We start from the raw sequence: 223,013 nt of genomic DNA on the forward strand, positions 1-223,013 counted from the left end.
CGGTGACGGCCATGCCGCCCCAGACCGGGCCGGTGACAGACGCGGCGATGATCGCGCTCGCGAGCCAGCTATTGGACGCCGGATCGTCCATGACGGCGCCCTGGACATAGCCTTCCGTATCGACGCGGAAGGTGCCAGTCGGCGAGCTCGTCACCATCGGGTTGAACGAAATCGACATGGCTTATGCCCCCTTGGCTTGGCGGTTGAGCTTGCAGACGACGCCGGGTGCAGTGAAATGCTGCATCCACGATGCGATGTCGCCCGTGAAGCGGGTGATCTGACGGCCCGCTTCGTCGCGCGAGACGATCGGGATGAGGCGGCCGGCGGGTGCCGCGGCGGGGTTCATGGCAGCGGTCTGGGCGTCCGCGTAGATGCGGTCCTCGACCAGCTTGAACGCGGCGCCGTCGAGCGCGTCGAGCTTCACACCCTTCATCTCGGCGCTGTGCGATGCGAGCTTCGAGGCGAGGCGGCGGCGGTAGTCGATCGGACTTTCGCCGTGCAGCGGTGCGGTCGCGTTCTGGCCGAACATCTGCATCACCGAGTCGGCGCGCATCTGGGCGGTCGCGAGCGCGTCGCGGTCTTCGGCCGACAGCGGCTTCGTCAGCGTCGACAGCGTACCGTCCATGCGCTTGATCTGCGCCCGCAGCTCGGCGTTCTCGCGGGCCAGGCGTTGCGAGTCGGCGCGCGCGGCGGAATCCGCACGCTCTTCTTCGCTTTCCGCGCTGTCCATGCGCTCGCAGCCAGCGGCGTCGGCGCGTTCTTCGTCGCGGTGCTCGGCAGCACCGGCACGCTCGGCTTCTGCCAGTTCGCGCGCGGCAGCATGCTCGTGCTCGACTTCGCGTTCGCCTTCACGCTCGGCCGCGCCTTCAGCCGAATCGGCCTCGAGCGGCTCCGCGGGCATGCGATCGCCGCCCTTGTTTTCGATCGCGTCCATGCGCTTGATCAGCGCATCGGCCCACGCCGGGATTTTTTCTTCCATACCATCCATTTCAGGATCTCCTGTGTTGACTCCGCTGGGCTCGCCGCCTTTGTCCCACACGCCCTCTTCGCAGATTGCGAGGTGGTCGAGATAGGACGGCTTGCCTTCGATGAGGACCGATTTACCGTCGACCTCGACGGCTTCGGCTGAGCCCGCGTCGCGGAAGATCACCGCGGGACTGGTCGACGCGTGCGACGTCGGCATCAGCCGGGCCGCGTCATCGTCGAATACTTTCGCGACGCCCCGCACTTCCGTTTCGGTCAGGTACGGCAGGAAGATCGTGCCGATCGACCGATCGCGGTACTCGTCGCTGTTGAGGATCGTTTTCTTCGGGTGCTCGAAGATCACCGGCAGGCCGTTGCACCGTTGCCGGAATTCCTCGGTCAGGAAGTTCTCGGGTGGCCGATACACGAACTCGTCGTGCTCGGTGCGGTAGCTGGTGCCGGTGCCGGTGATGCGAAGGTCGAACAGCCAGACGTTTTCGTAGCGCTGCGGCGACAGCAGCTCGCCGGCCGCCATGCGCTTCGCGATGTCCAGCTCGTTGCCGGTCAGCAGCTCGATCGTCTGCGCGACCGCCGGGTGCATCTTCTCCGGCAGACTGCCGGGCGCGGCCCACTGCCACGCCGTGTGTTCATCGTTCAGGACGGGCTTGAAAGGTTCCGGCACGTTCTGCAGGAAACACGTGTACTCGCCCGCGCCGCCGGGAATCAGGTTGCGGCGCACCGCCCAGCGCAGGCCATCCGGGCAACCGCCGATTTCCTCGACGGTCTCGCGCACCGCGGCTTGCTCCGGCGTTTCGTCGCCCTCGGCATGGCCGCCAGGCTGTTCCCACTCGCCGGTGTCGCTGCGCTGCACAAGCAGAAACAGCGGGCCCGGCGCGCGGAACAGGATGCCGGCGCAGTCGGCCGATGTCTGCGCGTCCGCGCGCGCCTTGTCGGCGCTCACGAATTCTTCGCCGACGGACTTCGGAATGCCGAGCGTGCTGTGGCCGTGGGCGGCAGCTTCCATTGCCTCATGCTGCCGTTCACTCACACTCGGCATATCGTCACCTCAGGTTCAGATTTCGAGACGATCGAGGATTTCTTCTTTCTGGCGCTCGATCAGCGCCGATACACGTTTCTGCAGGTCGTGCAGGCGCTCCGTAACCGGCGATGACATCGGAACCGCCATGGGTTTTCCGTCTTCGCCACAAGATCCGCAACCGCCTCGAAAAAGTACCGGCTGAAGTCGCGCGATCACCAGACCATGTGATTCCTCGAGCTGGGACATCAGCCCTTCCAGTTCATCGAGCGCGTGGATCAAATCCGGAGTTTTCGGCGGGATGCTGACCGAAACGTTGATATTCGTTGCCATTTCACGTCCTCATACGTTGGTGGAAGATCACTACGCCTTGCGAATTCGGGTTTCTTCAAGCGCCCGCCGACCCTTCTCGGTCAGCATCTCAGGCGGCAGGTCGCGCAGGTTGTTCACGTACACGCCATAGCAGCGACAGAAAGGCTCCTCGGCCGGTTGCGTGATCTCGTCGAGGTAACCGTCGCCTTTCGTGATCAGCCCCTGCTGAAGCGCCCAGGAGCCGCGCACGACGTAGAAGCGCTTGTCGCGCTCCTTGTGGTCGGGCCGATAGTCGTAGCCGGCCTGCCGCCAGTGCGAGCGCCACATCATCGCGATCGCTTGCGTCTGCTCGGCGATGACCGCGTTGATCGACGACATCAGCTTGTGCCCTTGATCGATCGAGACGCGGCGTTCCTCGTAGCGCAGTTGCCGGATCGGCCTGGCGATGCTCTCGCGCACGTCAGCCTTCTCGACCGCGCGCGAGCCGCCGGCGGGCACCGATGACACCCAGCCGGCGAGACGCTGCAGCGATTGCTCGACCGCGCGCTCGCGGTTCAGCTTGATCAGATCGACGCTCGCACGCACGCGCTTGTCGAGCTCGGGGCGCAGTGACGGCGCCAGCCGCTCGATCGTGAAGCGCGGCACGCCGGGGTGATACCGCAGCGCGCCGGTCTTCGACAGCGTGCGGTGGAACACCGCGTCCATCGCGCTCTGCATCCGATTGCGCATCTCGGCGTCCGTCGGCAGGTCGGTCATCGCGGCGAAGCGCAGCCGGCGCAGCCATTCCTGCAGCCGGGCCGGATCGTCGTACCCGTGCTCCGTGATGTCGCGGATAGCCTCGGTCAGCACGTCGTGAAACGTGCGGTTGATTGCGGGGCGGACGCTCATCGGCTACTCGTGCGACGATTCAACGATCGGGTGCGGCTCGGCCAGCGGCTGCGGCGGTACATAGCTTGCGATCGCGTCGTAATCCAGCTCGAGCGGCATCGAGAACATCAGCTTGCGCTCGTTCAAGATCTCAGCCAGCCAGCAAGCGGCCTTCGCCTTGCTCTCAGGATCCAGTAGCGGCGCGAGCACTTCGATCGCTGCGATCGCCGCCTTGGTGATGGTGTCGTCGACCTTGACACGCTCGCTGTCGGGTTCAACCAGCAGGTTCGGCCAAGTAGCGGTGAAAGCATTTTTCCACTCGTAGAAGGCCGTCTCGTAGGGCATCTGGCCGTACAGGCTCGGATGCTTGCGCTGCATCGATGCGTAGAACTCGGGGCTCCATGCTCGGCGCATCACGATCGGATCGAGGAAGTCATATGCCGGGCCCATTTCGATCCGCACGCGGTCGATGAAGCGCGCGATCAGCTTCGCGTCCTCGGTGCCCTCGCCGAAGCCTTCGGTCAGCGTGTCCTGCGCGAGCATCACGGCCGGCATCTTCGCCGAGGTCGCGATGTTCTTGATCACGTTCATGCGCGCAAACTCTGCGGCGTCGCGGATGTTCTTCAGGTCGATCGACTCGATGCTTTCCGTGGTGCCGATCGACATCACGTTGCCCGTCTTCGCGCCCTTCAGCATGCGGCGCTTCAGGTTGCCGAATGCGAGCGCGACCTTGTCGATCACCGCGCCCGGCGACTGCATCTTGTAGACCAGCAGCCCCGATTTCTCGATGATCTGGTTATCTGTGATCATCGACTGCACGTACGACTTCATCGGGTACAGCGCGCGCTGATAGACCGAGCGGCCGACGAAGCCGAAAGCGCTGTTCGTCCACTCGATGTAGATCGGCGCCTCATTCAGCGCGATCACCGCGCGCGACGGGTGGTAGTCGTGGTTCGCCACCCGCAGGAACTGCGGCTTCTGGAAGTCCGGCGCGTTCGGGTTCTGGTTCAGCACCAGCGAGCCTGCCGTGTTCAGCGGGTCGAGGATGTTGAAGTACAGGTCGAGCTCGTGCATGCGCTCAAGCGGCAGCGGCTCATTCGTCGGGAAGTCGCGCGCGCCGACGATCAGCGAGGCGATGCCATAGACGCGCTTGAGCGTCATGAAGCTCTTGATGATCTCGTCCGCGCCGACGCCGCCCAGCTTCTTCCATTCCTTCCGGAACGCCTGCACGAGATCATCTTCGGGCGCGCCCGGGATCGTGATCTCGCGCTCCTGCGACAGTGCTTCCTCGTACGGCGCCTCGGCCATCTTCGCGCCCAGCGGGTGGTAGCTGTAGATGACCTTGCACATCTCGTACGACGGAGGCGAGCCAGGCTGCAGATCGTCAGCGCCAAGCAGGCGCATGAGTTCGGCGGACATGGCCGTGCCGACGTTCAAGCTCGCCTGCGAGCTGTCGTCCGCGTCGCCGTAGTAACCGCCCATTTAACCGATCCTCTTGAACTCGCCATGAAGCTCTGCGGCAGCTCGGCAATATGCGCCGTACGCCAGCTCCGGCGTCGCGTAATAGCCGAGATTGATGTGCTTTCCGTCTTTCGAAATACTCGCGGCCCATGAACCGTCACGAGAGTGAAGCGACACCCCCTTGTAACCGCTCGTGTTGTTTCGAGACTTCCCGCGATTGTGCTGATTCTGGGAACGCGTCGCTTCCCGCAGATTCGCGCGCTGATTGTTCAGGCCGTCGCCATCTCGGTGATCAACGTGCATACCAAGGCGCGGCTGGATGATTTCGCGGTGCATGAGAATTTTTCGAACCCTTTTGCCCTCACGAACGCTGCGCTCTGCATATCGGTTATGGCCGCATTCCGTGACGTGCCAGCGGTACTTGCTGAGCGCCTCGAAGTCCTCGTCATCAACCAGCGCGACGAAGCCTTTCGTCAATGGAATTTCCTTCATGCGCGACCTCAATAGCCCTCGCTGTCACCCAAGCTGATTGCGACGCCATAGGTGAAACAATCGAGCAAGTCCATATGGTGCGGCGTCTTCGTCCCGAGACGGAAGCCGCATACCTGCGAAATCAGGTGATTCCGCGTCTGTCCTTTGTAGTTCGTGACCTTGTCGTGCGCGTAGCGGCTGACCTTCACCTCGCCGCGGTGCACGTAGCCACTGACCGACAGCGCGCGCCCTTCTTTGCCGAGGTCGACCAGCTTTTCCTCGATCGGGTGGAACGGCAGGCTGCGCCGCCTGGCCTGCTGAAGCAGCACGATGCCGCTCGCCTTGTCTTCGATCCAGCCGCCGAGGCTGCCCTGGCGGGCGCCGACTTGCGCGGCCAGTTCCTCGCAGCGCTGGGCCACCGTCGGCAGCCACGACTCGAGCAGCGCGCCCTCGATCTGCAGCACGTCCCAATCAAGGATCGTCAGCGGCGTGCCGGTGATGACGTTGCGCGCGAAGTACGTGACGGCCGTGCCGTCGTGCTCGAGGCCATCCTTCAGCGCCGTGTCGACCACCGCGAACACTTGGTCGCAGCGCGTCGGATAATCGACCGGCTCGCCGTCGACAAGCAGCGAGTCCTCGCTGAAGAAGGCGGCGCCGTTCCAGTCGACGAAGTCGGCGAGATATTCCTGCTGGTAGACCAGCGCGGGATATTCGTCCTTCAGCTTCGCGACCGCTTCCGGGTCGAGCATCGGATTCGATGCCGTCGGCGCATGAAACTCGCGCCAGCCGAGCGTCTTGTCGGTGCAGGCCTCGTAGAAGAAGTTTTCCGGGTCGATGCCCTTCGGCGTGCCCGCCATGATGGCGTGGCCTTTCCGGTCGAGCAGCGTCGGCGCGATCGCCTGTTCCCAGATCGAGCGCAGACCCTTCGGGACGAGCGAGCCCTCGTCGATGATCACGCGATCGTAGAAGCGCGAGCGGCCCGCGTCCTCATCCTGCAGCGTCCAGAACTCAATGCAGCCGCCCGAATTCAGCTCGATGACCTGGTCGATCTTCGACTTCGAATAGACGACCGGCTGCACCGTGCGCAGGATGCGCTTGTACGTCGGCAGGTTCAGCTTGTACGTCGGGCCGAACCAGCCGACCTTCAGGCCGTTGTAGGACCACTTCGAGGCGCAGCGCTCGAGCAGCGTCGTCTTTCCGAAGCGTCGGCCGCAGCGGATCACAACACGGCGGCTCTCGTTGAAGGCGCGGCCGATCTCGGCCTGCTTCGCATGAAGCTCCTGCAGCTTGACGGATTGCTTCATACGTCGGGATTCGGGTCGTCGAGGCCCGGGCCGCCCTCACCGCCTCCGCCTTCAGGGTCCGGCGTATTGCGCCATTGCGCCTTGCGCCGGTTCTTCAGCCAGAAGATCGCCGCGGCGGTGTCGGGCGGATAGTGCTCGGTGTACTCCTTCTCGACCACCACGCCATTGATCACGAAGAACTTCACGGCGGGATGGCTATAGCCGGTCGCGCGCTGGTACAGCTTGTCCGCGACCTCGGCGTCCGCCAGTTCCTTCCCCGCTTTTAGGGCCTCAAGAAACTCGGGGTATGCCGTCTTCCAGTTGTTGACCGTCTGCTCGGACACGCCGAAGAAGTCGGCCAATTCCTTGTCGGTCGCGCCGAGGCGGCAAAGCTTGCGCGCCTGGCCGGCGAACTCATCGCGGTACGAGCTGGGTCGGCCGCCAGCCTTCGCAGGCTTGGCGCCCCTGCGCTTGGCTGAATCGTCCATGGTCGGCCCGTGGGTTGCCCGCGCCTGCCGGTTTCACGACGGAGAGGACATTGCCATCGGATCGCCACATCGCGGACTGCGGGTGTTTTTGCGCACTGGCCCGCTTGCGCTTGCCATTGCGGCGGTGGAAAAGAAAAAGCCCGCTCAAGGCGGGCGAATCGCACGGGGGAGTGCGATGGAGACAAGGTGAGAGCTGCCTATTGGCGGTCTGATTCATCCGTCCCGTCTAGGACGCCTTTGATTCAAGTGAGTTTGTTTCTCACATAGGATGAGACGATCGGCTTGCTCTCGTGAGTGATGGTTGGCGGCGACCGATCGTATTCGCCTAGAACAAATACCCAAACCGCACGGAGCACCTCCCCGCCGTTTGAAGCAACCCACATCATTCAACCATCACACACGAAAGCGCCCCGTTTCGTGGGACGGCCGGCCGCGCAGCGCTACGCAGGCACCAATTCATCACTCGCCGGACTTTCACCGGCATCATGCAAAAAGCCCGCTGGCTTTTGGCTCAGCGGGCTTTGGAGGGTACTTTGGTCAGTCTGGCGAAATCATAGGGGCTTTGTCGCAGAATAGCAAGCCCCTTTTTCCATCAAACGCTTGCCGCCAAAGGCTCGCGGCGCGGCATCACGTCGGCATGGAATTCCTCGGTGCTCACGACGCCCTGCGCCTTGAACTGCGGATCGAGTCGGCCGACCGCCAGCCGTTCCAGCGCCGAGTAGTGCTTCGTCATCCAGATCGCCGCGCGGTGCATCTTGTCCTTCGTCACCTTGAACTCATCGGCCAGATCGCGGAATGACAGCGCCTCGCGGCGCGATTGCGGCAGGTAATGCCGCGCGGTCAGCTTGCCGCATGCCTTCAGGCCAAGGCCGCAACTGCGGCGCGCGTGCAGCGCCAGACGCACGACGCCCTTCTGCTGATCATCGCCGATCCCGTAGCGCGCGAGCAGCGCCGCCGATTCCGTCGACGGTAGCCGGTCGCGTACCGCCGCGGTGATCATTGCGCACTGCCCGCGGATCTCGAGCTGGTTGAGCCCGGAGAAGTTGATCGTGCCCGACGGGGTGCCGATGAGCTGCGCAAACCACTTCTCTCTGGTCTTGATATCCCCCTCCGAAATTCCGTCATCGGATGCCGCCTCGAGCATCTGGATCAGGAACCGTCGGAATTTGTTGTCGCCCATTGCAGGGACCGACATCACGAGAAAGCTCACGTGCAAGGCTTGTTCGGTGCTCTGGAAAATGGCGTTCAATTTTGTCCTCACGCTCGTTGCAAATTCAGTTCGATGGCCTCGATGCGCACACCCGGCGTGCGCGCGTACCGCTTCGAGATCCAGAGATCGACCACCTGTCCGTCGTCGACGTACACCACGCCGTTCATTCCGTCCTTCAGCGCCTTCACGACGTTGTCGGCATCCGGCTTCTTCGTCGCGCCGATGGCACCGGCGGCAGCCGCTTCCTGTTTCTTCATCGACCAGCTGGTCGGAATCGGCAGGCCGATGTGCACGATCAGGCGGATCGGACCGGCGTATGGCTCGGTGCTGCGCATGGCGGCGCGCGCGGCCATCTTCACGAGGTTCTCGTAGCGCTCGGTCTTCTCGGGCGTGTACGTCGTCACGTGCGCGCCGCGGCGCGCGAATTTCGGGCGCCCCTTTGCGACCGGTGCGCCGGGGACAACGAACTCGACGCGGCCGGAAACGACGGGCGCCGAAAGGACAATGAGGGGTTTCTGAGTCATATCACCGCCGCGGAGATGATAAAAAACAAGCCGATTAATTCGCTCATCGACAATCTCGGACTAAGCAAAAAGCCGCCCGCACACAGAAACGCAGCGCTAACGATCACCCGCACGATCCATTTGCTCACGGCAGCACCTCCCATGCCCACAAGCTGACGCCCCCGGCGATCAGCAGAGCCCCCGCGAGAAACACGCCGGCCCAGCACATGCCCCAGAACTCGGAAATCCAGTTCGAGTTGCGCAGACGCGTGCCAAGCCAGCCGATGACGATGAACCAGATGCCGATGGCGGTCATGCTCGCACCTCGCGCACGTGCTGCACGGCCGTCTCCGTCGGTTTGTGCACGTCGCAATAGTCCCGCCCCTTGTGCGTCCAATGCGCCTTCACGCGCGGGCCATGCGCCGAGCATTCGCAGCAGTAGCGGTGGCCGCCGGCCTTGACCATGTCCTTCGTGATGCGCTTCATGCTGTTTCCTCCGATTCTTCGTCGCGCCGTTCCGTTTCCGGCATGTAGCCGCTGGCATGAGTCGGTCCGATGACCGTCCCCATCTTCACGATCCCGCTCGGACCTTGCTGCCGCCCAGCGGACGCCGTGAGCTTGATGAGCTCCGATTCGAGGCGAGCGAGCCATGTGCGCACGATCGGTTTGCCGGCCTTGTGCGGCGACTCGTCCGCCTTGCCGAGCAGCAGGTCGCGCCGATCAGCCTCGATGAGCCGCTGCTGAATGCGCCGGTATGCGTCCGGCGCGTCGACGAACGAGCCGAAGTGCCGCCGGATGTCGAGCGTCGCTTGCACGATCGCCCAGGCGGCATCGCTGCGCAGGACACCCGTGATGTCGTCGTTCGAGCCGTTGGAGCGGTTTGCGTGGCAAAAGCAGTACCACTTGTCGCCGCCCATCGTGCCGAGCAGCGGGCAGCCGTAAGCTGCGCACATGCCCCATGCCTGTCCCGATTCGCTCATGCTGCAACTCCTTGCGCCCGCTGGCGCAGTTCGCTTTCACACCGCTCGAGCAGCCACGCGTAATCCTTGCCAGCCGGCGCGATAATGCCGAGCTCCGATGCTTTCCGGGCAATGCCCGCGTCCGATCGCTTCCACGAGTTGTCCTCGCGCTTCTGCTGCGCGGGCTTCGGGTTCAGCAGGTCCGCGATGATGCCGACGAGGTAGTTCGGGCCGACGGGCTTCTCGAGTCCGCGAGACGCGACGACCGACAGGGCCGCATCGAGGATCTCGTTCGTCACGCGGACGTCGTCACCCCACGCAGCGATGTTCGGGTTCACGCTGTTCGCGCCGATCACGCCGCGCTGACGCAGGTAGACGGCGATCTCGACAGCCCTCGAAACCGAAGAAGCGCTGTTCGGCGTATGCGCGCCTACCTCCGGTTGAAGCTGTGACGACGCTTCTAGGGGGTTATATGGAGTCTGGCTTATGGCTTCTGGAGTCTGGTTAGCCGTTGCGTCACGCGTGACAGGTTGTGTGACAGTCCGTAAATCATCCGTGTCAGCGTCACGTCCTGTCACGCGTGACAGCATCACTTGGAGCTGTTCGGTGCTCGTGTCGTACGGCGGGACGATGTCGTGCTTTCGCAGCTCGTCGAAGAGCTTGCGACGACGGTCACGATGGCGGCGCTGGCGATCTCGCTCGTTCTCACGCTTGGCGTCACGGTCGATTTCACCTTCGGCTGCATCAGCGATCTCGCGCTCGCAACGCTGCTGGATCCACGTGCCGTCGACCAGTTCGAAGAATTCGCCGAGAACGACCTTCAGCGCAGCGACTTCGTCGCGAGCGCGCGCGCCAATGAGGCGTGCAGCCTGGTCGTCAGGAATGCCGGACTCTCGCGTGTAATAGACGTCGAGCAGGCGCGTATAGACGCCATGCTCGAGCAGCGACAGGTGTGCCGTGTCCTTCAGATAGTCGCCGATGTGGCGCTTATAGAAATTCATGATTGCCATTCCCGCGCAGAGCGAGCGCCCTTGGTCCGGTTACATGGCCGGCAGGCAAGAACGATGTTCCGGGCAACTGAGCGACCGCCGCGCGCTTCGGGCTTCACGTGGTCGAATTCAAGATTGAAAAGCGCAACGCGCCCAAGGCCGGGCCGGTGATAGCTGACGAACCATTGGACTTGCCCGAGGGCATCGCAATAGGCGCACTGGACGGTCTTGCATGAACCGGGCAGCACACCATAGCGACGCGCGACTTCCCGCCGAACAGCCTCAGAAATGGGCGTTTTGGTGCGAATGCGGGCCACGCCTACCTCCGCATGAGCCAAGCGAGCAGCGCGCAAAGCACGACGACGAGCGCGATGTAGGCAATGAGGGCGATTTGGAGCTGGTTCATTCGCATCCCCTTCCGATTTCACCCGAGTTGCGCGGCGCGGTAAATTTCGTCCAATGCACCCAACCCTGCTCAGGGCAATGGAATCCCCATTCGCGGTAGCGCGGACCGGTCACGAATAGCGTCCAGCAGCAGCCATCGACGAGTTCGACGCGATGGGCGGCTGAGCCAAATGGCCGAAATTTCCATGTTGGCGCGATGCGCTCGCTGCGCACGTTGATGCCGCCTGCGGCGATCGTGTGTTCGACATAACGGCCGCGCAGCAGAATCGACAAGTTCGACCACGGATGGTCGTGCAATGCGCGGTCGTCGTCGCTGCGCATGAAGCAATGCAGGTAGATGTTGAAGAACCGATTGCGCGGCAGAACCCACCAGCGCAACAGATACGGATTGTCGGCGCCCCCGATGATGAAATCCGGCGGCCGGCGCGTAACGTGCGCGATGATGCGATCGGAGAGCGTGGTCATACCCCACCCCCATACACGCCAAACGCGAACGCGATCAGCGTGCGCACCCACATGTCGATGAAGAGTTCGATGATCATGCGACCCTCCGCGGAATCTGGCGCATCTCGGTCGTCTGGGCGCGGATCCGCTCGAGCGCGTTCGTCGCCTTCAGCACGACATCCATCGCGCCGTTGATCGCTTCCGTCAGCTTCACGACGTCGTCTTCGGGAACCTTGCGATCGGGCCGCGCATGCAGCGTCTCGTCGCAGATGTAATACAGCGGGTCGTAGCAGTTGCAGAAGCGCATCAGCGCGATGACCTGGCTGAACTTGAAGTTCTCGTCGCCCTTCGGGTTGAGGCAGGCCTTCAGCTTCGCGTAGGCGCTTTCCGGCCGCATGTCCGGCCAGAGGTGGCACGCCACTTCTTTGATGGTCTTGCCGCTGTTGCTCACCATCAGCTGAAGGGCCTCGAATTCGTCTTCGTAGAACAATTTGGTCTGCATACCTTTACCCCTTTGCCCCTACTGCCCCCGCAAGAAAAACGTGTTTTAGGGTCCGATAGGGTTCCGCACAGCGGCGAAAAAAAAAGGATGATCTGGGTCATCCGAACAAGAAAAAGAAATGGGCTATGCGCTATTCACACAACCATCTTCGAGAGCTTCGAGTCGTCGGTTACGCGGCCGACGGGAGGCTGGACGTCGTCCGATGCCTTCACGCGATCCATGGCGTCCGCGAGCTCGGGCCAAATCTTCTGCAGCAGGTCTCGTGGGAACATCTCGCGTCTGGTGACGAGGCCGCCTGTCGCCCGCTCGATGGGCAGACCGAAAGGCACGGGGATCGGGCGCTTTCCCGACGCCCAGCGGCTGACATCAGGCGCGTTCGCGCCGATCGCCTTGCTGAGCGCGCTGAGTCGCCCACGTTCGCCGGAGAGGTATGTTTTCAGGTCCATGCGACAAACTATAGCGATTCGCTAATCGTTCCGCAATAGCGAATCGCACATTTATTTCTTTAGCGTTTTGCTATTCAATGCCCGCATGAAGACAATCGACGAAATCCGTCGCGACAATCTGCAGCTCGCCGTCAAGCGATTTCGAACTGCTGCAGCCCTCGCCGAGAAGGCTGGGGTCGCCGCGGCCTACCTGAGCCAGATCAAGAACCAGACGCCGGAAAGCAAGACGGGAAAGCCCAAAGCGATGGGCGACGACGTTGCGCGGAAGATCGAGAGAGCGATCGGAGAATCCGAAGGCTGGATGGATACCGAGCACACTTTGCCCGAAGATGGTGCATCGAGCACCGGCCAAGATGACTCGGTTATTAAGCATTTGCTCCCAAAGGACAAAGGTAACGTAGTCGTATGGGAGCGGCCGGAAGACCTCGAGCCTGATGAGGATCGAGTCTGGATCGACCGCTATGACTACAGATTCTCGGCGGGGACAGGCTTGATTCAGTGGGAGATTCGCCAGAAGAAGGCGCTGCCGTTCGACATCGGCTTTTTCAAGGCGCTCGGCGTCAAGCCGCAGGACTGCAAGCTCGCCCAGGTGCACGGCCCGAGCATGGAGCCCTACCTCTTCAATCGCGACCTGATGATGATCTGCACCACGCGCACCCACGTGCGCGATGGCCGGATCTATGCGGTGTACTTTGAAGACGAAGCACTCGTGAAACAGATCTTCAAGGAGCCCGAGGGCGCGCTGCGGCTGCACTCATACAACGCTGATTTCCCGGATCGCGTCATCGCGGCCGACCAGCTCGCTAGCCTTCAGATCGCCGGCGAAGTCATGTATCGTTCGGGATCAGGGCCGGCTGGCGGCAACTGAGTTCCGCATGAAACGTCTCATTCCTCTCGTCGCGGTCATCTGGATGATCGGTGCGCATGCCGCCCCGGTTTCTGACGATGTCGCGACGAAATGCACCGATTCGGCGTCTGCGTTCAGCTTCGCGGCGACGTTCCGCGACACCGGAATCTCGCCTCAAGAGACGCTCACCCGAATGAAGGCGCCAGCTTTCCGCCGCGGTCTCCCCGATGGCGCGCTGAAGGAAGTCATCAACCTGGTCTACTTCGATCCGGACCTGTCCCGATGGCGGCCCGACCGCATCTACGCGGTCGTCTCGCGCGACTGCATGTTTCCGAAACAGCATCTCGAACCATTACGGTAACTGCAACGATCCCCTCCCCCAAGCCCGCCGCGCGCGGGCTTTTTCTTTCCCGCGTCCCTGCGCCGATCGTCGCTAAAACGAAAAATTAGCGATTCGCGCTAAATTCCGCTTGCGCGCAGATTAGCGATTCGCTATAGTTTCTTCAACGCAGCACACAACGCGCTGCGCCACCGCCCCGGGCGGATCGCTCTGTAACAACCGAAGGTGCGCAGGAGCCTCCCTAATGGGACTCGCCCTGCCGGCCGCATCCGTGGCCGAAACGTGACGCAGACGAACCGCGCTAGGCCGCTGTACTGGCTACCGGTCCACGGCTGCCGAAGGTCACGAAGGGATGAATTCCCCGCCGGATCGACCCGGAGCTGGCTCGGCCAGGTGTAGCCGCGGCGCCGGCGGGGAAACGCAACACCGCTGCCCTGATGAGCGGATATGCAGCGATGACGGCCGGGCCCCGTCATACCACCTGTTTTTTGAGTCTGAAGACACAGTGCCTCGCGAAAACGCTGCCTCATGCGAACGCCGCGTATCCGCCCACCAGTGCAGTCAGTCAAGCCGGCCATGTCTCCCGGCAAACCCGTTAGGAGTGCATATGCTCAACCCTCAATTAACCGAGCGAGCGGCCGAGTTCTGGACCGATCGCCAGCTGCAGCAGTTCAACGACGCGGCCGACGCCGAAGCGGACCGAGCCGAGCTCGTCGCGCAGATCGCGAAGGAACGCCTGAAGGCGAAGATCGCCGCGCTGTCGGACGACGACCTGATCGGCGGCATGCACAGCGTCACGCAGGAGAAGCACGCCCGTGCACTGCGCGCCGCGTTCCGCGAGTCGCCGGAGGCGCTGGGCGACCTCGTGATGTCGATCATCGTGCACGCGATGAGCGAGGACGCGGAGCTCGAGGCCGAGCGCTCGCTCGATAGCGATCGCCCGCGCTTCGCGAACGTCATCTGCTCGTCGTGCGGCCAAACCTTCGGCCCGGGCACCGCCGGTTTCTCCAGCTGCGCCGACCACATCGACCGCCGCGCCCACTTCTCCGCTGGGGCCTGACATGCACTCCATCCAATTTTTCGTCGTCGGCGTGCTCGCTGTGCTCGTGCTGACGCTCGTGATTCTCGCGGTCGAGGCGATCAAGCGCCGCGGTCGCTCGAACTGACCAACTACAACGAGGGACCACATGAACGAGATCAAAGACGGCGGCCCGGCGTTTCCGTGCCACACGAATCCGCGACCGGGCACGCTCAACGAAGCGCCGCAGGGCATGACGCTCCGCGACTACTTCATCGCGCATGCACCCGCCGAGCCGCAGCCGTGGTTCGCCCCGGTGTTGGATAACGAGCCGGCGGCCGTGGAACCCCTTGACCGCTTGACCGACGAAGAGCGCCGCGAGTACGAGGGCTGGGGCGAATATCTCAGCACCAGCGAACTGAAGTGCCCGCGCGTCCTGGCGTACTACGAGGCTGTCGAAGCCTACGAGAAGCTCCGTCGCGCGTGGAACCGCGAGCACGAGAAGCAACGCTACGTGCAGTGGCCCGCAGCATGGGCCGATGAAATGCTCCGCGCGCGAGGTGAAGCATGAACGAGATCAAGCACACGCCTGACGCCCGCGAGCTGCTGCTCGAAGCCGGTGCTGAATGCATGTCGCCGGACCAATACGAGACATTCGAAGCGCTGTTCGAAGCGCAACCGGGCCTCGCGGCGCGATTCGTGAACTGCATCGTGAAGCGTCTGCCGATCGTCTCCGACATGGCCCTCGTCCTCGAAATGCTGGCCGAGGAAGCTGATGCGGGCAAAGCGAAGATTCCGAGCGGCACTCGCACGATGCTCGACGCCGCCCTCATCAAGGCCGGCTGCAAGGCTGCGCCGACGGCGGTGCGGCACGTGACGATCGCGGGGGTGCGTGATGAGTGATCGTGAACTGACTCCGCTTGAGGCGGAGCTTCTCGAAGCATGCCGAATCGGTCTTGGATACGTTGAGGCCGTTTGCTTCAACACGCCCAATCCCAAGAAGCGCCGTAACTACGCAGACGCGGCGTCAAAGATTCGCGCGGCAATTAGAAAGGCAGAAGGCAATCGCAAGCCCGCTGATTGCAGTGGCGACCCGGCAAGTTGCCCCGATAACGAGGGGCGTGGTTGCTGGTGCAGCGATCACGCACGGGAGGTATGATGCGCGCCCCTCTCAACAGCCTAACGCCTGTATTGCGCGATTACAGCCGATCGGTTGTATCGCGCGACTGGTTCCCGCTTGCGGTGCTCGGCGCGCTGTACCTGATCGCGTGCGGCGTCGCGCCGGCGTTTGAGCTTCTCGCGGGAGTCACACGATGAACCCGATCACCTACCTGTGCGGCGCGCTCGACCGACTGTTCGACCGCAATCCGATCTTCGCGATGGCGCTGATGATCGTCCTCGCCTTCGTCTGCATGATCGCGATCGCGTATCTCAACCAGGACGGCGCGCCCGTCACCACTATTAATACGAGGTATGCATGAATCGCGAAGACTGGCTCGAGGAGCGCCTGTCTGGCGTCGGCGGCAGCGATGCCGCTGCAGCGCTCGGCCTCTCCCCCTACAAGACTACCTACGAGCTGTGGCTCGAAAAGACGAGGCAGCTCGCGGCTGAGGATCTCGACGAGGTCGAGCGCATCCAGTTCGGGCGTCTGATGGAAGATATCATCGCGCGCGAGTACGCACGCCGCGAAGGCGTTAAGGTGCGCCGGCGCAATCAGATCGTGCGGCACCCGAAATACCCGTGGATGCTCGCGAATGTCGACCGCCTCATCGAAGGCGAGCGCCGCGGTCTCGAATGCAAGAACGTCGACGCGATGGCGTTCCGCATGGGCGAATGGGGCGAGCCCGGCACCGACCAGGTGCCGGAGCATTACCTCCTGCAGTGCCAGCACTACATGATCGTGCTCGACTATGCCGAGTGGGATCTGGCCGCGTGCATCGGCGGCAACCGCCTTGAGAAGTTCGTGATCCGCCGCGATCCGGAACTCGAGCAGATGATCGTCGATGGTGAGCACGACTTCTGGCACCACGTCGAGCAACATGATGCGCCGGAGCCGGACTACGCCCACCCGACGACGATCGCTCTCCTGCAGCGCATGTTCCCCGGCACCGACGGCAGTGAGATCCAGCTCGACGACAGCCTTGAGCACTGGCACCTGGTCAAGCAGATGGCCGATGAGCAAATCAAGCAATACAAGGACGTCAGCGACGGCGCGAAGGCGCACCTGCTGCGCGCGATGGGCGCGGCCGCCGTCGGCCGGCTGCCGGACGGCAGCGCCTACCGCCGCAAAGAAGTGACGCGCAAGGCCTACGCCGTCGAGGCTGCCACCTATATCGATTTCCGCCACCAGAAGGCCAAGGAGTAACGCAGCCATGAATACGAACGTCGTCAAGATGGACAGCCGCCCTGCACTCGATTTCGATGCGCCGCCGATCACGACGAGCGCCGTCGTGCTCGACATGACCGCAATCGAATCAATCTCGCGAGTCGCGGAGATCATGGCCGCCGGCAAGGCCACGATCCCGCGCCACCTGCAGGGTAACCGTGGCGACTGCTTCGCCGTCACGATGCAGGCCATGCAGTGGGGCATGAACCCATTCGCCGTCGCGCAGAAAACGCACCTGGTCAGCGGCACACTCGGCTACGAAGCCCAGCTCGTGAACGCCGTCATTACCGCGCGCGCGCCCGTCACCGGCCGGATCAATTACGAGTGGTTCGGCGAGTGGGATCGCATCGCGGGCCGCTTCAAGGAAGTACCGGCGAAGAACAATCCGGACGAGAAGCGCATCGTTCGCGACTGGACGATCAAAGACGAAGAAGGCCTCGGCGTGCGCGTGTGGGCCACCTTCAAGGGCGAATCCGAGCCGCGCGAACTGCGACTGCTGCTTGCGCAGGCCGGCGTGCGCAACTCGCCGCTGTGGGGCCAAGACCCGAAACAGCAGCTTGCCTATCTCGCCGTGAAGCGCTGGTCGCGCCTCTATTGCCCGGATGTCATTCTCGGCGTCTACACGCCCGACGAACTCGAGGAGCGCGCGCCGCGCGACATGGGCCGCGCAGAGGAAGTCGGGCAGACACCAAGCAATTCGCGCACCGATGCCGTGCGCAGCAAGCTCGCATCGAAGCGCGCCGCACCGGCGCCGACGGCGAACCTCGACAAGATCCTGCGCGACATCGAATCGGCGACGAGCGGCCACGAGCTGAAGAAGGCGATTGAGCCCGCAGCGAACCTCGCTAGCGAGGCAGACAAGGAAAAGGTCCGGGATGCCTATCAGGCGAAGCTCAACGCCGAGCGCGAGCGTCAGCACCGCGAAGCCGCTGCGCAGGCACATCAGGATCAGCCGGGCGCCGAAGGTGAGGCGCCAACTCTCACCTATGACGAGTTGATCGCACGCTTCAACGCGACGACCGACGTCGACGTGCTCGACGCTGACGCGACGCTGATCGGCCAGCTGCCCGAGGACAAACAGCAGGCTGCACTCGATGCCTATAACGACCGTCGCGAAGTGCTGCTCGACGCGTAACCATCCCACCGCGCGGCAACCCAATGGAGGTGCGCATGCTCACGCTTGAACAGTTTCAAGAGTTGCTTACATATGAACCGGATTCTGGCCTTTTTCGATGGATTGTGTCGCGCGGGCCTGTTCATCCAGGTCATATAGCCGGAAGCGTTTTTGGTGGCGGATACGTTTACGTGTGCATCAACACTCATCGATATATGGCGCATCGACTTGCTTGGCTGTTTGTCAATGGATCTTGGCCGACTTGTTTTATTGACCACATCAACGGCGACAGAACGGATAACAGAATTGCCAACCTGCGAGACGTGTCATGCAGCGTCAATACGCAGAATCAAAAGCGCCCTCGCAGCGATAACAGATCCGGATTACTTGGCGTAAGCATCGTGGCATCAACCGGGAAATATCGTGCCGCAATTAAGGTCGATGGGAAATCGATATGGATCGGAGATTTTAATGACCCATATGAGGCCCATGCAGCATATGTGTCCGAAAAGCGGAAGCGGCATGTCGGCTGCACGATCTGACCCAGCCATTGAGGCTTGATCTACTGATTTAGAGGATGCCACGTGGCCGCGTACTACAACGAGCACGACCGATACGCCGCGCAGTGGCTGCGCAACCTGATCGCCGCCGGGCACATCGCTCCTGGCGATGTCGACGAACGGAGCATTGAGGATGTCCGACCTGATGACCTGCGAGCCTACGACCAGTGCCATTTCTTCGCCGGAATCGGCGTCTGGTCGCACGCGCTTCGCCGTGCCGGCTGGCCCGATGATCGACCTGTTTGGACCGGTTCCTGTCCGTGCCAACCTTTCTCCGCGGCAGGCAAAGGAGCTGGGTTTGATGACGAGCGGCACCTGTGGCCTGCGTGGTACTGGCTCATCGGCGAGTGCCGACCTGCAGTCATCTTTGGAGAGCAGGTTGCGAGTTCGGCTGTCGATCCTTGGGTCGACCTTGTACACGCTGACCTGGAAGCCGTGGACTACGCCTACGGGTGCGAACCGTTTCCGTCTGCGGGCGTCGGTGCGCCGCACATCCGCGATCGAGCTTTCTGGATGGCCTACGCCAACGGCATGCGAAGCAGGCGGAACTCCCGAGCAGTTCGTCGCGCGCAAGCTCAAGTCGATCGCGAAGGGTTCGAAGATGGGTGCCAGCTTGACGGATCTCGGACTAGTTGCGCAACTCGCAGGCTGGCCAACGCCGACAGTCGGAAACGCGGAGGGATCGCAGTCGTTCGAGGGCTTGAGCGCGACGGGCAAAACGCCGGACGGTCGCAAGGTAGCGGTGAGTCTGAATCACGTGGCGCAGTTCGCGGGATGGCCGACACCGACATCAACGGATATGCGTCGGCAGCCGGCTGCGCAATTCTCGACGACAAACATCACGTTGAATCATGCGGCGGCGCTCCTGAAAGACAACCCCATGCCGGCCCGACTAACGGCTTCTGGCGAGCTGCTGATTGGCTCCTGTGCAGGGATGGCAAGTGGCGGCCAGTTGAACCCAGCACATTCCCGCTGGTTGATGGGGCTGCCGGTAGCGTGGGACGAGTGCGCGCCGATCAAGAACGCCTCGCCGCGCTACGACCGCGCAAAGACCAGGGCAGCCGCACAGGCCGACTCCGAGGATACGGCAACGCGATCAACGCCGAAGCGGCAACGCAATTCATCCTCGCCGCGCGAGACATCCTGACCACCTGAGGACCAAACACCATGACGACCACCGACAATAGCCGCGCTGATGCGCCTAATGCGAAAGTGATCATATCCACGAATGGCTACGAGATTCTGGTCGACGAAGAAGACTTCGAGCGTTGCTCGCGCGTCTGGTGGCATGTGATCAAAAAAGGCTATGCGGTGCGAGGAATTTTCGAAAACGGCCAGAAGTTCGAGGTCAAGATGCACCGTTTCATTCTAGGTCTTGATCGATACGACGGCCGCATCGTGGACCACGCCAACGGCAACAGGCTTGACAACCGAAAGTGCAATCTGCGCCTCTGCACGAAGGCCCAAAACGGCTGGAATCAGGGCCCGCAGAAGACCAACACGACAGGCTACAAAGGCGTCAGCCGGACGCCAAACGGCCGATATACGTCGCAGATTCGGCACCTTGGCCGCAAGCATCACCTCGGTATCTATCCCACCGCAGAAGAGGCGCATGAAGTGTATTGCCTCGCTGCCGATCTACTTCATGGCGAGTTCGCCAATCACGGACACCTGGAGGCACCCAATGTCTGACGAAAATAACTATGCGGCCGTCCGCGTGTGCGCAATCTCCGACATCCAATGCTCGCATGGCTGCGGCACTGACGAGTGCAAGCGCGAGCGCGAGGCTCGTTACCCTGTCGAGCAGCCCGCGGGAGCGCCGATCGACAACCTCAACTCGTTCGATGAGCAGGCCGCGCTTCGCAGGGCGCTGGACGCGCGTGGCGACGACGAGGGACAAGGGCTCGGTAGTTACTGGAAAGACGCGTTTCGGACCGGCTGGATGGCACGCGCCGCACTCTCACGCCGTGAAGTGGCTACGAAGGTACCGGCGACCTACAAATGGCGCGACACGGGCGCGCTCGAATCTGGAGACGCATGATGAAGCCGACCAACGGAATGGACCGCGCACAGTTTCACGACAAAGCATGGTCGCTGTGGCATGAGAAGGCGCTCGACGATGCAAAGCTGCCGAAGCTAAGCATCCATGCAATCCGCACGCTATGGAACGTGCTCCACGACTCTATGCCGGTCGAGGCTGCCAACGAGACGGCAGCGCACTGCGCGAACTGTGGACTGTCGATTAGCCCGAATTGCTGGTGTCCCGCCGGCGTCGCCTCATTTGCCGCATCTGCCAACGAGACGGGAGCGGAAGCTCACAAGCTGCTCGAGGCGCTGATCGATATCTACGACGACGGCCAGAACAACGCGCCTGAGGATCGATGCTATGCCGAAGGGGCATGGAAGGAAGTGATTGATGAGGCGCGCTCATTCCTCGTGTTCTATCCGAGTGATTCCACGGAGCCGAGCTCCGAGGTGACGAGTGCATTTGACGCCTACAAAGTTGCGCCCGTTACGCTGCTTGAGCAACAGAAACGCTCCATTGCCGAGCGCCATTTCCAAGGTGCACCAGACGTTTGTCGAGCGTTGAAGTGCATTGACGAGGCATGCGAAGAAATGTTGACCGCCGCCCGCACCGGAGCCTCATCATGAAAGAGCCGATTCTGTCGCGCGAGGAAGTTGAAGCACTCCTTTCCGGATGCGTGACCTGCACCGAGGACATGAACGCTTGCGTCAACCTCGACTGGATGCAGGCATTCGCTACAGCGGTTGTGGAAAAGCTGTGCGGGGAGCCGGTGGCGTGGCAAGTCGTATGGCCCGGCAAAGCCGCAACGGAAACGTGGCATTCGGTGTTCGTCAACGAACGTGACGCGCTTCACTCGGCTGAACAGCATGACGGCGCAGTCGTAACACCACTCTACGCCCTCAACCGGAGCAAAGCTTGAAGCGGCTACTGTGTTTTGCTGGCGTCCACGGATGGGTTCATTGGAGCGGCAATCCGTATGGGAGATTCCGCACTTGTCGCCACTGTTGGAAAACACAGATACGTGGCGTGGGGATGAATGGAATCGCCCCATGGCATACGGTAAAAATGGAGAAGGCCAATCATGAAGATCACCGATGACATGCTGACGGAGTGGCGGAAGCAGTTCGAGGCGGAATTCCCGATGCCACCGGACTGCATCTGGACAGGGAAAGGCTATTCCCAAACCCGTTACGACGCATGGCGCGCTCAAGAGTACGCGCATATGTGGAACGGATTCGTAGCCGCCCGCCGCACCACGCCCGACAGGGAGGCGTGGCAACCGATTGAGACTGCGCCGAAGGACGGACGAACCCTTCTGCTCGGTTATCCGAATGCATGTGGGAAATGGCGCACGGTGCGTGGTCAATGGATGTCTCAGAACTACATCGACGAGTGCTGGGAAGATCCAGACGACGTTGAGCCAGGATGGTTCGAGACACCAGATAACGCCGAAGACCCGCCGAATTGCTGGGGCATCGACCCGACCCACTGGATGCCCCTGCCAGCCGCCCCCACTAGCGATAAGGGAGGTGCGTGATGCGGTTTCTCGAAGCCTTCCTCGAAGGGTTCTGCGCAGCCTATTACTGGCTTTCGCCAGTCATCATCGGCGTAGCCATATATGCAATCCTTAATACGAGGTGAACCGATGATCGACCAAGACAAGATGCGGGCGCTGGTATCTGAAACTCGCCACATGGCAGACATAGCCGTCGAGCTTGAGTGGAACGGATGTGCCGAGCATTTCACCGAATGCGCCGACGCCATCGACCTCCTACTGGCAGAGCTGGAAGCCGCTGCGGCGGATAAGCGGGAAGAACCGAGCCTGACGAATCCGCTTACGCCTTATGGGCTGCTCGTCCGGGCGCTCCGTATCGTCGCCGGAATCACGCTGATGGACATGGCGACCGCGTTGCTGACGACGCCTGCGAAGCTGTCGGCGATGGAGTTCGGTCGCACGCCAGTTACGCCGGAATTCGCGTTCGATGTCTCGGCGTACTTCGATGCACTGGGCGTTCCTCATACGGCATCGGCACTTCGCGCAGCTATCGAAGCGCCGTCCCTCTTCCAGCGCCAGGAGAAATCGTGAGCGAACTGAAGCCTTGCGAAATCCCATGCCCGAAATGTGGTAGCAGCGACATCATGCGCAACTTCTGGCGCGCTGGCGAGCGTCGACAAGCGCTCGAATACGACAAGCAAACGATGGGGAAATACGCGTCCGTCACCAGTTGGAGCGCCGTCGCGAATCGTGATCACATCGGCCATCTTTGCCGCTGCTGTCAATTCGTGTGGCAGACGCTTCCGATGAAGAAGCGCCGCGCCCCTGCTAGTGAGGGAGAACAGAAATGAATCCGATTGAACCAAGTGAGCAGTGCCCGAACTGCGGGCAGTATTTTCCGATCGGCCACTGCCATCATCATTCGACATCGACGCTGAAGATCCCCGGCGCCGGATCATACTCATCAACGCTGTATGGCGTGTGCGAGAACTGCGCAACCGCGCACAAAGAGCGATTTGCGGCAATCAGTCAGAACGAGGCGCGCGGAGCCTGAATGAACGCAGCACTGCAGCAGATTTTGGAAATCAGTCGGAGGGATTGGAATATGACCAGCCGCCGCATCAACGGGACCGCCGTCTACGAAGTCCTGCTCACCGGCACGCACACCGCGCGCGAGATCGCCAAGAAGCTCGAGACATCGACCGCGTTCGTGCAGTGCTTCCTCGACACGCTGTTCTACGCCGGCCGCATCCGCATCGATCGAAGCGTGCACACGGACACGGCGTACGAGGTGACGCCGATCGCAGCACCGCGCGCGCCACTCGACACGCCGGCCGCCGGGCCGCGCCTCGCACCCAACCTGCAATCCACGCTCGCCGGCTACGACCGCGAATTCAATCGCCGCATCGAGCTCGCTTTGTCCACGAGGGGAAAATGACGCCAGCACTCATACCAGTACGCGAATGGGCGCAGCAGATATTCGGGAGCCATGCCCCCCATCCCAATACACTGCTCAACTGGATTCACTCGGGAAAGATTTTGCCGCGCCCAATGAAAGTCGGCCGAGGATACTTTTGCCGGCCGGATGCTGAATACGTGGATGAAACCGCAGACCGAATCAACAGGATGATCCATGGCCGCCAGACCACGAAGCGCGCGTAACCGAGTGTTGCCGCCCAACCTCTATCAGAAAAAGGATGGCTACTACTGGTTCCGCAACCCGATCACGAAGGAGACGTTCGGACTAGGCAGGAACAAAGAGGCCGCAATCTCGCAGGCCAAGACCGCGAACGCCAACATCGAGCGGCGCCGCGGCGATACTTCCCTGCTCGCTCGGATAGACGGCGGCGACAATCTGCTGTCGAAGTGGTGCGATGCGTACGAGGAATCTCTCGCCGGACTCAAGCCAAACACCATGAAGTCGATCCGTTCTCAGCTTGCCGCGATCCGTGGTGACGAGATCGGCAATATGATCCTGGTCCACATCACCCCGCGCGAGGTCGTCTCGTTCATCGAACGCTGCGAAGCAGAACGCGGGGCGCCGATGGCATCCAAGATCCGTTCGCGCTTGCGCGACGTGCTGCGTTCTGCAATGGAGCGCGGAGCCATCGAAGTCGGAAAGAACCCGGTTGAGGTGACGTACAAACCGAAGTCATCCGTGAAGCGAAGCCGCCTCACGCTCGATACCTACCGGGCAATTCTGGCCGAAGCGAAAAGCCACAAGCACCGTCAATGGGTAGCAAATGCGATCGATCTAGCCCTGGTTACCGGGCAGCGGCTTGAGGATGTTTGCCGCATGACGTTCGAAAACGTGCATGACGGATTTCTATGGGTCGAGCAAACGAAGGGGCGCGGGCCGAATCGTCCGAAGCTCTGCATCCCGCTATCCCTGTCCCTTCCCGCTGCCGGCCTGACGCTGGATGACGTGGTGAAGCGCTGCCGCGACAGGGTTGTGTCAAAGCATCTGATCCATTTCTCGCACGCCATATCCAAGGGTAAGCCGGGTTCCGCGGTCGCACCTGGAACCCTCAGCCAAGCCTTCAAGGTTGCCAGAGTGGCGGCCAAGATCGTGACCGAGAAAGATCGCACGCCACCGACGTTCCATGAGCTGCGTTCGCTGTCGGCCCGTCTCTATTCCGAGGCGTATGGGAAGGACTTCGCGCAGTCGCTGCTCGGCCACAAATCGGCGGCCATGACAGCCGTCTACCGCGATTCCAGAGGCCAAGACTGGACCGAAATCAAGATCTCAAACGGCGCTTAGTTTTGGACGAATTTTGGACGAATTTTGGACGACGGCCGCAGAAGGCCGTCAGATAAGAGGCGCATGAGATAACCGTGTTCCGTACAGGAAAATACTGTTCGAGAACGCGGCCTGCTTCTGCCGCTCCAGCGTGTTGGTCGTCGATCCGCACTCGAAGTCGATCGTGCCGTTCTGCAGCAGCGGAATCCGGTTCTGCGACGTGATCGGGATTTCCTTCACCGTCAGGTTCGGCGCCTTCAGCTCGGTCTTGAGCGCGTCGATGATGCGCGCCGCGATGTCGCGCGAGTAACCGATGTTCTTCTGCTGGTTGTCCGAATACGAGAACGGCACCGACGATTCGCGGATACCCAGCGACACGACGCCCGTGTCCTTGATCTTCTTCAGCGTGCCGGTGAGCGCCTGCGCGTGCGCGGTGCCCGCCAGCGCGCAGGTCAGTGCGACGGCCAGCCAACGGAAGCGGCGATCCATGCTTTTCTCCTGACGAAACGTTGATCGAATCGCGATCGTACGCCCGACAAAATTCGCACCTCATCAGGGAAAGCGTAAAGCGTCCTCCGTCGATGCCACCCGCGAACAATCGTTTCCGTGGCGCGCAAAAACGCCCGCGCCGCACGTTTCGCCCGGTCGACCGCCTCCAATCTTGCACTGCGTGAACGGATCATCCGTTCCAAACGCGCGTTCATGCTGCAATACAGCAAGACAATCGTTTGCGTGTCGTGCTTTTTTCACACAAAACATATTCAAGAAGCCGCCTCATCGGCCGTTACCCAGTGCATGGCGCGTCGCAGCAGTCTGCACGTGTCCGATAAAAAACAGGTCCGGTTTACGCCGGGCAGGCACGACCGCCAGCACGACGGTCATCTACGAGGATCGAGTTTCACCATGAGAGCCAAACGATTCAATTTCGCGCTGGCCCACTCCGCTCATGCGCGCATGCTCGCCGGCATGCTGTCTGCCGCGGCCCTGCTTCCGATCGCCGGTTGCGGCGGTGGCGGCGATGGCAGCAATCCGTCTTCTTCCAATGCAGCGCCGGCCCCCTCGCCGGCGCCCTCCCCAACCCCGACGCCCCCGCCCCCGACCAACGGCAGCAATGCATGCACGACGCAGCAGGCCGCCGTGCAGATGGCCACCCAGACGGCCGGGCCCATCGAACCGCCGGTCGATCACCTGATCGTCCGGCTTAAGACGCCGACTGCCGCGCGCGCGATGGCGGCCCTCGACACCGGCACGCGGCTCGACGCGGTGATCCAGCGCTCGATGACGCGCTGGACAGCGCCGACGTCGAGCGGCGCCGCACGGACGTATGCCGCCGTGACGACATCGCAGGCACCGCTGAACGTGCAGGTCGAGCGAACCCTGTCGGACGGCGCGGCCGTGCTGTCCATCGGCCAGCGCATCGCATCCGACGACGCGGCGGCGCTCGCGCAGGCGTTCGCGGCCGACGGCGACGTCGACTACGCGGAACCCGATCACCCCATGCGAATCCGCGACACGCCGAGCGACCCCGCCTATGGCCAGCAGTGGTATCTGTCCGACGCCAGCGTCGGCATCAACGCGCCGCCCGCGTGGACGCGGACCAAGGGTGCGCCGACCGTCGTCACGGCCGTGCTCGACACCGGCTACCGGCCGCACCCCGACCTCGTCGGCAATCTGCTGCCCGGTTACAGCTTCATCTCGAACGCCAACACCAGCAACAACGGCCAGGCGCGCGGCACCGATGCAACCGATCCGGGCGACTGGGTCACGCAGCAGGAACTGGACGACACCAGCGGCCCGTACTATCACTGCGCGAGCGAGCCGAGCGCCAGCAGCTGGCACGGCACGCGCGTGATGGGCGTGATCGGCGCCGCCGCCAACAACGGCATCGGCGTCGCCGGCGTGTCGTGGCTCGGCCGGATCCTGCCGGTGCGCGTGCTCGGCAAGTGCGGCGGCAAGACGAGCGACATCGCGGACGCGATGCGCTGGGCAGCCGGCATCCCGGTCGCCGGCGTGCCGACGAACCCGAATCCCGCGAAGATCATCAACCTGAGCCTGGGCGGCGTCGGCGCGTGCAGCGCGACATTCCAGCAGGCGATCGACGATGTGAATGCGAAGGGTGTGACCGTCGTCGTCGCCGCCGGCAACGATGGCCTGTCGACCGCGCTCGACCAGCCGGCGAACTGCCGTGGCGTGATCACCGTCGCCGCGACCGACGCGACCGGGCGCCGCGCGTCGTTCAGCAACTTCGGCTCCGACGTCGCACTGAGCGCACCGGGCGTCAACATCCTGTCGACGGCCAATAGCGGTAAGACGACACCGGGCACGGACACGTACGGCACCGCGAGCGGCACGAGCCTCGCGACACCGCAGGTGACGGGCATCGTCGGACTGATGCTGTCGGTGAACGGCAACCTCACGCCCGCGCAGATCCAGCAGAAGCTGCAAGGCGGCGCACGTGCGGCGATGCTGCCGGCCAGCACGTCGTGCACCGCGCTGCCGGCCGGTTCCGGTATCGCGGATGCAGGCGCTGCCGTCACGGCGGCCACGCAGTAGCCGGTACGTCGCCTCGATGCAACCGCGCGCATGCCTGCCTGGCATGCGCGCGTTTTTTTGTCCGCGAAGCCAGCGTCGTCGCACCGGCGTATTGCAGGAACTGCCTGAAAAAAGGGCGTAAAAAGGGTTGACGCTTCGCACGACGACCCATTACCATCGCCCCCGTCTGATTACATGGAGTGTTCTGTGAACACCGATGCGAGTTGTAGTTGGTCCTCGACCAACTTGACTGCTGCCTGAGGAAACCGCGCAGAGCCTCGTCTTCTGCCGCATCCCGGGAAGCAGGATGCGGCGCCCTTCCGGCCTGACCGGCCAGAATCCCCCGCCGATTTTTTCGATATCGCCGAACGTCCGCGCTGCGCAACCGTGCGTTGCCGCGCGCATACGTTCGCGCCGCACGCAGCGCACGCTGCGTGCGCGTTCCGTTCGCGTGCCGTCCGGCCGCGCGCCCTCACGCGTGCGCGGCTACCGATCGCCCGTGCCGTCCACCCGCAACCGACAGGAGTGCAGATGAACTCAGACGACAGTAGTCGATTACCGCTCGCCGGTGCGACGCCGCGCTTCGTCCCTCGGACCGCACTCCGCGCGCCGGCGAGCCTTCCTCCCTTCACCAATCCACAGCCGATCGCGCCCGGCGCGACGCGGCGGGAAGCGTTCGTGCGTCGATAACGTCACGGTCGCTTCCCGCCCGCCGCCGCGTGCGCAAGGAGCGATTCATGACACAACGAAACACCTCGCAAAAGAAACAGCGCGGCTTCATCAACGCCGGCCCCGGTCAGCAGAACGAACCGCGTGTCATGCGCGCCGCGCAGGAAGCGGCCCGCCCGCTCGAAGAAACCTTCAAGTCGCTGCATACCAGCATGCGCGGCCTCACCTACGGGCAGGCCGCCGACCGTCTGCAGCACAACGGCCCGAACGAGATCGCGCACGACAAGCCGCCGCACTGGACGCGTCAGTTGCTGCATGCGTTCCACAATCCGTTCGTCTACGTGCTGCTGGTGCTGGCCGCGATCAGCTTCTTCACCGACGTCTACTTCGCGGCACCCGACGATCGCGACTACGTCGGCATGACGATCCTGCTGGCGATGGTCACGATCAGCGCGTTGCTGCGCTTCGTTCAGGAATTCCGGTCGCTGCGCGCGGCCGAAAAGCTCAAGGCGATGGTCCGCACGACGGCGACCGTGCAGCGCGCGGTGACCGACACGTCCGAGCCGGCGCGCCGCGAGGTGCCGATGCGCGAAGTGGTGGTCGGCGACATCGTGCATCTGTCGGCCGGCGACATGATCCCCGCCGACGTGCGTCTGCTCGCGTCGCGCGACCTCTTCATCAGCCAGGCCGTGCTGACCGGCGAAGCGCTGCCGGTCGAGAAGTACGACACGCTCGGCGCGGTCGCCGGCAAGTCGGCCCACGCGGGCATGGCGGGCGCGGCGAACGACGCGTCGACATCGCTGCTCGATCTCGAGAACGTGTGCTTCATGGGCACCAACGTGGTCAGCGGCACCGCGACGGCCGTGGTCGTCGCGACCGGCGAGGACACGTATTTCGGATCGCTCGCGCGCAACGTCGTGAGCCACAAGCGCATCGAGACGAGCTTTGACCGCGGCGTCGCGAGCGTGAGCTGGCTGCTGATCAGGTTCATGTTCGTGATGGTGCCGATCGTGTTCATGATCAACGGCCTGACCAAGGGTGACTGGCTGAGCGCGCTCACGTTCGCGCTCGCGGTGGCCGTCGGCCTCACGCCCGAGATGCTGCCGATGATCGTCAGCGCGAACCTCGCGCGCGGCGCGATCGCGATGGCGCGCCGCAAGGTCGTCGTGAAGCGGCTGAATTCCGTGCAGAACTTCGGCGCGATGGACGTGCTGTGCACCGACAAGACCGGCACGCTCACGCAGGACAAGATCATCCTCGAACACCATCTCGACCTGTCCGGCCACCGGAACGAGGACATCCTGCGGCTCGGCTGGCTGAACAGCTTCCATCAGAGCGGCCAGAAGAACCTGATCGACATCGCGGTGGTCGCGCGCGCCGACGAGATCGGCGAGCGCGTGAAACCGCAGGGCTACAGGAAGATCGACGAGCTGCCGTTCGACTTCGTGCGCCGCCGCCTGTCGGTCGTCGTCGAGGACACGCACGGCGCGCACCTGCTGATCTGCAAGGGCGCGGTGGAGGAAATGCTCGCGGTATCGACCCACGTGCAGGACGAGCATGGCGTGCGTCCGCTCGACTTCGTCGCGCGCAAGCGGCTGCTCGAACAGGCAAACGCCTACAACGAGGACGGCTTCCGCGTGCTGGTGCTCGCGACCCGCGCGATCCCGCGCGGCGACGAACGCGAACAGTACCGCACCGCCGACGAGCGCGACCTCGTCGTGCGCGGCTTCCTGACCTTCCTCGATCCGCCAAAGGAATCGGCCGCACCGGCGCTCGCCGCGCTGCGCGAGAACGGCGTGTCGGTGAAGGTGCTGACGGGCGACAACCCGACCGTCACGATGAAGGTGTGCCGCCAGGTCGGCCTCGAACCGGGCAAGCCGGTGCTCGGCGCTGAAATCGAGGCGCTCGACGACGCGACGCTCGCGCAGCTCGTCGAACGCACGACGGTGTTCGCAAAGCTCACGCCGCTGCAGAAGGCGCGCATCGTGAAGGCGCTGCAGGCGAACGGCCACACGGTCGGCTTCCTCGGCGACGGCATCAACGACGCACCCGCGCTGCGCGACGCCGACGTCGGCATTTCTGTCGACAGCGGCGCCGACATCGCGAAGGAAACCGCCGACATCATCCTGCTCGAAAAGAGCCTGATGGTGCTCGAGGAAGGCGTGATCAAGGGCCGCGAGACGTTCGGCAACATCCTGAAGTACCTGAACATGACGGCCAGCTCGAACTTCGGCAACGTGTTCTCGGTGCTCGTCGCCAGCGCGTTCCTGCCGTGGGAGCCGATGCTCGCGACCCAGTTGCTCGTGCTGAACCTGATCTACGACACGTCGCAGATGCTGCTGCCGTGGGACAAGATGGATCCGGAGTTCCTGAAGAAGCCGCGCAAGTGGGAAGCCGGCAACATCGGCCGCTTCATGTTGTGGGTCGGGCCGACGTCGTCGGTGTTCGACATCACGACCTACGTGCTGATGTGGACCGTGTTCGGCGCGGGTGCGATGTATCACCTGCACGGCGGCTCGGGCGGCCAGATCGTGATGAACTCGGGCTGGTTCATCGAGAGCCTCGTGTCGCAGACGCTCGTCGTGCACCTGCTGCGCACGCAGAAGATTCCGTTCCTGCAGAGCACGGCCGCGCTGCCGGTGCTGCTGTCGACGTTCACCGCGATCGCGATCGGCTGCTGGCTGCCGTTCTCGCCGTTCGCGGATTCGCTCGGCTTCATGCACCTGCCGGGCACCTACTGGCTGTGGCTCGCCGCGACGATGGTCGGCTACATCCTGCTCGCGCAGATCGTCAAGACGATCTATGTGCGTCGCTACAAGCAGTGGTTCTGATTTCCTCCAAACGACGGCGTGCCGGCCCGCATGGGTGGCACGCCCACGACGCACTACAGGTGACGTGATGAAAAGAAGAATGCTTCCGCTCGCGGCCGCGAGCGCTCTCCTCGCGCCGCTGGATGCCTACGCGGCGCATCCGCTCGTCAGCGACGACACGGGCACGCAGGGCAATGCGAACTGGCAATTCGAATTCAACGGCGAGGAAACCTCGAAACAGGACGAGAACGGCCGCCATCAGTTGTGGAACGCGACGCTCACGCGCGGGTTCGGCGAGCGCGTCGATCTCTACGTGAACGCGCCTTACACGCATCTTCAAACGCGCACCGACGACAACGGCGCGGGCATCGGCGATGTCGAGATCGGCATGAAATGGCGCTTCGTCGAACGCGGGCCGCTGTCGCTTGCGCTGAAACCGAAGGTGACGATGCCGACCGGCAACGACGGTCGCGGGCTCGGCACGGGCCGTGTCGGCACCGGCGCGACGCTGCTCGCGCAAGCCGACGTCGCGCGCTTCTCGCTGCTCGCGAACGCGGGCCTCGCCTACCAGCCGAATCGCCAGGGCGATCTGCGCTCGGTCTGGGCCGTGTCGGCCGCGGCGCTCTACAAGGCAACCGACAAACTGCAGTTCGTGGCGGACATCGGCGTGTCGCGCAACACCGAAAGCACGGCCGGCGCAAATCCGGCGTTCGTGATCGCGGGTGCGATCTACTCGCCGAGGCGCTGGCTCGATCTCGACATCGGCTACCGGCACGGGCTGAACGACCAGACCTACCGTCATTCCGTCATGGGTGGGGTAACGGCGCGGTGGTGATGCCGTGACGATGCGGCCGACGCCGCATGTCTGACCGCACCGCGACGGGCCGCCTTCGGGCGGCCCGTTTTCTCATTTGCCGTCGTTCGCGCCGAACAGTTGCGCGCACACGGCGCGCCCCGCTTCGGTCAATGCGGCGCTGCCGGTGCCGTCGTCGTTCAGCGTCGTCGCGCTCAGGCCGGCGGCGTCGAGTTGCGTCAGCACGCGGCGCAGCGTGCTCATCGGCAATTGCGTGCGCTTCGCGATTTTCGGCAGCGACCACGTCCTGCCGGACGGATCGGTCGCGGCGTCGTGCAGCGTCGCGAGCGTCGCAACGAGTGCGGGATCGAGCGGGGCGTCGTCGGATTCTGAAGTCATCGGTTCGGGTTCGCGAGCCGGTGCGGGACCGGCATTCGGGAAGGATGCAATCGCGGACACTATACGCCCGGTCACGCGCCCTTGATCGCGGCGCGCATGAACGACACGAAACGCGTGGTTACGGGATCGTCACGACCGGACAGCCACGCCAGCCCGACGCGCCATTTCGCGTCCCTGCCGGCGAGCGGCAATACGGTCGCGTCGCGCAGCAGATACTGCGCACGCGAAGGAATGAACGCGACGCCGACCCCGGCCGCGACCGACGTGAGCACCGATTGCACGTCCTCCGCCTGCTGCGTGACCTGCGGCACGAAGCGCCGCTCGACGCACCACCGGTCGATCTGTGCGGCGAGCCCGGGGCCGCGTGCGCGCTGCAGCGCGATGAAGCCGATCTCGTTGAGCACGTCGAGATCGGCCGGCACGCGCTTGAAGCCGAGGTGCGGCGGCACCGCGAGCGCCAGCCCCTCGTCGATCACCTTGAACGACGACAATCCGTCATCCGACGGCAAACGCAGGAACCCCGCGTCGAGCTTGCCCGCGCGGAGCCGACGAGTTTGCTCGGACGACGACAGGTCGCTCAGCGTGACCGCGATGCCCGGATTGCGGCGCCGGAATTCCGCGACGAGTTTCGGCACGAGCGTCAGCACGGACAGGCAGATGCCGAGCCGCAAATGCCCGCGTTGCCCGCTGGTCGCCTCCCGTGCACGCGCGAGAATCTCGTCGGCATCGCGCACGAGCGCCTGCGCGTCGGGCAGGAAGCGTTCACCGAACGGCGTCAGCTCCGCGCCGTGCCGCCCGCGCTCGAACAGCTTGCCGCCGAGGCTCGCCTCGAGCGCGCCGATCTGCTTGCTCAGCGCCGGCTGGCTCATGTGCAGCGTGTCGGCCGCACGGCTGAAATGGCTGAGTTCGGTGACCGTCAGGAAAGTGCGCAGCAGTTTCAATTCCATTCTTCAAAGGAATCGTATCGATCGAAACATTCATTTTACTGATCGAATGGCGTGACGTTCAATACGGAAACGCCCCTTTCGGAGTTACCCACCATGCCTTTCGATTATGCGACCGAGTGCCTGACCGACGAGTCGTGCGACACGGTCGTCGCCGGCGCAAGCGATGCCGGGCCCGACGCGCCGGCGCCCGGGCGTCGCACCGCACGCGCCGACGGCCGCAGCCGCCGCTTGCGCTTCGGCGATGCGCTGGACGACGTGCCGCCACGTGCCGCCACCGGTTCGATCGCGATCAGCTTCGCGGTCGTGTCGCGGCGGAACTGGCCGCGTTGAATCGCGACATCTGGCGCCCGCCGCCGAACGCACGCGTTCGATCCTCCGCAAAAAAACCGCAGGAATCCGCGCGCATCACGCATCATTGCGCGCACATCCATCGTCATCGCCACGCGATCGACCTTATAATTTCCCGCACCCGCTGACCGCCCACGCATTTCGCGCCGCCGCAACGCGCGAGAAAAGGAGACTTTCGCTTGACCGGCCTCATCGCGCGCCTGCCTCGCGCCCGGACCACCCTGATCATCGCCCTCTCGTTCCTGACACTCGCGTTCGCGACGAACGCGTCCGCGCAGCCGCATCGCACCGCGTCGCCGCATGCGCATGCGAAAGTCGTCAAGAAAAAGCCCGCTCCCCGCAAGCACAAGGCCGTCAAGCATCGCCGCCCGCGCGTGAAGCATCAAGCGGTCAAGCGTCACGCGGCGCCCGCACCGCAGCGGCGCGCGAAACGCACGAATGCGGTTCGCCCACGCCCCGCCGCGAAGCCGCGCCTGCTCGCAAGCTGCGGCTATAGCCCGCGCGCGGTACGCTCGTTGCACTCGCGCGCGGCCTACGTGCTCGACGTCGACTCCGGCACGCCGCTGCTGGCCCGCAACGCACGCACGGTGCGGCCGATCGCGTCGATCTCGAAACTGATGACCGCCGTCGTCGCGCGCGACGCGGACCGTCCGCTGAACGGCGTGCTGCGCGTCACCTCGCGCGACCGCGACACGATCAAGTTCACCGGTTCGCGGCTGCCGATCGGCGCCGAACTGTCGCGCCGCCAGATGTTCCATATCGCGCTGATGTCGTCGGAAAATCGCGCGGCCGCCGCGCTGAGCCGCGACTATCCGGGCGGCCGTGCCGCGTTCGTGAAGGCGATGAACCGCGAGGCGCGCCGGCTTGGGATGCGCCATACGCATTTCCGCGAACCGACCGGCCTCTCGCCGCACAACGTGTCGACCGCCGAGGATCTCGCGCGGCTCGTCGCCGCGGCCGCGCAGGATCCGCTGATCCGCTATTTCTCGACGGACACGTCGACCACCGTGCAGGCCGGCGACGGCGAGCTGCTGTACGTGAACTCCGATCCGCTCGTCCGCCACGGCCGCCTGCCGATCCGATTGCAGAAAACCGGCTTCATCAACGAATCGGGGCACGGCGTCGTCATGCGCATGCACGTGAAGGGCCGCCGCGAAACGGTCGTGCTGCTCGGCGCGCCGACGCGCGCCGGCGTGTCGAGCGATGCCCTGAAGATCCATCGCTGGCTGGCCTGCTCGATCCAGTAAGCACGACGCGCGCGGCCCGCGCGCTCATCCACGAAGGAGCGATGCCATGCAGGACGAATACCGTTTCAACGCATTCGGACGCCTGCTCGCCGTCGTGCGTTCGAACGGCCGCTGGACCGTGTTCGATCTCGGCACCGACGGCAAGCGACGGCCGGCCAACCTGCAGATTCCGTCCGCGCTCGCCGCGGACGAACTCGCGCAATATCTCGGCGACCTGCTGCACGAGAATGCATCGCCGAAGTACAACGACGTCGTGCCGATTCCCTCGCCGCGCCGCGCGTAACGCGCTGCCCACTCCCACCGCACCGACACATCACGCATCTCGCACGCACGCCAAGTTCGACAGCTAAACTTGCAAGTTAAACTGTCGTGTTCTATGATTCGCCGCATGACACCGCCACGCACACCCGGCGTTTCCGCCGATACCGTCGCCGCCGATCTGACCCTCGCGGTCGGCCAGTTGATCCGCCGGCTGCGTTCCGAGATCGAATCCGAAGGGCTCGGCATGTCGCAGACGAGCGCGCTCGCACGGCTCGAACGACAAGGCCCGATGACCACCGCCGATCTCGCCCGCGCCGAGGCGATGAAGCCGCAGTCGATGAAGGCGATTCTCGCGAGCCTCGAGGAAGACGGGCTCGTCGAACGCGAGCCTCATCCGACCGACGGCCGCCAGATCCTCTTCATGCTGACCGCGGCCGGCCTCGCGGCGCGTCGCAAGCGCGACACCGCGAAGCACAAGTGGCTCGGTGCCGCGATCGAGAAGCTCGCCCCCGAAGACATCCGCACGCTCGCCGCCGCGATTCCGCTGATCCGGCGCATCGGCGAGCAATGACCCGCGTGCGTGCCGCGCGGCATCCGCGCGCACGCTTTCCTTCGCCCACTTCACGGAGCATCACGCCATGAGCACGACCCGTCTCGACACGCAAACGGCACTCGTCGTCATCGACCTGCAGAAGGGCATCGTCGCGCTGCCCACCGCCCACCCGGTCGCACCGGTGATCGAGCGCACGCGCGAGCTGCTCGACGCCTTCCGTAGCCGCGGCCTGCCGGTCGTGCTCGTCAACGTCGCCGGCAGCGCGCCGGGCCGCACGCAGCAGCAGGTGCGTCTGGATGCCCTTCCCGCCGACTGGACCGATCTTCTGCCCGAACTGAACCGCCAGCCAAGCGACCATGTCGTGACGAAGAAGACCTGGGGCGCGTTTACCGGCACCGGCCTCGACGCGCACCTGAAAGCCGCCGGCGTCACGCAGATCGTGCTGGCCGGCATCGCGACGAGCATCGGCGTCGAATCGACGGCCCGCCAGGCGCACGAACTCGGCTACAACGTGACGCTCGCGGTCGACGCGATGACCGACCTCAACGCCGACGCGCATACGAACAGCGTCGAACGGCTGTTCCCGCGCCTGGGCGAGACGGGTCCGACGCAAGCAATCCTCGCGCTGCTCGACCGGCGCGGCGCGTGAGCGACAAACGCGCTCAGCCGGCGCCGGGCCATGCGGCCGGCCGGCTCGATCCGTCGATCTGGAAAGTCAGCGCCGTCGCGACGCTCGGCTCGCTGCTGTCGCAACTCGACGCGACGATCGTCAACGTATCGCTGGCGAGCCTCGCGACCGATCTGCACGCAAGCCTGTCGACGATCCAGTGGGTGACGAGCGGCTACCTGCTCGCCCTCACGCTGGTGTTGCCGCTGAACGGCTGGCTGGTCGACCGGATCGGCGCGAAGGCGCTGTACCTGTGGTGTTTCTCCGCGTTCACGCTGACGTCGGCGCTGTGCGGGCTCGCGTGGTCCGCGCCGTCGCTGATCGCGTTCCGCGTGCTGCAGGGCGTCAGCGGCGGGCTGCTCGCGCCGATGGCGCAGATGATGATCGCGCGCGTGGCCGGCCAGCAGATGGCACGCGTGATCGGTTATGCGGCGGTGCCCGTGCTGATCGCGCCGATCCTCGGGCCGGTCGTCGCCGGTGCGATCCTGCAGCACGCCTCGTGGCGCTGGCTGTTTCTCGTGAATCTGCCGGTCGGTGCACTGGCGCTTGCGCTGGCCGTATGGTTCCTGCCCGGCGACCGCGACGAAACGCAGCGGCGCGAACTCGACTGGGTCGGCCTCGCGCTGCTGTCGCCGGCGCTCGTGCTGTTCCTGTATGGCGCCGAGCGCATCGACGCGGTGCCCGGCATCGCCGCGATCACGGGTTCGGTGCTGCTGCTCGCCGCGTTCCTGCGCGTCGAGCGGCGCAAAGGCGAGCATGCGCTGATCGATCTCGCGCTGTTTCGCTCGCGCGTATTCGGCGCGGCCGCTGCCACGCAGTTTCTGTCGAACGGCGCGATCTACGCGGGCCAGATGCTGATTCCGGTGTTCCTGATCGAAGCGTGCGGCCGCTCGCCCGGCGAGATGGGCTGGCTGCTGGCGCCGCTCGGGCTCGGCATGCTCGTCACTTATCCGCCGATGGGTGCGCTGACCGGCCGGTTCGGCGTGCGCCGGCTGGCCGCCGCCGGCGCGCTGCTCGCGCTCGCCGCGACGCTGCCGTTCGTGTATCTGGCGCTGGCCGGCTACGATCCCTACGTGCTGGTGCCCGCGCTGTTTCTGCGCGGGATGGGCCAGAGCGCGATCGGCGCACCGTCGATTTCCGCCGCGTATGCGTCGGTCGAGCGGCGCAACCTGCCGATGGCGACGACGTCGCTCAATATCGTCCAGCGCCTCGGCGGCCCGACGTTCACGACGATGTGCACGCTGTTTCTCGCGTGGCGGCTGCAGGCCGAATCCGCGTCGACGGGCGGCATGCACGGGGCCGCCTACGCGTGGGCGTTTGGCCTGCTTTGCGCACTGCATGCGGCGAGCTTCGTGACGACGCTGCGGCTGCCGCGATGGTCGAGCGGCGCGGGCGGGCGACCGGCGGGGGCCGCGCGGGCCGGTTCGCGGTGAATGCCGGGGTCGCTGCCCGTGTCGACGGTTGACCGGACCTGCGCGTTCCGCCTAACCGTGCTCGACGCATTGCGTGCCTGCGACCGCGCATGGCGCACGATGTTCGAGAACGGCAGCATCGACGCGACGGCCGCGACGGTGCGCTCCGATCTCGCGGTGACCGTCTGGCTCGCGTCCACCGTGCCGGCAGATCTCGACATCCTGCCTGCCGACAGCGGCCTGCCGACGCTGCCGAACTTCGCGATCAACCTCCTTCTGCCGCGCGGCCAGCACACGCCGGCTGCGGCCGAACTGGCCCGCCACCTGCGCAACGGCTTCGCGCGCGCGGCCGCCTAGCCTTCCTCCCCGCTCGCCGCCGCGCGACACATGCCCCGCGCGGGCACTGCATGGCAAACGCGCAACGTGCTGCGCGGCATGAAAACGACGCAGTCCGACGTAACACTGAAAATGTTCCGGAGCCCTACGTCATGCGTTCGCGACATCCGGCAGGAACCCGATGGCACAATCACGGTCCCTTACATGTGCCCTTCATCGGGCGCACGCCGCATCGCGGCGCAGATTCAACACACGAGAAGGACCCTGCCTGACCTTATGACCCTGAACGAATCCTGGTTTGCGCCGCTCGTCGGCATCCTCATCCTGGTCGCCGCCGCCGGCGCGATCACGGCCACGGCCCATTTCCTGCTGTTCCGCGTGGTCGCGCGTCTTGCGCGGCTGTCGGCCACCCGCATCGACGACGCGCTGTTCGAGTTCGGCGCATTCAAGTGGCTGAACCGCATCGTGCCGTTCGTCGTGATCAAGCTCGGCCTCGGCGCGGTGCCCGGCATCCCCACCGTGGCCGCGCAAGCCGCCGACAAGGTGCTATTCGCGCTGATCGTGTTCCTGGTGTCGATGACGATCAGCGCGACGCTGTCCGCGCTCGAGCACACGCATCGCACGAGCCGGCGCGACCAGCCGCGCCTGTCGCTGAAAGGCGCGATGCAGCTCGTCAAGCTCGTGATGTTCATCACGGCCGCGCTCGTCGTGATCGGCGACGCGACCGGCAAGCAGATCGGCCTGCTGCTGTCGGGCATCGGCGCAATGTCGGCGGTGCTGATGCTGATCTTCAAGGACACGCTGCTCGGCCTCGTCGCCGGCGTGCAACTGTCGTCGAACGACATGCTGCGGATCGGCGACTGGATCACGATGCCATCGGCCGGCGCGGACGGCACCGTCATCGACATCACGCTGAACACGGTCAAGGTCGCGAACTTCGATCACACGATCATCACGGTGCCGACCTGGAAGCTGATCACCGAGAGCTACCAGAACTGGCGCGGGATGACCGAGGCCGGCGGGCGCCGCATCAAGCGCGCGCTGTTCGTCGACGCGACGAGCGTGCGCTTTCTCGGCAACGACGAGATCGAACGGCTCGAACGCCTGACGCTCCTGAAGGACTACCTGGAAGACAAGGTCGACGCGATCGCGCAGTGGAACGGCACGCTCGGCGCGGCCGGCGAATGCCAGGCGAACCGCCGCCAGCTGACGAATCTCGGCACGTTCCGCGCGTATGTCGCGAACTACCTGAAGGGCCATCCGCGGATCCGCCGCGACATGACGTGCATGGCGCGCCAGCTGCCGCTGACGGCCGAGGGCATTCCGCTCGAACTGTACTGCTTCACCGACACGACGACCTGGGTCGACTACGAGGCGATCCAGTCCGATCTGTTCGATCACCTGATCGCGGTGCTGCCCGAGTTCGGGCTGCGCGTGTACCAGCATCCGTCGGGCTTCGACATGCGCCGGATGGCCGGCGCGGCGCAAGCCGAACTGTCGGCGCCGCACGCGCGCTAGGGCTCGCCGCGGCGGCCTGCAACGGGTCGCCGCCGGCAACGCGGCATCGCGGCGCGCGTGGCGCCGCTCACCGCCCCGCGCACTCGGCCGCGAGCCGCCCCACCACCTTCAACGCGTCCTCGATCTGCCGCGACCACGGATAGCTGTAGTTGAGCCGGATGAAGTGCCGGTAATCGGCGGTCGCCGAGAACATGTGGCCGGGCCCGATCGTGATCCCCTGCGCGAGCGCGCGCGCATACAGCTTCATCGCGTCGACCTGCGGCGGCAGCTCGACCCACAGCACGTACCCGCCCTGCGGCTGCGACAATCGCGTGCCTTCGGGGAAGAAGCGCCGCACCATCGCGCTCATCAGGCTCGCCTGCTGCGCATACTGCTTGCGCATCCGCCGCAGGTGGAAATCGTAGCCGTCGTGCTTCAGGTATTCGGCGATCGCGAGCTGCTCGATCGCGGGCGTCGCGAGCGTGTTCAGGAATTTCAGCTTCTCGACCTGGTCGCGGTAGCGGCCGGGCATCGCCCAGCCGATCCGGTAGCGCGGCGACAGGCTCTTGGTGAACGACGCGCAATGCAGCACGAGGCCGTCGCGATCGTACGACTTCAGCGCGCTCGGCGTCGTGTCGCCGTAATGCAGCTCGTGATAGACGTCGCTCTCGATCGCGGGCACGTCATGCTTCGCGAGCAGCTCGACGAGCGCGCGCTTGCGCGCATCGGGCATCTGGAAGCCGAGCGGATTATGGAAATTCGGCATCACCATGCATGCGGCGATGCGCTCGCGCGCGAGAATCCGTTCGAGCGCGTCGAGATCGATGCCGTCGCCCGGATGGGTCGCCACCTCGAGCGCGCGCATGCCCATCCGCTCGATCGCATGCAGCATCGCGTAGAACGTCGGCGACTCCACCGCGATCGTGTCGCCGGGCTTTGCAACGGCCTGCAGGCACAGGTTGATCGCCTCCGTCGCGCCGATCGTCACCACGATCTCGCCCGGCTCGACCGGGATCCCGCGCTCCGCGTAGCGCCGCGCGATCTGGCGGATGAGCTCCTGGTTGCCGGGCGGCAGGTCGTCGATCACGCCCCAGCGCGTGCGGCGCCGGCCGATCGCCTGTGCGTAGCGCGCGAGACGCTGCACCGGGAACTGCGACGCATCGGGATACGGCGAACCGAGCGGCACCGCGTCGTCGCGCGCGATCGAGCGCAGCGTCGACAGCACGAGCCGACTCACGTCCACCGCCGACGGTTCGGCGGTCGGCGCCGACACGTGCAGCTCGGCCTGCGCCGGCGCCGTGGCCCGCGCCCGCACGAAGTAGCCCGACTGCGGCCGGCTCTCGATCAGCCCACGGCTCTCGAGCACGAGATACGCACGCAGCACGGTCGTGACGCTGAGCTGCTGCTGCCGGCTCGCCTGGCGCACCGACGGAATCCGCTCGCCGGGCCGGTACACGCCGCGCTCGATCTGCGCCTGCAGATCGTCGGCCAGTTGTTCGTAACGCTTCACGCGCCTCCCTTTCAACAACCCTTCAACAACACAGTTGCGGCCGCCACCACCTGACTGGCCGCAACTGTACTCTTTTTTGAAGACGAAAGGTGTACACACAGCGGCCGCCGCACCGCGCGTACTCTCCGTGCATCGACCCCGACACACGCATCATGAAAAAGAAATCCGCCGCCGCGCGCATCGAACCGTACACCCACCCGGCCGCCGGCTGGGGCGCGCTGAAAGCCGTCACGATCAACCTGATCAAGGAAAAGGTCAGCGGCGGCAACTACCGCACGCTGCTGCGCCAGAACCAGCCGGACGGCTTCGACTGCCCGGGCTGCGCGTGGCCCGACCGCCAGCATGCGTCGACGTTCGAATTCTGCGAGAACGGCGTGAAGGCCGTCGCCGCCGAGGCGACGAGCAAGCGCGTGACGCCCGAATTCTTCGCCGCGCACACCGTCGCCGAGCTGCTCGAACAGACGGATTTCGAACTCGAACAGCACGGCCGCCTGACCGACCCGATGGTGTACGACGCGCGGACCGACCGCTACGTGCCGATCGCGTGGGACGACGCGTTCGAGCTGATCGCACGCCACCTGCACGCCCTGCCGGACCCGAACCAGGCGGCGTTCTACACATCCGGCCGCGCGAGCAACGAGGCGGCGTTCCTGTATCAGCTGCTGGTGCGGCGCTACGGCACGAACAATTTCCCCGACTGCTCGAACATGTGCCACGAGGCGACGAGCCGCGGGCTGCCGGCGTCGGTCGGCGTCGGCAAGGGCTCCGTCACGCTCGACGATTTCGAGCACGCGGACATGCTGCTGATCTTCGGCCAGAATCCGGCGACCAACCATCCGCGGATGATGGGCGAGCTGCGCGAATGCGCGAAGCGCGGCGCGACGATCGTGTCGATCAACCCGCTGAAGGAACGCGGGCTCGAGCGCTTCGCCGATCCGCAAAGCCCGCTCGAGATGCTGACGATGTCGGGCACCAACATCGCGTCGACCTTCATCCAGCCGACGATCGGCGGCGATTTCGCGCTGATCAAGGGAATGGCGAAGCGCGTGCTCGAACTCGACGATGCCGCGCGCGCCGCCGGTGCGCCGCGCGTGCTCGACACGGCGTTCATCGGCGAGCATACGGCCGGCTTCGATGCGTTCGCCGACGATCTGCGCCACGAAAGCTGGTCCGCGCTGACGGCCGAAAGCGGCGTGTCGTACGAGCAGATCGACGGCCTCGCGCAACGCTATGCACGCAGCGAGCGCGTGATCGCGACCTGGGGGATGGGCATCACCCAGCACAAGCATTCGGTCGCGACCGTGCAGATGCTGACGAACCTGATGCTGATGCGCGGCAACATCGGCCGCCCCGGTGCGGGCCTGTGCCCGGTGCGCGGCCACTCGAACGTGCAGGGCAACCGCACGGTCGGTATCGAGGAAAAACCGTCGCATGCATTCCTCGACCGGCTCGGCCGCGTGTTCGACTTCGAGCCGCCGCGCGAGCACGGCTACGACGTCGTCGAAACCATCGAAGGCATGCTCGAAGGCCACGTGAAAGTGCTGATCGGTCTCGGCGGCAACTTCGCGATGGCGACGCCCGACACGCCGCGCACGTGGGAAGGCATGCGCCGCTGCGATCTCTCCGTGCACATCACGACGAAGCTGAACCGCAGCCACCTGATCCACGGCCGCGATGCGCTGATCCTGCCGACGCTCGGCCGCACCGAGATCGACCTGCAGGACAACGTCGCGCAGGGCGTGACGGTCGAGGATTCGATGAGCATGGTCCACGTGTCGTACGGGATGAACAAGCCGGCGTCGCCGAACCTGAGGTCGGAGCCCGCGATCGTCGCGCACATCGGCCATGCGCTGTTCGGCAGCGGCGAGATCGACTGGCTCGCGTACAAGAACGACTACGCGAAGATCCGCGACGCGATCGAGGCAACCGTCGACGGCTTCTACGACTACAACACGCGCATCGCGCGGCCGGGCGGCTTCCACCTGCGCGTCGCGTCGCGCGACCGCGAATGGCTGACGCCGACGGGCAAGGCGAACTTCATCGCGCACGCGCTGCCGACCGACACGCCGATCCAGCGCGCCCGCGCGCTGCACGGCGAGCGCCTGATGACGCTGATGACGACGCGTTCGCACGACCAGTACAACACCACCGTCTACGGGCTCGACGACCGCTATCGCGGCGTGTTCGGCCAGCGCCGCGTGGTGTTCGTCAACCGCGACGACCTCGCGATGCTTGGCCTGAAGGCCGGCGAATGGGTCGACATGGAAACCGTGTGGCACGACGGCATCGAGCGGCGCGCGGACGGTTTCCTGCTCGTCGAATACGACATCCCGCGCGGCTGCATCGGCGCGTACTACCCGGAAACGAACCCGCTGGTGCCGCTCGACAGCGTCGGCGACGTGTGCAACACGCCGACGTCGAAATCGGTGCCCGTGCTGCTGCATCGCACGGCCGCGCCGGCGTCGGCCGCCGCCTGACGGAGGCAGCTATGATCGTTCGGCCGCGCGAGCACTGGCTGCGGATGCTCGACGCGCGCCTCGACGATCTCGTGTCGATGGCGAACGGCTGCGAGCGCATCGCATCGACGCCGTAATAAAGACTTGCAATCGATACAGCCGGAAACGTCAACAGCCGGGGCCCGCACAGCGTTTTTTTCGACAAGCGCGCACGATTCGTGACGCGCAACGACAGGAGAAAACGTCATGCGAGCCCTTACCCGCCATCTCGCGATCGCCGCCACCCTGATGTCGGTACTGACCGGCACCGCGTTCGCCGAAACGCCGTGGCAGCAAGCGCATCCGCGCCGCGAAGAGGTCAACCAGCGTCTCGCCAACCAGAATCGCCGGATCCATCACGAAGTGAAGGAAGGCGAGATGTCGCACGCCCAGGCCGCGCGCCTGCACCGTGACGACCGCAAGATCCGCCAGGAAGAGCGGGACATGGCCGCGCAGGATCACGGCCACATAACGCAGAGCGAAAAGCACGTGCTGAACCAGCAGGAAAACGCGGTCAGCCACAAGATCGGCCAGTAACGCCGGCAAGCGTCGATTCGCCATCGCTTGAAACGCCCGCTGCCGCCGTGCGACAGCGGGCGCTTGTTGTTGTATCGAATCGTTTCAGCAGGCCGTTCGCGTCACGTGCCGCGGGTATACTCCGACGTCAGCCGCCACCCGCATCGACCGTCAAGAACGGCACGATTCCGGCGGTTTCGTCGCGAAGCTCCGCGTTTCGCGTACCCCGCGCCCCAGCCTCGACACGAGACACACGACGATCCCGATCATGAAACGATTCCTGCTGCTCCTTCCCGCCGCCCTGCTCGCCGCCTGCGGCTCGGCGCCCTCGTCCGATTCGGCCGCGTCCGGCCCGGCGCCGATGATCTACGTGTCGTCCGCGCGCCCGGCCCACGCGATCGCCAACTGCCTCGACAGCCGCCTGTCCGGCACCGAGCAGTCGCAGCACAACGGCGTGACCGACATCACCGTCGGGTCGCGCTCGTACTTCGTCACGCTCACGCCATCGGGTAACGGGTCGGTCGTCAAGGTCGTGCGCGGCTCGGGCAGCGAGCCGGCCGAGGAAGCGATGCGCTTCGCGATCGCGCGCTGCGTGATCTGACCGCCGCCGGGGCCGGGCACCCCGCCCGGCCCGCAAGCCGCACCATCCGGGCGCCGTCATGCGCGCCCGTCGAATTTTTTCATCCGGGCCGCCGTCGATGAGAGAATCGCACCACGATTCCCTTTCCACGGAGCCCGCATGAAGCACCTGCTGTCCCGGCTGTTCGTCAGCGCCGCGCTCGTCGCGCTTGTTCCGGTGCTGCCGGCGCAGGCCGCGACGCCGCCCGGCATCTTCGTCGTCGCCACCCAGCTCGGCGAATTCACGACTCTCGACCCGAGCGAAATCTACGAACTCGTGCCGTCCGAGTACGTCGCGAACACCTACGAACGGCTCGTGCGGGTCGACCTGAAGGACCCGACGCGCTTCGACGGGCAGATCGCGCAATCCTGGTCGGTCGGCGCCGACGGCGTCACCTACACGTTCAAGCTGCGCCCCGGCCTCACGTTCCACTCCGGCAACCCGGTCACCGCCGACGACGTCGCGTGGTCGCTGCAGCGCACCATCCTGCTCGACAAGGGCCCGGCCGGCGTGCTCGCCGATCTCGGCCTCACGAAGGCGAACGTGATGCAGAAGGTGCGCGCGGTCGACCCGCAGACCTTCGTGCTCGAAACCGACCACAAGTACGCGCCGAGCTTCGTGCTCAACGTGCTGAGCGCGTGTCCGGCGTCGGTGCTCGACAAGAAGCTGCTGATGTCGCATCAGCAGGGCAGCGATTTCGGCAGCGCCTGGCTGAAGACCAAGGACGCGGGCTCGGGCCCGTACCAGCTCGTCAAGTGGACGCCGAACGAAAGCATCGTGCTGCAGCGTTTCGACAAGTACCGCGCGCCGTACCCGATGAAACGCGTCGTGCTGCGCCACGTGCCCGAGGCCTCCGCGCAGCGGTTGCTGCTGGAAAACGGCGACGTCGACGCCGCGCGCAACCTGAGCCCCGACAGCCTCGCCTCGCTGACCAAGGCCGGCAAGATCAAGGTCGCGTCGTGGCCGGTGTCCGCGCTGCTGTACCTGAGCCTGAATACGAAGAACCCGAATCTCGCGAAGCCCGACGTGCAACAGGCGATGAAGTGGCTGGTCGACTACGACGGCATCCAGCGCAACATCGTCAGCACGACGTACAAAGTGCACGAGACCTTCCTGCCCGAAGGCTTCCTCGGCACGCTGAATTCGAATCCGTACAAGCTCAACGTCGCGAAGGCGAAGGCGCTGCTCGCGAAGGCCGGCTTGCCGAACGGCTTCGACGTGACGATGGACATGCCAAACGATTATCCGTACCTCGAGATCGCACAGGCACTGCAGGCGAACTTCGCGCAGGGCGGCATCCGCGTGAAGCTGATCCCGGGCGATGCGAAGCAGGCGATCGGCAAGTACCGCGCGCGCCAGCACGACATCTTCATCGGCGAATGGTCGCCCGACTACATGGACCCGAACAGCAACGCGCGCGGCTTCGCCTGGAATCCCGACAATTCCGATCAGTCGAAGACGAAGATGCTCGCATGGCGCAACAGCTGGGACATCCCGCAACTGACGAAGGACACCGAGGCCGCGCTCGTCGAGCCGTCGCCCGCGAAGCGCGCACAGCGTTACGAGGCGCTGCAGAAGGCCGTGCTCGCGAACTCGCCGTTCATCATCATGTTCGAGAAGGTCGTGCAGGTCGCGACGCGCCCCGGCACGACCGGGCCGGAGATCGGGCCGATCAACGATCTGGTGTCGTACCGTACGCTGAAAAAGTAAGTTCGCGACGCTGCCCGCGCGGCCGCTCCGGCTTGCCGCGGGCGGTGTCGTCCCACCTGCGCCACACCCGCTGTTCAATTGAACGCGGCCCATACGAGATACGCGTTCAGCCCGACGATCACGACGGTGGCCGTGCCGGCGACGATACGCAGCGGCATCCGCATCGCGTAGCGCCCCATCACGTCCGTCCGCGCCGACAGAACGAGCAGCGCGATCATCGGCATCGGCAGGACGAAGCTCAGTACCACCTGGCTGGCGACCATCGCACGCGTGACGTCACACCCGCACGCGACCACCACGAACGCGGGCGCGATCGTCACCACTCGCCGTACCCAGACCGACAGACGGCGTCGGATGAATCCTTGCATCACGACCTGGCCCGCCATCGTGCCGACGACCGAGCTGGACACGCCCGACGTGAGCAACGCGACGAGAAACAGCACGCCGGCCGCTGGTCCGAGCACGGGGATCAGCGTGTGATAGGCAGCGCCGATGTCGGCCGTTCCCGGCGCGCTCGCATGGAATGCCGACGACGCCATCATCACCATCGCAATGTTCACGAACCCGGCGAGGCCCAGCGCAACGACGACCTCGCGGTTCGAGAATCGCATGAGCCGGCGCCGCTCGCTTTCATCGCGCGTTGCGTTGCGATCCTGCGTGAGGCCCGAATGCAGATACAGCGTGTGCGGCATGATCGTCGCGCCGATGATCCCGACCGCGATCGTCAGCGCCGCATGATCGGGAATCTGCGGGACAACCAGATGGAATGCAGCCGCGTGCCAGTCCTGCGGCGCAATCAGAAGTTCACCGAGATAGCATGCGCCGATCACGCCGACCAATGCTGCGATCGCGGCTTCCAACGGCCGGAAGCCGCGCTTCTCGAGCGCGAGGATCGCGAAGGTCGCGAGCGCCGTCGCGGTCATCCCCGCGAACAGCGACAGGTGACACAGCAGTCCGAACGCGAGCGCACCGCCGAGAAACTCGGCAAGATCGGTCGCCATCGCGGCGATCTCGGACGCAATCCACATGCCCCACACCAGCGGCACGGGGAAATGGTCGCGGCACAGCTGCGCCAGGTTTCGGCCGGTCACGATGCCGAGCTTCGCCGACATCGCCTGGAACAGCATCGCAATCGCATTCGCGGCAAGGACTACCCACAGAAGCCGGTAGCCGTACGCGGCGCCGGCCTGGATGTTGGTCGCAAAGTTGCCGGGATCCATGTAGCCGATCGACGCGATCACGGCTGGGCCGACGAACGGCAGCAGCGCGGCGATGCCGGTGCGGCGCCCTTCCAGCGCGGCGCGCGCCGCGCCGTCGCTACGCTCGGTGGACAGGCCGGACAGCGCGAGACCGCCGGCGGATTTGCTCGGGACGGGAATCATGGTCGGGTTCCGTTCTCAAGGTGAAGGATTCCTTAATATCTGCCGCCGCGACCGGCCGTGGCCGCGGCGGCGGCGTTACAGCGGCACGACGTCGGGACGGTTGCGCGGAAAACGCGCGAGCACGTCGGGCGCGATGTTCAGGTGCGCCTCGACGAGCTTCGGCGGCGTATGCGCGAGCCAGTCGGACAGCGACACCTCCGCGTAGCGGTCCGTCTTGAAGATCTCGAGAAACACGAGATCGGTGTTGCCGGTGTTCTGCACGTAGTGCCCGAGACTCTTCTTCACGTAACCGACGTCGCCCGGGCGAAAATCCGCCGTCTGCGCCTTCGGCCCCGTGTCGAACACGGTCATCCGCGCCTCGCCCTGCAGGTAGTACTGCCATTCGTCCGCATTCGGATGCCAGTGCAGTTCGCGCATGCCGCCCGGATGCACGGTGACGAGCGCCGCCGCGACCGTCTTCGACACGTCGAAATTCGTGCTGTCGGCAATCCGCACTTCGCCGCCGCGCGTCTTCTTGAACGGCTTCATGTCGCCGAGCGAGAAGATGAACGGATGCGGCGGCGTGCCGGCCGACGAAGCGGATGCCCGCTGCGCGTCCGCGAGCGGCCCGGGCTCGTCCCCCTGGAAGATCCACAGGTTGTCGAGCGGAATGTTCCTGAATGCGTCGGCCGCCACGCCGAAGTTGAGCGCGAGCACGTCGGGCGGCGTATGCGCGACCCAGTCGGTCAGCAGCAGTGTGTTGAATTCCGATGCGCGACCGTTGTCGAATGCGAGCAGAAATTCGGCGCCATCGGTGCCGATGCCCTGCAGCGAATGCGGGAGGCCGGGCGGGAAATACCAGAGATCGCCCGTTTTCACGTCCTGCACCGACGGCCGCCCCTGCTCGTCGAGCACGGTGATGCGGCAACGGCCGTCGAGCATGATCGCCCACTCGGCCTGCTGGTGCCAGTGCATCTCGCGAATGCCACCGCGCGTGAGCCGCATGTTCACGCCGGAAATGGTTTCGGAAATCGCGAAATCGTCCTGCGTGACTTCTCGCGCCCATCCGCCGTTTTGAATGCGTTTATGTGCGTTATTGAACGACGCCCAGAATAACGGCATGCCGTTTATATCGGTGGCCGGCGGATTCTGAAAAGACGGGAACTGATTCGACAATGCGGGGTTTTGCGGCCCCGGGTCGGTCAATCCCTGCTTGTTGCGCGCGTTTATCGCGCCTTCCGGCGGGCTGTCCGGATTACCGAACGAAGCGGCCTTCGCCGTTACTGCGATGCCTGCGGCGGCGATCGCGCCGGCCGTACTCGTCAACATCCTGCGTCGAGAAAGATTCGTCATGTTTCCCTCTTCACCATTTCGGAAAATCGAATATTCACTCCGGACATTCACCACTTTCTTGTTTATCGAAAAGCAGCGCGCCGTGACGCAAGTTAAATACAAGTCGACTTAAAAATTAAATGAATTATTAACCTGAATTAATGATTTCTTCTGATTCGGTCGGCATTCTGTAATTATTGCGGCGCCGCGGCAGTGGGTACTTCGATAGCGGTCAATGCACAGCATATGAGTGTGGCGGTTCGGTATGTGGGCCGAATCCGCCCTCTGGCGCCCCTCCATGGAACTATCATCATGCGCAACACGATAGTTTTTATCCGCTGGCGCGAATGATTTTGGCTTTGTTAGATGGATGACACCGAATCATCCAATGACAAATATCTAACAGCCCGATGACCTGCGCGTTCGCCCATACCGTCGAATCCCGCTTTGCCGACCTGACGCCGACCGCGAAGCGCATCGCGAGCTACATGCTCGCGAACCTCGACCGTCTCGGGCTCGAAACGGCCGACCAGATCGCGCAGCAGACCGGCACCAGCGGCATCTCCGTCGGTCGCTTCCTGCGCAGCATCGGCTACCGGAACCTCGACGACCTGAAACGCGAGCTGCGCGGCGGCAGCGACCGCCCGTGGATGATCACCGACCGCCTCGACGAATACCGCCGCACCGCCGGCGCGCACGCGAACGCCGGCGACAGCGACCATGGCGACGGCACGCTTGCATCGTCGCTCGATCGCGAGCTCGATGCGATCCGCCACGTCTACCGGCTCGCGGAAGACCCCGTGTTCGCGCAGGTCGCGGACCGGATCGCGCATGCCGACGCCGTATTCATCCTCGGCATCCAGTCAACCCGCGGCATCAGCAACGCGTTCAGCAGTTATCTGGAATACCTGCGCCCGCGCGTGTTCTATTCCGACGGCCAGTCGGGCTCGTACGTCGACTCGCTGAATTCCGAGTTCGAGCGGCCGTACTGCGTCGTCACCGATACGCGCGCCTATTCGCGCAGCGCGCGCCGCTATTGCCAGGCGGCCGCCGAACGCGGCCAGCCGTTCGCGCTGGTCACCGATCTCTATTGCCCGTGGGCGCGCGAATGGCCGGCCGACCTGCTGCAGGTGAAGACCGACGTCGGCCAGTTCTGGGATTCGCTCGCGCCGCTCACGTGCCTGTTCAACCTGCTGATCACCGCCGTGGTCGACCGCCTCGGTCCCGCGATCGACCGGCGCGTCGCGCGCAACCGCGAACTGCAGCGCACCTTCGACCAATTCGAATCCTGAGCGCCCCGAATGCCGATGCCGTCTCCCCGCCTCGTCGAAATCACGCCCGCCACGCATCGCGTCGAGATCGATCTCGTCTACGCGACCGAGCGCAACCTGACCGGCAAGCCGATCTATCGTCGCGCGCACTGCCTGCTGCTCGAGCCGGCCGAGGCCGCGCTGCGCCGCGCGGTCGACGTCGCGGCGCAAGCCGGCTTCACGCTGCGCATCTACGACGCGTACCGGCCGCCGCAGGCGCAACAGGTGCTGTGGGATTTCCTGCCCGATCCGAACTTCGTCGCCGATCTCGGCCGCGGCTCGAACCACAGCCGCGGCACCGCGCTCGACCTGACGCTCGTCGGCGCGAACGGCGAGCCGCTCGACATGGGCACCGGCTTCGACGAGATGGTGGCCGCGTCGGGCCACTTCCACCCGGGGCTGCCCGAAGCCGTGCAACGCAACCGGCTGCTGCTGCTCGGCGTGATGCGCGCAGCCGGCTTCGCGCATATCGACAGCGAATGGTGGCACTACGAACTGCCCGGTTCGCATGCGTTGCCGCAGATCGACAACGCGGCGAGCGGCCCGTGGTGCCTGATGTAACGACGATGCACGTTTCTTTCACCATTCCCGTTCAACGACCTCAACGACACATGGAGAAGCGCACATGCAACCCCTGACCTCCCGGCTCGTCGCGGCACTCGCCACCGCATCCGTGCTCGCCGCCGTTCCGCTTTCCGCCGCACGCGCGGAAACGCCGAAGGACATGTTCGTGATGGCCACGCTGCTCGACGAATTCACGACGCTCGATCCCGGCGAGATCTACGAACTGGTGCCGGAGGAATACGTCGCGAACACGTACGACCGGCTCGTGCGCGTCGACCTGCGCGATCCGTCGAAATTCAACGGCGACGTCGCGCAGTCGTGGACGGTGAGCGCCGACGGGCTGACCTATACGTTCAAGCTGCGCGCGGGCCTCAAGTTCCACTCGGGCAACCCGCTGACGGCCGACGACGTCGCCTGGTCGATCCAGCGCGCGGTGCTGCTCGACAAGGGTCCGGCCGCCGTGCTGACCGGCATCGGCCTCACGAAGGCGAACGTCGCCGCGAACGTGAAGAAGCTCGACGATCAGACGGTGTCGATCACGACCGACCACAAATACGCGCCGACCTTCGTGCTGAACGTGCTCGGCTCGTGGCCCGCGTCGGTGCTCGACAGGAAGCTGCTGCTGTCGCACCAGCAAGGCAACGACTTCGGCAACGCGTGGCTGAAGACCAACGAGGCCGGCTCCGGCGCGTACAAGCTGGTCAAGTGGTCGGCCGGCGACAGCATCGTGCTGCAGCGTTTCGACGGCTACCGCCTGCCGCTCGCGATGAAGCGCATCGTGCTGCGCCACGTGCCCGAAGCGGCGAGCCAGCGCCTGCTGCTGGAAAACGGCGACGTCGACGCGGCGCGCGACCTGAGCCCGGACGATCTCGCGTCGGTCGTGAAATCCGGCAAGGCGAAGGTCGCGGCATCGCCGCAGGCGACGCTGCTGTATCTCGGCCTGAACACGAAGAACCCGACGCTCGCGAAGCCCGACGTGCAGGAAGCGCTGAAGTGGCTGGTCGACTATTCCGGAATCCAGACCAACGTCGTGAAGACGACCTACAAGGTGCACCAGACTTTCCTGCCCGAAGGCTTCCTCGGCACGCTGAATGCGAATCCGTACAAGCTCGACGTCGCGAAGGCGAAGGCGCTGCTCGCGAAGGCCGGCGTGCCGAACGGCTTCGCGGTGACGATGGACGTGCGCAACGACTATCCGTACACGGAGATCGCGCAGGCCGTGCAGGCGAACTTCGCGCAGGCGGGCGTCAAGGTGCAGCTGATCCCCGGCGACAACAAGCAGACGCTCGCGAAATACCGCGCGCGCCAGCACGACATCTACATCGGCGAATGGTCGGCCGACTACATCGACCCGCACAGCAACGCGCAGGGTTTTGCATGGAACCCCGACAACTCCGACAAGTCGAGCTATAAAATGCTGGCCTGGCGCAACAGCTGGGACATTCCGCAACTGACGAAGGAGACCGACACCGCGCTCGCCGAGCCGACCGCCGCGCAACGCGCGCAACGGTATCAGGCGATGCAGAAGGACATGCTCGCGCGTTCGCCGTTCGTGATCATGTTCCAGAAGGTCGCGCAGGTCGCGACGCGGCCCGGCGTGAGCGGACTCGAAGTCGGACCGATCAACGATCTCGTGTCGTACCGTAACCTGAAGAAGCAATAAGATTCACCGCATGTCGACTCCCGCCTCCTCCCTCGAAGCGCTGCGCACGCTGCCCGCGCGGCGCCCGGCCGTACGCTGGGCGCTGCGCGTGCTGCGCTGGGCGCTCACGCTCGCCGTCACGTTCGCGGGGCTGCTCGCGCTGACGTTCGTGATCGGCCGCAAGGTGCCGATCGATCCCGTGCTCGCGATCCTCGGCGATCGCGCGTCGGCCGAGGCGTACGCGGCCGAGCGCATCGCGCTCGGCCTCGACAAGCCGCTCGCCACGCAATTCCTGATCTACGCGCGCGACGTGCTGCACGGCAATCTCGGGATGTCGCTGCTGACGTCGAACCCGGTGCTCGACGACATCCGACGCGTGTTCCCCGCCACGCTCGAACTCGCGACGATCGCGACGCTGATCGGCATCGCGATCGGCGTGCCGCTCGGCGTCGCGGCCGCGGTGAAGCACAACCGGCCGATCGACCACATCGCGCGCTTCGTCGGCCTGATCGGCAATTCGGTGCCGGTGTTCTGGCTCGGGCTGATGGGGCTGCTGCTGTTCTATGCGCGGCTGCACTGGGTCGGCGGCCCCGGCCGGCTCGATCCCGTGTACGACGGCATGGTCGACCCGCGCACGGGCAGCCTGCTGATCGACTCGGCGCTCGCGGGCGAGTGGGACGTGTTCCGCAACGCGGTGTCGCACATCGCGCTGCCGGCCGCGATCCTCGGCTACTACTCGGTCGCGTACCTGAGCCGGATGACGCGCTCCTTCATGCTCGACCAGCTGAGCCAGGAATACATCGTCACCGCGCGCGCGAAGGGCCTGTCCGAGCGCCGCGTGATCTGGCGGCATGCGTTCGGCAACATCGCGGTGCCGCTCCTGACCGTGATCGCGCTCACGTACAGCAACCTGCTCGAGGGTTCGGTGCTGACCGAGATCGTGTTCGCGTGGCCGGGGCTCGGCTCGTACCTGACCGGCGCGCTGCTGAACGCCGACATGAACGCGGTGCTCGGCGCGACGCTCGTGATCGGCGCGATGTTCATCACCGTCAACCTGCTGACCGACGCGCTGTACCGCGTGTTCGATCCGCGTGCGCGCTGAGGGCCGCCGCGACATGACCGCTTCCACCCTGCTTCTTTCACCGTCCATGCCGAAGGTCGTCCGATCATGAATGCCGAGCGTCTCACGCTGCGCGCGTGGCTGCTTTCCGATGCGCCCGCGTCGCGCTCGCAGGCCGCGTTCGGCCTCGCATATCGCCGCTGGCGCCGCTTCGCCGCCAATCCGCTCAACCTGTTCGGGCTCGCGATCCTGGTCGCGCTGATCGTCGTCGCCCTCGTCGGCCCGCTGATCATGCCGCACGATCCGCTGCGCCAGGTGCTGTCCGACCGCCTGCTGCCGCCCGGCTCGCCGTCGCACTGGCTCGGCACCGACCAGCTCGGCCGCGACATCCTCTCGCGGCTGATCGAAGGCTCGCGCCTCACGCTCGGCATCGCGATGCTCGTCGTCGTGATCGTCGTGCCGATCGGACTCCTGATCGGCACGACGGCCGGCTATTGCGGCGGTTTCGTCGACAGCGTGCTGATGCGCATCACCGACATCGCGCTCGCGTTCCCGAAGATCGTGCTCGCGCTCGCATTCGCGGCCGCGCTCGGGCCCGGCGTGATCAACGCGGTCGTCGCGATCTCGATCACCGCGTGGCCCGCGTATGCGCGGCTCGCGCGCGCGGAGACGATCCGCATCGCGCAGGCCGATTACATCCACGCGGCGCGCCTGCAAGGCGCATCGGGCCCGCGGATTTTGCTGCGCTACATCGTGCCGCTGTGCATGTCGTCGGTGATCGTGCGCGCGACGCTCGACATGGCCGGCATCATCCTGACCGTCGCGGGCCTCGGCTTCCTCGGCCTCGGCGCGCAGCCGCCGAGCCCCGAATGGGGCTTCATGGTCGCGTCGGGCCGCAACGTGCTGCTCGACGCGTGGTGGGTCGCGACGCTGCCCGGCGCGGCGATCCTGCTCGTCAGCCTCGCGTTCAACCTGCTCGGCGACGGGCTGCGCGACGTCTTCGATCCGCGTCATGGAGCGTGACATGCAACCGAATTCCGTCAACGCGCCCGCGCCGCTCTGCGAGATCGACGGCCTGAAGATCGGGTTTCGCGGGCACGACGGCGTCGTGTCCGACGCGGTGCGCGACCTGTCGCTGACGCTCGCCCCCGGCGAACGGCTCGGCATCGTCGGCGAATCCGGCTCCGGCAAATCGCTGACGGGCCGCGCGCTGCTCGGCCTGCTGCCCGAAGCCGCGCGCTGGTCGGCCCGCACGATGCGCTTCGCCGGCCGCGACCTGCTCGCGATGTCGGCGAGCGAACGCCGGCGCCTGTGCGGCAGCCAGATGGGAATGATCCTGCAGGATCCGAAATATTCGCTGAACCCGGTGATGACCGTCGCGAAGCAGATGGGCGAAGCATTCCGGCTGCACGAGCCGGGGTTGCGCGGCCGCGCGCTGCGCGAGCGGATCGTCGAGGCGCTCGCCGCCGTGCAGATTCGCGATCCGGCGCGCGTCGCCGATGCGTATCCGCACGAGCTGTCGGGCGGCATGGGCCAGCGCGTGATGATCGCGATGATGGTGTCGACCGGCCCGCGCCTGCTGATCGCCGACGAGCCGACGTCCGCGCTCGACGTCGCGGTGTCGATGCAGGTGCTCGCGGTGCTCGACGCGATGATCGCGCGGCACGGCACGGGCCTGATGTTCATCAGCCACGACCTGCCGCTCGTGATGTCGTTCTGCGATCGCGTCGCGGTGATGTATGCGGGCCGCGTCGTCGAAACCTGCGCCGCGCGCGACCTGCGCGACGCGACGCATCCATACACCCGCGGGCTGCTCGCGGCGAATCCGCCGCTCGCGAACCCGCCCGACGAACTGCCGGTGCTGCGGCGCGACCCGGCGTGGCTCGACGCCGCTTCGCCCGCATCGTCGTCGGCCGAATCCAGGGAGGCCGCACGATGATCGACGTCGATCACGCCTCGATCCGTTTTCCGACCCGCACCGGCCATGTCGACGCCGTGCGCGATGCCAGCTTCGCGGTACGCGACGGCGAGGTCTTCGGGCTCGTCGGCGAATCGGGCTCCGGCAAGTCGACGCTGCTGCGCGCGCTGACCGGCCTCGTGCCGCTCGCGGGCGGCAGCCTGTCGATCGACGGCCGGCCCGTCGGCGGCACGCCCGACCGCGCATTCCGCCGCCACGTGCAGATGGTGTTCCAGGATCCGTACGCGTCGCTGCATCCGCGCTTCACGGTCGACCAGACGCTGCGCGAGCCGCTGTCGATCCACCGGATCGACGACGCCGACGCGCGCATCGCCCGCGCGCTGTCCGAAGTCGGGCTCGGCCCGGCGTTCCGCTTCCGCTATCCGCACCAGCTGTCGGGCGGCCAGCGCCAGCGTGTCGCGATCGCACGCGCGCTGATCGTCGAGCCGCGCGTGCTGCTGCTCGACGAGCCGACCTCCGCGCTCGACGTATCGGTGCAGGCCGAGATCCTGAACCTGCTGCGCCGCCTGCATCGCGAACGCAACCTGACGATGATCCTCGTGAGCCACAATCTCGCGGTGATCGGCTTCCTGTGCCAGCGCGTCGCGGTGATGCAGCATGGCGAGATCGTCGAACAGCTGCGGATCGAGGACGTTCGCGCCGGACAGGTCGCACGCGACTACACGCGCACGCTGCTGCGCGCGACCGAAGGCTACCGACGCCTCGATCCGGTTGCCTGACATGTGCGCGACGCGCGGGCGTGCGATACTCGGCACCCCGTGCGTCGGCGCGCCAGTGCACCGGCGCGCCGACGGATGGAACCCTCGCGCGCCGCGCGGGTCCATTTCCTTTCGTCAACAGCTCAACAGCAATAGGGAGGCGTTCATGCTGCAATTCATCGAAACCCTGGTGGTCGGGCTCATCGTCGGCCTCCTCGCCCGTGCGCTCAAGCCCGGCGACGACAAGATGGGCATCCTGATGACCGTCGTGCTCGGCGTCGTCGGCTCGCTCGTCGCGGGCTACGTCGGCCGCGCCGCCGGCTGGTATGCGCCGGGCCAGGGCGCCGGCTGGATCGCGTCGATCATCGGCGCGATCGTGCTGCTCGTGATCGTCGGCGCGGTGCGCAAGCGCGCGGGCTGACCGCCGCATCGCCCGCGTCGATACGCAACGGCCGCTCGTTACACGAGCGGCCGTTTTCTTTATGCACGCCGCAATTCGCACCTTCGTCGAATCGTTGAGTCCTCAACGATTCACTCGCAAACCCCCGGTTCACTGGCCGGATCGCCGCGCCCTTACGCCATCGGCAATACCCTGACTTGCGGCCGCACAAATTTGGGATAAATTGATTGGAGGAATACGGCGTCATTTGATCGTTGCCGTTATTTCCCGTTTTTCATTCAAGAGGTCCAATGGAATTGCCGTTTACGCATACAGCACCGCAGCGTTGACGGACTGCCATTCGAGCGGCCCCGCTGCGACGCGCTTCCTCTCTGGAGCCTGTCATGAAGCATCGCCTGTTTGCCGCCTCGTTTGCCCTGGCTGCCTCGCTTCTGGCGTCGTCCTCATCTTTTGCCGCCGGCGCGTCCGGCGTTATCCACTTCACCGGCATGATCGTCGAGCCGCCGTGCTCGTTCGCGCTCGACACGGCCGACGCCGCGCACGCGCACGTGCGCCCCGACTGCCCGCGCCCGGCGAGCGGGCAAGTCGCGTTCGTCGACGCGGCCAGCCTGCGCACGATCAAGACCACGACCTTTACGCAGGCCTCGCGCGCAATCGTTTTACCCGATCGTGCGGGCGGCACGCATGCGCCGATGATCGCCATCGTGACGTACCAGTAACACCCGCTGCCGGAGGCGTCGCGCGTCAGTCGCGATGGCAGGCGATCCAGTCGCTGAACGCGCGGATCTTCTGCTGGCTGCCGATGCTCTCCGGGTAGACGAAGAAATAACGGGCGCCGGTTTCGAGCACGATGTCGAACGGCCGTTCGAGCCGGCGCGCGCTGACGTCGTCGTCGACGAGCGTCACGTCGCCGATCGCGACGCCGAAACCCTGCATCGCCGCGTTCGTCGCGAGATCGAGCGTGTCGAAGGTCGGCCCGCGCTCCGCGTCGACGGCGCGCTCGCCCGCGTGATCGAGCCACGCGCGCCAGTCGCGGTGGTCGCGCGTCGGATGCAGCAGCGTATGGTGCGCGAGATCGCCGACCGCATCGAGCGGCGCGGCCTGCCGCAGCTCGGGCGCGCACACCGGCGTCAAGCGTTCGTCGAACAGCGGCAGCGCGAAGACACCGGGGCCCGGCGACGTACCGTAGACGACCGCCGCATCGAACGGCTCGGTCGAGAAATCGACGACGTGCTGCCACGCGGTCGTGATCTGCACGTGGAGTTCGGGATGCTCGCCCTGGAAGCGCATGATGCGCGGCAGCATCCAGCGCATCACGCAGGTCGGCACCTTCAGCGCGAGATCGGTGCGCTGCCGCGTGAGCTTCATCGAAATGTCCTCGATCCGCGCGAAGCTCTCGTTGACCACCGGCAGCAATTGCTCGCCCTCCGCCGTCAGCGTGAGGCCCTTCGCGTGCCGTTTGAACAGCGGAAAGCCGTAGTGCGCCTCGAGTGTCTGGATCTGCCGGCTCACCGCGCCCTGCGTGAGGCACAGCTGCTCGGCCGCGCGCGTGAAGCTGCGGTGGCGGGCCACCGTCGAGAAGATCTGCAGCGCGTGCAGGGGCGGAAGTCGGCGCATGACGAAGGGGGTAGACGGATCGACCGCACCGAACGACGGCGCGGCAAGGCCGCGCGCCGACACCGGCGCGCGTTGATCGACACGATAAGCCAAACGCCGGCTTTACGCGAGGTGCGGCGCGCGCTCAGGCCGTGGCGGCGAACGCGCCCGTCGCGATGCGCGCCGCCGACGCGACGACGTCCGCGCGTGCGGCCGCGTCGGCACGCGGTTGCGTGAACGACACGGCCAGCACGATCGGCGCGCGCGACGGCGGCCACAGCACCGCGACGTCGGTCGTCGTGCCGTAGCCGCCGGTGCCGGTTTTGTCCGCGATGCGCCAGCCGGGCGGCACGCCGGCTGCGATCCCGGTCGCGCCGCGCGCGCCGCCGGTCATCCATTCCGTGAGCTGCGCACGCTGCGGTTCGCGCAGCGTATCGCCGAGCAGCAACCGCTGCAGCGTGTCGACCATCGCGACCGGTGTCGACGTATCACGCTCGTCGCGAGGCGCCGCCTGGTTCAGTTCGGGTTCCCAGCGATCGAGCCGGAACACGGTGTCGCCGCTTTCGTGCGCGAACGACGTGACGGCCTGCGGGCCGCCGAGCACGCCCATCAGCAGGTTCCCGGCGCCCTTGTCGCCCGACTGCAGCATCGCCGTGCAGAGCTGCGCGATCGTCATCCCCGTGTCGACGTGGCTTTCCGTCACCGGCGAGCCGGCCACGACTTCATAGCGGCGATACAGGATGCGGCGCGGCAACAGCGACGCGTCGAGCGAGCCGCGCGCGAGTATCGCGGCGGCGGCGACGACCGCATAGGTGCCGCACAGCGGGAAGCGCTCGCGCGCGTGATGCGCGATGCGCGTGCCGCTCGACGTATCGAGCGCGGCGACGCCGAGCCGGCCGTTCGACGCTTGTTCGAGCGCGGCGAGTTCGGCCTGGGCGGCATGTGCGCGCCCCTGCTCGGCGACGGGCGCCGACGAGCACGCGGCGACGAACGGCGCGGCGACGGCGGCGAGCAACAGCGAGCGGCGTGTCGGAGAATGTTCCATGGATGAAGGGCGTTCTGTCGGAAACGGTGGCATGGAGCAACGCACGTGCGCGTCGACGACGCACACGCATTCGCGCCGACGGCCGGCTCGCGACGGCATACGCCGCGCATCCCCGAAGACGTCCGTCGGCCCCGCATGCGGCGGGACGCGCGTGAACAGACCCTAGCGTAGCAGCGAGCGCGCCCCGCGTCAGCCTTGCGACGAAGGCAGGTACGGCATCGGATTGACGGGCTTGCCGTCGCGTCGCACTTCGAACAGCAGCGCGACACGCGAGTTGTCGAGGTCGCCCATCTCGGCGATCTCGTCGCCCCGGTGCACGATGTCGCCGGTCTTCACGAGCACTTTGCGGTTGTGCGCATAGGCGGTGAGGAAATCCGCGTTGTGCTGGACGATGATCAGGGTGCCGTAATCGTTCAGGCCGCTACCCGCGTACATCACGCGGCCGTCGGCCGCCGCGCGAACCGGGTCGCCCGGCCGGCCGGCGATCTGGATGCCGCGGTTCTGCCCCGGCCGGAACGCGTCGACGATCTTGCCGCGCGCGGGCCACGTAAGCGCCACACCGCCCGCATGCCGCCTGGTTTCCTTCACGACCTGCCGGTCGCTCGCCGTCGACGCGCTCGCCGGCGCGGCGGCCGGCGCATTGCTCGCGTCGGCTGGCGCGGCGGCCTGTGCACCGCCATTCCCGCCCGATGCCTGCAACGGCTGCTGGCGGACGATGCGCAGCACCTGCCCCATGCGCAGCCTGCCGCGCCCATCGAGCTTGTTCCAGGTGCGCAGGTCGGCGACGCTGCAGTCGTTCGCGGACGCGATGCCCGACAGCGTGTCGCCGCGTTTCACCACGTACTTCTGCGCGACGAGAATGGGTGCGGGCGGCGGCGTCGCGGGCGTGGCGGCGGGCTGGCCCGACGGCGAGCCCGCCAGCGTGTCGCTCGGCGGGACGGGCGGCGGACTGGCACAACCGGCCATGACGAGCACCGCGGCCAGGCCGGACAGCCACGCCGACTTGCGGCAAATCTCGCGCTGATTCATGGACGATCGACTCCGGTTTGACAATCTTTCAAGCATCTCAAAAACGGAACGGCCGACGTGTAACCGGATGCAAACAATGATGACAAACGATCACGAACCGGGCGTCGGCGGACACTCGTTACCGGTAATACGGTCGATTTCGGAAAAACTTGACGGTTTTGGACGCGCGATGCGGAAGAAATTTCAGGATCTACCGATATTTCGAATGGCTTTCAATCTCCCATGGCCGCGCCGGACAGCCGAGGCGGCCTGCGACGGCCGCCCGCTCAGCGCAGCCAGTCGACCAGCTCCGCGCAGGCCCACGCGACGCCGACGCACAGGAACAGCAGGTGCAACGCGATCTTGAACGACACGCCCCACGACGAATCGACCCGCATGACAGTCTCCCCCGGTTGATATGCGGCCATGATCCGGCATCGATCCCGCCCCGAAAATGCGGAACCGGCGAACGGGGTCTCAGGCGCAGCCTGAGACCGGCGCGGCGGTTCCTGCTAACTTATCGGCCATATCCATTCTTACGCGCCCTCACCCCGCCATGCGCTTCGACCTGACCGACCTGCGGCTCTTCCTGAACATCTGCGAGGCCGGCACGATCACGGGCGGCGCCGAGCGCACCCACATCACGCTGCAGGCAGCAAGCGAGCGCATTCGCGGGATGGAAGACGAACTCGGCGTGCCGCTGCTGCACCGGACCAAGTCCGGCGCGCAGGCGACCGACGCCGGCCGCGCGCTCGAGCACCACGCGCGCACGGTGCTGCAGCAGATCGACCACATGCGCGGCGAACTGCAGCAATACGGCCAGGGGCTGCGCGGGCATATCCGGCTGCTCTGCAACACGGCGTCGCTGAGCGAATACCTGCCCGACGCGCTCGCCGCGTATCTGCCGCATCATCCGAAACTGTCGATCAGCGTCGAGGAGCGCTCGAGCCAGGAAATCGTGCACGCGATCCGCAACAAGACGGCCGAGGTCGGCATCGTCGCCGATTCGGTCGGGCTCGGCGGACTCGCGCAGAAGCCGTTCCGCGAGGATTGGCTGATCGCGGTCGTGCCGGCCGGGCATCCGCTCGCCGCGCGCGACGAGGTCGCGTTCGACGAGATCGCCGACGCGGATTTCATCGGGCTGACCGACGGCAGCGCGCTGCAGGTCCATCTCGGCGACCAGGCGCGTGCGCTCGGCAAGCGGATCCGCTACCGTGTGCAGCTGAAGAGTTTCGATGCGATCTGCCGCGTGATCGAAAGCGGCGTGGGGATCGGCATCGTGTCGCGCCACGCGGCCGAGCGCGCGATGCAGACGATGGACGTGCGGCTCGTCGAGCTGTCCGATGCGTGGAGCCACCGCAAGCTGACGCTCTGTGCGCGATCGTTCGATGCGCTGCCCAAATATACGCAGGCGTTCGTGTCGTATCTGTCGGGCGAAACGCCATCGCGCTGAACGCCGCGCGCCGTCCGCAACGGCCGGGCGATACACGAGGAGGCACCGCCGCCATGACGACACCCGATCTCGCCACGCACTACCGCGCCTACATCGACTGCCTGAACCGCCAGGACTGGCCGGCGCTCGGCCGGTACGTCGCCGACAACGTGATCCACAACGACCGGCCGCTCGGCCTGGCCGGCTACCGCGCGATGCTGGAGCAGGATTTCCGCGACATTCCGGATCTCCATTTCGAGATCCGGCTGCTGGTGTGCGAACCGCCGCGCATCGCATGCCGGCTGCGCTTCGCGTGTGCGCCGAGCGGGACGTTCATGGGGCTCGCCGTCGACGGCACGCGCGTCACGTTCGCCGAGAACGTGTTCTACGAATTTCACGACGGCAAGATCCGGCAGGTGTGGTCGGTGATCGACAAGGCCGCGATCGAAGCGCAGCTTTAGCATCGCCGCGGGACGGCTACCGGATGGGATCGACGAGTCGATATCCGGCTTGAATTCGATTTCCAAGGGTAACGTTTTCTCGCGCATCCCGCCGGAAGCACGCCGCACGAACGCCTTTCCGACGCATGCCGTCACTGCCGATATGCCACGCTGCGCCGCAGCGAAAATAATCATAAATCGCGGAAATTCCAGCACGCATAGCCCACCTTCATCGCACCTCCTGCTTTGACCATCCGGGTTTTCACGGTCGCATCCGGCGTGAAAGCGCATTGACATCGAAGCAATCGATGCCTAAATTTGGAAAACGTTTTCCAGCACTGTCGGCGCGACGCGACCATGGCCCGCGCAGGGAGAACGCTTGCCTGCTCGAGTTGCGATTCAAGACTTCATCACTATTCGAACCTGGAGACACGATGCATACGCGCAGCAGATTCGCGCTCGGCGCAGCGTTCAGCGCCCTTTCCGTCCTGTTCGTCAGCGCATGCGGCGGCAACGACGTGACCGCCCCGCCGTCGACACCGGCGCTCGCGCCGAACTCGTTGCAGGCGCTCGTCTACGGCGCACCCGACACCAGCGTGCCGGCCGGCACGCGCATTCCGGTCACGATGATGGGCCAGATGCGCGCGCTGTTCGACCTGATCCGGAAATCGCCCGACTTCACGCAGGTCGTCATGGATCTCGGCGACGGTTCGCCGGTTCACGTGCTCGACACGAACACCGGCGACAAATTCCTGCCCGGCAAGCTCGCGCTCGGCCTGTCGTACATCCTGATCGACATGAAGTCGAAGGGCGACCCGCAATACGCGAGCTATCTCGCGACGTACCAGACGATCACGACCGCGATGATGGCGCAGTCGGGCAGCGACTACACGTATGCAAATACGTCGTGGGGCGAGTACTACTACCTCGTCGCACTGAACAACCTGAAGGCGCACGGCATGCTCAACGAGGTCTTCAGCGACGCGATGCTCGCGACGCTGCAGCAACGGCTCAACTTCTGCGACATGTTCGGCCCCGATGCAAGCGGCAAGACCAGCACCTGCCCGGCCGCCGGCACGCCGATCGACATTGCGTCGCTCAACACCGCGCAGAATTATTATGCGGTGTCCTACGGAATCGCCGGGCTGCGGCAAAAACTCGGCTGGAGCAATCCGTCGTTCTCGTCGGCGACCGATCCGGCCGTCGCGACGATGGGCGCGCGCGATGCGCTGCTCTATACCGTGACGAACCACATCCGCAACGATTCGTCGGGCGGCTTCTCCGACGAAGCGTCGAACACGCATACGACCTATTACGACCGGGCGCGCTACGACCGCTACAGCACACTGCTGATCGGCGAAGTGACCGAGCGCACGTTCGAGATGGGCAACGAGGCGAACCTCACGCCGGAACTGAAGGGCTATCTGCGCAAGTCGGTCGACCTGATCCTGCCGCAGCTGAACGCCGACGGCCAGGGCTTCAACTACGGCCGTTCGATCGGCCCGTACGGCGATTCCGCGTTCATGGAGGTGCTGACGGCGGCCGCCAACGCGGGCGTGCTGACCGACCAGGAAAAGCAGGTTGCGTACGCGTTCATCTACCGGGCCGCGCGTCGCTTCGACACGTACTGGTACGACCCGTCGCTGCCGACGCCGTCGGTGAACATGTGGGTCAAGGGTCGCGGCACGGACGCCTATCGCGGCAAGCCGCGCGTGATGGGCGAGAATTTCAGCCTGCTGCATCAATACCTGTACGTGAACGCGTGGTGGAACAAGCTCGGCTTCGGCGGCAAGGCGCCGATGGACGATGCGGCCTACGATGCGTGGCTCGACGCGCTGCCGCGCTACACGCTCACCTGGTACAACCAGCCCGGCGATACCGCGCATCCGTACAACGCGGCGCTGCTCACCGTGCGCGACGGCCGCCGCGCGATCAACCTGAATCTCAGCCAGGCGCCCGACTACAACTCGTTCACGCCGTACTACCCGGTGCCGTTCTCCGACAAGCTGATCTACGGGACGACCGATCTGGGCTACGCGCTGCTGGTGCCGCAGGTGTCGTACAACGGGAAGACCTACGTTCCCGTCACGTACTACAAGAACCTCGACGTGCAGCAGGCCAACGGACAGGTGGTCGTGTCGTTCGACACGGCGAAGTTCCGTCTCGCGTCGAAGAACGCGGCGTACACGACGGATCTCGACCTGCAGATGCATACCGTGCTGACGTTCGCGCACGGCACGATCTCGCGCAGCGACACGCTTGCCTCGGGCACGCTCGCCGGCAACCTGTCGGTCGAGACGGACTTCGCATCGTTCGCGGACTTTGCGTCCACGCAAGCGAACGGCGACGGCACGTCGGTGACGTACGCGAACAGCACCGCGACCGGCTATGCGGCGTCCGGGTTCGACACCTGCGCGCTGTCCGCCTTCGACACGGTCAACGGCGCGGCGAACCCGCTGTCGACGACGCCGATCGGCCAGCTGCATTCGAACTTCGCGTGCAAGACCACTCCGTTCGCGCTCGGCGCGGGCGTCACCCGCACGTTCGGGTGGACGCTGAAGTACGCCGACCCGGCCTGAGCGGCATGGCCGCCGCTCCGTGAGCGTCCTCGAAGCCGGCTCTCGAAACCGGCTTCGGGGCATTCGCGCCGGGCGCGCGGTGCGCGTGTCGGCGATTCCCGTTCACAGCCACGCCGAAGCGGCCATGTAGGCGCCGAGCGCGATCATCCCGACGAAGAAGCAGCGCTTGAACGCCTTCTCGCTCATCACGCGCCGCGCATATTGCCCGCCGATCATCCCCGCGAGTGCCGGCACGAGCGCCAGCGCCGATACGCCGAGATCGATCGTCTGCAGCGCGCCCGTCACGCGCAACTGCAGCCCGAGCGCGATCGTCGACGCGGTAAACGACAGCCCGAGCGCCTGGATCAGGTCGTCCTTCGTCAGCCGCAGCGCCTGCAGGTACGGCACCGCCGGCACGACGAACACGCCCGTCGCGGCCGTCACGACGCCCGTCAGATAGCCGACCGCGGCCGACAGCCATTTCTCGTATCGGCCCGGCGCGGGCAATCGCGCGGCGGCGAGCCCCCAGCAGCCGTATGCGGCCAGCACGACGCCGAGTGCCGCGTGGGTCCACGCGCTGCCGGCGGCAAGCGCGGGCAGCCCGCCCGTCAGCGTGCCGATCGTCAGCCCGGCGAGCAGCGGCCACAGACGCCGCAGCAACGGCCCGAACGAAGGGCCGAGCCACAGCTGCCAAACATTGGTGATGAACGACGGCACGAGCAGCAGGCTCGCGGCGGCCGACGGCGGCATCGCGAGCGTCAAGAGCCCCATCGCGATCGTCGGCAGCCCGAGGCCGATCATGCCCTTGACCGCGCCGGCCAGCAGAAAGACCAGCACGATGATCGTCAGCATCTGGGTTTGCATGGAGGGCGTTCCGTCCGGTTGAAGACGGCGCGATGATGAACCACCGTCACGCCGCCGGCCATCTGGCTTTGCCTGAGGCTGGCTCGGGTCCGCCCGGCCGGCCTCGTTGCCTCGTCATCCCGCCATGCCCGCCGTTCAGGCTCCGTGCGCCGGCCCCCGGCCCTGCTCGCTGTCGAGGTGCGCCATCTGAGGGGCCGGATAACGCTCGCCGGCAGCCGCCCCGGCGGGAACCGCCGTTTCGATGCGCGCCAGATCATCGACCGTTAGTTGCAACTTAGACGCCTGCAATGCGTCCTGGAGTTGCGTGCGCTTGCGCGCGCCGATCAGCGGCACGATGTCGTCGCCGCGCGACAGCGCCCATGCGATCGCGATCTGCGCCGGGTTGCTGCCCTTCTCGTCGGCGATCGCGCGCAGCGCGTCGACCAGCGCGAGATTGTGCGCGAGGTTCTCGCCCTGAAAGCGCGGGCTGGCCGCGCGGAAGTCGCGCTCGCCCTGCCGCGCCGCGCTCCAGCCGCCGCCGAGCAACCCGCGCGACAGCACGCCGTAGGCGGTCACGCCGATCCCGAGTTCGCGGCACACGGGCAGGATGTCCGCCTCGATCCCGCGCGACAGCAGCGAGTATTCGATCTGCAGGTCGGCGATCGGCGCGACGGCCGCCGCGCGGCGAATCGTGTCGGCACCCACCTCCGACAGGCCGATATGGCGCACATGACCGGCCTTCACGAGATCGGCGATCGCGCCGACCGTCTCCTCGATCGGCACCGTCGGATCGACGCGCGCCGGCCGGTAGATGTCGATGTGGTCGGTGCCGAGCCGCTTCAGCGAATACGCGACGAAATTGCGGATCGCCTGCGGCCGCGCGTCGTAGCCGACGAACGCGCCGGCCGGGTCGCGCAGCGCGCCGAATTTCACGCTGATCAGCATCTGGTCGCGCGCGCGGCCGCGCAGCGCGTCGCGGATCAGCATCTCGTTGTCGCCCATCCCGTAGAAGTCGCCCGTGTCCAGCAGCGTGATCCCGTTGTCGAGCGCCGCGTGCAGCGTCGCGATGCTTTCGTCGCGATCCGCCGGCCCGTACAGATCCGACATCCCCATGCAGCCGAGCCCGATCGCCGATACCTGCGGGCCCGTGCGGCCCAGTTGACGCTTGTCCATGTCCGTTTCCTTGCGGTGGTGAGTGAATGAACCGGATTCTGGACGCATCGCGGCGCGCGATAAACGCGAAACGCCCAACCAATTCATTCGACGCTGATTAACAATGGAGCCTGTCCCAATTCGCCCACGCTCCCGCCCCGCATGGACCATCTGCATGCAATGCGCATCTTTGCGCGCGTCGCCCACCTCGGCAGCTTCACGAAAGCGGCCGAGCAGCTGCAATTGCCACGCCCGACGGTCAGCAATGCCGTCCAGTATCTGGAAAAACACCTGAGGGTGCGCCTGCTGCAGCGAACCACCCGGCGCGTCGCGCTCACCGCCGAGGGCGCCACCTACTACGAGCGCTGCACGCGGCTGCTGGCCGATCTGGACGATGCCGAGACGCTGTTCGACGACGCCGGCGCCGCGCCGCGCGGCGCGATCCGCGTCGACCTGCCCGAACGCTTCGCGCTGAACAAAGTGATTCCGGCGCTGCCGGATTTCCACGCGCGCTATCCCGACCTGCGCGTCGTGCTGAGCACGACCGACCGCTTCGTCGATCTCGTCGCCGATGGCATCGACTGCGCGGTGCGGGTCGGCGTGCTGTCCGACACGTCGCTGGTCGCGCGCCGCGTCGGCGAGATGGCGCAGATCAACTGCGCGTCGCCCGCGTATCTCGCGCGATACGGCACGCCGCGCTCGCCGGACGATCTGCCCGACCACGTCGCGGTCGGCTATTTCTCGAGCCGCACGGGCCGCGAGCTGGACTGGGAATATGCGGACATGGATTCGGGCGCGCTGCAGACGGTGAAGATGCGCAGCGTGGTCGCGGTGAACAGCTCGCAGGCGTATCTCGCGTGCTGCATCGCGGGCCTCGGGCTGATCCAGGCGCCGCGCGACGGGCTCGCGCCGCTGCTCGAGGACGGCTCGCTGGTCGAGGTGCTGCCGGAGTGGCGCGCCGCGCCGCTGCCGGTGTCGGTCGTGTTCCCGAACGGCCGGCATCTGGCGCCGCGCGTGCGGATCTTCGTCGACTGGCTCGCGCACACGCTCGACGACGCGCGGCGGCCCGCGTGACGAAAGCCGGCGCCGGGGGAATTCGCCCCGGGCGCCGGCAGGTCGACATCAGAACTTGTGGCGAATCGCGGCGCGCACCGCGAACTGGTTGGCCGACGACGACGGGCCGTCCGTCCCGACCACGTAGCCGCCGTCGGCCGCGGTGCCGGTCTTGTCGCCGGCGACCTTCTGCCATGCGCCCTGCAGGTAGACGTCGGTGCGCTTGGACAGGCTGTAATCGGCCATCAGCCCGACGGTGTGGTACTTCGGCTTGAACGAACCGGCCGCGGCGTCGAATTTGCCGTCCGTGTACACGTACTGCGCGCCGAGATAGAAATCGGACGTGAGCTGGTACTTGCCGTTGATCTCGAAGTTCTGGAACTTGGTCGCGCTCAGCCCGAGGCCCGAGAACGTCGACGCCGGCAGGTAAATAGTCGACACCGGATTCTTCACGTCGGTCTTCGTATAGACGAAGCCGACCGTCGCCGGGCCGAACGTGTAGTTGACGCCGCCGCCGAAGATGCGCAGGCGGTCGGCGACGAAGTTCGCATCGTCGGCCGCGATCGCGCCCGCGTTGCCGACGCCCGGGCTGTTCGCCTGCAGGTATGCAGCCGCGACCTGCAGGCCGGCCAGCGAATACTGCGCGCCGATGCTGTACTGGCGGTTGGTCGAGAAGCCCGTGCTGTTGCTGAAGCTGTAGGTGCCGCCGAACGACAGCCCGTTCCAGTCGGGGCTCGCGTACTTGACCGTGTTGTTGACGCGGAACGAATTGTCCGTGTTGTCGTTGTCGAACGGATGCGAGAACAGCGTGCCGCCCCAGTTGCCGTTTGCGGTCAGCGGCGCGAGATAGTCGACGACGGAATCGTACTGGCGGCCGAAGGTCAACGTGCCGAAGCGCGACGCGCTCAGCCCGACGAACGCCTGACGACCGAACATCCGGCCGCCCTGGTTGAGCCGGCCGTTGTTCACGTCGAAGCCGTTTTCCAGCGTGAAGATCGCCTTCAGCCCGCCGCCCAGGTCCTCGCTGCCCTTCAGGCCCCAGCGGCTGCCCTGCGCGTAGCCGCTCGCGAGCTGGTAATTCGTTTTTCCGACCCCGTTTACGTTCACGTTGTTCGTGTAGTTGAAGCCCTCGTCGATCAGGCCGTACAGCGTCACGCTGTCCTGCGCGAAGGCCGGCGCGGCGAAAGCGGCCAGCGCGGCGGCAAAAATGACGTGCTTCTTCATGACGGATCTCCGGAGCCGGGGCCGGGCAGGCCATGTGCCCGGCGATTTGTTTGATCTGTTTTATCGAGGTGGCCCGCAGGGCGGACGACGCGGTGTGCGGCCGCGCGGACAAAATGGTGTCACGTCGCAAATCGCCCGTCCATCGGGGCGTGGGACCGGCACGCAAAGCGTTGCGCTCGTCCAACTGCCCTGTTCTCACCATGGCCCGATCAGGCTTGCCGGCAACGGCTGGCCGGCCTGCCATCCGCGTAAACCCGGACGGCGTCACATCGGTGGCACAATGCGCATCCGTTCTTCATTTCTTCACGAAGTCATGCTTCACCCCGATTCATGCGCGGCAGGTGCCGGCCGCGCACGCGGCGCGCGCCCGGAGGCGGCCCGATGACCGCCGCCGCCCGGGCCGGCCGCTATGCCGAGCTCGATTTCTTCCGCGGCCTCGTGCTGCTGGTGATCGTCGTCGACCACATCGGCGGCAGCATCCTGTCGCGCGTGACGCTGCATGCGTACGCGCTGTGCGACGCGGCCGAGGTGTTCGTATTCCTCGGCGGTTTCGCGACCGCCATCGCGTACAACTCGCTCGCCGAGCGCCACGACGAGGCGGCCGCGCGCCAGCGGTTCATCCGCCGTGCCTTCGAGATCTACCGTGCTTTCCTCGTGACGGCCGGCCTGATGCTGCTCATCACCGCCGTGCTGAACGCATTCTCGATCGACGGCCCGAACATGCCGACCAACGATCTCGACGGCCTGCTCCACAAGCCGCTCGCCGCGCTGCGCGACATCCTGCTGTTCCGCCGCCAGCCGTATCTCGCGTCGGTGCTGCCGATGTATGCGTTCTTCGCGCTGCTGGTGCCGCTCGCGCTGCCGCTCGCGCGCACGCAGCCGTGGCTGATGCTCGCGTTCAGCGGCTCGCTCTGGTACGCGGCGCCGCACATCGCGCGCTTCTTGCCGACCGTCGAAGGCGCGCCGTGGGACTTCAATCCGTTCGCGTGGCAGTTCCTGTTCGTGCTCGGCGTGATCGCGCGCTGCCAGCCCGTCTACCAGACGCTCGCGCCGAAACCGCAGGGCTGGCTGCTGACGGCCGTGTCGCTCGCGATCGTCGCGGCCGGCGCGTATTACCGGCTGCGCATCGAGCCGTTCCCGACCGATCCGTCGATCAAGCAAAATCTCGGCGCGCTGCGGCTCGCGAACTTCCTCGCGATCGCGTGGCTCGCGGCCAAGCTCGTGCACCTCGGATGGATGAAGAAGGTCGCGCACGCGATGCCCTGGATCGGCACGATCGGCCGCCAGGGGCTGCTGTGCTTCGTCGCCGGCACCGGCATCTCGCTCGCGGTCGATTCGCTGCTTTATCAGGCGACCGAAGGCTATCTGAACGTGCCGCTCGGCCTGACCGCCGACGCCGTCGCGATGGGCTTGCTGTACCTCGTCGCGAAGCTCCATGCGCCGCTCGTGTCGCGGCTGCCGTTCCCGTTCCGTTCGCGGTGATGATGCGCCGCGCCGTCATGCGCCGCTGCTACGATAGCGGGCGCCTCTCCTGAAACGATTCACCATGCGCCGACTCGCCCTTCCGTTCGCCGCCGCCCTGATCGCCGGCGCCATCGCCACCGCCCACGCCACGACGGGCGGGCCCGCGGTTTCAACGGCGTCGTCCGCGACCGCGACCGTCCCGCCCGCAACGATCGCGCCGGCCGCCCAGGAACCGCCGGTCAATCCGGGCAGCAGCGTCGTGCTGCGCGCGTTCCGGTCGGCGTCGCTGAAGCGCGACTGGTCTTACACGGTCTACCTGCCGCCCGGCTACAACCCGGAAGGTGCGCGCTATCCGGTGCTGTACCTGCTGCACGGCAACGCCGGCAACGCAAACGACTGGATCACGCAGGGCCGGCTGCAGGCCACCGCCGACACGCTGATCGAGCGCCGCGAGATCCCGCCGGTCGTGATCGTGATGCCGCAAGGCGGCACCGACTGGTACGTCGACCGCAAGGAGAAGATGCAGAGCGCGTTCCTCAACGACCTGCTGCCTGAAGTCGAGGCGCACTTCGCGGTGTCGAACCAGCGCGCGGGCCGCGCGATCGGAGGCGTGTCGATGGGCGGCTTCGGCGCACTGCGTTTCTCGCTGCTCGAGCCGGGCCTGTTCTGCGGCGCGATGCTGCTGAGCCCCGCGATCTACGCAAACGAGCCGCCGCTCAATTCCGCCGCGCGTTATGTCGGCGTGTTCGGCGACCGGCAGTTCGACCCGCGCGTGTGGCACGAGCTGAACTACCCGGCGCTGCTGCGCGGCTATTTCGCGCGCAACTGGCGCGTGCCGATGTTCATCGCGGTGGGCGACGACGACCTGACGATCCAGGCCGAATCGAGCCTGCTGTACACGCAACTGCGCCGCGCGCAGAACCCGGCGGAACTGCGCGTCGTCGACGGCGGGCACACGTGGGACGTGTGGCGCGGGCTGCTCGGACAGGGGTTGAAGTACGCACTGGATTGCGTGAAATGATGCGGGCCTGAGCGCGGCCCCACCATGGCGGGCGGTATGCGCGCGCCGCCGGCCGCCTTGCTCGCGTCAGACTTCCGCGGCGATCGTCCTTGCCATCCGCAGCGCCAGCGCATATCCGGTCAGCGTCGGATTGACCACCGACGAACTCGGATGCACGGCCGTGCTCGCGATGAACAGGTTCGGGTGATCGTGCGTACGGCAATCGCGGTCGACGACGGAATCGGCCGGATCGCTGCCCATGATCGTCGTGCCCATGATGTGCGAACTCGGCACCCACGCATGGATGTCGTTGACGACCTCGGTCGCACCGAACACCCGCTGGAAATCGCGGTAGTCGTCGAGCACCTGCGATGCCGCGCGCAACGCGTAGTCGTAGACGTCGTAATCGGTGCGCGGCGTCGGCAGCCCGAGCGCATCCTTGCGATCGCTGAGCGTCACGCGGTTGCGCGGGTCGGGCAGGATCTCGACGTAGCTGGCGATCTTCAGATAGCGCGCCGCGTCGTGGCGGATCCGCGCATCGAGCGCGTCGCCCACGATACCTTGCGCGATCAGCCGCCGCGTGACGACCTCGTTGGGCACCGTGTTGTCGAGGAAATGCCGGATCGCGCCGTGTTCGCGACGAAACGCGCCGTCGCGCCGCGTGTTGATGCTGCCCTGCTGCGTCGGGCCGCGCCCCGCCCACACCGGCTCGCGCGCGAGCATCGCGATCGCGCGGCCGGTGTGTCCCATCATGTTGCGGCCGACCTGATCCGACGAATTCGCGACACCCGACATCAGCAGCAGCTTCGGAATCTCCACGCCATGCGCCGCGAGCACGAAGGTCCGCGCGGTCAGGCGCGTGCTTTTGCCGTCCGGCGTCATGTAATGGATCGCGGCGATCTTGCGATTCTCGCCGCGCTCGATCTTGTAGACGACCGCGTTCGTCAGCAGCCGCGCGCCTTGCGCGACGGCGCGCAACACCGGGCGGTCGCCTGAAAATTGCGCACCGATCGGGCAGATCGGCGCGCAGTTGTTGTTGCCGGCGCAGGTCGGTCGGCCCTCGTAGGGCCGCGTCGCGCGCGCGTTGGGCTCGTCGACGAAACGATGACCGATCGTCGCGACCTTGTCCGCGACCTGCTGCGTCAGGTACGACCACGGCTGCTGCCGCATCGGATACGGCTTCGAGCGCGGCGGGAACGGCGCGCCACCCTGGCCGCTCTGATCGTCGGTATCCGAGCCCGATACGCCGATCTGCTCTTCGGCGAGCTGATACCACGGTTCGAGTTCGTCGTAACCGATCGGCCAGTCGCGCCCCTGGCCGTACAGGCTGCGCAGCCGGAAATCGTTCGGCAGCATGCGCCACGTCGCCCCTCCCCAGTGCCACGTCGTGCCGCCGACGAGCCGCAGGAACGACGGCTTCTGCAGCACCGGGCCGACGCTGTCGATGTAGCGGTCGGAATAGCGTCCAGTGGACGATTTCGGCGCCCACGGCAGATCCGGATACGGGCCGTTGTAGTCCGACTTGTTGCCGTAGTCGCGGAACGCGCGCACCAGCGCTGCCCGCTTCACCTCCGGCCCCGCCTCGAGCACGATGACGGACTTGCGTTGCTGCGTCAGCGACTGCGCGACGGCGCCGCCCAGGATGCCGGCGCCGATGACGATGACATCCGCGTCATAGGTACTGCTCATGATTTCGATCCTCGTTCGAAAGGCCGGTCAGCCGGCGTCGGCGGTCGGGCGCGCGGTCCAGTATTCGGGGCGCGCACGGATGTAGGTCGGAATGACCGTGACGTCGGCGGTCGGCTCGAACATCAGCGCGGTTTCGTAGCCGACCATGCGCGCCTGCCCGCCATGGCCGACGCTGCCCGTGTAGAAGGCCTCGATGATGGCCAGCGCGGCGATGCGCAGTTCGGGGGCCGCGACGCCGAGCGTGCGTACGAAAGCGTCGAGCGGCTGCGTGCCCATGTCGATCGCGACGGCGAGCGCGCGCAGTCGCGCCGGAAATTCGCTGTCCTGAGCGACGAGACCGTCGTAGACGGATTGCACATAGCGTGACGGAAGCATCGAGCGGCGCGTCAGATAGGCCGCCACACCGGCAAAATCCCGCAGCGGCACGGCCTCCGGCGCAGCCGCCGCACGTGCGATCAGCACGCCGGCAGGCAGTGCGGCGGCGAGCGCCGCGCCGGCCGACAGCTTCACGAAGCGGCGACGCTGCGCGTCCGGGTCATCGGTCACGTCGAATTCGTTCATCGCATGCATCTCCTGTCAGTGAGCGGGGGCGGTGCGGATCTTCGCGACATCCGCCGCGCTCACGCGAGTCCGGCCATTGCCGAACCGGTCGCTCAGGTAGTTCACCAGGGTCACCACTTCGTCATCCTTGAGTTCGGTCTGGAACGCCGGCATGAAATAGTGCGTGGCGCCGTTGTTCACGCTCGCGCCGTGCATGACCACCTGCAGCAGGTTCGACGCGGTGGCGGTGCCGACCGCGCTGTTGGCGAACAGCGACGGGAAGAATCCGTCCGCGGTGCCGGCGCCCGTCATCCCGTGACAGCTCGCGCAATGATCGAGGTAGAGCGACGCGCCGACCGGCGCCGAGCCTCCCGTCGCGGTTGCGGCCGCGGCGCGTACCGCGACGTAGTCGTCGGTCTTGCGCCCCTGCGCGGAACGCGGTGCGGTGTCGGCGCCCTTCGCCGCCGGCACGGTCGATAGATATGCGGCGATTGCGTTCAGATCGCGGTCGCTCATGCGGCTGAAGCTGTGTTCGACCGCTTCCGCCATCGGGCCGGCCGCCTGCGCCCTGCCCGGCACGTTGCCGGTGCGCAGGTACTGGACGATCTGCGCGGTCGTCCACGTGCCGATGCCCGCGTCGCGGTCGCGCGTGATGTTGAACGCCTGCCAGCCCGCGAGCGGCGCGCCGGCGAGATAGCCGACGCCGGTTTCGTCGTAGGCCAGCTCCTGCATCCCGATGCCGCGCGGCGTATGACAGGTGCCGCAGTGCGCGGCGCCCTGCACCAGGTAGGCGCCGCGATTCCACTCGGCGTCCCGCCCGGGCTTCGGCACATACGCACCTTCGCGCAGATACAGCGCGTTCCAGATCTTCAGCGGCCAGCGCAGGGTCAGCGGCCACGGGAAATCCGGCCGGCGGTTCGGCTGGTGCACCGGTGCGACGCCGTGCATGAAATACGCGTACAGGTTCGCGATGTCGTCGTCGCTGAACTTCGTGTACGACGGATACGGCATCGCCGGATACAGGTTGCCGCCGTCGCGCCGAATCCCCTTGCGCAGCACGTTCGCGAAATCCTGCGCCGAGTAGTTGCCGATCCCGGTTTGCTTGTCCGGCGTGATGTTGGTCGAGTAGATGTCGCCCATCGGCAACGGCATCGCGAGGCCGCCCGCGAACGGCTGCCCGCCCGGCGCCGTATGGCACGCGACGCAGTCCGCCGCGACGGCCAGCGCCTTGCCCGCGGCGACGCGATCCGCGGCCTGCACGGCCGCCGATGCGGGGGCCGTCGCGATGAGGAAGAGCGCGACAAGCGCGGAAAGGCCGGGTAAGCGCATGGAAATCGTCCGTGAGGAATCCGGTGAACAAGGCGGTTTCGGAAAGCCTCGCGATGCGGCCCTCTATCTTCCGGAGGAATCGCTCGCATGGCGTGGCCGCACTATATCATCCTCTGTATCGATACACTAAATCGATACAGAATCACCATTCGGATAATAATCGGCGGATGCCGGATCAGCGTCGCTGGATGTCGGAAAACGGTCGAACGCCGTGCGGGCGCGGCGGCAACTTGCGCGTCATGTCGTCAACGTGCGCGCGCAAGCCGTGGCCGCGGGAACAGGTGGCCGACTACGCGTGACGGCATCGCGGCCGGACCGCATTCCCGACGGACGAACGCGTCACCGCCGCACCGGTCGCCCGGCGCGCTGCCGCCGCTTGCGCCGCGCCTGCTAAGTCAAAGCCACGTCCCGCCCTGCCGCTCGTTCGGCTCGGCGGCGAGGGCGTCGAAATCGTGAATCCAGTCCAGGTGATGCAGCACGCTGTCGCGCTCGCCGAGCCGCGCATTGCGTGCCTGCGCGGCCGGCCCGTCGGGCAGATGCAGCACGTCGGCGGCGGAAATCGATGCGTACTGCACCTTGCGCGTGCGGCCGCGCCGCAGCCGCTCGTAAGCCGCCTGCGCCTCGCGCCAGTTGCCGGGCCCCGCCTTCGCCAGTTGCGCGGCCAGCACCATCGCGTCCTCGATCGACTGATTCGCGCCCTGCCCGTGATGCGGCACCAGCGCATGCGCGGCGTCGCCGATCAGCGTCACGCGCCCGCGGCTCCAGCAGCCGAGCGGCGGCCGGTGGAACAGCCCCCAGCGCTGGCTGATCGGCACCGCGGTGATCATCTGCACCACCGCCGGATGCCAGTCCCCGAACAGTCGCAGTTGCTCGCCCTCCTCCGCCGGCATGACCCAGTCGCGCGACGGCCACGGCGACGGATGACGCTCGACCAGCAGGAAGTTCTGGTCGCCGTTGTCACCGATCGGGTAGTGCAGTAGGTGACCGTGCGGCCCGACCCAGAACTGAATGGTTTCGGGATCGGGCAGCAGGTCCATCCGCTCGGCCGGCACCACGCCGCGAAAGCCCGAGCAACCCGAATACAGCACGTCGTCGTAGCCGAGCATCCAGCGCCGCGTGATCGAACGCGCGCCGTCCGCGCCGATCGCGAGATCGGCGTCGACACGTTCGCCGTTGGCGAAGGTCAGCGTGACGTGGTCCGGATGCTGCGCGAGATCGACGAGCCGATGGCCGAGGTGAATCTGCTCGATCCCGACCGCCTTCGACAGGATCGCCTGCAGGTCTGCGCGGTGCACGCCCCAGTACGAGCCGCCGAATTGCCGGCGATAGTCGGGCTCGCCGCGATGATGGCCGATCACTGCACCGCTGCGTCCGTCGCGATAGACGAGGCCCGGGATCTCCGCGCACACCGCGTTGAAAGCCGGGCGCAATCCCATCCGTTCGTAGAAACGCGTCGCGTTGGCTGACAGCGCGACGGCCGCTCCCACCTCGCGCAACACATCGGTCTGCTCGTATAGCTGCGCGTCGATGCCCTCTTCGCGCAATGCAAGCGCCAGCGTCAGGCCACCGATTCCGGCGCCGACGATCGCGATCCTCAGTTTCGTCTGCATGATGAACGTGTCTCCGATATTCAAGTCATGAGGGGGCGAGGCCGCGGCGCGCGTGACCTGCCCGGCGCGCCTGTCGAATGCCGGCGCCGTATCGGTATTTTCAGCAGCGCCTCGTCATCCCACAATAAAATGCAGGGAATCTGCTTCATCACTGAACGGAATGACCGGAGGCCACGCCGAACCATGGAACTGAGCGAGATCGACCTCAATCTGTTGCTGCTGTTTCAGCGGCTGATGCAGGAGCGGCGCGTGTCGAGCGTCGCGGAGCAGATGAACATGAGCCAGCCGGGCGTCAGCAACGCGCTCGCGAAGCTGCGCCGCCGGCTCGGCGATCCGCTGTTCGTGCGCGGCCCGGGCGGCGTGGTCCCGACACCGTTCGCGCTGCGCCTGGCCGAACCGGTCGCGCACGCGCTGTCGACGCTGCATGCCGCGCTCAACCCCGAGACCGGCTTCGATCCGCTCCGCGCGTCGCGCACGATGACGATCGGGATGACCGATATCGGCGAGGTCGTGTTCCTGCCCGCGCTGCTCGAACACCTGTCGCGCGCGGCGCCGGGCATCGCGCTCAATACCGTGCGCAACACGAGCGTCAACCTCAGCGACGAGATGGCCGACGGCCGCGTCGATCTCGCGATCGGGCTGTTGCCGCAACTTCAGGGCGGGTTCTATCAGCGCCGGCTGTTCGATCAGCGCTACGTGTGCCTGTTCCGGCGCGGACATCCACTCGAAGACGCGCCGCTGACGGTCGACGCGTGGCGCGACGCCGAGCATCTGGTCGTGGTGTCGGCCGGCACCGGTCACGGGCAGGTGGACGAATGGCTGAAGCGGCGCCGCGTGAAACGCCGTGTGCGGCTGACGGTGCCGCATTTCATGAGCGTCGGCTACATCCTGCAGCGCACCGACCTGATCGCGACCGTGCCGGAACATCTTGCGCTGCAGCTCGCGGCGCCGTTTTCGCTGGGCTGGCGCGCGTTGCCGGTCACGCTGCCGGGCGCGCCGATTCATATGCTGTGGCATGCGCGCGTGAATCAGGACGAAGGCAACCGCTGGCTGCGGGAAGTCGTGGTCAGCCTGTTCGCGGAAGCCGGAACGCGCGGACGGAAGGCCGCGCCTGCGCGCAGGAAATAGTCGCGCGCGTCGCGAAATCCGGCGTGCGCGGTAGCATGTCGCTTCGACCGGCGCATGGCGAGCGCATCGCGCGCCCGCCGCCGCTTTCCTCACCCAATCCGCAGGGAATCAAGCCATGTCTGTCTCGAAGAAGATCGCCGCCGTCACGGGCGCCGGATCCGGCATCGGTCGCGCCGCGGCAATCGCACTCGCGAACGCCGGATATACCGTCGCACTGATCGGACGCAAGGAAGCGTCGCTGCGTGAGACGAAAGAAGCGATCGTCGCCGCCCACGGCGACGCGCATGTTTTTCCGGCCGACGTCACCGACGAAGCATCGGTCGAACACGCGTTCGCGCAAATCGCGCAGCAGTTCGGGCGGCTGGACGTCCTCTTCAACAATGCCGGCCGCAATGCACCGGCCGTCCCGCTCGACGAATACGATTTCGGCGTATGGAACGACGTCGTCGCGACGAACCTGACGGGCGTCTTTCTGTGCGCGCGGGCCGCGTGGCGCGTGATGAAGGCGCAAACGCCGCAGGGTGGCCGGATCATCAACAACGGCTCGATCTCCGCCTATACGCCGCGCCCGAACACGATCGCATACACGGCCACCAAGCATGCGGTGGCCGGCATCACCAAGTCGCTCGCGCTCGACGGCCGTGCGTACAACATCGCGTGCGGTCAGATCGACATCGGCAACGCGGCGACGTCGCTGACGGATCGCATGACGGAAGGCGTGCCGCAGGCCGATGGACGCATGGCGCCCGAGGCGCGGATGGACGTCGCGCATGTCGCGAATGCGGTCGTTCAGATGGCGAACCTTCCACTGGATACGAACATCCTGAACATGACGATCATGGCGACCACGATGCCGTTCGTGGGGCGCGGTTAACACGCGCCCCGCCCGTTTCAACGGTCGTGATAGATCGCGAGCCAGACGCTCGGCTCGTCGGGGTGCGTCCACGCGACGCGATGCCGGCAATGCGGTTCGATCAGCACGTAGTCGCCGGGGCGCATGTCGTGCAGCGTCGCGTCCGCTTCGAACTCGAGCACCGCGGCGCCCGACAACAGCACCACCCATTCGGCGCGCGAATCGTCATACCAGAACCCGTCGGGGCTCGTATGCCCCATCGACACGATCCGCTCGACGTTCAGGCGCGCGCCGGCGACGAGCACGTCGACCCGCTCGTCGTCGCCGCGCGTTCCTTCGACACTGAACAGATTGCCGGTTTGAAGTTGCATGGTTCGACCTCGAGTCGGCCTTCGGCGGAAGGCGAATGACGCCCACTGTAGCGCGAAGGCCGGCATCGCGGCGAACTTGTTTGACGGGCGCCGGCAACGCCTGGTGTACGTCATGAAGTCTTGCGGCCGCATGTCGTGACCCGCGTCATGCCGGCGGATGAAAGGCGACGACCTTGTTCCGGCCGGTCGCTTTCGCGTAATACAACGCCTCGTCGGCGGCCTTGATCACGGCGTCGGCCTCGGCATCGTGCTCGGGCGTCCAGCTCGCCAGGCCGATACTGGCCGTGACGTGCCCGTGTTCGCTGCCGGCGTGTTCGAGCGGCAGCCCGTCGATCGCCGCGCGAATCCGCTCGGCAATCTGGGCGGCGCCCGGCTCGGATGTGTCGGGGAGCAGCACGACGAATTCCTCTCCGCCGTAGCGGGCCGCGGTATCGGCCGGCCGTCGGATGTTGTCGCCGATGCAGCGTGCGACCGCGGCCAGCGCGTCGTCGCCCGCCTGATGGCCGTAGGTATCGTTATAGGCCTTGAAGCGATCGACATCGACGAACAGCAACGAGAAAACCGATCGTGCCCGCCGCGCGCGACGCCATTCGCGATCCAGCACTTCCGCGAAGCTGCGGCGATTGTTCAGGCCGGTGAGACCGTCGGTGCGGGCCAGCAGCACGAGTTCCGACTCGGCGCGCATCCGGTGCCGCAGTTGCGTGCCGAGCATGAAGGACACCGCGATGAACGCGGCGCCGAAGGTCGCCACCAGCGCGCCGATCGTCACGGCCCGGTGCCGCCATGCCGCATAGATATCCTGCTCCGCTTCCGCGACCATGATGATCAGCGGCAGCTTCGGCAAGTGCCTGAAGTAGTAGAGACGACGCACGCCGTCGAGCACCGAGGTTTCGGAGAACACGCCCTCGCGCGCGACCTGGAACCGCTTGAACGTCGCGGCCTGGCTGATGTTGCGACCGATGGTGCGGACGTCGTACGGCTGACGCATCACCATCACGCCGTCGTTGCCGATCAACGAGATCGATCCATGTTGTCCGAGCGACAGGCCGGCAAACAGGTGATGGAAATACTCGAGGTTGACCGCGATGAGCACGATGCCGGCAAACGAGCCGTCGGGGTTCGAGATCCGCCGCGTGAGCCCGATGCTGGGCGAACCACCCCGCAGGCGGGACGTGAACGGGTCGCTGACATAGAGCCCGACATCCGGATTGTCGCGGTGGACGGTGAAGTACTTGCGATCGGCGAAATTGCCGTGGCGCGGAACGTCGTTGGCCGAATCGAGGACGATGTTGCCGCCGGCGTCGAGCACCAGCATCGAGCCGAGAAACTGTGCCGTCATCGCGTTATCGAACAGCACCGCGCGCCGCAGGCCCGCAGGCGCCGCCATCACGTCGTGACGTTGAAGCCCGGCGATGACCGCCTGCAGCGACAGGTCGTAGAGTTCGAAATTGCGTTCGATGTCGCGCTCGGCGATCAGTCCCAGATTGCGGGAAGTTTCGCTCGCCCGCTCGAGCGCGTCGTTGCGGCTCTGGAACAATTGCAGCACGCACAGACCCATGAGCGCGCAGGCGATCACGATACCGATCACGACGATCGTCTGGGGAGCCGCCGACCTGAAATGCATGTGTCTCCTCGATGATCACGCTCGTGCGCGGCGCACGACGCGATTACTTCATACTAAATAACGCGCGGTGGCATATCAAGCGGGGGATCCACCGGTCACGGCGCGCCAAAGGCATGCGATGGCGGGCGTTGCCCAACCGGCTCTCACACGTCCGGGTCCGGAATCCTCGCCGACTGGATCACGACCAGCGTATCGCCCGCCTCGATCCGGCACGGCGGATCCTCGTAGAACGAATGGATCTTCCCGCAGCGATCGAGCCCGACGACGATCGCGCCCGGCACGACGTTCGTCATGCAGCCGATCTCGTGCGGCAATGCCTCGCGCTCCAGCAGCGTCGCCCGCCCGCGCGTCGACAGCATGTCGTTCACGAACGGCACGATGTAGCGGCTATGCACCGCGTCCGCGAGCAGCAGCGCGCCGATCTTCGTCGACGACACGATGACGTCCGCGCCCGCCTGGCGCAGTTGCCGCTGATACAGGTTCTCCTGGATCCGCACGACGATCTTCGTCTCCGGCGCGATGCTGCGCACCGACAGCGTCAGCAGGATCGCGGTCGGGTCGTCGGTCACCGAGATGATCACGGCCTTCGCCGCGCGCACCTGCGCCTGCTGCAGCAGATCCTCCTGCGCGGGATCGCCGAGCAGCCCGGTCACGCCGAGCGACGTCGCGGCCTCGAGCGCCTGTTGCTGCGCATCGATCACGATGATCGTCGACGGATCGACGCCGCTTTCGAGCAGCTCGCGCACGGCGATCGATCCCGACAGGCCGTAGCCACATACGACGATGTGATCGGACAGTTGCTTCTGCAGGCGTTTCATGCGGAATTCCTCGATGACGCGCTGGATCACGAACTGATAGGCCGTGCCCAGAAAGATGAACCAGATGCCGATGCGGATCGGCACGATGAAGAACGCGTCGATCAGACGCGCGCGCGCGGTGACCGGCACGATGTCGCCGTAGCCGACCGTCGCGACCGTGACCATCGTGAAGTACACGAGGTCCGCGACGTTCATCGGCGTGCTCTTGGTCGAATCGCGCAGGCCGTCGCGATCGAGATACAGCACGAGAAACGCGAGCATGCACAGCACCACGACCGCGCCGAGACGAAACAGCAACGTACGCCGCGGCGACGTCGCCGGACGCGTGAACAGCGTGCGCGCACGCGGCGCCCGCCATGGGTCGCGCGCGCGACGCAGGCGTGAGCGCAGCGAGCGGCGCTTGTCGGTGGGCGTTGCCAACGGGAAATCTCCTGAAGATTGCGGGCTCGATTCTACGACGGGAACACGCGGGCGCATCCGCTACAGCATGCTGCGCGGCCGGACCATCGTCCCGTCGGCAAAACGCCGTGCACGAAACGCCGACAGGTCGAGCGACGGCTCGCCCGCATCGACCCATTCGGCCAGCAGCCGCCCGACGATCGGCCCCATCGCGAAGCCGTGCCCGCAGAAGCCGGTCGCGATCGCGAGCCCGGACGGCGTACCGGGCGCGTCGATCACCGGAATCCCGTCGGGCAGCACGTCGATCAGGCCGGCCCAGGCCTCGACGATCTGCGCGTCCTTCAGCGCGGGAAAGATCGTCTTCAACTTCGCGAGCGCGCGCGGCGCATGCGCGCGATTCGGCTGCGGCTGCGGATCGCGCGGCTCGATCGGGCCGGCGCCACCGCCGATGCGCGCGCAGGCATCGCGCCACGCCGCCGCATTCAGATGCAGCCGGAACTTCTCGCGCTGCGACCAGAACTCCGGCCAGAACAGGCTCAAGCCGCGCAGATGGCCGAGCGTCAGGTCGACGTCGACCTGCATGTCGTCGGCAAGGTTGATCGTGCCGTTCCTGCGTTGCCGAATGCCGAGGCCGTGGCCCCAGATCGTCGATGCGGACACGTCGGGCAGCACGTTGGTGCGCATGCAGGTGCCGCGCACGGCCTGTTGCGGCAGCCGGATGCCAACGCCGTCGAGCAGCCGGAAGCTGGTCGCGCCGGCCGCGCAGATCACGCGCCGGGTGCGAATCGTGCCGCGCTCGGTCACGACGCCGACGACCGCGCCGCCGGCCGTCTCGATCGCCGTCACGCCGCAGCCTTCGAAGAAACGCGCGCCGGCTTCGGTCGCGCGCGCCGCGAATGCGGCGGCCACGCGGCGCGGCTCGGCCTGCCCGTCGGTCGCCGTATACAGCCCGCCGAGCGTGCGCGCTTGCGTCGCCAGGCCAGTCACGCGCGCGTCGATTTCCGCGCGTGTCAGCGTGCGCGTGTCGAGCCCGTATTCGCGTGCGACGGCGAGCCATGCCTGGAACGATGTCCAGTCGTCTTCGTTGTCCGCCATATAGAGGCAACCGCCCTGGCGCCATTCGAGATCGAAGCCGAGCGCCTGCTCGAGCCCTTCCCAGATCCGCATGCCGGCCATCATCAGCGGCACTTCGGCGGACTCGCGGCCCTGCTGCCGCACGAAGCCCCAGGCACGCGTCGATTGCTGGCCGGCGATGCGCGACTTGTCGAGCACGACGGCCTTCAGGCCGCGCAGGCCGAGGTAATAGGCGGCCGCGCAGCCCATGATGCCGGCGCCGGCGATCACGATGTCGGCTTCGGCCGGAAACGCCGTATCGGCGTGCGTCAATGCGTCGTGCAGCGGATAGGTTGTCGTCATTGTTCTCTGTTGGCGTCGATACGTCGGGCGCATCCATCGACGTTCGCGATGGCGTGCACCGGATCAGGCGGTCGGGTTCCGGACAAGGCTGGCGAATGTGCGGGACGCTCGATGAACGGTCCGGCATCGGCCCTGCCGCCGGTCGTTTTTGCTCATCGGCCGTCCCCATTTTTTCGCCTTGACGGCGCTATGTTACCGCGCGATAAACTGTACATCCATACAGTATCGCTGCAGTAAAAATGATCCTCCCCCCATTCGATCCCCCGAAGCTGAACGACCTCACCGAATGGTGGACGAAGTGCACCTACGCCGACGTACAGCGCCTGATACTCGAAGTGCAGCACCTTCGCCTGACGCTGTGGGAACTGAAAGCGCACGTCGCGGATGCGTCGCGCCGGATCCGCGTGCTCGATCCGGCCATGCTCGCGCATGGCTCCGCGCTGCGGCGGCTCGGCTATCTGCTCGACAAGGAGATCGAACGCGCGAATCCGATCGGCCGCACGCGCGACGTGTATGCGCCGTTTTCGGATGAGTGGCGCGCCCGCGAAGCGCTGCGCTGTGCATTGCGTGCACGGCCCGAGCCCGCGGAAGCCGGCACGCTCCCGCGCGCGATTCCGGAATTTCAGCGCGTCACCTGGGCGGAGCTTCGCGATCGCTGGCGTCACCTGAGCGACAAGCAATCGACCCGCCAGAACATCGAGCAGCGCATGGTGCTCGAGATCGCGCGCCAGCGATCCGTGGTCCTCGCGCGCGCGAGGAAACTCGTCGATGCCGCGATAGCCGAAGCGGCGGCGGAAGGCAAACAGCTGTTCGCGCTCGATCAACTCAAGCGGCTGCTGTCGGTCGAGCGGGAGGATGGCGAACCGTTCACGTACATGCCGGCGTAGGTCGACTGCATTCGGCCGCCATCGATCGATGGTCGCGCCGGCGCGTGCGCGATCTATCGGTTCGCACTTCTCAACAGATGGAACATGGGGGAGCGCCGTGCAATCGACGATCCTGCGGTGCTTCGCCAATGCCACCCACGCCGCGCATTCGGAACGTCCGTCGTGTTTTTCGCCGTGAATGAGCGTGCCCGCCCTGCACGGGCGAACGACGCGCTACGCGTAGCGGCTCAGCCACTCCTCGGAGAACTTCTTCGCATAGGCGACGGCATCCGCTTCGGTATCGAATTCGCCCAGCTTGCGGAATGCCGCCTCGCGGCTGAAACCCAGCTTCGTGACCTCGACCTGGGCGGCGTACTTGCCGTCCTCCGTCACGCGCGGTTCGCAGTTCATCTCGTACCCGCGCATCACAAATTTCTTCTGCATCGCTTCAACACTATTTTGAGACGGCGAAATCGTAGCATGGGCCCGCGCCGCATTCACCCCCGCTCCCGAAACGGGGCAGCATCGGTTTCATTAGAGTAAACCGTCAAACGATCCGCGTATAAGATGCGCTGCGTCGAGCCCGACGCACGACGTCCTGTAAAAATTTGTCGCGCTCAGGATGGCACGATGTCGCGATTCCAATCACGAACGTGCCCTGCTCTGGTGCATTTCGTTGGCAGCGCGATGCGATTCCGTACTGCCGGACGAGGAATCCTGTCCCGGCCCCTCGCGATCCGCGCCTGAAGGTTGCGAACGGGCCAGCAGCGCGCGGCACACGCCACCGGATCGCGCGTAACGTCGTGACACACCTTTCACAGAAACGCACCTTTTGCGCCATGGAATGGCAGTCGTTTTGCGGTAAAGTTATCTTTTCCGCGCGTGGCCGGTCGGCTCGCCCCCTGGACGTCGTCAAGACTGTCCGCCGAGACTGCCGCAAGGCGTCGTTCTGAACGTCACGATCCGTTCCCGTAGCATGACCACTGAAGCAATCACCACGGATTCCCTCGCGGTTGCCGAGCGCGTGCGCGAGTTGATGACTCGCAACGGCATCGGCAAGCGCCAGCAAACCACCGAGCTGTGCCGCATCCTCGACCTGAGCTTTTCGCAAGGTCACCGCAAACTGCGCGGCAGCAGCCCCTGGACGCTCGCGCAGATCAAGAAAGTCGCCGAAGCGTACGGCGAGCCCGCCGCTCAACTGTTCGGCGCGCAGACGCTCGACCCCGGCATGGTCGGCGCCTATTCGCAGGAAGCCGTCCTGTACGCCGGTGTCGCCGAAATTCCTTGCACCGCCTGGATCGGCGCGCCGCTCGAAGCCGGCGCGCGCCCCGAGTTCGTCGCGTACGAACAGAACGGCCGCTGGCGCGTGCTGCGCCACACGGGCGTGCTGTACCAGAACGCGTACGACGTGCACAAGATCGAGATCTATCCGCGCCGCGCGGAGAGCGACAAGCTCGTCGTCGCGGTGATCGATCCCGATCGCGTCAGCGCGACCGAGCTGTGCCGCTATCTCGAGCGGCAAGGTTTCGCGACGGCCGCGTTCGACGGCCTCGCGCCGTTCGTCGACGCGCTGCAGGGCCAGGCGTTCGATGCGGTCGTCACCGAATGGCTGTTCGACGACAGCACGGCCGCCACCGCGATCAAGGCGGTGCGCACGTCCGACAATCCGGGCGCGCCCATCTTCGTGCTGACGGGCGACCTGCTCACGGGCCGCGCGAGCGAAGCGGACATCAGCGAAGTGATCCGCGCATTCGACGTCGTCTGCTACGAAAAACCCGCACGCATGGCGATCCTCAGCGCCGATCTCGCGAAGCGGCTCGCACGCGGGTAATTCCCGCACGCACGCCCCCTCTTTCGCATGGCGGGCGCCCGCGCGGCGCGGCGGCCGTGAACAGGTTCCTCAGTACAATAGCCGGACCCTGTTCACGACCGGCCTCAGCCGCCCGACCTCATGGCCCGCCTCATTCCCGACGACTGGAAAAGCCTCGCCGCCACCGGTGCGGCCGAACGCGAGCGCGAGACGCTTGCCGCCCTCGAACACGCGCTGCCGGACAGCTACACCGTCTATCACGGCGTGCACTGGACGCGTGCCGACCAGGGCTTCTCGGTGTTCGGCGAAGCGGCGTTCGTCGTCGTGAGCCCGGCCGGCCGCGTGCTGCTGATCGAGCAGAAGGCCGGCTTCCTGCGCGAAACGCCGAAGGGGCTCGTGAAGGTCTACCTGCAGAAGGAGCGCAACGTCCCGATCCAGCTTGCGCGCACGCAGGAGACGCTGCACAGGCGCCTGACCGCCGCGCTCGGCGCGGGCGTCTATGGCGTCGAGGCGCTGCTGTACTGCCCCGACTACTCGATCCGCGAGACGGCGATCGCCGGCGTCGCGGCCGACCGCATCGTCGACGCATCGCGCAAGGCGCAGCTCGCGCAGGCGATCCTGCAGATCCTGCCCGAGCACGACGAACCGTTGCCGAACGCCGCGAAGCTGCATCATTTCCTCGCGGACGAGCTGGCGCTCACGCCCGACACGAGCGCGCTCGTCGGGCAGGCCGGCACGCTCGTCACGCGGCTGTCGGGCGGGCTCGCCGCATGGGCGCGCCAGCTCGAGTTCACGCCGTTCCGCTTGCGCGTGACGGGCACCGCGGGTTCGGGCAAGACGCAGCTCGCCGTGCAGGCGATGCGCGACGCGGTCGCGGCCGGCAAGCGCGTGCTTTACGTATGCTTCAACCGGCCGCTCGCCGACTACATCGCGCGCATCGCGCCGCCCGGCGCGACGATCGCGAATTACCATCAGCTGTGCGACTGGGTGGCCCGCGACGGCGGCTATACGCCCGACTTCGACGCGCCCGGCGCGTTCGAGCGGCTCGAGGCGCGCTTCGCGGAAGCGCCGGTGCCGGAACGCTGGCGCTTCGATGTGCTGATCGTCGACGAGGGACAGGATTTCCACGCGCCGTGGGCGGCGGCGCTGGAGCGCCTGCTGGCGCCGAACGGCGCATGGTGGTGGCTGGAAGACCCGCTTCAGAACCTTTATCTGCGCGAGCCCGTCGCGCTGCCCGGCTGGGTCACGCTGAAGGCGCTGACGAACTACCGCAGCCCGCGCGACCTGCTCGAATTCGTGCGCGACGTGGTCGGCCGCGTCGAGCCGCTCGCGGCCGAACTGCGCTCGGGCAGCCCGTTCGACGGTTCCGATCCGTCGGTGTCGTCATACGGGGAAGACGGCGCGGCGGGCGACGCGCTCGCCGACACGTGCATCGACGCGACCAAGCGCGCGATCACGCACGCGCTGTCGCTCGGCTTCCGCAAGCAGGACATCGCGGTGCTGTCGTATCGCGGCCGCGAAAGCTCGGTGCTCGCGCGGCTCGACCAGCTCGGCCCGCATCGGGTCAAGCGCTTCACGGGCAAGTACGACCTGTTCGGCAACCCTGAATATCGCGAAGGCGACGTGCTGCTCGATTCGATCTATCGCTTCAAGGGGCAGTCCGCGCCGTGCGTGATCCTCACCGAGATCGACTTCGACACGCTCGATGCGCGCGCGGCCCGCAAGCTGTTCGTCGGCGCGACACGCGCGACGATGAAGTTGCTGCTCGTCGCGTCGGCGCGCTCGGCCGCGCAGCTCACAAGTAGCTGACGCGGCGGTCAGCGGGCGGCGGGTGCACGTGGAACCGGCCGCCCCGCCAGCGCGTCACGCGACGCGAAACGCCCCCACCGCCCGGCGCAAGCCGTCGGCCTGCTCCTCGAGCGAAGCGGCGGCGGCCGCCGCCTGCTCGACCAGCGCCGCGTTCTGCTGCGACACCTGATCCATCTGCGACACCGCGCGATTCACCTGCTCGATCCCGTCGCGCTGCTCGTTCGACGCGGCCGCGATCTCGGTCATGATGCCCGTCACGCGGCCGATCGCCTGCTGGATGTCCTGCATCGTCGCGCCGGCCACGCCGACCAGCCGCGACCCCGTCGCGACACGCTCGACCGACTCGCCGATCAGCGTGCGGATCTCCTTCGCGGCCGACGCCGAGCGCTGCGCGAGCGTGCGCACCTCGCCCGCCACCACGGCGAAGCCGCGGCCCTGCTCGCCCGCGCGCGCGGCTTCGACCGCCGCATTCAGCGCAAGGATGTTGGTCTGGAACGCGATGCCCTCGATCGTGCCGATGATGTCGGCCACCTTCTGCGAGCTCTGGTCGATCTCGTTCATCGTGCCGATCACTTCGCCGACAACCGTCGCGCCGCGCGTCGCGATCTCGCTCGCGTTGTCCGCGCACGCCTGCGCCTCGACCGCATGATCGGCGTTCTGCTTCACGGTCGCCGTCAGCTGTTCCATGCTCGCGGCCGTCTCCTGCAGCGCGGACGCCTGCTCCTCGGTGCGCTGCGACAGGTCGGTGTTACCGGCCGCGATCTGGTGCGTCGCGGTCGAGATCGCTTCGGAGCCCTGGGTGACCTGACGCACCGTATCGGCGAGGCTGCGCTGCATGCCCGTCACGCCCTTGACCAGCTCGGCCATCTCGTCGCGCGACGACCAGCGCACTTCCGACGTCAGGTCGCCGTCCGACAGGCGGCGGAAATGCGACAGCAGACGGTTCACCGGTTGCGTGATCGCGAAATGCAGGCCGATCGCGCAGCCGAGGCACGCGGCAAGACCGAACGCAATGCCGGCGATCGCGCCCGCGCGCATCCAGCCGTAATAGGTCTGCGCGGTGTCGTAGACGTCCTTGCCGCGCGCGGCCTGGTACGCGTCGAGCGCATCGGTCGCTTGCGTGAGCGCGACCGACAGCGGCGGCGCGACCGTCATCAGCAGCCGGTCGGCATCGTCGCGATGGCCCGCGCGGACCGCGTCGATCATCGGCTTCAACGCCTGTCCGATCAGCGCCTGGCGCGCGGTGTCGAGCCGCGTCGCGAGCGGGCCTTCGTCGCCGTCGTGCGGCATCGTCGCGTAGGTGCGCCACGCGGCGTCGGCCTTCGCGAGATAGTTCTCGGCCTTGCTGACAAGATCGGGCACTTCGGGCGCCTCGGGATGCAGCAGCGCGCGGTCGAGCGTGGTGCGCACGATCGTGAGGTTCAGGTTCGCGGCGGACAGCGCGGTCTTCGCGGCCAGTTCGCGCGTATAGGCTTCATCGAGCGCGCGGTTCGAGCGCTGCATGCCGGTCAGGCCGATCAGGCCCGATACGACGAGCAGCGCGGCGACGAGGCCGAGCGTGGAAAAAATCCGCGTACGGATCGAGAAGCGGGAAAACAGGGCGTTCAGGTTCATGACGGGACGTGAGCGGTAAAGAGTGCCGCGGCAATCGGTCCGCGGCACTCTGGATTACGGTTTGCCTGCAAAAAACTTGAGCCCTGCCTTTTGCCGGGCTGATCGCGATCAATTTTCCGGTCGGCAATCTTCTGTTACCGATGCAACAAATCAAGGCTCGGCAGAAATTGACCAGGCAATAACTTGCCTCTATATTCCGGTCAATTCCCTGCCACGGCAGATATCTCGATGAGAACCGATACCCTCCTTGCCCCACCGGCCGCCGAAGCGGCCCGCCGCGACGCACCGACCGGGCTGATCGTGGCCGCGCTGTTGCTCGTCATGCTACTGTCCGCGCTCGACCAGACGATCGTGTCGACCGCGCTGCCAACCATCGTTGGCGAGCTCGGCGGCCTCGACCAGTTGTCGTGGGTCGTCACCGCGTACCTGCTGTCGTCGACGGTCGTGCTGCCGCTATACGGCAAGCTCGGCGACCTGTATGGTCGCAAGATCGTGCTGCAGGCCGCAATCGTGCTGTTTCTCGCCGGTTCCGCGCTGTGCGGCATGGCGCAGGACATGACGCAACTGATCGTGCTGCGCGCGCTGCAAGGGCTCGGCGGCGGCGGGCTGATGGTCGTCACGATGGCCGCGATCGGCGACCTCGTGCCGCCCGACCGCCGGGCGCGCTATCAGGGGATGTTCGGCGGCGTGTACGGCCTCGCGACCATCATCGGGCCGCTGCTCGGCGGCTTCCTGGTCGAACACCTGTCGTGGCGCTGGATCTTCACGATCAACCTGCCGCTCGGTCTCGTCGCCCTCGCGGTGATCGGCATCGCGTTCCGGCCGCACACGGCGCACGTGAAGCACCGGATCGACTACATGGGCGCCGCGTTCCTCGCGACGGCCCTCACCTGCGTGATCCTGTTCACGAGCGAAGGCGGTTCGCTGCTGCCGTGGTCGTCGCCGCAGCTGTGGATGACGCTGGTGCTCGGCATCGTCGCGGTCGGCGGCTTCATCTACGAGGAACGGCTCGCGGCCGAGCCGATCATGCCGCTCGAACTGTTCCGCCAGCGCACCTTCGTGCTGATGAGCCTGATCGGCTTCGTCGTCGGCATCGCGCTGTTCGGTTCGGTCACGTTCATTCCGCTCTATCTGCAGGTCGTGAAGGGCTCGACGCCGTCGCAGGCCGGCATGCAACTGCTGCCGATGATGGGCGGGATGCTCGCGATGTCGGTCGCGAGCGGCCGGCTGATCTCGCGGCTCGGCACGTATCGGCCGTTCCCGATCGCGGGGACGCTGATCGGCGGCATCGCGATGGCGCTGTTGTCGACGCTGTCGCTCGACACGTCGCTGCACACGATGTACGCGTACATGGCGCTGCTCGGGATCGGGCTCGGCATGGTGATGCCGGTGCTCACGCTCGCGGTGCAGAACACCGTCGAATTCCGGCACATGGGGGTCGCGACGTCGGGCGCGACGCTGTTCCGCTCGATCGGCGGCTCGCTCGGCGTCGCCGCATTCGGCGCGCTGTTCTCGCACGGGCTGCAGTCGCGGATCGCGCAGGCACTGCCGGCCGGCACGGAGCTGCCGCCCGCCCTCGGTCCGGCGGCCGTGCACCAGTTGCCGGATGCGGTGCGCGACGCGTACCTGCATGCGTTCGCCGGGTCGCTGCACGTGGTGTACCTCTCGGCCGCGGGCGTGATTGCGATCGCCTTCGTGCTCGCGTGGTTCGTCGAGAGCGCGCCGCTGCGCAAGCATCACTGACCGGCGGGCACGCAGCGGCACCGTGGCTCCGCCGCCTGCCCGCCGGGACGACCGGTCACGACGCGCGGTCCGCCGTCACGGCACCAGCACCACCCCGCCCGTCGTCTGTCGCGATTCCAGCAAGCGATGCGCGTCGGCCGCCTGCTCGAGCGGCAGCCGCGCGCCGATCTCCACGTGCATCCCGCCCGCGAACCGCTCGAGCGTCGCGTGCGCCGCCTCGCGATACCCCGCCACGTCACGCGCGATGAAACCCAGCACGCTCGGCCGCGCCAGCGCGATCGAGCGGGCCGGGCCGAGTTCGTCGAGGTCGATCGTCTGCCGGGCGCCGATCGCGGCAACCTGCCCGATGCTCGCGACCATCCCGAACGGCCGAACCGCGCCGAGCGTACGCGTCAGCACGTCGCCGCCGATCCCGTCGATCGCATAGTCGACGCCCGCGCCACCGCCGAACGCACGGGCCGCCGCGACGAAATCCGCCTCGCGATGGTCGACCACCACTTCCGCCCCACGCGCGCGCACCAGTGCCGCCTTCGCGGCCGAGCCGACCGTGCCGATCACCCGCGCGCCGATCGCGCGCGCCCACTGCGTCGCCAGCAACCCGACGCCGCCGGCCGCCGCGTGCACGAGGACGGTGTCGCCGGCCACCACCTGGCGCACGCGGCGCAGCAGCATGTAGACCGTGATGCCTTTCAGCAGCCCGGCCGCGACCGCGTCGTCGCTCACGCCGTCGGGCACCGGCACCACACGCTCGGCAGGCAGCGTGCGCACGCTCGCGTAGCTGCCGGTCGGCAGCCCCGCATACGCGACGCGCTGGCCCGGCACCAACCCCGTCACGCCGGGCCCGACCGCATCGACCACGCCGGCTGCCTCGACACCGAGCGCGTCCGGCAATGCCGGCAACGGATGCGCGCCGGTCCTGAAATAGATGTCGACGAAATTCACGCCGACGGCGGTCTGGCGAATCCGCACCTCGCCCGCGCCGGGCGGCACCACAGGCGCTTCGAAACGGCGCAGCACGCCGGCGTCGCCGTAGCGGTCGATCCCGATCCGGGTGGCGGTGGCAGTTTGGGTCATGACGTTCCTCACAATCGAATGATGTGACACGATCATCGCATCGTGCATAATCGATCGGAATTCCCGTTTCACGCCCATCTATTGTGCAAAATTCGACCGATCCGACGCCGGCGCCCGCGCTGCCGATGAGCTGGGACGACCTCCGCTATTTCCTGGCGGTAATGCGCGGCGGCAGCCTGTCGGCCGCCGCGCGGGCGCTGCAGGTCCAGCACTCGACGGTCGCCCGGCGCATCGATGCGCTGGAGTCCGCGCTCGGCATCCGGCTGTTCGACCGGCTGCCGCGCGGCTGGCCGCCGACCGACGAAGGCCTGCACCTCGCCGAGCATGCCGCGCGCGTCGAAACCGACGTGCATGCGTTCGCGCGCGCCGCGCAGGGGGCGGCGGCGCTCGACGGTGTCGTGCGCGTGTCGGCGTCGCCGGTGTTCGCGAGCCACTTCCTCGCGCCGCGGCTCGCCCGCGCGCAGCGCGCATGGCCCGCGCTGCGGATCGACCTGATGGGCGAGATGCACGCGGCCAATCTGTACGCGCGCGAAGCCGACCTCGCGGTGCGCCTGTCGCGGCCGAGCGAGCCGGGGCTGGCCGCGCGCCGGCTCGGCACGATGCGCTTCGCGCTGTGCGCATCGCCCGACTGGGCCGCCGCGCCGCCCGACACCTGGGCATTCCTCGGCTACGACGACGCACTCGCGCAAATGCCGCAGCAGCAATGGCTCGAACGCTTCGCGGCGGGGCGCCGCTTCGCGTTCATCGCCAACGACCTCGCCGCGCTGCATCGTGCGTGCGTGGCCGGCGCCGGCGTCGCGTTGCTGCCGCGCTTTCTCGTCGACACGTCGGCGACGGAGGCGGACGCGGGCACGCCGGCTTTGGCCGATCCGTCGCTGTCGACCGCCGCCGCGCTCGTCGAGTTGACGTCCGCGCCCCGTTGCGATGTCGAGCGCGAGATCTGGCTCGTCGTGCACCCGGACGTGCGGCGCTCGCCGCGCGTGCAACGCGTCGCGGATGCCATCGCCGACGCGGTTCGCGACGCGGACGGCCATTTGTAGGCTCGGCTTCTCCCGACCGCGCGACGCGACCCATGCCTTTACGGCGCCGCCGCGCGGCGGGCATAGTAACGGTTTCGTCCGCCCGCTCCGCCATCATGCCCGCCGCCCCCGCCTGCGTCGTCCGCGACGCGACCGATGCCGATCTTGCCGCCATTCACGCGATCTATGCACATCATGTGCGCCACAGCGTCGCGTCGTTCGAGGAGACGCCGCCCGACGTCGACGAACTGCGCGCGCGCCGCGACGCGGTGCTGCGTCACGGGCTGCCTTATCTCGTCGCGGAATGCGACGGCCGCATCGCCGGCTACGCGTATGCGACGCCGTATCGCACGCGCAGCGCGTACCGCCACACGATCGAGGATTCGATCTACATCGACGACGCGCAGCGCGGCCGCGGCATCGGCCGCGCGCTGCTCGCGGCGCTGATCGCGCGGTGCGAGACCGGCCCGTGGCGGCAGATGATCGCGGTGATCGCCGACGGCGGCAGCGGCGGCTCGACGTCGCTGCACAGCGCGTTCGGTTTCGAGCCCGCGGGCGTGCTGAAAGCGGTCGGGTTCAAGCACGGCCGCTGGATCGATACCGCGCTGATGCAGCGCGCGCTCGGCGACGGCGCACGCACCCTTCCCGCCTCGCCCGAGCCTGTCGCGTCGCGCTAGAATGGCCGCATGCCAAAACAGACTCAAACCATGCCAGACGAGGCCGCACCGGATTCCCGCAACGAGTACACGGTCGACGAACTCGCGCGCGTGTCCGACACGACCGTGCGCAACGTCCGTGCATACCAGGATCGCGGACTGCTCGCGCCGCCCGAGAAGCGCGGGCGCGTCGGCATCTACGACGACACGCACGTCGCCCGCCTGAAGCTGATCAACCACCTGCTCGCGCGCGGCTACACGCTGTCGAACATCCAGGACCTGATCATGGCGATCGACGAAGGTCACGACCTGCGTTCGATCCTCGGCCTGGAAAACGCGATCGGCGGCCGCTGGTCGCACGAACTGCCGAAGACCTATTCGCTCGCGCAACTCGCGCAGATGTTCGGCCCGCAGACGGCGTCGCAACTGTCGCGCGTGACCGAACTCGGTCTGCTCGAACGGCGCGGCCTGTCGTTCGTCGCGAAAAGCCCCGCGCTGCTCGAAGCCGCCGCCGCGATGACGAAGGAAGGCATCCCGCCGCGCGAGCTGCTCGACGTGATCAGCCTCGCGCGGCCGCATTTCGACGCGATCGCGCGGCTGCTCGTCGATCTCGTCGTGAAGCGGCTCGACCGCTACGACGCCGGCACGCTGCCGCCGGTCACCGACGTGCCCGCGCTCGTCGACGCGATCTGGCGCCTGCGCCCGCTCGCGGCCGTGTTCGTCGAAGGCGAGACGAACCGCGCGCTCGAGACCGCGGCAAGCGCCTATCTCGGCGGCCGCGTCGCGACGATCCTCGACAGGAAGCTCAGCGACGAAGCCGCGCGCCAGGCCGGCACGCCGGATCCGCAAGACGGCGGCGACAAAGCATAGGACCGCCGGCGTCATATTCATATCGGCAATGCTTGGTTTGCGGGCCCGACCGCCCATGCGACGATTCTTCCAACCGAGCGGCACGCGCCGCTCCCCGAAGACGTTTCGCATGGAGTCCGTTCGATGATTCGTTTCACCCACTGGATCACCCGCGCCGCCGCGACGGCGCTCGTCGCCGCAGCAGCCACGTCGGCGTTCGCGCAGGGCGGCGCCGAGAAGGTCGTGCGCATCGGTTATCAGAAGGCCGGCCTGCTGTCGGTCATCAAGGCGCAGGGGTCGCTCGAAGCGCGCCTCAAGCCGCTCGGCTACAACGTCCAGTGGTTCGAATTCCCGGCCGGTCCGCAACTGCTCGAGGCGCTGAACGCGAACAGCATCGACTTCGGCTATACGGGCGCGCCGCCGCCGGTGTTCGCGCAAGCGGCCGGCGTGCGCTTCGTGTACGTCGGCGCGGAACCGCCGTCACCGCACAACGAAGCCGTGTTCGTGAAAGCCGATTCGCCGGTCCGCTCGCTCGCCGACCTGCGCGGCAAGAAGGTCGCGCTGCAGAAAGGCTCGAGCGCGAACTACCTGCTGCTCGAAGCGCTGAAAAAGGCCGGCGTGCGCTACGACGAAATCCGCCCCGTGTACCTGCCGCCCGCCGACGCGCGCGCCGCGTTCGAGAGCGGCAACGTCGACGCGTGGGCCGTGTGGGACCCGTACTACGCGGCCGCGCAGAATTCGCTGAAGATCCGCACGCTGTCCGACTACACGGGCCTCACGCCCGCGAACAACTTCTACGAGGCGACACGTGATTTCGCGGAACAACATGCCGACATCGTCGGCGCGATCCTGAAGCAGGCGCGTGAGACGGGGCTGTGGGTCAACGGGCACCCGGCCGAAACCGCCGCGCTGATCGCGCCGAAGGTCGGGCTGCCGCTGCCGCTCGTGGAAACGTGGCTCAAGCGTGTGCCGTTCGGTGCGGTGCCGGTCGACGAGAAGATCGTCGCGGTGCAGCAGGGGGTGGCCGACGCGTTCTACGCCGCGAAGCTGATTCCGCAGAAGCTGAGCGTCGCGGATAACGCGTGGACGGACAAGCGCGTGACAACTGCGCTGGCGGCGAAGTAACACGCGGCGCGCGGCTGATTCGGAACAGGCCGACGGGTGCCATCTACTCCAGGAAACGCACATCGGAAGGGACGCACTCGGCCACACCAGGGTCGGAGTGTTTCTCTCCGCGTCGGCCATGCGTCGGGCCAGACTTCCTGGCCTCAAACGGACTGCCAAATAACACAGTTACAAGATAACCATTGACTCCGCAATCGCCGGAAGTTAGTGTGTACGCCGAAGTCCAAGAAGTCCGATTGCTGTTCATCAATTTCTCGCTCCCCCAGCGGTATTCGTTGTCCTCTCCCTCCTTGACGCTTCAAGCGCTCTTCAACAGAGCTGATCTTCGTATTGTTTTCTCAAGGAATTATCATGGATACCGGTATCGTCAAGTGGTTCAACGACAGCAAAGGCTTTGGCTTCATCACGCCGGACAAGGGCGGCGACGACCTTTTCGCTCACTTCTCCGAAATCCGAGCCGACGGCTTCAAGACGCTCGCTGAAAATCAAAAAGTAAGCTTCGAAACGAAGCAAGGCCCGAAGGGTCTGCAAGCGGCCAACATCACGCCGCTGTAAGTTTGAAGGGCCCGGCCTCCCGCGACGGATGCCGGGTCGCAGCGACACCCTCACGGAGCATCGTCTCCTAAAGTTGGCGCGAACGCTCTTGGCTGCATCTGCTTGTTCAGCATGCTTGCCACGCGCCACATGCCTCGTTGCACTTCACTCTCCCCTCCGGCAGCAACGCCTTTTTTGCGCTTTCCGATTGCTTTAGATTCAGCTCGCAATGGCTTTGAATCGGTGCACATTTCGCACGGCACGGGCGCACTCGAACATCATTAAAATTAAAATGCAAACCAAACGAATTCAACAGTACAACGGCTATGCCGTCCAACCCTCGGCGCATCGCCTGCCCGACGGTAGCTTTTCATCCAACCTCCTGCTCGAACGCACGGATAGTTCGCACGGCGAAGGCCGCTACCAGTTCTATTCACTCGATTACTTCCCGAGCGAAAAACAGGCGCTGCAACACTCGGCACGCTGGGCACGCAACTGGGTCGACACGCGGGGTTAATGGCAACACCATGTAAGTCGGGAAGCACCCTCCACGGGACATGCGCCACAAGCATTCCACCCACCGCCAGTGATCCGCCGCAGTTGCGCGCAACACATGAAAGAAGGCCGGCGGCCCGCCGGCCTTCTGCATTGCATCGCCGTGCCCAGCGACCTACCCCGCTTCAACGCCCCGCCACCTTCTTCTGCCGCCACAGACACAGCAAATCGCACGCAACATGCGCAGCGGCGATCGCGGTGATGTCCGCGTGATCGTAAGCAGGCGCAACCTCGACGACATCCGCGCCGACCAGATTCACCGCGCCGAGCGCGCGCACGATCGCGAGCGCCTGAGCGGACGACAACCCGCCCGCGACCGGCGTCCCCGTGCCGGGCGCGAACGCCGGATCGAGACAGTCGATATCGAACGTCAGATAAGCGGGCCGCGCGCCGACGATGTCGACGATCCGCTCCACCGCCGCGCGCGGGCCATGCTCGTGCACCCACGCGGCATCGAGCCGCTCGATCCCGAGGAAATCGTCGTTCCACGTGCGGATGCCGACCTGCACCGACGTCGCCGGATCGATCAGCCCTTCCTTCACCGCCTTGTAGAACATCGTGCCGTGATTGAGGCTGTCCGGCTCGTCGTCGGCCCACGTATCGCAGTGCGCATCGAAGTGGATCAACGACAACGGCTTGCCGTAGCGCTCCGCGTGCGCGACCAGTAGCGGATACGTGATGTAGTGATCGCCGCCGAGCGTCAGCATCTTCGCGCCCGAGCGCAGGATCGTGCGCGCATGCTCGACGATCGCCGGCTTGATCGACAGCGGGTTGTGCGCATCGAACCAGCAATCGCCGTAATCGACGGCCGCGAGATCGTCGAACGGATTGAAGCCCCACGGATACGGATGGAGCTCCGCGAGCTGCACGCTCGCCGCGCGGATCGCGGCCGGCCCGAGCCGCGCGCCCGAGCGATAGGTCGTGGCGAGGTCGAGCGGCACGCCGGAAATCGCGACGTCGACGCCGTCGAGCACGCGCGAATAGTTGCGGCGCATGAACGACAGTACGCCCGCATAGGTGTTTTCGATCGAGGAGCCGTATGGCGTCGTGCGACGGATCGCGCCGTCGCCGTGGAGCAGTTCGGTCATGTCGAACCTGTTGGTCATGAAGACCGGGCCCAGTCATTGCATCGGTGCGCTGGCGGGACCCGGCACGGATTCATTGAAAACGCGGCGGCATGCCCTCGCCGGGCGCGGCCGTCGCGCCGGCCTGCGAACCCTGTAGCGCGGCCGGGCAGGACAACGTCGATACGCGGCGATGATAGCAAGCCGAAATCTCGGCGCTGCCCCGGTTCGACCGGGGCAAACGCATCGGAACAACCGGCGCGGCGGCAGGCGCACCGACGCCGCATGCCCCGAACCGGCACCGCCTCACGGCCGCGCCGTCGCACCATCGCCATGCCGCGCCTAGAAGGATTCGCCGGTTTTTACCCGCCCGTTCCTCCGGATAATGGCCGGCAGCCGCGCCCACGACGGCGCGCCGTCCACCGCGGACAACAACAATCCGGAGACACCCGCCTTGATCGCCATGCTTCCCGCCACCTATCGCCGGCTCTGGCCGCTCGCGGTCGCCGCCGCGCTGCTGTACGGCCTGTCGCTCGCCGCCGCGCCCTATCCCGGCCAGGCCGTCGCGAAAGCCGCGATGGGCATCCTGCTGCTGGCAGCCGGCAGCACCTGCGCGGCACCGCGCGAACGTGCGTGGCTGTGCGCGGCGCTCGCCACGGCCGTGCTCGGCGACGTGCTGCTCGCGCTGCCCGACTGGCCGCTGTCGTTCGTCCTCGGCCTCGGCGCGTTCCTGCTCACGCATCTGTGTTATTGCGCGATCTTCGTGCGCTGGCGCGCGCGGCCGCACGGCTGGCGCATCCTCGCGCTGATCGGGCTGTGGATCGCCGCGCCGGCGTTCTACGCAGCATTCCTTCCGCACCTGGGCGAGCTGCTCGCGCCGGTCGCCGTCTATATGCTCGTGCTGTGCGCGATGGCCAGCTTCGCGCTCGCGGCCCGCACGCACGGCCCGCTGGTCGCCGTCGGCAGCCTGATCTTCGTCGGCTCCGACACGCTGATCGGCGTCGGGCGCTTCCTCGGCGGCTTTCCCGGCATCGACTACCTGATCTGGGGCCTCTATGCGCTCGCGCAGGTCACGATCGTCGCCGGGGTTTTCCATGAGACGGCCGCCCGCTCGATCCGTCCCCGATAGTGTTTCAAACAGGCCGCCGTGCGTCGGCGGCCTCGTCTGCCGCCTCTCCCGCCCTGCCGACGGCCGTTTCCGCGCATTCCGCAATGCGGAAACCACTCCGTTCCAAACCCCGCTCAGCCTTTTCCCACGCGGTTTCCGGCCCTTAGAGCGCCGCTTCTAGCCGCTTGCGGTTTCCGGGTTCACCCACTATCGTTACATCAATCAATGTAACATTCTAAAATGAGCCAAATCGGAGACACCCGGATGAATGCTCGCACGTTGCCTTTCGGCCCGCCCGGCCACGACGGCCCGGACGAAACCACCGACATCGCCATCATCGGCACCGGCTTCGCCGGTCTCGGGATGGCCATTCGCCTGCGGCAGACAGGCGTGACCGACTTCGTCGTGCTAGAGAAGGCGGCGTCGGTCGGCGGCACATGGCGCGACAACCATTACCCCGGGTGTGCCTGCGACGTGCAATCGCACGTCTATTCGTTCTCGTTCGCGCCGAACCCGCGCTGGACGCGCATGTTCGCGCCGCAGCCGGAGATCCGCGCCTACCTGGAAGACTGCGTGCAGCGCTTCGGCGTCGGCCCGCACCTGCGCCTGAACCACGAGCTGCAGCGCGCCGAATACGACGAGGCCGCGCAACGCTGGCGCCTCACGTTCGCGAACGGCAAGCGGCTGTCGGCACGCGTGCTGGTGTCGGGGATGGGCGGGCTGTCGCGCGCCGCGCTGCCGGCGATTCCCGGTGTCGAGAACTTCAAGGGGCGCGCGTTCCATTCGCAGCAGTGGGATCACGACTACGCGCTCGAAGGCAAGCGCGTCGCGGTGATCGGCACCGGCGCGAGCGCGATCCAGTTCGTGCCGCAGATCGCACCGCGCGTGAAGGAACTCGCGCTGTTCCAGCGCACGCCGCCGTGGATCATGCCGAAGCCCGACCGCAACCTGACCGGCTTCGAGAAATGGCTGTTCCGCACGCTGCCGTTCACGCAGAAGGCGGTGCGCAGCAGCATCTACTGGATGCTCGAATCGCGCGTGCTCGGCTTCGCGATCCATCCGTCGCTGATGAAGAACGTGCAGAAGCTCGCGCTGCGCCATATCCGCAAGCAAATTCCCGATCCGGAACTGCGCAAGACCGTCACGCCGAACTACACGCTCGGCTGCAAGCGCGTGCTGATCTCGAACGACTACTACCCGGCGCTGTCGCGCAAGAACGTCGACGTGATCACGACCGGCATCGACCATATCGAAGCCGACGCGGTCGTGACGACCGACGGCCGCCGCCATGAAGTCGACTGCCTGATCTACGGCACGGGCTTCCAGGTCGCCGATCCGTTTCCGCGCGGCGCGATCGTCGGCCGCGGCGGCCTCGACATCGTCGACGCCTGGCGCGACGGCGCGCACGCGTATCTCGGCACGACGCTGCCGGGCTACCCGAACTTCTTCATGATCGTCGGCCCGAACACCGGCCTCGGCCACAACTCGATGGTGTTCATGATCGAGTCGCAGATCGAATACATCCTCGGCGCGCTGAACGCGATGCACCGCGAACGCGCGGATGCGATCGAGGTGCGCCCGCTCGTCGAGGCGCAGTTCAACAGCGACCTGCAGGGCAAGCTGAAGAAGGCGATCTGGTCGACGGGCGGCTGCAAGAGCTGGTACCTCGATCCGCGCACCGGCAAGAACACGACGCTGTGGCCGGGCTTCACCTGGCGCTTCCGCCAGGCGACCGCGCACTTCTCGATCGCCGATTACCACGCGTATCGCGCGCCGCACCACGACACGAGCACGCGGCCCGCCGTCGCGCCCGACGCTTCCGCTTCCGCCGAAGCGGCCTGAGTCAGACAAGGAGCCACCGACATGAGAGATTTCGCCAACAAGGTCGCCGCGATCACGGGCGCGGGCTCGGGCATGGGCCGCTCGCTCGCCGTGCAGCTCGCGCAGGCCGGCTGCCACGTGTCGCTCGCCGACAAGAACGGCGTCGGCCTCGCCGAAACCGAACGGATCGTCCGCGCGATCGCGCCGAACGTGCGCGTGTCGACGCACGTGCTCGACGTCGGCGACCGCGACGCGATGTTCGCGTGGGCCGACGACACCGCGAACGAACACGGCAAGGTCAACCTGATCTTCAACAACGCGGGCGTCGCGCTGTCGAGCACGATCGAAGGCATGGAATACGGCGATCTCGAGTGGATCGTGAACATCAACTTCTGGGGCGTCGTGCATGGCACGAAGGCGTTCCTGCCGCACCTGAAGGCATCGGGCGACGGTCACGTGATCAATACGTCGAGCATCTTCGGGATCTTCGCGCAGCCGGGGATGAGCGGCTACAACGCGACCAAGTTCGCGGTGCGCGGCTTCACCGAATCGCTGCGGCAGGAACTCGACATGATGAAGTGCGGCGTGTCGGCCACCTGCGTGCATCCGGGCGGCATCCGCACCAACATCGCGCAATCGAGCCGCGTCGCGAAGAACATGGTCGGCTTCATCGTCGAGAGCGAGCAGCAAGGCAAGGACAGCTTCGAGAAGTTCTTCATCACGACCGCCGACGACGCCGCGCGCACGATCCTCGCCGGCGTGCGCAAGAACAAGCGCCGCGTGCTAATCGGCCGCGACGCGAAGGCGGCGGACTGGATGGCGCGCACCCTGCCGGCCGCGTACCAGGCGCTCGTCGTGCTCGCGACGCGCCGCGAGGCCGCGAAGGCCCGCCGCGCGGCTGGCCGCTACGGCGCACCGGCGGCCGCACCGCTTCACGCCACCTACAACAATGCAGGCAATCAGGGAGGAGAACAATCATGAGGATCCCGAACATGATGCCGGTGCGGCGCGACATCCGTTTCGCGCTGCCGCCCGAACGCGCGAAGGACTGGCACGTCCAGGGCGTGCCCGTCACGCACTTCATGAACGCGCTGTCGCTGCTGTTCCCGGCCGGCGAGCGCTTCTTCATGGATTCGGTGCGCAATTACCGCGACCGCATCGAGGATCCGGAGCTGAAGAAGCAGGTGCTCGGCTTCATCGGCCAGGAAGCGATGCACACGCGCGAGCACATCGAGTACAACGATCTGCTGCAGTCGTCCGGCCTACCCGCGCACAAGCTCGACAAGCGGCTGTGGACGATCCTCGGCTTCTTCAAGAAGACGCTGCCGCATTCGATGCAGCTCGCGATCACGATCGCGCTCGAGCACTACACGGCGATCCTCGCGAACCAGTTGCTGTCGGGCCACGAACACCGGATCGACGGATCGGTCGAAGGCTATCAGCAGATGTGGATGTGGCACGCGATGGAGGAAACCGAGCACAAGGCGGTGTCGTACGACGTATGGAACGCCGTGATGAAGCCTGGCCTCGGCAGCTACCTGCTGCGCACGGGCACGATGCTGACGACGACGGTATTGTTCTGGGCGATCGTGTTCGACTTCCACGTTCGCCTGATGCGCGCGCACCGTCGCGAACACGGCAGATTCGGCGGCATGTGGCGCCTCGTGAAGTACCTGTACAGCCCGAGGCACGGCGTGTTCCCGAGCATCGCGCGCGAATGGCTCGACTACTTCCGCCCGGGCTTCCATCCATGGGACCACGACAACCATCAGTACCTGCAAGGGCTCGACACGCTGCTCGCGAACATCGACGCGACCAACGCGCGCCATGCCGCGCAGGCCGCCCCGCGCCGCGTGCCGCTGCATCCGGTTCCGCAGGCATGACGTCATGGCGCGCGCACACGAGATGCTGACCGTCCGCTCCGGCGACGTGAAACTCGCCGTCTACGTCAGCGGACCGCGGCGCGCGCCGCCGCTGATCCTCGTGCACGGTTATCCCGATTCGGCGGCCGTATGGGCATCGGTCCGCGCGCGGCTCGCGAAGCGCTATCGCGTGATCGCGTACGACGTGCGGGGCGCCGGCGCGTCCGATGCGCCGCGCCGCCGCGCGAACTACACGCTTGCGCGGCTCGCGGAAGACCTGAAGGCGGTGGCCGACGCGACCTGCGGCGACCGGCCGTTCCATCTGGTCGGTCACGACTGGGGGTCGATCCAGTGCTGGGAGGCCGTGACCGATCCCGCGTTCCGCGGCCGGATCGCGTCGTACACGTCGATCTCCGGCCCGTGCCTCGACCACGTGTTCCGCGCGAAGATGCGGCTCCGGCAAAGCCTGAAGTCGTGGTACATCGCGTTCTTCCATCTGCCGGTCGTGCCGTCGCTGGTGTGGCGCCTCGGCGGCGCCGCGCTGTGGCCGCGCTGGCTGCAATTGACCGAGCGCGTGCGGCCGGAGCGCGACCCGGCGCAGTTGAAGAACGCGCTGAACGGGTTGCAGCTTTACCGCGCGAACTTCCTCGCGCGGGCGAGAAAGCCGCGCGAGCGGTACGCGCAGGCGCCGGTGCAGATCCTCGTGCCGGTACGCGACCGCTACGTGACGCCCGAAATGTCGATCGATCTCGATCGCTGGCTCGGCGAGCACGTACGCGAGGAAATCGACGGCGCGCACTGGATCGTCATGCGCAATCCGGAGTTGATCGCGGCGCGGATCGACCGGTTCGCGGCGGTGTATGAGAGGCCGGCGGTCGCGAACGCCACCATTCAACGCCCCGTCAGCGCCGGCAGGCGCTTGAACAGCGTTTCGTAATCGATCACGAGCCCATCGGCGTCGATGTCCATTTCCGCCGTGAAGTTCCGGAAAATACCTTCGTAGCGGTAGCGCCGGCCAGGCTCGATGCACGCATACGCCTGCTTGACCGGCGTCACCTTCAGGTCCGGCGTCGACACGTATGCGACGTCGATCGGCCGCCGCTCGCCGCGCGCAAGACCGAGGCGGCCGATCGGCAGCGAGTTCGTGAACGGCGTCGCCGCGATGTCGATGTCGACGCAGCCGTCCAGTTCCGGCAGCGCACGGCCTGACCCGTCGCGCCAGTGCCCGGCGCCGTCGCCGTGCAGTTCCAGCGTGCCGCCGCCCATCACCTTGAGCACCGCGTACGTCACGCGCCAGTGCGGATCGCACTCGACACGATACGCGAGCCCGTATGCGCGGCCGTACCGCTGGCCGACCACCGCGCTTTCGACGACGATGCCGCCGCCACTCCGGTCGAACGTCAGATGTTCGACTCCGTCGCCCTCGAGCGACGCCCAACGCACCTCGCGCATTCCTTCGCCTCCCGGTTGGTCCGATGCAGGGGATCGTCGCACGAATCCCGATCGAAGACGTGAACCCCGACGCGCACCTGGGCCAAAAGAACCGGCCATTGCCCGAATTCACGTCCAAAACCGCAATTCGCCCGAAAACGCCAATGCGGCAGCCCCGAGCATCGTCATTCCCCAATTCGGGGCATCCGCCACAAATCCTGACTATCCAGAATTCCCTATTCCGGTGCACGGGATTGTGTCCTATGCTCGCGGCTCGTCCTGCTCCACCGCCGCCATGCCTACCGCCCGCCCTGCCTCGCCGTCGATCGACCTGCGCACCCTGCTGCGCGGCATCGGGCAGATCGTCCTGCAGGCGAATGCAGTCACCGGCGCGCTGCTGCTCGCCGCGCTGGCGCTGACCGACTTGCGGCTTGCGTCCGCGGCGCTGGTCGGCTCGGCCGCCGCCAGCATGACCGCCGTGCTCACGGGCACCGAGCGCCGCGACGTCGAACAGGGGCTTCACGGCTTCAATGGCGCGCTCGCCGCGCTGATCGCCGTGCTGTTCGCCCCGTCTTCGCTTGCCGCCATCGCGCTGGTGCCGGCGGTCTCGATCGGCGCGGCGCTCGTGCAGCGCGCGATGCGCGTGCCGCTCGCCCGCTGGCGCCAGTGCCCGTATTCGAGCCCATGCCTCGTCATCACCGCGCTGTGGCTACCGTTTGTCGCATCGCAGCATGCGACCGACGCGGCGGCAGGTGCGCCCCTTACGCTGCCTTCCATCGCCGACGCGCTGCTTTCGGGCATCGCACAGACCACCTTCGCGCAAGGCCCGTGGGCAGGCATGCTGATCGTCGCGGGCCTCGCCGTCGCGTCGCGCCGCGCGGCCGCGTTCGCGCTCGGCGGCGCGATCGTGTCGACCGTGCTGCTCGTCGCGTCCGGCGCGAACGGCGCGTCGTTCGCCGACGGCCTGCTCGGCTTCAACGGCGCGCTCGCCGCGCTTGCGCTGATGTCGCGCGGCCTGCGCGCGGCTTTCGCGGCCGCCGCACTCGCCGCGCTGCTCCAGTGGCTCGCGACACGCGCGGGCCTCCCCGCGTTCACGGCCCCGTTCGCACTCGCGTCGTGGATCACGGTGCTCGTCACGCGCCGTTTCACCCTCGGAGAACCCGATGTCGTCATTCGCACACCGTCCTGACACCGTGAAGCCCGGCGGCCCGATCTCGGACACCGAGCGCCGGCTGCGCGTCGATCTCGCCGCCGCGTATCGCCTCGTCGCGCTGAACGGCTGGGATGACCTGATCTACACGCATCTGTCCGCGACGGTGCCGGGCGAGCCCGGGCATTTCCTGATCAACCCGTTCGGCCTCACGTTCGACGAGGTCCGCGCATCGAATCTCGTGAAGATCGACCTGGCCGGCAACCGGATCGGCGACGGCGAACACGCGGTCAACGTGACCGGCTTCGCGCTGCACGCGGCCGTGCATGCCGCGCGGCCGGACGCCGTCTGCGTGATGCACCTGCACAATACGGCCGGCATCGCCGTGTCGATCCAGCGCGACGGGCTGCTGCCCGCGTCGCAGCACGCGCTGCGGTTTCACGGCGATCTCGGGTATCACGACTACGAGGCGCTCGCGTTCTCGCCGGCCGAAGGCGCGCGACTGACCGCCAGCCTCGGCGCGAAATCCGCGATGCTGCTGCGCAACCACGGCACGCTGACGGTCGGCCGGACCGTTGCCGAGGCGTATGTGTTGATGGATACGCTGATCAAGGCCTGCGACATCCAGATACGCGCGCAGGCAGGCGGCGGGCCGCTCGTGCTGCCCGAGCCGGCCGTCGCGGACCGCACGGCCGGGCAGTTGCGCGACGGCGGCGCGATCGAGGGCGAACTGGAATGGCCGGCGCTGCTGCGCCGCCTCGACCGGATCGATCCGTCGTATCGCGACTGACGGCGCCATCGCCACTCTCCCGACGAATCGTTCACCCCCAACCATCGGAGCATTCAGTCATGCCGACTTTCAATATCCAGTTGTTCGAAGGCCGCACGGTCGAGCAGAAGCGCGCGTTCGTCGAAGCGATCACGCGCGTCACGTGCGAGACACTCGGTTGCGACCCGGGCTCGGTCGACATCATCCTCGCCGACGTGAAGAAGGAAAACTGGGCGACGGCCGGCAAGCTGTGGAGCGACGAGCGCTGATACCGGCAAGTTCGGCGCCGGTGGAACCTGCCCTGCGACGTGCGTTCGAATTGTGGTGACATCGCGGTGACATCCGGACGCACGCGCCGCACGATGCGGCGCGCTCGGGCTACCGCATGCTCGACGCGCTGCGTATCGCCGCCGCACTGAACGACACGATCCTTTCGATGGGCGCGCAACCGGATCGATCGCTTCGGCAGGTCGACGAGGCCCGCCCGCGACACGAATCCGTCGCCTCTCGCGAATTCGTGTCGCCGCTGCGGACCACGATGCTGCCCGACATCATGAATCCGCTCTCCGCGCGGCACCCCGATCTGAAGCCGCCGGCGCCGGCCTGACCTCCCATGCGACGCCGGCGACCGGCGTTGCATGCGGCCGCCCTTCCCTGCTCCGCGTTGTGCGCCCGCACATCGCTTCGTCACGCAACCGGCACATCAATCGGCGCATAATGCCGAACACACGCAGCAGCCAATGGCCACCCGGGAGACCGCCATGGAAGCGAAGAACGAGGAAGTCGTCGCACACCTGCTCTCCGATGTCGTCGAATTCGCGCGCGGGCGCCTGCCCGAAGCCACGTTCCGGATCGTCGAACCGTTCCTGCGTCATTACTACGATTTCGTCGACGCCGACGATCTGCAGAATCGCAGCATCGCCGACCTCTACGGCGCCGCGATGGCGCACTGGCAGACCGCCCAGAAATTCGTGCCCGGCAGCGAGCGGCTGCGCGTCTACAACCCGATCCTCGAACAGCACGGCTGGCACTCGGACCACACGGTGATCGAGATCGTCAACGACGACATGCCGTTCCTGGTCGACTCGGTCACAATGGCCGTCAATCGCCTCGGACTCGCGCTGCACTCCGCGCTGCACCCGGTGTTCCGCATCTGGCGCGGCGGCAACGGCGGAATCGAGCGCGTCGACGCCGGTGGCGCGACGCCCGGCGACGGCCAGTCGCAACTCGCGTCGTTCATCCACTTCGAAGTCGACCGCTGCGGCGACGCCGCGCTGCTCGACACGCTGCGCGACGACATCGCGCGCGTGCTCGGCGACGTGCGCGCGTCGGTCGAGGACTGGCCGAAGATCGTCGACATCGCGCGCGCGACGATCAAGGACATGAAGGCCCGCGAATCCACCGCGGAAGACATCGAGGCGCGCGCGTTCCTCGAATGGATGGCCGCCGATCACTTCACGTTCCTCGGCCAGCGCGACTACGCGCTCGTGTCGGACGGCACGGGCTTCGGGCTGCGCGGCGTCGAAGGCTCCGGCTTCGGCCTGTTGCGCGAATCGCTGCGCGCACCCGGCGCGCCCGACGTGACGCCGCTGCCGCCGGCCGCCGCCGAGATCATCACCGGCCCCTGGCCCATCTTCCTGACCAAGGCGAACTCGCGCGCGACCGTGCACCGGCCCGGCTATCTCGACTACGTCGGCGTCAAACTCGTCGGCGCCGACGGCAAGGTGAGCGGCGAACGCCGCTTCATCGGGCTGTATACGTCGACGTCCTATTTCGGTTCGTACACCGATATTCCGATCGTGCGCCGCAAATGCGCGAACATCGTGAAGCGTGCGGGCTTCCTGCCGAAGGGACATCTCGGCAAGTCGCTGGTGACGGTGCTCGAAACCTATCCGCGCGACGAACTGTTCCAGGCCGACGAAGACCAGCTCTACGACATCGCGCTCGGCATCCTGCGCCTGCAGGAACACCAGCGCACGCGCCTGTTCGTGCGGCGCGACCGCTTCGACCGCTTCGTGTCGTGCCTCGCGTTCGTGCCGCGCGACAAGTACAACACCGACCTGCGCCGCCGCATCGCGAAGCTGCTCGTCGACGCGTACAACGGCGTGAACGTCGAATTCACGCCGCTACTGTCGGAATCGGCGATCGCGCGAATTCATTTCGTTGTCCATGCCGAACCGGGCACGATGCCCGACGTCGACACGCGCGAACTCGAAACGCGGCTCGTGCAAGTCACGCGCCGCTGGCAGGACGATCTCGCCGACGCGCTGCTCGACGCCTTCGGAGAAGAACAAGGCAACCGCCTGCTGCAGCGCTATGCGGACTCGTTCCCGGCCGGCTATCGCGACGACTACCCGGCGCGCACGGCCGTGCGCGACATCGAACTGATCGAGCGCGTGAAGGAGTCGGGCCAGCTCGCGATGAACCTGTATCGCCCGATCGAGGCCGAGGCCCGCGCGTTCCGCTTCAAGGTGTATCGCGCGGGCGACCCGATCGCGCTGTCGCGCAGCCTGCCGATGCTCGAGCATCTCGGCGTGCGCGTCGACGAGGAGCGGCCGTACCGGATCCAGACGCAGGATGCCGCGCCCGCGTGGGTGCACGACTTCGGCCTTGAACTCGCGGACGATACCGAATTCGACATCGAGCGCGTGAAGGACTTGTTCGAGGACGCGTTCGATCGCATCTGGAGCGGCCGGATCGAGAACGACGACTTCAACCGTCTCGTGTTGCGCGCGCACCTGAGCGCACGCGAGGTCACGATCCTGCGCGCGTATGCGAAATACCTGCGGCAGGTCGGCTCGACCTTCAGCGACGCGTATATCGAGCGCGCGCTGACCGGCAACCCGGCGATCGCACGACAGCTCGTCGAGCTGTTCCTGCTGCGCTTCGACCCGGCCACCGGCGGCACGCGCGACGTGCAGGTCGAACGCGTGCTGAAGGCGATCGAGACGGCGCTCGACCAGGTCCCCAACCTCGACGAGGACCGGATCCTGCGCCAGTTCCTCGGCGTGATCAACGCGACCGTGCGCACCAACTATTTCCTGCACGACGCGAACGGCGAATCGAAGCCGTATCTGTCGTTCAAGTTCAATCCGGCGAAGGTGCCCGGCCTGCCCGAACCGAAGCCGATGTTCGAGATCTGGGTGTACTCGCCGCGCGTCGAGGGCGTGCACCTGCGCGGCGGGCGCGTCGCGCGCGGCGGGCTGCGCTGGTCCGACCGTCGCGAGGACTTCCGCACCGAGGTGCTCGGGCTGATGAAGGCGCAGATGGTGAAGAACGTCGTGATCGTGCCGGTCGGCTCGAAAGGCGGCTTCGTCGTGAAGAACCCGCCGCCGCCGAGCGATCGCGAAGCGTGGATGCGCGAGGGCGTCGCGTGCTACCAGACTTTCCTGCGCGGCCTGCTCGACCTGACCGACAATCTCGCCGGCAACGCAATCGTGCCGCCGCCCGACGTGGTGCGGCACGACCCCGACGATCCGTATCTCGTCGTCGCGGCCGACAAGGGCACGGCCACGTTCTCCGACTACGCGAACGCGATCTCGCACGAATACGGCTTCTGGCTCGACGATGCATTCGCATCCGGCGGCTCGGTCGGCTACGACCACAAGAAGATGGCGATCACCGCGCGCGGCGCCTGGGAATCGGTGAAGCGGCACTTCCGCGAGATGGGCGTCGACACGCAGACGACCGACTTCACCGTGGTCGGTGTCGGTGACATGTCGGGCGACGTGTTCGGCAACGGGATGCTGCTGTCGCCGCATATCCGGCTCGTCGCGGCGTTCGATCACCGGCACGTGTTCCTCGACCCGAACCCCGATCCGGCGACGAGCTTCGCGGAGCGCCAGCGGATGTTCGCGCTCGAACGCTCGAGCTGGGCCGACTACGACACGTCCGTGATCTCGGCGGGCGGCGGCGTCTATCCGCGCACCGCGAAGACGATCCCGCTGTCGCCGGCCGTGCAGGCCGCGCTCGGCATCGATGCGCACGCGCTGCCGCCGACCGAGCTGATCCGCGCGATCCTGCAGGCGCCGGTCGACCTGCTGTACAACGGCGGCATCGGCACCTACGTGAAAGCCGCGCGCGAAACCCACCAGCAGGTCGGCGATCGCGCGAACGACGCGGTACGCGTAAATGGCGCGGACCTGCGCTGCAAGGTCGTCGGCGAAGGCGGCAACCTCGGCTGCACGCAGTTCGGCCGCATCGAGTTCGCGCAGCGCGGCGGCCGCATCAACACCGACGCGATCGACAACTCGGCCGGCGTCGATTGTTCGGATCACGAAGTCAACATCAAGATCCTGCTCGGGCTCGTCGTCACCGACGGCGAGATGACCGAGAAGCAGCGCAACGCCCTGCTCGCGGAAATGACCGACGAAGTCGGGCTGCTCGTGCTGCGCGACAACTACTACCAGACGCAGGCGCTGTCGATCGCGGGCCGCTACGGCGTCGAGCTGCTCGACGCCGAGGCGCGCCTGATGCGCTGGCTCGAACGCGCGGGCCGCCTGAACCGCGTGATCGAGTTCCTGCCGACCGACGACGAGATCGCCGAGCGGCAGGCCGCGAAGCAGGGCCTCACGTCGCCGGAGCGCGCGGTGCTCCTCGCCTACAGCAAGATGTGGCTGTACGACGCGCTGCTCGAATCCGACGTGCCCGAGGATCCGCTCGTCGCCGCGATGCTCGTCGACTATTTCCCGAAGCCGCTGCAGCAGCGCTTCAGCGAACCGATGCATCGCCACCCGCTGCGCCGCGAGATCCTCGCGACGCACCTGACCAACGCGCTCGTCAACCGGGTCGGCTGTGCGTTCGTGCACCGGCTGATGGAGGAAACCGACGCGAAGCCGGGCGACATCGTGCGCGCCTGCATCATGGCGCGCGACGTGTTCGATCTCGATGCGGTATGGCGCGACATCGACGCACTCGACAACCGCGTCGCCGACGACGTGCAGGCGCGCATGTTCGTCGACGTCGCGCGGCTGCTGGAGCGCGCGGCGCTGTGGTTCCTGCGGCAGCTTCAGTCGGGCGCGGTGGCCGACGGCGGCGTCGCCGGACTGATCGCGCGCTGCCGCGACGCGGTCCAGCGCATCGCGCCGCAATTGCCGTCGCTGCTGCCGGCCGACGATCTGGAAGCGCTGTCCGAGCGGCAGCGCGTGCTGGTCGATGCCGGCGTCGACAGCGCGCTCGCGGTGCGTGTCGCGAGCGGCGACATCTCCGCCGCGCTGCTCGACATCGCCGAAGTGGCCGCGACCTGCGACCGCAGCCTCGAACTGGTCGCGGGCGTCTACTTCTCGCTCGGCACGCTGCTGAACTACGGGTGGATCGGCGAACGCGCGGCCACGCTGCCGACCCCGACGCACTGGGACATGCTGGCGCGCGCGGCCGCGCTCGCGGAAATCGCGCGGCTCAAGCGCACGCTCGCCACCAGTGCGCTCGCGGAATCGGCCGATTCGACGGCGCCCGAGACGATCGTCCATGCGTGGCGCGAACGCCGCGAAGCCGCGCTGCAGCGCTACGAGCATCTGCTCGCCGACCTGCGCGCGTCGGGCGGCGCGAGCCTCGCGGTGCTGCTGGTGGTCGTGCGCGAGATGGCCGTGCTCGAACGCGCGTGACGGGTGACTCCGAGTCGCGCCGGGATCACACCGTCGCGACGAGCAACTCTTCCGCGTTGTCCGGCGGGCGCAGGCCGTCCGTCCGATCGGCGAAGTAGCGACGTGCAAGCTCCGCGGCCGACACGTGCCCGGCCCGCGCGAAGCCGGCCTCCGTCGCGAGCGCGCGGATCTCCGCCGGCAGGAAGAAGCTGATGAACGGCGTGCCGCTCGCGCGTGCGCCTTTCGCGGCCATCTCGAGCCCCGGACGCACGTCCGGATCGGCAAGCTCCAGCGGCAGCAGGAACGTCATCGCGAACGTCGAACCCGGCGCGAGCGACGCGGCTTCGCGCAATGCCGCCGCGTTCGCGTCGCGCGTCAGGTACATGCTGACGCCGGTGGACACGACGACCGCCGGCTTGCCCGGATCGAAGCCCGCGCGCACGAGCGCGTCGCGCCACGACTGCTTCGCCTCGAAATCGACCGGCACGAACCGCAGCCAGTCCGGCACGCCGAAGCCGAGCTCGGTCAGCCGGCGGCGCTTCCACGCCTGCGGCGCGGGCGGATCGACCTCGAAGACGGTCAGGCGCGACGCCATCTCGGGCCGGCGCTGCACGAAGCTGTCGAGGCCCGCGCCGAGGATCACGTACTGGCTCACGCCCCGCGCGGCCTGCTCGACGACGAGATCCTCGATGAAGCGCGCCCGCGCGACGATCGATGCGCGAAACGGCCGCGTGAACCGCGGATCCATGTCGCCGCGCTGCTGCCAGCCGGGCGCCGGCGCGAGCAGGCGCAGGCCGACTTCGTCGGCGAGCACGTGCGGCGGCGCATCGAGTTCGACGTGCAGCGCGCGCCACAGCGCAACGCGTGCGGCGGTGCTGTCGGGGGCGTCATGATGGAGGTCGGTCATCGTCGCGGCCTCACGCGCCCGGCTTGCCCGGCGCCCGGAAGGACTTCGTCGACTTGCCCCAGTTGTGCGTCGTCAGATACACGGCTTCGATTCGCTCGGATGACATGTCATTCCTCCGTGGTGGACAGCCCGGCCCCCGGCTGCGGTGCCGCCAGATACTCGCAATGTGTCGGCCACCAGCGCGGACAGCGACTGCTCCGTTTCGATGGCGCGATGCTTGACCCGCCGGATCAGGCTCAGCGGCAGATACACGTTGAATTGCTTCACTTCTTCGTCGGTCATGCGCGCTAGCATGCCAGCAATCCAGCAAATTTCAATCGGGACACCGGAGCCGGCGGCGCGGCGGACGTCGACGCCGCTCCAACGTGTTTATATCGAGTTCACCGCGCCGCCACCCGCGCGAACAGCGCGTCGAGATCGAAGCCGGTCGTATCGATGCCGATCGTGTCGCGCAGGCACGCGCCCCACGCAGCCGCGTCGTCGAAGGTGACGGTGCGCCCCGCGCCCGCCGCGTCGCGCAGCGTCAGCACGGTGTTGAACAGCGCCGCGCGGCCGTCCGGCAGCACGCGACAGGCAATCAGGTCGTTCACGAAGATCGATTCGGGATAGGTCGACGTGAACCAGTTCGCGGCGTCGTAATCGATCCACTCGGCCGGTTTCAGCGAGAAGCGGTAAGTCGTCTGCCAGCCGTCGGGGATCTCGAACTGCATGTCGAACTCGCCGTCGACCGGCGCGCCGACGACGCGAAACGCGCCGTGCGGCGTCATCTGCCGCTCACCCGGCACGAAGCGCAGCGGCGCGGTCAGCGTCGCGCTGCCGAAGCCGATGTCCGCGAGCCACGCCGCGCCGTCGAGATCGATGCGCAGCAGCATGTGCGTCTGCGCGGTGACGATCTCCGGCGGCCTCATCCAGCGCACGCGCGCGATCAGCGGCGTCACGCGAAAACCGATCGTCGTGAGCGCGGTGTAGAAGAGCTTGTTGAGTTCGAAGCAGTAGCCGCCGCGGCGGCGCCCGATCACCTTGTCGACGATCGCCGGCAGGTCGAGCGCGACACGCGCACCGGTCAGCGGATTGAGGTTTTCGAACGGAATCGCCTGCGGGTGCAGCAAATGCAGCCGGCGCAGCACGTCGAGCGTCGGCTCGGCCGGGCCGTCGTAGCCAATGCGGGCGAAGTAGCGCGGGAGGTCGAACGAGTCAGTCATGAACCGGCACCGGGAACGGGGAACGGGGAACACGCAACGATAGCATCGCGCGATATCCCCATGTTGCGCAGGGCCATCCCGAATCCGCGCGCGCCGCCGGCACCGCGGCGCGCGGTTCGCGGCAACGTTACGGCAGCAGCTTCAGCGCGGACGACGCGACCGCCGGCACCGAAATGCCCTGGCTCGTCGCGAACTGCACGGCCTGGCTGAGCGTCGACGCGAGCGACTGCAACTGGCCCGGTGCGCTCTGCGCGATATACGACGCGGCCTGCATGTTCTGCGGATTCAGGCCCGACTGGAGCAGCGATGCGGCGCTGGTCGAACCGAGATTGCCGAGCCCCGATTGCAGTTGCGAATACTGCGTGAGGCCCTGGCCGAGCGATGCGAGACCGTTGCTGAACGCCTGCTTGTCGACCGGGCCGTGCGTCGCGCCGCCGCTCGCGAATGCCTGGCCGAGCGCCTGCGACACCGACTGCTGCGCGCCGCCCATCTGCGACAGCGCGGCCGGCGTCAACGCGTTGCCGCCACCGAGCAGGCTGGCGGCCTGCTGCGCCTGCCCGGCCGCGCCGGTAAGCCCCATCGCCGACGCGAGCGACGACTGGCCGGCCAGCACCTGCTGATTCGCGCCGACGTATGCCTGCATCAGCTGCGCGACGCCGCCCTGCGCGGGTGCGGCCTGTTGCTGCCCGCCGCCGAGCAGCGCCGAGCCGATCGATTGCAGGTCGAGCTGCGCATGCGCGGCGCCGTTGGCGCCCAGCAGGATGCCGAGTGCGATGCCCGCCGATGCCAGCTGCTTGCCCGTCACGCGAATATGCTTCATCTGTTTGCCTCGTGCCCGAGTGATTGAGGCCGATATTGTCGAAGCGCGTCGCGCGCCGCCGCAACGACTGAAACACATCGAAACGAAATCGCGCGCCGCGGCCGCTTGCAATTCCGCGGCCGTCCGGACTCGCCGCGCGCATTCGTCCGCGTTTGCCGCGCGATGCCGGGCACGCGTCCGGATTCGTTCCTTTTCCGCATCAATCGCGCTTGTTTCGGGAATCCGCGATCGACGCCGCGGCGCGCATCACGCAGCCATCCACGCCGGCAGACGCTGGCCGACCCAGTCGGCCGCCTGCTCGTAGCCGCGCGCGAGCTGCAGCACCGCGAGGTCCGCGCGCGGCCGGCCGATCAGTTGCATCCCCATCGGCAGCCCCGCTTCGTTGAAGCCGACCGGCACGCTGATCACGGGGCAGCCGGCCAGGGTCCACGGCACGACCGTTTCCATCCAGCGGTGGTAAGTGTCCATCGCGCGGCCCGCGATTTCCTTCGGCCAGCGCTGCTCGACGTCGAACGGGAACACCTGCGCGGTCGGTGCCGCGATGAAGTCGTAGCGGTCGAAGAAGTTCAGCACCGCCTGGTGCCACGCGGTGCGCTCGATGCTCGCGTCGAACACCTCGGCGCCCTGCATCGCGAGCAGCCCTTCGACCTCGTAGATCGCCTCGGGCTTCAGCAGCGCGCGCCGTGCCGGATCGCGATAGTGCGCGAGCAGCCCGCCACCGGACAGCAGATGCCGATGCGCGAGCCACAGGCGCCAGATGCGCTCGGGCGCGAACGCCGGCAGCGCCGCATCGACGTCGCAGCCAATCTCGCGCAGCGTCGCGAGGCCCTTTTCGCACTGCGCGAGCACGCCCGGCTCGGTCGCGAGATAACCGTTCCAGTCGCCGACCCAAGCGATGCGCTCGCCGCGCAGGTCCTTGTCGAGGGGCTTCGCGAACACGGCCGGATCTTCCGCGAGCGACAGCGGATCGTTCGGGTCGTAGCCGGCCTGAATCGCGAGCAGCTGCGCGACGTCGCCGACCGTGCGGCCCATCGGCCCTTCGATGCCGAGCTGCTGCATGAACACGTCGACGCCCGGCCAGCGCGGCACGCGGCCCTGCGACGGCCGGAACCCGTAGATGTTGCAGAACGCGGCCGGATTGCGCAACGAGCCGCCGAAGTCGCTGCCGTCCGCGACCGGCAGCATGCGCGCGGCGAGCGCCGCCGCCGTGCCGCCGCTGCTGCCGCCCGCGCTCTTCGTCAGGTCGTACGGATTGCGTGTCGCGCCGTGGATTTCGTTGAACGTATGCGAGCCGAGGCCGAATTCCGGCGTGTTGGTCTTGCCGATGAAGATCGCGCCCGCCGCGCGCATTCGACCGACGCCGACCGAGTCGGCCTGCGGCACGTTATCGCGGAAGATCGGCGAGCCGTAGGTCGTCCGCAGCCCTTTGGTCATCGCGAGATCCTTCGGCGCCTGCGGCATCCCGTGCAGCCAGCCGTGATACTCGCCGCGGGCCAGCGCGGCGTCCTTTTCCGCGGCTTCGGCGAGCAGCACGGCGCGCTCGCGCAGCGAGACCAGCGCGTTCACCGCGCCGTTCACGCGCTCGATGTGATCGAGATATGCACGCATCGTCTCGACGCACGAAACCGCCTTGCCGCGGATCGCCGACGCGAGCTCGCCGGCCGACAGGCGCACGATCGGATCGACGGTGATGGAAGCGGGAGCGAGAAGCTGCGGGGCGTCGTGCGGCATGCGAGGTCTCCTGGAATCGGTATGAAATGGCGGGCCGCATGGTGGCGGCGGTCCGTCGCGAACGGCCGGGAAGGCGCCGGGAAGGCGCCGGGAAGGCGCCGGGAAGAAGCAACGGCGGGCCGCGGCGCGGTCGATGCTCTACTCTACGCGACGCCGGATGCTCGACCTCCGATATTTTCCGCCGCGATTCATTGAGGATTCGACTAAATCGGCGGGGGTGCGCCGCTCGACCGCCAGCGTCGGGCTGCTGCCCGGCCGATTGGTGTAAACGTTTATGCGCATAAACCTAAATTTCTTATATTTCTAATAGGCGCAACACGAGGCGACGGACGTTGACGACATTTTTACGCGCCCGCCCAATCTATTTAGGTCGCGCGATCCGGCGGCGCACTACGCTGGGAACATCTCGACTACGGAGCATTTTCCATGCTCAAACTGCTGGTTCCGGTCGGACATTCACCCCGCTCGCTGCAGGCGGTCCGCCACGCGACCTTCCTGTATCGCGAACGCTGTGCATCCGAAATCGTGCTGATCAACGTACAGGCGCCGCTCGAGTCGACGCGGCTCGAGGCGTTTCACCCGCTGTCGCGGCTACAGTCGATCGAGGACAAGTTCGCGTGCGACGATCTGGCGATGGCGGAGCGGGTGCTGCGGGAAGCCGGTGTCCGGTACAGCATCGTGAAGAAGGTCGGGCCGGTGGCCGACACGATCGCGGCCGTCGCGGCCGAGACCGGCTGCGACGAAATCGTCGTCGTCGCGCCGCGGCAGGATCCGTTTCACGCGATGCTGTCGATGTTCCGTCGCAGCGTGATGGACCGGCTCGTGCGAATCTCGAATGTGCCGGTGACGGCAGTGCGATGAACGGTGCGGCGCTTACCTTACTTGATGACCTTGCGCCAGAACACGAGGTAGGTCGCGGCGGAAGATGCAATCAGCAGAATGGCCCACAGCGGCGCGAGACTGATCAGGACGGAAGAGACGTCAAGCATTTGGATTCCTCACTATTTCGATAGCGATGTTCGGCACGTACCTGCTGCGTCCGGAGCCGCTGCGCGCATCGCTTGCCGCGCATCGCGTTCCGTTGAAACATGCATTCATGCTATCGCTTTGACTGCCGGCGCGACCGTCTCGCCCTGCCCCTAACCTGACATTCGTCAAACTCGCATCAATCGCGCGTCGGTGCGGCGGGCCACCGCTCCTTTCCTCGTTCGCGCGGCAGAAAGCGGTATGCGAGCGCCCCGGCCTGCCGCCATTTCCGCAGACGTTTACCGGGGGAAGCCCCAAGTGCCTCCCGAAACGTGTCCGCGTTACGCTTGCGTAACAAGGAGACGAATCATGAGACGAGTGGTGCACATCGCCTTTTTCGCGCTGCTGGCCTACCTGATCGGCGATCGGGCACTGCTGCACGCGCAAGGCCGCGACGCCAGCCCGATGGCGTGCTCGCAGGGCGCCGAGCAGGTGAAATACGACGCGCTCAGCCGCGGCTTCGGCAACGCGGCCGCCGACAGCCAGCGCGAGGCGTTCATGTCCGGCTGCCTGGTGACCGGGCGCGGCGATCGGAACGTTGCGATGGCGGCTCGCTGACGCCGACGCGTATCGCCCCGGCTGCGTCGCTCTCGCTGCCGCCCGGCCGCACGCTTTCACGAGCGCAGTCCGTTTTCTCCCGCATCCCCCGGCTTCCCCAACGTCGGCCAAGCCGGTTTTCTGCCGCGCCGCGTTCGGTATTCGGAACGCATTGACCGACCGGCACCGCCCGCCTGACGGCCCGGGCACGCCGATTGCGACTCGACTGCCCCTCCCCACGGGTCGCCGCCATGAACGACAACGAGTCCCTCGATACCGCGCAGCCTCGTCCGCGCGCGGCAACATGGCTCCGACGCCTCGGGCCGGGCCTCGTCACCGGTGCCGCCGACGACGATCCGTCAGGCATCGGAACGTACTCGCAGGCGGGCGCGCAGTTCGGACTCGAACTGCTCTGGTCGCTGCTGCTGACCTATCCGCTGATGACGGCGATCCAGCTGGTCAGCGCGCGCATCGGCCGCGTGACGGGCAAGGGCCTCGCGTCGAACATGCGCGCGCACTACCCGCCATGGCTGCTCTACAGCGCCGTGGCATTGCTGTTGATCGCGAACGTGATCAACATCGCGGCCGACCTGTCGGCGATGGGCGCGGCGGTCAATCTTCTGCTGCACGGCCCTCAGGAACTCTATGTCGTCTGCCTGGGCGGCGTGTCGGTCGTGCTGCAGATTTTCGTGCCGTACGACCGCTATGCGCGTCTGCTCAAATGGATCGCGCTGGTCCTGCTCGCGTATGTCGCGGTGGCGCTCATCGTGCCCGTCCACTGGGGCGAGGTCGGCCGCGCGATCGTGCGGCCGCATGTCCAGTTCACCGCCGCCTATCTGACCACGGTCATCGCCGTGCTCGGCACCACGATCAGCCCGTATCTGTTTTTCTGGCAGGCGTCGCAGGAGGTCGAGGAACTGCATGCGGAGCCGAGCCAGCATGCGTTACGGCGCGCACCGCATCAGGCGCCCGCGCAGTTGCGACGAATCAACTTCGATACCTGGGTCGGCATGGGCGTATCGAACGTCATTGCGTTCTTCATCACGCTGACGGCAGCGGCCACGCTCTACATGCACCACATCGAAGTGAAGACGTCCGCCGACGCCGCGCGCGCCCTCGAGCCCATTGCCGGACACTTCGCGTACACGCTGTTTGCGCTCGGGATCGTCGGCACCGGCCTGCTGGCCTTGCCGGTGCTCGCCGGCTCGGCCGCCTATGCGGCCGCAGGCAGCTTCCGCTGGCGCAACAGCCTCGCGCTGCGGCTCGGCGTCGCGCCCGAATTCTATGCGGTGATCGCCTTGGCGATCGTCGGCGGTGTCGCGATCACGTTCATGCATTTCGACCCGATCCGCGCGCTCTACTGGAGTGCGGTCATCAACGGTGTGACCGCCGTTCCGATCATGGTCGTGATGATGCTGATGGCCGGCAGCCGGCGCATCATGGGCAAGTTCGCCGTGACGGGCGCGCTGGCATGGGGCGGCTGGGCCGCGACGCTCGCGATGGCGATCGCGGCGATGGGGGTGTTCGTGCCGGGGTAAGCCACATCGGTCACATGCGCCCGACCGTGCGCACGATCAGCCTGACTCCGGACGAATCACCAGCTCGTCGAACCCGGTCCCCGCATCGGGTTCACGGGAGAAACGATGTGAGTGCAACAGCACGAGCAGGATCTCGGCGGTCGTCCGCACCACGCAGCCGCGCGCGACATGTCCGCCCGATACGCGGCCGTTCGCGTCGGACACCGACATATGAAGGTGCGCGCCGTCCGGCGAGACCGAACCGGCCAGCGTCAGGATCTCGAGGTCGCCGCGCAGTTCGGTCGGCGCGTCGACACCGGCAAAGCGAAGCTGCGCGACATTCAGGCTGCCGATCCCCTGGATCACGAATGCCGCGTGTGCGTCGAGCCGACGCAACGCCTGCTCGATCGATGCGCGCAGATCGTCGCCGGGGGAAAGACGCAAAGGATGGGCTTGCATGGTGGATAACCTGCGGGTGGGCCGGGGTGTCGACAAAGAGTACGTTCGACCCGGCCATTCGGCAAGTCGCCCGCCGGATGACGCGCCGCACCTGCGTCACCGCAACGTGCGGCACGCGCATCACACGGTGAATCGCTCGCACGCGAATTGCGCGTCCGGCACGCCGGCCGCGACGGCAATTTCCCGCGCGTCGCCCCTCTCCCGATACTCGGCCATGCGCCTGAGCATCGACAGGACCGGCGCGAGCCCCGTGCCGCCCGCGACGAACCAGCGCGGCCGCAAGCTGTCCGCGAACAGGCGCGAACCCGAGCGCCGGAAAACAGAAAGGCCCGGACGATGTCCGGGCCTCCCACGTCAGCCGTTACGACCGGCCGCGCTTACGCCTCCAGCGCTTCGAGCACTTTCCCCTTCGTCTCGATCCCGACGAAATGAACGGTCACGGCCGCGATCAGCGGCACGATGCCGATCAGGTAGAACGCCGGCGCGAGGTTGCCGCCGATGATCGCGTGCGGCACGATCATCGGCGCCGCGAACGACGCGATCTTCAGCCACGCGCTGCCGAGCCCGCAGCCCGACGCACGGATGCTCGTCGGATACTGCTCCGGCGTATAGACGTATGCGGTGATGAAGCCCGATGCCATCAGCCCCAGCGACAGCGAGCAGAACGTCGCGACGACATACACCGACGCCGCGTGATAGAAGCCCGCGAACGCCAGCGACAGCGCGCACAGCACGAACGACCACACGATCACCGGCTTGCGGCCGAGCTTGTCGACCAGCAATGCGGACGCGAGCGAACCGAGCACGCCCATCACCGAGCCGATCACCGCGAGATTCAGCGCGAGCTGCAGCGGTGCGTGATAGAAGTTCTTGTAGATCGTCGGCAGCCACGTGGACAGCCCGTACTGGATGAACCCGCACGTCGCCCACAGCGTCGCCACCGCGAGCGTGCGCTTGCGATACGCGGCGCTGAACAGGTCGGTCATCCGGCGCTTCGGGTGCTGGCGGACCATCTCGTCGTACGCGGCCACCTGCGTGACCGGCGGCAGTTCGCCGCGCACCGACGATTCGAACACGCCGACCGCGCGCCCGGCTTCCGGGAGGCGCCCGCGCGAGGCAAGCCAGCGCGGCGATTCCGGCACGAGATGCGTGAGCACCAGCGCGAGGATCAACGGCAGCCCGCCGACGAAGTACATGATCTCCCAGCCGAACCGCGGCACGAGCCATGCACCCAGCGCCATCGATACCAGCAGACCGATCGGAAACACGATTTCATACAACAGCACGAAGCGGCCGCGGCCGTGCGCACGCGTGATTTCGTTGATGTACGTGGCCGCGACCGGCAATTCGCCGCCGAGACCGAGCCCCTGCAAAATCCGCAGCAGCACGAACACCTCGAACGTCGGCGCGAAACCGCACGCGATGCTCGTGATGCCGATCACGGCGGAACTCCACGCGATCGCCTTCACACGGCCATGCTTCTCGGCGAGCGCGGGAAACAGGAACGCGCCGATCAGCTGGCCGATCGCGCCGGACGCGATCAGCATGCCGATCTGCGTCGGCGACAGCCCCCACTTGTGAATCAGCAGCGGCAGCGTCGCCGCGATCGTGATCACGTCGAAGCCGTCGAAGAACGTGGCGGTGCCGATCAGCACGCGCGCGCGAATCTGCATCGCGTTGGCCGGAAGCCGCTCGAGCCGCGCGATGATCGCGCCGGGCGTGGAGGCGGCAGCTTCCATCGTGGCCCTGCCGGCCACGACGTTGTCGAAAGTGCTCATGCGGGGTGTCTCCTGGATCGTTCGCCGGTCAGGCAAGCGCTTTGGTCGTGTCCGCCAGGGCTTCCGTATCCACTGCCCGGCCCTGGTTCATCCACTTGCGTGCGAGCTTGAGCTCGCGTGCGTTGTTGATGGCGATGACACCTCTCACATGCCCATCGCCTACGAAAAACAGCGTCGCGCGTCGCGCGGCGATATCGCCGCGCACGACGAGCTGCGCGTCGGCCGGCAGATCGCCGAGGATCTGCAGGTTCACGTCGTACTGATCGGACCAGAACCACGGAATCTCCGCGTACGGCGCGCGCACGCCGAGCACGGCCTTCGCGGCCGCGATCGCCTGGTTCTGCGCGTTCGCCCACGATTCGAGCCGCACGCGCCGCTTCAGCCAGCCGTTGTGATGGTTCGCAACGTCGCCGCACGCGAAGATCGCCGGGTCGCTGGTCGCACCGAATTCGTCGACCACGATGCCGTCGTCGATCGCCAGGCCCGCGTCGCTCGCCAGCGTCGCGTTCAGCGCGAGGCCGATGCCGGCCACCGCGAAATCCGCGTCGATCGTCGTGCCGTCGGCGAGCGTCGCGCGCACCTTCGACGCGTCGTCCGGTTGCGTGTCGAGCGATGCGAGCGCCGCGCCGAGGCGCACGTCGACACCATTCGCGCGATGCAGGTCGAGCAGGAAGTCCGACACGATCTGCGGCACCGAACGCCCACACAGACGTGGCGCGCCTTCGACGACGACCGCTTCGACGCCGAGCTTGCGTGCGGTCGCGGCGACTTCGAGGCCGATCCAGCCGCCGCCGATCACGAGCACGCGCCGGCTCGCACGCAGCTTCTCGCCGAGCGCGGCCGCTTCGTCGAGCGTGCGCAGGTAGTGCAGATTCGGCGTCCTGACGATCGCGTCGGGCAAGCGACGCGACGTGCCGCCGGTCGCGATCACGAGGCGGTCGTATTCGATCACGAGGCCGCTTTCGGTCTTCACCACGCGGCGCGCACGGTCGATCGACACCGCGCGTTCCGGCTGCCACGCCTCGACGTTCAGCGCGTCGAATTCGTCCGGGCGCACGACGCGCACCGTTTCGATGTCGGCGTCTCCCGCCAGCACGGCTTTCGACAGCGGCGGGCGCTCGTACGGCAGGTGCGGCTCGTCGGCGATCATCACGAGGCGGCCCGCGAACCCTTCCGCGCGCAGCGTCTTCAGCACCCAGCCGGCGGCCTGGCCGCCGCCGACCACGACGACCGTGCCCGGCACGGCCGGCGCTTGCGTGTGCGCTTCGGTCATGATTTGCGCTCCGTCATGAACTTGCCTTCCGGCGCCTTCGCGTTCTTTTGCCGGCGCGTATTGCCGTCGAGGCCGCCGTCGACGGCCCATTCGGCGAACACGGTCGGGCCCGGCTCGAATTCGCGCGGCTGCCATTCGGGCGTCAGCACGTCCTCGTCCGCGTAGTACTCGATCAATGCGCCGGCCGGATTCTGGAAGTACCAGAAGTACGCGGACGACACCGGATGACGCCCCGGGCCGAGTTGCGTTTCCCAGCCGCAGCGGTCGATGTGCATGCCGCCGCCGAACACTTCGTGGATATCGCGCACGGTGAACGCGACGTGGTTCAGGCCGCGCTTTCCGTTCGGCAACGCGAGCAGGAACAGGTCGTGGTGGCCGCCGTGCGGCGCGCAGCGCATGAACGCGCCGCGGCCCGGATAGCGATCCGACGTCTCGAAGCCGAGCAGCTCGTGATAGAACTTTTCCTGCGCGTCGAGGCAGTTCGTGAAGAACACGACGTGGCCGACCTCGACCGGCTCGGCGCGCGCATAGATCGGGCTCGGCTGGTCGACCCGCGCCGTCCGGCCCCACACGTTCGACGGCGAGCCGGTGATGTCGAGCGCGCGCTTGCGCGTCACCTCGATGCGGATCGCCATGCCGTTCGGGTCGATGCACCCGACCGCATCGTCCTGCGCGTAATAGCCGGGCTGGCCGGCCAGCTTCGCGCGCAACGCGTCGACTTCCTGCTGCGTCGCGACGCCCCACGTGACTTCGCGCAGCGTCGGACCCGCTTCGAACGCGGGCGGCAGCGACGGATCGTCGGCCTTGACGACCAGCACGGTGCAGCCGTTCAGCGTTTCGAAGCGTGCGCGCGTGTCGTCGTGCGCGACTTCCTTCAGCCCCCAGTCGGCGAAAAAGCGCCGGCACGTCGCGAGGTCGTCGACACCGTACGTGATCTGCTCGATACCCAAGATGCTCATTGCGTCATTCCCCTTCGCTCAGTTCGCCCACGGCAGCGGCGCGTCGTTCAAGCCCCAGTAGAGGCTCTTCTGCTGCATGTACTCGCGGATGCCGAGACGGCCCTTCTCGCGGCCCATCCCGCTCTCCTTCCAGCCCGAGAACGGCGTGGAAATCGAAAACAGCTTGTACGTGTTGATCCAGACGGTGCCCGTCTCGAGCGCGCGCGCGATGCGCCATGCGCGCTTGTAGTCGCGCGTCCAGATGCCGGCGGCGAGGCCGAACACGCTGTCGTTCGCCTGCGCGATCAGCGACGCTTCGTCGTCGAACGGCATCGCGACCAGCACCGGTCCGAAGATTTCCTCCTGGCAGATGCGCGCGCTGTTCGGCAGGCCTTCGAGAATCGTCGGCTGGTAGAAGAAGCCGTCCTCGCGCCCGTCGCCCGACGGACGCTCGCCGCCGCACAGCAGACGGCCGCCTTCCTCCAGCCCGAGCGCGACGTAACGCTCCACCGATTCGCGATGCTTCGCGGTGATCAGCGGGCCCATCTGCGTGTCGGGCCGCGTCGGGTCGCCCACGCGCAGCTTGCGCGCGCCGGCCACCAGCCGCTTCATGAATTCGTCGTACACCGAGCGCTGCACGAACAGCCGCGAGCCCGCGATGCACGCCTCGCCCGACGAACTGAAGATGCCGTACAGCACGCCGTTGACCGCGTGATCGAGATCCGCGTCGTCGCACACGATCGTCGGCGACTTGCCGCCGAGCTCCAGCGACACGGGCATCAGCTTTTCCGCCGCGATGCGCGCGATGCCGCGACCCACTTCGGTGCCGCCGGTAAACGACACCTTCTTCACGAGCGGATGGCGCACCAGCACGTCGCCGATCACCGAGCCCTTGCCCGGCAGCACGCTCAGCACGCCCTTCGGCACGCCGGCCTCCTCGCAGATGCGGGCCAGCGCGAGCGACACGAGCGGCGTGACTTCGGCCGGCTTGAGCACCACCGCGTTGCCGCCGGCGAGCGCCGGTGCGAGCTTCTGCGCGTCGGATGCGATCGGCGAGTTCCACGGCGTAATCGCCGCGATCACGCCGATCGGCTCGTGCACGCTCATCGTCAGGTAGTCGCCGCGCGACGGCGTCAGTTCTTCATCGAGCGTTTCCAGGCACGCCGCGAAATAGCGGAACGTGTTGGCCGCGCTCGCCACCAGCACGCGCGTCTCGCCGATCGGCTTGCCGTTGTCGCGGCGCTGCAGGTTCGCGAGCGCCTCGTGACGCTGCATGATCAGGTCGGCGATCCGGTACAGCACCAGCGCGCGCTGGTGCGGCTTGAGGCCGGACCAGTCCGCGCGGCGCCACGCGGCGTCGGCGGCCACGACGGCGTCGGCCGCGTCTTCCGCGTTCGCCGTCGATACTTCCATGTTCAGCGACTGGTCGGCCGGATAAATGCTCGCGTAAGGCGCGCCGCGACCGCGCCGCCACTCGCCGCCGATCAGGATGTCGCCGTTGGGTACGAGGCTCGTATCGAATGGAGTCATGTCACAAGTCCCACAAATCTGTCTCTGCGCAGCCGCCCGCGCCGTGGCGCCGGCGGCCGTTCAATGGCCCGAATGGCTGCGTCGCCCGCTCAGATCACGCAGCGGGCCGCGCGGTTGCGCAGCGCGCGGATCGCGCTGTACGCGGTCAACGCGGACGTCTTCGGGTTGTCGGGCAACGGCTTGCCGCTCATTTCGAGCGTCATCTCGCCGAACGCGCCGCGTGCGGTGATGCGGTGCACGTTGCGCGCGACGGCCGGATCGGCGATCAGGCGCACGCGCGTCGCGTCGAGGCCGAGGCCCGCGAGCGCGACCGTCGCCGCGACGTTCGCGTTCTTCGGATACAGCCGCGCGGCGTCGCGCGCGGTGCCTTCGAAGATGACCTTCTCTTCGGTCATCGCGCGCAAGTCGCACAACGCCTCGGCGGGCGTGCCGAGCCAGCCGAGCGGCGGCTTGCGGCCGACGTACAGCACCTCGTCGAGCCCGCCCTGCTTCGCCGACGCCAGCGCGTCGATTCCGCCGATCGCGCCGGACAGCAGCGTCAGCGTCGCGTCGCCTTCGTCGGCGGCCTGCGACAGCACGTCGAGCAGCGCGAGGTCGGACAGCGCGCCGATCGATGCCACCGCGCAATCGGTGCCGGCCTTCAGCAACGGCACGACGTGATCGACGAGCGCGCTGTGACCCGCGCACTCGAGCGCGAACTCGGGGCGGCGGGCCAGTGCGTCGACCGACGACACGACCTCCACCGCGCCGCCGAGCTCGCGCTGCACCGCGTCGCGCTGGTGCTCGGGCACGATCACGTGCGCGACGCGCAACGAGGCGTCATGCTCGACCGCGCGATACACGGCCGCACCGATCGCGCCGAAGCCGATCATCGCGATGTCGACGGGCGCATGCCCGCGGGCGTGGCCGTTACGCATACTGCCGCTCCGACGGCGTTTCTTCCTTCTTCACCGGCGGGCCCGCGAATGCCGATGCGAACGAGCCGACCGACAGCATGTCGACCTCGACCATCACCGGCCCTTCCTTCGCGATTCCTTCGCGCACGATCGCTTCGGCCTGGTCGAGCGACGAGATCCGGTAGTGCGTGAGGCCGAAACTTGCGCAGAACTGCGCGAAATCCGGCTGGTGCAGCTGCACGAAGCAGCGGCGGCCGCCGTAGTGCGCGTCCTGGATGTTGCGGATCACGCCGTAGCACTGGTCGTTCATCAGCACGATCATCACGTTCGCGTTTTCCTGCACGGCCGTCACGAGTTCGCCGACGTTGACCATCAGGCCGCCGTCGCCGACCAGGCAGACCGTCTTCGCCGCCGCGCCCGCCAGCGCCGCGCCGATGCCCATCTGGATGCCCTGGCCGATGCCGCCGCCGAGCGCATGCACGCCCGCGCGCGGTTCGAAGATCTTCAGCAGGCGGTTGCCCCACGTGCTGTTCGAGATCGTCACGTCGCGCACCCAGTTGTAGTCGCGGCCCACCGCGCCCTGCAGCGTATCGACCAGCGTCTTGTAGGGCCCGAGGCCTTCCGACACGCTGGCGACGGCCTGCTCGCGCGCCGCCGCGAGATCGGCCGCGAACCGCGGATCGACGGACAGGCGGCCTTCGAGGCGATCGGCCAGCTCGGCCAGCACGCGCTTCGAATCGCCGTGCACGAACAGCTCATTGCGATAGCCGCGGTTGTCGGCGAGCGCGTCGGCGTCGATGCGGAACAGCGGCTGCGGCAGCGCGAGCTTGTACTTCAGCGTCTCGTTGCCGCGCAGGCGCGAGCCGACCACGACGAGCGCGTCGCAGGTCTTGTAGAACGCCTCGACGGACGCATGCACGTTGAACGCGCCGAGCGTCGCCGGATGATCTTCCGGCAGCACGCCGCGGCCCTGCACGCTGGTCACGACGCCGAAACCGAGCTTCACCAGGCGTTCGACTTCCGCACGGGCGTGGCGCGCACCGCCGCCGATCCACAACAGCGGACGGCGCTTGGCCGCCAGCGCGTCGGCGAGTTTCGCGACGCGTGCTGCGTCGTGCTCGCGCACCGCGACGTGCGCGGGTGCGAGGTCTTCCGGCCATTCGATTTCGGCGGCCTGGATGTCGATCGGAATCTCGACCGATACGGGGCCCGTCGGCGCGGTCTGCGCGATGCGCACCGCTTCGCGGATCGTCGGCAGCACGGTCTCGACCGTGCGCACGCGGAACGCGGCCTTCGAGATCGCGTCGAGCATCGTGAGCTGGTCCGGCGCTTCGTGGATGTAGGCCAGGTCCTGATCGAGATACGGCGTCTCGATCTGCCCCGTGATGTGCAGCAGCGCCGTGCCGGCCGTCAGCGCCTCGACCATCGCGCCGGCCGCGTTGCCCGCCGCCGTGCCCGTGCTCGTGAACGCCACGCCGAGGCCGCCCGACACGCGCGCCAGGCCGTCGGCCATGTTCACCGCGCCGGCTTCACCGCGCGCGCCGACATACCGGATGTTGCCGCGCGAGTTGATCGCGTCGAGGATCGGCATGTTGTGGATCGAGATGACACCGAATGCGGTCTTGACGTCGCACTGCTCGAGAAAGGCGGCAATCAGCTCGCCAACCGTGGTTTTTTTAGACATGGCGTGCAAAGCCTCCAGAAACGTCGATATGGCTGCCCGTCGTATAGGACGACAGATGCGTTGCGAGATAAAAAAGTGCCCAGGCGGCCTCGTCAGGCTTGCCGAAGCGGTTCAGCGGAATGTTCTTCTTGCGGGCGAGCGCGCCCGTCCAGTCCTCCCAGCTTTCGCCGGCCTGCGCCTGCGCTTCGTAGCGGCGGCGCCACTGACCCGACTCGACGATACCGATCAGGATCGAGTTCACGCGGATGCGCTGCGGCGCGAGTTCGGTCGCGAGCGACTTCACGAGGCTCAGCACGCCCGCGCGCGCCGACGACGTCGCGACCATGTGCGGCTCCGGCTGCAGCGCGAGCAGCGAATTCACGCAGGTGATCGTCGGCGCCTGCGCGTCGCGCAGCAGCGGCAGGAACGCGCGCGTCGGGCGGATGATGCTGAAGTACTTCAGTTCGAGCTCTTCGCGCCATGCGTCGTCGGTCGTGTCGGCGAAGGTCGACACGCGGCCCTGGCCCGCGTTGTTGACCAGCATGTCGGCGCGGCCGAAGCGGTCGGACACGGCCTGCGCGAACGCGGCCACATCGGCTTCGTCGAGCACGTTGCAGCGCACGGCGAGCAGCTGCGCGCCCGGATATTTCTCGCCGAGCAGCGCTTGCGCGCGCGCGAGGCGTTCACCGTCACGGCCGCAAATCGCGACCGACGCGCCGGCCTGCAGGAACCGCCCGGCAGTCGCGAGGCCGATGCCGGACGAACCGCCCGTCACCACCGCCACCTGCCCCGTCAGATCGATCTCAATCATCGGAGTCCTAAAGCCTTCATAAACGTGTGCTCGTCATCCGAGCGGTAATTGAGCCGCCGCGACAGTTCCGCCGCCGCGCGCTGCACCTTGTCGATCAGGCCGTCGGCGATCAGCGTCGCGTCGATCTCCGGCCGGGGCACCGTCACCGTGATGCACGCGACGATCCGCTGCGTGTCGTTGCGCACCGGCGCCGTGACCACCGAAATGCCGCGTTCGAACGACGAATTGCTGACGCCGTAGCCGCGCAGCGCATCCTCGCGGATCACTTCGTACAGCGCATCGACCGTCTCCGGCGTCGCGCTCGTCATCCGGTTCAGCGTGCTTTCCGGATACAGCGCGCGCAGCGCCTGAAGCGACAGGTCGCCCATCAGCACGTGGCCGTGAGTCGTCGCATGCGCGGGCAGCCGCGTGCCGACGTTCACGCGAATCGAGCTGAACACCGGCGACTGGCTCTGCGCTTTCGCGACGAACACCACGTCGCGGCCGTCGCGGATCACGATGTGCGTCGTGAAGCCGGTCGCGTCGCGCAGGCTCTCGATCACCGGCAGGCCGAGATCGGTCAGCTCGAGCGAGCTCAGGTATTCGAAGCCGAGCCGCAACACGGCGATGCCGAGCTTGTAGTTGCGATCCTTGTCCGCGCGCTCGAGAAAGCCGAGCGATTCGAGCGTCTGCAGCAGACGGAACACCGTCGTGCGCGGAATGCCGAGCCGCTTCGACAACTCCGGCGCGCCGAGCACCGGCTCGCGCGGCGAGAATTCGGCGAGGATTCGCAAACCGCGTTCGAGGCCCGGCACCACGTAGTTGGCCTCGGACTTCGCGGCGTCCGCATCCTGTTGTTGCAACGGTTCGCTCATTCCAGCCCCCGTTGGCGATCGCATTGACGGCAGAACGTGTCGATCAGCGACGAATAAACCGCCGGTGCTTCCACGTAACCCGCATGACCGGCCTGCGGAATCACCTGCAATCCGACGTGCGCGGCCGCTGCGATGCGCTCGCACGCGGCAGGCGGCGTGATCGCGTCGTTCGCGCCGACCGCCACCGCGGTGCGGCCGCGAAAGCCGGCGAGATCGGACGCGAGATCGGCGTTCGCGAGCAGATGCGTGGCCTGCGCATAGCCGGCCGGCACGATGCGCGCCATGTTCCAGCGCACCCACGCCCGCGCATCCTCGCTCGCGAAACCCGACAGCATGTTGCCGCTGCGCTGCTCGGCGAGCCCGGCCGGGCCGAGCTCCTCGAGCATGGCAAGGCGTGCATCGCGGCGCGTGTCGCGCGTCTCGGCGGGCGTGCTGCCGTAACCGCCCGCGGGCGAGATCAGCAGCAGGCCGGCGATCCGCGCGGGCATCACGCGGGCCAACCCGCCCGCGACGATCGCGCCGAGCGAATGCCCGACCAGCACGCAGCGTTCGATGCCGAGTGCCTCGAGCCACGCGTTCAGCGACGCCGCGTAATCGGCGGCCGTCGGCGACGCGCCGTGCACGGGCGTCGACACGCCGTAGCCGGGCGCATCCCACGCGAGCACGCGCCGCGACGCGCCGAGCGTGTCGAGCTGGCGCACCCACGATGCGGCGCCCGAGCCGATCCCGTGCAGCAGCACGACGGGCAGCGCGTGGCCCGCATGCTGCGCGCCGGCCTCGCGATAACCGATCGTGCCCGCCGGGCCGGCCGCGCAGCGCCGTTCGGGAAACTGCCCGAGCAGCGCGGCGAACGCCGCGGTGCGGTCGCGTTCACGTTTGTCGATGACACTCATTGCTTGCTCCGCCCCGTCTCAGCGCTTGATCTTCGCGAGCGGCGAATCCGGCGGATACGTCGGCGTGATGGGCTTCGGCGAACCGAGCATCACGCACATCAGCGCGTCTTCCTCGCCGATGTTGATTTCCGTGCGATACACGCCCGGCGGCACCGAGATCAGGTCGCGCTCGCCGAGGATCGCTTCCCAGGTCTCGCCGTCGCGCTCGCAGATCACCTTCATCTTGCCGCGCAGCACGAAGAAGATTTCCTCGACGTCGATGTGGATGTGGCTCGGGCCGATGTTGCCGGCCGGAATGACCATCGTCGAAAACGTGAAGTTGCCGGCCGGCACCGTGTTGACGTCCTTCGCGACGCCCGTGCCGCCCGTGCCGACGTAGCGCATCTGCGCACGGCGATACTTCGGGTCGTAGTCGGCCTGGAACTTCAGCGCGTCCCAGTCGTAGCGCCGCGTCGCGTAGCGCGCGACACGCCCTTCCATCCAGTCGCCGAAGCTTGCGCCGTCCGGCTGGTCCCACGACTTGCGTTCGAGATCTGCGTCCGCCATCGTCCTCTCCTTCATTCAGAGTGAAAACTTCAATTCAATTCATTACGAAGCCGCCGTTCACCGGCAGCAGTTGACCCGTCACGAAGCGCGCGCCGTCCGACAGCAGGAACAGCACGGGGCCCGTCACGTCGTCGGGCACCTGCGCGCGCGTCAGCGCGCGGCCCTGCATGTAGAACGCGTGCCGTTCGGCCGGCACGTAGGCCGTCGCCTCGACTTCGGTGAGCCCCGGCGCGATCGCGTTGACCGTCACGCCGTGCGCGCCGAACTCGCGTGCCTGCGCATGCGTCATCGCGATCACGGCGCCCTTGCTGGCGACGTACGCGAGCAGCTTCGGCGCGCCCCAGAGCGCAGTGTCCGATGCGAGGTTCACGATCGCGCCGCGCCCCGACTGTGCGAGGTGCGGCAGCGCCGCATTGCTGACGAGCCACACGCCGCGCACGTTCACGTTCATCACGGCATCCCAGGTCGACACGTCGAGTTCCGTCGACAGCTTGCCGCCCGAGTTCGTGATCGCCGCGTTGTTGATCAGCGCATCGATGCCGCCGAGCGCCGCCGCGCCCTGCGCGACGAATGCGTCGACGCTCGCCGGATCGGCCAGGTCGAGCGCGAAGAAATGCGCGGTGTGGCCGGCTTGCGTGAGTTGCGCGGCCAGCGCACGGCCCTCTTCGACGAGCACGTCGCCGAACGCGACGTGCGCGCCCGCGGCGACCAGCGCCTTCACGAACGCCGCGCCGAGACCGCGCGCGCCGCCCGTGACGAGCACGCGGCGCCCCGGCAGCGACACCACCGGTGCGAACTCAGCCATTCGCGGGCTCCGCCGCGGCCTGCGCCGCACGGTGCGCGTCGAGCGCGGACAGGTGCTCCTGCGCGCGCGTGCGCAGCATGCGGCGCACGCGCGTGACGCCGACGTCGTGCTGGTACAGGTATTCGTGATCGCGCGCGTTCGGCGCGAGGCTTTCGAGGACGTAGCGGTCCTGCTCGAGCACGTCCCAGTGCAGGCCCTCGAGGCGGTTGCGGTACATGAAGCGCCACACGTCGCGCTGCCAGCCGCTGACCTTGCGGGTGCGCCAGAAGTAGACCTGGCAGTTGTCGCCGTCGACCGGCGTCGCGAAACCGATGATCCCGAAGTTGCCGCCCGGGCCGAACTTCTGCTTGTACGGAATCGCGAGACGCATCCACAGGCAGCCCGTTTCGCCGAGCTCGACCCAGTCGAAGTTCACGTCGCGCTGGCCGATCTTCTCGAACATCAGGCCCGTTTCCGTCTTGCGCACGCGCATGTCGGCCTGCTTGTCGCCTTCGGCCATCGAGTGCGATGTCGCGTGGAGATACGCGCCGTGCATCGGGTCCATCACGTTGTCGATCGCGTACTGGTAATTGCACTTCCAGTTCGACACGCACAGGAAGTGGCCGTATTCGTCGGCGACCAGTTCTTCCGGCAGATTCAGCGGCGCCGGCTCGCCGTGCGCTTCGTCGCCGAACCACAGGAAGATCGCCCCGGCCTTCTCCTCGACCGGATACGACTTCACGCACTTCATGCCTTCGAGCGGACAGTTCGCGACCGCCGGCACGCGATTGACGGTGCCGCCGCCGTCGACTTCGATGCCGTGATACCAGCAGGCGATGTTGCCGCCGAGATTCCAGCCCAGCGACAGGCGCGCGCCGCGGTGCGGGCAGCGATCTTCCAGCGGGTGAACCTTGCCCTCGTGATCGCGCCACAGCACGATCTGCTCGGACAGGCGCGTGAGGCCGACGGGCGCGTTCGACACCTGCCAGCTCGGGGCGACGGGATACCAGTAGTTCTTGATGCCGCGATCGAGATAGTCGCGGACCGGGTCGTGTTGTGTTTCGTGTTGTGCGGGGGACGTCATCAGTGTGCTCCGGATGCGGTTGTCGTCGGGTCGGCGGTCACGCGGCGCGCGCGCTCATTCCGCCAGCGAGGCCATTTCGGCGCGGAAGCGCTCGGGCGTCCACGCCGTGCCGTCCGGCGCGCGGAAGCCGATGCGGTTCAGGCCCGCGACGACATCGTCCAGCTCGGTCGCGCCGCTCTCGAACACGCGTTCGAGCGCATCGCCGAGGTCGTTTTCATATTGGGTCGGCTCGGCCTTGCGGTTCTGCCAGACGCGGTTCTCGACCTGGCCCGGGATCTCGATCTGCCCCTTGCCGGCGACGTTGTTCGGCTGCGGCGCCACCCACGGCTTCAGGAAGGGATTGAAGTTGACGGTCGCTTCTTTCATGTCATTCCACCTTGATCTGGATTTCCTCGCCGGCCAGCCGCACCGCGTACTGCTTCAGCGCGCGCCCGCCCGGGCCCTTCAGGCATTCGCCCGTCTTGATGTCGAACACGGCCTCGTGCAGCGGACATTCGACCGTGCCTTCGTCGACGAACCCCTGCGTCAGCAGCGCGTATGCATGCGGGCACACGTTCTCGAGCGCATACACCTCGTCGCCGACGCGGTAGATCCCGATTTCGACGCCATCGGTCCGCTTGAACTCGATCGGCGTGTCTTCCGACAGCGCGCCGGCGTGCCCGGCGCAAACCCATTGTTCAGACATCTCACACCCTTCCTTCTGATCGACTCTCGGTTCGCTCCGGATTTGTTCCATATCCGGAACAGCAGTTTATGGATGGTGATTATAGGAGCGACTTTCCACGAGTAAAACAAAAAGCTGCACGTCCTAGGGAAAACACCGACCGCCCGGTCGACGGTCGGCCCCGCCACGCGCGTCAATTGTGATTTTTTGTTTTATTGCAGGGATTTAAGCCCGATTTTCAAGATTCTCGACCTGCTGTTGCGGATCGTCTTCAAGCCCATCCGGCCCGATAAATTTATTTTTGATACTTTGCGTGACACCTCTATACTCCATTCCATCAGAGGCACATTGTTCCTTATATGGAACACAAAAATGCCCGCCGGTGGTGAAGAAAGCGCGCGACGGCCGGCCGTCCTCGTGCCCGCCGCCACGGCACGTTTCTCATCAGGTTTGGAGAGTCAGGAGATCAAATGGTCAAGCATGCGGTAGCAGCAGCAATCATCGGAATGGGCGCGGTCTCGGGCGCCTGGGCACAGAGCAGCGTGGTGCTGTACGGCAGCATGGATGCCGGCGTCGCCTATGTGAACAACGTCGGCGGCCATGCGAAGTGGGCCATGATCCAGGGCAACACGCAGCCCGACCGGTGGGGCCTGAAAGGCAAGGAAGACCTCGGCGGCGGCCTGTCGGCGATCTTCCAGCTGGAAAACGGCTTCTATACGAACAACGGCCAGTTCGCGACCGCGAACACGATCTGGAACCGCGCGGCGTTCGTCGGTCTCAGCTCCGACCGCTACGGCACGCTGACGCTCGGCCGGCAGACGCCGCTGTCGTTCGACTACCTCGATCCGCTCAGCACCGCGTATCTCGCGATGAGCTGGTATGCGTTCCACCCGGGCAACATCGACGGGCTCGCCGCGACCGGCAACGTGCCGTACAACAACGCGGTCAAGTACCGTTCGCCGAGCTTCGCCGGCTTCTCGGCCGCGGCGACGATGGCGCTCGGCAACACGACGAACTTCTCGACCGGCAAGTCGGTCGGCGTCGCGCTGAACTATGCGAACGGGCCGTTCAAGGCGTCGGCCGTGTATTCGAACGAGCACGACCGCTCGATCCTGATCGGCCAGACGGGCATCACGTCGTTCCAGGGGCAGAACACCGCGAACGGCTACCTCGCGAACAAGGTCGAGAACATCGGCGCGGGCGCGTCCTACCAGTTCGGCGACTTCCTCGTGCACGGCCTCTACACGCGCACGAAGATGCAGTCGAACGGGTTTTCCGACACGTTCCAGAGCTACGACGCGGGTGTGAACTACCGCAGCAGCGCGTTCAACACGATCGCGGGCGGCGCGGCGACCACGACGCTGGCCGGCCGCCGCTGGACGCAGGTCGAGCTCGGCGATATCTATTCGCTGTCCAAGCGCACGCAGCTGTACGCGAACGTGCTGTACGAGCACGGTTCGGGCGGCGCGAAGGCCGCGTTCTTCACGGCCGGCGCGTCGAGCACCGCGAACCAGGTGATCGTGCTGACCGGCATCCACCATTCGTTCTGAGCGACGACGGGCGCACGCGCCCGAGGCCGGAAACGAAAAGAGCAGCCCGCGGGCTGCTCTTTTTCATTGGCGATGGATCGATAAGGCCGCACGACGCGGCCCGTGCGACGGATCAGAACATCGCGACCCGGTGGCGCGCATGCGCGAACGTCGGGTCGCTTTCGAGCGGCCGGTAGTTCAGGCGCTGCGACAGGTCGACCGCCGCACCGCACACTGCTTCGACGAGCCGCTCTTTCTCGCCGGTCTCGCCGATCTCCGAGCGCGGCACCGTCGCGGTGATCGCCGCGACGATCGCGCCCGAATGGTCGCGCACGGGCGCGGTCACGGCCGAGATGCCGCTCTCGAACGCGGCCTCGCTGACCGCATAGCCGAGCCGCGCGTAGTGACGCACGCGCTCGTACAACTCGTCGACGGTGCCAGGCGTGCGCTCGGTGAACTGTTCGAGCCGTTTTTCAGGATACAGCTGGCGCAACGCGTCGCGCGTGAGGTCGCCCATCAGCACATGGCCGTGCACGGTCGCGTGCGCGGGCAGCCGCGTGCCGACGTGCACCTTCACCGAACCGAACATGGACGTGTTGCTCTGCGCCTTCGCGACGAACACGACATCGCGCTGGTCGCGGATCAGCAGGTGTGTCGACAGGCCCGTCGCGTCGCGCAGCCGTTCGAGCACGGGCGTGCCGAGATCGGTCAATTCCAGCGAATTCAGGTATTCGAAGCCGAGCCGCAGCACGCCGACACCGAGCCGGAAATAGCGATCGCCGTTCACGCGCTCGAGAAAGCCGAGCGCCTCGAGCGTCTGCAGCAGGCGGAAGGTGGTCGTGCGCGGGATGCCGATGCGCTTCGACAGCTCGGGCGCGCCGAGCACCGGCTCGCGCGCGGAGAATTCGGCGAGGATCCGCAGCCCGCGTTCGAGGCCCGGGACCAGATACGACGACGCGCCGCCCGACGATTCGTCGTCGCCCGCGCCCTGCTTCGGCGCGTCGTGGTCGACGTCGTCGCCCGCTGTCGCGCGCGGCGCGCTTGCCGGCTTCGCCGGCGGTTTCGATGCGCCGCTCATCGTTGGATTGACCCTCTGCACATGGACGGAATGGAAGCGTTCACGAAAGACCCGCAATGCTTGATTATGGATTTTCGACCGGACCGGATCAACACGATCCGGCTCACGCGGCCGACGGCCCGATGCGCCCGACCGGACCGCCGGGGCGGCATATAGCCTGATGCGATCGAAAGAATAACAGCGATAGACAGGACTGCCCACCGGAACGTCGCCGGGTGCATCCGCGACCGGCGAACGTGGCGGCGGCTTGCGCGACGGGCGCCACGCAGGCACGCCACGCGATGCGTGACGTGCACCGGCGAAGCGAGGGAAACGGGAAAATCGGAAAGAAGGAGGAAAAGCGACCGGCAATGCATGACCGCGCCGATCCGCGCACGGGATCGGCGCGACGGCGCTCAGGCCGTCACTGCTGCGTCATACTCGGCGCGCGCGAGCTGGCCGGCGGCATAGGCATCGGCTTCGCCGCGGAAGCCGTCCGTGCTGAATGCGACGACTTTCACGCCGACGCCGGATGCCCGCTTCACCGTCAACGCCCATTGCCATCCGCCGTCTTGTTCGAAGACGTGCAGCGAGGGTTCGAGGGATGAGTCCAGTACGGTCAAGGGTTGTGCTCCTGCCCTGCGCGTCGCATCGGCCACGCGTCGGGCATGTCGAAAATATGCGCCGGTTCGCGGCGCGTTTCAGCCATTCGACAGTCTAGTCAAGGAATGTTGCGACGCACCATCAGGGCTTACACCTGCCTATCAGAACCCGGCGGTCGATGAAATCCACCTGAAATCCTTATGGCACGGGCCTCACGGGCCTATTTCCGCCGCGCGTACGCGACGTGTGCGGCAACGTGCCGCATGGACGGCAGATCAATCGGATCGGTTTAAAAACGGGTCGCGACCCCGGGCAGCGAATCATCCGATCGGCGCGCTTACGGGCCCGCCTCGGCCGTCACCACCCGCCGGAACGTCAGGTTGACCCGCTCGCCCAGCACGGCCGGCGCCTTCGGCACGCGATGCTGCCATTCGGCCTGCGTGCGGCCGCGCATCACCAGCAGGCTGCCGTGCGTCAGCCGGTACGCATGCACGACGCCGGTCGCACGATGACGCAGGTCGAACACGCGCATCGCGCCAAGGCTCACCGACGCGATCACCGGCGCGTCGCCGAGCTCCGGTTCGTTGTCCGCATGCCAGCCGAGACTGTCCTGCCCGTTGCGATAACGATTGAGCAGCACGCTGTTGAAACGCGCGCCGCAGGTCGCCTCGACGGCACGCTTCAGGTCGACCACGGCCGGCGTCCACGGCGCGGGCACGTTGCGGATTCCCGAATACACGTAGACGGCGTCGGGCTCGCCCTGCCACGCGGTGAGCCGCGGCAGCGGAATGCGTCCGCGTGGCGTGCGGATCGTATCCTGCCGCCACGCGACCTCGTCGATCAGCGCGGCCAACACGCGATCGGCCTCGGCCGGCGCGAGCCAGTCCGGGTACCAGTCCACGTCGGGCGCGGGCGTATCGGCGAAAAGATCGGGCGTCGACATGTCGGAATCAGGCAGGAGTGAACGATGCGGGCGAACCATGTCTGCATGGTAGCCAACCGCGACGCGCGTCGCCATGCGCTGTCATTCCGGCGCGTCACACGCCCAAGCGCTCGAATCGCCGATCGCGAAGCCGGTGCGTTTTCGCGTGCCACGCTATCATCGCGCCGTGTCGCAGCGCGTCCTTATCCAGGACGCTGCGTTCTTCCGCAATGCCGGCCGGCGCGACCCGGCCGATTTCTTCCAGGACCCGCCATGACGCTCTCCGATTCCGCCCTCGACCAGTTGTTCCGCACCGCGCGCACCCACAACGCATGGCAGGACAAACCCGTCGACGATGCGCTGCTGCACCGGCTGATCGACCTGACGAAATTCGGCCCGACGTCGGCGAACTCGAGCCCCGCGCGCTTCGTGTTCGTCAAGTCGGCCGAAGCGAAGGCGCGCCTGAAACCGGCGCTGTCCGAAGGCAATCTCGCGAAGACGATGGCAGCGCCCGTCACCGTGATCGTCGGCATGGACTTCGCGTTCCACGAGCACCTGCCGCGCCTGTTCCCGCATGCCGACGCGCGCAGCTGGTTCGCCGGCAACGACGCGCTGATCGAAGCCACGGCGTTCCGCAACGCGTCGCTGCAGGGCGCGTACCTGATCCTCGCCGCGCGCGCGCTCGGCCTCGACGCGGGCCCGATGTCGGGCTTCGATGCCGCCAAGGTCGATGCCGAATTCTTCGCCGGCACCGCGATCCGCACCAACTTCCTCGTGAACCTCGGCTACGGCGACCCGGCGGGCCTGTTCCCGCGCAGCCCGCGCTTCGATTTCGACGATATCGCGCGCATCGTCTGACGCGCGCTAGCGGCCGCGCGCCAACCGGATCAGCGTGATTTCGGACGGCACGCCGAAACGGTTCGGCGGCCCCCAGTAGCCGGTGCCGCGGCTGGTGTAGAGCCACATCGCGCCGAACCGGTTCAGCCCGCCGATCACCGGCTGCTGCAGGCGCACGAACGGCGGCCACGGCAGGAACTGGCCGCCGTGCGTATGGCCGGACAGTTGCACGGTGAACCCGGCGCGGCTCGCCGCTTCCGCGCTGCGCGGCTGATGCGCGAGCAGGATCTTCGTGGCGACGTCGTGCGGCGCGCCCGCGAGCGCCTGCTCGGGGTCGCTGCGATGTTCGGGATCGAACCCGCCCGCCGTGAAATCGGTGACGCCCGCGAGCACCGCGCGCGCACCGTCGTGCTCGATCAGCACGTGCTCGTTGAGCAGCACCGTCAAACCGATCCGCCTGAACTCGTCGATCCATGCGTGCGCGCCGGCGTAATACTCGTGGTTGCCCGTCACGAGGAAGCTGCCGTGCCGCGACTGCATGCGGCCGAGCGGCGCCGTGTGCTCGCGCAGCCGCTTGACCGAGCCGTCGACCACGTCGCCCGTCACGACGACGAGATCGGCCTCGAGCGCATTGACCGCGCGCACGATTCGCTCGATATAAGGCCGCTTGATCGTCGGCCCGACGTGAATGTCCGACAGTTGCACGATCGTCAGCCCGTCGAGCGCGGCGGGCAGCCCGTCGACCGGAATCGACACGCGCTTGACCGCGGCCGTGCGGCGCGCGCCGACGAATCCGATCGCGCTGATCAGCACCGCGCCCGCCAGCACGCCGAGCGCCGTGTCGGATGCCGCGCCGCTCCAGGCGCCGTCATGCCCCAGATGCCGCCATGCGACGACGCCGAGCAGCACCGGCTCGCGCAGAAACGTCAGCACCAGCAGCGACGAAAAGAAGCCCATCGCGATCGAACCGCCCCAGCCGGCCAGCGTCGCGGCCCAGCCTTCGTCGAAGCGGCGCGAGAACATGCCGACCGGAATCAGCACGACGAAGCTCGCCAGCACCAGCGCCGCGATCGTGCGCGCGAGCGGCGACGCGAAGGCATCGGGAATGATCCGCAGCCCGACGTACAAGTGGAACAGCACGCCGATCGCAATGAACCGGACAAAGAAACTACGCATGGAACACTCTTCCTCGTTGCGGTACCGCTTCCGCGCCGCGCATCGGACGGGACCGTGCCGTCAGGCCTCGTCACACGTCACGCGTCGCGCTCTTCGCACGATGGTACACAGATACCGGCCGGCACGACCGGTCACGGCCACGGCGGACGCACCGCGCGGCCCGAACGCGGATTCATCCGCGACTGCGCGTCAATTCCGCATTCGGCTAGCCGATTCCCTCTTCATCGGCAGACAAACGGCATCGGCCCGGTTTCGTCTGACGATCGTTTACAGTCCGCCAGCAGCCCTGCCGGGGCATGCGCTGGCAGAATCGCGAACCGCCATCGATCGCACCGAAGCGCCCACCGGGCAGCCCCGTGCGGGCGACAGGCACGCCGGGCATCGCTGGCGGACCGCATCGCGCTGATTTATGATCGGCTCCGTATCGCGGAATCGTCGTCGCGGCGACGGACCGCATTGCGCCGCGCCCGGCATTCACCCCCAACGTCGAGCTCGTCACACCATGAGAAAAACAACGCCGCGCGCGCCCCTGCGCGCCGCCGCCCTGGTGCCAGCCCTGCCGCTCGCGGGCTGCACGTCGCGCGGTGCGCCGTCGTACGTCCTGTTCGGCGCGTATTTCCCGCTCTGGCTCGTCAGCGCGATCGTCGGCATCGTCGGCGCGATCGTCGCGCACCGCGTGTTCGTCGCGACCGGCTGGGCCGCTACCGTGCCCTATCAGCTCGCCGTCTGCACCGCGATCGGGCTCGTGGTCGCCGTGATCGTGTGGCTCGCCGGCACGGGTCCGTTCGCATGAAGGCCGCCGGCATCGCCCGCCCGTCCACGAAAGGCCGCGTGATCGCGCTGGCGATCGTCGCGCTCGGCATCGCGGCGCTCGCGTACGCGTATCACCGCACGACGGCCTACCCGTCCACCGACGACGCATCGATCGACGCGGACGTCGTGCACGTCGCGTCGCCCGTCGGCGGCCGCATCGTGCAGCTCGCGGTACACGAAAACCAGCGCGTCGCGAAAGGCGACCTGCTGTATGCAATCGATCCGGTGCCGTACCGGCTGACGGTCGCGCAGGCGCAGGCCGATCTCGAGCTCGCGCGCGCGTCGCTCGACACGCGCCGCCGGTCGCTGATCGGCGAGCGCTCGAACGCGGCCGTGGCCGCCGAGCAGGTCAAGCGCGCGACGCAGAATCACGATCTCGCGACGCGCGACGTGAACCGGCTCGCGCCGCTCGCCGCGCAGGGCTACGTCAGCGCGCAGCAGTTCGACCAGGCGAAGGTCCGGCAGCGCGACGCGGCCGTGTCGCTCGCGCAGGCGCAGGAACAGCAGCGCTCGTCCGCGCAGACGATCGGCGACGACGCCGACGCGATCGCCACGCTCCATGCGCGCGAAGCCGCGCTCGCCCGCGCGCAGCACGCGCTCGACGATACGGTCGTACGCGCGCCGCACGACGGGCTCGTGACGGGCCTGACCGTGCTCGCCGGCGAAACCCTCGCGCCGAACCAGTCGATCTTCACGCTGATCGATGCGAGCGAATGGTTCGCCGTCGGCAATTTCCGCGAAACGTCGTTGAACCGCATCGCGGTCGGCGACTGCGCGACGGTCTATTCGATGATCGACCGCAGCCGCCCGCTGACGGGCAAGGTCGTCGGCATCGGCGCCGGCATCGCGGACAGCGATCGCATCAACCTGCCGCGCACGCTGCCGATCGTGCAGCGCTCGGTGAACTGGGTGCACGTCGCGCAGCGCTTCCCGGTGCGCGTGAAGCTCGACGAACCCGACGGCAAGCTCGTGCGTGTCGGCGCGAGCGCGATCGTCGAGGTCCGGCATGGCTCAGCCTGCCGCTGAAGTCCGCTCGCCCGGCCCGCGCGAAGTCCTGCGACTGCTCGCGCCGTTTCCGGGGCGCGCCGCAATGGCGGTGCGGGTCGCGCTGATCTGCGCGCTCGTCGTGCTCGTGACGAGCGGCTACGGCACGCCGGAAGCCGCGATCTCCGCCTACGTCGTGTTCTTCCTGAATCGCGCCGACCGCGTGACGAGCGTCGTGCTCGCGGTCGCGATGCTGCTGCTCGTCACGGTCGTGATCGCGCTTGTGATCGGCGTCGCGATCTTCAGCATCGAGTATTCGGTGCTGCGCGTCGCGTGCATGGCCGTGCTGTCGGTCGGGCTGCTGTATCTCACGTCGGCGAGCAAGCTGCGCCCGGTCGGCGCGATCCTCGCGATGATCGTCGGCTTCGGACTCGACGAGCTCGGCCTCGCGCCGGTCGGCGAAGCCGCGACGCGCGCGCTGCTCTACGCATGGCTGATGGTCGCGATTCCGGTCGGCGTCGCGATCGTCGTCAACCTGCTGATCGCGCCGTCGCCGCGCAAGCTCGCGCTCGCGCAGCTCGCGAAACGGCTGCGGCTCGCCGCGCGGCGGCTGCGCGGCGACGAGGACGCACGCACGGCCTTCGACGCGAGCCTGCGTGGAGGCGACAAGCAATTGCTCACGTGGCTCAAGCTGTCGACGCTCGAAGGCTCGACGCGAGCTGCGGATGCACCGGCGCTACGACAGGCCATCGCGTCGAGTACCGCACTGCTCGTCGCGGTCGCGCTCGCCGACCGGGAACCGGACGCGAAGCTGCCCGCCGCATTCGCGGAACCGGCCGCGGCGACGCTCGACGAAATGGCCGGCATCCTCGAACAGGGCGGCTATCCGGTCGACGTGACGCTCGCTCTGCCGCCGGCCGATACGCTGCCGCCGCTCGCGCGCGTCGTCGCAACCGACCTGCACGCGGCCGTCACGCATTTCGCCGAACCGACCGCACCGGCGATACCGGCCGCACCGGCCGCGGCACCGACCGACGCATCCGCTTCGCCGACGAACGCGCCCGCCGCACCGCCCGCGCCGCGCGGCGGCTTCTTCCTGCCGGACGCCCGCACCAACCCCGACCACATCCGCTACGCACTGAAGACGACCGTCGCGGCGATGTTCTGCTACCTGCTGTATTCGCAGCTCGACTGGTCGGGCATCCACACCTGCTTCATCACCTGCTACATGGTGTCGCTCGGCTCGACGGCCGAAACGGTCGAGAAACTCACGCTGCGGATCGCCGGCTGCATCGTCGGCGCGCTGATCGGGACCGCGGCGCTCGTGTTCGTCGTGCCGGCGCTGTCGTCGATCGGCGAGCTGATGGCCCTCGTGTTCGTCGGCGCGTGGCTGTCCGCGTGGGTCGCCTTCGGTTCGCCGCGCATCGCGTACGCGGGCTTCCAGGTCGCGTTCGCGTTCTTCCTGTGCGTGATCCAGGGCGCGGGCCCCGGCTTCGACCTCACGCTCGCGCGCGATCGCACGATCGGCATCCTGCTCGGCAACGTCGTCGTGTATCTCGTGTTCACACGCATCTGGCCCGTCAGCATCGGCAAGCAGATCGACGTCGCGTTCGCGGCGCTGCTCGACCAGTGGCGCCGTATCGCGCAGGTCGTGCAGCCGGCCGAACGCCGCACGCTCGCCGCTGAAGCCTTCGCGCGCCACGGCGCGATCGCGCAGGAGCTCGGGTTGATCCATTACGAACCGTCGTGGGTGCGCCCCGCCGCCGCGTGGCTCGCGACCCGGCGACGCGCACTTGCGGAACTCGGCGCGCTCGAAGGCCCGCTGTTCCTGCTCGCCGAACGCACGCCGGGCGATGCGGCGATCGGCGCGCGGCTCGCGCGCGTGGTCGAACTGCGCGACGGCGCCCCGGTTGCCGACGCCGTTTCGGCGCCACCGTCGACGACGGCAGACGCAGCAATCGCGCCGGCCGCCACCTCCACCGATCCTGCACGCGACGCGCTGCTCAACCTGATCGACACGCGGCTCGCGCACATCGCCGACGCCGCGCGTCCAGCCACCCCGAAGGAGCCTGCCCCTCATGCGCGTCCCTGAACCGCCGGCCGCGCCGATCGCCGCCACCGTGCTCGCGACGGCCATCGCGCTGACCGGTTGCGCCACGTCGTCGGTCGATCTGGCGCCGGAGGCGCCCGACCGCCCGTGGCAGCCGCAAACGTCGGCGGCCGGCGACATCGTGCCGGCGCCGCCGCTTGCGTCTGCTCAACGCGCGCCGCACGACTACACGCTGCCGGCCTCGCCCGCGCTCGCGTCGGTGTCGCCGCCCGCCGCGCTCGACACCGCGCATCCGTACACGCTGCCCGAGCTGATCGATCTCGCCGAATCGACGAACCCGCTGACCCGCATCGCATGGAACGACGCGCGCAACGCCGCGCTCGCGGTCGGCATCGCGAAGGCCGCGTACCTGCCGAACCTGTCCGCGACCGCGATGGGCGCGTACCAGACGAGCCACGGCTCGACGTCGACGCTCCTCGGCGACGCGTCGAGCAACACGACCGTGCACGGCACGATCTCGGCGCTGTCGCTGCAATGGCTGCTGTTCGATTTCGGCGGCCGCGCGGCGCGCGTCGAGGCGGCCGAGCAGGCGTCGGTCGCGTCGAACGTCGCGTTCACGGCCGTGCACCAGCAGGTGATTCACGACGTGACCGTCGCGTATTACCGCTACGAAGCCGCCCGCTCGCGCGCGGCCAGCGCGCAGCAGGGCCTGGTGAACGCCGACGCGATCCTCGCGGCGTCGCGCGCGCGGCTCAGGCAAGGCGTCGGCACCGTCGTCGAACTCGCGCAGGCGACGCAGAATCGCGCGCAGGCGAATCTCGCGCTCGTGCAGGCGAACGGCGCGGAAAGCGACGGCTACCTCGCGCTAGTTTCCGCGCTCGGCATCTCGCCGCTGTCGAAGCCGTCGATCGCCGCGCTGCCCAAGCGTCCGCTGCCGCCCGCGCTCGCTTCGTCGGTCGACGCGATCGTGTCGGACGCGATCGCGCGCCGCCCCGACCTGCAGGGCGCGTATGCGCTCGAGCAGGCCAACCGCGCGAAGATCAAGGCCGCGCAAGCCGCGTTCATGCCGAAAATTTTCCTGTCGGCGTCGACGTCGTATGCGAGCGGCGGCACGGCGATCACCGCGCTGCCCGCGATCGGCGACCAGGCGCCGACCGTGAACCTGAACGGCAGCCGCTACGGCGGCGGCGTGTTCCTCGGCGTGACGATCCCGTTGTACGACGGCGGCCTGCGCTCGGCGGTGCTGATGCAGGCGCGCAACGATGCGCAAAGCGCGTCCGCACGCCTCACGCGGACCAAGGAGGAAGCCGTCCGCCAGGTCGTCGCCGCGCAGAACGCGGTGCAGACGAGCCTCGCGTCGCACGACGCGGCCAAGGCGCTCGTCGATGCCGCGCAGACGAGCTACGACGCGGCGCTGACCGCGTACCGCAACGGCGTCGGCTCGGTCACCGATGCGACGATCGCGCAAAGCCAGCTGCTCGCGGCCCGCAACGCGGAAGTCGACAGCTATGCCGGCGCGCTGTCGGCTGCCGCCGCGCTCGCGCTCGCGACGGGGACGATCGGCGCGTCGCAATGACCGTCGCCGTGACGCACCGGCCGTTCGCGGCCGGCCGCCGGACGGGTTGACGCCTGCGCGGGCGGCCCACTAGAATGCCGCCCATTCTTCCTTCAGGAACCATCGTGGACAGTTGCAGCACTCCGTTGCGTGCGCCGCTTGCCGCCTGAACGCCTGTCCGACGCAGTTCTCCTGCCGCGGCTCGCGTTCCGCGAGCCCGCACGCCCCCCGTTTCACACTGAATGACGCATTCGCGCGGTACAGTACCGCGCGATGACGGCCTTCGTGCCGCGTTCGGCCTCGCGCCGCCGCGACGCGGGCCGGCATGCGCACTTGGCACGGCAGGACAAACATGACTCTCGATTTCGCACTCCGTCTTTTCACTGCGTTCGCCTGCGGCGTCGCGATCGGCCTCGAACGCCAGATGCGGCAACGCACGGCGGGCCTGCGCACGATCACGCTCGTCGCGAGCGGCGCCTGCCTGTTCGTCACGCTCGGCGTGCTGACCGGCAACGGCGTGGCCGGCGTCACGCAGATCGCCGCATACGTCGTGTCGGGCGTCGGCTTTCTCGGCGGCGGCGTGATCATGCGCGACAAGGGCTCGATCCAGGGCATCAACACGGCCGCGACGCTGTGGTGCTCGGCCGCCGTCGGCGTGCTGGCCGGCTCCGGTCACTTCGTACCGGCGCTGGCCGGCACGGGCGTCGTGCTGCTCACCAACACGGTGCTGCGCGGCGTCAGCCAGGCGATCAACGCGACCCCCGTGTCGAACGCCGACCTCGTGCGCGAATACCAGATCACCGTGATCTGCCTGGCCGACGACGAAGTGCACATCCGCACGCTGCTGTCGAACGCGATGTATGCGAAGCCGCTGTCGTTCCAGAGCCTGACGAGCGAGGACGTGCCCGAGCAGCCGGACCGCCTGAAGGTGACCGCGACGCTGAAGCTGCACCCAAAGGATCAGCAGAAGCTCGAGCAGATCGCGAGCCGGATGAGCATGGAGAAGAGCATTTCCAGCGTGAGCTGGACCGCGAAGGAAGCGGAGCCGATGATGGAGTGAGCGGCGGCCGCCGCGCGGTACAACCGCTCCGCCGCCAGCGCCGGGTCAGGGTGTATCGATGAGTCCGGCCGCGATCGCCTTGACGACCGCCTGGACCTTGTTGGTCGCGCCGAGTTTCTCGAGGATGTTGTTCACGTGGAAGTTGACCGTGCGCTCCGAGATGCAGAGGATCTGGCCGATTTCGCACGCGGTCTTCCCTTCGGCCGTCCAGCACAGCACCTCGCGCTCGCGCGCGGTCAGCGTGACGCTCGACTCGGGCGACAGCTTCGGCACCATGAAGCGGCTCATCAGCGAATGCGACAGGTTCGCGAGCCAGTTGGTCTGCAGCGTCAGCATGTTGATCTCGGCCGGCGTGAGCCGGTCCGCATGACGCGCGATGCTCAACAGCCCGAAGGCGCCGCGCGCCGCCCAGCTCGACTGCGCGACGCCCACCGACAGCCCGTAATCGCGCGCATCCTGCCACAGCGGGCACGGATCGATCCGGTCGACGTCCGGCCAGACGATCATGTTGGTGCTGAGCGCGCCCTCGCGAACCGTCGAATCGATCTCGATGTAGTTCTGCGCCTGATAGTGCGCCATCCAGCCGTCCGGATAAGTATTGAAGATCGCGACGGCCGGCTTCGACACCGGCAGCGGCACGCGAATTCCGTAACAGCAATATTCGAAGCCGAGGCGTTTAGAATAAGCGGCGATCCGCTGGAAGAGCTGCTGCTCGTCTTCCGCGGCGCTGAATTGTTGGTAGGCATCCTGCCAGCGCAGTTCCATTCGTTCTCCGACAACGTTACGCTGTCATACCTGTCAGGTGCCAGCACCGGTTCGGGGCTGATACATTCCGCGCATGACTTCACCTTTGTTGCATCCGGTCCGCGGCCCGTCTCCGGACGGCTACGTGCGCCTGTCCGAAAGCGCACTGGCCGCGCTCGTACTCGACCACGTCGCAAGCGGCCTCGATGCATCGCTGCTCGCGGAACTGCGCGACAGCGCCATCGACGCGCGCCTGGCCGGCTATACCGAATGGCATCGCCCGGCCAGTGCCGGCGTCGCATACCTGACGGTCGGCTGGGACTGGTATCTCGAGCGCGCGACGGGCACGTTCGTGATCGCGGGCGGCGACGTTCGCAGCAACATCATGGCCGTCGATGCCACCGGCGCCGACCTCGGCATGTTCCGCACCGCCGCCGTGCTTGCCGCGCGGCTCGTACACGTCGACTGGCCGGCCGCGGTCGCGTCGTCGCTGCTCGGTCGCAACGACGCCTATCATGCCGGTCCCACGCTCCAGTGACAACCGGCCGCGCTTTCCTCTGACATTTCCGCAAGACTGGCGCTCTTTATAAGCAAAAGCCGCCCGTATTTCAATCCCGCCGATCAAGAAACCGATACCACCGGTCGAATGGTATCGGCCTCCCCTCACCCTGTAAGAGTTACCAGTTACCGCCCCCTCGGGACGCGCGATGTAATGCGTGCATACCAAAGTACAGATCCGAGGACACCATGCGGACCTTCGTTCACGAGGAAGGGCGGTTGCCACACGAACTTGCAGCGGATCTCGGGCGCTATCGGCGCCGCGTGTTCGTCGAGCAGCTCGGTTGGGCGCTCCCGTCGGCGAACGAAAGTTTCGAGCGCGACCAGTTCGATCGCGACGATACCGTCTACGTGTTCGCGAGAAACGCCGGCGGCGAAGTGTGCGGATGTGCGCGCCTGTTGCCGACCACGCGCCCGTATCTGCTGAAGTCGCTGTTCGCCGACCTGATCGCCGACGACGTCGCGCTGCCGCAATCGGCAGCCGTCTGGGAGCTGTCGCGGTTCGCGGCGACCGGCGACGAAGGCGGTCCGGGCAATGCCGAGTGGGCCGTCCGCCCGATGCTCGCCGCGGTCGTCGAATGCGCGGCGCAACTGGGCGCGCGGCAGCTGATCGGCGTCACGTTCGCGAGCATGGAAAGGCTGTTCCGCCGGATCGGCGTGCACGCGCACCGGGCAGGCCCCCCGAAACCGGTGGACGGTCGTCTGGTTGTCGCGTGCTGGATCGATATCGATCCGCAAACGTTTGCCGCACTTGGAATCGAGCCGGGACGGGCCACCCGGCAGGCCATCGCCGCCTGAGCCGGAACGCGCGTAGTCCGGCCGGGCGGCATCGTAACGAAGGAGAACCACCGTGGACCAGTCTCAGGTCTTTCGCGCGATGATGCCCGGGTTGACGGGTGCCGGCGGCGCCCGCATCGCCGTCACCTACCCGTCGTTTCCGCGGCCGCTGCCGCTCGTGCGGCTCGATCGCCACGGGCTCGTGTTCCGGGCGGCCGGCGTCGCACCGCTCGTGTGCGGGTTGCCGCGCGCGGCGACGCTGCTGGTTGCGGACGAGCCGCTCTGCTCGCTGCGCCTCGTGATCCGCGACGTCGTCGCTGTCGGCGACGGCCGGCACGACCTGACGATGCAGCCGTCCGGGGCCGCCGGCGACGAACTGCTGTGGCACGCGCTGCGCGACCGCGAACCATACCGGCAGATCGGGCAGCCGCTTGCGCCCGTCGATGCGGCCATGGCGCCGAACGGCGAGCCGCAGGCCGTCGGCGGCGCCGCGCAGCATCCGTCGCGCAGTGCGGCGTTCCGTCTGCGCTGCCACAGCGATGCGCTGTTCTTCGCCGACTGGCTCGAATATCACTTCGACGAGCTGCGCGCGCTGTCGCAACGGCACGGGCCGCAATTGCAGCTCAAGCAGCTGCAGCGGCAAGTCACCGACGATGAGGTGGGCGTGCGCTTCGTCTACGACATCGACGGACACGCGACGCGGCACGCGCTGACCGACTGCGCGCGCGAGGCCTGCGCCTGGATTGAGACGGAAATGCGCGACAAATACGCGGTGCCGGTCGCGCAGGAGCGGTTCGGCGCGTTTGCCGCGCACGCGCGGGGCGAAATGTGAATGCGCCGGCGGCTTCGGGGTTACGCGAAGGCCGCCGCACCGAGGGACACCGTTTTTTCGGCAGGACACTGCGGGACACCTGCACGGACTGGATGGCGCGCCGCTCCCCCCTTGTCGGGAAGGTCCGGCAGCGCTGCGTTGCACAATTACAACTAGGGCTTGCCAGCCCTCGGGTTTTCCCTTAAAGTTACATCCGTCTCCTCCATGTCTCCAAACATGGATTCAGCCCGCTCCAGTAGCGGGCTTTTTCTTGCCTGCGTGATCTATGAGGGCCGCATCAAAGCGCCCTATCCCAAACGCAAGTACCGCGACGCGTTCGAGATGCTTGCATGCATGCGCACGCGCCGCCGCGCACGGCTTCATGCGAGTGTCGTCATTCAATCTGTATTGGATGCATCCGGACAGACGTCCGAGGACGCAGACGGCTACCACCGGACCGTGCTGCAGAACGCAGGATGGCGTTGACGGGCGCGGATGCCCGGGCCGTTATGTGCTGACGTGGCCGTCGAGACGAACGGACGTTGCGTGCTTGACGAACACCACATGCTGCCGCAAAGCATGTCCCCGCGGCAACGCTGGATGATCGAAATCGCGCAAGGGCTGTCGCGCCATTCCGAGCCGCTGCGCCACGCGCCGCGATCGCAGGTTGGCGGCGGCCGTCCACGCGAAGATTTCGCCGAGCCCGATCCGGCCGAATCCGTCGACCAATACCGCGGCGGCCGCTTCGCCAACATGGCCATGCCCCCACGATGCGCGGGCCTGGCGCCATATGATCTCGACACACGGCGCCATCGGGTGCTCGTCGCGAACTTCGCGCGACAAACCGCAAAGCCCGATCAACGCGCCATCCGCACGACGCTCGATCGCCCACACACCGAAACCGTGCGCATCGAAATGCGCTTCGAAGCGCACGATGGTTTCCGCCGCCTCATCGACGGACATCGGGCCACGCGCGAGCCATGCGGTCACATCGGGATCCGCATGCATTGCAGCCAGCGCACCGGCATCGTCCGGTCGCCAGCGACGCAAAGTCAAACGTTCGGTTTCAATCTGCAATGGCGGGTTCAACCGTGATCGGGACATGCAGAAGGCACGGGATGCGCCGGCCCGTGCGCACGCAATTCTCGCAGCGAACGAACAAGCCCGAAGGCGCAGCGGCGAGACGAGTCAATTGCGAGCGCCACCTGCGCCGGCAAGGAACGTCGACGGCCGCAAGAACCGGCGACAGGAATTGAATGCAGCGCAACGCGTCGTCCCGCCCGTCGTTCGCCGAATGAGCGTTCGACGCCCGCGCTCAGGCGCCAGCGCGTCGAATGCGATCACTCGTTTTCCTCGAAGTAGTGCCCAAACTTCGCCTGCTTGGTCCGGATGTAACGCTCGTTTTCCTCGCGTACGGGTACCGCGAGCGCCACGCGTTCGCAGACAGGAATGCCGTGCTTCACGAGCGTATCGAATTTCTTCGGGTTGTTGCTCATCAGTCGCACCGACGTCACGCCGAGGATCCGGAGGATCGCTGCGGCCGAGTCGTATTCGCGGGCGTCGTCGGGCAAGCCGAGGTCGAGATTCGCCTCGACGGTGTCGCGCCCCTGCTCCTGCAACGCGTATGCACGGATCTTGTTGCTCAGGCCGATGCCGCGCCCTTCGTGGCCGCGCAGATACAGCAGCACGCCGCGGTCTTCCGCCGCGATGTAACGCAGCGCGAGGTCGAGTTGCTCGCCGCAATCGCAGCGGTAGGAGCCGAACACGTCGCCGGTCAGGCATTCGGAATGAAGCCGCGTCAGCACGGACTGCTCGCCGGTGACGTCACCCATCACGAGCGCGAGATGTTCGGCATCGCTGCCCGATACGCGGAAGGCGTACGACGTGAACGTACCGTAGCGCGTGGGCAGCGACGCCGTGGCGACGAGCGTCACGCACTCGTCGGCCTGGCCATTGCCCTGCGTGGGCGATTGGGGACGCGAAGACATCATGAATTCAATCGAAACGATCAGGAATGTAGGAATTGTGTGGATGGTGCGTGACCGGAGTTTACCGCTAATCTGGAAACGTCACGCGACTGCCGCTACAGGCCCGGCTATACTGGGCCCGTCGGGTGCCGCGCATCACGCCCTGCCTTCCCTGCATCGTCCCGCACACGGAGAAAGCAAATGAGCACGACTGTCGCGCAAATTCTCAAAGCCAAGCCGGATTCCGGCCGCACGATCTACACCGTCACGAAAGCCGATTTCGTCTATGACGCCATCAAGCTGATGGCGGAAAAGGGAATCGGCGCATTGCTGGTCATGGACGGCGACGACATCGCGGGCATCGTCACCGAGCGCGATTACGCGCGCAAGGTCGTGCTGCAGGACCGTTCGTCGAAGGCCACCCGCGTCGAGGAAATCATGACGGCCAAGGTGCGCTACGTGGAGCCGTCGCAATCCACCGACGAGTGCATGGCGCTGATGACCGAACACCGGATGCGCCACCTGCCCGTCCTGCAGGACGGCAAGCTCATCGGCCTGATCTCGATCGGCGACCTCGTGAAGAGTGTGATTGCCGACCAGCAATTCACGATCAGCCAGCTCGAACACTACATCCACGGCACCCCGACGGTCACGTCCGCCTGACCCATCCCAGCAAAAAAGGCCCAAACGCGCGAGCGTCTGGGCGGAAAAGCCGCCGGAATGCGGCGACGGAGGTTCTGCTCTGCTGACGCGGACGCGCGCGAGTGGCGTGCGCCCCGTCGGTCACATGCTGTGCGCGGGCAGACCCGGGGATGTTCAGTTGCCGAAGTAGACGGAGTTCACGGGATTCGGGGCTTCACGCGTCATGCGGCGGCCCGACTGGCCTGCGCCCGTCGCCACCGCACCATAGCCGCTCGTGTCGGCTTGGGCGAGCATCGGCTGATTCGACTGGCTCCGTTGTTCTGCGGCCTGGATGTTCTGCGGATATTGCGCATCGCTCGCGAGCGGCTTGTAGCCGTTCTGTTCGAGTTGCACGAGTTCGGCCCGGACCTGATCGCGGGTCAAGCCCTGCTCGGACTGCGCGAACGATGCGATCGGGGCGGCAAGGACGGATGCAGCGATCGCTGCGTAGATGATCGACTTCATGATGGACCTCCGAAATATGTTCTCTTTTGGCGTCGCTTCCGGCTGGACTGTCTGAAGCGATGGATCAAGTGTAGTGCTCGCGATACCAAGGGGAAACCCTTGGTTTGAACATACAGCGTTGCATTTTCGGAAAAAATAGACGGCTGTCGTCGCGCAAGATCGCGATTACTTCAATCATTTCCACAACAATGCCTGACGAAAAGCCGACAGCCTGATCACCGACTTGGAAGGTTGTTGTAGAATCGAAAGGTTTTATTCGCCTGTCGATACCCCATTCACCATGCACGCGCCCACGCCTCTTTCGCTTTCGCTGTCCGGCCCGTCCGGCGTGCGCGCGCGCGCCGGCCACCCGGCGCACCCCTGCCTTCGACGCACGGCCCAGGCACCGCTCGCCCCTGCCCGGCGCCTGATCTGACAGCACGGCCTCCTCCCGGAGCCAGGTCAGACAGGCTCCGGGCGATCCCCATAGGCACGCCACGCCTGCCCCATGCCGATCATTTGGAGAACTGCCATGAAACAACGCCTTTATCAGTTGACCGAACTCGACGTCGCTCGTCTCGAGAAGCACGCCGAACACAACCCGCGCTTCCAGACGATGCTCGACACGCTGCTCGAGCGCGCGGACATCGTGCAGCCCGACGCCATCAAGTCGAACGTCGTCACGATGAACTCGCAGATCACACTGCTCGACGAAGCGTCCCAGGAACAGGCCACCTGGACGATTGTTTATCCGGATGCCGCCAATCTCGAACTCGGACGCCTGAACGTGTTCTCGCCGGTCGGCATGGCGCTGCTGGGCACGCAACGCGGTCAGCTGGTGAAAGTGCTGCAGCCGAGCGGCGCTGAAAAGCTGATGAAGGTCGCGGCGATCGTGTTTCAACCGGAAGCCAACGGCGAATACACGCGCTGAGCCATCTGCGGCGGGTATCGCCCCGCAACTGCGCACAACGAGAAAAGCGAGGCACACGCCTCGCTTTTTTGCATCCGGAGGATGCGAATCGCCGACACCTCGCTCCACAGACGAAAAAAAGGCGCCCGAAGGCGCCTTTTTCGATGCTGCGTAGCTGGTTACCCAGCCGTCACGCTTAGAAGCGGTGACGCAGACCAACCGTTGCTGCGGTTTGGTTGATCGACGAGCTTGCCGGCGTCGTGTTGTCGCCGTTGTAGATCGACGTGCCGATCGCGTTGCCCTTCGCACCACGTTGGTACACAGCTTGTGCGTACACGTCCGTGCGCTTCGACAGCGAGTAGTCAGCTTGCACGCCGAACTGGTTCCAGTGCGAGCTGCCACCGTCGACCTTCGTGTTCGTGTACGTGTAAGCTGCGCCCAGGCCGAGAGCCGGCGTCAGGTTGTACTTTGCGTTGACTTCGTAGTTGTCCGTGCGGAACGCGCCGGTCAGGCCCGGGACGTTATCGATACGCGATTGCGTCCATGCAGCACCGACTTGTGCCGGGCCGAATGCGTAGCCAGCACCAGCACCGTACGTACGGATACGGCCTTGCGAAGCGATGTTCGTCGCGCCGTTGGCGTTGGTACCGTCACCGAGGTTGGCTTGCGAGTACGCTGCACCCAGCTTCAGGCCTTGGAACTGGTACGACAGACCGCCGCTGTAAGCACGGTTGTTGCCGAAGTTCTGGTTGTTCGAGAACGAGTACGTGCCGCCGAACTGCAGGCCAGCGTAGTTAGCGCTCGTGAACTTGACCGAGTTGTTCAGTGCGACGTCGCCGTTCGTGCTCAGGCGGTCGTTGTTGCCGCGGTGCGCGAAGTACGTGCCGCCCCACGTGCCCGTTGCCGTCAGCGGCGCCAGGTAGTCTTGCGTTGCGTCGTACTGCTTGCCCAGCGTGACCGTGCCGTACTGGCTCGACAGGCCAACGAATGCTTGGCGGTTGAACATGCCGCCGTTGTTGCCCAGCTTGCCGTTACCGATGCCGAAGCCGCTTTCCAACGTGAAGATTGCCTTCAGGCCGCCACCGAGGTCTTCCGAGCCACGCAGGCCGAAACGGCTCTGGTCGATGCCCGAGCCCATCGACCACAGCGACTTGCCGTTGACGTTGCTTTGGTAGGTGATGCCTGCGTCCAGCACGCCGTACAGCGTGACGCTGCTTTGCGCGTGAGCGACGGTAGCGAACGATGCTGCAGCTGCTGCAACGATCAGAGTCTTGTTCATTCGTGGAGCTCCCTTCTAAAAAGAGGCAGGTCTCGCGACCTTGTTCATAAACGGTCTGCAACCGCCCGGGAACGCCATCGGTCCTTCTGGCCGCGCCCGGATAGTTGCCCGTTTGGGAACCGTGAGTTTAGGGGTGTACCCTAGGGCCGCGATCTGCAAATAAAGAAATAAGCTTTTCCAGAACTAGAAATAATGAAAGTGGGCGCACCTTATAAGTATTTGTTTTAACGTCTTTTTTTGACTTATTGACGGATGCTTTTTGGAGGCTTTCATCGCACCATTCTTTCGTGTCATCGTCTTGACGGTTGCATAGAAACAACAAGCGGAATCGATGGAACCACGCAAAACCGGTAATTTTTACCCGAATCAGTCTCAAATATTGGGCCTGCCCGCCTAAAACGCTGCGACCGAACTGTAAACACACGGCGGTGCAGCCGTTGCCGCCCCTGTTGGACCATCAGCGCCGGCAGAGTGGGATCGGTGGCGGGCGCCCCCCGGCTGCCCGCAGGTCGTCGTGACATGCGGTAACAGCCTTAACGCCCCGCGTAACCCGGCCCCGCGACCGGCCAGCTAACGTAAGGCAGCCCGATTACATATTAGATAGAGGACTCGCCATGAATCGACGCTCGCTGTTGCGCGCCATCGGACTGACCGCGGCCGTCGCCGCCACCGGCGGTTGGCTGCGCACCGCCTCGGCCCAACCCGCACCGCCCGGGTATCGGCCTCCCGGACCGCCTCCAGGCCCCGGCAGGCCGCCTTATTCCGATCGCCCGGGCTTCGCGCCGCCCGCACTGCGACATGATCGCCGGCCACCGCCGCCGCGGCCGCATGGCTATATCTGGACCGACGGCTACTGGCGCTGGCAGCGCGGCCGCTACATATGGGTGCCCGGACGCTGGGTCGCTCGTCGCCCCGGGCGCAGGTGGGTGCCTGGATACTGGCGTCGCCAGGGGCGAGTGTGGGTCTACGTCGACGGTACCTGGCGATAAGTCGCCCGCGCCGTCCTGCATACGAATCGACCGACCGAGCGGAGGCGGATCGCCCGCCACGACAGTTCATATCCGTCATACGCCGATCGCCGCTCGCGCGTCACACCCTTCGCGACGCCACGTGCGCAAGCAATTCGCTCAAGACATTCGGATAACGAAATCATCCGATGCTGCCGCAACACACGCATACAGTCGCGGATCGCCACACGCCCGCACGACGCGCTCCGCTCAACGCCCGTTGCTCTCCAGCTCGCACGCACGGCGGCGTGCGGCGCATATCGCACGATGATGTTCGTCGGCCCAGCGGATCATCGCGTCCATCGGCGTCAGGAACGAACGCCCGAGGTCCGTCAGCGCATATTCGACGCGCGGCGGCACCTCGGCATACAACGTGCGGCTGACGAAGCCGTCCTGCTCGAGCCGCTTGAGCGTGCGCGACAGCATCTGCTTCGATACGTCGCCGATCGCGCGGGCGAGTTCATTGAAACGCATCGTGCCGCCGGACAGCGCCTCGAGCACGAGCAGGCTCCATTGGTCGCCGATGCGATCAAGCACATCGCGGATCGGGCACGGCTGATCGAGTTCGACGGATTCGTCGGCGGACGTAAACGGCATGACGGGATTCTCTTTCACGGGCGATGCACGGTCACCGCGGCGTGACCTGCTCACACCGCGGTGACTTCTTGTGACGGGTTGGCGGCAACTGTACCATTCGATCGACTCGATGGCCGCACGGATCTTCAAGTTCTGCGAAGCATGCGGATGCGCACAGTCACTCCTTCGCCCGCCGATGATGACGATCGGCGTCATCCGCGATCGCGCACCGTGCGCCCACCCACGAATCCCCAGACAAGGAACCCGCCACATGTCACCGCTCCGCTCCCCCGTCCGCGCCGTTGCCGCGTTCGTCCTGCTTGCCGCATCGACCGCCGCGCCGGCCACCGGTCATGTCACGCGCGACCTGGCCGCCGAGGAAGCCAACCGCCAGCTCGTGCTGACGTTCTACGACCGCTTCTTCAACAAGCACGAAGCGGTCGAGGCTGCCGCCGTCGTCGCCGACGACTACAAGCAGCACAACCCGCACGTACCCGACGGCAAGAAGCCGTTCGTGTCGTACTTCGTCGACGCGTTCCAGAAGAACCCCGAATCCCGCGCGCAGATCGTCCGCAGCTCGACCGATGGCGATCTCGTCTATCTGCATGTGCATGCGACCGAGCGGCCGGGCGATCGCGGCGACGCGGTGGTCGACATCTTCCGCGTGAAGGACCGCAAGATCGTCGAGCACTGGGACGTGATCCAGTCGGTGCCCGAAAAGGCCGCGAACGCGAACACGATGTTCTGATCGGGCGGGCCGTGCACCGATGCGCGGCCGACCTCGCGACACGGCGCTGCCCGGCACGCACGAACGCCCCTACATCGGACTCCGCCGCCACGCCCGCCCGACCGCGCCAGGGCCGTCGTCCGTCTGCACACGGCTCGAGCCCGCCCGCGCGCATCAGGCGACGTCGAGCGCGAGCACCTGCCCGGTCGTCAGCACGTCGCCGAACGTGTCCGACAGCGCGGCCAGCGTGGCGCGGTGAAGGTCGCGGTGCGGCACCGTGCCGCCGTCCGCGACATCGAGGTCGCGCGTCGCGCACGCGTCGTCGACGACGATCACCGCGTAGCCGAGCGGCACGGCATCGCGGGCCGCGCCGGCAACGCACGCATGCGTCATCAGCCCGGTGACGATCAGCGTGTCGATGCCGGCCGCCTTCAGGCGCGCGTCGAGGTCCGTCGTCGGAAACACGCTCACCGACGTCTTCATCACGACCGCGTGATGCGGCGCCGGCTGCAGGTCCGCATGAAAGTGGAAGCCGTCGCTGCCGTCGGCGAAGAGCGGGCCGCCGGCCGCGCCGACGTGCTGGACGTGGAATACCGGGATGCCGGCGCGATCGGCGAACGCGATCACGCGTCGCGCATTGCCCAGCGCGCGCGGCCCTTCCGGAATCGGCAGGCGGCCGCTGAAATATTCGTTCTGGAAATCGATCACCAGCAGCGCGGTGCGGGCGGCGTCGATCGACGTCGGCGCGCTCGCGCCGGCCAGGGTACGGATGGTCGGATGTTGCATGGGTCGCTCTCTACTCAAGGTTGGCACATCGAACGAAACGGCGGCCCGGCAAGGCCCGCGCCACCGCACGCAGCCTTGCGGCAGGTCGCCGCCGTACGTGGGCTGGCCTGCCGTGACCGCGAGGCGCCAGTGTCGTGCCGTGCGGCCCCGCGCGACAGCGGCCCGCAGGACAACGTCCGACAGGATCGGGCCAACCTGCCGCAGCCGTCTACGACAGCGCGGCCGCGCGCCCATAGCGCACCATCATCACGAAGCCAAGCAGGAAGCCCGAGCCGCCGATCCACAACAGCCCGGTCTCTCCGAATACGGGCAGCAGGTTCGTGAGCGCCTCGCCCGAAAACTGCCGGCTGACGGTCAAGGCCCCGAACGCGCGATAACGCGCAGACTCGCCCACTCGCCTCTCCCCCACCGCGCCGCGTCCCCGCGGCTAGTCCGTTTGGATGGCACGAAGCACCAGGTTTATTGCCATCATGGCCGTCATTCGTCGCATCCCGCATGCCGAATCGAACGGCGCCGCGTACGCTCGCGCCCCCGCCACGGAGACACCATGAACGCCCCCGTCCTCGGCCCCGTCGACCAGATCGGCTATGTGGTCGCCGATCTCGACCGCAGCATCGCGCGCTGGCGCGCCCGCCACGATGCGGGCCCGTGGACCGTGTTCCGCGACGTGCGTCTCGACGGCCGCTACCTCGGTGAAGTGGTGACGGTCACGATGGATGTTGGGCTCGCGTATCTCGGCGGCGTGCAGATCGAACTGATCCACGTGACGAACGATGCGCCGTCGCCATACCGCGACGCGCACGGGCAACCGCTCGCGGGCCTGCATCACGTCGCATGGGTGGTCGACGATCTCGATGCCGCGGTGGCGCGGCTCACGGCGCGCGGCCTGCGCGTCGTGTTCGAAGCGCGCAACCCGGCCACGCGCGTCGCCTACCTCGACGACGCCGACGACCCCGGCGTGCGCGTCGAAGTGATCGAAGGCGCCGGCATGCGCGACATGATCGCGCGCGGCATCGCCGAAGCACGCGCATGGGATGGCGCCGATCCGGTCCGCATCATCGACGCGCCGGCCGCCGCATGAGCGGGCTCGTGCGTCCCCCTTCACTCACAGGAGCAACACGATGAAACGACTCGAAGGCAAGGTGGCGCTGATCACGGGTGGCGCCCGCGGCCAGGGCGAGGCGGAGGCACGCCGGTTCGTCGCCGAAGGCGCACGCGTGGTGATCGCCGACGTGCTGGACGACGCCGGCCAACGCGTCGCGGCCGAACTCGGCGACGCCGCACGCTACCAGCATCTCGACGTGACGAACGAAGACGACTGGCACACCGCCGTTCGCGCGACGCTCGCGCACTTCGGCCGCCTGGACGTCCTCGTGAACAACGCGGCGATCCTGAAGCTCGTGCCGATCGATTCCTGTTCGCTCGACGACTATCGCAAGGTGATCGACGTGAACCAGGTCGGCTGCTGGCTCGGCATGAAATCGGCATTGGCCGCGCTGAAGGACGCGGGCGGCGGCTCGATCGTCAACGTGTCGTCGACGGCCGGAATGGAAGGCGTGGCCGGCGGCAGCGCGTATGTGTCGAGCAAGTTCGCCGTGCGCGGGATGACGAAGGCCGCCGCACTCGAGTTCGGCCGCTATGGAATCCGCGTGAACTCGGTCCATCCGGGCGGCATCGACACCGTGATGGCGCGCCCGCCGGAATACGCCGATTTCGACCCGTCGTCGATCTACAGCGGGCTGCCGATCGCGCGCATCGGCAAACCCGACGAAGTGGCGAGCCTCGTGCTGTTTCTCGCGTCCGACGAATCCGCGTATTGCACGGGCTCGGAATTCATCGTCGACGGCGGAATGCTCGCGGGCAGCACGTTCCACTGATCCGCGGCGGGGTCGACGGGTAGGTCCGGCCGCTCATCCGCACCGACCATCAAGCGTCCGAAAACGACCATGCCGCCGGCGGCTTTCCCGCGCGGCGGCACGATGGTTTCCGAAACGAAGCAGCAAACGATGCGGCGCTCAATACCCCTTCGGCTGGATCGCCGGCGCGCCGACAGCACGCGCCGCCTGCCCGCCGCCGCGCACCAGGAAGCGTCCGTTCGGGCCGTACACGCCGTCCGCTTCCGGATGCATCGTCAGCAGCACGAAATACAGCAATCCACCGACCATCAGCGACACCGGCACGCTGAGATCGAGCCCGCCCGCCAGGGCGCCGAGCGGCCCGACGAACTGGCCCGGCAGATTCACGAACGACAGCCCGATGAACGCCGCCGGCAGCCACGCGCCCATCGCGCGCAGGTTCCAGCCGTGCGTGAACCAGTAGTGGCCGCCGCGCAGCCCGCGATTGAATACCTGCAGGTCGTCGGCGAGATAGAAGCCGCGACGCGTCACGTAGCCGATCACCATGATCGCCATCCACGGGCAGCTGAACGTGTCGATCAGCGTCGAGAACGTTGCGACGCTTTCGACGAGGTTGAACCAGAAACGCCCAACGAAGATAAACGCGATCGCGATCGTGCCGATCAGCAGCGTCGCACGCACACGGTTCAGGACGCGCGGAAACATGCTCGACACGTCGAGGCCCGTGCCGTACAGCGCGGTCGTGCCGGTCGACATCCCGCCGATGATCGCGATCAGGCACATCGGCAGCAGAAACCAGCGCGGCGACACGGCAAGCAGCCCGCCGACGTAGTCGTTCGACGCGATGAACGCGGGCGCCTTCGACGCGATGATCGTCGCGGTCGCGAGGCCGAAGAAGAACGGCACGAAGGTCGCGATCTGCGCGGTGAACACTGCGCCCATCACGCGCCGCTTCGGCGTCTGTTGCGGGATGTAGCGCGCCCAGTCGCCGAGCGTCGACGCGAACGACACCGGGTTGCTCAACGCGACCAGCACCGCGCCGACGAACGCGGCCCAGAAACCCGCACTGCCCTGGCTCAGGGTGCCCGCGTAGTTCATGTCGAACATCCCCGTGAATGCGAACAGGCCGGCGACGAACAACAGGCTCGCCGCCCACACGGCAATCTTGTTGACCCACAGCATGAAGCGAAAGCCGTAGATGCAGACGATCAGCACGAGCACCGCGAACACCATGTACGCGGCGCCGAGCGTGAAGCCGTTGACCGGCACGCCGACCATGTTGTGCGCGCCGCCGACGAGCGCATCGCCTGAGCTCCACACCGCGAGCGAGAAGAACGCGATCGACGTGAGCAGCGCGAGAAACGAACCGACGATCCGGCCGTGGATGCCGAAATGCGCGCCGGACGACACGGGGTCGCTCGTACCGTTGCGCGAACCGAACAGGCTCATCGGCGCGAGGATGCAGGTGCCGGCGAGCACGCCGAGCACGATCGCGCATACGCCCGCCTTGAACGACAGCCCGACCAGCACGGGGAAGCTGCCGAGCACCGACGTGGAAAACGTATTGCAGCCGCCGAACAGCAACCGGAACAGATCGATCGGACGTGCATAGCGCGATGCGTCGGGAATCCGCTCGAAACCGAACGATTCAACTTGCGTAATCCTGCCTTCAGCCATTTGTCTCCAACTCCTCTGGTGCATCGGTACGGCCTGCGACTTCGGCCATACGACACATCGTCATCAATTTGCGGCCACTCTAAACCGGATCGGGCAGCGCAAATATCACGCATTCGAGACGTTTACGACGAAGGAGAACAATGTTTCGCGGCCGGGATTCGGCCGCGTGCCGCGCCGCGCACGCGGTGCAAGCGATTCAAGGCAGGTACGACAGCGAAGCGCGGGGCCGCCGCCAGCGGACAGCGGAACCGCATCCCGGCGCCCACCCTGCTGAACGGCGGGCAGACGAACCGCGCCCGCCCGCCGCGCGGCCCGGCGTACTACGGCACCGTTCGCGCGAGCGGCCCCGGTGCGGCCTGCGCCGTTCCCGCCGGCCAGCCGCCCGCGAGCGCCTTGTACAGCGCGACCGTCGACGCCGCGCTGCGCATCCGCCCGTCGGCCGCCGCATCCTGCGCCTGCAGCAGCGTCCGCTGCGCGTCGAGCACTTCGTAATAGTCGATCGCGCCCGCCGAGAATCGCGTCTGCGCGAACTGCGCCGCGCGTGCGCTGTCGTCCGCCGCCCGCACGAGGTGTGCGGTCTCGTCCCGCGTGCGGGCAACGCGCAGCAGCGCGTTCTCGGTTTCCTCCAGTGCGCCGAGCACGGTCTGCCGGTACTGCGCGAGCTGGCCGGCCGCCTCCGCGTCGCTCGCCGCGATCCGCGCGCGCACGCGACCGACGTCGAGGAACGACCAGTCGACGCCGAGCGCGATCAGGTTCGTGTCGCTGCCCGCACGGAAGAACCCATAGCTGCTCGTCGCGCTGCCGAGCAGCCCCGACAGCGTGAAGCGCGGAAACAGGTCGGCCGTCGCGACGCCGACCCGCGCGGTGGCCGCATGCAGCCGCGCCTCGGCGGCCGCGACATCGGGGCGCCTGCGCAGCAGGTCGCCCGGCGTGCCGGGATCGATGTCGGCGGCAAGCGCCGGCAGCGGCACCTGCGTGCCTTTCGATGCGTCGGCATTCGGCATGTCGAACCGGCCGATCAGCGCATCCGGCGTCTGTCCGGTCAACACCGCGAGCCGGTGCTCGTCGACGCCGATCGCCGCTTCGTACACGGCGATCCGCGACGTCGTCGATTCGAACTGCGCGCGCGCACGCGCCGCATCGAGCTCGGAACCGCGCCCCGCGCCGACGCGCGCATTGATCAGCGCGAGCGTCTGCTTCTGGTTGTCGGCGTTCTCGCGTGCGATCCGCAGCCGCTCCTGCGAGCCGCGCAGATCCACGTACGTGCTCGCGACCTCGCCCGCGATCGCGACACGCACCGCGCGCACGTCGGCCGCGCTCGCGGCCGTTTCCGCGCGCTGCGACTCGATCGACCGGCGCACGCGGCCGAACAGGTCCAGTTCCCACGCCGCGTTGATCCCGACATTGGAGATCGGCGTATCGCGCTGGCTGCGCGGCGCGCCGAACGCCTGGTCCTTGCTCGTCAGCTGGTGGCCGATCCGGCCGCTCGCGGTAATCGTCGGATAGCGGTCGAACGTGGCCTGCGACAGCAGCGCGTTCGATGCGTCGTAGCGCGATACGGCGACCTGCAGGTCCTGGTTCGCCGCGAGCGCCGCGTCGATCAACTGCGTGAGCACCGGGTCGCCGAAGCCGCGCCAGAACGTGGCATCGGCAGCCGCCGACGCGTCCGGCGACGACGCATCCTGCGTGGCCGGATGCGCGTCGCGAGCGAAGCGCGCGGCAGCCGCGGTGTCGGGCCGTTTGAAATCGGGGCCGACCGCGCACGCGGCGAGCGTCACCGACATCGCGAGCGCGGAAAGACGGAAAGCGGCGCTCATCGGTTTTCTCCTTCGAGGGTGCCATGCTGTTCGCTCCACACGGCCGGCGTGCCGCCCGCGAGCTTGCGGATCGCCACATAGAACACGGGCGTGAGGAACAGCCCGAACAACGTGACGCCGAGCATCCCCGCGAACACGGTGACGCCGGTGGCCGCGCGCACCTCGCTGCCCGCGCCGCTGCCGATTAGCAGCGGCACCGAGCCCGCGATGAACGCAACCGACGTCATCACGATCGGCCGCAACCTCAGCCTGCACGCCTCCAACGCCGCGTCGATCACGCCCTTGCCCTGGATTTCGAGCTCGCGCGCGAACTCGACGATCAGGATCGCGTTCTTGCACGCGAGACCCATCAGCACGACGAGACCGACCTGCACGAACACGTTGTTGTCGCCGCCGGACAGCCATACGCCGAACAGCGCCGCGCACATGCACACCGGCACGATCAGGATCACTGCGAGCGGCAGCGTCCAGCTTTCGTACAGCGACGCGAGCACCAGGAAAACGAGCATCACCGCGAGCGGAAACACGACGATCGCCGCGTTGCTCTGCGTGACCTGCTGGTAGCTGAGGTCGGTCCATTCGAGCGTGATGCCCGGCGGCAGCACGTCTTTCGCGATCTGCTGCAGCTTCGCGATCGCCTGCGACGACGACATCGCCTTCGGGTCCGCGTCGCCGATCAGGTCCGCGGCCGGATAGCCGTTGTAGCGGACGACCGGATCCGGCCCGTACGCGGGCGCGACCGTCACCATCGAACCGATCGGCACCATCTCGCCCTTCGCGTTGCGCGTGCGCAGGTTCGCGATGTCGGCGGCCGTCTGCCGGTGACCGGCATCGGCCTGCGCCATCACGCGGTACACGCGGCCGAATGCATTGAAGTCGTTCACGTACATCGAGCCCAGATAGACCTGCAGCGTGTTGAACAGATCGGTCAGCGCGACGCCCTGCGCCTTCGCCTTCAGCCGGTCGACCTTCACCTCGAGCTGCGGGATGTTCGCCTGGTACGCGCTGACGGGGTAGCTCATCCCCGGCGTCTTCGCGACCGCGGCCTGGAATGCCGTCAACGCCTTCTGCAATTCGCCGTAGCCGAGCCCGCCGCGATCCTCGAGATACAGCGAGTAGCCCGAACCGTTTCCGAGGCCCTGGATCGGCGGCGGCATCAGCGCATAGGTGATGCCGCCGCCGATCGCCGCGAAGCGCGCGTTCAGGTCCGCGTTGATCTGCGCGGCGCTGCGGTGACGCTGGTCGAACGGCTTCAGGATCACGTACGAGTTCGTGATGTTCGGTGTATTCACGCCCTGCAGCGCGTTCAGTCCGGCGAACGCCGGCACCATCTCGACGCCGTCGGTGCCGAGCGCGATCTTCGTCATCTGCTCGGTCACCGCGCTGGTGCGCGCGAGCGACGCGCCTTCCGGCAACTTCGCGCCGGCGAACAGATACAACTTGTCCTGCACGGGAATGAAGCCGCCCGGCACCGCGTTGAACAGCAGCGCGGTCCCCGCGAGCAGCGCTGCATAGACCGCGAACACCGCGCCGCGCCGCTTCAGCGTGCGCGCGACGACGCCGTGATAGCGACCGGAACTGCGCTCGAAGAAGCGGTTGAACGGATGAAACAGCCAGCCGAATGCGCGGTCGAGCGCACGCGTGAGCGCATCCTTCGGCGCGCCGTGCGGGCGCAGCAGCTTCGCGGCGAGCGCGGGCGACAGCGTCAGCGAATTGACCGCGGAAATCACCGTCGAGATCGCGATCGTCACCGCGAACTGCTTGTAGAACTGGCCGGTCACGCCCGACATGAACGCCATCGGCACGAACACCGCGCACAGCACGAGCGCGATCGCGACGATCGGCCCCGACACCTCGCGCATCGCCTGATGCGCGGCGTCGCGCGGGCTCAGCCCCTGCGCGATGTTGCGCTCGACGTTCTCGACCACCACGATCGCATCGTCGACGACGATCCCGATCGCGAGCACGAGCCCGAACAGCGTCAGCGTATTGATCGAATAGCCGAGCAGGTAGAGCCATGCGAACGTGCCGACCACCGACACCGGCACCGCGACGAGCGGAATGATCGACGCGCGCCAGGTCTGCAGGAACAGGATCACGACGAGCACGACCAGCACGACGGCCTCGATCAGCGTGTGCTGCACCGCGCGGATCGATTCGCGCACGAACACGGTCGGGTCCCACACCGGGCGATACGCGATGCCCGGCGGGAAGCGCTTCGACAGCTCGTCGAGCTTCGCATACACGGACTTCGCGACGTCGAGCGCGTTCGCGCCCGGCGACAGGAAGATGCCGACCACGGCCGAATGCCGGTCGTTGAAATACGAGCGCAGCGTGTAGTCGCCCGCACCGAGCTCGATGCGCGCGACGTCGGACAGCTTCACGACCTGGCCGTCGTCGCCATTGCGCAGCACGATGTCGCCGAATTCCTGCACCGTGCGCAGCCGGCCGCGCACGTTGATCGACACGAGGAAATCGTTCTTCTTCGGCGTCGGCTCCGCACCCAGCTGGCCGGCCGATACCTGCACGTTCTGCTCGCGCACCGCGGCGATCACGTCGCTCGCGGTCAGCCCGCGCGATGCGAGCCGGTTCGGGTCGAGCCAGAGCCGCATCGCGTAGTCGCCGGAGCCGTACACGCCGACGTCGCCGATGCCGGTCAGGCGCGACAGCTCGTCCTTCACGTTCAGCGTCAGGTAGTTGCGCAGATACAGCGAATCGCGGCTGTTGTCCGGCGAATAAAGGCTCACGTACATCAGCGGCGTCGGCGACTGTTTCTGCGTGGTCACGCCGTACTGGCGCACCTCGTCGGGCAGACGCGACAGCGCCTGGCTCACGCGGTTCTGCACGCGCACGGCGGCCGTGTCGGGATCGACGCCCTGCAGGAACGTGACGACGACCTGCAGGCTGCCATCCGAGCCCGCGACCGACTTCATGTACATGATCCCTTCGACGCCGTTGATCGCTTCTTCCAGCGGCTCGGCGACCGATTCGGCGATTTCCTTCGGGTTCGCGCCAGGGTACGTCGCACGCACCACGACGCTCGGCGGCACGACTTCCGGATACTCGCCGGCCGGCAGCATCGGGATCGAGATCAGGCCGATCGCGAAGATGACGATCGACAGCACGACCGCGAAGATCGGCCGGTCGATGAAGAATCGGGAGAAATCCATCGCAGGTCTCCCGTTATTGCGCGGCCGGCGCGCCGGCGTCGGCCACGGCCTGCGTGCCGCTGCCCGGTCCGGCGCCGGTGCCCGCATCCGCGCGTGCGGGCAACGCCTTCGGCTTCACCTGCGCACCCGGATAGTAGATCCGCTGCACGCCGTCGACGACCACGCGATCGCCCGACTGAAGCCCTTTCTCGACGATCCGCTCGCCGTCCAGCACACGACCGATCGTCACGTCGCGACGCAACGCCTTGTCGCCGGCATCGATCACGTAGACATACTTACGATCCTGATCGGTGAGCACCGCCTTGTCGTCGACGAGCAGCGCATCCTGGTCGCGGCCGCTGACGAGCTGCACGCGCGCATAGAGGCCCGGCGTGAACGTGTGATCCGCGTTCGGCAGCCGCACACGCGCGCGGATCGTGCCGGTTTGCGGATCGAGCCGGTTGTCGAGGAAATCGACGGTGCCCGCATGCGGGAAGCCCGTCTCGTTGGCGAGGCCCACGCGCACCGGATCCGCGCCGATCGCCCGATGCTTCGGGTCGGCGCGCCGCGCGTTGTAGCGCAGGTAGCTCTGCTCGTCGCAGTCGAAATACACGTAGACGGGGTCCTGCGACACGACCGTCGTCAGCAGCGTGTCGTCCGCGCGCGCGAGGTTGCCGGCGGTCGCGATCGCACGGCCGACGCGCCCCGCAATCGGCGCACGCACTTCGGTGAAGCCGAGATTGAGCTTCGCGTCGGCGACGGCCGCGTCGGCCGCCTGCAGGTCGGCGCGCGCCTGCTCCGCGGTCGCGCGCGCGTTGTCGAGTTCCTCCTGGGAGGTTGCATGCGCATCGATCAGCGTCCGCACGCGCTTGAGCTGTACATCGGCGAGGCTCGCGGCCGCGCGCGCCCGCTGCTGCTGCGCGTTCGCGCGGTCGAGCGCGATCCGGTACGGGCGTGGATCGATCTCGAACAGCACCGCGCCCTGCGCGACGAGGTCGCCCTCCTTGTACGCGATGCGCTGCAGATAGCCGCTCACGCGTGGCCGCAGTTCGACCGCGTCGACCGCTTCGACGCGTCCGTTGAATTCGTCCGCGAGGCGGATCGTGCGCGGCGCGACGGTCGTCACGCCGACTTCGGGCAGCGGATGGGCCGACGATTCGCCTTTGCCGTCGTGACAGCCCGACAACGCCAGCAGCAATGCGCAGGCCGCGCCCAAAGGCGACGTCCTGCGTAGGGATAAGAGGAGCATGATGCCTCGCGACGGGTTAAACTGCCGCGTAGCATAAAAGTTGAAGTTAACTTCAAGTCAAGCTTTCCCGGAGGGCGTCATGGGTATCGACGAAACCCCGCAATGGCCGCTGATGTCGATCCGCGAAGTGGCCGCGCGCAGCGGCGTGCCGGCATCGACGTTGCGCTTCTACGAGAAGCGCGGGCTTATCAAGTCGCACCGCAACGGCTCGAGCCATCGTCACTATTCGCGTGCGGTGCTGCGGCTGATCGCGTTCATCGTGTTCGCGCAGAAGATCGGCTATTCGCTCGACGAGATCGCCGAACAGCTCGTGAGCCTGCCGGAAGACACCGCGCCGACCAACAAGGACTGGCAGCGGCTGTCGCGCGGCTGGAAGCAGCGCGTCGCGAACCGGATCGAGGAACTGCAGCGGCTCTACATCAACCTCGACGAATGCATCGGATGCGGCTGCCTGTCGCTGAAGCGCTGCAAGCTGACCAACCCCGAGGACCGCGCGGGCCGCAACGGGCCCGGCGCGCGGCGCTGGCTCGGCGACGCGCCGCCCGATCTCGACTGACGCGGGCGGGCCGCTCGCATACGAACTGGCGATCGCCTACCGCACGCCGTCGCCGCTCGTCGACGCGCTGCGCGAGAGCGCGCGGCACGCGATCGACGCACTGGGGCTGGTGGAGGCAACGTGACCGCGCGTCGTGCGCGCGGCGCTCAGACGCGCAGAATGCTGAGCGCGACGTCGAGCACGGCCTGCCGGAACGCATCCTGCCGCGTGGGCAGCGACGTGAACTCCAGCATCATGTGGCTGTACGACACCGTCGTGCCGACCGCGCTCGCGATCATGAAGAACAGCACGTTGGGATCGACCGTGCGGATTTCGCCTGCCTCGACCGCGTCGGCCAGCAGCGGAAACATCGCGTCGTGATACGGCCGCACGATCCGCTGCTGCAGGCAGTCGAGCCGTGCGCCCTCTTCGGTCGCCGCCGTCGAGAAGAACATGCCGATGTCCGGCTCCTCGAATTCGTGATCGACGCACAGCTCGATCGCGCGCCGCACGCGCTCGCGATGCGGCAATGACGACGTGCGCAGCGCGCGCAACGCATCGAACAGCGGCTCGGCGAGATCGACGATCTGCTCGACGACGGCCAGCCACAGCGTTTCCTTCGCGCCGAAATGGTGGGCGATCAGCGCGGCGTCGATGCCCAGCTCGCGCGCGACCTCGCGCACGCTCGTCGCATCGTAGCCGCGCTTCGCGAACGTGCGACGCGCGGCCCGCAATATCACGTCCGGACCGACGGACGCCTCCGCCAGCGGCCGCCCCCGCGTACGCCGCTTCGACGGCACGCGCTCAGTGACTTCAGCCACGTTTTCCTGCTCCCGTTGAATGAACCGAATGCCCGCGTTCGGACCCCGGTTCCACATCGCCAGAACCGGGTCGCCTGCCCCGCTCCGTTGACATGCAAAGCCGGGAAGCGCTAGGATCATACATTATTCATCACGTGATGATTTATCCATGACAACCCCTACTCGCATCGTGATCGTCGGCGGCGGCATCGCCGGATTGCAGCTCGCGACCCGCCTCGGCGAACGTCTCGGCCGCACCGGGCGCGCCCAGGTCACCGTCGTCGACCGCAGCCCGACCCATATCTGGAAGCCGATGCTGCACACGATCGCGGCCGGCACGCGCGACGTGCAGCAACAGCAGGTGATCTTCCTCGCCCATGCGCGCGATCACGGCTACACGTACCAGCCCGGCGAACTGACGGGGCTCGATCGTGCGCGTCGCCGCGTGCAGCTCGCCGAGATCCGCTCGCAGGACGGCGAACGAATGATCGACGCGCGCGAGCTCGAATACGACGTGCTGATCCTCGCGCTCGGCAGCCAGGCCAACGATTTCGGCGTGCCGGGCGTGCGCGAGCACTGCTACTTCATCGACAGCCAGCAGCAGGCCGAAACCTTCAACGAAGCGTTGCGGATGCGCGTGTTTCGCAGCATCGCGCGCGACGAGCCGTTTCGCGTCGCGATCGTCGGTGCGGGCGCGACGGGCGTGGAGCTGGCAGCGGAACTGAGCCGGCTGCTGGAAGTGGCGCAGGCATACGGCGACGAGACGGTGCGCGAACGGCTGCGGCTGACGCTGCTCGAAAGCGGCCCGCGCATCCTCGCCGCGTTTCCGCCGAGGATTTCCGCGTCGGCGCAGCGGCGGCTCGAACAGATCGGCTTTCATGTGCTGACGTCGACGCGCGTGACAGCGGCCGATGCGAACGGCTTCCACTATGGCGACGGTTCGTTTGCCGAAGCAGATCTGATGGTGTGGGCGGCCGGCGTGAAGGCGCCCGATTTCATGCAGGCGCTGGGCGGGCTCGACACGAACCGCGCGAACCAGATCCTGGTCGGGCCCACGTTGCAGGCCACGGCCGACGAGCACGTGTTCGCGATCGGCGATTGCGCGAGCCTGCAGCCCGACGGCCACGAGCGACCGCTGCCGCCCACCGCGCAGGTCGCGGCCCAGCAGGCCGAGCATCTCGCGAAGCACTTGCCCGCATGGCTCGACGGCAAACCGCTGCCGCCGTTCGCGTTCCACGACTTCGGCGCGCTCGTGTCGATCAGCGACTACGACGCGTTCGGCACACTCGGGCAATTCGGGTTCTTTCGCGGCGGCTTCATCCAGGGGCGTTTCGCGCAATTCAGCCATCTGATGCTGTATCGGCGCCACCAGCAGGCGCTGCACGGATTTTCCAAGGCGACGCTGCTGTGGATCGCCGAACGGATCAATGGCTGCGTACAGCCGCGCATCCGCCTGTCGTGATGCCGCACGTCGCGGCATCGCGTAACGTTTCGAGGGAAACAAAGATGAGCAACAGTGCAGTAGCCTGGCTCAAGACGGTCGCCGCGATCGGCAGCTTCGACATGCCGTCCGTCTCATGGACCGCACCGCGACGGCGCAGCATCACGCGCGATCGCCTGCCGTCGTGGGACGCGACGAGCCAGCCGACGATCAGCGTGCTCGAACGTCCCACGGCCGACACCGTGATGATTTCGTGGCGCGACGCGTGCACCGGCCACTACGGCTATCAGAAGTGGCGGCTGTTCACGACGCGCAAGCGCGGCGTCTGTGCGCTGTCGGGGCAGCCGATCGCGCCCGGCGACAGCGTGTATGCGCCGCAACTGCTCGGCTCGGCGCCGGGCAACGCCGCCGCGATGGTGCTGGCGGCGTTCATCGACGAGGCGTGTGCCGCTTAAACGGACGTCGCCTGACCGGCACCATAGGCCGGTTCGCTGTTCTGCCGTTCCAGTTCCGCATCGAGATGCGCGGCATGCGCCAGTGCTTCGGACTCCGACATCAGCTCGCCTTCCCACTTCGCGACCACCGCGCTGGCGATCGAATTGCCGACCGCATTGGTGGCCGAGCGGCCCATGTCGAGGAACGTGTCGACACCGAGGATCAGCAGCAGCCCGGCTTCCGGGATATCGAACTGATGCAGCGTCGCCGCGATCACGACGAGCGATGCGCGCGGCACGCCGGCCATCCCCTTCGACGTCAGCATCAGGACCAGCAGCATCGTGATCTGCGTGCCGAGCGACAGATGAATGTTGTACGCCTGCGCGATGAACAGCGACGCAAACGTGCAGTACATCATCGAGCCGTCGAGGTTGAACGAATAGCCCATCGGCATCACGAAGCTCGAGATCTTGCGTCGCACGCCGAACCGGTCGAGCGCGTCGAGGATCTTCGGGTACGCGGCTTCGGAGCTCGCGGTCGCGAACGACAGCATGAACGCTTCCTTGATCAGCACGAGCAGTTTGAATACGCGGCGGCCGAGGAACAGCAGGCCGGCGATCACGAGCGTGCTCCACAGCAGGAACAGGCTGACGTAGAAGTCGCCCATGAACACCGCGAACTTCAGCAACACCGACAGCCCGTTGACCGCGACGGTCGCGGCCATCGCCGCCAGCACCGCGAGCGGCGCGAGCTTCATCACGTAGCAGGTGATCTTGAGCATCACGTGCGCCAGCTGGTCGATCGCGGCCACGAGGATCTTACCGCGCTCGCCAAGCGCCGACAGCGCGACGCCGAAGAACATCGAGAACACGACGATCTGCAGGATCTCGTTGTTCGCCATCGCCTCGGCGATCGACTTTGGCACCATGTGGCTGACGAAATCCTTCAGCGTGAACTTGGACGTCGCGAGATGCGCGGATGCGCCGATGTCCGGCAGCGGCAGGCCGAGGTTCTCGCCGGGGCGCAGCAGGTTCGCCATGAACAGCCCGAGCAGCAGCGAAATCAGCGACGCGGTGACGAACCAGCCGAACGCCTTCACGAACACGCGCCCCACCGACGATGCGTCGCCCATGTGCGCGATGCCGACGACGAGCGTGGAGAAGACGAGCGGCCCGATCACCATCTTGATCAGCCGCAGGAACACGTCGGACACGAGGGAGATGTAGCCGGCGATTTCGGTCGCCGCCTGCTTGTCGGGAAACTGCGTGTAGATCATGTAGCCGATGAAGATGCCGGCCGCCATCGCGAGCAGGATCCAGACTGCCGCAGACATTCGTTTGTTCATAACGGAACTCGACGCACGGTGCAGGAGTGAAAGAAAAAATACGCGCGCCGATGCCGTGCCACGGCGCACGTTGCGAGCAAGGCGGGCCCGGGACTCCTGGCACCCGCCACGCTCGGTACTGCGAACGTCCGCGAACGGACGCGCTGTCGCTGCCGCGGCGCTCGCGCGAGGGCGAACGCCGGGGCAACCGTTCAGCTTGATGCAATCAAATCGAATCTCATCCGCTCAGGTCAGTAGCCGATCGCCGAACCGGCCGGCCGGCGCGGATCGTTGACGCCATAGATGTAGCCGACGCGCACGTTGCCGGACACCGACGAGTCGTTGCCGGAACTCTGACGGCTCGCCGCCTCGGTGCCGGGCAGGCCGACCAAGATCAGCTCCGCTGCGCCCCACGGCGTCTGCTCGACCATCTTGTAGCCCATGTTGCGCAGGATCGCGAGCGTGTCGGGCGACAGGCCGCGGGTTTCGTAATAAACCTGATCCGGCAGCCATTGATGATGGATGCGCGGCGCCCCGACCGCATCCTGCGGCGTCATTCCATAGTCGATCACGTTCAGCACGGTTTGCAGCGTGATCGTGATGATGCGCGAGCCGCCCGGCGACCCGACCACCATGAACACCTTGCCGTCCTTCTTCACGATCGTCGGCGCCATCGACGACAGCGGACGCTTGCCCGGGGCGATCGAGTTGCGCGTGCCCTGCACGAGGCCGAACAGGTTCTGCGCGCCGACCTTGACCGTGAAGTCGTCCATCTCGTCGTTCAGGAAGAAGCCCGTGCCCGGCGCGATCACCACGGCGCCGAAGCGGCCGTTGACCGTGTAAGTGGTCGACACCGCGTTACCGTCGCGGTCGATGATCGAATAGTGGGTCGTCTCCGGCTTTTCGTGCACGCCGACACCCGGCTGCACGTCGACCGACGCCGTCGCCGTGTCGCCGCTGATCTGCTTGCGGATCTCGGCCGCATACGCCTTGCTCGTCAGCTTCGCGACCGGATTGTCGATGAAGTTCGGGTCGCCCAGCAGCGTGTTGCGATCCTCGTACGCGTGGCGCATCGCCTCGGTCATGTAGTGGACCACCGAAGCCGACTGGTAGCCGAACTTGCGCAGGTCATACCCTTCGAGGACGTTCAGCGTCTCGCACATCGTCACGCCGCCCGAGCTCGGCGGCGGCGCCGACACGAACTCGTAGCCGCGATACGTGCAGGTCAGCGGCGCCATGTCCTGCGCACGATACGACGCGAAGTCGGCCGCCGTGATCAGCCCGCCGCCGCGCTTCGCGGCCGCTTCGACGATCTTCGGAATCTCGCCGTGATAGAACGCGTCGGGGCCCTGCTCCGCGATGCGCTCGAGCGTGCGCGCCAGGTCTTTCTGCACCAGGCGGTCGCCCGGCTGCAGCGGCGTACCGTCCGGGCGCAGGAAGATGCGCGCGGCTTCCGGGTCCTTCTTGAAACGGTCGATCGTCGTGTCGAGGATGTCCGTATCGCCGCGCGTCAGCACGAAGCCGTCGCGCGCGAGCCGGATCGCGGGCGCCATCACCTGCCGGCGCGTCAGCTTGCCGTACTTGCGCTGCGCGAGGTCGAGACCCGCGACCGTGCCCGGCACACCGACCGCGCGATAGCCGTACAGGCTGTCGTCCGGAATGACGTTGCCGTTCGCATCGAGATACATGTTCGCGGACGCCGCGGCCGGCGCGGTCTCGCGGAAGTTGATGAAGCGGTCGCGGCCGTCCGCCAGGTGCAGGGTCATGAACCCGCCGCCGCCGATGTTGCCGCAGCACGGGTTGGTCACCGCTTGCGCGTAGCCGACCGCCACGGCGGCGTCCACCGCGTTGCCGCCTTCCTTCAGGATGTCGACGCCGATCTGCGACGCGAAGTGCTGCGACGACACGACCATGCCGTTCTTCGCTTCCACCGCGGGTTCCGAAGCGGCGAGCGCGCCTGCGCTCAGGGCCGACAACAGGGTGAGTACGACGAGCCGCCTCATGACGGAATCCTCCAGACGAATGACCGGGGCCTTGCCGGTCGACGTTGCTGATCCGGCATGTAATGAACGATACATTCCGGCGAGGCCGCGATCATACATCGGCATTTTGATCTCAAAACCTAGGGTTATCACTCAGCTTATGCGCGAGATTGCGCGCCGATCGACGGCGTGGGATGTTCGTTTTATTACACATATGAATGTTTGACGGCCGGAGTGATGCGTCCCTCTAATCTGCTGCCTCATGCGATTGGCGGCCTGTCGATGGGCTAACATGCATGGAGTCGCCGGCAGACGCATGTCTGCCGTTTGTCGTTCATTCAGATAAGAGCAAGCCGGAGTGCCCGATGGGGACAAGCATCAGGGCGTTGCTGCTATCCCAGATGGATAGCTTCACGCCGTCGGAACAGAAGGTCGCGCACGCGCTGCTGGATCGCTATCCGAGCCTCGGGCTCGGGCCGATCGCGAGCTTCGCGAAGCAAGCCGAAGTCAGCGACCCGACCGTGTTTCGCTTCGTCGTGCGGATCGGCTTTCCGAACTACCCGTCGTTTCAGCAGGCGCTGCACGACGAGATCGACACCGCGATGAATTCGCCGCTCGCGCGAATGGACGCCTTCCACTCGGAGTCGGGGATGCGCGACAGCCATGCGGCGATCTTCCAGCGGCTTTCGCAATCGCTCGCCACCACGATCGAAGGACTCGATGCGGCGGCGTTCGACGAAGCGGTGACGCTGCTGGCCGATCCGGATATCCGCGTGTTCTGCGGCGGCGGACGTTATACCGCCCCGCTCGCGTCGCTGTTTTCCTTCACGCTCGCGTATGCGCGCCCGCATGTGCAGTACGTCGAGCCGAACGTGAATCTCGCGTCGGTCTCGCTGACGGACATGGGGCCCGGCGACGTGCTCGTCATTTTCGATTTTCGTCGCTATCAGAAGGACAGCATCCGGTTCGCGCAGGCCGCGCACCGGCTCGGCGCGCGGATACTGCTGATCACCGACGAATGGCGCTCGCCGATCAGCGCGTTCGCCGAGATCGCGCTGCGGATCCAGGGGCGCCCGTTCGCGATGCTGCAGACCAATGTGCCGGCGCTCGCGCTCGCCGAAGCGCTGGTGATCGGCGTGACGAACCGGCTTCCCGAACTGGCGCGGCAGCGGATGGAAAAGATCGAGCGGCTGAGTACGGGCGGCAGCGAGCAGGATGCGAATCAGTGGGATTTGCCCGAATGACGGTCGGCCATCATTCGGGCGCGGGCGTCAGCTTTCGACATCCTCGAGACTGAACACCTCCGTCTTGTCGTTGTACGAGAAGACTTCGCCGTAACGCCCCCAGTCGATCACCGCGTCGAGCGTTTCCTCGGCCGCCTCGTCCGACAGGAAATCCTCCAGCTCCTGCTCGAAACGCACACGCGGCGCGCGATGGCCGGGGCGTTCGTTCAGCACCTTCCTGATTCGCGCGGCGAGCGGCACGTGCTTCAACAGATGATCCGCGAACATCAGCTTGCGCTCCTGCGTGCCGAACTCCGCGAACACACGCGCGGGCGGCGTGAGGAACACGTCACCTTCGCGCACGTCGGCGAAGCCGAGGTACTGCAGCACTTCGGCGATCGGAAACAGTTCGTCCACTTCCAGATGCAGCGTGCGCGCGATTTCCGGCATGTCGGCGCGGCCGTGGTACGGCGCCATCGCGAGCGTCTCGATCAGGCCGGCCATCAGGTTGGTCGACACGCGCGGCATCCAGCTGCCGAGCTCGAGCCCCTTCTTCGTCGCCTCGCCGGTCTGGCGTGCGGTCATCTTCGCGTAGATGTCGTCGACGAGCTTGCGGAAATCGGGATCCAGCCGGTTGCGCGGATGCTTGAACGGCACCTTGATTTCGGCGATCACGCGGCCCGGGTTCGACGACAGCACCAGAATCCGGTCGCACATGAACACCGCTTCCTCGATGTTGTGCGTGACGATCAGCACCGACTTGATCGGCATGCGGCCTTGCGTCCACAGATCGAGCAGGTCGGTACGCAGCGTTTCGGCCGTCAGCACGTCGAGCGCCGAGAACGGCTCGTCCATCAGCAGGATCGTCGGGTCGACGACGAGCGCGCGCGCGAAGCCCACGCGCTGACGCATGCCGCCCGACAGCTCGCGCGGGTATGCGTTCTCGAAGCCGTCGAGACCGATCAGGTCGATCGCGGCGAGCGCGCGTTCGCGCCGCTCGCGCGCGCCGACGCCGAGCGCTTCCAGCCCGGCTTCCACGTTCTGCAGCACGGTCAGCCACGGGAACAGCGCGAAGGTCTGGAACACCATCGCGACGCCTTCGGCTGGGCCGGTCAGCGGCTTGCCGAGGTAGGTCACTTCACCGCCGGTCGGCTCGATCAGCCCGGCGATGATCCGCAGCAGCGTGGATTTGCCCGAGCCGGAGCGGCCGAGCAGTCCGACGATCTCGCCTTCGCGCAGCGACAGGTTCGCGTCGTCGAGCACGAGCAGTTCGCCCTGCGTCTTGTTGAAGCCGCGATTCACGTGCGCGACGCGCAGGATTTCCTCACCGAGGCGCGGCGGCTGAAGCGGCTGGGACGTCTGGGCGGGGGCGTTGATTACGGTCGAATTTTGCATCGCGCTTACTCTCAATCGAGACGGAGCCGGGATTCCGCATAGGCGTACATCGGACGCCACAGCAGGCGGTTGAACAAGGTGACGAACAAGGACATCACGGCGATGCCCAGGATGATCTTCGGGAAGTCGCCGGCCGCGGTCGTCTGTGCGATATACGAGCCGAGGCCGTGCGCGACGACCTTCGTGTCGCCCCACTGCACGAACTCGGACACGATGCTCGCATTCCACGCGCCGCCCGACGCGGTGATCGCGCCGGTCACGTAATACGGAAAGATGCCGGGCAGCATCGCCTGCCGCCACCACTGCCAGCCGCGAATGCGAAAATTCTTCGTCGCCTCCTTGTAGTCGTTCGGATAGGACATCGCGCCCGCGATCACGTTGAACAGGATGTACCACTGCGTGCCGAGCACGATCAGCGGCGATAGCCAGATGTCCGCGTTCAGATGGAAGTGGACGATCACGATCACGAACACCGGAAAGAGCAGGTTCGCCGGGAACGCGGCGAGGAACTGCGCGAGCGGCTGGATCTTCTCGGCCAGCGCGGGGCGCAGCCCGATCAGCACACCGAGCGGCACCCAGACCACCGACGCGATCGCGATCAGCACGATCACACGCAGCAGCGTGATCAACCCGAGCGTCAGCACGTGGCCGACCTCGCTCATCGTCACGCCGGTCGCGACGAAGCTGACGACGCGCCACGCAACGTATACGGTCATCAGGATCACGAACGTTCCCCACACGATGTCGCCGACACGCGACGACCCGCGCGCGGACGTGCCGCGCGAACGCTTGCCCGCAAGCGCCGGCACGCGCAGCGGAATCCGTGCGGCCTGCGACAGCAGCCAGCCGGCCGGCACCAGCAGCTGATGGATCAGGTGCGTGCGGCGCAGCATGTCGAGCAGCCAGGACTGCGGCGCATCGCCCGACGCGGTGTTCTCCATCCGGAACTTGTCGGCCCATGCGACGAGCGGACGGAACAGGAACTGGTCGTACGCGAGAATCACGACCGACATCGCGACGATCACCCAGCCCACCGCGCCGAGGTTCTTGTCCGAGATCGCCTGCGCGAGATACGCACCGATCCCGGGCAGCGTGATGGTCTGGTTGCCGACGGTGATGGCCTCGGATGCGACGACGAAGAACCAGCCGCCCGACATCGACATCATCATGTTCCAGATCAGCCCCGGCATCGAGAACGGCACCTCGAGCTTCCAGAAGCGCTGCCACGACGTCAGGTGAAAACCGCGCGACACTTCGCTCAGGTCGCGCGGCACCGTGCGCAGCGACTGGTAAAAGCTGAACGTCATGTTCCACGCCTGGCTCGTGAAGATCGCGAAGATCGCCGCGAGCTCGGCGCCGAGCACGCGGCCCGGGAACAGTGCAAGGAAGAACGTGACCGTAAACGAGATATAGCCGAGCACCGGCACCGACTGCAGGATGTCGAGAATCGGGATCAGCACCATGCCGGCGCGACGGCTTTTCGCGGCGAGCGTGCCGTAGATCAGCGTGAACGCGAGCGACGCGACCATCGCGGCGAGCATCCGCAGCGTGGTGCGCAACGCGTATTCGGGCAGGTTCGACGGATCGAGCGAGATCTTCTGCGTCTGCAGGGTCGCGATCGGCGCCATCGTCTCGTGGAAGCCGACGATCGCCATCGCGAGTATGCCGATGATCAGCGGAAACGCGACCGCGTCCCAGCGGTTGGGGAGCACGCGCCACGCGGACGCGTTGGCGGTGCGATTCGGATCGAAGAAACTGATGTCCATCGGTAGCGTCTGGTTCGAATTGAAAATCGATGGGATCGGCCGCGTGCCGCGCGGCCGGGTATGGCATCGGCCGTCGCGGCTCAGAACAGCGTGTGAATCGCCCGGTACAGTGCCGCCGATAGCGCGACGAAGCGCGGCACGATCGGCAGGACCGAACGTTCCTTGACCGGACCGGGATCCGCGCTCGGGCGAGCGTCGACATGAACGATGCCGCAGGCAACGCTCGGAAAGAACGATGCGAGGCCGACGGTGCGCGTGCTTCGACCGCCCGCACCACGGGTTTCCGTTGCCGCGAGATTCGGCATGAGGGGCTCCGGAGAGGTGATTCGGTGTCGCAGGCTATCGGGCGAACATGACGCAAACGTGACGTGTCACTTACAGGACATTGACAGGTCATCCGTCAGCGATCCGTCATCGCGCCGCAAGCCTCGAACGGCCGCATCGGGCCTCGCAAATAACCGGGAATAAATCCGTCGCCGCATCGGTATGGCATGCGAAGGCGCCGGCTAATTCCAGGACGATCCGGCCGTCCGGTTCCGTCATACGAATGCGAGGCAAACATGTCTTCATCGACTCCCACCCGCCCGTCGCGCCGCAAGGCCCTGCAATGCATGGCGTTCGGCGGCCTCGGCACGCTGTTTACGCTGTCGGGCGGCATCCTCACGCCGTTCGATCTCGCGCTCGCGCAAAGCGGCGCCGCCCTCCCCGCGAATGCGGGCCGGCCGCTGTTCGTGCAGATCAGCGACACGCACATCGGCTTTAACAAGGACGCGAATCCCGACGTCGCGGCCACGCTGCGGCAGACGATCGATCTGGTCAACGGAATGCCTGCCGCGCCCGCGCTCGCGATCCATACCGGCGACATCACGCACCTGTCCAAGGCGGAAGAATTCGATCACGCGTCGCAACTGCTGTCCGGGCTGCGCGTGCCCGAGCTGCACACCGTGCCCGGCGAACACGACGTGACCGATGGCTCGGGCGCCGAATATTTCAGCCGGTTCGGCAAGGCGTCCGACAACCGCGGCTACTACAGCTTCGATCACGCGGGCGTGCACTTCGTCGCACTCGTCAACGTGATGCACTTCAAGCCGAACGGGCTCGGCAGCTTCGGCGACGAACAGCTCGCGTGGCTCGCGCAGGATTTGAAGGGGCAAGCGTCGAGCACGCCGATCGTCGTGTTCTCGCACATGCCGATGTGGACCATCTACGAGCCGTGGGGCTGGGGCACCGGCGACGCGCCGCAGACGATGGCGCTGCTGCGCCGCTTCGGCTCGGTCACCGTGCTGAACGGGCACATCCACCAGATCGTGTCGAAGGTCGAGGGCAACGTGACGTTCCACACCGCGCGCTCCACCGCGTTCCCGCAGCCGACCGCCGGCAACGGCCCGGGCCCGGTGCCGCTCACGGTGCCGCACGACCGGCTGCCCGCGATGCTCGGCGTGACGACCGTCGACTTCGCCGGCCATCCCGTCGCGGCGTCGCTGCACGACACGACGCTGGCCTGATGCCGACACACAAGGAGACCGACATGACCTTCCTCAAGCCCTCGACGCTGGCGGCCGCACTGATCCTGAGCGCGGCCGCCGTCGGCACGCCGCTCGCCGCATGCGCGCAGACTCCGGCCGGCCCGCTCGTGACGATCCGCAATTTCATGTTTTCGCCGATGTCGACCACGATCAAGGCCGGCACGACGGTCACGTGGAAAAACCTCGACGCGGAACCGCATACCGTCGTCAACGATGCGGGCGTCTTCCATTCGAAAGCGCTCGACCAGGACGAAACCTACTCGTTCCGTTTCGACAAGCCGGGGGTCTACAAGGTGTTCTGCGGGATTCATCCGTACATGAAGGAGACCATCACCGTGGAATGACGCGGCGCGCCGCAAGGCCCCGCGAACATCCGGCACCGCGGACGCTGCCCGACGATCGCCTACACTGGTTCCATCCGGCCGGCCCCCGCCGGCCGTCACCGACCACGAGGCAAGCGATGACGGCAAGTCAACCCGCACATCCGAAACTGCCGGGCCAGGTCGTGCTCGTGCTCCAGGGCGGCGGCGCGCTGGGTGCATACCAGCTCGGCGTATTCGAGGCGATGGATGCGGCGGGCATTCAGCCCGACTGGGTCATCGGCACGTCGATCGGCGCGATCAACGCGGCGCTGATCGCCGGCAACGCGCCCGGACACCGCGCGCAACGGATGGCCGAATTCTGGCGACACGTCACCGAACGGCCCGCCGTGAACGTGCCGGGCTTCCCGACGAGCTGGGACAAGATCGGCTCGGAACTCGCGGTCATCGGCGCGGGCCTCCCGGGATTCTTCCGGCCGAATCCCGCAGCGTGGTTCGGGCCGCTCGCGCGGGTCGGCGTCGAGCGCGCGTCGTACTACGTGGTCGAGCCGCTGCGCGACACGCTGGCGTCGCTCGTCGATCTCGACCTGCTGAACGCGGGCCGGCCGCGCCTGACCGTCGGCGCGGTCAACGCGTGCACGGGCACGATGCGCTATTTCGATTCGCGCGACCGGCCGCTCGGCATCGACCATGTGATGAGTTCGGGCGCGCTGCCGCCCGCGTTCCCGGCCGTGCGGGTCGACGGCACGCCCTACTGGGACGGCGGCATCTATTCGAATACGCCGGTCGAGGTCGTGCTGGACGACGCGCCGCGCCGCAGCTCGATCATCTTCTCGGTGCAGATGTGGAATCCGGTCGGGCCGGAGCCGCAAAGCATCTGGCAGGTGTCGGAGCGGCAGAAGGACATCCAGTACGCGAGCCGCACGGACAGCAACATCGCGCGGCAGCAGCAGATTCACCGGCTGCGCCACGTGATCCGGGAACTGGTCATGCGGCTGCCCGAGGCGGAGCGCGCGACGGCCGATGTGAAAGCACTCGCCGCGTGGGGCTGCCAGACCACGATGCACGTGATCAAGCTCGCGGCGCCGCGGCTCGACGGCGACGATCAGTGGAAGGACATCGATTTCACACCCGCCGGCATCGCGGCCCGCCGGCAGGCCGGGTTCGACGCGACGATGCAGGCGATCGCCGCGCGGCCCTGGGATCTGCCGATGGACCCGACGGAAGGGCTCAGCGTCTGGAGTCCGGAAGAAAACCGGATCGGCGAGCGGCACAACTGATGGCGCGGGCGGCGCGCCCCGTCTTCCGCTTACAGTGCGCGCACGATCCCGCCGTCGACGCGAATGTTCTGCCCGGTGATGTAGCCGGCGCCTTCCGACAGCAGGAACGTCACGGTCTGCGCGATCTCCTGCGTCCTGCCGAAACGGCCGACCGGAATGCGGGCGACGATCTCGGGCGTCTCCGGCCAGCTGTCGATGAAGCCGGGCAGCACCGAATTGATGCGGATGTTGTCCTTCGCATACCGATCGGCGTACAGGCGCGTGACGGAGCTCAGCGCCGCGCGCAGCGCGGACGACACCGGCATCGCCTGCTCGGGCGCGTCGGCCGCGAAGCTCGAAATGTTGACCACCGCGCCGCCGCCCTGCTTCAGGAAGACGGGCGTCACCCGGCGCAGCACGCGAACGACGTTGAGCACGATCAAGTCGAGCCCTGCGTGCCACTGGTCGTCCTCGATGGCGAGCAGGTCGCCCTTCGGCGGATGCCCGGTGTTGTTGACGACCGCGTCGATGCGGCCGTACTTCGCGAGCGTCCCGTTCACGAAACGCTCGATGTCGGCGTCTTCGGTGACGGACCCCGCCATGCCGAAACCGCCGAGTTCCCCGGCAAGCTCGACCGCGCTGCCGGACGGCGACATCAGCGCGACACGATAGCCGTTGCTCGCAAGATCCCGCGCGATCGCGGCGCCCATGCCCTTGCCCGCCGCCGTCACCAATGCCACTTTCTCTACAGTCATGCCGTTCTCCCGGATAGGTCGGCTCAATGCCGCGATCGTCGTCCTGAAGCGTTACTCTAGGACTCTATAATCGCCGTGTCGAACGATGATTTCTCCACCCACACTGTAGATTTTCTACTGCATGAAGGCTTTGTCGCGTACCCGTCGATTCCCGCCGCTCAATGCGCTTCGCGCGTTCGAGGCCGCCGCGCGCCACCTCAATTTCCGGCTGGCCGCCGACGAGCTCGGCGTGACCCAGGGCGCGGTGGCGCAGCAGGTCAGGCATCTGGAGGACGTCGTGGAGATTCAGCTGTTCCGGCGGCTGCCCAGGGGGCTGGCGCTCACGCGCGAAGGGCTCGAGTATTTTTCGTCGGTCCAGCGCGCGCTGCAGATCATCGCCGATGCCACGGACGCCCTGGGCCAGCGTCCCATGGTCCTGGCGGTCAGCACGACGCCGTCGTTCGCGTCGAAGTGGCTGATCCCGCGCCTGTCGGACTTCGGTCGCCTGCACCCCGACATCGAGGTTCGCGTCATCGCCGACGAGCGCCTTGCGTCGTTCCGCGCCGACGGCGTCGACATCGCGATCCGGCTCGGCAAGCCCCCGTTCCCGGCCGGCCTGGTCGCGCAATTGCTGTTTCCGCTCGACATCTTCGCGGTCGCCAGCCCGACACTGCTCGACAGCGGCCCGCCGATCCGCACCCCCGCGGACTTGTCGAAGCATGCGTTGTTGCACGACGCGCACGACCTGTGGCCGGAGTTCGTCGAGAAGCTCGGCGGAACGGGGCAGACCGATCCGACGAAAGGGCCGCGGTTCAGCCAGTCGCTGCTCGCCATCGACGCCGCCGTCGCGGGTCAAGGCATCGCGCTGACCAGCGAGCCGCTCGTCGAACGCGATATCGCTGAAGGCCGGCTGCGCCGCGTGTTCGATTTTTCGTTTCCGATGTCGCTCGGGTTTTACGTCGTCTTTCCGCAGGCCAATGCCCATTCGGATGCGCTCGAGGCCATGCGGCGGTGGCTGTTCGCGCAATACGGGGGCGCGTGATTCGCTGATGCTCCGGCCGATCGACAACCCCACTCGCATCAGTGCCTTCACGCATATCGCAATTTTCCGATATATGATTCGCCCATCGACGATACCCGTTTGCACCGGTTTTCCGGCCGAACGCCCCGAACACCACACCTTTCCATGCCGACCGAACTCGACATCGACGCGATCCTGAAAGCGCTTTCGAACCCCGTGCGCCGGGAAATCCTCGTCTGGCTGAAAACGCCGGGCGCGCATTTCCCGGAGCAGACGCTGCCGTACGACCACGGCGTCTGCGCCGGGCAGATCGACGCGCGCTGCGGGCTGTCGCAGTCGACCGTCTCCGCGCACCTTGCGACGCTGCAGCGCGCGGGGCTCGTGACGTCGACGCGAATCGGCCAGTGGGCGTTCTTCCAGCGCAACGAGGCCGTCATCGACGCATTTCTCGACGCCCTGCGCCGCGAACTCTGACCCAGGCCACGCGGGCCGCACGCCGCACACGACGCGGCGGTAAGCCCGCCTTTCTGAAAAGGTTATCTGCCATGCCCACCCTGTTCGATCCCGTTACCCTCGGCGACCTGACGCTGCCGAACCGCGTCGTGATGGCGCCGCTCACCCGTGCCCGCGCAGGCAGCGCGCGCGTGCCCAACGACCTGATGGCCCGCTATTACGCCGAGCGCGCGTCGGCCGGCCTGATCATCAGCGAAGCGACTTCGGTCACGCCGCAGGGCGTCGGCTACGCGGACACGCCGGGCATCTGGTCCGACGAGCAGGTGGAAGGCTGGAAGCGCGTGACGCAGGCCGTGCACGCGGCCGGCGGCCGCATCGTCCTGCAGCTCTGGCACGTCGGCCGGATCTCGGATCCGATGTTTTTGAACGGCGACCTGCCGGTCGCGCCGAGCGCGATCGCCGCGGGCGGTCACGTGAGCCTCGTGCGGCCGCCGCGCCCGTTCGTGACGCCGCGCGCGCTCGAACTCGATGAAATTCCGGGCATCGTCGCCGCATACCGCAAGGGCGCCGAAAACGCGAAGAAAGCCGGCTTCGACGGCGTCGAGATCCACGGCGCGAACGGCTACCTGCTCGACCAGTTCCTGCAGGACAGCACCAACCTCCGCACCGACGCGTACGGCGGCCCGATCGAGAACCGCGCGCGCCTGCTGCTCGAAGTGGTCGACGCGGCGATCGACGTGTGGGGTGCGGGCCGTGTCGGCGTGCATCTCGCGCCGCGCGGCGACGCGCATACGATGGGCGATTCCGACCCGGCCGCGACGTTCGGTTACGTCGCGCGCGAACTCGGCCGCCGCAAGATCGCGTTCATCTTCACGCGCGAATCGTATTCGGGCGATCAGTTGAGCCCGCGTCTGAAGGAAGCGTTCGGCGGCCCGCTGATCGCGAACGAGCAGTTCACGCTCGAATCGGCGCAGGAAACGCTCGCGAGCGGCCACGCCGACGCGATCGCGTGGGGCAAGCTGTTCATCGCGAACCCGGACCTGCCGCGCCGCCTCGAGCTCGGCGCGCCGCTGAACAAGCCGGTGCCGGAGACGTTCTACGCCGAGGGCGAAACGGGTTACACCGACTACCCGGCGCTCAGCGACGCGGCCTGACGGCCGGCGGCGCGTTCATGCGCGCACGTCCGCGCGCATGAACACGCGCTGCGTTTCGTCGAGCCCGCGTGCGACGTGATGCGCGCGAATCGCGCGCAACGTGTCGTCGAGCGATGCGTCGTCGATGATGACGAAGCCGAGGCGCGCGTAGTACGGCGCATTCCACGGCGCGTCGCGGAAGGTCGACAGCACGACCTGGGCGATGCCGTCTTGCGCGGCGCGCGTCATGATCCATTCGATCAGGCGCGCGCCGATCCGCTGCCCCGCGTGCGACGGCGCGACATCCAGCTCCTCCAGATAAAGCCGCCGCGCATCGAGCAGCCGGTAGAACGCAAAACCCACGCACGTCCCCGCTTCGTCCGTTGCGACATAGGCGCGACCGTCGTCGATGCGCATCCGCACGTCGGCCGCATCGGTCGGCTCGCCTTCGGCGATGTCGGGCATGCCGATGTCGCGAAAGCGCTGGGCGGCGGCCACTTCCACGGCGGCCATCGCGGCCACGTCTTCCCGCGTGGCGGGACGAATCCGGATCGATACTGTCATCACGACGAGGTGGGCAGGCGGGAACGGCCGTCACTATAATCGAAAGTTCATACGTTTCGAACGCCCTGCCCACGAGGTCCGTCATGACGCTGTCCGCGCTCGCCGTGTTCGCCATCGCCCTGCTCGTCACCGCCGGCACGCCCGGCCCGAGCGTCGCCGCGCTCGTCGCGCGCGTGCTGACGAACGGCGTGCGAGACGTGCTGCCGTTCCTCGCCGCGATGTGGATCGGCGAGGCGCTGTGGCTCACGCTCGCGGTTGCCGGGCTGTCCGCGTTCGCGCGCACGTTCGAGACGGGCATGCTCGTACTGAAGCTGCTCGGTGTCGCGTACCTGCTGTTTCTCGCGTGGAAGATGTGGACCGCGCCGACCGACACGAAGGCCGGCGACCTGCCGCGCGGCCAGTCGCCGTGGCGCATGTTCGTCGCGGGCACGCTGGTCACGCTCGGCAATCCGAAGATCATGCTCTTCTATCTCGCGCTGTTGCCGACGATCGTCGACCTGACGCACGTCGGTGTCCTCGCGTGGGCCGAGCTCGTCGGCACGATGCTCGCGGTCCTGATCCTGGCCGACTGCTTCTGGTCGCTGCTCGCATCGCGTGCGCGTGCGTTCCTCACGTCCGCACGCGCGAAGCGGATCGCGAACCGCACCAGCGCGACGGCGATGGCCGGTGCGGCGGTGGCGATCGCGACGCGCTGAACGGGCACGGTCGCACGCGCATCCGCACGACGTCTCGTCGTTGCGAAACGGGGCGGACCGCCACGCCCGCCCGTCAGCGCACGACGGCGCGTTACGGCGTCCCGGCGCTGCAGCAATACGCAAGCAGGAACGTCGCGGTGCCCGCGTCGCCCTGCACGATCGCGCGCATGTCGCCGTTCAGCTTCGCCATCGCCGCCGTCACGTAATCCGGTGCGGGCAGCTTCGCCGTATTGAAGTCGTGTACCGCAACCGCGACCGGCTTGTTGTCCTTCGTCTTCGGCGAAGCCAGCGCCCGGTCTTCCGCGGCGAATCGCTGTTCGCGCGTGGCGACTGCACCGACCTGCCCCGCGCAATAGCCGTGCGTTCCCGACATGATGTGAATCGTGTGACCGTCGCCGCTCAATCCCGACGCGATGGTATTCAATGCCGCTGCGACGTCCCTGACGTTGCACGGGCCGTGAAAGCCCCAGATCTGCACCGCGTTCGGGGTGCCCTGCATGATGTTGACGAGCGTTGCCATGACCTCTCTCCTTGCAGTCCTGCGTCGTGGACGGTTCGCGGCGAATCGGGCGCTGCTTGTCACGACGACGTTCATGGGCCGGCGCGATGCCGGGCACACGTGCCCGTTGCCTCCCGCCGAGTTGAGAAACATCCGGATATCCGCGACGGACTCGATCGAACCGTGCCCGCCATGGACGGTTCAACCTTATCCATCGGCCTCGTTTCGAAACATGGACCGCTCGTCACACATTCGGCACCGTGCCGATCTTCACGGGAAGCGGGAATCGCGGGCCAGCCTGCGCGCATCACCCCGCTCGGGCACGTGATCGTTGCACGCAACCAGCGCCCGCACCAATGCCCAGTCATCGTCGTCGCAGAAATCGAGCAGCATCGCGCCATACGAACCACGTTGCGCGCGCAACCGCTCCGCGAGCCGCGCCTGAATCCCCTGCACCCTGCCGTCGCCACGCGCGACCACCGACGGATTCGCGCCCATCCCCGTACCGCTGCAGAAATTGATCGCCCAGCGGCCGCTTTCCGGCGACGGCATGCCGGTCAGCAGCGCATCGATCACACGCCACTTGTAGTTGATCGATCCAGCAACGGGCACGCGGTATTCGTCCTGGATCACGAACGCCGCATCGGGATGATCGATCGTGAAGGTCGCGTTGTCGGGCCACGCGGTCAGGTCGATGCCCAGCGGCCGGCTGCTGCGGAACCGCCGCAGCAACACCACCGCGCCGCGCACGTCGCCGAGCGCCGGCAACGCGCCGCCCGCGTGCCAGCGCAACCGCGGGTGCCGCGCACGATGCGCATCGAACGTCGCATCGAAACCGCGCGTGCACGCCTGCGCCGGCCATTCGTCCTTCACCGACATCACGATGCATTCGCGCGGATGCGCATCGAGAAAACGCACACAGTCCGCGAGCACGTCGTCGAACGACATGCCGAGCGCGATCCCGCCGTGATGGATGTCGAACGCATCGCAGCGGTGCCGGCAGCGGATGTCGAGCAGCCGCACGCCGTGCGCGAGCTGCGCGGCGAGCGGCGCGCGCTGCGTGCGCACGAGCGGATCGTCGACCGTATACGCACAGGTGTCATGGCTGCCCGGTAGGGTCAGCGTATGCAGCGGCCGCGCGTCGTCGAGCGCCGACATCCAGTCGGCCAGCGGCGTGGAAGCTTCGTATCGCGAAGGGATCATGAATCGATGACTGACAAGGAAAGAAAAACGTGGGTGACCGCGTCGGATGTCGCCGTGCGGGCCGGCGTGTCGCGCTCCGCGGTGTCGCGCGCGTTCTCGCCGACGGCGAGCATCGCACCCGAAACACGCGAACGCGTGATGGTGGCCGCGCGTGCGCTCGGCTACCAGGTCAACCTGATCGCACGCGACATGATCACGCAGCGCAGCAGCATGATCGGCGTCGTGACGGCCGGGTTCGAGAATCCGTTCCGCGCGCGGCTGCTGTCGGACCTGATGGCCGCGCTCGGCCAGCGCGCGTTCACGCCGCTCGTCACCAATGCGGACGATCCGCACCAGGTCCGGCAATCGCTCGAACGGCTGCTCAGCTACCGGATCGCGGGCCTCGTGATGACGTCCGCGTCGCCGCCGCTGTCGGTCGCGCGCCAGTATCTCGATCACCGGATTCCCGTCGTGATGATCAATCGCGAAGCGAACCTGCCGGGTGCGGACGTCGTCATCAGCGACAACGCGGCGGGTGCCGCCCATGCCGCGCAACGGCTCGTGCGGGCCGGCGCGCGCCGGCTCGCGTTCGTCGGACCGCGCACCGCGAGCTACAGCGCACGCGCACGTGCGGATGCGTTCGGGCAGGCGCTGCAACGCGGCGACGCGTTCGATGTGGCGCTCGTCCACGTGATCGATACGCACTCCGATACGCATGCATGCGGCATCGACGCCGCGCGGCAACTGTTCGCATCCGGCGAGCGCCCGGACGGCGTGTTCTGCTCGTCCGACCTGCTCGCGCTCGGCGTGATCGACGCCGCCCGCGACGCATTCGGCCTGCGCGTGCCCGACGAGGTGCGCGTGATCGGCTTCGACGACATTCCCGCCGCCGAATACGGCGCGTATCGGCTCACGACGCTGCGCCAGGACACGCAAGGCCTCGCGCACGCGGCCGTCGATCTGCTCGCCGACCGGATCCAGACGTTCGACGGCGCATCGCGCACGCGCGTCGTGCCGGTTACGCACGTGGTCCGGCACAGCTGCGCGTAACGTGTCGCGTCACTTCAGCCCGCCCGCGAAGCCGCGCAGCAGGTAGCGTTGCACGTAGCCGGCCACGGCAAGCGTCGGCAGCGACGCCAGCAGCCCCGCGCTCATCAGGTCGCCCCAGTCGATGCCGTTCTCCGTCACGTAGCCGGCGATGGCGAGCGGCAGCGTGAAGCGGCTCGGCGTCGACACGAACAGCAGCGCAATCAGGAACTCGTTCCAGGCGGCGATGAACACGAAGATCGCGGTCGCGATCAACCCCGGCGCACACAGCGGCAGCACGATCTGCACGAGCCGCCGCGCGAGCCCCGCACCGTCGATGCACGCGGCCTCCTCGTATTCGACCGGCACGTCGCGCACGAACGCGAGCAGCATCCAGATCGCCATCGGCAACGCGTAGATCTGGTAAGCGAGCATCAGCCCGAGCGTCGAATCGAGCAGATGCAGCCGCTTCGCGAGCGCGAACAGCGGCACCGCGATCGTGATCGGCGGCATCAGCTTCAGTGCCAGCACGAGCATCAGGAACAGCAAGTCCAGCCGGGCCGGAAACCGCAGCCGCACGAGCGCATACGCGGCCGGAAACGCGAGCGTCAGCGCGAGCAGCGTCGTACCGAACCCGACCAGCAGCGAATTGGCGAGCGGCGCGCCGATGCCGTTCGACCAGACCGACGCGAAATGCTCGAGCGTCGGCGCGGCCGGCACGATCCGCAGCGGATGATCGAGGCGCTCGAGCGTCGGCATGAACGCCGCGCCGGCCATCCACAGGCACGGCAGCAGCAACAGCGCGAGCGCGGCGGCGCGCAGAATCCACGGTGCCGCGCGACCGAACGTGGCCCCCGTTCGCGCGTGCGCGATGCCCGCGGATCGCGCCGTCATGCGCGCCGCTTGCGAACCGTCTGCCATACGTACCCCGAAACAAGCAGCGCGGACGCCGCGAGCATCAGCACCGACGCGGCGCTCGCCGGTCCGACGTTGAAGAAGCGGAAGCCCGTGTCGTAGATGTAGGTCGACAGCGTCTGCGTCGCGTTGCCGGGGCCGCCGCCCGTCAACGCATAGACCTTGTCGAACAGCTTGAACGTGTCGATCGAGCGCAGCAGCAGCGCGAGGCCGATCTGCGGCGCCGCGAGCGGCAGTGTGACGTCGCGCAGGCACTGCCACTCGCTCGCGCCGTCGGTGCGCGCGGCTTCGTACAGCTCCTGCGGGATCGATTGCAGCCCGGCCAGCACGATCAGGAACGCCATCGGCGTCCACTGCCACACGTCGACGAGCGCGAGCGACCACAGCGCGAGATGCGGATCGGACAGCCAGCGCACGCCTTCGATGCCGAACACGGCGAGCAGCGCGTTGAGGAAGCCGTCGAAATTGAGCCAGTTGCGCCAGATCGCCGAGCACACGAGCGTGGACAGCATCATCGGCAGGATCGCGAGCGGCAGCGCGATGCGCCGCCCCGGAAACGCGCGCACGAACAGCAGCGCGAGACCGAAGCCGAGCGCGACTTCGACGAGCGATGCCGCGATCGTGAAACGCAGCGTGTTGCCGAAGCCGGCCGCGAACGCGTCGTCGCCGAGCACCGCGCGATAGTTCGCGAGCCCCGCGAACGCGCGGCGGCCCGCCGTGTAGTCGACCTGGCAGAACGAGTCGATCAGCACCTGCGCGACCGGGTACAGCGCGAGCGCGGCCAGCACCAGGAGCGCGGGTCCGAGCAGCGCGACGAGCGGCAGGCTGCGGCCGAAGGCTTTCATGCGCGGATTCCGGACGAAGCGTGGCGACAAGCCGTCACTTGCCGGCCGCGGCCATCGCCTGCGCGATCTTCTGCTGCGCCTGACGCAGCGCGGCGTCGGGTGCGGCCTGCCCGGTCAGCGCGAGCTGCAGCTGGTCGCCGAGAATGCTCTCGACCTGCTGCCAGTCCTTCACGCGCGGCCGCGCACGGCCGGCCTCGAGCGCCTTCAATTGATCGGGATACCAGCGATACTGGCGCACCAGCGCCGGATCGGCGAACACGCTGCGGCGCGTCGGCGGAATGCCGATCCCGGCGAGGCGCGTTTGCGTGTCGCGCGAACTCAGGTAGGCCAGGAATTCCTGAGCGAGCTTCGCGTGCGGCGCGTCCTTCGCAATGCCCATCTGCCAGATGCCGAGCATCGGCGCCGGGCCGGCCGTCTGTCCGGGCGGCGGCTGCAGCGCGATCTGCCCGACCACGCGCGACTGCTTCGGATCGTCGAGTGCCGGAATCCACGCCGGCCACACCTCGATCGACTGAGCGGCCGTGCCGCGCTGAAGCGCATCGCGCACTTCGGCGGCGCCGTACACGTCGACGTCCTTCGGCGCGGAGGCCTTCAGCGCGAGGAACGTCTTCAGCGCGGCCTGCGACTCGCGCGAATCGATCGTCACGTTGCCGGCGCGGTCGAACACGTCGCCGCCATAGGCCCACAGGATCGGCAGGAAGCCCGTCACGACCGGGTTGCCCTTGGTGCCGCGGAACACGACGCCCGACACGCTCTTGTCCGCGCCGCCGACGGTCTGCGCGATCTTCAGCACGTCGTCCCAGTTGCGCGGCGGCTGCAGCTTGTATTTCGCGAGCAGATCCTTCCGGTACGCGAACATCTCGACGTTGCCGACGATCGGCAGCGCGTACAGCGCGCCCGCCGCGTTGCGCCCGAGCGCGACCGTCGACGGCACGAGATCGGCGTCCGCGAGCGACGCCGGCAGCGGCTTCAGCCAGCCGTTGCCGATGAATTCGGGCGCCCACGTGTCGTCCATCATCACGAGGTCGTACGTGCCGGTGCCTTCGCGCATCGACAGCTTCAGCTTCTGGTACAGGTTCGCGTTCGGCAGCTTGAGCAGCTCGATGTCGGTTCCCGGATGCAGCTTGGTGAAGCCGGCGACGGCGTCGGCCAGCCCCTTGCCGTAGATGTCGTCGCGGCCCGCGATGACGAGATCCGCCGCGAAGGCGTGCGAGGCGGCAAGGGACAGCGCAACGGCGGCGGACAGCGCGCGCAGGCGGCTCAGCAAGGTCATGTGGTCTCTCTCGATCGGCGTGGTGGCGGGTCGGCCGCGCGTTGCACACGTGTGCAACGCCGGCGACGCTTCGGGCGTCCTGAAGCGAACGCCATTGTTCACGTCGATCGTTAAGAATTTGTGGCACGCGGCGGAACCGGCCGGACATCGCAGCCGGCCGCCCCGCCCGCTTCGCCACGTGCGCGCCGTCAGAAGTTCACGCGAATCCCGGCCATCACCGCGAGTTGCCGGCTCGAATTGCTGTTCGCGAGCACCGGAATCTGCGCGTAGTTCACCGCATTGCCGTTCGCGTCGGTGCCGAGCCCCGTGCCGCTCGCGATCTGGCCGATCGCGACCGCATACAGCGCGGTGCGCTTCGACAGGCTGTAGTTCGTGCCGACGTTGACCTGGTGAAAGCGCGTCGTGCCGCGGCCGTCCGTGTGCGCGGCGTTGAAGATGTACGCGACGCCGCCCTGCAGCGCGGGCGTGAACATATACGTGACGTTCAGCTCGCCGACGTCGAACGTGAACGCCTGCGTGCGCGGCTGCGCGCCGGTCGAGAAATAGCGGCTGTCGCCGAGGCGCGTGTGCGTGTAGGTCAGCGCGACCGTCGCCGCGCCGAGCGTCACCGAGCCGCCGGCGCCGAACGCGCGCATCGAGCCGGCGTCCTGGAGCAGGCAGTACATCGCGCCCGGATTGCTGCACGCGAAGTCGCCGATATAGCCGTTCGCGCCGCCGAGCGCCGCGTCGAGCGGCTGGTGCAGGTCGAGATAGCCGACCGAAAACGCGACCGGCGCACGCGTGTAGGTCGCGGCGACCGCATAGCCGCGCCTCGCGGAAAAATCGCCGGCCTGCCCGCCGAAGCTGAACGTACCGCCGAACGTCAGGCCGTTGAAGTCCGCGCTGGTGAACTTCACCGCGTTGTTGAAGTTGAACGCGGCGTTCAGGTTGTCGACGTCGCCGAGATGCGAGCCGTACGGCGTCGCCCAGTTGTTGCTCGACACGTACGCGCCGAGCATGTCCGTGTACGAATCGTATTGGCGGCCGAGGCCGAGCGTGCCGATCGAATCCTGGCGCAGCCCGACCCACGCCTGCCGGCTGAACGCCGTGCCGCCCTGCAGCGCCTGCCCGTTCGCGGACAGGAACTGCTGCTCGAGCGAAAACACCGCGTTCAGCCCGCCGCCGAGCGGCTCGGCGCCCTGGAATCCGAAGCGGGACGGCACGAGGTTGCCGCCGCCCATCTGCCATGCGTGGCCGCCGCCCGTGCTGCCGTCGGCGCGCGTGAACTGCTGGTTCGTCGAATAGATGACGCCGGTGTCCACGGTACCGTACAGCGTCACGCTGCCCGAGGTTTGCGCGTATGCGTGCATGCAACCCAGCGCGGCCGCGCTCGCGGCCAGTCTTCGTCCGATCTTCATGTCCCGCCCCTCTGATGTCATCGATTCGCAGTGCAGATCGATGGTGTTGTCGATATGGGTGACAGGACTCTATCCAGCGAAAATTCGGGACTCCTATCCCAAATCAGCAAACGATGAAGCGAACGGACGACACGCGACCATGCCCGGCGGCACGGTCGCGATGCGCGGACGTCACTCGGGACGCAAGGTTTGCGACGGCAGCTCGCCGAACAGGTCGCGATACTCGCGTGCGAAATAGCCGAGATGCGTGAAGCCCCAGCTCGCGGCGGCCTCGCCGACACCGAGTTGCTGCGCCGAGGTCGTGCGCAGCAGGCGCCGCACCGCATTCAGCCGGATCGTGCGCAGATAGCCGACGGGCGTGACGTCGGCGACGCGCTGGAAGCTCGTCTGCAGCGTGCGGCGGCTGCAGCGCAGCGCGCGGCACAGCTCGAGCACGGTGACGGGTTCCTCGGGCCGGTCGCGCAGATGTTTCTCGCAACGGCTGACGATATCGCTGTAGGTCGCGTGCGTGATGTCGCGGCGCTCGACGCCGATGCCCTGGTCGAGCGCATCGAGGAACATGCCGAGCATCGCGTCGCGGAACATCTTGCGGGTGGCCGCGTAGTCGAGGCATCCGGGGTTGCGCTGCGCGTCGTCGATCAGCGACGACAGCCGCGCGCCGAGCGCGACGCCTTGCGCATCCGACAGCCGCGTGACGTGCCGCAGCTTGCGCGCGCCGGCCGCGCCGAACTCGGCTTCGCACAGTTCGTCGATCATGTCCGACGCCGCGCTGATCCCGACGAGCCCCATCCCTTCCGGCGTGTGGAATTCGAAATCCTCGCCGGCGCGCAGCGCGAGCAGCGCATAGCCGTCGACCGGCTGGCCCTGGAAGGTGCCGGCGAGCGGCATCGACAGCGGCACCGCGAGCGACGTGCGCCCGGCCGGCGCGAGGCCGGTTTGCGCGACACGCCGGTTGGTCGTCTCGCGGAAGAAATGGAACTCGTCGTACAGCACCTGCGTGACGGTGCCCCTGAACCGGCCCGGCGTCATCTGGCGGTAGACCTGATGCCAACCCGCGATCGCGAGCCCGTGGTCATGCACGTCTTCGTGTGAGCGTGACTGGAACAGCATCGGCATCTCCGGTGAAACCCTGAATCCACGTTGCGCCGCACCGCGCGCAACGGCACAGCTTACCCCCGCAAAATTCCGCGCAGTGCAGTTTCGAATGCAAGGCAGGCCGCCGACAGCGCGGCGGCCTGCTCGCCGGTCAGGCGGACATAGCGGCGAAACGACGGCATCCGGTTCACGACCTCGCTGCCGCCGAACGGCACGACGGCGAGCGTCCAGCGCCCGTCGCGCGCGGCGATCGTACAGTCGGTCAGGTGCAGCGGGCGCAGCGCGTCGGCGAGTGACGAATCGGCGACGAGCGCGGCCACCGCCCGCACGAATCCGGGGCCGCTTCCCGCTGCGGGCTCGGCTGCGACCCCGGTGCGCCGCAGCCAGCCGGTCTGCAGCACGCGGGCATGGCCCTGCCCGGCCGGGCCGGCCGCGCCGATCGACACCTGCACGCTGACCGTATGCATCAGGAACTGACGGTCGACGCGTTCTTCGATGGCCACGCGCACGCCATTCGGCAGCCTGGCCAGAGGTTCGGCCGCGCCGCTGCTCGCATCGCGCGCCGCCCCGAGGTCGGCCAGCACGCGCGCGGCGATCGCGCCGGGCCGGTGGCCGGGCGGCGGCGTGTCGGGCGCCGCGCGCCACCGGGCGAATGCGAGCCTCACGACGCGACGTGCTCGTTGCGCAGCACTTCCTCGACCGGCACCGGCTTGAACGGATGCCGGCGCTGCACCACGAGCGTCCAGAACAGCGCGTACAGCGCGGTGAGCCCGAGCATCGCGCCGAACGGCACGTAGATGTCGCGCGCATTCATGCCGGGCGGCGTGATGTACCAGATCGCGAGCACGATGCCGACGCTCGACACGATCTGCGGCAGCGGGAACAACGGCGAACGATACGGACGCGGCAGGTCCGGGCGGCGGATGCGCAGCATCACGACCGACGCGGTGACGAGCAGATACGCGGTGCCCCACGCGCAGGTCGCGGCGAGCACGAGATGCAGGATGCTGTCGAGGTTGCCGTTGATCAGCCACGCATGGAAGATCGGCACGATCGCCGACGCGACGATGCCGACCACCGGCGTCTTGAAGCGCGGATGCAGATACGCGAAGCAGCGCGGCAGCGCGCCGTCGATCGCCATCCCGTACAGGATGCGCGGCAGCCCGGCCATCAGCGTGTTGATCGTCGCGGCGCCCGCGCACAGGAACGCGATGCCGAACCACACGCGGCCGAAGGGCCCAAGCACCTGCAGCGCGAACGCGGGAATCGCGCCCGGCGTGTCGAGCAGATGCGTGAGGCCGTCCGGGCTCACCGGCACGTTCGCGACCTGGCGACGGATCGCCGCGCCGTACAGGAACATGCAGATCGCGACGCCGACGAGGCCGAGCGCCATCGCGCGCGGAATCGTGCGGCCCGGCGCCTTCATTTCCGGCGCGAGCGGCGTGACGAACTCGCACCCGACGAACATGAACATCGCCATCCCGACCAGCGACAGCACTGCCGGCACCGACGTGCCGACTTCCGAGCCGCCGAACCAGCCGTCGAGATGCACGGCCGGCGCGGCCGCGAGGCCGAGGATGCCGAAGATCATCAGCGACAGCCACATGCCGGCCGTCAGCACGATCTCGAGCTTGCTGAACACCTTGATGCCGATGATGTTGGTGATCGCGAACGTGACGACGAGCCCGACGCCGACGAGCCACGAACTGTTGTGCTTCTCGAACGCGGCGTTCAGCGACTCGAAGTTCACGAGCGCCATGATGCCGCTCAGGATCGTCTCCGCCGTGCCGGCGAACACGTGCACCAGGAAATACGCGGAAATCGTGCCGGTGATCGCCCAGAAGCGACCGAGCCCGCACGACAGGTAATCGTAAACCGAGCCCGCCGTCGGCAACATCGCGGCGGCTTCGGAGAACGTCGTCGCCTGCGCCTGCATCATCACGAACGCGATGATCATCGCGACCGCGAACGCCCAGCCGCCCATTCCGAAGCCCGACGTCGCAGTGAGAATCACCGGGCTCGCCATGATGAGGCCGACGGCGCTCGCCAGCGCGGTCGGGAAACCGACCGCGCCCGCCTTCAGCACCGTGCCGCCGCCCGCTTCAGCCGACGCACCGGCGGGCGTATCGCCCGCGGCGCCGGTCACTCCAGACCATTCCGACATCTTCGTCTCCTTCCCTTTTCGGGCCGGCGCCGGCGCTGCGGCGCCCGCTCCGTTCCGTGCTTCGCGGTCGGCCCGAGGCGGCGCTTCGGCGCGTCGCCATCGGGCCCCTGTCGATCCAATCCAGATCCGATGGCGAAAAAATACGCAGGCAAAATAATCCGGTCATAGCGCAAATCGGCAAACCGGCGGTGACGAACGGGTTATCCCGCCCTCCACCGCCGGTTCGGCGTCATGCGCTCATGCCGTCACGGCCTCACGCGAACGGCACGGCCTCGAAGCCCGCCGCGAGCGCGTCGACGATCCGGTCGAGCTGCTCGCGCTGGATCACGAGCGGCGGCGACAGGATGATCTTCGTGCCGACCGGGCGCACCAGCACGCCGTGCTCGCGCGCCACTTCCGCGACCGCGTTCGCATAGCCGGACAGCGGGTCGATCGGCTCGCGGGTCTGCTTGTTCGCGACGAGGTCGAGCGCGAGCATCAGCCCCTTGCCGCGCACCTCGCCGACCGCCGCGAAGCGTTCGGGGAACGACTGCAGCGCTTCGAGCAGATACGCGCCCTGCTTCGCCGCGTTCGCCGGCAGGTCTTCCTTCACGACGATGTCGAGGCTCGCGAGCGCGGCCGCGCACGCGACCGGGTGCCCGGCATACGTGTAGCCGTGCATGATCGCGCCGCCGAAGTCCGCGTTCGCGGCGAACGCATCCTCGATCCGCGCGTTCACGGCCGTCGCGCCGAGCGGCACGTAGCCGGACGAGATTCCCTTCGCGAGACACATGATGTCCGGGCGCACGCCCCAGCCGCGGCTGCCGAACATGCTGCCACTGCGGCCGAAGCCCGTCACGACTTCGTCGGCGATCAGCAGCACGCCGTAGCGGTCGCACACCTCGCGCACGAGCGGCCAGTAGTTGGCCGGCGGCACGATCACGCCGCCCGCGCCCTGTACCGGCTCCGCGATGAACGCGGCGACCGTGTCGGGGCTCTGGAACTGGATCTCGCGCTCCAGCATTTCCGCGCAGATCCGGCCGAGTTCCTCCGGATCCTGCGTGAACGGATTGCGGTACAGCCACGGCGTCTCGACGTGGAAGCAGCCGGGCAGGTTCGGTTCGTAGTTGCGGCGGAACACCGTGTTGCCGTTCACCGACGCGCCGCCGAAGTGCGTGCCGTGATAGCCCTGTTTCAGCGAGATGAACTTCGTGCGGTCGGCCTGGCCGCGCACCTTCCAGTACTGGCGCGCGATCTTCAGCGCGGTCTCGATCGAGTCGGAGCCGCCCGAGCTGTACAGCACGCGGCGCATCCCTTCCGGCTCCAGCATGTCGATCAGCTTCTTCGACAGTTCTTCCGCGCGCGGATGCGAGATGCCGTCGAACAGCTGGAAGTATTCGAGTTCGTCGAGCTGGCGCACGATCGCGTCCTTCACTTCCTGGCGATTGTGCCCGACGTTCACGTTCCACAGGCCCGCGACGCCGTCGACCAGCTGCTTGCCGGTTTCGTCGAACACGTAGCAGCCGTCGCCGCGCACGATGCGGATCGGCTTGCGCTGTTTCATTTCGTTCGGGTGCAGCATCGGGTGCCAGAACTTCGCTTCGTTGTAGCTCATTGCAGTCTCCACTTTCGGATCGTGTGAACCTCGGCCGTGGACGGCCGGGGTTCGAGGTTGTCGGGGTGTTCGGAACGGGCGCCGCGCGTCAGTGCGCGATGCACACGGATTTGGTTTCGGTGAAGCCTTCGATCGCGTACTGGCCGAACTCGCGGCCGATGCCCGACTGCTTGTAGCCGCCGAACGGCATCGACGGGTCGAGCGGAATGTGACAGTTCACCCATACGGTGCCGGCCTCGATCTGCGGCACGAGATTCATCACGCTCTTCAGGTCGTTGCTCCAGATGCTCGCGGCGAGGCCGTACGGCGACGCGTTCGCGAGACGCACGGCCTCGGCCGCATCGTCGAACGGCACGACGACGATCACCGGACCGAACACCTCGTCGCGCACGATCGCGCTGTCGGGATGCGGATCGGCGATCACGGCCGGCTTCACGTAGTAGCCGGGCAGGTCGTCGGCCGGCGTGCCGCCCGCGAGGAACGTGAGGCCCGCGCGGCGCGCGCCCTCGATGTGCTGGACGACCGTGTCGCGGTGGTGCGCGGAGACGAGCGGGTTGATCTGCGCGGTGGTGTCGAGGCCCGCGCCGAGCGTCATCGACTGCGCGACGCCCGCGAGGCCGTCCGCGAGCTGCGCGAACTTGCTGCGATGCACGTAGATGCGCGACGCGGCCGCGCACACCTGTCCCTGGTTGAAGAACGCGCCGGCGGCGACGCCGTCGAGCACCTGCGCGACGTCGACGTCGTCGAGCATCACGATCGGGTTCTTGCCGCCGAGTTCGAGCGAGAAGCGCGTCATGTTCTGCACGGCCGCCGCGCCGACCCGCTTGCCGGTCGCGGTCGAACCCGTGAACGAGATCTTCGCGATCGACGGGTGGCTCGCCAGCGCGGCGCCGCACGTGCGCCCGCCGGTGACGACGTTGAACACGCCGGGCGGCACGCCGGCGTCGAGGGCGAGTTCGGCGAGGCGCAGCGCGGTGAGCGGCGTTTCCGGCGACGGCTTCAACACGATCGTGCAGCCGGCCGCGAGCGCCGGAATCAGCTTCCACACGGCGATCATCAGCGGAAAGTTCCACGGCACGATCGCGGCGACCACGCCGACCGGCTCCTTGCGCGTATAGGCCGTATAGCGCGCGCCGGGCGGGAACGGGATCGACACGTCGAGCGTCTGGCCGGTGATCTTGGTCGCCCAGCCGGCCATGTAGCGCACGTATTCGACGCTCGCGCCGACCTCGATCGCGCGCGACACGTGGATCGACTTGCCCTGGTTCAGCGTTTCGAGCTGCGCGAGCGTTTCGGCGTCGGCTTCGATCAGGTCGGCGAGCTTCAGCAGGATGCGCTCGCGGTCGGCCGGGCGCAGCCCGCTCCACACGCGCGTGTCGAATGCGTGTTTCGCGCTGGCGACGGCGCGGTCGACGTCGTGCGCGTCCGCATCCGCGACCGTCGCGAGCCGCTCGCCGGTCGCCGGGTCGTACACGTCGAGCCGCGCGGCCGCGTGCGCGGGCTGCATGGCGCCGTCGATGAAAAGGCCGAAATCGCGTGCGACGAAGGTGCGCACGGTGTCGCTGACCGCGACGAAGTTCGTGGTGCTCATGGGCGTCTCGATGATTGTCATGGCTGGGCCGCGTGCGCGCCGGCATGCGGGTGTCGAACCACTGTATCGACGAGGGATCGCGCCCGGTGAGCGCAAATTGGCAAGCGTGCGGGGGATCGACACGCGCGCGAGGCGAGTGCGAAAAAACTACAGGAACAACGTGCCGACCAGCTCGGTGCGGTTCGACACGCCGAGCTTGCGGTACATCCGCATCAGATGCGTCTTGACGGTCGGCTGGCCGAGCGCGAGATCGCGCGCGATCTCCTTGTTCGAGCGGCCGTCGCGCACGAGGCGGGCGATCTGCTCCTCGCGGTGGGTCAGCCGCTCCTCGCAACCGATCCGGTGAATCCCGCGCCGCGCGCGCAGCAGCGGGCACAGCGCGGCTTCGACAACCGGCTGCAACCGTGCCAGCGCGTCGATCTCGCCCGGCGCGAACCGGCCCGCCGTGCCGTTGCCCGCGCCGCCGCCCGCGTCACCCTTCCCGAAGCGCAGCAGCGAAAACGCGCCGATCGTCCGGCCCGCGTCGTCGCGCAGCCAGATCTCGACGACGTCGGCAACATCGTGGCGCCGCAGGAAACGGGTCCAGTATGCGGACGCATCGCGCCTTTCGTCAGGCAATTGGGAAGCGAGCGTCACGACCGCATGGGCGCCTGCCGCGCAGCGCGACGGATGCAGCGGATCGAGCATCCGGTAGCGCGCGATGTAGGTGCGATGCATCGACTCGGGCATGCCGAACAGCTCGAAATCGGCCGGCTCGCCGCTCAGGTCGAGCCGGTAGAACACGATCGCGGACGGGCTCGCGAACGCGTCGAACGCGTCGACGCACGCGCGCAGCGCGCGCTGCCAGTCGGCGGCTTCGTGATCGGCGGGAACGGGTGAGGTCGGCATGATGGGAGCGGCCGGCGGCCGAACGCGTCGAAGTTCGGGCCAGCCTACCGGCGCCGAAATGGGCCGGTGAGCACAAATCGGCAATTCGTCTGCGGGTGGTGGATGGCGGACGCGCCGGCCATGTCTCGACGACGGAATCTGCGTCGGGAAGGCATGCGCCGCGAGCCGCTGGACCGGGAATGGACGTCGAAGACGGTGCGGAACATCGCGCGCGCCGATCGAGCGGGATCGGAACGATCGACGAAGTTTCCGGAGCGGCCGCGCGTGCGGCCTCGAAGCGAAGGCGCGGCGACATGCGCGCCCCGCCCCGTCGGTCAATATCAGTGCGCGTTCGCGGCGAACGTGTCGCAGGCGCTCACTTCGCCCGACTCCATCCCGCGCCGCAGCCAGTACACGCGCTGCTCGCTGGTGCCGTGCGTGAAGCTCTCCGGCACGACGTAGCCCTGGCCTTGCTGCTGCAGCCGATCGTCGCCGATCGCGGCGGCCGCCTTCAGCCCCTGCTCGAAATCGCCGGGCTCCATCAGCCGCTGGTTCGCGCGCTGCGCGTTGTTTGCCCACACGCCGGCGAAGCAGTCGGCCTGCAGTTCCATCCGCACCGACAGCGCGTTCGAGCGCGCTTCGCTCGAACGGCGGCGCGCGGCGTCGACCTTGTCGGAAATGCCGAGCAGGTTCTGCACATGATGGCCGACTTCGTGCGCGATCACGTAGGCCTGCGCGAAATCGCCGCCCGCGCCGAACCGCTTGCGCAGTTCGTCGTAGAAGCCAAGATCGATGTACACGTTGCGGTCGCCCGGACAGTAGAACGGCCCCATCGCGGTCTGGCCGGTGCCGCATGCGGTCGGCGTCGAGTTCGTGAACATCACGAGCTTCGGCGCTTGGTATTGCGCGTGCAACTGGGTGTTGAACACGCCCGTCCACGTGCGCTCGATATTGCCGAGCACCTTGCGCGTGAACACCGCGCCGGGATCGTTCGCCGGCGCGCCCTGATGCTGCGTCGGCGCGGGTTGCGCCTGCTGCTGCCGGCCCTGCAGCGCCGACGCGCCTTCGAGCACGACGCGCGGGTCGATCCCGAAAAAATACGATGCGGCCAGCGCGACCACGATCGTGCCGATGCCGATCGTCGCGCGCCCGCCGCCGAACCCGCCGCCGCCGCGTCGATCCTCGACGTTCATGCTTTCTCTTTCGTCGTCCAGCCTCATTGCCGGCCCCTCCCTGTTCTTGTCGATGGTCCGGCCGCGATGCGCGACCGGGCGATCAGCCATCGCGCCCTGCGCCATCGGCGGACGCGGTGTATCCATATCGGTCGTACGCGCGCGCCGATCTCGCCGCCTGCCGCTCCGCTTGCACGACGGAATCGGCGGCCGTCGCGCCCCGCACCGATGCGCGGGCGCGCCCGCGCCATTTTGCCGGGCTTTTGCGACGCATCGCAAAAATACGGAGGATAGAGCGATTCGGCGCCGAACATCGTCAGCCTTTGCAAAATGACCGCGATCCGGCCGGTCGGCCCGGTGCGCGTTCATCCTTTCGGCGGATACCGGCGTGCGTCGGCGCCGCCTAGAGTGACCGGAAACGACACCTTCCGGAGAACGCCATGACGCACCCGCAACCCCGCACGATCGCCATCACCGGCGCCGGCACCGGCATCGGCGCCGCGTGCGCGCGCCGCTTCGCCGCCCGCGGCGATCGCGTCGTGCTGATCGGACGGCGTCGGCCCCCGCTCGACGCGCTCGCCGCCGAGACGGGCGGCCTCGCGCTCGCCGGCGACGCCGCGAGCACGGCCGACTGGGCTCGCTTCCTGCCGGAGATCGCCGGGCGGTTCGGCCCCGTCGATGCGCTCGTCGCGTGCGCGGGCGGCCACGGTCTCGGCCGCGCGGACGAAACCGACGACGCGCAATGGCGCGACGCGCTGCATGCGAATCTCGACACCGCGTTCGTCAGCGCACGCGCATGCCTGCCCGACCTGATCGCGCGGCGCGGCAGCATCGTGCTGGTCGCGTCGATCGCGGCGCTGGCGGCCGGGCCTGGCGTATGCGGCTATACGGTCGGCAAGCATGCGCTGCTCGGGCTCGCGCGTTCGCTCGCACGCGACTACGGGCCGCACGGCGTGCGCGCGAACGCGGTGTGCCCGGGCTGGGTCCGCACGCCGATGGCCGATGCGGAAATGGAACCGCTGATGTCCGCATACGGCGACACGCTCGACGGCGCGTATGCGCGCGTGAGCGCCGACGTGCCGCTGCGGCGCGCGGCCGATCCGGACGAGATCGCGGCCGTGTGCGCGTTCCTGGCGTCGCCCGACGCGTCGTTCGTGACCGGCGCGACGCTCGTCGCGGATGGCGGCGCGATGGTCGTCGATGTGCCGACGCTCGCGTTCGACACGCCGTGACGCCGGGAGACACGCAGCCCACGTGACACCGCGTTGCGGGCACCGCGCAACGTCGAGCGCGCGTTCCTTCCGGCATTCGGACGGCCGCCTTTGCCCCGCACGTCACTGTATCCAGCAGATATGCGCGAAACCGCTCGGCCGCGATGCGTGGTGTCTCGATCCGGTGCGCGGGCGCAGTCTTCGGCATCGGTATGCGGTCGAGGTAGTGCCCGTCGTAGCAGGAAGTAAGCTGGCCGGTGCGCATGCGATCGAGCGCATGAACCGCATGCGGGGGCTCGCCGTCATCGCAAGCAGCCCAGCCCCGCGAGCGCCGTCTCCACCGCGGTATCGAGCGGCGTCACCGGCTCGCGGCCCAGCACCGCCGTCACCCGCGCGTTGTCCATCCGGAGCGGCTCGCGCCACAGATAGCGCATTTCGAGCATCTCGCGCATCGTCGTGACGAACGGCGCCGCGGCCCACACGAGCCACCACGGGAATCGCCGCACCGTCGGCCGCATCCCGTGCCGCTGCGCGACGCGGCGCACGGCCTGCGCCATCTGCGTGCCGTCTGCGTCCCAGTACCCGCCGAAATGGAAGCGCGCGAACGGCTCCAGCGTGTCGCGTCGCTCGAGCAACTCGACCATCGTGCGCGCGACGTCCGGCAGGTACGCCCATTGATGGCCGACGCCCGGGCGGCCCGGCACGCTGATGGCCGCGACGGGCCGCCCGGCCTTGACAAGCCCCTGCCCGAACCAGTTGTTGCCCGCATGCGCCCCGAAGAAATCGCCGGCCCGCACGATGATCGTCCGGACGCCCTGCGCGGTCGCCGCCTGCAGCCGCCGCTCCATCTCGACGCGGATCGCGCCCTTGCGCGTCACCGGATGCTGCGGCGCGTCTTCGCGCAACTCGGGAAACGCGTCGGGGCCGTAGTTGTAAATCGTCCCCGGCAGCACGACGGTCGCCCGCGCCACCGTCGCCGCCGCGATCGTGTTGTCGAGCATCGGCAACACCTGCGTCGCCCAGTTCCGGTAGCCGGGCGGGTTCACCGCGTGCACGATCACGCTGCAGCCGCGCGCCGCGCGGACCACCGCGTCGCGGTCGAGCGCGTCGCCACGCATCCATGCGATCCCGTCGCGCTCCACCGTCCCGGCGTCGAGCCCGCGCTTGAGCGCGCGCACCTGCCAGCCGGCATCGCGCAACTGACGCGCGACCTCGCCGCCGATGCCTCCGCTCGCGCCGAGCACGAGTGCCTGTCGTTGCGTTCCGCCTGCGTTCGCCGTCATCGCCGTTCTCCGTGAATGAACCGTTGTCTGCACGCATTCTGGCGCGGAGCCGCCTAACAAGGAATTGCCGAACCCAATCGATCAGCTATACATTTATGTATGACTATCGATCTGAACTGGGAACGCTACCGCACCTTCCTCGCCGTGCTGACGGAAGGCTCGCTGTCGGGCGCGGCGCGCGCGCTCGGCATCACGCAGCCAACGGCCGGCCGTCACGTCGCGGCGCTGGAGGCCGCGTTCGGCCAGACGCTGTTCACGCGCTCGCCGTCGGGGCTGCTGCCGACCGAGGCGGCGCTCGCGCTGCGCGGTCATGCCGAGGCGTTGCGCAGCGCGGCGGCCGCGTTCGAGCGCGCGGCCGCGAGTCACGGCGCGGGCGTGCGCGGCACCGTGCGGATCTCGGCCAGCGACGTGATCGCGGTCGAGGTGCTGCCGCCGATGCTTGCGCAGTTGCGGCGCGACCATCCGGGGCTCGTCATCGAACTGGTGCCGACCGACCGCATCCAGGACGTACTGAACCGCGAGGCCGACATCGCGGTGCGGATGGCGCCGCCCGCGCAGGAAGCGCTCGTCGCACGGCGCATCGGCGAGATCGACGTCGCGCTGCATGCCCGCGACGATTATCTGGCCCGCAACGGGACGCCGTCGTCGACGGACGAACTCGCGCATCACGCGCTGATCGGTTTCGATACGGTGACGCCGTTCATCCGTTCGGCGGGGCGCGGGATGCCGCTGTGGAAGCGCGATGCGTTCGCGCTGCGCACCGACAGCAATCTCGCGCAACTCGCGATGATTCGCGCCGGCTACGGGATCGGCTTCTGCCAGAACCGGCTCGCGCAGCGCGATGCGCGGCTCGTGCGCGTGCTGCCGGACGGGCCCGCGATGAAACTGGAAACCTGGGTGGTCATGCACGAGGATCTGCGCGCGAGCCCGCGTTGCCGGGCCGTGTTCGATGCATTGGCGAACGGGCTGCGCGCATATGCCGAAGGGACGGCCGACTAGGCCGCTCCAGCCCGATGCGCCCGCGCATCGCCGCGACGCGCTATTCGTAGATCTTGCCGGCGAACAGGATGTCGGCCATGCGCCGCCACGGGTTGTCGGGCAGGTCGTAGCAGCGCAGCCCGTCCTCGGACGCCTCGGCCCAGTCGACCATCGCCTCCAGGTACTCGCCGATCGAGCGGTTTTCCCAGCCGAGCGCGGCGGCCGCGAACGGCGACGGCGGCACGTCGGCGTCGAGCTGGCGCTCCTTTTGCCAGTCGTGGCCGAGCACGCGCAGGAAGTGGATCAGCGAGCGCTCGTCGACCACCCGCTCCAGCGCGTGCTGCAGCCGCGCGGCCATCTCGCTTTTCAGTTCGTCGTTCATGCGTCTCGCCCCCTGCTACGCAACGTTCGGAAAGCTTCCACCTCGCACCAATCGGAATACGTTTCCTCGACGATGAAGAAATCGTCGAAATGGACCCGCCCGAGCCGCTCGAGCGACGATCCCGAAATCTCCCGATATTTTCATCGGTAACGACCCCGTTGAATACGCGCCTCTGCCCCGACGCGCATGCCTGCGTCACATCAGCAACTGCCGCGACAGCACCTCGCGCGCCTGCGTGACGGCCTCGCGTTCGCCGGGCATCGGCGGCGTCAGCGAGAACACGGCGTCGGGCAGCGCCGGCAGCCGGTATTTCGCGCCGAGCCGCACGAGACCCTCGCCGATCGCCGATGCGCACAGGCAGCCGACGCCGAGCCCCGCCGCCAGCATCGACTGCAGCCCCGCGACACCCGACGCGCTGTGCACGAGCACATACGGCGCGTGCTGCTCGTCGAGCGAGCGCACGGCGATCTGATGCATCATGCAGTCGTCCGGCAGCAGCACGAGCGGCAACGGCTCGGGCAACTGCTCGGCAAGCGCGGGCGACGCGACCCACGACAGCGGCTCGCGCCGCAGCACCCAGCGCGTATCGGCCGACGCGGGCCGGAACGGGCCGCTCGACAGGTTCATCACGACGCCCAGATCGATCTGTCCGCGCGCATGCGCGGCTTCGATCTCCGCGCTCTTCATCGCGCTCACGTGCAGGCTCAGTTGCGGGTAGCACTCCCGCAACCGCGCGAGCAGGCCCGCGACTTCATGCGTCCGGTAGTAATCGGTGATCGCGACGCGCAACTCGCCCTTGATCGCCTGCCCGCGTACTTCGTCGAACGCGGCCTCGTTCAGCGCGACGATGCGGCGCGCATGCTGCAGCAAACGTGCGCCGGCCGGCGTCGGCTCCACGCCGCGCTTGCTGCGCACGAACAGCGGCACGCCGGCGCGCGATTCGAGCTTGCGCACCTGCTCGCTCACCGTCGACTGTGACAGATGCAGCAACGGCGCGGCCGCCGTAAGGCTGCCCGCATCCGCCACCGCCGCGAAAGTGCGCAACTGATCCAGATCGAAACCGCGCATCGCCCTCTCCATCCATCGAATAACCCGATGGATGCTACCACCAATTCCCGCTTTTCCGATTCATCGGCAATTCGCAGAATGTCGGTTCAACGGGTTTCGACCTACGTTGCGGCCCTCATTCTTCCGGACTTCCGTTCATGACCGACAACACCCTCGCCCCTTGCGCGCCGGCCGGCACGGCCGCCGCGGCGCCGCCGCGCAGCCATCACGGCTGGGCGCTCGTGGTCCTGCTGGTCGGCGCCATTCTGCCGCCGCTCGACTACTTCATCGTGAATCTCGCGCTGCCGGCCATCCGCGACGGCATCGGCGCACGACCGTCCGAGCTGCAGCTCGTCGTGTCGGCCTACGCGTGCGCGAACGCGGTCGTGCAGATCACCGGCGGGCGTCTGGGCGACCTGTACGGCCGCAAGCGGATGTTCATGATCGGGATGGCCGGCTTCGTCGTCGCATCGACGCTGTGCGGGCTCGCCGGCAGCGGCGCGGTGCTGGTCGGCGGCCGCGTGCTGCAGGGCCTGTTCGCCGCGATCCTCGCGCCGCAGGTGCTCGCGACGATCCGCAGCGTGTTCAGCCCGCAGGAGCAGGTGCGCGTGATGGGTTTCTACGGTTTCGTGTTCGGCCTCGCGGCCGTGATCGGCCAGCTGGGCGGCGGCGCATTGATCAGCCTGCATCAGTTCGGGCTCGGCTGGCGCGCGATCTTCCTGGTCAACGTGCCGATCGGCATCCTCGCGCTGCTCGGCAGCTGGCGCTTCATCCCGGAAAGCCGGCCGCCGCGCGGCCAGCGTATCGACGTGCCCGGCACGGTGCTGCTGTCGCTGTCCCTGCTGATGCTCGTCTATCCGCTCACGCACGGACGCGAGGCAGGCTGGCCGCTGTGGATGGTCGCGTGCATCGCCGGGGCGCTGCCGATGCTCGGCGCGCTGCTGGCGGTCGAAGCGCGCCGGCTCGCCGGCGGCCGCGATGCGCTGCTCGACGTGCGCCTGCTGCGCAATCCGGTCGTCGCGCTCGGGCTCACGCTCGCGTTCCTGTTCTACATGCTGAGCGCGTTCTTCCTGAGCTACGGGATCTATCTGCAGGGTTGCTTCGACTGGTCGCCGCTCGCGTCGGGGCTGGCGATCCTGCCGCTCGGCATCGGCTTCCTCGCGAGCCCGCTGCTGATGCCGCGCCTCGTCGACCGGTTCGGCGGCCATCGCGTGCTCACGCTCGGCTTCGCGATACTCGCGGCCGGCGTCGCGACCGCCGCCGCACTGGCCGGCGACCACGCGCCCGGCCCGGGCTTTTACGCGGGCATCGCGGCGATCGGCATCGGGCAAGGCCTCGTGCTGCCGTCGGTCGTGCGGATCGTGCTCGCGGAAGTCGACGCGGCACGCGCCGGGGTCGCATCGGGCATGGTCAGCACGATGCTGCAGATCGGCGCGGCCGTCGGCGCGGCGACACTCGGCGGGCTGTTCTTCGCGCGGCTCGGCGCGCAGCCGGGCGCGCTCGACTACGTGCAGGGGTTCAGGACGGCGATGTGGGCGCTGACGGTCGTGCTGCTCGTGTGCGTCGCGTTGTCGGCCGCGCTGGGGCCGATGCATCGCCGGGTGCGGGCCGGCGCGTGACGACGCGGGTCGGACGACACATCGCCGGCAGCGAATCGGGGCATGCGCGATCGCTTGCCGGCATCGAGCTCACTTGTGATGTTTGCGTTGCGCGTGCCGCGCTTCCCATTCGGCCAGCTCGACGCGATAGCGCGCCAGCGCTTCGTCGTACAGGTCGAAAACGCACGGCGAGCAGCCGCTGTTGCAGCAGTCTTCCAGTTCGGGTTGTTCGGGCGGGGTGGGACGCGGATCGTCGGCGAGCGTATCCGCGGAGGCAGGCTTGGTCACGGCTTCAGTCACATGATGTCGAACGTCCAGTATACGGTGATGGTCCGCTGCATGCAGGCATGCAGGCCGTATGCAGCCGCGCAACCTGCCGATCGAAATCGCGACGGTCACGCAACCGCCGCGTGCGCGATTCCGCATGCCCTGACGTCATACTCGAGTGCGACCGTCCGCCATCCGCTACGCCACGCGACCGCTCACGGGAATCGATGCGCCGGTGATCGCCTGCGCATCAGTCGACAGCAGGAACCCGATCGTCGCGGCGATCTGTTCGGGCCGGACCCAGCGCGTGAAATCCGCGTCGGGCATGTCCGCGCGGTTCGGCGGAGTGTCGATGATGCTCGGCAACAGCGCATTCACGGTCACGCCGCGATCGAGCAGTTCCGCCGCCAGCGCCTCGGTGAGTCGCGCGACGCCCGCCTTCGCGGCCGCATACGCGCCCATTCCCGCGCCTGCCTTGAACGCCGCACCCGCGCCGATGTTGACGATGCGGCCCGCCGGGCTCGCCACCAGATACGGCAGCGCGGCCTTCGACGCATTCAGCGCCGTCTTCACGTTCAATTCGTACATGCGGTCCCACGTGGCCGCGTCGCCATCGGCGATCGTCTGCCACACGAACGCGCCTGCAATGTTCAGCAGCGCGTCGACCCGGCCGAATTCGCGATTCACGGTGTCGAGCGCGCGCGCAGCCGCCTGCGGATCGACGAGATCGATACCGCCGAGGCGCAGCGCATCGGCCGGCACGCCGGGCAACGCCTGCGCGTCCGGCGCCGTGCCACGGCCGATCAGCGCGACGCGCGCGCCGTGCCGGCCGAGCCAGGCGGCGGTTGCGACGCCGAGGTGGCCGAATCCGCCGGTGATCGCGACTGCCTTGCCTTTCAGGTCGTGTTCCATCGATGTGCTCTCCTGAGTCGAAGGGGGTTGGATGATACGCGGTTCGGTGCGATGCCGGCCGCGACACGGGCGTGCACGGCCGGCGTTTCGACAGCGTAGCGCCGTTCACGCCTCCATGCGCACGGCGACACAGGCGTCGCCGCCGACGAAGTCGATCTGTCGATCCGCCGCGGCCGTGCTGGTGCACACCACGCGTGACGGCATCGCCGGGCATAATGCGCGATCACGGCGCGCCGCACGATGTGCCGTGATCGCGCCGTTTGCGTACCGAACCCCGAACCTCAACCCGTCTATCCCATGCAAGTACTCGTCGTTGGCACCGGCCAGCTGGCAACCGAACTGCTCAGCTCACACCGGCTCGACCCGGCAACCTGTCGCGCGATGGCCTGGTCGGACCCCGCACGCAGCGACGCCCGATCGATCGTCGTTCACGCCGGATCCGGCCGCGAGCTGCCTGCCGCGATCGAATTCTGCCGCACCACGGGGTCGCCGCTCGTCGAGCTGTCCACCGGCTCAGACCTCGAAACCGGATCGCACGACTTCCCCGTCGTGCTCTGTCCGAATACGAACATCCTGATGCTCAAGTTCATGAGCATGCTGGAAACCAGCGGCCACCTGTTTCGCGACTGCCACATCAGCGTGACGGAATCGCATCAGGCCAGCAAGACGTCCGTGCCCGGCACCGCGGTCGGCATCGGCCAGTCGCTCGGCGTTCCCGCGCAGGACATCCACTCCGTGCGGGACCCCGCCGAGCAGCGCGACGCATTGCAGATCCCCGACGACCAACTCGGCCGCCATGCGTTCCACCGGATCCGCATCGAGGACGGCGCATGCAGCCTGCAATTCGAATCCCGCGTATACGGCGCGTCGCCTTACGCGGATGGCGTGTCGCGGATCGTCGAGGCCGTCCGGCAGCACGAGCTCGAACCTCGCCGGTACTCGATCGTCGAGTTCATTCACAACGGTTGGCTGTAAGCACGACGATGCGCGCGACGCGCCGGCGACGCCCCCGCCGGCCCGCTCGACGGCCCTGATCGCACGATCGCGCACGCGCCCTCTTAACCGTCACCCAGCACGGCCCCGCTTTCCGGCAACGTCGCCCCGCCGTCGACGACGATCGTCTGCCCGGTGATGTACGCCGCATCGGCCGACGCGAGAAACAGCATCGCGTTCGCGATGTCATCCGGCTCGCCCATCCGCGCGAGCGGAATGTCGCGCGCGATCTGCGCGGCGACCGACGCATCGCCGAGATTGCCGGCCGCCGGCGTGCGGATCATCCCCGGCTCGACGCCGTTGACCGTCACGTTGCGGCGCGCGAGTTCGAGCGCCGCCGCGCGAATGAAGCCGTTCACGCCTGCCTTCGACGCCGCGTAGTGCGCGAGCCCCGGATAGACAACGCGCGGCCCGGTCACCGACGACGTGACGAGCAGCCGCCCCGCCCCCGCACGTTCGAATGCCGGCAGCGCGGCCTGTGCGAGCCAGAACAGCGCCGACAGGTTGACCGACAGCGTGCGCTCGAGCGTCGGCGCATCGATCTGCGCGAACGGTGTCAGCGGGAAGTACGCGGCGTTGTGAACGACGACGTCGAGCCGGCCGCCGTCGCGCTCGACCGCCTCGACCAGCGCGACGAGTTCGTCGCGGCTCGCGGCGTCGACGCGATACGCACACGCAGCGCCGCCCGCGCCGGCAAGCGCATCCGCCTGCGCGGCAGCGGCATCGCCGTTGAGATCGGCGAGCGCGACGAACGCACCGGATTGCGCGAAACGGCGCGCGGTCGCCGCGCCGATCCCCTGCGCCGCGCCCGTGACGAGCACGACACGGCCACTGAAATCCGCACGCAGGCGGCCGCTGCCCGGCACGGCACTCATCGCTGCGCCTCGCCGGCGAGCGGATACACGGTTTCGTTCAGCACCTGCGCATGCGCGCCGATCGGGAAGTTCGACAGCGTGCCGAAATCGCCGCCCTGGTAGCCGAAGATCTTGCCGTCCGTCTTGCGTTGCGCGAGGTCGATCAGCACGACGCCGAGCGTCGGCACCACCTTCTCGCGCCATACGAACAGATACAGCTGCTCGGCGAGCCTGAAGTAATGGCAGCGGTCCACGTCGGCCAGGCCGCCTTCGACGCCCTGCAGACACTGCCAGGCGTAGAAGTTCTCGTTCAGGTAGATGTGCTCGTAGCATTCGGTCGGGCTGTAGCGATACATCGTGCGCTTGCCGATCAGTTCGCGCGTGGGCCCGTGCAGCGGGCCCGGCCGCGCGTGGCCGCCGAGCGTGCCGTGCCTGAATGTCGCATCGACGCCCGTCAGCGGCAGCCCGCGCGCGACGCGCGTGAACGCGTCGACCTGCGTATCGGCTTCGGTCGGCAGCGTGCCGATCACCGACGTCCACACGCCGTCGCCGACGTCGATCACGAGACTGACCGACGTCGCGCGTGCTGCCGGGTCGATGTAATCGACGAAGTACAGGTCGTCGCGCAGCCGCGTGACACGGCACGGCGCACGGCCGCCCGTGTCGGTCGCCGCGTCGCGCCATTGCAGCGCGCCCGCCTCGAACGTATAGACGCGCCATGCGCCCGATGCATCGCCGAGGGCCAGCGATCGCCCGACGAGCGCGTCCACGGGCGCGAGGACGTTCGCGTCCGGCGCGAAGCCGTCCGCGAGCGCGCCAACCTGAATGAATACCGGGTCCTGTCGTTCCACCTGCCGTCTCCCGCGCAGCCTCAGGCCCGGCGGGCCGTGTACGCTGCTGATGTGCACATGGTGCGGGCTGCGCGCGCCGCGCGGTATCGGCCAAAAGGATGAAGGGCGCGCGGCGCCGGAACGCGCTAAAGTGCACGTGATCCGCGCCGCTGCCGGCGCGAGGAGCGCCCATGCACCGTGTCACCCATTACCGACGCACCGATGAAGGCATCGAGGCGATCAGCCTCGAGTCCGACCGCACGTTTCCGCGGCATGCGCACGACGAATTCGGGGTCGGCGTGATCGTCAGCGGCGCGCACCGGTCCTGGAGCGGCCGCGGGCAGGTCGATGCGCTGGCCGGCGACGCGATCATGGTCAATCCCGGCGAGATGCACGACGGCATGCCGATCGAAACGGGCACGGGCCGGCGTTGGCGGATGCTGTACCTCGCGCCTGCACTGGTCGCGGGCGTCGCGGCGGAAGAAGGCCTCGGCGGTGTCGAGCTCGCGCACCCGGCCGTGCGTGACGCGCGGCTCGCGGCCGCGTTCGGCCGGCTGCATGCACGGCTCGTCGCAGGAGACACGGTGCCGCTCGCCCGCGACGAGGCGCTCGTCACGCTGGTCGCCGGGCTGCTTGCGCGGCACTCGAACCGCGCGCTGCCGCCCGCCGGCGTCGCGCCGGCGATCCGCGTCGCCCGCGAGCGACTCGACGCGGCGCCCGCCGCACCCGTTTCGCTGGCGGAACTCGCCGGCCTGAGCGGCGTGAGCCGCTTCCAGCTGCTGCGCGGATTCGCGCGCGAACTCGGCATCACGCCGCACGCGTATCTGATGCAGTCGCGCACGCGGCTCGCGCGCGCCCTGATCGCCAGCGGCCGGCCGATCGCGGATGCCGCGGCCGAAGCCGGTTTTGCCGACCAGAGCCACCTGACGCGCGCATTCGCACGCCAGTTCGGGATCACGCCGGGACGATTCACGCAGGCAGGCTGACGGGCCTCGCCTCGCGGCATGGCCACCCGGTGCGCGGCGATGTCGATCGTCGCCGCCCGGCAGCAACGGCTCTGGATGGCAGCGCTACCGTTCAACCGAGATACCGGACAGGACACATCGCCGTTCCCGCTCACCCGCCCCGCTCGCCGACGCCGCTGCAATTTCGTTCAAGACGCCCGCGCCGCCGCACGCGACGATGCGGCACATGAAGACACGACTGATCGGCTATCTCTATCTCGCCGCCGCAATGGCCGGCGTCGGCAGCACCGTCATCGCGAGCCGCCTCGCGGCCGGCGGCCTGCCGCCGTTCGCGGCCACCGCGCTGCGCTTCCTGATCGCAACCCCGCTGCTGTTCGCGCTGATGCGAGCGCAGCGAATGCGATGGCCGCGGGTCTCCGCACGCGACGCCGTGCTGCTCGTCGTGCAGGCTGCGGCGGGCGGCGTCGGCTATACGGTGCTGCTGATCAGCGGCACGAAGCTGTCGTCGCCCGTCGATGCAGGCGTGATGCTCGGCACGCTGCCGGCGATGTCGACGCTGATCGCGGCGGTCGTGCTGCGCGAGCGGCAGACGCCGCGCGACTGGGTCGCGGCCGCGCTGGCCACCGCCGGCGTGCTGTTCGTCACGTTCGCGCCCGGCCAGGCCATGCCGTCGCTCAGGACGCTCGCCGGCGACGCGCTGGTGCTGGCCGCCGTCGCTTGCGAGGCCGTGTTCATCCTGCTCAACCGGCGGCTGTCGGCGCCGTTGCCGCCGCTCGCGCTGTCGACGGCGATGTCGGGCCTCGGCTTCGTGCTCGCGCTGGTGCCGGCCGCGTTCGAATGGCACGCGCTGGCGAGTGGCTGGAACGTCGGCGCGGTGTCGGCGATCGCGTACTACGCGCTGGTGCCGACCGTGCTCGGCTATCTGTGCTGGTACGCGGGTTCGGCTCGCACGAGCGGCACCGAAGCCGCGCTGTTCACGGCGGTCGCGCCGGTCTCGGCCGTGCTGTTCGCGGTCGCGCTGTTCGGCGAGACGCTCGGCGGCACGCGATTGCTCGGCATCGCGCTCGTCGTCGCGGGGATGCTGGTGGGTGCGACGCGGCGGCGCGAGCCGCCGGCACGCATCGCGTCAGCCGGTTGTCTCGATGGCTAACCCGTTCGTCGATCGATGGCCGTCACCGCGCGCCATAGACGACGACTGTAGGAATGTGTCCGCACGCGGCAAAATCGTTGCGTACCGTCGCGCAAGATGCAATATTCGCGTGGCCGGGCCATTTGACCACCATCGAACAATAATTCGCATTGCCATGAACAAGAAGGAAGCCAAAACAAGAATCGCGGCGCTGCTGTCCGCGGGCGCGAGGAAAGCCGACGTGCTCGCCGAGCTCGCCGGACAGGGCCTCAAGGATCGCGTGCTCGCGCGCCTGATCGCGTCGCGCCCCGACCCCGAACTGTGCCGAAAGAACAAGGTGCATACCCGGATCCTGATCGCGCTCGGCGTCGCGCAGTTGCTGATCAGCCTCGCACTCGCCTATCTGCTCCTGGTGGACGGGCTCAGCATCGGCGCCGCGGTGCTGTTCCTCGCGTTGACGGTGCCGCTGTCGCTGCTGTTCATCTGGGGCTTCGCGACTCATCGCGTCGGCGCGTATCACGCGTTCATCGTTCTGTCGCTGCTGCAAGTGCCGAGGACCATCGCCGATCTCGGCCGCGATCCGTCGGCCGCGCTGCCGACCCTCGGGGTGACGGTCATCCTGGTCGGCTACGTCTGGTTCGTCCGCAACCGGCTGTTCCCGGACTTCGGCTGGTTCACGCCGCGCAAGGTCGAGGGCCGTTACGCGTTCGTGGAAAACGCCTGACGCTGTCGACCGCGCGCCATGAAAAAGGCGCCGGGCCGCCCCGCGATCGCGGGACGGCCCGGCGCCTTCTGCATTCCGGAATCCGGTGGCTTACTTGGCCTTCTCGGCCGTATCGCTAATTGCCTGGCCACCCTTCGAAATGTCCTGCCCCATGCCTGCAACGGTATTGCAACCGGCGAGCGCGGCGGTCACCACCAGCAGCACTGCAGCAATCGTACGCGTCATTCTCATTCTCCTTCGAGTCAACATGCCCGACCGGGCGAATCGTATGCGGCGTCGATGCCCTGCGGCGCGCAGGACACGGGGCCTGACCTGATTATACGGAGACGGCCGCCGCGCGCCAGTGTTCGCCGGGCCGGGCGTAACCCAGGCCACACGGGCCGTTGCGCAGATTTTCCTTGACTTCGGCGGGCCTCGAACTAATATACGCACCGCGTATATTTCTCATCAGGTGCCGCCGATGACCGTTCCCCAACAAGCCTTCCTGCGCGACGCGATGCGCCGCCTCAACATGACCCGCGAAGCGTTCGCGAACCGCATCGGCGTAAGCCGTCGTGCGCTGGACACGTGGCTGTTGCCCGACGACTCGCAGGAATCGCGCGGCATGCCCGAGATCGTCGAGCGCTTCGTATCGGAAATCGTCGAACGCCCGGCACCGGATAGCGGCGACTATACGCAAAGCGTAGAAAAACAGGGGCTCGCGAAGCAATTCCTGTTCGAAGGCAAGCCGCAACTGATTTCCGTGGACCAGTTCTCACGGGATTCGGTCGAGGCGCTGTTCCGCGTCGCCGACGTGATGCAGCCGATCGCGCGCCGCCACAAGATCTCGCGCGTGCTCGAAGGCGCGGTGCTCGGCAACCTGTTCTTCGAGGCCAGCACGCGCACCCGCGTGTCGTTCGGCGCGGCTTTCTGCCGGCTCGGCGGCTCGGTGTGCGACACGACCGGCTTCACGTTCTCGTCGATGGCCAAGGGCGAATCGATCTACGACACGAGCCGCGTGATGGCCGGCTATGTCGACGCGCTCGTGATCCGCCACCCGGAGAAAGGCTCGGTTGCGGAGTTCGCGCGTGCGACCAACCTGCCGGTGATCAACGGCGGCGACGGCCCGGGCGAGCACCCGAGCCAGGCGCTCCTCGATCTCTATACGATCCAACGCGAGTTCTCGCGCCTCGGCAAGATCGTCGACGGCGCGCATATCGCGCTCGTCGGCGACCTGAAATACGGCCGCACCGTGCACTCGCTCGTCAAGCTGCTCGCGCTGTACCGCGGGCTCAAGTTCACGCTCGTGTCGCCGCCGACGCTCGAAATGCCCGCGTACATCATCGACCAGATCGCGACGAACGGCCACGTGATCGAACAGACGAACGACCTCGCGGCCGGGCTGCGCGGCGCGGACGTCGTCTACGCGACGCGGATCCAGAAGGAGCGCTTCACCGACGAGTCGTTCGAAGGCTACACGCCGGATTTCCAGATCAACCAGGCGCTCGTCGACTCCGTCTGCAAACCCGACACGCTGATCATGCACCCGCTGCCGCGCGACAGCCGGCCCGGCGCGAACGACCTGTCGGTCGACCTGAACCGCGATCCGCGCCTCGCGATCTTCCGGCAGACCGACAACGGCATTCCGGTGCGGATGGCGATCTTCGCGGTGCTGCTCGGCGTCGAGAATCTGGTTCAACATTCGATGCGCGACGCCACATGGCGCCCGCCGGCGTACCTCGGGCCGGAGGATGCGGTGTTTCACGGGATCGATTGACCCGCAGACGTCATACACACGACGCGCCGTCTTGCACGGCGCGTTTTTCATTTTCGATGCGGATGATGCGGAAGCGGCCGGCCCCGCGTCAGCCGACCCACGGATCGATCACGCGCAGGCCCGCCGCTTCGAACGGCGCAACGTCGCGCGTGGCCACGATCAAGCCGTTCGCTGCGGCTGTCGCGGCGATAAAGCCATCTGCCGATGCCAGCGCGTTGCCCGTCGCACGAGCCTTCGCACGAAGGCCCGCATACGCTTTGCTGGCTGCATCGTCGAACGGCAGGACCCGGCCGCGAAACAGCGGCACGATGCGCTGCTCGATGCTTTGGTGCAGCCAGTCTCGCCTCCGCCCTTCCGGCAATGCCGCCACGCCGAATCGCATTTCCGCGAGACTGATTGCGGCAAGAAACAGCGTCTCGACGTTCTGCGCGTCGAGCCATTCGATCACGGCCACGCTCGGCTCGCGTCGCAACGGCTCGGAAATGACGTTGGTATCGACCAGGATCATTCGAAGCTCATCGGGTCGGTGGGCGATCCGTCACGCCGAACCTCGAAATCGATACCGCCGGCCTCTCGCCCGATTTCAGCCAGCAGCGTTCCCAGCTTGGGCCGCCCGTCTGGCCGGACGGCCTGCTCCAGAATGTCGCGCACCTCGGCTTCGGTACTGCGGCCATGTTGCGCTGCGCGGACCCGAAGTGCGCGATGCACCTCGTCGGGCAAATTTCGAACCGTGATCACGGGCATGATGCGCCTCACTGAGATTGCTTTCAATGCAGTCATACTATCACCCTGCTGTCACTCTGAACGAACGAAGATGCAACCACTGTAATCCGCCCGCCACGCCCATCACACTCGGCCATTCGGCCATCCTGCCCCTCCCCGCAAGCGTTCAAGCCCTCTGCAACATTCGTCAACACTCTCACCACAAATGCGAACAAGAACGCTTCTCATTTAAAGAAAAATTACATAGAATGCCGCCTGAAAACAAATCGTAATAATTCCCAGCGGCATGCACATTTTCGTAGCGCGTCGTTCCGGGAGCCACACTGCGAGGTCGAAGCGCATCATGAAGTCCCGTCCTGAAGAGCTGAAGCTCGGCAAATTCACCACCCTGTGCAGCGTGCTCGCCGCGGGCCCTGCGTTCGCCGATGGCACGCCGCCGCCCGCACCGGTCGGCACCGAAGGCCATCTCGCGCCGATCGAGGTCCAGGGCAAGGCCGAGCACAGCTACAAGGCCGACTTTTCCGCCTCCACGAAATTCACCGCGCCGCTCGTCGACACGCCGAAGTCCGTGACCGTGATCCCGCAGGAGCTGATCCAGAGCAGCGGCGCGGCAACGCTGACCGAGGCGTTGCGCACCGTGCCGGGCATCACGTTCGGCGCCGGCGAAGGCGGCAACCCGCTCGGCGATCGTCCGTTCATCCGCGGTTACGACACGCAAGGCAGCATGTTCGTCGACGGGATGCGCGACACGGGCGCGACCACGCGCGAGATCTTCAACACCGAGCGCGTCGAGATCACCAAAGGCTCCGACGGCGCATACGGCGGCCGCGGCGGCGCGGGCGGCAGCATCAACCTGATCACGAAAGCGCCGCACCTCGGCACGACGGCGGCCGCGAGCGCCGGCCTCGGCACCGACCGCTACCGCCGCTTCACCGCCGACGGCAACTGGCAGTTCGCCGATCACGCGGCGTTCCGCCTGAACCTGATGAGCCACAACAACGACGTCGCCGGCCGCGACGCCGTCAACAACGAGCGCTGGGGCGTCGCGCCGTCGATCGCGTTCGGTCTCGGCACGCCGACGCGCGTGACCGCGAGCTACTACCACCTGTCCACCGACGACATGCCCGACGGCGGCATTCCGTACTTCTACACGACGTCGAACAAGCCCGCGAACGTCGACACGATCTATCCGGCGCCCGTCGACCGCCACAACTTCTACGGCCTGATCGACCGAGACTTCCGCAAGACCACGTCGGACATCAGCACGATCAAGATCGAGCACGACATCACGCCGAATCTGACGGTGCGCAACACCACGCGCTACACGGAATCGACGCAGGACTACATCTGGACGCAGCCCGACGACAGCCAGGGCAACGTGGTCAACGGCCGTGTCTGGCGCCGCAACAACAACCGCAACAGCTCGATCAACAGCCTCGCGAACCTGACCGAACTGTTCGGCGAATTCCGCACCGGCCCGTTCAAGCACAGCTTCTCGACCGGCATCGAGCTGTCGCGCGAATGGGGCAAGCGCGATTCGTACACGGTCGCGACCGACAAGGGCACGGTCTGTCAGAAAGGCATCGGCGCGCCGTCCGGCTACAACTGCACGAGCCTGTGGTCGCCGAACCCGAACGATCCGTGGGCCGGTTCCGTCACGCGCAACAACGACTATGCGCATGCGCGCACCACGACCAAATCGATCTACGGCTTCGACACGATCGAGCTCACGCCGCGCTGGCAGGTGAACGCCGGCGTGCGCATTGACGACTATTCGACCCGCTTCACCGACACCAAGGCCAACGGCAGCAAGACCTACACGCGCGACGACACGCTCTTCAACTGGCAGGCCGGCCTCGTGTTCAAGCCCGCGCGGAACGGCAGCATCTACGCGTCGTATGCGACGTCGTCGACGCCGGCCGGCATGCTGCTCGGCGAAGGCAGCGAGACGCAGTCGCTCACGCCGGGCCGCGGCGGCGTCGGCTCGAACGCCGATCAGCTGTCGCCGGAGAAGAACCGCAGCATCGAACTCGGCACGAAGTGGAACGTGCTGAACGACAAGCTGTCGCTGACCGCCGCGCTGTTCCAGATCGACACGACGAATGCACGCGTGACGCTGCCGAACAACCAGTACGCGATGGTCGGCAACAAGCGCGTGCAGGGCCTCGAACTCGGTGTCGCCGGCCAGATCACGAAGCAATGGCAGGTGTTCGGCGGCTATACGTACATGAAGAGCGAGCTGCGCGACAACGGCAAGGATGCCGCGAACAACGGCCACCGGTTCCCCAATACGCCGAAGCACAGCCTGACGATGTGGTCGAACTACGACGTGACGCCGAAATTCACCGTCGGCGGCGGCGCGTTCTACATGTCGGAAGTGTTCGGCGATCCCGCGAACCTGCGTGCGGTGCCGTCGTACTGGCGCTTCGACGCGATGGCGCAATACCGGATCAACAAGAAGCTCGACCTGCAGCTGAACGTGAACAACCTGTTCAACCGCACGTACTTCGATCAGGCGTATCCGGCGCACTACGCGTCGATCGCGCCGGGCCGCTCGGCGTTCGTCACGCTGAACGCGCGCTACTGATCGATGGAAACCGTCTCGCTGAAGGCGCTCGCGTCGGTGTCGCCGCGCGCGTTCGCCGACATCCTGGCCGGGCCGCCCGAGCGCGCCGCCGCGTGGGTCGCGGCAGCCGCCGACAACGGGATCGTCGACGCGCAGGCCGTCTACGGCCAGTACCTGCTCGACGGGCACGGCGTCGCGCGCGATCCGGCCGCCGCGTTCGGCTGGTTCCGGCATGCGGCGCGGGCCGGTCACCCGATGGCGATGAACATGCTCGGCCGCTGCTACGAGTTCGGCTGGGGGACGGCCGCGTGCGCGCCGGTGGCCGTGTACTGGTACCGGCTCGCCGCGCAGGCCGGCCTCGACTGGGGCATGTACAACCTTGCGACGGCGCTCGCGCTCGGCAACGGCGTCGCCCAGGATCGCGCCGCCGCGCTCGACTGGTTTCGCCGCGCCGCCGCGCTCGGCCATGCGAAATCGATCAACCTGATCGGCGGCTTTTACGAGGACGGCTGGGTCGTGGCCGTCGATGTCGACGCCGCGTTCGACCACTATCGCCGCGCCGCCGAGGCCGGCGATTTTCGCGGCCAGTTCAACTACGCACGGCTGCTCGCCGATCGCGGGTGCGTCGACGAAGCCCTCGTCTGGCTCGCGGGCGTGCCGGCCACCGCCACGCCCGCGTTCGTCGCGAAGATGCGCGCGTATCTCGCGTCGTCGCCGCTCGACGCGTTGCGCGCGGCGGCGCTGCAGTTGCCGTCTCACGGTATGGAATCCGAATCATGATGCTTCATATCCCCGGCGTGCTGACCCAGGCACAGGTCTCGCAATGCCGCGAGATGCTCGATGCCGCCGACTGGGTCGACGGCAACGCGACGTCCGGCACGCAGTCGGCGCTCGCGAAACGCAACCGGCAATTGCCGGAAGGTTCGCCTGTCGCGCGCGCGGTCGGCGATGCCATCCAGGATGCGCTGGCCCGACATCCGCTGTTCTTTTCGGCGGCGCTGCCGCTGAAGGTGTTTCCGCCGCTGTTCAATCGCTACGAAGGCGGCGAGGCGTTCGGCACGCATGTCGACAACGCGATCCGGCTGCTGCGCGGCACGGATTTTCGCGTGCGCAGCGACCTGTCGGCGACGTTGTTTCTCGAGGAACCGCACGCGTACGACGGCGGCGAGCTGTGCGTGGAAGATACGTACGGCGTGCATCGCGCGAAGCTGCCGGCGGGCGATCTCGTGCTGTATCCGGCGTCGAGTCTGCATCGGGTGACGCCCGTGACGCGCGGCGAGCGGGTCGCGTCGTTCTTCTGGATCCAGAGCATGGTGCGCGACGACGGCGATCGCACGCTGCTGTTTCAGCTCGATACGCAGATTCAGGCGTTGTCGGCGGAAAAAGGCGCGAAGGATCCGATGGTCATTTCGCTGACAGGGATTTATCACAACCTGTTGAGGAAGTGGGCGGATGCGTAGTCGCGGCAATCACGCCCGCTATGCACGCGCCATGCGCAAGTGCACGGGCCATCGCTCCCTTCCCGTGCCGGCATTCATCTAACGAAATCGCCGATGACGGACGACGCGCCTTGCACCGCATTCACCGGCAACGGTTTCATCGATTACCGTCGGAATGGTTGGCATGAGTCGTCCGGCGACCGCCATTGGGCCGTGATGCAAGTTGAATCGCCCGCGATATGACGCCTCGTCGAGCGAACCTTCCCCAACGAACGCACCCGCCGACATTCTTTCCGACGACAACGCCCCCCATCGGTAACATCCGCACTTGCCGATCCCCGCCCGCTCCCGCACAATCGGGCCACCTGCCTCCCTCCCCCCGCGCCGATGTCCTATGCGTCACTCGCCACCGGCGTCCTGCTCGCCGGCGGTCTCGGTCAACGCTTCGACCCAAGCGGTCTGCACAGCAAGCTGCTCGCGCTGCTTCCCGACGGCACGCCGGTTGCGGTCGCGGCCGCGCGTCGCCTCGCCGCGGCCACGGCCGACGTGATCGCCGTCGTGCGTCCCGGCGCGGAAAAACTCGCGATTCTGCTGAACGAAGCCGGTTGCCAGGTCGTCTATGCGCCCGACGCGATGCGCGGCATGGGCGCAAGCCTCGCAGCGGGCGTCCGCGCGACGCCGGAAGCAACCGGCTGGCTGGTCGCGCTCGGCGACATGCCCTGGATCGCGGCATCCACCTACGAAGCGGTGACGCGCGCGCTCGACGCCGACGACGCATCGATCGTCGCCCCCGTCCATCGCGGCGTGCGCGGTCATCCGGTCGGCTTCGCCGCGCACCATTACGATGCACTGGCCGCGCTCGACGGCGATACGGGCGCCCGCGCGTTGTTCGCGAGCGCACCGGTCAACCTGCTCGGCGTCGACGATCCCGGCATCCTGCGCGACGTCGACACGCCCGCGGATCTGCGCTGACATCGGCGCGCGCCGGCCGCACCGCACATCGTGGATGCCGGCCTTCGCGCGATCCGGCGCGATACCTGCAGAGGCTCGCATGTCGCCGGCAATCCGCCTGCCGCCGCGAGAATCACGCTGCAAACACCCGCCCGATTGCCTATAACGGAGACGAGGCGCGCCCGCCGCGCCACCGCCGCCACGCATTGCGCGAGTTCCCCATGGACCACACGACCCCGATGCCCGAGCCCCCGGCCGACCCGAACCGCGATCCGGAAGACGATCCGTTGTCGCCGCCGCCACCGGGGCATCCTCACGACAACCCGCAGCAACCCGACGGACCGCCGAGCAAGGACCCGGTCTAGCCGGCATCCGTCCGCGAGCGTCCGTCCGCTACCGCGCCGTATACCCGCCGTCGATCGCCAGCGACACGCCGCTGATCATCGACGCCGCGTCGCTGAGCAGGAACAGGATCGGCTCGACCACCTCGTCCGGCTCCGCGAAGCGCCCGAGCGGAATCGCCGCGAGCATCGGCGCGCGTTTCTCCGGCTCGCTCCACGCGAACTGCGCCATGGGCGTGAGCGTGACGGTCGGGTTCACGCTGTTCACGCGGATCCCGTGCGCGCCGAGTTCGATGCAGAGCACGCGCGTCATCGCGTCGAGCGCCGCCTTCGACGCGCAATAGCTCAGATGCGCGGGCAGGCCGACGAGCGCGGCCTGGCTCGATACGTTGACGATGCTGCCCCGCGCGCGTGCCGCGCCTCGCCCCGCACGTTCGATCATCTTCCGCGCGACGGCCCGCGCGACCAGCGCCGCGCCGCGCGCATTGACGGCCATCACGCGATCGAAGTGCGCCGCACTCACCTCGAGCGCCGGTTCGAGCGACGCGATCCCCGCGCAGTTGACGAGCCCGTCGAACGCATCATGCACAGCGAGCGCCGCATCGATCGCGTGTTCGTCACCGCCGATATCGATGCGCAAGGTTTCGCATGCGATCTCGCCAGCCAGCGAATCGAGCGCGGCCGCATCGCGCCCCGCCGCGACGACCCGCGCGCCGGCATGGGCCAGCGCAACCGCACAAGCGCGCCCGATGCCGCTCGA

226 protein-coding genes and 6 pseudogenes (2 of these 232 only partly in view) are annotated in these 223,013 nt (G+C 67.1%); 119 read left to right on the forward strand and 113 right to left on the reverse strand.

From position 1 onward, the window contains the following. The 18 genes from ACV22V_RS08030 to ACV22V_RS08115 form a co-directional block, all read right to left on the reverse strand. Positions 1-178, reverse strand: the 5' end (the start) of a protein-coding gene (locus ACV22V_RS08030; RefSeq protein ID WP_448013475.1) for a hypothetical protein. It extends 419 nt beyond the left edge of the window; only the first 178 of its 597 coding nucleotides appear in the window; the start codon lies at positions 176-178; the stop codon falls past the left edge of the window. A 3-nt stretch (positions 179-181) separates the two neighbouring features. Next, positions 182-1,987, reverse strand: a complete 1,806-nt coding sequence (locus ACV22V_RS08035) for an NUDIX domain-containing protein (protein WP_448013476.1) — start codon at positions 1,985-1,987, stop codon at positions 182-184. Positions 1,988-2,035: 48 nt separating this feature from the next. Further along, positions 2,036-2,332, reverse strand: coding sequence for a hypothetical protein (locus tag ACV22V_RS08040; RefSeq protein ID WP_448013477.1), 297 nt, complete (start codon positions 2,330-2,332; stop codon positions 2,036-2,038). A gap of 30 nt (positions 2,333-2,362) precedes the next feature. Next, a complete protein-coding gene (locus ACV22V_RS08045) occupies positions 2,363-3,199 on the reverse strand; it encodes a hypothetical protein (protein ID WP_448013478.1) in 837 nt (278 codons plus the stop codon). A gap of 3 nt (positions 3,200-3,202) precedes the next feature. Beyond that, entirely contained in the window at positions 3,203-4,660 is a 1,458-nt protein-coding gene (locus ACV22V_RS08050; protein ID WP_448013479.1) for an anti-CBASS protein Acb1 family protein, read from the reverse strand. Then, the gene (locus ACV22V_RS08055) at positions 4,661-5,131 is read right to left on the reverse strand and encodes an AP2 domain-containing protein (protein ID WP_448013480.1); all 471 of its coding nucleotides are present in this window, start codon (positions 5,129-5,131) and stop codon (positions 4,661-4,663) included. A gap of 8 nt (positions 5,132-5,139) precedes the next feature. Next, positions 5,140-6,414, reverse strand: coding sequence for a hypothetical protein (locus ACV22V_RS08060; RefSeq protein WP_448013481.1), 1,275 nt, complete (start codon positions 6,412-6,414; stop codon positions 5,140-5,142). Then, positions 6,411-6,881 carry a helix-turn-helix domain-containing protein gene (locus ACV22V_RS08065; RefSeq protein ID WP_448013482.1) on the reverse strand — a complete coding sequence of 157 codons (471 nt, stop codon included), beginning with the start codon at positions 6,879-6,881 and terminating at the stop codon, positions 6,411-6,413. The genes ACV22V_RS08060 and ACV22V_RS08065 overlap by 4 nt, the downstream gene beginning before the upstream one ends. A 592-nt stretch (positions 6,882-7,473) precedes the next feature. Next, complete coding sequence (locus tag ACV22V_RS08070) at positions 7,474-8,130, reverse strand: hypothetical protein (RefSeq protein WP_448013483.1); 657 nt, start codon at positions 8,128-8,130, stop codon at positions 7,474-7,476. An 8-nt stretch (positions 8,131-8,138) separates the two neighbouring features. Next, positions 8,139-8,615: a RusA family crossover junction endodeoxyribonuclease gene (locus tag ACV22V_RS08075; RefSeq protein ID WP_448013484.1), complete on the reverse strand. Its 477-nt coding sequence runs from the start codon at positions 8,613-8,615 to the stop codon at positions 8,139-8,141. A gap of 124 nt (positions 8,616-8,739) precedes the next feature. After that, positions 8,740-8,910, reverse strand: a complete 171-nt coding sequence (locus ACV22V_RS08080) for a hypothetical protein (protein ID WP_448013485.1) — start codon at positions 8,908-8,910, stop codon at positions 8,740-8,742. After that, the gene (locus ACV22V_RS08085) at positions 8,907-9,080 is read right to left on the reverse strand and encodes a hypothetical protein (protein WP_448013486.1); all 174 of its coding nucleotides are present in this window, start codon (positions 9,078-9,080) and stop codon (positions 8,907-8,909) included. The genes ACV22V_RS08080 and ACV22V_RS08085 overlap by 4 nt, the downstream gene beginning before the upstream one ends. Then, on the reverse strand, positions 9,077-9,574 hold the full coding sequence (locus ACV22V_RS08090; protein WP_448013487.1) for a hypothetical protein: 498 nt from the start codon (positions 9,572-9,574) through the stop codon (positions 9,077-9,079). Before ACV22V_RS08090 ends, ACV22V_RS08085 begins: the two co-directional genes overlap by 4 nt. Then, positions 9,571-10,554, reverse strand: a complete 984-nt coding sequence (locus ACV22V_RS08095; RefSeq protein WP_448013488.1) for a YdaU family protein — start codon at positions 10,552-10,554, stop codon at positions 9,571-9,573. The genes ACV22V_RS08090 and ACV22V_RS08095 overlap by 4 nt, the downstream gene beginning before the upstream one ends. Continuing rightward, positions 10,551-10,970 (reverse strand): HNH endonuclease, encoded by a 420-nt coding sequence (locus ACV22V_RS08100; RefSeq protein WP_448013489.1) that lies wholly within the window; start codon positions 10,968-10,970, stop codon positions 10,551-10,553. Before ACV22V_RS08100 ends, ACV22V_RS08095 begins: the two co-directional genes overlap by 4 nt. Next, positions 10,945-11,412 carry a hypothetical protein gene (locus ACV22V_RS08105; protein WP_448013490.1) on the reverse strand — a complete coding sequence of 156 codons (468 nt, stop codon included), beginning with the start codon at positions 11,410-11,412 and terminating at the stop codon, positions 10,945-10,947. Before ACV22V_RS08105 ends, ACV22V_RS08100 begins: the two co-directional genes overlap by 26 nt. 73 nt (positions 11,413-11,485) lie before the next feature. Then, positions 11,486-11,893, reverse strand: coding sequence for a hypothetical protein (locus ACV22V_RS08110; protein ID WP_448013491.1), 408 nt, complete (start codon positions 11,891-11,893; stop codon positions 11,486-11,488). Positions 11,894-12,027: 134 nt separating this feature from the next. Further along, positions 12,028-12,339: a YdaS family helix-turn-helix protein gene (locus ACV22V_RS08115; protein WP_448013492.1), complete on the reverse strand. Its 312-nt coding sequence runs from the start codon at positions 12,337-12,339 to the stop codon at positions 12,028-12,030. A gap of 85 nt (positions 12,340-12,424) precedes the next feature. Between ACV22V_RS08115 and ACV22V_RS08120 the strand changes: the two genes are divergently transcribed. The 21 genes and pseudogenes from ACV22V_RS08120 to ACV22V_RS08220 all read left to right on the forward strand — a co-directional run bounded on the left by ACV22V_RS08120 (position 12,425) and on the right by ACV22V_RS08220 (position 24,886). Then, a complete protein-coding gene (locus ACV22V_RS08120; protein ID WP_448013493.1) occupies positions 12,425-13,207 on the forward strand; it encodes a LexA family transcriptional regulator in 783 nt (260 codons plus the stop codon). A gap of 43 nt (positions 13,208-13,250) precedes the next feature. Continuing rightward, positions 13,251-13,547 carry a hypothetical protein gene (locus tag ACV22V_RS08125; RefSeq protein WP_448013494.1) on the forward strand — a complete coding sequence of 99 codons (297 nt, stop codon included), beginning with the start codon at positions 13,251-13,253 and terminating at the stop codon, positions 13,545-13,547. A gap of 586 nt (positions 13,548-14,133) precedes the next feature. Next, on the forward strand, positions 14,134-14,586 hold the full coding sequence (locus ACV22V_RS08130) for a hypothetical protein (RefSeq protein WP_448013495.1): 453 nt from the start codon (positions 14,134-14,136) through the stop codon (positions 14,584-14,586). 127 nt (positions 14,587-14,713) lie between these two features. After that, positions 14,714-15,115, forward strand: coding sequence for a hypothetical protein (locus tag ACV22V_RS08135; RefSeq protein ID WP_448013496.1), 402 nt, complete (start codon positions 14,714-14,716; stop codon positions 15,113-15,115). After that, positions 15,112-15,447, forward strand: a complete 336-nt coding sequence (locus tag ACV22V_RS08140) for a hypothetical protein (RefSeq protein WP_448013497.1) — start codon at positions 15,112-15,114, stop codon at positions 15,445-15,447. Before ACV22V_RS08135 ends, ACV22V_RS08140 begins: the two co-directional genes overlap by 4 nt. A 410-nt stretch (positions 15,448-15,857) precedes the next feature. Continuing rightward, positions 15,858-16,025: a hypothetical protein gene (locus ACV22V_RS08145; RefSeq protein ID WP_448013498.1), complete on the forward strand. Its 168-nt coding sequence runs from the start codon at positions 15,858-15,860 to the stop codon at positions 16,023-16,025. After that, positions 16,022-16,909 (forward strand): YqaJ viral recombinase family nuclease, encoded by an 888-nt coding sequence (locus tag ACV22V_RS08150; RefSeq protein ID WP_448013499.1) that lies wholly within the window; start codon positions 16,022-16,024, stop codon positions 16,907-16,909. Before ACV22V_RS08145 ends, ACV22V_RS08150 begins: the two co-directional genes overlap by 4 nt. Before the next feature lie 7 nt (positions 16,910-16,916). Further along, positions 16,917-17,585, forward strand: a pseudogene (locus ACV22V_RS08155) (RecT family recombinase); the annotation flags it as partial. Between the two features lie 515 nt (positions 17,586-18,100). After that, positions 18,101-18,586 (forward strand): HNH endonuclease signature motif containing protein, encoded by a 486-nt coding sequence (locus ACV22V_RS08160; RefSeq protein ID WP_448013500.1) that lies wholly within the window; start codon positions 18,101-18,103, stop codon positions 18,584-18,586. Between the two features lie 42 nt (positions 18,587-18,628). Further along, positions 18,629-19,759 carry a DNA cytosine methyltransferase gene (locus ACV22V_RS08165; RefSeq protein ID WP_448013501.1) on the forward strand — a complete coding sequence of 377 codons (1,131 nt, stop codon included), beginning with the start codon at positions 18,629-18,631 and terminating at the stop codon, positions 19,757-19,759. Positions 19,760-19,771: 12 nt separating this feature from the next. Further along, a complete protein-coding gene (locus ACV22V_RS08170; protein WP_448013502.1) occupies positions 19,772-20,296 on the forward strand; it encodes an HNH endonuclease in 525 nt (174 codons plus the stop codon). Continuing rightward, a complete protein-coding gene (locus tag ACV22V_RS08175; RefSeq protein ID WP_448013503.1) occupies positions 20,289-20,645 on the forward strand; it encodes a hypothetical protein in 357 nt (118 codons plus the stop codon). Before ACV22V_RS08170 ends, ACV22V_RS08175 begins: the two co-directional genes overlap by 8 nt. Further along, positions 20,642-21,256 carry a hypothetical protein gene (locus ACV22V_RS08180; RefSeq protein ID WP_448013504.1) on the forward strand — a complete coding sequence of 205 codons (615 nt, stop codon included), beginning with the start codon at positions 20,642-20,644 and terminating at the stop codon, positions 21,254-21,256. Before ACV22V_RS08175 ends, ACV22V_RS08180 begins: the two co-directional genes overlap by 4 nt. Beyond that, positions 21,253-21,549, forward strand: a complete 297-nt coding sequence (locus ACV22V_RS08185) for a hypothetical protein (protein ID WP_448013505.1) — start codon at positions 21,253-21,255, stop codon at positions 21,547-21,549. Before ACV22V_RS08180 ends, ACV22V_RS08185 begins: the two co-directional genes overlap by 4 nt. Positions 21,550-21,711: 162 nt before the next feature. Beyond that, on the forward strand, positions 21,712-22,167 hold the full coding sequence (locus ACV22V_RS08190; protein WP_448013506.1) for a hypothetical protein: 456 nt from the start codon (positions 21,712-21,714) through the stop codon (positions 22,165-22,167). Positions 22,168-22,275: 108 nt separating this feature from the next. Beyond that, a complete protein-coding gene (locus ACV22V_RS08195; protein WP_448013507.1) occupies positions 22,276-22,716 on the forward strand; it encodes a helix-turn-helix domain-containing protein in 441 nt (146 codons plus the stop codon). Further along, entirely contained in the window at positions 22,713-22,976 is a 264-nt protein-coding gene (locus ACV22V_RS08200) for a hypothetical protein (RefSeq protein WP_448013508.1), read from the forward strand. The genes ACV22V_RS08195 and ACV22V_RS08200 overlap by 4 nt, the downstream gene beginning before the upstream one ends. Further along, the gene (locus ACV22V_RS08205; protein WP_448013509.1) at positions 22,973-23,179 is read left to right on the forward strand and encodes a hypothetical protein; all 207 of its coding nucleotides are present in this window, start codon (positions 22,973-22,975) and stop codon (positions 23,177-23,179) included. The genes ACV22V_RS08200 and ACV22V_RS08205 overlap by 4 nt, the downstream gene beginning before the upstream one ends. Further along, on the forward strand, positions 23,180-23,563 hold the full coding sequence (locus tag ACV22V_RS08210; protein WP_448013510.1) for a DNA-binding protein: 384 nt from the start codon (positions 23,180-23,182) through the stop codon (positions 23,561-23,563). Further along, on the forward strand, positions 23,560-23,787 hold the full coding sequence (locus tag ACV22V_RS08215; protein WP_448013511.1) for an excisionase: 228 nt from the start codon (positions 23,560-23,562) through the stop codon (positions 23,785-23,787). The genes ACV22V_RS08210 and ACV22V_RS08215 overlap by 4 nt, the downstream gene beginning before the upstream one ends. After that, positions 23,759-24,886: a tyrosine-type recombinase/integrase gene (locus ACV22V_RS08220; protein WP_448013512.1), complete on the forward strand. Its 1,128-nt coding sequence runs from the start codon at positions 23,759-23,761 to the stop codon at positions 24,884-24,886. The genes ACV22V_RS08215 and ACV22V_RS08220 overlap by 29 nt, the downstream gene beginning before the upstream one ends. A 66-nt stretch (positions 24,887-24,952) precedes the next feature. On the opposite strand, the pseudogene ACV22V_RS08225 reads toward ACV22V_RS08220, so the two are convergent. Next, positions 24,953-25,354 (reverse strand): annotated as a pseudogene (locus ACV22V_RS08225) (transporter substrate-binding domain-containing protein); the annotation flags it as partial. A 414-nt stretch (positions 25,355-25,768) separates the two neighbouring features. On the opposite strand from ACV22V_RS08225, the gene ACV22V_RS08230 reads away from it, so the two are divergent. The 3 genes from ACV22V_RS08230 to ACV22V_RS08240 all read left to right on the forward strand — a co-directional run bounded on the left by ACV22V_RS08230 (position 25,769) and on the right by ACV22V_RS08240 (position 31,711). After that, a complete protein-coding gene (locus ACV22V_RS08230; RefSeq protein ID WP_448013513.1) occupies positions 25,769-27,418 on the forward strand; it encodes a S8 family peptidase in 1,650 nt (549 codons plus the stop codon). Positions 27,419-28,134: 716 nt separating this feature from the next. Next, on the forward strand, positions 28,135-30,897 hold the full coding sequence (gene mgtA, locus ACV22V_RS08235; protein WP_448013514.1) for a magnesium-translocating P-type ATPase: 2,763 nt from the start codon (positions 28,135-28,137) through the stop codon (positions 30,895-30,897). 67 nt (positions 30,898-30,964) lie between these two features. Beyond that, positions 30,965-31,711 (forward strand): transporter, encoded by a 747-nt coding sequence (locus ACV22V_RS08240; RefSeq protein ID WP_448013515.1) that lies wholly within the window; start codon positions 30,965-30,967, stop codon positions 31,709-31,711. A gap of 72 nt (positions 31,712-31,783) precedes the next feature. Here ACV22V_RS08240 and ACV22V_RS08245 read toward each other — a convergent pair whose 3' ends face one another. Together ACV22V_RS08245 and ACV22V_RS08250 are read right to left on the reverse strand one after the other, a co-directional pair. After that, positions 31,784-32,068, reverse strand: a complete 285-nt coding sequence (locus tag ACV22V_RS08245) for a hypothetical protein (RefSeq protein WP_059534015.1) — start codon at positions 32,066-32,068, stop codon at positions 31,784-31,786. Between the two features lie 71 nt (positions 32,069-32,139). Continuing rightward, positions 32,140-33,015: a LysR family transcriptional regulator gene (locus tag ACV22V_RS08250; protein WP_059698396.1), complete on the reverse strand. Its 876-nt coding sequence runs from the start codon at positions 33,013-33,015 to the stop codon at positions 32,140-32,142. A gap of 93 nt (positions 33,016-33,108) precedes the next feature. Here ACV22V_RS08250 and ACV22V_RS08255 point away from each other — a divergent pair, with 93 nt between their 5' ends. The 8 genes and pseudogenes from ACV22V_RS08255 (at position 33,109) to ACV22V_RS08290 (ending at position 39,357) form a co-directional block, all read left to right on the forward strand. Continuing rightward, complete coding sequence (locus ACV22V_RS08255; protein ID WP_448013516.1) at positions 33,109-33,345, forward strand: hypothetical protein; 237 nt, start codon at positions 33,109-33,111, stop codon at positions 33,343-33,345. Between the two features lie 197 nt (positions 33,346-33,542). Further along, a complete protein-coding gene (locus ACV22V_RS08260; RefSeq protein ID WP_059691300.1) occupies positions 33,543-34,610 on the forward strand; it encodes a serine hydrolase in 1,068 nt (355 codons plus the stop codon). Between the two features lie 46 nt (positions 34,611-34,656). Then, complete coding sequence (locus ACV22V_RS08265) at positions 34,657-34,893, forward strand: DUF7661 family protein (RefSeq protein ID WP_059533907.1); 237 nt, start codon at positions 34,657-34,659, stop codon at positions 34,891-34,893. Between the two features lie 93 nt (positions 34,894-34,986). Continuing rightward, positions 34,987-35,442 carry a MarR family winged helix-turn-helix transcriptional regulator gene (locus tag ACV22V_RS08270; protein ID WP_059533911.1) on the forward strand — a complete coding sequence of 152 codons (456 nt, stop codon included), beginning with the start codon at positions 34,987-34,989 and terminating at the stop codon, positions 35,440-35,442. A 67-nt stretch (positions 35,443-35,509) separates the two neighbouring features. Continuing rightward, positions 35,510-36,073, forward strand: coding sequence for an isochorismatase family protein (locus ACV22V_RS08275; protein ID WP_448013517.1), 564 nt, complete (start codon positions 35,510-35,512; stop codon positions 36,071-36,073). Beyond that, positions 36,070-37,524, forward strand: coding sequence for a DHA2 family efflux MFS transporter permease subunit (locus ACV22V_RS08280; protein ID WP_448013518.1), 1,455 nt, complete (start codon positions 36,070-36,072; stop codon positions 37,522-37,524). The genes ACV22V_RS08275 and ACV22V_RS08280 overlap by 4 nt, the downstream gene beginning before the upstream one ends. A gap of 12 nt (positions 37,525-37,536) precedes the next feature. Next, a pseudogene (locus tag ACV22V_RS08285) lies at positions 37,537-37,860 on the forward strand (LysR family transcriptional regulator); the annotation flags it as partial. A gap of 255 nt (positions 37,861-38,115) precedes the next feature. Next, positions 38,116-39,357 carry a mechanosensitive ion channel family protein gene (locus tag ACV22V_RS08290; protein ID WP_448013519.1) on the forward strand — a complete coding sequence of 414 codons (1,242 nt, stop codon included), beginning with the start codon at positions 38,116-38,118 and terminating at the stop codon, positions 39,355-39,357. Between the two features lie 67 nt (positions 39,358-39,424). Here the strand turns inward: ACV22V_RS08290 and ACV22V_RS08295 are convergent, their stop codons facing one another. Then, positions 39,425-40,846 carry an aminotransferase-like domain-containing protein gene (locus tag ACV22V_RS08295; RefSeq protein WP_059533920.1) on the reverse strand — a complete coding sequence of 474 codons (1,422 nt, stop codon included), beginning with the start codon at positions 40,844-40,846 and terminating at the stop codon, positions 39,425-39,427. A gap of 152 nt (positions 40,847-40,998) precedes the next feature. On the opposite strand from ACV22V_RS08295, the gene ACV22V_RS08300 reads away from it, so the two are divergent. The 4 genes from ACV22V_RS08300 (at position 40,999) to ACV22V_RS08315 (ending at position 46,186) form a co-directional block, all read left to right on the forward strand. After that, positions 40,999-43,323, forward strand: coding sequence for an FdhF/YdeP family oxidoreductase (locus tag ACV22V_RS08300; protein ID WP_448013520.1), 2,325 nt, complete (start codon positions 40,999-41,001; stop codon positions 43,321-43,323). A gap of 225 nt (positions 43,324-43,548) precedes the next feature. Beyond that, positions 43,549-43,878: a hypothetical protein gene (locus ACV22V_RS08305; protein WP_059691307.1), complete on the forward strand. Its 330-nt coding sequence runs from the start codon at positions 43,549-43,551 to the stop codon at positions 43,876-43,878. Positions 43,879-44,125: 247 nt separating this feature from the next. Further along, entirely contained in the window at positions 44,126-44,458 is a 333-nt protein-coding gene (locus tag ACV22V_RS08310; protein WP_059533926.1) for a hypothetical protein, read from the forward strand. A gap of 138 nt (positions 44,459-44,596) precedes the next feature. Beyond that, positions 44,597-46,186, forward strand: coding sequence for an ABC transporter substrate-binding protein (locus ACV22V_RS08315; protein ID WP_448013521.1), 1,590 nt, complete (start codon positions 44,597-44,599; stop codon positions 46,184-46,186). A 74-nt stretch (positions 46,187-46,260) separates the two neighbouring features. On the opposite strand, the gene ACV22V_RS08320 is transcribed toward ACV22V_RS08315, so the two are convergent. Both ACV22V_RS08320 and ACV22V_RS08325 read right to left on the reverse strand, forming a co-directional pair. Next, a complete protein-coding gene (locus tag ACV22V_RS08320) occupies positions 46,261-47,568 on the reverse strand; it encodes an Nramp family divalent metal transporter (protein ID WP_223962059.1) in 1,308 nt (435 codons plus the stop codon). A 75-nt stretch (positions 47,569-47,643) separates the two neighbouring features. Continuing rightward, positions 47,644-48,900 carry an oxalate decarboxylase family bicupin gene (locus ACV22V_RS08325; protein ID WP_059533932.1) on the reverse strand — a complete coding sequence of 419 codons (1,257 nt, stop codon included), beginning with the start codon at positions 48,898-48,900 and terminating at the stop codon, positions 47,644-47,646. Between the two features lie 389 nt (positions 48,901-49,289). Between ACV22V_RS08325 and sapR the strand changes: the two genes are divergently transcribed. The 9 genes from sapR (at position 49,290) to ACV22V_RS08370 (ending at position 57,250) form a co-directional block, all read left to right on the forward strand. Continuing rightward, complete coding sequence (gene sapR, locus ACV22V_RS08330) at positions 49,290-50,171, forward strand: sap1 transcriptional regulator SapR (RefSeq protein ID WP_448013522.1); 882 nt, start codon at positions 49,290-49,292, stop codon at positions 50,169-50,171. 15 nt (positions 50,172-50,186) lie between these two features. Further along, entirely contained in the window at positions 50,187-50,750 is a 564-nt protein-coding gene (gene ddpX, locus ACV22V_RS08335) for a D-alanyl-D-alanine dipeptidase (RefSeq protein WP_448013523.1), read from the forward strand. Positions 50,751-50,814: 64 nt separating this feature from the next. After that, positions 50,815-52,416, forward strand: coding sequence for an ABC transporter substrate-binding protein (locus ACV22V_RS08340; RefSeq protein WP_448013524.1), 1,602 nt, complete (start codon positions 50,815-50,817; stop codon positions 52,414-52,416). Positions 52,417-52,426: 10 nt separating this feature from the next. Continuing rightward, complete coding sequence (locus tag ACV22V_RS08345; RefSeq protein ID WP_448013525.1) at positions 52,427-53,497, forward strand: ABC transporter permease; 1,071 nt, start codon at positions 52,427-52,429, stop codon at positions 53,495-53,497. 66 nt (positions 53,498-53,563) lie between these two features. Then, entirely contained in the window at positions 53,564-54,478 is a 915-nt protein-coding gene (nikC, locus tag ACV22V_RS08350) for a nickel transporter permease (RefSeq protein WP_059451140.1), read from the forward strand. A 1-nt stretch (position 54,479) separates the two neighbouring features. Beyond that, positions 54,480-55,394 (forward strand): ABC transporter ATP-binding protein, encoded by a 915-nt coding sequence (locus ACV22V_RS08355; RefSeq protein WP_059691314.1) that lies wholly within the window; start codon positions 54,480-54,482, stop codon positions 55,392-55,394. Next, positions 55,391-56,152, forward strand: a complete 762-nt coding sequence (locus tag ACV22V_RS08360; protein WP_044843242.1) for an ABC transporter ATP-binding protein — start codon at positions 55,391-55,393, stop codon at positions 56,150-56,152. The genes ACV22V_RS08355 and ACV22V_RS08360 overlap by 4 nt, the downstream gene beginning before the upstream one ends. Positions 56,153-56,297: 145 nt before the next feature. Further along, complete coding sequence (locus ACV22V_RS08365) at positions 56,298-56,552, forward strand: GlsB/YeaQ/YmgE family stress response membrane protein (protein ID WP_057924918.1); 255 nt, start codon at positions 56,298-56,300, stop codon at positions 56,550-56,552. 362 nt (positions 56,553-56,914) lie between these two features. Next, entirely contained in the window at positions 56,915-57,250 is a 336-nt protein-coding gene (locus ACV22V_RS08370; protein WP_448013526.1) for a type 1 fimbrial protein, read from the forward strand. A 25-nt stretch (positions 57,251-57,275) separates the two neighbouring features. Here the strand turns inward: ACV22V_RS08370 and ACV22V_RS08375 are convergent, their stop codons facing one another. From ACV22V_RS08375 to ACV22V_RS08385, 3 genes are all read right to left on the reverse strand, one after another. Beyond that, complete coding sequence (locus ACV22V_RS08375; protein WP_175909545.1) at positions 57,276-58,148, reverse strand: LysR substrate-binding domain-containing protein; 873 nt, start codon at positions 58,146-58,148, stop codon at positions 57,276-57,278. Positions 58,149-58,272: 124 nt separating this feature from the next. Further along, on the reverse strand, positions 58,273-59,172 hold the full coding sequence (gene bla, locus ACV22V_RS08380; protein ID WP_448013527.1) for a class A beta-lactamase: 900 nt from the start codon (positions 59,170-59,172) through the stop codon (positions 58,273-58,275). Between the two features lie 189 nt (positions 59,173-59,361). Then, positions 59,362-60,201, reverse strand: coding sequence for a peptidoglycan DD-metalloendopeptidase family protein (locus tag ACV22V_RS08385; protein WP_448013528.1), 840 nt, complete (start codon positions 60,199-60,201; stop codon positions 59,362-59,364). A gap of 535 nt (positions 60,202-60,736) precedes the next feature. On the opposite strand from ACV22V_RS08385, the gene ACV22V_RS08390 reads away from it, so the two are divergent. The 3 genes from ACV22V_RS08390 (at position 60,737) to ACV22V_RS08400 (ending at position 64,631) form a co-directional block, all read left to right on the forward strand. Next, positions 60,737-61,633, forward strand: coding sequence for a LysR substrate-binding domain-containing protein (locus ACV22V_RS08390; protein WP_448013529.1), 897 nt, complete (start codon positions 60,737-60,739; stop codon positions 61,631-61,633). A gap of 53 nt (positions 61,634-61,686) precedes the next feature. Beyond that, positions 61,687-62,073 (forward strand): ester cyclase, encoded by a 387-nt coding sequence (locus tag ACV22V_RS08395; protein ID WP_059533953.1) that lies wholly within the window; start codon positions 61,687-61,689, stop codon positions 62,071-62,073. A 413-nt stretch (positions 62,074-62,486) separates the two neighbouring features. Next, on the forward strand, positions 62,487-64,631 hold the full coding sequence (locus ACV22V_RS08400; RefSeq protein ID WP_448013530.1) for a hypothetical protein: 2,145 nt from the start codon (positions 62,487-62,489) through the stop codon (positions 64,629-64,631). Between the two features lie 102 nt (positions 64,632-64,733). On the opposite strand, the gene ACV22V_RS08405 is transcribed toward ACV22V_RS08400, so the two are convergent. Both ACV22V_RS08405 and ACV22V_RS08410 read right to left on the reverse strand, forming a co-directional pair. Then, the gene (locus ACV22V_RS08405; RefSeq protein WP_448013531.1) at positions 64,734-65,474 is read right to left on the reverse strand and encodes a sulfite exporter TauE/SafE family protein; all 741 of its coding nucleotides are present in this window, start codon (positions 65,472-65,474) and stop codon (positions 64,734-64,736) included. A gap of 135 nt (positions 65,475-65,609) precedes the next feature. After that, on the reverse strand, positions 65,610-66,626 hold the full coding sequence (locus tag ACV22V_RS08410) for an aldo/keto reductase (protein WP_448013532.1): 1,017 nt from the start codon (positions 66,624-66,626) through the stop codon (positions 65,610-65,612). A gap of 141 nt (positions 66,627-66,767) precedes the next feature. On the opposite strand from ACV22V_RS08410, the gene ACV22V_RS08415 reads away from it, so the two are divergent. Then, positions 66,768-67,679, forward strand: coding sequence for a LysR substrate-binding domain-containing protein (locus ACV22V_RS08415; protein WP_448013533.1), 912 nt, complete (start codon positions 66,768-66,770; stop codon positions 67,677-67,679). A gap of 48 nt (positions 67,680-67,727) precedes the next feature. On the opposite strand, the gene ACV22V_RS08420 is transcribed toward ACV22V_RS08415, so the two are convergent. Continuing rightward, positions 67,728-68,882 carry a porin gene (locus ACV22V_RS08420; protein ID WP_448013534.1) on the reverse strand — a complete coding sequence of 385 codons (1,155 nt, stop codon included), beginning with the start codon at positions 68,880-68,882 and terminating at the stop codon, positions 67,728-67,730. A 381-nt stretch (positions 68,883-69,263) separates the two neighbouring features. On the opposite strand from ACV22V_RS08420, the gene ACV22V_RS08425 reads away from it, so the two are divergent. Beyond that, entirely contained in the window at positions 69,264-70,364 is a 1,101-nt protein-coding gene (locus ACV22V_RS08425; protein ID WP_448013535.1) for an OpgC domain-containing protein, read from the forward strand. Between the two features lie 64 nt (positions 70,365-70,428). Next, positions 70,429-71,367 (forward strand): alpha/beta hydrolase, encoded by a 939-nt coding sequence (locus tag ACV22V_RS08430; protein WP_448013536.1) that lies wholly within the window; start codon positions 70,429-70,431, stop codon positions 71,365-71,367. Positions 71,368-71,433: 66 nt separating this feature from the next. On the opposite strand, the gene ACV22V_RS08435 is transcribed toward ACV22V_RS08430, so the two are convergent. From ACV22V_RS08435 to ACV22V_RS08450, 4 genes are all read right to left on the reverse strand, one after another. Next, on the reverse strand, positions 71,434-73,035 hold the full coding sequence (locus tag ACV22V_RS08435) for a GMC family oxidoreductase (protein WP_448013537.1): 1,602 nt from the start codon (positions 73,033-73,035) through the stop codon (positions 71,434-71,436). A gap of 27 nt (positions 73,036-73,062) precedes the next feature. After that, positions 73,063-73,596 carry a sugar dehydrogenase complex small subunit gene (locus ACV22V_RS08440; RefSeq protein ID WP_448013538.1) on the reverse strand — a complete coding sequence of 178 codons (534 nt, stop codon included), beginning with the start codon at positions 73,594-73,596 and terminating at the stop codon, positions 73,063-73,065. Positions 73,597-73,611: 15 nt separating this feature from the next. Next, positions 73,612-74,904, reverse strand: a complete 1,293-nt coding sequence (locus ACV22V_RS08445; RefSeq protein WP_448013539.1) for a c-type cytochrome — start codon at positions 74,902-74,904, stop codon at positions 73,612-73,614. Positions 74,905-75,299: 395 nt separating this feature from the next. Next, positions 75,300-76,514, reverse strand: a complete 1,215-nt coding sequence (locus ACV22V_RS08450) for an FAD-dependent monooxygenase (protein ID WP_448013540.1) — start codon at positions 76,512-76,514, stop codon at positions 75,300-75,302. Positions 76,515-76,697: 183 nt separating this feature from the next. Here ACV22V_RS08450 and ACV22V_RS08455 point away from each other — a divergent pair, with 183 nt between their 5' ends. Beyond that, positions 76,698-77,642 carry a LysR family transcriptional regulator gene (locus tag ACV22V_RS08455; RefSeq protein ID WP_059533971.1) on the forward strand — a complete coding sequence of 315 codons (945 nt, stop codon included), beginning with the start codon at positions 76,698-76,700 and terminating at the stop codon, positions 77,640-77,642. A 115-nt stretch (positions 77,643-77,757) separates the two neighbouring features. Then, positions 77,758-78,516 carry an SDR family oxidoreductase gene (locus ACV22V_RS08460; protein ID WP_059533973.1) on the forward strand — a complete coding sequence of 253 codons (759 nt, stop codon included), beginning with the start codon at positions 77,758-77,760 and terminating at the stop codon, positions 78,514-78,516. Positions 78,517-78,533: 17 nt separating this feature from the next. Here ACV22V_RS08460 and ACV22V_RS08465 read toward each other — a convergent pair whose 3' ends face one another. The 4 genes from ACV22V_RS08465 to ACV22V_RS08480 form a co-directional block, all read right to left on the reverse strand. Continuing rightward, positions 78,534-78,866 carry a cupin domain-containing protein gene (locus ACV22V_RS08465; protein ID WP_059533975.1) on the reverse strand — a complete coding sequence of 111 codons (333 nt, stop codon included), beginning with the start codon at positions 78,864-78,866 and terminating at the stop codon, positions 78,534-78,536. 145 nt (positions 78,867-79,011) lie between these two features. Beyond that, complete coding sequence (locus ACV22V_RS08470) at positions 79,012-80,490, reverse strand: sensor domain-containing diguanylate cyclase (RefSeq protein WP_448013541.1); 1,479 nt, start codon at positions 80,488-80,490, stop codon at positions 79,012-79,014. A gap of 143 nt (positions 80,491-80,633) precedes the next feature. Beyond that, on the reverse strand, positions 80,634-81,728 hold the full coding sequence (locus ACV22V_RS08475) for a potassium channel family protein (RefSeq protein ID WP_448013542.1): 1,095 nt from the start codon (positions 81,726-81,728) through the stop codon (positions 80,634-80,636). A gap of 60 nt (positions 81,729-81,788) precedes the next feature. After that, positions 81,789-83,123 carry an NAD(P)/FAD-dependent oxidoreductase gene (locus ACV22V_RS08480; protein ID WP_448013543.1) on the reverse strand — a complete coding sequence of 445 codons (1,335 nt, stop codon included), beginning with the start codon at positions 83,121-83,123 and terminating at the stop codon, positions 81,789-81,791. A gap of 239 nt (positions 83,124-83,362) precedes the next feature. Here ACV22V_RS08480 and ACV22V_RS08485 point away from each other — a divergent pair, with 239 nt between their 5' ends. Next, entirely contained in the window at positions 83,363-84,010 is a 648-nt protein-coding gene (locus tag ACV22V_RS08485; protein ID WP_059533981.1) for a hypothetical protein, read from the forward strand. A 213-nt stretch (positions 84,011-84,223) separates the two neighbouring features. On the opposite strand, the gene ACV22V_RS08490 is transcribed toward ACV22V_RS08485, so the two are convergent. Further along, positions 84,224-84,433 (reverse strand): hypothetical protein, encoded by a 210-nt coding sequence (locus tag ACV22V_RS08490; protein WP_059464641.1) that lies wholly within the window; start codon positions 84,431-84,433, stop codon positions 84,224-84,226. 532 nt (positions 84,434-84,965) lie between these two features. Here ACV22V_RS08490 and ACV22V_RS08495 point away from each other — a divergent pair. Both ACV22V_RS08495 and ACV22V_RS08500 read left to right on the forward strand, forming a co-directional pair. Then, on the forward strand, positions 84,966-85,820 hold the full coding sequence (locus ACV22V_RS08495) for a helix-turn-helix domain-containing protein (protein WP_059464640.1): 855 nt from the start codon (positions 84,966-84,968) through the stop codon (positions 85,818-85,820). Between the two features lie 120 nt (positions 85,821-85,940). Then, on the forward strand, positions 85,941-87,608 hold the full coding sequence (locus ACV22V_RS08500) for an ATP-binding domain-containing protein (protein ID WP_448013544.1): 1,668 nt from the start codon (positions 85,941-85,943) through the stop codon (positions 87,606-87,608). Positions 87,609-87,662: 54 nt separating this feature from the next. Here the strand turns inward: ACV22V_RS08500 and ACV22V_RS08505 are convergent, their stop codons facing one another. After that, a complete protein-coding gene (locus ACV22V_RS08505) occupies positions 87,663-89,222 on the reverse strand; it encodes a methyl-accepting chemotaxis protein (protein WP_223964751.1) in 1,560 nt (519 codons plus the stop codon). 228 nt (positions 89,223-89,450) lie between these two features. Between ACV22V_RS08505 and ACV22V_RS08510 the strand changes: the two genes are divergently transcribed. Further along, the gene (locus ACV22V_RS08510; RefSeq protein ID WP_448013545.1) at positions 89,451-90,965 is read left to right on the forward strand and encodes an MDR family MFS transporter; all 1,515 of its coding nucleotides are present in this window, start codon (positions 89,451-89,453) and stop codon (positions 90,963-90,965) included. 75 nt (positions 90,966-91,040) lie between these two features. Here ACV22V_RS08510 and ACV22V_RS08515 read toward each other — a convergent pair whose 3' ends face one another. Continuing rightward, entirely contained in the window at positions 91,041-92,039 is a 999-nt protein-coding gene (locus tag ACV22V_RS08515) for a quinone oxidoreductase family protein (protein ID WP_448013546.1), read from the reverse strand. Between the two features lie 125 nt (positions 92,040-92,164). Here ACV22V_RS08515 and ACV22V_RS08520 point away from each other — a divergent pair, with 125 nt between their 5' ends. The 6 genes from ACV22V_RS08520 (at position 92,165) to ACV22V_RS08545 (ending at position 96,739) form a co-directional block, all read left to right on the forward strand. Then, positions 92,165-93,079, forward strand: a complete 915-nt coding sequence (locus tag ACV22V_RS08520; protein WP_448013675.1) for a LysR family transcriptional regulator — start codon at positions 92,165-92,167, stop codon at positions 93,077-93,079. A gap of 95 nt (positions 93,080-93,174) precedes the next feature. Then, positions 93,175-93,735 (forward strand): GNAT family N-acetyltransferase, encoded by a 561-nt coding sequence (locus ACV22V_RS08525; RefSeq protein ID WP_059819307.1) that lies wholly within the window; start codon positions 93,175-93,177, stop codon positions 93,733-93,735. 9 nt (positions 93,736-93,744) lie between these two features. After that, on the forward strand, positions 93,745-94,584 hold the full coding sequence (locus ACV22V_RS08530; protein WP_059533989.1) for a MerR family transcriptional regulator: 840 nt from the start codon (positions 93,745-93,747) through the stop codon (positions 94,582-94,584). Positions 94,585-94,707: 123 nt separating this feature from the next. Next, positions 94,708-95,688, forward strand: coding sequence for a sulfonate ABC transporter substrate-binding protein (locus tag ACV22V_RS08535; protein ID WP_448013547.1), 981 nt, complete (start codon positions 94,708-94,710; stop codon positions 95,686-95,688). A gap of 351 nt (positions 95,689-96,039) precedes the next feature. Then, positions 96,040-96,243, forward strand: a complete 204-nt coding sequence (locus tag ACV22V_RS08540) for a cold-shock protein (RefSeq protein WP_059691886.1) — start codon at positions 96,040-96,042, stop codon at positions 96,241-96,243. A gap of 271 nt (positions 96,244-96,514) precedes the next feature. Then, entirely contained in the window at positions 96,515-96,739 is a 225-nt protein-coding gene (locus ACV22V_RS08545; RefSeq protein ID WP_059533995.1) for a hypothetical protein, read from the forward strand. 163 nt (positions 96,740-96,902) lie between these two features. On the opposite strand, the gene speB is transcribed toward ACV22V_RS08545, so the two are convergent. After that, positions 96,903-97,865, reverse strand: a complete 963-nt coding sequence (gene speB, locus ACV22V_RS08550; RefSeq protein ID WP_059691893.1) for an agmatinase — start codon at positions 97,863-97,865, stop codon at positions 96,903-96,905. Positions 97,866-98,295: 430 nt separating this feature from the next. On the opposite strand from speB, the gene ACV22V_RS08555 reads away from it, so the two are divergent. The 5 genes from ACV22V_RS08555 to ACV22V_RS08575 all read left to right on the forward strand — a co-directional run bounded on the left by ACV22V_RS08555 (position 98,296) and on the right by ACV22V_RS08575 (position 103,569). Then, positions 98,296-98,970 carry a lysoplasmalogenase gene (locus tag ACV22V_RS08555; RefSeq protein WP_448013548.1) on the forward strand — a complete coding sequence of 225 codons (675 nt, stop codon included), beginning with the start codon at positions 98,296-98,298 and terminating at the stop codon, positions 98,968-98,970. A gap of 243 nt (positions 98,971-99,213) precedes the next feature. Beyond that, on the forward strand, positions 99,214-100,791 hold the full coding sequence (locus ACV22V_RS08560; protein WP_448013549.1) for a flavin-containing monooxygenase: 1,578 nt from the start codon (positions 99,214-99,216) through the stop codon (positions 100,789-100,791). A 21-nt stretch (positions 100,792-100,812) separates the two neighbouring features. Then, positions 100,813-101,751: an SDR family NAD(P)-dependent oxidoreductase gene (locus tag ACV22V_RS08565; RefSeq protein WP_448013550.1), complete on the forward strand. Its 939-nt coding sequence runs from the start codon at positions 100,813-100,815 to the stop codon at positions 101,749-101,751. Then, positions 101,748-102,653: a metal-dependent hydrolase gene (locus tag ACV22V_RS08570; protein WP_448013551.1), complete on the forward strand. Its 906-nt coding sequence runs from the start codon at positions 101,748-101,750 to the stop codon at positions 102,651-102,653. Before ACV22V_RS08565 ends, ACV22V_RS08570 begins: the two co-directional genes overlap by 4 nt. A 4-nt stretch (positions 102,654-102,657) precedes the next feature. Next, positions 102,658-103,569 (forward strand): alpha/beta fold hydrolase, encoded by a 912-nt coding sequence (locus ACV22V_RS08575; RefSeq protein ID WP_448013552.1) that lies wholly within the window; start codon positions 102,658-102,660, stop codon positions 103,567-103,569. On the opposite strand, the gene ACV22V_RS08580 is transcribed toward ACV22V_RS08575, so the two are convergent. Next, complete coding sequence (locus ACV22V_RS08580; protein WP_059698325.1) at positions 103,524-104,084, reverse strand: putative glycolipid-binding domain-containing protein; 561 nt, start codon at positions 104,082-104,084, stop codon at positions 103,524-103,526. The two genes, ACV22V_RS08575 and ACV22V_RS08580, sit on opposite strands and share 46 nt — an antisense overlap. 274 nt (positions 104,085-104,358) lie before the next feature. Here ACV22V_RS08580 and ACV22V_RS08585 point away from each other — a divergent pair, with 274 nt between their 5' ends. From ACV22V_RS08585 to ACV22V_RS08605, 5 genes are all read left to right on the forward strand, one after another. Next, entirely contained in the window at positions 104,359-105,252 is an 894-nt protein-coding gene (locus tag ACV22V_RS08585; protein WP_448013553.1) for an urea transporter, read from the forward strand. Then, positions 105,227-106,003, forward strand: coding sequence for a class II aldolase/adducin family protein (locus ACV22V_RS08590; RefSeq protein WP_059691881.1), 777 nt, complete (start codon positions 105,227-105,229; stop codon positions 106,001-106,003). The genes ACV22V_RS08585 and ACV22V_RS08590 overlap by 26 nt, the downstream gene beginning before the upstream one ends. Before the next feature lie 59 nt (positions 106,004-106,062). Continuing rightward, entirely contained in the window at positions 106,063-106,251 is a 189-nt protein-coding gene (locus ACV22V_RS08595) for a 4-oxalocrotonate tautomerase (RefSeq protein WP_014898956.1), read from the forward strand. A gap of 116 nt (positions 106,252-106,367) precedes the next feature. Further along, the gene (locus ACV22V_RS08600) at positions 106,368-106,589 is read left to right on the forward strand and encodes a hypothetical protein (protein WP_448013554.1); all 222 of its coding nucleotides are present in this window, start codon (positions 106,368-106,370) and stop codon (positions 106,587-106,589) included. Between the two features lie 154 nt (positions 106,590-106,743). Continuing rightward, the gene (locus ACV22V_RS08605; protein ID WP_448013555.1) at positions 106,744-111,585 is read left to right on the forward strand and encodes an NAD-glutamate dehydrogenase; all 4,842 of its coding nucleotides are present in this window, start codon (positions 106,744-106,746) and stop codon (positions 111,583-111,585) included. Between the two features lie 25 nt (positions 111,586-111,610). On the opposite strand, the gene ACV22V_RS08610 is transcribed toward ACV22V_RS08605, so the two are convergent. From ACV22V_RS08610 to ACV22V_RS08630, 5 genes and pseudogenes are all read right to left on the reverse strand, one after another. After that, positions 111,611-112,471 (reverse strand): class I SAM-dependent methyltransferase, encoded by an 861-nt coding sequence (locus tag ACV22V_RS08610; RefSeq protein WP_059526395.1) that lies wholly within the window; start codon positions 112,469-112,471, stop codon positions 111,611-111,613. A gap of 107 nt (positions 112,472-112,578) precedes the next feature. Continuing rightward, positions 112,579-112,753 (reverse strand): annotated as a pseudogene (locus ACV22V_RS08615) (CopG family transcriptional regulator). Positions 112,754-112,851: 98 nt separating this feature from the next. Then, complete coding sequence (locus tag ACV22V_RS08620; protein ID WP_448013556.1) at positions 112,852-113,673, reverse strand: arylamine N-acetyltransferase family protein; 822 nt, start codon at positions 113,671-113,673, stop codon at positions 112,852-112,854. Positions 113,674-113,800: 127 nt separating this feature from the next. Continuing rightward, on the reverse strand, positions 113,801-114,493 hold the full coding sequence (locus ACV22V_RS08625) for a hypothetical protein (RefSeq protein ID WP_059698315.1): 693 nt from the start codon (positions 114,491-114,493) through the stop codon (positions 113,801-113,803). 246 nt (positions 114,494-114,739) lie between these two features. Further along, on the reverse strand, positions 114,740-116,224 hold the full coding sequence (locus ACV22V_RS08630; RefSeq protein WP_448013557.1) for an amidase: 1,485 nt from the start codon (positions 116,222-116,224) through the stop codon (positions 114,740-114,742). A gap of 426 nt (positions 116,225-116,650) precedes the next feature. Between ACV22V_RS08630 and ACV22V_RS08635 the strand changes: the two genes are divergently transcribed. From ACV22V_RS08635 to ACV22V_RS08645, 3 genes are all read left to right on the forward strand, one after another. After that, positions 116,651-117,085, forward strand: coding sequence for a universal stress protein (locus ACV22V_RS08635; RefSeq protein ID WP_059526413.1), 435 nt, complete (start codon positions 116,651-116,653; stop codon positions 117,083-117,085). A 474-nt stretch (positions 117,086-117,559) separates the two neighbouring features. Then, a complete protein-coding gene (locus tag ACV22V_RS08640; RefSeq protein WP_448013558.1) occupies positions 117,560-117,808 on the forward strand; it encodes an adhesin in 249 nt (82 codons plus the stop codon). A 230-nt stretch (positions 117,809-118,038) separates the two neighbouring features. Then, positions 118,039-119,325 (forward strand): Nramp family divalent metal transporter, encoded by a 1,287-nt coding sequence (locus ACV22V_RS08645; RefSeq protein WP_448013559.1) that lies wholly within the window; start codon positions 118,039-118,041, stop codon positions 119,323-119,325. A gap of 36 nt (positions 119,326-119,361) precedes the next feature. Here the strand turns inward: ACV22V_RS08645 and ACV22V_RS08650 are convergent, their stop codons facing one another. The 16 genes and pseudogenes from ACV22V_RS08650 to ACV22V_RS08725 all read right to left on the reverse strand — a co-directional run bounded on the left by ACV22V_RS08650 (position 119,362) and on the right by ACV22V_RS08725 (position 133,498). Then, positions 119,362-119,763: a PPC domain-containing DNA-binding protein gene (locus ACV22V_RS08650; protein WP_448013560.1), complete on the reverse strand. Its 402-nt coding sequence runs from the start codon at positions 119,761-119,763 to the stop codon at positions 119,362-119,364. 120 nt (positions 119,764-119,883) lie between these two features. Next, positions 119,884-120,117: pseudogene (locus ACV22V_RS08655) on the reverse strand (hypothetical protein); the annotation flags it as partial. A 23-nt stretch (positions 120,118-120,140) separates the two neighbouring features. Continuing rightward, positions 120,141-121,541 (reverse strand): MFS transporter, encoded by a 1,401-nt coding sequence (locus ACV22V_RS08660; RefSeq protein ID WP_059698306.1) that lies wholly within the window; start codon positions 121,539-121,541, stop codon positions 120,141-120,143. A 28-nt stretch (positions 121,542-121,569) separates the two neighbouring features. Further along, positions 121,570-122,814: an NAD(P)/FAD-dependent oxidoreductase gene (locus tag ACV22V_RS08665; protein ID WP_448013561.1), complete on the reverse strand. Its 1,245-nt coding sequence runs from the start codon at positions 122,812-122,814 to the stop codon at positions 121,570-121,572. Beyond that, positions 122,811-123,773: a VOC family protein gene (locus ACV22V_RS08670; RefSeq protein ID WP_059698302.1), complete on the reverse strand. Its 963-nt coding sequence runs from the start codon at positions 123,771-123,773 to the stop codon at positions 122,811-122,813. Before ACV22V_RS08670 ends, ACV22V_RS08665 begins: the two co-directional genes overlap by 4 nt. An 18-nt stretch (positions 123,774-123,791) precedes the next feature. Next, a complete protein-coding gene (locus ACV22V_RS08675) occupies positions 123,792-125,282 on the reverse strand; it encodes an aldehyde dehydrogenase (protein WP_059526435.1) in 1,491 nt (496 codons plus the stop codon). A gap of 89 nt (positions 125,283-125,371) precedes the next feature. Beyond that, complete coding sequence (locus ACV22V_RS08680; RefSeq protein ID WP_448013562.1) at positions 125,372-126,199, reverse strand: aspartate dehydrogenase; 828 nt, start codon at positions 126,197-126,199, stop codon at positions 125,372-125,374. Next, positions 126,192-127,862, reverse strand: coding sequence for a thiamine pyrophosphate-binding protein (locus ACV22V_RS08685; RefSeq protein ID WP_059526441.1), 1,671 nt, complete (start codon positions 127,860-127,862; stop codon positions 126,192-126,194). The genes ACV22V_RS08680 and ACV22V_RS08685 overlap by 8 nt, the downstream gene beginning before the upstream one ends. Then, a complete protein-coding gene (locus tag ACV22V_RS08690; RefSeq protein WP_448013563.1) occupies positions 127,855-128,652 on the reverse strand; it encodes an SDR family oxidoreductase in 798 nt (265 codons plus the stop codon). Before ACV22V_RS08690 ends, ACV22V_RS08685 begins: the two co-directional genes overlap by 8 nt. Beyond that, the gene (locus tag ACV22V_RS08695; RefSeq protein WP_059698298.1) at positions 128,649-129,506 is read right to left on the reverse strand and encodes an IclR family transcriptional regulator; all 858 of its coding nucleotides are present in this window, start codon (positions 129,504-129,506) and stop codon (positions 128,649-128,651) included. The genes ACV22V_RS08690 and ACV22V_RS08695 overlap by 4 nt, the downstream gene beginning before the upstream one ends. Beyond that, positions 129,503-130,399 carry an alpha/beta fold hydrolase gene (locus tag ACV22V_RS08700; RefSeq protein WP_448013564.1) on the reverse strand — a complete coding sequence of 299 codons (897 nt, stop codon included), beginning with the start codon at positions 130,397-130,399 and terminating at the stop codon, positions 129,503-129,505. Before ACV22V_RS08700 ends, ACV22V_RS08695 begins: the two co-directional genes overlap by 4 nt. An 18-nt stretch (positions 130,400-130,417) precedes the next feature. Next, positions 130,418-130,945, reverse strand: coding sequence for a cupin domain-containing protein (locus ACV22V_RS08705; RefSeq protein WP_059526452.1), 528 nt, complete (start codon positions 130,943-130,945; stop codon positions 130,418-130,420). Positions 130,946-130,979: 34 nt separating this feature from the next. After that, complete coding sequence (locus ACV22V_RS08710) at positions 130,980-131,750, reverse strand: SDR family oxidoreductase (RefSeq protein WP_223964729.1); 771 nt, start codon at positions 131,748-131,750, stop codon at positions 130,980-130,982. Continuing rightward, complete coding sequence (locus ACV22V_RS08715) at positions 131,743-132,813, reverse strand: Rieske 2Fe-2S domain-containing protein (protein ID WP_448013565.1); 1,071 nt, start codon at positions 132,811-132,813, stop codon at positions 131,743-131,745. The genes ACV22V_RS08710 and ACV22V_RS08715 overlap by 8 nt, the downstream gene beginning before the upstream one ends. Positions 132,814-132,867: 54 nt before the next feature. Beyond that, the gene (locus ACV22V_RS08720; protein WP_059526461.1) at positions 132,868-133,179 is read right to left on the reverse strand and encodes a recombinase-like helix-turn-helix domain-containing protein; all 312 of its coding nucleotides are present in this window, start codon (positions 133,177-133,179) and stop codon (positions 132,868-132,870) included. 1 nt (position 133,180) lies between these two features. Beyond that, complete coding sequence (locus ACV22V_RS08725) at positions 133,181-133,498, reverse strand: non-heme iron oxygenase ferredoxin subunit (protein WP_006758060.1); 318 nt, start codon at positions 133,496-133,498, stop codon at positions 133,181-133,183. 449 nt (positions 133,499-133,947) lie between these two features. Here ACV22V_RS08725 and ACV22V_RS08730 point away from each other — a divergent pair, with 449 nt between their 5' ends. Continuing rightward, entirely contained in the window at positions 133,948-135,027 is a 1,080-nt protein-coding gene (locus tag ACV22V_RS08730) for a porin (protein ID WP_059526465.1), read from the forward strand. A gap of 112 nt (positions 135,028-135,139) precedes the next feature. Here the strand turns inward: ACV22V_RS08730 and ACV22V_RS08735 are convergent, their stop codons facing one another. From ACV22V_RS08735 to ACV22V_RS08745, 3 genes are all read right to left on the reverse strand, one after another. Further along, a complete protein-coding gene (locus tag ACV22V_RS08735; RefSeq protein WP_059698290.1) occupies positions 135,140-136,084 on the reverse strand; it encodes an IclR family transcriptional regulator in 945 nt (314 codons plus the stop codon). Between the two features lie 395 nt (positions 136,085-136,479). After that, the gene (locus tag ACV22V_RS08740; RefSeq protein WP_044843168.1) at positions 136,480-136,686 is read right to left on the reverse strand and encodes a hypothetical protein; all 207 of its coding nucleotides are present in this window, start codon (positions 136,684-136,686) and stop codon (positions 136,480-136,482) included. 317 nt (positions 136,687-137,003) lie between these two features. Then, complete coding sequence (locus ACV22V_RS08745; RefSeq protein ID WP_448013566.1) at positions 137,004-137,609, reverse strand: alpha-ketoglutarate-dependent dioxygenase AlkB family protein; 606 nt, start codon at positions 137,607-137,609, stop codon at positions 137,004-137,006. Positions 137,610-137,861: 252 nt separating this feature from the next. Here ACV22V_RS08745 and ACV22V_RS08750 point away from each other — a divergent pair, with 252 nt between their 5' ends. Further along, on the forward strand, positions 137,862-138,446 hold the full coding sequence (locus tag ACV22V_RS08750; protein ID WP_059526477.1) for a malonic semialdehyde reductase: 585 nt from the start codon (positions 137,862-137,864) through the stop codon (positions 138,444-138,446). A gap of 6 nt (positions 138,447-138,452) precedes the next feature. On the opposite strand, the gene ACV22V_RS08755 is transcribed toward ACV22V_RS08750, so the two are convergent. Further along, on the reverse strand, positions 138,453-139,601 hold the full coding sequence (locus ACV22V_RS08755; protein ID WP_448013567.1) for a metallophosphoesterase: 1,149 nt from the start codon (positions 139,599-139,601) through the stop codon (positions 138,453-138,455). Positions 139,602-140,103: 502 nt separating this feature from the next. Here ACV22V_RS08755 and ACV22V_RS08760 point away from each other — a divergent pair. The 5 genes from ACV22V_RS08760 (at position 140,104) to ACV22V_RS08780 (ending at position 146,063) form a co-directional block, all read left to right on the forward strand. After that, entirely contained in the window at positions 140,104-140,394 is a 291-nt protein-coding gene (locus tag ACV22V_RS08760) for a hypothetical protein (RefSeq protein WP_059698283.1), read from the forward strand. Beyond that, positions 140,391-141,440: a multidrug transporter subunit MdtN gene (gene mdtN, locus ACV22V_RS08765; RefSeq protein WP_059526486.1), complete on the forward strand. Its 1,050-nt coding sequence runs from the start codon at positions 140,391-140,393 to the stop codon at positions 141,438-141,440. The genes ACV22V_RS08760 and mdtN overlap by 4 nt, the downstream gene beginning before the upstream one ends. Next, positions 141,421-143,490 (forward strand): FUSC family protein, encoded by a 2,070-nt coding sequence (locus ACV22V_RS08770; RefSeq protein ID WP_448013568.1) that lies wholly within the window; start codon positions 141,421-141,423, stop codon positions 143,488-143,490. The genes mdtN and ACV22V_RS08770 overlap by 20 nt, the downstream gene beginning before the upstream one ends. Beyond that, on the forward strand, positions 143,477-145,024 hold the full coding sequence (locus ACV22V_RS08775) for a TolC family protein (RefSeq protein ID WP_059819346.1): 1,548 nt from the start codon (positions 143,477-143,479) through the stop codon (positions 145,022-145,024). Before ACV22V_RS08770 ends, ACV22V_RS08775 begins: the two co-directional genes overlap by 14 nt. Before the next feature lie 331 nt (positions 145,025-145,355). Continuing rightward, positions 145,356-146,063: an MgtC/SapB family protein gene (locus tag ACV22V_RS08780; protein WP_059526501.1), complete on the forward strand. Its 708-nt coding sequence runs from the start codon at positions 145,356-145,358 to the stop codon at positions 146,061-146,063. A gap of 45 nt (positions 146,064-146,108) precedes the next feature. Here the strand turns inward: ACV22V_RS08780 and ACV22V_RS08785 are convergent, their stop codons facing one another. Then, entirely contained in the window at positions 146,109-146,828 is a 720-nt protein-coding gene (locus tag ACV22V_RS08785; protein ID WP_448013569.1) for an autoinducer binding domain-containing protein, read from the reverse strand. Between the two features lie 73 nt (positions 146,829-146,901). On the opposite strand from ACV22V_RS08785, the gene ACV22V_RS08790 reads away from it, so the two are divergent. The 4 genes from ACV22V_RS08790 (at position 146,902) to ACV22V_RS08805 (ending at position 149,439) form a co-directional block, all read left to right on the forward strand. Continuing rightward, positions 146,902-147,345, forward strand: a complete 444-nt coding sequence (locus tag ACV22V_RS08790; RefSeq protein WP_059686171.1) for a DUF4902 domain-containing protein — start codon at positions 146,902-146,904, stop codon at positions 147,343-147,345. 209 nt (positions 147,346-147,554) lie between these two features. Then, entirely contained in the window at positions 147,555-148,163 is a 609-nt protein-coding gene (locus tag ACV22V_RS08795; protein ID WP_059526508.1) for an acyl-homoserine-lactone synthase, read from the forward strand. Positions 148,164-148,215: 52 nt separating this feature from the next. Next, the gene (locus tag ACV22V_RS08800; RefSeq protein WP_448013570.1) at positions 148,216-148,974 is read left to right on the forward strand and encodes a hypothetical protein; all 759 of its coding nucleotides are present in this window, start codon (positions 148,216-148,218) and stop codon (positions 148,972-148,974) included. Between the two features lie 216 nt (positions 148,975-149,190). After that, positions 149,191-149,439 (forward strand): hypothetical protein, encoded by a 249-nt coding sequence (locus ACV22V_RS08805; RefSeq protein ID WP_448013571.1) that lies wholly within the window; start codon positions 149,191-149,193, stop codon positions 149,437-149,439. A gap of 21 nt (positions 149,440-149,460) precedes the next feature. Here ACV22V_RS08805 and ACV22V_RS08810 read toward each other — a convergent pair whose 3' ends face one another. After that, on the reverse strand, positions 149,461-150,030 hold the full coding sequence (locus tag ACV22V_RS08810; RefSeq protein ID WP_448013572.1) for a GNAT family N-acetyltransferase: 570 nt from the start codon (positions 150,028-150,030) through the stop codon (positions 149,461-149,463). Positions 150,031-150,293: 263 nt separating this feature from the next. Continuing rightward, positions 150,294-150,944: a GTP cyclohydrolase II gene (ribA, locus tag ACV22V_RS08815; protein ID WP_059468449.1), complete on the reverse strand. Its 651-nt coding sequence runs from the start codon at positions 150,942-150,944 to the stop codon at positions 150,294-150,296. A gap of 177 nt (positions 150,945-151,121) precedes the next feature. On the opposite strand from ribA, the gene ACV22V_RS08820 reads away from it, so the two are divergent. Next, positions 151,122-151,583 (forward strand): CBS domain-containing protein, encoded by a 462-nt coding sequence (locus tag ACV22V_RS08820; RefSeq protein WP_059468448.1) that lies wholly within the window; start codon positions 151,122-151,124, stop codon positions 151,581-151,583. Between the two features lie 153 nt (positions 151,584-151,736). Here the strand turns inward: ACV22V_RS08820 and ACV22V_RS08825 are convergent, their stop codons facing one another. Both ACV22V_RS08825 and ACV22V_RS08830 read right to left on the reverse strand, forming a co-directional pair. Beyond that, positions 151,737-152,066, reverse strand: a complete 330-nt coding sequence (locus ACV22V_RS08825) for a DUF4148 domain-containing protein (RefSeq protein WP_448013573.1) — start codon at positions 152,064-152,066, stop codon at positions 151,737-151,739. Between the two features lie 64 nt (positions 152,067-152,130). Next, positions 152,131-152,487, reverse strand: coding sequence for a hypothetical protein (locus ACV22V_RS08830; RefSeq protein ID WP_448013574.1), 357 nt, complete (start codon positions 152,485-152,487; stop codon positions 152,131-152,133). 90 nt (positions 152,488-152,577) lie between these two features. On the opposite strand from ACV22V_RS08830, the gene ACV22V_RS08835 reads away from it, so the two are divergent. Continuing rightward, complete coding sequence (locus ACV22V_RS08835; protein WP_059526516.1) at positions 152,578-152,976, forward strand: GreA/GreB family elongation factor; 399 nt, start codon at positions 152,578-152,580, stop codon at positions 152,974-152,976. Between the two features lie 175 nt (positions 152,977-153,151). On the opposite strand, the gene ACV22V_RS08840 is transcribed toward ACV22V_RS08835, so the two are convergent. After that, positions 153,152-154,234, reverse strand: a complete 1,083-nt coding sequence (locus tag ACV22V_RS08840; RefSeq protein ID WP_059698265.1) for a porin — start codon at positions 154,232-154,234, stop codon at positions 153,152-153,154. Between the two features lie 614 nt (positions 154,235-154,848). Between ACV22V_RS08840 and ACV22V_RS08845 the strand changes: the two genes are divergently transcribed. Next, complete coding sequence (locus ACV22V_RS08845) at positions 154,849-155,223, forward strand: YXWGXW repeat-containing protein (RefSeq protein ID WP_082725381.1); 375 nt, start codon at positions 154,849-154,851, stop codon at positions 155,221-155,223. 228 nt (positions 155,224-155,451) lie between these two features. On the opposite strand, the gene ACV22V_RS08850 is transcribed toward ACV22V_RS08845, so the two are convergent. Beyond that, positions 155,452-155,838 (reverse strand): winged helix-turn-helix transcriptional regulator, encoded by a 387-nt coding sequence (locus tag ACV22V_RS08850; protein WP_059526520.1) that lies wholly within the window; start codon positions 155,836-155,838, stop codon positions 155,452-155,454. Between the two features lie 250 nt (positions 155,839-156,088). Here ACV22V_RS08850 and ACV22V_RS08855 point away from each other — a divergent pair, with 250 nt between their 5' ends. Beyond that, on the forward strand, positions 156,089-156,565 hold the full coding sequence (locus ACV22V_RS08855; protein WP_448013575.1) for a nuclear transport factor 2 family protein: 477 nt from the start codon (positions 156,089-156,091) through the stop codon (positions 156,563-156,565). 153 nt (positions 156,566-156,718) lie between these two features. Here ACV22V_RS08855 and ACV22V_RS08860 read toward each other — a convergent pair whose 3' ends face one another. Continuing rightward, positions 156,719-157,330, reverse strand: a complete 612-nt coding sequence (locus ACV22V_RS08860; RefSeq protein WP_448013576.1) for a cysteine hydrolase family protein — start codon at positions 157,328-157,330, stop codon at positions 156,719-156,721. Positions 157,331-157,538: 208 nt separating this feature from the next. Further along, the gene (locus tag ACV22V_RS08865) at positions 157,539-157,724 is read right to left on the reverse strand and encodes a hypothetical protein (RefSeq protein WP_448013577.1); all 186 of its coding nucleotides are present in this window, start codon (positions 157,722-157,724) and stop codon (positions 157,539-157,541) included. A 153-nt stretch (positions 157,725-157,877) separates the two neighbouring features. Between ACV22V_RS08865 and ACV22V_RS08870 the strand changes: the two genes are divergently transcribed. Both ACV22V_RS08870 and ACV22V_RS08875 read left to right on the forward strand, forming a co-directional pair. Then, positions 157,878-158,411, forward strand: coding sequence for a VOC family protein (locus ACV22V_RS08870; RefSeq protein ID WP_448013578.1), 534 nt, complete (start codon positions 157,878-157,880; stop codon positions 158,409-158,411). 40 nt (positions 158,412-158,451) lie between these two features. Continuing rightward, on the forward strand, positions 158,452-159,207 hold the full coding sequence (locus ACV22V_RS08875) for a glucose 1-dehydrogenase (protein WP_448013579.1): 756 nt from the start codon (positions 158,452-158,454) through the stop codon (positions 159,205-159,207). A 138-nt stretch (positions 159,208-159,345) separates the two neighbouring features. Here the strand turns inward: ACV22V_RS08875 and ACV22V_RS08880 are convergent, their stop codons facing one another. The 4 genes from ACV22V_RS08880 to ACV22V_RS08895 form a co-directional block, all read right to left on the reverse strand. Then, positions 159,346-160,863: a purine-cytosine permease family protein gene (locus ACV22V_RS08880; RefSeq protein WP_448013580.1), complete on the reverse strand. Its 1,518-nt coding sequence runs from the start codon at positions 160,861-160,863 to the stop codon at positions 159,346-159,348. A gap of 320 nt (positions 160,864-161,183) precedes the next feature. Then, the gene (locus ACV22V_RS08885; RefSeq protein ID WP_448013581.1) at positions 161,184-162,680 is read right to left on the reverse strand and encodes an efflux transporter outer membrane subunit; all 1,497 of its coding nucleotides are present in this window, start codon (positions 162,678-162,680) and stop codon (positions 161,184-161,186) included. Then, complete coding sequence (locus tag ACV22V_RS08890) at positions 162,677-165,850, reverse strand: efflux RND transporter permease subunit (RefSeq protein ID WP_448013582.1); 3,174 nt, start codon at positions 165,848-165,850, stop codon at positions 162,677-162,679. The genes ACV22V_RS08885 and ACV22V_RS08890 overlap by 4 nt, the downstream gene beginning before the upstream one ends. A gap of 13 nt (positions 165,851-165,863) precedes the next feature. Then, entirely contained in the window at positions 165,864-167,078 is a 1,215-nt protein-coding gene (locus ACV22V_RS08895; RefSeq protein WP_448013583.1) for an efflux RND transporter periplasmic adaptor subunit, read from the reverse strand. 79 nt (positions 167,079-167,157) lie between these two features. Here ACV22V_RS08895 and soxR point away from each other — a divergent pair, with 79 nt between their 5' ends. Continuing rightward, positions 167,158-167,634 carry a redox-sensitive transcriptional activator SoxR gene (gene soxR, locus ACV22V_RS08900; RefSeq protein WP_059526547.1) on the forward strand — a complete coding sequence of 159 codons (477 nt, stop codon included), beginning with the start codon at positions 167,158-167,160 and terminating at the stop codon, positions 167,632-167,634. After that, positions 167,630-167,758: pseudogene (locus ACV22V_RS08905) on the forward strand (LysR family transcriptional regulator); the annotation flags it as partial. The gene soxR and the pseudogene ACV22V_RS08905, both read left to right, overlap by 5 nt. Positions 167,759-167,780: 22 nt before the next feature. Here the strand turns inward: ACV22V_RS08905 and ACV22V_RS08910 are convergent. Continuing rightward, on the reverse strand, positions 167,781-168,434 hold the full coding sequence (locus tag ACV22V_RS08910; protein ID WP_448013584.1) for a TetR/AcrR family transcriptional regulator: 654 nt from the start codon (positions 168,432-168,434) through the stop codon (positions 167,781-167,783). Positions 168,435-168,582: 148 nt separating this feature from the next. Here ACV22V_RS08910 and ACV22V_RS08915 point away from each other — a divergent pair, with 148 nt between their 5' ends. Together ACV22V_RS08915 and ACV22V_RS08920 are read left to right on the forward strand one after the other, a co-directional pair. Beyond that, positions 168,583-169,875, forward strand: a complete 1,293-nt coding sequence (locus ACV22V_RS08915) for an NAD(P)/FAD-dependent oxidoreductase (protein ID WP_448013585.1) — start codon at positions 168,583-168,585, stop codon at positions 169,873-169,875. 44 nt (positions 169,876-169,919) lie between these two features. Beyond that, on the forward strand, positions 169,920-170,309 hold the full coding sequence (locus ACV22V_RS08920) for a DUF3331 domain-containing protein (RefSeq protein ID WP_448013586.1): 390 nt from the start codon (positions 169,920-169,922) through the stop codon (positions 170,307-170,309). Here the strand turns inward: ACV22V_RS08920 and ACV22V_RS08925 are convergent. Further along, positions 170,306-171,634: a dicarboxylate/amino acid:cation symporter gene (locus ACV22V_RS08925; RefSeq protein ID WP_448013587.1), complete on the reverse strand. Its 1,329-nt coding sequence runs from the start codon at positions 171,632-171,634 to the stop codon at positions 170,306-170,308. The genes ACV22V_RS08920 and ACV22V_RS08925 overlap by 4 nt on opposite strands. 230 nt (positions 171,635-171,864) lie before the next feature. After that, positions 171,865-173,616 (reverse strand): gamma-glutamyltransferase, encoded by a 1,752-nt coding sequence (gene ggt / locus ACV22V_RS08930; RefSeq protein ID WP_059526557.1) that lies wholly within the window; start codon positions 173,614-173,616, stop codon positions 171,865-171,867. A 344-nt stretch (positions 173,617-173,960) separates the two neighbouring features. Between ggt and ACV22V_RS08935 the strand changes: the two genes are divergently transcribed. Next, positions 173,961-174,839 carry a MurR/RpiR family transcriptional regulator gene (locus ACV22V_RS08935; protein WP_448013588.1) on the forward strand — a complete coding sequence of 293 codons (879 nt, stop codon included), beginning with the start codon at positions 173,961-173,963 and terminating at the stop codon, positions 174,837-174,839. A 27-nt stretch (positions 174,840-174,866) separates the two neighbouring features. Here the strand turns inward: ACV22V_RS08935 and ACV22V_RS08940 are convergent, their stop codons facing one another. The 3 genes from ACV22V_RS08940 to ACV22V_RS08950 form a co-directional block, all read right to left on the reverse strand. Further along, entirely contained in the window at positions 174,867-176,213 is a 1,347-nt protein-coding gene (locus ACV22V_RS08940; RefSeq protein WP_448013589.1) for an ABC transporter ATP-binding protein, read from the reverse strand. Between the two features lie 11 nt (positions 176,214-176,224). Then, positions 176,225-177,979 carry an ABC transporter permease gene (locus ACV22V_RS08945; protein WP_448013590.1) on the reverse strand — a complete coding sequence of 585 codons (1,755 nt, stop codon included), beginning with the start codon at positions 177,977-177,979 and terminating at the stop codon, positions 176,225-176,227. Between the two features lie 80 nt (positions 177,980-178,059). Then, complete coding sequence (locus ACV22V_RS08950; protein WP_448013591.1) at positions 178,060-178,284, reverse strand: phosphate transporter; 225 nt, start codon at positions 178,282-178,284, stop codon at positions 178,060-178,062. A gap of 255 nt (positions 178,285-178,539) precedes the next feature. On the opposite strand from ACV22V_RS08950, the gene ACV22V_RS08955 reads away from it, so the two are divergent. From ACV22V_RS08955 to ACV22V_RS08965, 3 genes are all read left to right on the forward strand, one after another. Beyond that, the gene (locus tag ACV22V_RS08955; RefSeq protein WP_448013592.1) at positions 178,540-179,484 is read left to right on the forward strand and encodes a metallophosphoesterase family protein; all 945 of its coding nucleotides are present in this window, start codon (positions 178,540-178,542) and stop codon (positions 179,482-179,484) included. A gap of 23 nt (positions 179,485-179,507) precedes the next feature. Then, the gene (locus ACV22V_RS08960) at positions 179,508-179,849 is read left to right on the forward strand and encodes a cupredoxin domain-containing protein (protein ID WP_448013593.1); all 342 of its coding nucleotides are present in this window, start codon (positions 179,508-179,510) and stop codon (positions 179,847-179,849) included. 116 nt (positions 179,850-179,965) lie between these two features. Continuing rightward, positions 179,966-181,105 (forward strand): patatin-like phospholipase family protein, encoded by a 1,140-nt coding sequence (locus ACV22V_RS08965; protein WP_059692183.1) that lies wholly within the window; start codon positions 179,966-179,968, stop codon positions 181,103-181,105. 29 nt (positions 181,106-181,134) lie between these two features. On the opposite strand, the gene ACV22V_RS08970 is transcribed toward ACV22V_RS08965, so the two are convergent. Next, positions 181,135-181,839, reverse strand: coding sequence for an SDR family oxidoreductase (locus tag ACV22V_RS08970; protein ID WP_175909370.1), 705 nt, complete (start codon positions 181,837-181,839; stop codon positions 181,135-181,137). Positions 181,840-181,960: 121 nt separating this feature from the next. Here ACV22V_RS08970 and gcvA point away from each other — a divergent pair, with 121 nt between their 5' ends. From gcvA to ACV22V_RS08985, 3 genes are all read left to right on the forward strand, one after another. Further along, the gene (gcvA, locus tag ACV22V_RS08975; RefSeq protein ID WP_448013594.1) at positions 181,961-182,860 is read left to right on the forward strand and encodes a transcriptional regulator GcvA; all 900 of its coding nucleotides are present in this window, start codon (positions 181,961-181,963) and stop codon (positions 182,858-182,860) included. Positions 182,861-183,004: 144 nt separating this feature from the next. Next, entirely contained in the window at positions 183,005-183,313 is a 309-nt protein-coding gene (locus tag ACV22V_RS08980) for an ArsR/SmtB family transcription factor (RefSeq protein WP_044846683.1), read from the forward strand. Between the two features lie 71 nt (positions 183,314-183,384). Beyond that, on the forward strand, positions 183,385-184,446 hold the full coding sequence (locus ACV22V_RS08985; protein ID WP_059692180.1) for an alkene reductase: 1,062 nt from the start codon (positions 183,385-183,387) through the stop codon (positions 184,444-184,446). 15 nt (positions 184,447-184,461) lie between these two features. On the opposite strand, the gene ACV22V_RS08990 is transcribed toward ACV22V_RS08985, so the two are convergent. Continuing rightward, complete coding sequence (locus tag ACV22V_RS08990; RefSeq protein ID WP_448013595.1) at positions 184,462-184,989, reverse strand: GNAT family N-acetyltransferase; 528 nt, start codon at positions 184,987-184,989, stop codon at positions 184,462-184,464. Positions 184,990-185,072: 83 nt separating this feature from the next. On the opposite strand from ACV22V_RS08990, the gene ACV22V_RS08995 reads away from it, so the two are divergent. Beyond that, positions 185,073-185,684 (forward strand): LysE family translocator, encoded by a 612-nt coding sequence (locus tag ACV22V_RS08995; RefSeq protein WP_059526588.1) that lies wholly within the window; start codon positions 185,073-185,075, stop codon positions 185,682-185,684. Between the two features lie 91 nt (positions 185,685-185,775). Here ACV22V_RS08995 and ACV22V_RS09000 read toward each other — a convergent pair whose 3' ends face one another. Next, positions 185,776-186,204: a hypothetical protein gene (locus tag ACV22V_RS09000; RefSeq protein WP_059526591.1), complete on the reverse strand. Its 429-nt coding sequence runs from the start codon at positions 186,202-186,204 to the stop codon at positions 185,776-185,778. A 249-nt stretch (positions 186,205-186,453) separates the two neighbouring features. Beyond that, on the reverse strand, positions 186,454-187,386 hold the full coding sequence (locus tag ACV22V_RS09005; RefSeq protein ID WP_448013596.1) for a phosphatidylinositol-specific phospholipase C: 933 nt from the start codon (positions 187,384-187,386) through the stop codon (positions 186,454-186,456). Between the two features lie 6 nt (positions 187,387-187,392). Here ACV22V_RS09005 and ACV22V_RS09010 point away from each other — a divergent pair, with 6 nt between their 5' ends. After that, positions 187,393-188,415 (forward strand): LacI family DNA-binding transcriptional regulator, encoded by a 1,023-nt coding sequence (locus ACV22V_RS09010; RefSeq protein WP_448013597.1) that lies wholly within the window; start codon positions 187,393-187,395, stop codon positions 188,413-188,415. A 9-nt stretch (positions 188,416-188,424) separates the two neighbouring features. On the opposite strand, the gene ACV22V_RS09015 is transcribed toward ACV22V_RS09010, so the two are convergent. The 11 genes from ACV22V_RS09015 to ypfJ form a co-directional block, all read right to left on the reverse strand. Continuing rightward, positions 188,425-189,285, reverse strand: coding sequence for a carbohydrate ABC transporter permease (locus ACV22V_RS09015; protein ID WP_059692208.1), 861 nt, complete (start codon positions 189,283-189,285; stop codon positions 188,425-188,427). Beyond that, positions 189,282-190,151 carry a carbohydrate ABC transporter permease gene (locus tag ACV22V_RS09020; protein WP_448013598.1) on the reverse strand — a complete coding sequence of 290 codons (870 nt, stop codon included), beginning with the start codon at positions 190,149-190,151 and terminating at the stop codon, positions 189,282-189,284. Before ACV22V_RS09020 ends, ACV22V_RS09015 begins: the two co-directional genes overlap by 4 nt. A gap of 34 nt (positions 190,152-190,185) precedes the next feature. After that, positions 190,186-191,424, reverse strand: a complete 1,239-nt coding sequence (locus ACV22V_RS09025; RefSeq protein ID WP_448013599.1) for an ABC transporter substrate-binding protein — start codon at positions 191,422-191,424, stop codon at positions 190,186-190,188. A gap of 188 nt (positions 191,425-191,612) precedes the next feature. Further along, the gene (locus ACV22V_RS09030; RefSeq protein ID WP_448013600.1) at positions 191,613-192,821 is read right to left on the reverse strand and encodes a porin; all 1,209 of its coding nucleotides are present in this window, start codon (positions 192,819-192,821) and stop codon (positions 191,613-191,615) included. A gap of 171 nt (positions 192,822-192,992) precedes the next feature. Beyond that, on the reverse strand, positions 192,993-193,931 hold the full coding sequence (locus ACV22V_RS09035) for a helix-turn-helix domain-containing protein (protein WP_059527184.1): 939 nt from the start codon (positions 193,929-193,931) through the stop codon (positions 192,993-192,995). 59 nt (positions 193,932-193,990) lie between these two features. Then, positions 193,991-194,581 carry a DUF3156 family protein gene (locus ACV22V_RS09040; protein ID WP_448013601.1) on the reverse strand — a complete coding sequence of 197 codons (591 nt, stop codon included), beginning with the start codon at positions 194,579-194,581 and terminating at the stop codon, positions 193,991-193,993. Continuing rightward, on the reverse strand, positions 194,578-196,080 hold the full coding sequence (locus tag ACV22V_RS09045) for an APC family permease (protein ID WP_448013602.1): 1,503 nt from the start codon (positions 196,078-196,080) through the stop codon (positions 194,578-194,580). The genes ACV22V_RS09040 and ACV22V_RS09045 overlap by 4 nt, the downstream gene beginning before the upstream one ends. A gap of 253 nt (positions 196,081-196,333) precedes the next feature. Next, the gene (locus ACV22V_RS09050; RefSeq protein ID WP_059526610.1) at positions 196,334-197,674 is read right to left on the reverse strand and encodes an aspartate aminotransferase family protein; all 1,341 of its coding nucleotides are present in this window, start codon (positions 197,672-197,674) and stop codon (positions 196,334-196,336) included. An 88-nt stretch (positions 197,675-197,762) separates the two neighbouring features. Further along, positions 197,763-199,265: an aldehyde dehydrogenase family protein gene (locus ACV22V_RS09055; RefSeq protein ID WP_448013603.1), complete on the reverse strand. Its 1,503-nt coding sequence runs from the start codon at positions 199,263-199,265 to the stop codon at positions 197,763-197,765. A gap of 147 nt (positions 199,266-199,412) precedes the next feature. Beyond that, positions 199,413-200,153: a helix-turn-helix transcriptional regulator gene (locus ACV22V_RS09060; RefSeq protein WP_448013604.1), complete on the reverse strand. Its 741-nt coding sequence runs from the start codon at positions 200,151-200,153 to the stop codon at positions 199,413-199,415. A gap of 320 nt (positions 200,154-200,473) precedes the next feature. Next, positions 200,474-201,352, reverse strand: a complete 879-nt coding sequence (ypfJ, locus tag ACV22V_RS09065; RefSeq protein ID WP_059692171.1) for a KPN_02809 family neutral zinc metallopeptidase — start codon at positions 201,350-201,352, stop codon at positions 200,474-200,476. 392 nt (positions 201,353-201,744) lie between these two features. Here ypfJ and ACV22V_RS09070 point away from each other — a divergent pair, with 392 nt between their 5' ends. Continuing rightward, positions 201,745-202,536, forward strand: coding sequence for an SDR family NAD(P)-dependent oxidoreductase (locus tag ACV22V_RS09070; protein WP_448013605.1), 792 nt, complete (start codon positions 201,745-201,747; stop codon positions 202,534-202,536). Positions 202,537-202,817: 281 nt separating this feature from the next. Here ACV22V_RS09070 and ACV22V_RS09075 read toward each other — a convergent pair whose 3' ends face one another. Further along, positions 202,818-203,798, reverse strand: a complete 981-nt coding sequence (locus ACV22V_RS09075; RefSeq protein WP_448013606.1) for an NAD-dependent epimerase/dehydratase family protein — start codon at positions 203,796-203,798, stop codon at positions 202,818-202,820. Between the two features lie 99 nt (positions 203,799-203,897). Here ACV22V_RS09075 and ACV22V_RS09080 point away from each other — a divergent pair, with 99 nt between their 5' ends. After that, positions 203,898-204,797, forward strand: a complete 900-nt coding sequence (locus ACV22V_RS09080) for a LysR family transcriptional regulator (RefSeq protein WP_059692168.1) — start codon at positions 203,898-203,900, stop codon at positions 204,795-204,797. Between the two features lie 40 nt (positions 204,798-204,837). On the opposite strand, the gene ACV22V_RS09085 is transcribed toward ACV22V_RS09080, so the two are convergent. Further along, a complete protein-coding gene (locus ACV22V_RS09085) occupies positions 204,838-205,158 on the reverse strand; it encodes a DUF7660 family protein (protein WP_059692167.1) in 321 nt (106 codons plus the stop codon). A 195-nt stretch (positions 205,159-205,353) separates the two neighbouring features. Continuing rightward, a complete protein-coding gene (locus ACV22V_RS09090) occupies positions 205,354-206,226 on the reverse strand; it encodes a LysR family transcriptional regulator (RefSeq protein ID WP_223965321.1) in 873 nt (290 codons plus the stop codon). A 137-nt stretch (positions 206,227-206,363) separates the two neighbouring features. On the opposite strand from ACV22V_RS09090, the gene ACV22V_RS09095 reads away from it, so the two are divergent. After that, complete coding sequence (locus ACV22V_RS09095) at positions 206,364-207,824, forward strand: MFS transporter (RefSeq protein WP_448013607.1); 1,461 nt, start codon at positions 206,364-206,366, stop codon at positions 207,822-207,824. A gap of 69 nt (positions 207,825-207,893) precedes the next feature. On the opposite strand, the gene ACV22V_RS09100 is transcribed toward ACV22V_RS09095, so the two are convergent. Together ACV22V_RS09100 and ACV22V_RS09105 are read right to left on the reverse strand one after the other, a co-directional pair. Next, a complete protein-coding gene (locus tag ACV22V_RS09100) occupies positions 207,894-208,091 on the reverse strand; it encodes an oxidoreductase-like domain-containing protein (RefSeq protein ID WP_059468460.1) in 198 nt (65 codons plus the stop codon). 177 nt (positions 208,092-208,268) lie between these two features. Continuing rightward, positions 208,269-208,982: an SDR family NAD(P)-dependent oxidoreductase gene (locus tag ACV22V_RS09105; protein ID WP_059699044.1), complete on the reverse strand. Its 714-nt coding sequence runs from the start codon at positions 208,980-208,982 to the stop codon at positions 208,269-208,271. 297 nt (positions 208,983-209,279) lie between these two features. Here ACV22V_RS09105 and ACV22V_RS09110 point away from each other — a divergent pair, with 297 nt between their 5' ends. Continuing rightward, the gene (locus tag ACV22V_RS09110) at positions 209,280-209,957 is read left to right on the forward strand and encodes a dihydrodipicolinate reductase (protein WP_448013608.1); all 678 of its coding nucleotides are present in this window, start codon (positions 209,280-209,282) and stop codon (positions 209,955-209,957) included. An 83-nt stretch (positions 209,958-210,040) separates the two neighbouring features. Here ACV22V_RS09110 and ACV22V_RS09115 read toward each other — a convergent pair whose 3' ends face one another. Both ACV22V_RS09115 and ACV22V_RS09120 read right to left on the reverse strand, forming a co-directional pair. Continuing rightward, a complete protein-coding gene (locus ACV22V_RS09115) occupies positions 210,041-210,850 on the reverse strand; it encodes an SDR family oxidoreductase (RefSeq protein ID WP_448013609.1) in 810 nt (269 codons plus the stop codon). Further along, complete coding sequence (locus ACV22V_RS09120; protein ID WP_059692206.1) at positions 210,847-211,680, reverse strand: molybdenum cofactor biosynthesis F family protein; 834 nt, start codon at positions 211,678-211,680, stop codon at positions 210,847-210,849. Before ACV22V_RS09120 ends, ACV22V_RS09115 begins: the two co-directional genes overlap by 4 nt. Positions 211,681-211,850: 170 nt before the next feature. Between ACV22V_RS09120 and ACV22V_RS09125 the strand changes: the two genes are divergently transcribed. The 3 genes from ACV22V_RS09125 (at position 211,851) to ACV22V_RS09135 (ending at position 214,477) form a co-directional block, all read left to right on the forward strand. Continuing rightward, positions 211,851-212,645: an AraC family transcriptional regulator gene (locus ACV22V_RS09125; protein ID WP_448013610.1), complete on the forward strand. Its 795-nt coding sequence runs from the start codon at positions 211,851-211,853 to the stop codon at positions 212,643-212,645. A gap of 205 nt (positions 212,646-212,850) precedes the next feature. Next, positions 212,851-213,774: a DMT family transporter gene (locus ACV22V_RS09130; RefSeq protein WP_448013611.1), complete on the forward strand. Its 924-nt coding sequence runs from the start codon at positions 212,851-212,853 to the stop codon at positions 213,772-213,774. A 154-nt stretch (positions 213,775-213,928) separates the two neighbouring features. After that, a complete protein-coding gene (locus ACV22V_RS09135) occupies positions 213,929-214,477 on the forward strand; it encodes a permease (RefSeq protein WP_448013612.1) in 549 nt (182 codons plus the stop codon). A gap of 90 nt (positions 214,478-214,567) precedes the next feature. Here ACV22V_RS09135 and ACV22V_RS09140 read toward each other — a convergent pair whose 3' ends face one another. After that, positions 214,568-214,702, reverse strand: coding sequence for an entericidin A/B family lipoprotein (locus ACV22V_RS09140; RefSeq protein WP_059449563.1), 135 nt, complete (start codon positions 214,700-214,702; stop codon positions 214,568-214,570). A 235-nt stretch (positions 214,703-214,937) separates the two neighbouring features. Between ACV22V_RS09140 and ACV22V_RS09145 the strand changes: the two genes are divergently transcribed. Further along, on the forward strand, positions 214,938-216,233 hold the full coding sequence (locus ACV22V_RS09145; RefSeq protein ID WP_448013613.1) for an aspartate carbamoyltransferase: 1,296 nt from the start codon (positions 214,938-214,940) through the stop codon (positions 216,231-216,233). An 88-nt stretch (positions 216,234-216,321) separates the two neighbouring features. On the opposite strand, the gene ACV22V_RS09150 is transcribed toward ACV22V_RS09145, so the two are convergent. After that, positions 216,322-216,741, reverse strand: a complete 420-nt coding sequence (locus tag ACV22V_RS09150; RefSeq protein ID WP_448013614.1) for a PIN domain-containing protein — start codon at positions 216,739-216,741, stop codon at positions 216,322-216,324. Then, the gene (locus ACV22V_RS09155; protein WP_059527196.1) at positions 216,738-216,977 is read right to left on the reverse strand and encodes a FitA-like ribbon-helix-helix domain-containing protein; all 240 of its coding nucleotides are present in this window, start codon (positions 216,975-216,977) and stop codon (positions 216,738-216,740) included. Before ACV22V_RS09155 ends, ACV22V_RS09150 begins: the two co-directional genes overlap by 4 nt. A gap of 322 nt (positions 216,978-217,299) precedes the next feature. On the opposite strand from ACV22V_RS09155, the gene ACV22V_RS09160 reads away from it, so the two are divergent. From ACV22V_RS09160 to ACV22V_RS09180, 5 genes are all read left to right on the forward strand, one after another. Beyond that, positions 217,300-219,543 carry a TonB-dependent receptor gene (locus ACV22V_RS09160; protein ID WP_448013615.1) on the forward strand — a complete coding sequence of 748 codons (2,244 nt, stop codon included), beginning with the start codon at positions 217,300-217,302 and terminating at the stop codon, positions 219,541-219,543. 3 nt (positions 219,544-219,546) lie between these two features. Next, complete coding sequence (locus ACV22V_RS09165) at positions 219,547-220,302, forward strand: tetratricopeptide repeat protein (protein WP_448013616.1); 756 nt, start codon at positions 219,547-219,549, stop codon at positions 220,300-220,302. After that, positions 220,299-220,982, forward strand: coding sequence for a Fe2+-dependent dioxygenase (locus ACV22V_RS09170; RefSeq protein ID WP_448013617.1), 684 nt, complete (start codon positions 220,299-220,301; stop codon positions 220,980-220,982). The genes ACV22V_RS09165 and ACV22V_RS09170 overlap by 4 nt, the downstream gene beginning before the upstream one ends. Before the next feature lie 366 nt (positions 220,983-221,348). Next, positions 221,349-221,933, forward strand: a complete 585-nt coding sequence (locus ACV22V_RS09175; protein ID WP_059526676.1) for a nucleotidyltransferase family protein — start codon at positions 221,349-221,351, stop codon at positions 221,931-221,933. Between the two features lie 200 nt (positions 221,934-222,133). Next, entirely contained in the window at positions 222,134-222,277 is a 144-nt protein-coding gene (locus tag ACV22V_RS09180; RefSeq protein WP_006752960.1) for a hypothetical protein, read from the forward strand. A gap of 28 nt (positions 222,278-222,305) precedes the next feature. Here the strand turns inward: ACV22V_RS09180 and ACV22V_RS09185 are convergent, their stop codons facing one another. Beyond that, on the reverse strand, positions 222,306-223,013 hold the 3' portion of the coding sequence (locus ACV22V_RS09185) for an SDR family oxidoreductase (protein WP_059692157.1). Its footprint extends 51 nt past the window's final position; 708 of the gene's 759 nt are visible here — the last part of the coding sequence; its start codon lies off the right edge, out of view; it ends in the stop codon at positions 222,306-222,308.

Source organism: Burkholderia sp. AW33-5, from assembly GCF_053427615.1.

Excerpts from the sequence above, each read along its gene's own strand:
- ACV22V_RS08035 (WP_448013476.1), bottom strand. The coding sequence starts at position 1,987 with ATGGAAGCTGCCGCCCACGGCCACAGCACGCTCGGCATTCCGAAGTCC.
- ACV22V_RS08040 (WP_448013477.1), bottom strand. The coding sequence starts at position 2,332 with ATGGCAACGAATATCAACGTTTCGGTCAGCATCCCGCCGAAAACTCCG.
- ACV22V_RS08045 (WP_448013478.1), bottom strand. The coding sequence starts at position 3,199 with ATGAGCGTCCGCCCCGCAATCAACCGCACGTTTCACGACGTGCTGACC.
- ACV22V_RS08050 (WP_448013479.1), bottom strand. The coding sequence starts at position 4,660 with ATGGGCGGTTACTACGGCGACGCGGACGACAGCTCGCAGGCGAGCTTG.
- ACV22V_RS08055 (WP_448013480.1), bottom strand. The coding sequence starts at position 5,131 with ATGAAGGAAATTCCATTGACGAAAGGCTTCGTCGCGCTGGTTGATGAC.
- ACV22V_RS08060 (WP_448013481.1), bottom strand. The coding sequence starts at position 6,414 with ATGAAGCAATCCGTCAAGCTGCAGGAGCTTCATGCGAAGCAGGCCGAG.
- ACV22V_RS08065 (WP_448013482.1), bottom strand. The coding sequence starts at position 6,881 with ATGGACGATTCAGCCAAGCGCAGGGGCGCCAAGCCTGCGAAGGCTGGC.
- ACV22V_RS08075 (WP_448013484.1), bottom strand. The coding sequence starts at position 8,615 with ATGACTCAGAAACCCCTCATTGTCCTTTCGGCGCCCGTCGTTTCCGGC.
- ACV22V_RS08080 (WP_448013485.1), bottom strand. The coding sequence starts at position 8,910 with ATGACCGCCATCGGCATCTGGTTCATCGTCATCGGCTGGCTTGGCACG.
- ACV22V_RS08085 (WP_448013486.1), bottom strand. The coding sequence starts at position 9,080 with ATGAAGCGCATCACGAAGGACATGGTCAAGGCCGGCGGCCACCGCTAC.
- ACV22V_RS08090 (WP_448013487.1), bottom strand. The coding sequence starts at position 9,574 with ATGAGCGAATCGGGACAGGCATGGGGCATGTGCGCAGCTTACGGCTGC.
- ACV22V_RS08095 (WP_448013488.1), bottom strand. The coding sequence starts at position 10,554 with ATGAATTTCTATAAGCGCCACATCGGCGACTATCTGAAGGACACGGCA.
- ACV22V_RS08105 (WP_448013490.1), bottom strand. The coding sequence starts at position 11,412 with ATGACCACGCTCTCCGATCGCATCATCGCGCACGTTACGCGCCGGCCG.
- ACV22V_RS08110 (WP_448013491.1), bottom strand. The coding sequence starts at position 11,893 with ATGCAGACCAAATTGTTCTACGAAGACGAATTCGAGGCCCTTCAGCTG.
- ACV22V_RS08115 (WP_448013492.1), bottom strand. The coding sequence starts at position 12,339 with ATGGACCTGAAAACATACCTCTCCGGCGAACGTGGGCGACTCAGCGCG.
- ACV22V_RS08120 (WP_448013493.1), top strand. The coding sequence starts at position 12,425 with ATGAAGACAATCGACGAAATCCGTCGCGACAATCTGCAGCTCGCCGTC.
- ACV22V_RS08125 (WP_448013494.1), top strand. The coding sequence starts at position 13,251 with ATGATCGGTGCGCATGCCGCCCCGGTTTCTGACGATGTCGCGACGAAA.
- ACV22V_RS08130 (WP_448013495.1), top strand. The coding sequence starts at position 14,134 with ATGCTCAACCCTCAATTAACCGAGCGAGCGGCCGAGTTCTGGACCGAT.
- ACV22V_RS08135 (WP_448013496.1), top strand. The coding sequence starts at position 14,714 with ATGAACGAGATCAAAGACGGCGGCCCGGCGTTTCCGTGCCACACGAAT.
- ACV22V_RS08140 (WP_448013497.1), top strand. The coding sequence starts at position 15,112 with ATGAACGAGATCAAGCACACGCCTGACGCCCGCGAGCTGCTGCTCGAA.
- ACV22V_RS08145 (WP_448013498.1), top strand. The coding sequence starts at position 15,858 with ATGAACCCGATCACCTACCTGTGCGGCGCGCTCGACCGACTGTTCGAC.
- ACV22V_RS08150 (WP_448013499.1), top strand. The coding sequence starts at position 16,022 with ATGAATCGCGAAGACTGGCTCGAGGAGCGCCTGTCTGGCGTCGGCGGC.
- ACV22V_RS08160 (WP_448013500.1), top strand. The coding sequence starts at position 18,101 with ATGCTCACGCTTGAACAGTTTCAAGAGTTGCTTACATATGAACCGGAT.
- ACV22V_RS08170 (WP_448013502.1), top strand. The coding sequence starts at position 19,772 with ATGACGACCACCGACAATAGCCGCGCTGATGCGCCTAATGCGAAAGTG.
- ACV22V_RS08175 (WP_448013503.1), top strand. The coding sequence starts at position 20,289 with ATGTCTGACGAAAATAACTATGCGGCCGTCCGCGTGTGCGCAATCTCC.
- ACV22V_RS08180 (WP_448013504.1), top strand. The coding sequence starts at position 20,642 with ATGATGAAGCCGACCAACGGAATGGACCGCGCACAGTTTCACGACAAA.
- ACV22V_RS08185 (WP_448013505.1), top strand. The coding sequence starts at position 21,253 with ATGAAAGAGCCGATTCTGTCGCGCGAGGAAGTTGAAGCACTCCTTTCC.
- ACV22V_RS08190 (WP_448013506.1), top strand. The coding sequence starts at position 21,712 with ATGAAGATCACCGATGACATGCTGACGGAGTGGCGGAAGCAGTTCGAG.
- ACV22V_RS08195 (WP_448013507.1), top strand. The coding sequence starts at position 22,276 with ATGATCGACCAAGACAAGATGCGGGCGCTGGTATCTGAAACTCGCCAC.
- ACV22V_RS08205 (WP_448013509.1), top strand. The coding sequence starts at position 22,973 with ATGAATCCGATTGAACCAAGTGAGCAGTGCCCGAACTGCGGGCAGTAT.
- ACV22V_RS08210 (WP_448013510.1), top strand. The coding sequence starts at position 23,180 with ATGAACGCAGCACTGCAGCAGATTTTGGAAATCAGTCGGAGGGATTGG.
- ACV22V_RS08215 (WP_448013511.1), top strand. The coding sequence starts at position 23,560 with ATGACGCCAGCACTCATACCAGTACGCGAATGGGCGCAGCAGATATTC.
- ACV22V_RS08220 (WP_448013512.1), top strand. The coding sequence starts at position 23,759 with ATGGCCGCCAGACCACGAAGCGCGCGTAACCGAGTGTTGCCGCCCAAC.
- ACV22V_RS08230 (WP_448013513.1), top strand. The coding sequence starts at position 25,769 with ATGAGAGCCAAACGATTCAATTTCGCGCTGGCCCACTCCGCTCATGCG.
- mgtA (WP_448013514.1), top strand. The coding sequence starts at position 28,135 with ATGACACAACGAAACACCTCGCAAAAGAAACAGCGCGGCTTCATCAAC.
- ACV22V_RS08240 (WP_448013515.1), top strand. The coding sequence starts at position 30,965 with ATGAAAAGAAGAATGCTTCCGCTCGCGGCCGCGAGCGCTCTCCTCGCG.
- ACV22V_RS08245 (WP_059534015.1), bottom strand. The coding sequence starts at position 32,068 with ATGACTTCAGAATCCGACGACGCCCCGCTCGATCCCGCACTCGTTGCG.
- ACV22V_RS08250 (WP_059698396.1), bottom strand. The coding sequence starts at position 33,015 with ATGGAATTGAAACTGCTGCGCACTTTCCTGACGGTCACCGAACTCAGC.
- ACV22V_RS08255 (WP_448013516.1), top strand. The coding sequence starts at position 33,109 with ATGCCTTTCGATTATGCGACCGAGTGCCTGACCGACGAGTCGTGCGAC.
- ACV22V_RS08265 (WP_059533907.1), top strand. The coding sequence starts at position 34,657 with ATGCAGGACGAATACCGTTTCAACGCATTCGGACGCCTGCTCGCCGTC.
- ACV22V_RS08270 (WP_059533911.1), top strand. The coding sequence starts at position 34,987 with ATGATTCGCCGCATGACACCGCCACGCACACCCGGCGTTTCCGCCGAT.
- ACV22V_RS08275 (WP_448013517.1), top strand. The coding sequence starts at position 35,510 with ATGAGCACGACCCGTCTCGACACGCAAACGGCACTCGTCGTCATCGAC.
- ACV22V_RS08290 (WP_448013519.1), top strand. The coding sequence starts at position 38,116 with ATGACCCTGAACGAATCCTGGTTTGCGCCGCTCGTCGGCATCCTCATC.
- ACV22V_RS08300 (WP_448013520.1), top strand. The coding sequence starts at position 40,999 with ATGAAAAAGAAATCCGCCGCCGCGCGCATCGAACCGTACACCCACCCG.
- ACV22V_RS08305 (WP_059691307.1), top strand. The coding sequence starts at position 43,549 with ATGCGAGCCCTTACCCGCCATCTCGCGATCGCCGCCACCCTGATGTCG.
- ACV22V_RS08310 (WP_059533926.1), top strand. The coding sequence starts at position 44,126 with ATGAAACGATTCCTGCTGCTCCTTCCCGCCGCCCTGCTCGCCGCCTGC.
- ACV22V_RS08315 (WP_448013521.1), top strand. The coding sequence starts at position 44,597 with ATGAAGCACCTGCTGTCCCGGCTGTTCGTCAGCGCCGCGCTCGTCGCG.
- ACV22V_RS08320 (WP_223962059.1), bottom strand. The coding sequence starts at position 47,568 with ATGATTCCCGTCCCGAGCAAATCCGCCGGCGGTCTCGCGCTGTCCGGC.
- ACV22V_RS08325 (WP_059533932.1), bottom strand. The coding sequence starts at position 48,900 with ATGACGAATCTTTCTCGACGCAGGATGTTGACGAGTACGGCCGGCGCG.
- sapR (WP_448013522.1), top strand. The coding sequence starts at position 49,290 with ATGACCTGCGCGTTCGCCCATACCGTCGAATCCCGCTTTGCCGACCTG.
- ddpX (WP_448013523.1), top strand. The coding sequence starts at position 50,187 with ATGCCGTCTCCCCGCCTCGTCGAAATCACGCCCGCCACGCATCGCGTC.
- ACV22V_RS08340 (WP_448013524.1), top strand. The coding sequence starts at position 50,815 with ATGCAACCCCTGACCTCCCGGCTCGTCGCGGCACTCGCCACCGCATCC.
- ACV22V_RS08345 (WP_448013525.1), top strand. The coding sequence starts at position 52,427 with ATGTCGACTCCCGCCTCCTCCCTCGAAGCGCTGCGCACGCTGCCCGCG.
- nikC (WP_059451140.1), top strand. The coding sequence starts at position 53,564 with ATGAATGCCGAGCGTCTCACGCTGCGCGCGTGGCTGCTTTCCGATGCG.
- ACV22V_RS08355 (WP_059691314.1), top strand. The coding sequence starts at position 54,480 with ATGCAACCGAATTCCGTCAACGCGCCCGCGCCGCTCTGCGAGATCGAC.
- ACV22V_RS08360 (WP_044843242.1), top strand. The coding sequence starts at position 55,391 with ATGATCGACGTCGATCACGCCTCGATCCGTTTTCCGACCCGCACCGGC.
- ACV22V_RS08365 (WP_057924918.1), top strand. The coding sequence starts at position 56,298 with ATGCTGCAATTCATCGAAACCCTGGTGGTCGGGCTCATCGTCGGCCTC.
- ACV22V_RS08370 (WP_448013526.1), top strand. The coding sequence starts at position 56,915 with ATGAAGCATCGCCTGTTTGCCGCCTCGTTTGCCCTGGCTGCCTCGCTT.
- ACV22V_RS08375 (WP_175909545.1), bottom strand. The coding sequence starts at position 58,148 with ATGCGCCGACTTCCGCCCCTGCACGCGCTGCAGATCTTCTCGACGGTG.
- bla (WP_448013527.1), bottom strand. The coding sequence starts at position 59,172 with ATGGAACATTCTCCGACACGCCGCTCGCTGTTGCTCGCCGCCGTCGCC.
- ACV22V_RS08385 (WP_448013528.1), bottom strand. The coding sequence starts at position 60,201 with ATGAATCAGCGCGAGATTTGCCGCAAGTCGGCGTGGCTGTCCGGCCTG.
- ACV22V_RS08390 (WP_448013529.1), top strand. The coding sequence starts at position 60,737 with ATGCGCTTCGACCTGACCGACCTGCGGCTCTTCCTGAACATCTGCGAG.
- ACV22V_RS08395 (WP_059533953.1), top strand. The coding sequence starts at position 61,687 with ATGACGACACCCGATCTCGCCACGCACTACCGCGCCTACATCGACTGC.
- ACV22V_RS08400 (WP_448013530.1), top strand. The coding sequence starts at position 62,487 with ATGCATACGCGCAGCAGATTCGCGCTCGGCGCAGCGTTCAGCGCCCTT.
- ACV22V_RS08405 (WP_448013531.1), bottom strand. The coding sequence starts at position 65,474 with ATGCAAACCCAGATGCTGACGATCATCGTGCTGGTCTTTCTGCTGGCC.
- ACV22V_RS08410 (WP_448013532.1), bottom strand. The coding sequence starts at position 66,626 with ATGGACAAGCGTCAACTGGGCCGCACGGGCCCGCAGGTATCGGCGATC.
- ACV22V_RS08415 (WP_448013533.1), top strand. The coding sequence starts at position 66,768 with ATGGACCATCTGCATGCAATGCGCATCTTTGCGCGCGTCGCCCACCTC.
- ACV22V_RS08420 (WP_448013534.1), bottom strand. The coding sequence starts at position 68,882 with ATGAAGAAGCACGTCATTTTTGCCGCCGCGCTGGCCGCTTTCGCCGCG.
- ACV22V_RS08425 (WP_448013535.1), top strand. The coding sequence starts at position 69,264 with ATGACCGCCGCCGCCCGGGCCGGCCGCTATGCCGAGCTCGATTTCTTC.
- ACV22V_RS08430 (WP_448013536.1), top strand. The coding sequence starts at position 70,429 with ATGCGCCGACTCGCCCTTCCGTTCGCCGCCGCCCTGATCGCCGGCGCC.
- ACV22V_RS08435 (WP_448013537.1), bottom strand. The coding sequence starts at position 73,035 with ATGAGCAGTACCTATGACGCGGATGTCATCGTCATCGGCGCCGGCATC.
- ACV22V_RS08440 (WP_448013538.1), bottom strand. The coding sequence starts at position 73,596 with ATGAACGAATTCGACGTGACCGATGACCCGGACGCGCAGCGTCGCCGC.
- ACV22V_RS08445 (WP_448013539.1), bottom strand. The coding sequence starts at position 74,904 with ATGCGCTTACCCGGCCTTTCCGCGCTTGTCGCGCTCTTCCTCATCGCG.
- ACV22V_RS08450 (WP_448013540.1), bottom strand. The coding sequence starts at position 76,514 with ATGCAGACGAAACTGAGGATCGCGATCGTCGGCGCCGGAATCGGTGGC.
- ACV22V_RS08455 (WP_059533971.1), top strand. The coding sequence starts at position 76,698 with ATGGAACTGAGCGAGATCGACCTCAATCTGTTGCTGCTGTTTCAGCGG.
- ACV22V_RS08460 (WP_059533973.1), top strand. The coding sequence starts at position 77,758 with ATGTCTGTCTCGAAGAAGATCGCCGCCGTCACGGGCGCCGGATCCGGC.
- ACV22V_RS08465 (WP_059533975.1), bottom strand. The coding sequence starts at position 78,866 with ATGCAACTTCAAACCGGCAATCTGTTCAGTGTCGAAGGAACGCGCGGC.
- ACV22V_RS08470 (WP_448013541.1), bottom strand. The coding sequence starts at position 80,490 with ATGCATTTCAGGTCGGCGGCTCCCCAGACGATCGTCGTGATCGGTATC.
- ACV22V_RS08480 (WP_448013543.1), bottom strand. The coding sequence starts at position 83,123 with ATGACGACAACCTATCCGCTGCACGACGCATTGACGCACGCCGATACG.
- ACV22V_RS08485 (WP_059533981.1), top strand. The coding sequence starts at position 83,363 with ATGATCCTCCCCCCATTCGATCCCCCGAAGCTGAACGACCTCACCGAA.
- ACV22V_RS08490 (WP_059464641.1), bottom strand. The coding sequence starts at position 84,433 with ATGCAGAAGAAATTTGTGATGCGCGGGTACGAGATGAACTGCGAACCG.
- ACV22V_RS08495 (WP_059464640.1), top strand. The coding sequence starts at position 84,966 with ATGACCACTGAAGCAATCACCACGGATTCCCTCGCGGTTGCCGAGCGC.
- ACV22V_RS08500 (WP_448013544.1), top strand. The coding sequence starts at position 85,941 with ATGGCCCGCCTCATTCCCGACGACTGGAAAAGCCTCGCCGCCACCGGT.
- ACV22V_RS08505 (WP_223964751.1), bottom strand. The coding sequence starts at position 89,222 with ATGAACCTGAACGCCCTGTTTTCCCGCTTCTCGATCCGTACGCGGATT.
- ACV22V_RS08510 (WP_448013545.1), top strand. The coding sequence starts at position 89,451 with ATGAGAACCGATACCCTCCTTGCCCCACCGGCCGCCGAAGCGGCCCGC.
- ACV22V_RS08515 (WP_448013546.1), bottom strand. The coding sequence starts at position 92,039 with ATGACCCAAACTGCCACCGCCACCCGGATCGGGATCGACCGCTACGGC.
- ACV22V_RS08520 (WP_448013675.1), top strand. The coding sequence starts at position 92,165 with ATGAGCTGGGACGACCTCCGCTATTTCCTGGCGGTAATGCGCGGCGGC.
- ACV22V_RS08525 (WP_059819307.1), top strand. The coding sequence starts at position 93,175 with ATGCCCGCCGCCCCCGCCTGCGTCGTCCGCGACGCGACCGATGCCGAT.
- ACV22V_RS08530 (WP_059533989.1), top strand. The coding sequence starts at position 93,745 with ATGCCAAAACAGACTCAAACCATGCCAGACGAGGCCGCACCGGATTCC.
- ACV22V_RS08535 (WP_448013547.1), top strand. The coding sequence starts at position 94,708 with ATGATTCGTTTCACCCACTGGATCACCCGCGCCGCCGCGACGGCGCTC.
- ACV22V_RS08540 (WP_059691886.1), top strand. The coding sequence starts at position 96,040 with ATGGATACCGGTATCGTCAAGTGGTTCAACGACAGCAAAGGCTTTGGC.
- ACV22V_RS08545 (WP_059533995.1), top strand. The coding sequence starts at position 96,515 with ATGCAAACCAAACGAATTCAACAGTACAACGGCTATGCCGTCCAACCC.
- speB (WP_059691893.1), bottom strand. The coding sequence starts at position 97,865 with ATGACCGAACTGCTCCACGGCGACGGCGCGATCCGTCGCACGACGCCA.
- ACV22V_RS08560 (WP_448013549.1), top strand. The coding sequence starts at position 99,214 with ATGAATGCTCGCACGTTGCCTTTCGGCCCGCCCGGCCACGACGGCCCG.
- ACV22V_RS08565 (WP_448013550.1), top strand. The coding sequence starts at position 100,813 with ATGAGAGATTTCGCCAACAAGGTCGCCGCGATCACGGGCGCGGGCTCG.
- ACV22V_RS08570 (WP_448013551.1), top strand. The coding sequence starts at position 101,748 with ATGAGGATCCCGAACATGATGCCGGTGCGGCGCGACATCCGTTTCGCG.
- ACV22V_RS08575 (WP_448013552.1), top strand. The coding sequence starts at position 102,658 with ATGGCGCGCGCACACGAGATGCTGACCGTCCGCTCCGGCGACGTGAAA.
- ACV22V_RS08580 (WP_059698325.1), bottom strand. The coding sequence starts at position 104,084 with ATGCGCGAGGTGCGTTGGGCGTCGCTCGAGGGCGACGGAGTCGAACAT.
- ACV22V_RS08585 (WP_448013553.1), top strand. The coding sequence starts at position 104,359 with ATGCCTACCGCCCGCCCTGCCTCGCCGTCGATCGACCTGCGCACCCTG.
- ACV22V_RS08590 (WP_059691881.1), top strand. The coding sequence starts at position 105,227 with ATGTCGTCATTCGCACACCGTCCTGACACCGTGAAGCCCGGCGGCCCG.
- ACV22V_RS08595 (WP_014898956.1), top strand. The coding sequence starts at position 106,063 with ATGCCGACTTTCAATATCCAGTTGTTCGAAGGCCGCACGGTCGAGCAG.
- ACV22V_RS08600 (WP_448013554.1), top strand. The coding sequence starts at position 106,368 with ATGCTCGACGCGCTGCGTATCGCCGCCGCACTGAACGACACGATCCTT.
- ACV22V_RS08605 (WP_448013555.1), top strand. The coding sequence starts at position 106,744 with ATGGAAGCGAAGAACGAGGAAGTCGTCGCACACCTGCTCTCCGATGTC.
- ACV22V_RS08610 (WP_059526395.1), bottom strand. The coding sequence starts at position 112,471 with ATGACCGACCTCCATCATGACGCCCCCGACAGCACCGCCGCACGCGTT.
- ACV22V_RS08620 (WP_448013556.1), bottom strand. The coding sequence starts at position 113,673 with ATGACTGACTCGTTCGACCTCCCGCGCTACTTCGCCCGCATTGGCTAC.
- ACV22V_RS08625 (WP_059698315.1), bottom strand. The coding sequence starts at position 114,493 with ATGAAGCATATTCGCGTGACGGGCAAGCAGCTGGCATCGGCGGGCATC.
- ACV22V_RS08630 (WP_448013557.1), bottom strand. The coding sequence starts at position 116,224 with ATGCCGCACGACGCCCCGCAGCTTCTCGCTCCCGCTTCCATCACCGTC.
- ACV22V_RS08635 (WP_059526413.1), top strand. The coding sequence starts at position 116,651 with ATGCTCAAACTGCTGGTTCCGGTCGGACATTCACCCCGCTCGCTGCAG.
- ACV22V_RS08640 (WP_448013558.1), top strand. The coding sequence starts at position 117,560 with ATGAGACGAGTGGTGCACATCGCCTTTTTCGCGCTGCTGGCCTACCTG.
- ACV22V_RS08645 (WP_448013559.1), top strand. The coding sequence starts at position 118,039 with ATGAACGACAACGAGTCCCTCGATACCGCGCAGCCTCGTCCGCGCGCG.
- ACV22V_RS08650 (WP_448013560.1), bottom strand. The coding sequence starts at position 119,763 with ATGCAAGCCCATCCTTTGCGTCTTTCCCCCGGCGACGATCTGCGCGCA.
- ACV22V_RS08660 (WP_059698306.1), bottom strand. The coding sequence starts at position 121,541 with ATGAGCACTTTCGACAACGTCGTGGCCGGCAGGGCCACGATGGAAGCT.
- ACV22V_RS08665 (WP_448013561.1), bottom strand. The coding sequence starts at position 122,814 with ATGACCGAAGCGCACACGCAAGCGCCGGCCGTGCCGGGCACGGTCGTC.
- ACV22V_RS08670 (WP_059698302.1), bottom strand. The coding sequence starts at position 123,773 with ATGAGCATCTTGGGTATCGAGCAGATCACGTACGGTGTCGACGACCTC.
- ACV22V_RS08675 (WP_059526435.1), bottom strand. The coding sequence starts at position 125,282 with ATGACTCCATTCGATACGAGCCTCGTACCCAACGGCGACATCCTGATC.
- ACV22V_RS08680 (WP_448013562.1), bottom strand. The coding sequence starts at position 126,199 with ATGCGTAACGGCCACGCCCGCGGGCATGCGCCCGTCGACATCGCGATG.
- ACV22V_RS08685 (WP_059526441.1), bottom strand. The coding sequence starts at position 127,862 with ATGTCTAAAAAAACCACGGTTGGCGAGCTGATTGCCGCCTTTCTCGAG.
- ACV22V_RS08690 (WP_448013563.1), bottom strand. The coding sequence starts at position 128,652 with ATGATTGAGATCGATCTGACGGGGCAGGTGGCGGTGGTGACGGGCGGT.
- ACV22V_RS08695 (WP_059698298.1), bottom strand. The coding sequence starts at position 129,506 with ATGAGCGAACCGTTGCAACAACAGGATGCGGACGCCGCGAAGTCCGAG.
- ACV22V_RS08700 (WP_448013564.1), bottom strand. The coding sequence starts at position 130,399 with ATGAGTGTCATCGACAAACGTGAACGCGACCGCACCGCGGCGTTCGCC.
- ACV22V_RS08705 (WP_059526452.1), bottom strand. The coding sequence starts at position 130,945 with ATGGCGGACGCAGATCTCGAACGCAAGTCGTGGGACCAGCCGGACGGC.
- ACV22V_RS08710 (WP_223964729.1), bottom strand. The coding sequence starts at position 131,750 with ATGGCTGAGTTCGCACCGGTGGTGTCGCTGCCGGGGCGCCGCGTGCTC.
- ACV22V_RS08715 (WP_448013565.1), bottom strand. The coding sequence starts at position 132,813 with ATGACGTCCCCCGCACAACACGAAACACAACACGACCCGGTCCGCGAC.
- ACV22V_RS08720 (WP_059526461.1), bottom strand. The coding sequence starts at position 133,179 with ATGAAAGAAGCGACCGTCAACTTCAATCCCTTCCTGAAGCCGTGGGTG.
- ACV22V_RS08725 (WP_006758060.1), bottom strand. The coding sequence starts at position 133,498 with ATGTCTGAACAATGGGTTTGCGCCGGGCACGCCGGCGCGCTGTCGGAA.
- ACV22V_RS08730 (WP_059526465.1), top strand. The coding sequence starts at position 133,948 with ATGGTCAAGCATGCGGTAGCAGCAGCAATCATCGGAATGGGCGCGGTC.
- ACV22V_RS08735 (WP_059698290.1), bottom strand. The coding sequence starts at position 136,084 with ATGAGCGGCGCATCGAAACCGCCGGCGAAGCCGGCAAGCGCGCCGCGC.
- ACV22V_RS08745 (WP_448013566.1), bottom strand. The coding sequence starts at position 137,609 with ATGTCGACGCCCGATCTTTTCGCCGATACGCCCGCGCCCGACGTGGAC.
- ACV22V_RS08750 (WP_059526477.1), top strand. The coding sequence starts at position 137,862 with ATGACGCTCTCCGATTCCGCCCTCGACCAGTTGTTCCGCACCGCGCGC.
- ACV22V_RS08755 (WP_448013567.1), bottom strand. The coding sequence starts at position 139,601 with ATGCGTAGTTTCTTTGTCCGGTTCATTGCGATCGGCGTGCTGTTCCAC.
- ACV22V_RS08760 (WP_059698283.1), top strand. The coding sequence starts at position 140,104 with ATGAGAAAAACAACGCCGCGCGCGCCCCTGCGCGCCGCCGCCCTGGTG.
- mdtN (WP_059526486.1), top strand. The coding sequence starts at position 140,391 with ATGAAGGCCGCCGGCATCGCCCGCCCGTCCACGAAAGGCCGCGTGATC.
- ACV22V_RS08770 (WP_448013568.1), top strand. The coding sequence starts at position 141,421 with ATGGCTCAGCCTGCCGCTGAAGTCCGCTCGCCCGGCCCGCGCGAAGTC.
- ACV22V_RS08775 (WP_059819346.1), top strand. The coding sequence starts at position 143,477 with ATGCGCGTCCCTGAACCGCCGGCCGCGCCGATCGCCGCCACCGTGCTC.
- ACV22V_RS08780 (WP_059526501.1), top strand. The coding sequence starts at position 145,356 with ATGACTCTCGATTTCGCACTCCGTCTTTTCACTGCGTTCGCCTGCGGC.
- ACV22V_RS08785 (WP_448013569.1), bottom strand. The coding sequence starts at position 146,828 with ATGGAACTGCGCTGGCAGGATGCCTACCAACAATTCAGCGCCGCGGAA.
- ACV22V_RS08790 (WP_059686171.1), top strand. The coding sequence starts at position 146,902 with ATGACTTCACCTTTGTTGCATCCGGTCCGCGGCCCGTCTCCGGACGGC.
- ACV22V_RS08795 (WP_059526508.1), top strand. The coding sequence starts at position 147,555 with ATGCGGACCTTCGTTCACGAGGAAGGGCGGTTGCCACACGAACTTGCA.
- ACV22V_RS08805 (WP_448013571.1), top strand. The coding sequence starts at position 149,191 with ATGGATTCAGCCCGCTCCAGTAGCGGGCTTTTTCTTGCCTGCGTGATC.
- ribA (WP_059468449.1), bottom strand. The coding sequence starts at position 150,944 with ATGATGTCTTCGCGTCCCCAATCGCCCACGCAGGGCAATGGCCAGGCC.
- ACV22V_RS08820 (WP_059468448.1), top strand. The coding sequence starts at position 151,122 with ATGAGCACGACTGTCGCGCAAATTCTCAAAGCCAAGCCGGATTCCGGC.
- ACV22V_RS08825 (WP_448013573.1), bottom strand. The coding sequence starts at position 152,066 with ATGAAGTCGATCATCTACGCAGCGATCGCTGCATCCGTCCTTGCCGCC.
- ACV22V_RS08835 (WP_059526516.1), top strand. The coding sequence starts at position 152,578 with ATGAAACAACGCCTTTATCAGTTGACCGAACTCGACGTCGCTCGTCTC.
- ACV22V_RS08840 (WP_059698265.1), bottom strand. The coding sequence starts at position 154,234 with ATGAACAAGACTCTGATCGTTGCAGCAGCTGCAGCATCGTTCGCTACC.
- ACV22V_RS08845 (WP_082725381.1), top strand. The coding sequence starts at position 154,849 with ATGAATCGACGCTCGCTGTTGCGCGCCATCGGACTGACCGCGGCCGTC.
- ACV22V_RS08850 (WP_059526520.1), bottom strand. The coding sequence starts at position 155,838 with ATGCCGTTTACGTCCGCCGACGAATCCGTCGAACTCGATCAGCCGTGC.
- ACV22V_RS08855 (WP_448013575.1), top strand. The coding sequence starts at position 156,089 with ATGTCACCGCTCCGCTCCCCCGTCCGCGCCGTTGCCGCGTTCGTCCTG.
- ACV22V_RS08860 (WP_448013576.1), bottom strand. The coding sequence starts at position 157,330 with ATGCAACATCCGACCATCCGTACCCTGGCCGGCGCGAGCGCGCCGACG.
- ACV22V_RS08870 (WP_448013578.1), top strand. The coding sequence starts at position 157,878 with ATGAACGCCCCCGTCCTCGGCCCCGTCGACCAGATCGGCTATGTGGTC.
- ACV22V_RS08875 (WP_448013579.1), top strand. The coding sequence starts at position 158,452 with ATGAAACGACTCGAAGGCAAGGTGGCGCTGATCACGGGTGGCGCCCGC.
- ACV22V_RS08880 (WP_448013580.1), bottom strand. The coding sequence starts at position 160,863 with ATGGCTGAAGGCAGGATTACGCAAGTTGAATCGTTCGGTTTCGAGCGG.
- ACV22V_RS08885 (WP_448013581.1), bottom strand. The coding sequence starts at position 162,680 with ATGAGCGCCGCTTTCCGTCTTTCCGCGCTCGCGATGTCGGTGACGCTC.
- ACV22V_RS08890 (WP_448013582.1), bottom strand. The coding sequence starts at position 165,850 with ATGGATTTCTCCCGATTCTTCATCGACCGGCCGATCTTCGCGGTCGTG.
- ACV22V_RS08895 (WP_448013583.1), bottom strand. The coding sequence starts at position 167,078 with ATGCTCCTCTTATCCCTACGCAGGACGTCGCCTTTGGGCGCGGCCTGC.
- soxR (WP_059526547.1), top strand. The coding sequence starts at position 167,158 with ATGGGTATCGACGAAACCCCGCAATGGCCGCTGATGTCGATCCGCGAA.
- ACV22V_RS08915 (WP_448013585.1), top strand. The coding sequence starts at position 168,583 with ATGACAACCCCTACTCGCATCGTGATCGTCGGCGGCGGCATCGCCGGA.
- ACV22V_RS08920 (WP_448013586.1), top strand. The coding sequence starts at position 169,920 with ATGAGCAACAGTGCAGTAGCCTGGCTCAAGACGGTCGCCGCGATCGGC.
- ACV22V_RS08925 (WP_448013587.1), bottom strand. The coding sequence starts at position 171,634 with ATGAACAAACGAATGTCTGCGGCAGTCTGGATCCTGCTCGCGATGGCG.
- ggt (WP_059526557.1), bottom strand. The coding sequence starts at position 173,616 with ATGAGGCGGCTCGTCGTACTCACCCTGTTGTCGGCCCTGAGCGCAGGC.
- ACV22V_RS08935 (WP_448013588.1), top strand. The coding sequence starts at position 173,961 with ATGGGGACAAGCATCAGGGCGTTGCTGCTATCCCAGATGGATAGCTTC.
- ACV22V_RS08940 (WP_448013589.1), bottom strand. The coding sequence starts at position 176,213 with ATGCAAAATTCGACCGTAATCAACGCCCCCGCCCAGACGTCCCAGCCG.
- ACV22V_RS08945 (WP_448013590.1), bottom strand. The coding sequence starts at position 177,979 with ATGGACATCAGTTTCTTCGATCCGAATCGCACCGCCAACGCGTCCGCG.
- ACV22V_RS08950 (WP_448013591.1), bottom strand. The coding sequence starts at position 178,284 with ATGCCGAATCTCGCGGCAACGGAAACCCGTGGTGCGGGCGGTCGAAGC.
- ACV22V_RS08955 (WP_448013592.1), top strand. The coding sequence starts at position 178,540 with ATGTCTTCATCGACTCCCACCCGCCCGTCGCGCCGCAAGGCCCTGCAA.
- ACV22V_RS08960 (WP_448013593.1), top strand. The coding sequence starts at position 179,508 with ATGACCTTCCTCAAGCCCTCGACGCTGGCGGCCGCACTGATCCTGAGC.
- ACV22V_RS08965 (WP_059692183.1), top strand. The coding sequence starts at position 179,966 with ATGACGGCAAGTCAACCCGCACATCCGAAACTGCCGGGCCAGGTCGTG.
- ACV22V_RS08970 (WP_175909370.1), bottom strand. The coding sequence starts at position 181,839 with ATGACTGTAGAGAAAGTGGCATTGGTGACGGCGGCGGGCAAGGGCATG.
- gcvA (WP_448013594.1), top strand. The coding sequence starts at position 181,961 with ATGAAGGCTTTGTCGCGTACCCGTCGATTCCCGCCGCTCAATGCGCTT.
- ACV22V_RS08980 (WP_044846683.1), top strand. The coding sequence starts at position 183,005 with ATGCCGACCGAACTCGACATCGACGCGATCCTGAAAGCGCTTTCGAAC.
- ACV22V_RS08985 (WP_059692180.1), top strand. The coding sequence starts at position 183,385 with ATGCCCACCCTGTTCGATCCCGTTACCCTCGGCGACCTGACGCTGCCG.
- ACV22V_RS08990 (WP_448013595.1), bottom strand. The coding sequence starts at position 184,989 with ATGACAGTATCGATCCGGATTCGTCCCGCCACGCGGGAAGACGTGGCC.
- ACV22V_RS08995 (WP_059526588.1), top strand. The coding sequence starts at position 185,073 with ATGACGCTGTCCGCGCTCGCCGTGTTCGCCATCGCCCTGCTCGTCACC.
- ACV22V_RS09000 (WP_059526591.1), bottom strand. The coding sequence starts at position 186,204 with ATGGCAACGCTCGTCAACATCATGCAGGGCACCCCGAACGCGGTGCAG.
- ACV22V_RS09005 (WP_448013596.1), bottom strand. The coding sequence starts at position 187,386 with ATGATCCCTTCGCGATACGAAGCTTCCACGCCGCTGGCCGACTGGATG.
- ACV22V_RS09010 (WP_448013597.1), top strand. The coding sequence starts at position 187,393 with ATGACTGACAAGGAAAGAAAAACGTGGGTGACCGCGTCGGATGTCGCC.
- ACV22V_RS09015 (WP_059692208.1), bottom strand. The coding sequence starts at position 189,285 with ATGACGGCGCGATCCGCGGGCATCGCGCACGCGCGAACGGGGGCCACG.
- ACV22V_RS09020 (WP_448013598.1), bottom strand. The coding sequence starts at position 190,151 with ATGAAAGCCTTCGGCCGCAGCCTGCCGCTCGTCGCGCTGCTCGGACCC.
- ACV22V_RS09025 (WP_448013599.1), bottom strand. The coding sequence starts at position 191,424 with ATGACCTTGCTGAGCCGCCTGCGCGCGCTGTCCGCCGCCGTTGCGCTG.
- ACV22V_RS09030 (WP_448013600.1), bottom strand. The coding sequence starts at position 192,821 with ATGAAGATCGGACGAAGACTGGCCGCGAGCGCGGCCGCGCTGGGTTGC.
- ACV22V_RS09035 (WP_059527184.1), bottom strand. The coding sequence starts at position 193,931 with ATGCTGTTCCAGTCACGCTCACACGAAGACGTGCATGACCACGGGCTC.
- ACV22V_RS09045 (WP_448013602.1), bottom strand. The coding sequence starts at position 196,080 with ATGTCGGAATGGTCTGGAGTGACCGGCGCCGCGGGCGATACGCCCGCC.
- ACV22V_RS09050 (WP_059526610.1), bottom strand. The coding sequence starts at position 197,674 with ATGAGCTACAACGAAGCGAAGTTCTGGCACCCGATGCTGCACCCGAAC.
- ACV22V_RS09055 (WP_448013603.1), bottom strand. The coding sequence starts at position 199,265 with ATGAGCACCACGAACTTCGTCGCGGTCAGCGACACCGTGCGCACCTTC.
- ACV22V_RS09060 (WP_448013604.1), bottom strand. The coding sequence starts at position 200,153 with ATGCCGACCTCACCCGTTCCCGCCGATCACGAAGCCGCCGACTGGCAG.
- ypfJ (WP_059692171.1), bottom strand. The coding sequence starts at position 201,352 with ATGAGGCTGGACGACGAAAGAGAAAGCATGAACGTCGAGGATCGACGC.
- ACV22V_RS09070 (WP_448013605.1), top strand. The coding sequence starts at position 201,745 with ATGACGCACCCGCAACCCCGCACGATCGCCATCACCGGCGCCGGCACC.
- ACV22V_RS09075 (WP_448013606.1), bottom strand. The coding sequence starts at position 203,798 with ATGACGGCGAACGCAGGCGGAACGCAACGACAGGCACTCGTGCTCGGC.
- ACV22V_RS09080 (WP_059692168.1), top strand. The coding sequence starts at position 203,898 with ATGACTATCGATCTGAACTGGGAACGCTACCGCACCTTCCTCGCCGTG.
- ACV22V_RS09085 (WP_059692167.1), bottom strand. The coding sequence starts at position 205,158 with ATGAACGACGAACTGAAAAGCGAGATGGCCGCGCGGCTGCAGCACGCG.
- ACV22V_RS09090 (WP_223965321.1), bottom strand. The coding sequence starts at position 206,226 with ATGCGCGGTTTCGATCTGGATCAGTTGCGCACTTTCGCGGCGGTGGCG.
- ACV22V_RS09095 (WP_448013607.1), top strand. The coding sequence starts at position 206,364 with ATGACCGACAACACCCTCGCCCCTTGCGCGCCGGCCGGCACGGCCGCC.
- ACV22V_RS09105 (WP_059699044.1), bottom strand. The coding sequence starts at position 208,982 with ATGGAACACGACCTGAAAGGCAAGGCAGTCGCGATCACCGGCGGATTC.
- ACV22V_RS09110 (WP_448013608.1), top strand. The coding sequence starts at position 209,280 with ATGCAAGTACTCGTCGTTGGCACCGGCCAGCTGGCAACCGAACTGCTC.
- ACV22V_RS09115 (WP_448013609.1), bottom strand. The coding sequence starts at position 210,850 with ATGAGTGCCGTGCCGGGCAGCGGCCGCCTGCGTGCGGATTTCAGTGGC.
- ACV22V_RS09125 (WP_448013610.1), top strand. The coding sequence starts at position 211,851 with ATGCACCGTGTCACCCATTACCGACGCACCGATGAAGGCATCGAGGCG.
- ACV22V_RS09130 (WP_448013611.1), top strand. The coding sequence starts at position 212,851 with ATGAAGACACGACTGATCGGCTATCTCTATCTCGCCGCCGCAATGGCC.
- ACV22V_RS09135 (WP_448013612.1), top strand. The coding sequence starts at position 213,929 with ATGAACAAGAAGGAAGCCAAAACAAGAATCGCGGCGCTGCTGTCCGCG.
- ACV22V_RS09140 (WP_059449563.1), bottom strand. The coding sequence starts at position 214,702 with ATGACGCGTACGATTGCTGCAGTGCTGCTGGTGGTGACCGCCGCGCTC.
- ACV22V_RS09145 (WP_448013613.1), top strand. The coding sequence starts at position 214,938 with ATGACCGTTCCCCAACAAGCCTTCCTGCGCGACGCGATGCGCCGCCTC.
- ACV22V_RS09150 (WP_448013614.1), bottom strand. The coding sequence starts at position 216,741 with ATGATCCTGGTCGATACCAACGTCATTTCCGAGCCGTTGCGACGCGAG.
- ACV22V_RS09155 (WP_059527196.1), bottom strand. The coding sequence starts at position 216,977 with ATGCCCGTGATCACGGTTCGAAATTTGCCCGACGAGGTGCATCGCGCA.
- ACV22V_RS09160 (WP_448013615.1), top strand. The coding sequence starts at position 217,300 with ATGAAGTCCCGTCCTGAAGAGCTGAAGCTCGGCAAATTCACCACCCTG.
- ACV22V_RS09165 (WP_448013616.1), top strand. The coding sequence starts at position 219,547 with ATGGAAACCGTCTCGCTGAAGGCGCTCGCGTCGGTGTCGCCGCGCGCG.
- ACV22V_RS09170 (WP_448013617.1), top strand. The coding sequence starts at position 220,299 with ATGATGCTTCATATCCCCGGCGTGCTGACCCAGGCACAGGTCTCGCAA.
- ACV22V_RS09175 (WP_059526676.1), top strand. The coding sequence starts at position 221,349 with ATGTCCTATGCGTCACTCGCCACCGGCGTCCTGCTCGCCGGCGGTCTC.
- ACV22V_RS09180 (WP_006752960.1), top strand. The coding sequence starts at position 222,134 with ATGGACCACACGACCCCGATGCCCGAGCCCCCGGCCGACCCGAACCGC.